The 225,829-nt window shown below is 73.5% G+C and carries 208 protein-coding genes, 1 tRNA gene and 1 pseudogene (2 of these 210 cut by a window edge); 81 read left to right on the top strand and 129 right to left on the bottom strand.

All coding sequences use genetic code 11. From position 1 onward, the window contains the following. From manA to IEY96_RS00305, 10 genes are all read right to left on the bottom strand, one after another. Nucleotides 1-254, bottom strand: the start of a protein-coding gene (gene manA, locus IEY96_RS00260) for a mannose-6-phosphate isomerase, class I (protein WP_189192777.1). It extends 898 nt beyond the left edge of the window; only the first 254 of its 1,152 coding nucleotides appear in the window; it begins with the start codon at nucleotides 252-254; the stop codon falls past the left edge of the window. Between the two features lie 2 nt (nucleotides 255-256). Next, the gene (locus IEY96_RS00265) at nucleotides 257-1,267 is read right to left on the bottom strand and encodes a cation diffusion facilitator family transporter (RefSeq protein ID WP_189192778.1); all 1,011 of its coding nucleotides are present in this window, start codon (nucleotides 1,265-1,267) and stop codon (nucleotides 257-259) included. A gap of 28 nt (nucleotides 1,268-1,295) precedes the next feature. After that, the gene (locus IEY96_RS00270) at nucleotides 1,296-2,492 is read right to left on the bottom strand and encodes an SIS domain-containing protein (protein WP_189192779.1); all 1,197 of its coding nucleotides are present in this window, start codon (nucleotides 2,490-2,492) and stop codon (nucleotides 1,296-1,298) included. After that, entirely contained in the window at nucleotides 2,489-2,701 is a 213-nt protein-coding gene (locus IEY96_RS00275; protein ID WP_189192780.1) for a Trm112 family protein, read from the bottom strand. The genes IEY96_RS00270 and IEY96_RS00275 overlap by 4 nt, the downstream gene beginning before the upstream one ends. Before the next feature lie 185 nt (nucleotides 2,702-2,886). Further along, nucleotides 2,887-3,864 carry a hypothetical protein gene (locus IEY96_RS00280; RefSeq protein ID WP_189192781.1) on the bottom strand — a complete coding sequence of 326 codons (978 nt, stop codon included), beginning with the start codon at nucleotides 3,862-3,864 and terminating at the stop codon, nucleotides 2,887-2,889. 354 nt (nucleotides 3,865-4,218) lie between these two features. After that, entirely contained in the window at nucleotides 4,219-4,983 is a 765-nt protein-coding gene (gene nfi / locus IEY96_RS00285; RefSeq protein WP_189192782.1) for a deoxyribonuclease V, read from the bottom strand. Nucleotides 4,984-5,036: 53 nt separating this feature from the next. Beyond that, nucleotides 5,037-5,483, bottom strand: a complete 447-nt coding sequence (locus tag IEY96_RS00290) for a hypothetical protein (RefSeq protein ID WP_189192783.1) — start codon at nucleotides 5,481-5,483, stop codon at nucleotides 5,037-5,039. Then, nucleotides 5,480-9,775, bottom strand: coding sequence for a toxin glutamine deamidase domain-containing protein (locus IEY96_RS00295; RefSeq protein ID WP_229791380.1), 4,296 nt, complete (start codon nucleotides 9,773-9,775; stop codon nucleotides 5,480-5,482). The genes IEY96_RS00290 and IEY96_RS00295 overlap by 4 nt, the downstream gene beginning before the upstream one ends. 24 nt (nucleotides 9,776-9,799) lie before the next feature. Then, nucleotides 9,800-10,156 (bottom strand): hypothetical protein, encoded by a 357-nt coding sequence (locus IEY96_RS00300; protein ID WP_189192785.1) that lies wholly within the window; start codon nucleotides 10,154-10,156, stop codon nucleotides 9,800-9,802. Nucleotides 10,157-10,161: 5 nt separating this feature from the next. Then, nucleotides 10,162-10,575 carry a YbaB/EbfC family nucleoid-associated protein gene (locus IEY96_RS00305; RefSeq protein ID WP_189192786.1) on the bottom strand — a complete coding sequence of 138 codons (414 nt, stop codon included), beginning with the start codon at nucleotides 10,573-10,575 and terminating at the stop codon, nucleotides 10,162-10,164. An 80-nt stretch (nucleotides 10,576-10,655) separates the two neighbouring features. Between IEY96_RS00305 and IEY96_RS00310 the strand changes: the two genes are divergently transcribed. Continuing rightward, nucleotides 10,656-11,888 carry an SUKH-3 domain-containing protein gene (locus tag IEY96_RS00310; protein ID WP_189192787.1) on the top strand — a complete coding sequence of 411 codons (1,233 nt, stop codon included), beginning with the start codon at nucleotides 10,656-10,658 and terminating at the stop codon, nucleotides 11,886-11,888. A gap of 22 nt (nucleotides 11,889-11,910) precedes the next feature. Here IEY96_RS00310 and IEY96_RS00315 read toward each other — a convergent pair whose 3' ends face one another. After that, entirely contained in the window at nucleotides 11,911-12,525 is a 615-nt protein-coding gene (locus IEY96_RS00315; RefSeq protein WP_189192788.1) for a DUF2625 family protein, read from the bottom strand. Between the two features lie 30 nt (nucleotides 12,526-12,555). Continuing rightward, the gene (locus IEY96_RS00320; protein ID WP_189192789.1) at nucleotides 12,556-13,995 is read right to left on the bottom strand and encodes an aldehyde dehydrogenase family protein; all 1,440 of its coding nucleotides are present in this window, start codon (nucleotides 13,993-13,995) and stop codon (nucleotides 12,556-12,558) included. A 141-nt stretch (nucleotides 13,996-14,136) separates the two neighbouring features. Between IEY96_RS00320 and IEY96_RS00325 the strand changes: the two genes are divergently transcribed. From IEY96_RS00325 to IEY96_RS00345, 5 genes are all read left to right on the top strand, one after another. Further along, nucleotides 14,137-15,573, top strand: coding sequence for a gamma-aminobutyraldehyde dehydrogenase (locus IEY96_RS00325; RefSeq protein ID WP_189192790.1), 1,437 nt, complete (start codon nucleotides 14,137-14,139; stop codon nucleotides 15,571-15,573). A 3-nt stretch (nucleotides 15,574-15,576) separates the two neighbouring features. Beyond that, nucleotides 15,577-16,845, top strand: a complete 1,269-nt coding sequence (gabT, locus tag IEY96_RS00330) for a 4-aminobutyrate--2-oxoglutarate transaminase (RefSeq protein WP_189192791.1) — start codon at nucleotides 15,577-15,579, stop codon at nucleotides 16,843-16,845. 167 nt (nucleotides 16,846-17,012) lie between these two features. Further along, complete coding sequence (locus tag IEY96_RS00335; protein ID WP_148431561.1) at nucleotides 17,013-17,429, top strand: GntR family transcriptional regulator; 417 nt, start codon at nucleotides 17,013-17,015, stop codon at nucleotides 17,427-17,429. An 11-nt stretch (nucleotides 17,430-17,440) separates the two neighbouring features. Then, on the top strand, nucleotides 17,441-18,328 hold the full coding sequence (locus tag IEY96_RS00340; RefSeq protein WP_189192792.1) for an ABC transporter ATP-binding protein: 888 nt from the start codon (nucleotides 17,441-17,443) through the stop codon (nucleotides 18,326-18,328). Beyond that, nucleotides 18,325-19,314 carry an ABC-2 membrane transporter-related protein gene (locus IEY96_RS00345; RefSeq protein WP_189192793.1) on the top strand — a complete coding sequence of 330 codons (990 nt, stop codon included), beginning with the start codon at nucleotides 18,325-18,327 and terminating at the stop codon, nucleotides 19,312-19,314. The genes IEY96_RS00340 and IEY96_RS00345 overlap by 4 nt, the downstream gene beginning before the upstream one ends. Nucleotides 19,315-19,361: 47 nt before the next feature. On the opposite strand, the gene IEY96_RS00350 is transcribed toward IEY96_RS00345, so the two are convergent. From IEY96_RS00350 to IEY96_RS00380, 7 genes are all read right to left on the bottom strand, one after another. Further along, nucleotides 19,362-20,048, bottom strand: coding sequence for an RlpA-like double-psi beta-barrel domain-containing protein (locus IEY96_RS00350; protein WP_189192794.1), 687 nt, complete (start codon nucleotides 20,046-20,048; stop codon nucleotides 19,362-19,364). Nucleotides 20,049-20,129: 81 nt separating this feature from the next. Further along, complete coding sequence (locus IEY96_RS00355; RefSeq protein ID WP_189192795.1) at nucleotides 20,130-20,765, bottom strand: M15 family metallopeptidase; 636 nt, start codon at nucleotides 20,763-20,765, stop codon at nucleotides 20,130-20,132. Continuing rightward, complete coding sequence (locus tag IEY96_RS00360; RefSeq protein ID WP_189192796.1) at nucleotides 20,762-21,895, bottom strand: D-alanine--D-alanine ligase family protein; 1,134 nt, start codon at nucleotides 21,893-21,895, stop codon at nucleotides 20,762-20,764. The genes IEY96_RS00355 and IEY96_RS00360 overlap by 4 nt, the downstream gene beginning before the upstream one ends. Further along, entirely contained in the window at nucleotides 21,892-23,109 is a 1,218-nt protein-coding gene (locus tag IEY96_RS00365) for a pyridoxal-phosphate dependent enzyme (protein ID WP_229791327.1), read from the bottom strand. The genes IEY96_RS00360 and IEY96_RS00365 overlap by 4 nt, the downstream gene beginning before the upstream one ends. Before the next feature lie 101 nt (nucleotides 23,110-23,210). Then, entirely contained in the window at nucleotides 23,211-24,263 is a 1,053-nt protein-coding gene (locus IEY96_RS00370; protein ID WP_189192797.1) for a sensor histidine kinase, read from the bottom strand. Beyond that, nucleotides 24,260-24,925, bottom strand: a complete 666-nt coding sequence (locus tag IEY96_RS00375) for a response regulator transcription factor (RefSeq protein WP_091260083.1) — start codon at nucleotides 24,923-24,925, stop codon at nucleotides 24,260-24,262. The genes IEY96_RS00370 and IEY96_RS00375 overlap by 4 nt, the downstream gene beginning before the upstream one ends. Before the next feature lie 181 nt (nucleotides 24,926-25,106). Beyond that, nucleotides 25,107-25,967 (bottom strand): SCO6745 family protein, encoded by an 861-nt coding sequence (locus IEY96_RS00380; protein ID WP_189192798.1) that lies wholly within the window; start codon nucleotides 25,965-25,967, stop codon nucleotides 25,107-25,109. 130 nt (nucleotides 25,968-26,097) lie between these two features. Between IEY96_RS00380 and IEY96_RS00385 the strand changes: the two genes are divergently transcribed. The 4 genes from IEY96_RS00385 to IEY96_RS00400 all read left to right on the top strand — a co-directional run bounded on the left by IEY96_RS00385 (nucleotide 26,098) and on the right by IEY96_RS00400 (nucleotide 29,818). Next, nucleotides 26,098-27,381: a GAF domain-containing protein gene (locus IEY96_RS00385; RefSeq protein WP_189192799.1), complete on the top strand. Its 1,284-nt coding sequence runs from the start codon at nucleotides 26,098-26,100 to the stop codon at nucleotides 27,379-27,381. 41 nt (nucleotides 27,382-27,422) lie between these two features. After that, on the top strand, nucleotides 27,423-28,928 hold the full coding sequence (gene adh, locus IEY96_RS00390; protein WP_189192800.1) for an aldehyde dehydrogenase: 1,506 nt from the start codon (nucleotides 27,423-27,425) through the stop codon (nucleotides 28,926-28,928). Then, entirely contained in the window at nucleotides 28,928-29,275 is a 348-nt protein-coding gene (locus tag IEY96_RS00395) for a DUF779 domain-containing protein (RefSeq protein ID WP_189192801.1), read from the top strand. The genes adh and IEY96_RS00395 overlap by 1 nt, the downstream gene beginning before the upstream one ends. A 99-nt stretch (nucleotides 29,276-29,374) precedes the next feature. After that, entirely contained in the window at nucleotides 29,375-29,818 is a 444-nt protein-coding gene (locus tag IEY96_RS00400; protein ID WP_189192802.1) for a hypothetical protein, read from the top strand. A 3-nt stretch (nucleotides 29,819-29,821) separates the two neighbouring features. Here IEY96_RS00400 and IEY96_RS00405 read toward each other — a convergent pair whose 3' ends face one another. The 9 genes from IEY96_RS00405 to IEY96_RS00445 are packed head-to-tail and all read right to left on the bottom strand — an operon-like array spanning nucleotide 29,822 to nucleotide 38,280. After that, a complete protein-coding gene (locus tag IEY96_RS00405; protein WP_189192803.1) occupies nucleotides 29,822-30,133 on the bottom strand; it encodes a helix-turn-helix domain-containing protein in 312 nt (103 codons plus the stop codon). After that, nucleotides 30,130-30,522: a type II toxin-antitoxin system RelE/ParE family toxin gene (locus IEY96_RS00410; protein WP_229791328.1), complete on the bottom strand. Its 393-nt coding sequence runs from the start codon at nucleotides 30,520-30,522 to the stop codon at nucleotides 30,130-30,132. Before IEY96_RS00410 ends, IEY96_RS00405 begins: the two co-directional genes overlap by 4 nt. A 39-nt stretch (nucleotides 30,523-30,561) precedes the next feature. Then, nucleotides 30,562-31,575, bottom strand: coding sequence for an agmatinase (gene speB / locus IEY96_RS00415; protein ID WP_189192804.1), 1,014 nt, complete (start codon nucleotides 31,573-31,575; stop codon nucleotides 30,562-30,564). Then, the gene (locus IEY96_RS00420; RefSeq protein WP_189192805.1) at nucleotides 31,572-32,774 is read right to left on the bottom strand and encodes a saccharopine dehydrogenase family protein; all 1,203 of its coding nucleotides are present in this window, start codon (nucleotides 32,772-32,774) and stop codon (nucleotides 31,572-31,574) included. The genes speB and IEY96_RS00420 overlap by 4 nt, the downstream gene beginning before the upstream one ends. Continuing rightward, a complete protein-coding gene (locus IEY96_RS00425) occupies nucleotides 32,774-34,195 on the bottom strand; it encodes an NAD(P)/FAD-dependent oxidoreductase (protein ID WP_189192806.1) in 1,422 nt (473 codons plus the stop codon). The genes IEY96_RS00420 and IEY96_RS00425 overlap by 1 nt, the downstream gene beginning before the upstream one ends. After that, nucleotides 34,192-35,028 (bottom strand): ABC transporter permease, encoded by an 837-nt coding sequence (locus IEY96_RS00430; protein WP_189192807.1) that lies wholly within the window; start codon nucleotides 35,026-35,028, stop codon nucleotides 34,192-34,194. The genes IEY96_RS00425 and IEY96_RS00430 overlap by 4 nt, the downstream gene beginning before the upstream one ends. Next, a complete protein-coding gene (locus IEY96_RS00435) occupies nucleotides 35,028-35,939 on the bottom strand; it encodes an ABC transporter permease (protein WP_189192808.1) in 912 nt (303 codons plus the stop codon). The genes IEY96_RS00430 and IEY96_RS00435 overlap by 1 nt, the downstream gene beginning before the upstream one ends. Beyond that, a complete protein-coding gene (locus IEY96_RS00440; protein WP_189192809.1) occupies nucleotides 35,936-37,090 on the bottom strand; it encodes an ABC transporter ATP-binding protein in 1,155 nt (384 codons plus the stop codon). The genes IEY96_RS00435 and IEY96_RS00440 overlap by 4 nt, the downstream gene beginning before the upstream one ends. Nucleotides 37,091-37,095: 5 nt before the next feature. Then, the gene (locus IEY96_RS00445) at nucleotides 37,096-38,280 is read right to left on the bottom strand and encodes a polyamine ABC transporter substrate-binding protein (RefSeq protein ID WP_189192810.1); all 1,185 of its coding nucleotides are present in this window, start codon (nucleotides 38,278-38,280) and stop codon (nucleotides 37,096-37,098) included. A gap of 209 nt (nucleotides 38,281-38,489) precedes the next feature. Between IEY96_RS00445 and IEY96_RS00450 the strand changes: the two genes are divergently transcribed. The 4 genes from IEY96_RS00450 (at nucleotide 38,490) to IEY96_RS00465 (ending at nucleotide 42,565) form a co-directional block, all read left to right on the top strand. Continuing rightward, nucleotides 38,490-39,002, top strand: coding sequence for an Lrp/AsnC family transcriptional regulator (locus tag IEY96_RS00450; protein ID WP_189192811.1), 513 nt, complete (start codon nucleotides 38,490-38,492; stop codon nucleotides 39,000-39,002). Between the two features lie 148 nt (nucleotides 39,003-39,150). Next, nucleotides 39,151-40,497, top strand: coding sequence for an aspartate aminotransferase family protein (locus IEY96_RS00455; protein WP_107076863.1), 1,347 nt, complete (start codon nucleotides 39,151-39,153; stop codon nucleotides 40,495-40,497). Further along, nucleotides 40,482-41,189 (top strand): pyridoxamine 5'-phosphate oxidase family protein, encoded by a 708-nt coding sequence (locus IEY96_RS00460; RefSeq protein WP_189192812.1) that lies wholly within the window; start codon nucleotides 40,482-40,484, stop codon nucleotides 41,187-41,189. The genes IEY96_RS00455 and IEY96_RS00460 overlap by 16 nt, the downstream gene beginning before the upstream one ends. Further along, entirely contained in the window at nucleotides 41,189-42,565 is a 1,377-nt protein-coding gene (locus IEY96_RS00465) for an NAD(P)/FAD-dependent oxidoreductase (RefSeq protein WP_189192813.1), read from the top strand. Before IEY96_RS00460 ends, IEY96_RS00465 begins: the two co-directional genes overlap by 1 nt. 197 nt (nucleotides 42,566-42,762) lie before the next feature. On the opposite strand, the gene IEY96_RS00470 is transcribed toward IEY96_RS00465, so the two are convergent. Continuing rightward, nucleotides 42,763-43,134, bottom strand: a complete 372-nt coding sequence (locus IEY96_RS00470) for a DUF3499 domain-containing protein (RefSeq protein WP_189192814.1) — start codon at nucleotides 43,132-43,134, stop codon at nucleotides 42,763-42,765. A 154-nt stretch (nucleotides 43,135-43,288) separates the two neighbouring features. Here IEY96_RS00470 and IEY96_RS00475 point away from each other — a divergent pair, with 154 nt between their 5' ends. Beyond that, on the top strand, nucleotides 43,289-43,738 hold the full coding sequence (locus IEY96_RS00475) for a metallopeptidase family protein (RefSeq protein WP_091260118.1): 450 nt from the start codon (nucleotides 43,289-43,291) through the stop codon (nucleotides 43,736-43,738). A 105-nt stretch (nucleotides 43,739-43,843) separates the two neighbouring features. On the opposite strand, the gene IEY96_RS00480 is transcribed toward IEY96_RS00475, so the two are convergent. From IEY96_RS00480 to IEY96_RS00505, 6 genes are all read right to left on the bottom strand, one after another. Continuing rightward, nucleotides 43,844-44,104, bottom strand: coding sequence for a WhiB family transcriptional regulator (locus tag IEY96_RS00480; RefSeq protein WP_013284161.1), 261 nt, complete (start codon nucleotides 44,102-44,104; stop codon nucleotides 43,844-43,846). Nucleotides 44,105-44,597: 493 nt separating this feature from the next. Continuing rightward, nucleotides 44,598-44,936 (bottom strand): phospholipase, encoded by a 339-nt coding sequence (locus IEY96_RS00485; RefSeq protein ID WP_189192815.1) that lies wholly within the window; start codon nucleotides 44,934-44,936, stop codon nucleotides 44,598-44,600. Nucleotides 44,937-44,949: 13 nt separating this feature from the next. Next, on the bottom strand, nucleotides 44,950-46,347 hold the full coding sequence (locus IEY96_RS00490; protein ID WP_189192816.1) for a DUF4331 domain-containing protein: 1,398 nt from the start codon (nucleotides 46,345-46,347) through the stop codon (nucleotides 44,950-44,952). Nucleotides 46,348-46,440: 93 nt separating this feature from the next. Beyond that, nucleotides 46,441-46,722 carry a hypothetical protein gene (locus IEY96_RS00495; protein ID WP_189192817.1) on the bottom strand — a complete coding sequence of 94 codons (282 nt, stop codon included), beginning with the start codon at nucleotides 46,720-46,722 and terminating at the stop codon, nucleotides 46,441-46,443. Nucleotides 46,723-46,874: 152 nt separating this feature from the next. Continuing rightward, nucleotides 46,875-49,382, bottom strand: coding sequence for a bifunctional FO biosynthesis protein CofGH (locus IEY96_RS00500; RefSeq protein ID WP_189192818.1), 2,508 nt, complete (start codon nucleotides 49,380-49,382; stop codon nucleotides 46,875-46,877). 83 nt (nucleotides 49,383-49,465) lie between these two features. Beyond that, nucleotides 49,466-50,395 carry a hypothetical protein gene (locus IEY96_RS00505; RefSeq protein ID WP_189192819.1) on the bottom strand — a complete coding sequence of 310 codons (930 nt, stop codon included), beginning with the start codon at nucleotides 50,393-50,395 and terminating at the stop codon, nucleotides 49,466-49,468. Between the two features lie 99 nt (nucleotides 50,396-50,494). On the opposite strand from IEY96_RS00505, the gene cofD reads away from it, so the two are divergent. Together cofD and IEY96_RS00515 are read left to right on the top strand one after the other, a co-directional pair. Next, nucleotides 50,495-51,442: a 2-phospho-L-lactate transferase gene (gene cofD, locus IEY96_RS00510; RefSeq protein WP_189192820.1), complete on the top strand. Its 948-nt coding sequence runs from the start codon at nucleotides 50,495-50,497 to the stop codon at nucleotides 51,440-51,442. After that, nucleotides 51,439-52,524 carry a coenzyme F420-0:L-glutamate ligase gene (locus IEY96_RS00515; RefSeq protein ID WP_189192821.1) on the top strand — a complete coding sequence of 362 codons (1,086 nt, stop codon included), beginning with the start codon at nucleotides 51,439-51,441 and terminating at the stop codon, nucleotides 52,522-52,524. Before cofD ends, IEY96_RS00515 begins: the two co-directional genes overlap by 4 nt. A 34-nt stretch (nucleotides 52,525-52,558) precedes the next feature. Here IEY96_RS00515 and IEY96_RS00520 read toward each other — a convergent pair whose 3' ends face one another. Then, entirely contained in the window at nucleotides 52,559-53,557 is a 999-nt protein-coding gene (locus IEY96_RS00520; RefSeq protein WP_189192822.1) for an ArsR/SmtB family transcription factor, read from the bottom strand. 253 nt (nucleotides 53,558-53,810) lie between these two features. After that, a complete protein-coding gene (locus tag IEY96_RS00525) occupies nucleotides 53,811-54,857 on the bottom strand; it encodes a hypothetical protein (RefSeq protein WP_189192823.1) in 1,047 nt (348 codons plus the stop codon). A gap of 39 nt (nucleotides 54,858-54,896) precedes the next feature. Here IEY96_RS00525 and IEY96_RS00530 point away from each other — a divergent pair, with 39 nt between their 5' ends. Further along, nucleotides 54,897-55,469 (top strand): NUDIX hydrolase, encoded by a 573-nt coding sequence (locus IEY96_RS00530; protein WP_189192824.1) that lies wholly within the window; start codon nucleotides 54,897-54,899, stop codon nucleotides 55,467-55,469. A gap of 12 nt (nucleotides 55,470-55,481) precedes the next feature. On the opposite strand, the gene IEY96_RS00535 is transcribed toward IEY96_RS00530, so the two are convergent. Together IEY96_RS00535 and IEY96_RS00540 are read right to left on the bottom strand one after the other, a co-directional pair. Further along, nucleotides 55,482-56,573 carry a mannose-1-phosphate guanylyltransferase gene (locus IEY96_RS00535; RefSeq protein WP_189192825.1) on the bottom strand — a complete coding sequence of 364 codons (1,092 nt, stop codon included), beginning with the start codon at nucleotides 56,571-56,573 and terminating at the stop codon, nucleotides 55,482-55,484. Between the two features lie 63 nt (nucleotides 56,574-56,636). Further along, the gene (locus tag IEY96_RS00540; protein ID WP_189192826.1) at nucleotides 56,637-57,782 is read right to left on the bottom strand and encodes a glycosyltransferase family 4 protein; all 1,146 of its coding nucleotides are present in this window, start codon (nucleotides 57,780-57,782) and stop codon (nucleotides 56,637-56,639) included. A gap of 151 nt (nucleotides 57,783-57,933) precedes the next feature. On the opposite strand from IEY96_RS00540, the gene IEY96_RS00545 reads away from it, so the two are divergent. Then, entirely contained in the window at nucleotides 57,934-58,623 is a 690-nt protein-coding gene (locus tag IEY96_RS00545) for a TIGR03089 family protein (RefSeq protein WP_189192827.1), read from the top strand. Between the two features lie 27 nt (nucleotides 58,624-58,650). On the opposite strand, the gene IEY96_RS00550 is transcribed toward IEY96_RS00545, so the two are convergent. Together IEY96_RS00550 and IEY96_RS00555 are read right to left on the bottom strand one after the other, a co-directional pair. Then, the gene (locus IEY96_RS00550; RefSeq protein ID WP_189192828.1) at nucleotides 58,651-60,639 is read right to left on the bottom strand and encodes an acetoacetate--CoA ligase; all 1,989 of its coding nucleotides are present in this window, start codon (nucleotides 60,637-60,639) and stop codon (nucleotides 58,651-58,653) included. A 153-nt stretch (nucleotides 60,640-60,792) separates the two neighbouring features. Then, entirely contained in the window at nucleotides 60,793-61,308 is a 516-nt protein-coding gene (locus tag IEY96_RS00555; RefSeq protein WP_107077192.1) for an acyl-CoA thioesterase, read from the bottom strand. A gap of 23 nt (nucleotides 61,309-61,331) precedes the next feature. On the opposite strand from IEY96_RS00555, the gene IEY96_RS00560 reads away from it, so the two are divergent. Further along, nucleotides 61,332-61,991, top strand: a complete 660-nt coding sequence (locus tag IEY96_RS00560) for a hypothetical protein (RefSeq protein ID WP_189192829.1) — start codon at nucleotides 61,332-61,334, stop codon at nucleotides 61,989-61,991. Nucleotides 61,992-62,048: 57 nt separating this feature from the next. Here the strand turns inward: IEY96_RS00560 and IEY96_RS00565 are convergent, their stop codons facing one another. Further along, nucleotides 62,049-63,212 (bottom strand): acyl-CoA dehydrogenase family protein, encoded by a 1,164-nt coding sequence (locus IEY96_RS00565; protein WP_189192830.1) that lies wholly within the window; start codon nucleotides 63,210-63,212, stop codon nucleotides 62,049-62,051. Nucleotides 63,213-63,460: 248 nt separating this feature from the next. On the opposite strand from IEY96_RS00565, the gene IEY96_RS00570 reads away from it, so the two are divergent. Both IEY96_RS00570 and IEY96_RS00575 read left to right on the top strand, forming a co-directional pair. Beyond that, nucleotides 63,461-64,888, top strand: a complete 1,428-nt coding sequence (locus tag IEY96_RS00570; protein WP_189192831.1) for a UDP-glucose dehydrogenase family protein — start codon at nucleotides 63,461-63,463, stop codon at nucleotides 64,886-64,888. A gap of 161 nt (nucleotides 64,889-65,049) precedes the next feature. Further along, nucleotides 65,050-69,960 (top strand): SCO7613 C-terminal domain-containing membrane protein, encoded by a 4,911-nt coding sequence (locus IEY96_RS00575; RefSeq protein WP_189192832.1) that lies wholly within the window; start codon nucleotides 65,050-65,052, stop codon nucleotides 69,958-69,960. Between the two features lie 7 nt (nucleotides 69,961-69,967). Here the strand turns inward: IEY96_RS00575 and purE are convergent, their stop codons facing one another. After that, nucleotides 69,968-70,459: a 5-(carboxyamino)imidazole ribonucleotide mutase gene (purE, locus tag IEY96_RS00580; RefSeq protein ID WP_189192833.1), complete on the bottom strand. Its 492-nt coding sequence runs from the start codon at nucleotides 70,457-70,459 to the stop codon at nucleotides 69,968-69,970. Beyond that, nucleotides 70,456-71,616 carry a 5-(carboxyamino)imidazole ribonucleotide synthase gene (locus tag IEY96_RS00585; protein ID WP_189192834.1) on the bottom strand — a complete coding sequence of 387 codons (1,161 nt, stop codon included), beginning with the start codon at nucleotides 71,614-71,616 and terminating at the stop codon, nucleotides 70,456-70,458. Before IEY96_RS00585 ends, purE begins: the two co-directional genes overlap by 4 nt. A 104-nt stretch (nucleotides 71,617-71,720) precedes the next feature. Between IEY96_RS00585 and IEY96_RS00590 the strand changes: the two genes are divergently transcribed. After that, nucleotides 71,721-72,371 (top strand): pyridoxine/pyridoxamine 5'-phosphate oxidase, encoded by a 651-nt coding sequence (locus IEY96_RS00590; RefSeq protein ID WP_189192835.1) that lies wholly within the window; start codon nucleotides 71,721-71,723, stop codon nucleotides 72,369-72,371. 3 nt (nucleotides 72,372-72,374) lie between these two features. Here the strand turns inward: IEY96_RS00590 and IEY96_RS00595 are convergent, their stop codons facing one another. Beyond that, nucleotides 72,375-74,411: a thioredoxin domain-containing protein gene (locus tag IEY96_RS00595; RefSeq protein ID WP_189192836.1), complete on the bottom strand. Its 2,037-nt coding sequence runs from the start codon at nucleotides 74,409-74,411 to the stop codon at nucleotides 72,375-72,377. Between the two features lie 244 nt (nucleotides 74,412-74,655). On the opposite strand from IEY96_RS00595, the gene IEY96_RS00600 reads away from it, so the two are divergent. After that, nucleotides 74,656-75,681: a phosphatidylinositol-specific phospholipase C domain-containing protein gene (locus tag IEY96_RS00600; RefSeq protein WP_189192837.1), complete on the top strand. Its 1,026-nt coding sequence runs from the start codon at nucleotides 74,656-74,658 to the stop codon at nucleotides 75,679-75,681. A 57-nt stretch (nucleotides 75,682-75,738) separates the two neighbouring features. Here IEY96_RS00600 and IEY96_RS00605 read toward each other — a convergent pair whose 3' ends face one another. The 3 genes from IEY96_RS00605 to mca form a co-directional block, all read right to left on the bottom strand. Then, entirely contained in the window at nucleotides 75,739-78,204 is a 2,466-nt protein-coding gene (locus IEY96_RS00605) for a putative bifunctional diguanylate cyclase/phosphodiesterase (protein WP_229791381.1), read from the bottom strand. A gap of 247 nt (nucleotides 78,205-78,451) precedes the next feature. Then, a complete protein-coding gene (locus tag IEY96_RS00610) occupies nucleotides 78,452-78,745 on the bottom strand; it encodes a hypothetical protein (RefSeq protein WP_189192839.1) in 294 nt (97 codons plus the stop codon). Between the two features lie 48 nt (nucleotides 78,746-78,793). Beyond that, a complete protein-coding gene (mca, locus tag IEY96_RS00615) occupies nucleotides 78,794-79,675 on the bottom strand; it encodes a mycothiol conjugate amidase Mca (RefSeq protein ID WP_189192840.1) in 882 nt (293 codons plus the stop codon). 213 nt (nucleotides 79,676-79,888) lie between these two features. Here mca and IEY96_RS00620 point away from each other — a divergent pair, with 213 nt between their 5' ends. Beyond that, nucleotides 79,889-80,323 carry a DUF4307 domain-containing protein gene (locus tag IEY96_RS00620; RefSeq protein ID WP_189192841.1) on the top strand — a complete coding sequence of 145 codons (435 nt, stop codon included), beginning with the start codon at nucleotides 79,889-79,891 and terminating at the stop codon, nucleotides 80,321-80,323. A 143-nt stretch (nucleotides 80,324-80,466) separates the two neighbouring features. Beyond that, entirely contained in the window at nucleotides 80,467-80,967 is a 501-nt protein-coding gene (gene greA, locus IEY96_RS00625; protein ID WP_189192842.1) for a transcription elongation factor GreA, read from the top strand. Between the two features lie 128 nt (nucleotides 80,968-81,095). Here the strand turns inward: greA and ilvA are convergent, their stop codons facing one another. The 4 genes from ilvA to IEY96_RS00645 are packed head-to-tail and all read right to left on the bottom strand — an operon-like array spanning nucleotide 81,096 to nucleotide 85,901. After that, nucleotides 81,096-82,316 (bottom strand): threonine ammonia-lyase, encoded by a 1,221-nt coding sequence (gene ilvA / locus IEY96_RS00630; RefSeq protein ID WP_189192843.1) that lies wholly within the window; start codon nucleotides 82,314-82,316, stop codon nucleotides 81,096-81,098. Then, nucleotides 82,313-83,320, bottom strand: coding sequence for a DUF4328 domain-containing protein (locus tag IEY96_RS00635; RefSeq protein ID WP_229791329.1), 1,008 nt, complete (start codon nucleotides 83,318-83,320; stop codon nucleotides 82,313-82,315). The genes ilvA and IEY96_RS00635 overlap by 4 nt, the downstream gene beginning before the upstream one ends. Before the next feature lie 9 nt (nucleotides 83,321-83,329). After that, a complete protein-coding gene (locus IEY96_RS00640; RefSeq protein ID WP_189192844.1) occupies nucleotides 83,330-84,742 on the bottom strand; it encodes an amidase in 1,413 nt (470 codons plus the stop codon). A gap of 16 nt (nucleotides 84,743-84,758) precedes the next feature. Continuing rightward, a complete protein-coding gene (locus IEY96_RS00645) occupies nucleotides 84,759-85,901 on the bottom strand; it encodes a cystathionine gamma-synthase (protein WP_189192845.1) in 1,143 nt (380 codons plus the stop codon). Nucleotides 85,902-86,057: 156 nt separating this feature from the next. Here IEY96_RS00645 and IEY96_RS00650 point away from each other — a divergent pair, with 156 nt between their 5' ends. Beyond that, complete coding sequence (locus IEY96_RS00650; RefSeq protein WP_189192846.1) at nucleotides 86,058-86,477, top strand: HIT family protein; 420 nt, start codon at nucleotides 86,058-86,060, stop codon at nucleotides 86,475-86,477. Between the two features lie 51 nt (nucleotides 86,478-86,528). On the opposite strand, the gene IEY96_RS00655 is transcribed toward IEY96_RS00650, so the two are convergent. The 9 genes from IEY96_RS00655 to IEY96_RS00695 all read right to left on the bottom strand — a co-directional run bounded on the left by IEY96_RS00655 (nucleotide 86,529) and on the right by IEY96_RS00695 (nucleotide 97,604). Next, a complete protein-coding gene (locus tag IEY96_RS00655) occupies nucleotides 86,529-87,500 on the bottom strand; it encodes an NAD-dependent epimerase/dehydratase family protein (protein ID WP_189192847.1) in 972 nt (323 codons plus the stop codon). Beyond that, complete coding sequence (locus tag IEY96_RS00660) at nucleotides 87,497-88,795, bottom strand: nucleotide sugar dehydrogenase (protein ID WP_189192848.1); 1,299 nt, start codon at nucleotides 88,793-88,795, stop codon at nucleotides 87,497-87,499. The genes IEY96_RS00655 and IEY96_RS00660 overlap by 4 nt, the downstream gene beginning before the upstream one ends. A gap of 48 nt (nucleotides 88,796-88,843) precedes the next feature. Next, complete coding sequence (locus IEY96_RS00665; protein WP_229791330.1) at nucleotides 88,844-89,782, bottom strand: glycoside hydrolase family 191 protein; 939 nt, start codon at nucleotides 89,780-89,782, stop codon at nucleotides 88,844-88,846. Further along, the gene (locus tag IEY96_RS00670; protein WP_189192849.1) at nucleotides 89,779-90,675 is read right to left on the bottom strand and encodes an NAD-dependent epimerase/dehydratase family protein; all 897 of its coding nucleotides are present in this window, start codon (nucleotides 90,673-90,675) and stop codon (nucleotides 89,779-89,781) included. The genes IEY96_RS00665 and IEY96_RS00670 overlap by 4 nt, the downstream gene beginning before the upstream one ends. Then, the gene (locus IEY96_RS00675; protein ID WP_189192850.1) at nucleotides 90,672-91,400 is read right to left on the bottom strand and encodes a nucleotidyltransferase family protein; all 729 of its coding nucleotides are present in this window, start codon (nucleotides 91,398-91,400) and stop codon (nucleotides 90,672-90,674) included. Before IEY96_RS00675 ends, IEY96_RS00670 begins: the two co-directional genes overlap by 4 nt. A 25-nt stretch (nucleotides 91,401-91,425) precedes the next feature. Next, the gene (locus tag IEY96_RS00680) at nucleotides 91,426-92,877 is read right to left on the bottom strand and encodes a hypothetical protein (RefSeq protein WP_189192851.1); all 1,452 of its coding nucleotides are present in this window, start codon (nucleotides 92,875-92,877) and stop codon (nucleotides 91,426-91,428) included. Next, nucleotides 92,874-94,280, bottom strand: a complete 1,407-nt coding sequence (gene pelF, locus IEY96_RS00685; protein ID WP_229791331.1) for a GT4 family glycosyltransferase PelF — start codon at nucleotides 94,278-94,280, stop codon at nucleotides 92,874-92,876. The genes IEY96_RS00680 and pelF overlap by 4 nt, the downstream gene beginning before the upstream one ends. A 38-nt stretch (nucleotides 94,281-94,318) precedes the next feature. Beyond that, the gene (locus IEY96_RS00690) at nucleotides 94,319-96,481 is read right to left on the bottom strand and encodes an Agd3-related carbohydrate deacetylase (protein ID WP_189192853.1); all 2,163 of its coding nucleotides are present in this window, start codon (nucleotides 96,479-96,481) and stop codon (nucleotides 94,319-94,321) included. Between the two features lie 196 nt (nucleotides 96,482-96,677). After that, nucleotides 96,678-97,604 (bottom strand): spherulation-specific family 4 protein, encoded by a 927-nt coding sequence (locus IEY96_RS00695; protein ID WP_189192854.1) that lies wholly within the window; start codon nucleotides 97,602-97,604, stop codon nucleotides 96,678-96,680. Between the two features lie 260 nt (nucleotides 97,605-97,864). Between IEY96_RS00695 and msrA the strand changes: the two genes are divergently transcribed. The 7 genes from msrA (at nucleotide 97,865) to IEY96_RS00730 (ending at nucleotide 106,275) form a co-directional block, all read left to right on the top strand. After that, nucleotides 97,865-98,527, top strand: a complete 663-nt coding sequence (gene msrA / locus IEY96_RS00700; protein ID WP_189192855.1) for a peptide-methionine (S)-S-oxide reductase MsrA — start codon at nucleotides 97,865-97,867, stop codon at nucleotides 98,525-98,527. A gap of 204 nt (nucleotides 98,528-98,731) precedes the next feature. Next, nucleotides 98,732-100,516 (top strand): N-acetylglutaminylglutamine amidotransferase, encoded by a 1,785-nt coding sequence (locus IEY96_RS00705; protein WP_189192856.1) that lies wholly within the window; start codon nucleotides 98,732-98,734, stop codon nucleotides 100,514-100,516. Nucleotides 100,517-100,518: 2 nt separating this feature from the next. Next, a complete protein-coding gene (ngg, locus tag IEY96_RS00710) occupies nucleotides 100,519-102,345 on the top strand; it encodes an N-acetylglutaminylglutamine synthetase (RefSeq protein ID WP_189192857.1) in 1,827 nt (608 codons plus the stop codon). After that, nucleotides 102,342-103,517, top strand: coding sequence for an osmoprotectant NAGGN system M42 family peptidase (locus IEY96_RS00715; protein ID WP_189192858.1), 1,176 nt, complete (start codon nucleotides 102,342-102,344; stop codon nucleotides 103,515-103,517). Before ngg ends, IEY96_RS00715 begins: the two co-directional genes overlap by 4 nt. 327 nt (nucleotides 103,518-103,844) lie before the next feature. Beyond that, complete coding sequence (locus tag IEY96_RS00720) at nucleotides 103,845-104,774, top strand: ribonuclease Z (protein WP_189192859.1); 930 nt, start codon at nucleotides 103,845-103,847, stop codon at nucleotides 104,772-104,774. Further along, nucleotides 104,771-105,280: a GNAT family N-acetyltransferase gene (locus tag IEY96_RS00725; RefSeq protein ID WP_189192860.1), complete on the top strand. Its 510-nt coding sequence runs from the start codon at nucleotides 104,771-104,773 to the stop codon at nucleotides 105,278-105,280. The genes IEY96_RS00720 and IEY96_RS00725 overlap by 4 nt, the downstream gene beginning before the upstream one ends. 44 nt (nucleotides 105,281-105,324) lie before the next feature. Next, nucleotides 105,325-106,275: a S1C family serine protease gene (locus IEY96_RS00730; RefSeq protein ID WP_189192861.1), complete on the top strand. Its 951-nt coding sequence runs from the start codon at nucleotides 105,325-105,327 to the stop codon at nucleotides 106,273-106,275. Between the two features lie 49 nt (nucleotides 106,276-106,324). Here IEY96_RS00730 and IEY96_RS00735 read toward each other — a convergent pair whose 3' ends face one another. Both IEY96_RS00735 and IEY96_RS00740 read right to left on the bottom strand, forming a co-directional pair. Beyond that, nucleotides 106,325-107,695, bottom strand: a complete 1,371-nt coding sequence (locus IEY96_RS00735; protein WP_189192862.1) for a cystathionine beta-synthase — start codon at nucleotides 107,693-107,695, stop codon at nucleotides 106,325-106,327. A gap of 76 nt (nucleotides 107,696-107,771) precedes the next feature. Beyond that, on the bottom strand, nucleotides 107,772-108,128 hold the full coding sequence (locus tag IEY96_RS00740; protein ID WP_189192863.1) for a YkvA family protein: 357 nt from the start codon (nucleotides 108,126-108,128) through the stop codon (nucleotides 107,772-107,774). A gap of 139 nt (nucleotides 108,129-108,267) precedes the next feature. On the opposite strand from IEY96_RS00740, the gene IEY96_RS00745 reads away from it, so the two are divergent. The 4 genes from IEY96_RS00745 (at nucleotide 108,268) to IEY96_RS00760 (ending at nucleotide 113,072) form a co-directional block, all read left to right on the top strand. Further along, a complete protein-coding gene (locus IEY96_RS00745) occupies nucleotides 108,268-109,314 on the top strand; it encodes an SGNH/GDSL hydrolase family protein (RefSeq protein ID WP_189192864.1) in 1,047 nt (348 codons plus the stop codon). Between the two features lie 111 nt (nucleotides 109,315-109,425). Then, nucleotides 109,426-110,226 (top strand): SGNH/GDSL hydrolase family protein, encoded by an 801-nt coding sequence (locus tag IEY96_RS00750; RefSeq protein WP_189192865.1) that lies wholly within the window; start codon nucleotides 109,426-109,428, stop codon nucleotides 110,224-110,226. Nucleotides 110,227-110,299: 73 nt separating this feature from the next. Next, nucleotides 110,300-111,562 carry an acetyl-CoA C-acetyltransferase gene (locus tag IEY96_RS00755; RefSeq protein WP_189192866.1) on the top strand — a complete coding sequence of 421 codons (1,263 nt, stop codon included), beginning with the start codon at nucleotides 110,300-110,302 and terminating at the stop codon, nucleotides 111,560-111,562. Nucleotides 111,563-111,602: 40 nt separating this feature from the next. Beyond that, nucleotides 111,603-113,072 (top strand): CYTH and CHAD domain-containing protein, encoded by a 1,470-nt coding sequence (locus tag IEY96_RS00760; RefSeq protein ID WP_189192867.1) that lies wholly within the window; start codon nucleotides 111,603-111,605, stop codon nucleotides 113,070-113,072. 7 nt (nucleotides 113,073-113,079) lie between these two features. On the opposite strand, the gene IEY96_RS00765 is transcribed toward IEY96_RS00760, so the two are convergent. The 4 genes from IEY96_RS00765 to IEY96_RS00780 form a co-directional block, all read right to left on the bottom strand. Continuing rightward, nucleotides 113,080-113,400 carry a hypothetical protein gene (locus IEY96_RS00765; protein WP_189192868.1) on the bottom strand — a complete coding sequence of 107 codons (321 nt, stop codon included), beginning with the start codon at nucleotides 113,398-113,400 and terminating at the stop codon, nucleotides 113,080-113,082. A gap of 130 nt (nucleotides 113,401-113,530) precedes the next feature. Then, a complete protein-coding gene (locus IEY96_RS00770; protein ID WP_189192869.1) occupies nucleotides 113,531-114,289 on the bottom strand; it encodes a Bax inhibitor-1/YccA family protein in 759 nt (252 codons plus the stop codon). 127 nt (nucleotides 114,290-114,416) lie between these two features. Beyond that, nucleotides 114,417-115,256 carry a Bax inhibitor-1/YccA family protein gene (locus tag IEY96_RS00775; RefSeq protein WP_189192870.1) on the bottom strand — a complete coding sequence of 280 codons (840 nt, stop codon included), beginning with the start codon at nucleotides 115,254-115,256 and terminating at the stop codon, nucleotides 114,417-114,419. Between the two features lie 106 nt (nucleotides 115,257-115,362). Next, nucleotides 115,363-115,446, bottom strand: a tRNA-Leu gene (locus IEY96_RS00780). A 103-nt stretch (nucleotides 115,447-115,549) separates the two neighbouring features. On the opposite strand from IEY96_RS00780, the gene IEY96_RS00785 reads away from it, so the two are divergent. After that, entirely contained in the window at nucleotides 115,550-117,379 is a 1,830-nt protein-coding gene (locus IEY96_RS00785) for a DUF6311 domain-containing protein (protein ID WP_268247131.1), read from the top strand. 54 nt (nucleotides 117,380-117,433) lie between these two features. Here the strand turns inward: IEY96_RS00785 and IEY96_RS00790 are convergent, their stop codons facing one another. The 10 genes from IEY96_RS00790 to IEY96_RS00835 form a co-directional block, all read right to left on the bottom strand. Beyond that, nucleotides 117,434-118,765: an NAD(P)/FAD-dependent oxidoreductase gene (locus IEY96_RS00790; RefSeq protein ID WP_189192872.1), complete on the bottom strand. Its 1,332-nt coding sequence runs from the start codon at nucleotides 118,763-118,765 to the stop codon at nucleotides 117,434-117,436. Nucleotides 118,766-118,867: 102 nt separating this feature from the next. Then, nucleotides 118,868-119,440, bottom strand: coding sequence for a hypothetical protein (locus IEY96_RS00795; protein WP_189192873.1), 573 nt, complete (start codon nucleotides 119,438-119,440; stop codon nucleotides 118,868-118,870). Between the two features lie 55 nt (nucleotides 119,441-119,495). Continuing rightward, on the bottom strand, nucleotides 119,496-120,860 hold the full coding sequence (locus IEY96_RS00800; RefSeq protein ID WP_189192874.1) for a DUF58 domain-containing protein: 1,365 nt from the start codon (nucleotides 120,858-120,860) through the stop codon (nucleotides 119,496-119,498). Further along, nucleotides 120,860-121,867 carry an AAA family ATPase gene (locus IEY96_RS00805; protein ID WP_189192875.1) on the bottom strand — a complete coding sequence of 336 codons (1,008 nt, stop codon included), beginning with the start codon at nucleotides 121,865-121,867 and terminating at the stop codon, nucleotides 120,860-120,862. Before IEY96_RS00805 ends, IEY96_RS00800 begins: the two co-directional genes overlap by 1 nt. Further along, nucleotides 121,864-122,448 carry a hypothetical protein gene (locus tag IEY96_RS00810; protein ID WP_189192876.1) on the bottom strand — a complete coding sequence of 195 codons (585 nt, stop codon included), beginning with the start codon at nucleotides 122,446-122,448 and terminating at the stop codon, nucleotides 121,864-121,866. Before IEY96_RS00810 ends, IEY96_RS00805 begins: the two co-directional genes overlap by 4 nt. Before the next feature lie 55 nt (nucleotides 122,449-122,503). Next, nucleotides 122,504-123,244 carry a DUF4129 domain-containing protein gene (locus tag IEY96_RS00815; RefSeq protein ID WP_189192877.1) on the bottom strand — a complete coding sequence of 247 codons (741 nt, stop codon included), beginning with the start codon at nucleotides 123,242-123,244 and terminating at the stop codon, nucleotides 122,504-122,506. Nucleotides 123,245-123,264: 20 nt separating this feature from the next. After that, a complete protein-coding gene (locus IEY96_RS00820) occupies nucleotides 123,265-123,978 on the bottom strand; it encodes a uracil-DNA glycosylase (RefSeq protein WP_189193565.1) in 714 nt (237 codons plus the stop codon). 19 nt (nucleotides 123,979-123,997) lie between these two features. Continuing rightward, a complete protein-coding gene (locus IEY96_RS00825; protein WP_189192878.1) occupies nucleotides 123,998-124,684 on the bottom strand; it encodes a dienelactone hydrolase family protein in 687 nt (228 codons plus the stop codon). A 261-nt stretch (nucleotides 124,685-124,945) separates the two neighbouring features. After that, nucleotides 124,946-125,965 (bottom strand): HAAS signaling domain-containing protein, encoded by a 1,020-nt coding sequence (locus tag IEY96_RS00830; RefSeq protein ID WP_189192879.1) that lies wholly within the window; start codon nucleotides 125,963-125,965, stop codon nucleotides 124,946-124,948. Continuing rightward, a complete protein-coding gene (locus IEY96_RS00835; RefSeq protein WP_189192880.1) occupies nucleotides 125,962-126,294 on the bottom strand; it encodes a PadR family transcriptional regulator in 333 nt (110 codons plus the stop codon). Before IEY96_RS00835 ends, IEY96_RS00830 begins: the two co-directional genes overlap by 4 nt. A 65-nt stretch (nucleotides 126,295-126,359) precedes the next feature. On the opposite strand from IEY96_RS00835, the gene IEY96_RS00840 reads away from it, so the two are divergent. Both IEY96_RS00840 and IEY96_RS00845 read left to right on the top strand, forming a co-directional pair. Continuing rightward, nucleotides 126,360-126,989, top strand: a complete 630-nt coding sequence (locus IEY96_RS00840; protein WP_189192881.1) for a LysE family translocator — start codon at nucleotides 126,360-126,362, stop codon at nucleotides 126,987-126,989. A gap of 75 nt (nucleotides 126,990-127,064) precedes the next feature. After that, nucleotides 127,065-127,748, top strand: coding sequence for a hypothetical protein (locus IEY96_RS00845; protein WP_189192882.1), 684 nt, complete (start codon nucleotides 127,065-127,067; stop codon nucleotides 127,746-127,748). Between the two features lie 27 nt (nucleotides 127,749-127,775). Here the strand turns inward: IEY96_RS00845 and IEY96_RS00850 are convergent, their stop codons facing one another. Continuing rightward, nucleotides 127,776-128,126: a VOC family protein gene (locus IEY96_RS00850; protein ID WP_189192883.1), complete on the bottom strand. Its 351-nt coding sequence runs from the start codon at nucleotides 128,124-128,126 to the stop codon at nucleotides 127,776-127,778. Nucleotides 128,127-128,227: 101 nt separating this feature from the next. On the opposite strand from IEY96_RS00850, the gene IEY96_RS00855 reads away from it, so the two are divergent. Further along, nucleotides 128,228-128,590, top strand: a complete 363-nt coding sequence (locus IEY96_RS00855) for a type II toxin-antitoxin system RelE/ParE family toxin (protein WP_189192884.1) — start codon at nucleotides 128,228-128,230, stop codon at nucleotides 128,588-128,590. Beyond that, nucleotides 128,587-128,904: a helix-turn-helix domain-containing protein gene (locus IEY96_RS00860; protein WP_189192885.1), complete on the top strand. Its 318-nt coding sequence runs from the start codon at nucleotides 128,587-128,589 to the stop codon at nucleotides 128,902-128,904. Before IEY96_RS00855 ends, IEY96_RS00860 begins: the two co-directional genes overlap by 4 nt. Nucleotides 128,905-128,922: 18 nt before the next feature. Here IEY96_RS00860 and IEY96_RS00865 read toward each other — a convergent pair whose 3' ends face one another. The 3 genes from IEY96_RS00865 to IEY96_RS00875 all read right to left on the bottom strand — a co-directional run bounded on the left by IEY96_RS00865 (nucleotide 128,923) and on the right by IEY96_RS00875 (nucleotide 131,292). Then, nucleotides 128,923-129,186 carry a hypothetical protein gene (locus tag IEY96_RS00865; protein WP_189192886.1) on the bottom strand — a complete coding sequence of 88 codons (264 nt, stop codon included), beginning with the start codon at nucleotides 129,184-129,186 and terminating at the stop codon, nucleotides 128,923-128,925. Nucleotides 129,187-129,197: 11 nt separating this feature from the next. Continuing rightward, nucleotides 129,198-130,127, bottom strand: a complete 930-nt coding sequence (locus tag IEY96_RS00870) for a Ppx/GppA phosphatase family protein (RefSeq protein WP_189193566.1) — start codon at nucleotides 130,125-130,127, stop codon at nucleotides 129,198-129,200. 178 nt (nucleotides 130,128-130,305) lie between these two features. Continuing rightward, on the bottom strand, nucleotides 130,306-131,292 hold the full coding sequence (locus IEY96_RS00875) for an ArsR/SmtB family transcription factor (RefSeq protein ID WP_189192887.1): 987 nt from the start codon (nucleotides 131,290-131,292) through the stop codon (nucleotides 130,306-130,308). 100 nt (nucleotides 131,293-131,392) lie between these two features. Here IEY96_RS00875 and IEY96_RS00880 point away from each other — a divergent pair, with 100 nt between their 5' ends. Continuing rightward, nucleotides 131,393-132,274, top strand: coding sequence for a CE1 family esterase (locus IEY96_RS00880; RefSeq protein WP_229791332.1), 882 nt, complete (start codon nucleotides 131,393-131,395; stop codon nucleotides 132,272-132,274). Between the two features lie 6 nt (nucleotides 132,275-132,280). On the opposite strand, the gene IEY96_RS00885 is transcribed toward IEY96_RS00880, so the two are convergent. Genes IEY96_RS00885 through eno form a run of 4 tightly spaced genes read right to left on the bottom strand, consistent with a single transcriptional unit; the run spans nucleotide 132,281 to nucleotide 135,323 of the window. Beyond that, entirely contained in the window at nucleotides 132,281-132,793 is a 513-nt protein-coding gene (locus IEY96_RS00885) for an amino-acid N-acetyltransferase (RefSeq protein ID WP_189192888.1), read from the bottom strand. 1 nt (nucleotide 132,794) lies between these two features. Beyond that, on the bottom strand, nucleotides 132,795-133,352 hold the full coding sequence (locus IEY96_RS00890) for a DUF501 domain-containing protein (protein ID WP_189192889.1): 558 nt from the start codon (nucleotides 133,350-133,352) through the stop codon (nucleotides 132,795-132,797). Nucleotides 133,353-133,374: 22 nt separating this feature from the next. After that, on the bottom strand, nucleotides 133,375-134,010 hold the full coding sequence (locus tag IEY96_RS00895; RefSeq protein ID WP_189192890.1) for an FtsB family cell division protein: 636 nt from the start codon (nucleotides 134,008-134,010) through the stop codon (nucleotides 133,375-133,377). Between the two features lie 29 nt (nucleotides 134,011-134,039). Continuing rightward, nucleotides 134,040-135,323, bottom strand: a complete 1,284-nt coding sequence (gene eno / locus IEY96_RS00900) for a phosphopyruvate hydratase (RefSeq protein ID WP_091313900.1) — start codon at nucleotides 135,321-135,323, stop codon at nucleotides 134,040-134,042. 267 nt (nucleotides 135,324-135,590) lie between these two features. Between eno and IEY96_RS00905 the strand changes: the two genes are divergently transcribed. Both IEY96_RS00905 and IEY96_RS00910 read left to right on the top strand, forming a co-directional pair. Next, complete coding sequence (locus IEY96_RS00905; protein ID WP_189192891.1) at nucleotides 135,591-136,283, top strand: hypothetical protein; 693 nt, start codon at nucleotides 135,591-135,593, stop codon at nucleotides 136,281-136,283. Further along, entirely contained in the window at nucleotides 136,280-137,176 is an 897-nt protein-coding gene (locus IEY96_RS00910; RefSeq protein WP_189192892.1) for an NAD(+) diphosphatase, read from the top strand. Before IEY96_RS00905 ends, IEY96_RS00910 begins: the two co-directional genes overlap by 4 nt. A gap of 4 nt (nucleotides 137,177-137,180) precedes the next feature. Here IEY96_RS00910 and IEY96_RS00915 read toward each other — a convergent pair whose 3' ends face one another. The 4 genes from IEY96_RS00915 to mfd all read right to left on the bottom strand — a co-directional run bounded on the left by IEY96_RS00915 (nucleotide 137,181) and on the right by mfd (nucleotide 144,342). Continuing rightward, nucleotides 137,181-138,800, bottom strand: coding sequence for a DUF885 domain-containing protein (locus IEY96_RS00915; RefSeq protein WP_189192893.1), 1,620 nt, complete (start codon nucleotides 138,798-138,800; stop codon nucleotides 137,181-137,183). A gap of 99 nt (nucleotides 138,801-138,899) precedes the next feature. Beyond that, nucleotides 138,900-139,895, bottom strand: a complete 996-nt coding sequence (locus IEY96_RS00920) for a nucleoside triphosphate pyrophosphohydrolase (RefSeq protein WP_189192894.1) — start codon at nucleotides 139,893-139,895, stop codon at nucleotides 138,900-138,902. A gap of 2 nt (nucleotides 139,896-139,897) precedes the next feature. Next, the gene (locus IEY96_RS00925; RefSeq protein ID WP_189192895.1) at nucleotides 139,898-140,650 is read right to left on the bottom strand and encodes a hypothetical protein; all 753 of its coding nucleotides are present in this window, start codon (nucleotides 140,648-140,650) and stop codon (nucleotides 139,898-139,900) included. Nucleotides 140,651-140,697: 47 nt separating this feature from the next. Beyond that, nucleotides 140,698-144,342 carry a transcription-repair coupling factor gene (gene mfd, locus IEY96_RS00930; RefSeq protein ID WP_189192896.1) on the bottom strand — a complete coding sequence of 1,215 codons (3,645 nt, stop codon included), beginning with the start codon at nucleotides 144,340-144,342 and terminating at the stop codon, nucleotides 140,698-140,700. Between the two features lie 167 nt (nucleotides 144,343-144,509). Between mfd and IEY96_RS00935 the strand changes: the two genes are divergently transcribed. After that, complete coding sequence (locus IEY96_RS00935) at nucleotides 144,510-145,418, top strand: cyclase family protein (protein WP_189192897.1); 909 nt, start codon at nucleotides 144,510-144,512, stop codon at nucleotides 145,416-145,418. A 59-nt stretch (nucleotides 145,419-145,477) separates the two neighbouring features. Here IEY96_RS00935 and IEY96_RS00940 read toward each other — a convergent pair whose 3' ends face one another. Beyond that, entirely contained in the window at nucleotides 145,478-146,518 is a 1,041-nt protein-coding gene (locus IEY96_RS00940; RefSeq protein WP_189192898.1) for a S66 family peptidase, read from the bottom strand. Nucleotides 146,519-146,602: 84 nt separating this feature from the next. Here IEY96_RS00940 and IEY96_RS00945 point away from each other — a divergent pair, with 84 nt between their 5' ends. Both IEY96_RS00945 and ppc read left to right on the top strand, forming a co-directional pair. Beyond that, nucleotides 146,603-147,655: an ABC-2 transporter permease gene (locus tag IEY96_RS00945; RefSeq protein WP_189192899.1), complete on the top strand. Its 1,053-nt coding sequence runs from the start codon at nucleotides 146,603-146,605 to the stop codon at nucleotides 147,653-147,655. A gap of 123 nt (nucleotides 147,656-147,778) precedes the next feature. Beyond that, on the top strand, nucleotides 147,779-150,565 hold the full coding sequence (gene ppc, locus IEY96_RS00950) for a phosphoenolpyruvate carboxylase (RefSeq protein ID WP_189192900.1): 2,787 nt from the start codon (nucleotides 147,779-147,781) through the stop codon (nucleotides 150,563-150,565). Between the two features lie 60 nt (nucleotides 150,566-150,625). Here the strand turns inward: ppc and IEY96_RS00955 are convergent, their stop codons facing one another. Further along, entirely contained in the window at nucleotides 150,626-151,462 is an 837-nt protein-coding gene (locus IEY96_RS00955) for a hypothetical protein (RefSeq protein ID WP_189192901.1), read from the bottom strand. Nucleotides 151,463-151,517: 55 nt separating this feature from the next. Here IEY96_RS00955 and IEY96_RS00960 point away from each other — a divergent pair, with 55 nt between their 5' ends. Together IEY96_RS00960 and IEY96_RS00965 are read left to right on the top strand one after the other, a co-directional pair. After that, nucleotides 151,518-152,696 (top strand): DNA recombination protein RmuC, encoded by a 1,179-nt coding sequence (locus IEY96_RS00960; RefSeq protein WP_189192902.1) that lies wholly within the window; start codon nucleotides 151,518-151,520, stop codon nucleotides 152,694-152,696. A 147-nt stretch (nucleotides 152,697-152,843) separates the two neighbouring features. After that, a complete protein-coding gene (locus IEY96_RS00965; RefSeq protein ID WP_189192903.1) occupies nucleotides 152,844-156,146 on the top strand; it encodes a S8 family serine peptidase in 3,303 nt (1,100 codons plus the stop codon). Nucleotides 156,147-156,249: 103 nt separating this feature from the next. Here IEY96_RS00965 and IEY96_RS00970 read toward each other — a convergent pair whose 3' ends face one another. Both IEY96_RS00970 and IEY96_RS00975 read right to left on the bottom strand, forming a co-directional pair. Further along, on the bottom strand, nucleotides 156,250-156,666 hold the full coding sequence (locus IEY96_RS00970) for a hypothetical protein (RefSeq protein WP_189192904.1): 417 nt from the start codon (nucleotides 156,664-156,666) through the stop codon (nucleotides 156,250-156,252). Between the two features lie 41 nt (nucleotides 156,667-156,707). After that, complete coding sequence (locus IEY96_RS00975; protein ID WP_189192905.1) at nucleotides 156,708-157,691, bottom strand: 4-hydroxy-3-methylbut-2-enyl diphosphate reductase; 984 nt, start codon at nucleotides 157,689-157,691, stop codon at nucleotides 156,708-156,710. Between the two features lie 131 nt (nucleotides 157,692-157,822). Here IEY96_RS00975 and xseA point away from each other — a divergent pair, with 131 nt between their 5' ends. After that, nucleotides 157,823-159,037: an exodeoxyribonuclease VII large subunit gene (xseA, locus tag IEY96_RS00980; protein WP_189192906.1), complete on the top strand. Its 1,215-nt coding sequence runs from the start codon at nucleotides 157,823-157,825 to the stop codon at nucleotides 159,035-159,037. A 14-nt stretch (nucleotides 159,038-159,051) separates the two neighbouring features. Then, nucleotides 159,052-159,264: an exodeoxyribonuclease VII small subunit gene (locus IEY96_RS00985; protein ID WP_091321990.1), complete on the top strand. Its 213-nt coding sequence runs from the start codon at nucleotides 159,052-159,054 to the stop codon at nucleotides 159,262-159,264. Between the two features lie 35 nt (nucleotides 159,265-159,299). Here the strand turns inward: IEY96_RS00985 and IEY96_RS00990 are convergent, their stop codons facing one another. The 3 genes from IEY96_RS00990 to IEY96_RS01000 all read right to left on the bottom strand — a co-directional run bounded on the left by IEY96_RS00990 (nucleotide 159,300) and on the right by IEY96_RS01000 (nucleotide 161,995). Next, nucleotides 159,300-160,139 carry a hypothetical protein gene (locus IEY96_RS00990; RefSeq protein WP_189192907.1) on the bottom strand — a complete coding sequence of 280 codons (840 nt, stop codon included), beginning with the start codon at nucleotides 160,137-160,139 and terminating at the stop codon, nucleotides 159,300-159,302. A gap of 228 nt (nucleotides 160,140-160,367) precedes the next feature. Next, nucleotides 160,368-161,186 (bottom strand): hypothetical protein, encoded by an 819-nt coding sequence (locus IEY96_RS00995; protein ID WP_189192908.1) that lies wholly within the window; start codon nucleotides 161,184-161,186, stop codon nucleotides 160,368-160,370. 113 nt (nucleotides 161,187-161,299) lie between these two features. Then, complete coding sequence (locus tag IEY96_RS01000) at nucleotides 161,300-161,995, bottom strand: DUF4245 domain-containing protein (RefSeq protein WP_189192909.1); 696 nt, start codon at nucleotides 161,993-161,995, stop codon at nucleotides 161,300-161,302. Between the two features lie 159 nt (nucleotides 161,996-162,154). Between IEY96_RS01000 and glpX the strand changes: the two genes are divergently transcribed. Together glpX and IEY96_RS01010 are read left to right on the top strand one after the other, a co-directional pair. Next, nucleotides 162,155-163,186, top strand: coding sequence for a class II fructose-bisphosphatase (gene glpX, locus IEY96_RS01005; RefSeq protein WP_189192910.1), 1,032 nt, complete (start codon nucleotides 162,155-162,157; stop codon nucleotides 163,184-163,186). Beyond that, nucleotides 163,183-164,184 carry a DMT family transporter gene (locus IEY96_RS01010; RefSeq protein ID WP_189192911.1) on the top strand — a complete coding sequence of 334 codons (1,002 nt, stop codon included), beginning with the start codon at nucleotides 163,183-163,185 and terminating at the stop codon, nucleotides 164,182-164,184. Before glpX ends, IEY96_RS01010 begins: the two co-directional genes overlap by 4 nt. Here the strand turns inward: IEY96_RS01010 and IEY96_RS01015 are convergent. Continuing rightward, nucleotides 164,153-165,070 (bottom strand): NAD-dependent epimerase/dehydratase family protein, encoded by a 918-nt coding sequence (locus IEY96_RS01015; RefSeq protein ID WP_189192912.1) that lies wholly within the window; start codon nucleotides 165,068-165,070, stop codon nucleotides 164,153-164,155. The genes IEY96_RS01010 and IEY96_RS01015 overlap by 32 nt on opposite strands. Before the next feature lie 137 nt (nucleotides 165,071-165,207). On the opposite strand from IEY96_RS01015, the gene IEY96_RS01020 reads away from it, so the two are divergent. Beyond that, complete coding sequence (locus tag IEY96_RS01020; protein WP_189192913.1) at nucleotides 165,208-165,900, top strand: TetR/AcrR family transcriptional regulator; 693 nt, start codon at nucleotides 165,208-165,210, stop codon at nucleotides 165,898-165,900. Between the two features lie 16 nt (nucleotides 165,901-165,916). Here IEY96_RS01020 and IEY96_RS01025 read toward each other — a convergent pair whose 3' ends face one another. The 6 genes from IEY96_RS01025 to IEY96_RS01050 all read right to left on the bottom strand — a co-directional run bounded on the left by IEY96_RS01025 (nucleotide 165,917) and on the right by IEY96_RS01050 (nucleotide 171,215). Further along, complete coding sequence (locus tag IEY96_RS01025) at nucleotides 165,917-166,885, bottom strand: NAD(P)/FAD-dependent oxidoreductase (RefSeq protein WP_189192914.1); 969 nt, start codon at nucleotides 166,883-166,885, stop codon at nucleotides 165,917-165,919. Nucleotides 166,886-166,991: 106 nt separating this feature from the next. Next, complete coding sequence (locus IEY96_RS01030) at nucleotides 166,992-167,654, bottom strand: rhomboid family intramembrane serine protease (protein WP_189192915.1); 663 nt, start codon at nucleotides 167,652-167,654, stop codon at nucleotides 166,992-166,994. Nucleotides 167,655-167,753: 99 nt separating this feature from the next. After that, entirely contained in the window at nucleotides 167,754-168,434 is a 681-nt protein-coding gene (locus IEY96_RS01035) for an aggregation-promoting factor C-terminal-like domain-containing protein (RefSeq protein WP_189192916.1), read from the bottom strand. Nucleotides 168,435-168,709: 275 nt separating this feature from the next. Then, on the bottom strand, nucleotides 168,710-170,122 hold the full coding sequence (phoH2, locus tag IEY96_RS01040; RefSeq protein ID WP_189192917.1) for an RNA 5'-3' helicase PhoH2: 1,413 nt from the start codon (nucleotides 170,120-170,122) through the stop codon (nucleotides 168,710-168,712). A gap of 326 nt (nucleotides 170,123-170,448) precedes the next feature. Next, nucleotides 170,449-170,877, bottom strand: a complete 429-nt coding sequence (locus tag IEY96_RS01045; RefSeq protein ID WP_189192918.1) for a hypothetical protein — start codon at nucleotides 170,875-170,877, stop codon at nucleotides 170,449-170,451. Further along, nucleotides 170,874-171,215, bottom strand: coding sequence for a hypothetical protein (locus IEY96_RS01050; protein ID WP_107078638.1), 342 nt, complete (start codon nucleotides 171,213-171,215; stop codon nucleotides 170,874-170,876). Before IEY96_RS01050 ends, IEY96_RS01045 begins: the two co-directional genes overlap by 4 nt. Nucleotides 171,216-171,479: 264 nt before the next feature. On the opposite strand from IEY96_RS01050, the pseudogene IEY96_RS01055 reads away from it, so the two are divergent. From IEY96_RS01055 to otsB, 3 genes and pseudogenes are all read left to right on the top strand, one after another. Further along, nucleotides 171,480-171,920 (top strand): annotated as a pseudogene (locus IEY96_RS01055) (helix-turn-helix domain-containing protein). Nucleotides 171,921-172,099: 179 nt separating this feature from the next. Continuing rightward, nucleotides 172,100-172,453 (top strand): hypothetical protein, encoded by a 354-nt coding sequence (locus IEY96_RS01060; RefSeq protein WP_154229973.1) that lies wholly within the window; start codon nucleotides 172,100-172,102, stop codon nucleotides 172,451-172,453. 70 nt (nucleotides 172,454-172,523) lie between these two features. Next, nucleotides 172,524-173,348 (top strand): trehalose-phosphatase, encoded by an 825-nt coding sequence (otsB, locus tag IEY96_RS01065; protein ID WP_189192919.1) that lies wholly within the window; start codon nucleotides 172,524-172,526, stop codon nucleotides 173,346-173,348. A gap of 20 nt (nucleotides 173,349-173,368) precedes the next feature. Here otsB and IEY96_RS01070 read toward each other — a convergent pair whose 3' ends face one another. The 4 genes from IEY96_RS01070 to IEY96_RS01085 all read right to left on the bottom strand — a co-directional run bounded on the left by IEY96_RS01070 (nucleotide 173,369) and on the right by IEY96_RS01085 (nucleotide 178,284). Further along, nucleotides 173,369-174,139: an isoprenyl transferase gene (locus IEY96_RS01070; protein ID WP_148426397.1), complete on the bottom strand. Its 771-nt coding sequence runs from the start codon at nucleotides 174,137-174,139 to the stop codon at nucleotides 173,369-173,371. A gap of 31 nt (nucleotides 174,140-174,170) precedes the next feature. Further along, nucleotides 174,171-175,316, bottom strand: a complete 1,146-nt coding sequence (locus IEY96_RS01075; RefSeq protein WP_373293492.1) for a geranylgeranyl reductase family protein — start codon at nucleotides 175,314-175,316, stop codon at nucleotides 174,171-174,173. 214 nt (nucleotides 175,317-175,530) lie between these two features. Continuing rightward, a complete protein-coding gene (locus IEY96_RS01080; RefSeq protein ID WP_189192921.1) occupies nucleotides 175,531-176,403 on the bottom strand; it encodes a hypothetical protein in 873 nt (290 codons plus the stop codon). A 39-nt stretch (nucleotides 176,404-176,442) separates the two neighbouring features. Continuing rightward, on the bottom strand, nucleotides 176,443-178,284 hold the full coding sequence (locus tag IEY96_RS01085; protein ID WP_189192922.1) for a phosphoenolpyruvate carboxykinase (GTP): 1,842 nt from the start codon (nucleotides 178,282-178,284) through the stop codon (nucleotides 176,443-176,445). 514 nt (nucleotides 178,285-178,798) lie between these two features. Here IEY96_RS01085 and IEY96_RS01090 point away from each other — a divergent pair. Beyond that, entirely contained in the window at nucleotides 178,799-179,335 is a 537-nt protein-coding gene (locus tag IEY96_RS01090) for a GtrA family protein (RefSeq protein ID WP_107078648.1), read from the top strand. A 63-nt stretch (nucleotides 179,336-179,398) separates the two neighbouring features. After that, nucleotides 179,399-180,103, top strand: a complete 705-nt coding sequence (locus IEY96_RS01095; protein ID WP_189192923.1) for a GtrA family protein — start codon at nucleotides 179,399-179,401, stop codon at nucleotides 180,101-180,103. Nucleotides 180,104-180,164: 61 nt separating this feature from the next. Here IEY96_RS01095 and IEY96_RS01100 read toward each other — a convergent pair whose 3' ends face one another. Further along, entirely contained in the window at nucleotides 180,165-180,737 is a 573-nt protein-coding gene (locus IEY96_RS01100) for a PH domain-containing protein (RefSeq protein ID WP_189192924.1), read from the bottom strand. Between the two features lie 127 nt (nucleotides 180,738-180,864). Beyond that, the gene (locus IEY96_RS01105; RefSeq protein ID WP_189192925.1) at nucleotides 180,865-181,740 is read right to left on the bottom strand and encodes a biotin--[acetyl-CoA-carboxylase] ligase; all 876 of its coding nucleotides are present in this window, start codon (nucleotides 181,738-181,740) and stop codon (nucleotides 180,865-180,867) included. 96 nt (nucleotides 181,741-181,836) lie between these two features. Here IEY96_RS01105 and IEY96_RS01110 point away from each other — a divergent pair, with 96 nt between their 5' ends. After that, nucleotides 181,837-183,420 carry an acyl-CoA carboxylase subunit beta gene (locus tag IEY96_RS01110; protein ID WP_189192926.1) on the top strand — a complete coding sequence of 528 codons (1,584 nt, stop codon included), beginning with the start codon at nucleotides 181,837-181,839 and terminating at the stop codon, nucleotides 183,418-183,420. Nucleotides 183,421-183,469: 49 nt separating this feature from the next. Here the strand turns inward: IEY96_RS01110 and IEY96_RS01115 are convergent, their stop codons facing one another. The 4 genes from IEY96_RS01115 to IEY96_RS01130 form a co-directional block, all read right to left on the bottom strand. Then, the gene (locus IEY96_RS01115; RefSeq protein WP_189192927.1) at nucleotides 183,470-184,348 is read right to left on the bottom strand and encodes a hypothetical protein; all 879 of its coding nucleotides are present in this window, start codon (nucleotides 184,346-184,348) and stop codon (nucleotides 183,470-183,472) included. Continuing rightward, nucleotides 184,341-184,844, bottom strand: coding sequence for a SigE family RNA polymerase sigma factor (locus tag IEY96_RS01120; protein WP_189192928.1), 504 nt, complete (start codon nucleotides 184,842-184,844; stop codon nucleotides 184,341-184,343). Before IEY96_RS01120 ends, IEY96_RS01115 begins: the two co-directional genes overlap by 8 nt. A gap of 61 nt (nucleotides 184,845-184,905) precedes the next feature. Then, the gene (locus IEY96_RS01125) at nucleotides 184,906-185,889 is read right to left on the bottom strand and encodes a ketopantoate reductase family protein (protein ID WP_189192929.1); all 984 of its coding nucleotides are present in this window, start codon (nucleotides 185,887-185,889) and stop codon (nucleotides 184,906-184,908) included. A gap of 80 nt (nucleotides 185,890-185,969) precedes the next feature. Beyond that, complete coding sequence (locus IEY96_RS01130) at nucleotides 185,970-186,713, bottom strand: M50 family metallopeptidase (protein WP_189192930.1); 744 nt, start codon at nucleotides 186,711-186,713, stop codon at nucleotides 185,970-185,972. Between the two features lie 221 nt (nucleotides 186,714-186,934). Between IEY96_RS01130 and IEY96_RS01135 the strand changes: the two genes are divergently transcribed. Beyond that, on the top strand, nucleotides 186,935-187,690 hold the full coding sequence (locus IEY96_RS01135) for a GH25 family lysozyme (RefSeq protein ID WP_148426409.1): 756 nt from the start codon (nucleotides 186,935-186,937) through the stop codon (nucleotides 187,688-187,690). A gap of 96 nt (nucleotides 187,691-187,786) precedes the next feature. Here IEY96_RS01135 and IEY96_RS01140 read toward each other — a convergent pair whose 3' ends face one another. Then, nucleotides 187,787-188,017 carry a hypothetical protein gene (locus IEY96_RS01140; protein ID WP_189192931.1) on the bottom strand — a complete coding sequence of 77 codons (231 nt, stop codon included), beginning with the start codon at nucleotides 188,015-188,017 and terminating at the stop codon, nucleotides 187,787-187,789. Nucleotides 188,018-188,106: 89 nt separating this feature from the next. After that, nucleotides 188,107-190,092, bottom strand: a complete 1,986-nt coding sequence (locus IEY96_RS01145) for a serine/threonine-protein kinase (RefSeq protein WP_189192932.1) — start codon at nucleotides 190,090-190,092, stop codon at nucleotides 188,107-188,109. Nucleotides 190,093-190,184: 92 nt separating this feature from the next. Here IEY96_RS01145 and IEY96_RS01150 point away from each other — a divergent pair, with 92 nt between their 5' ends. The 5 genes from IEY96_RS01150 (at nucleotide 190,185) to IEY96_RS01170 (ending at nucleotide 194,808) form a co-directional block, all read left to right on the top strand. Beyond that, the gene (locus tag IEY96_RS01150) at nucleotides 190,185-190,397 is read left to right on the top strand and encodes an acyl-CoA carboxylase subunit epsilon (protein ID WP_189192933.1); all 213 of its coding nucleotides are present in this window, start codon (nucleotides 190,185-190,187) and stop codon (nucleotides 190,395-190,397) included. A 101-nt stretch (nucleotides 190,398-190,498) separates the two neighbouring features. Then, nucleotides 190,499-190,951: a hypothetical protein gene (locus IEY96_RS01155; RefSeq protein WP_189192934.1), complete on the top strand. Its 453-nt coding sequence runs from the start codon at nucleotides 190,499-190,501 to the stop codon at nucleotides 190,949-190,951. Between the two features lie 1,417 nt (nucleotides 190,952-192,368). Next, on the top strand, nucleotides 192,369-193,478 hold the full coding sequence (locus IEY96_RS01160; RefSeq protein WP_189193568.1) for a S8 family serine peptidase: 1,110 nt from the start codon (nucleotides 192,369-192,371) through the stop codon (nucleotides 193,476-193,478). A 10-nt stretch (nucleotides 193,479-193,488) separates the two neighbouring features. After that, nucleotides 193,489-194,145 carry a Maf family protein gene (locus IEY96_RS01165; protein ID WP_189192935.1) on the top strand — a complete coding sequence of 219 codons (657 nt, stop codon included), beginning with the start codon at nucleotides 193,489-193,491 and terminating at the stop codon, nucleotides 194,143-194,145. Between the two features lie 9 nt (nucleotides 194,146-194,154). After that, a complete protein-coding gene (locus IEY96_RS01170; RefSeq protein WP_189192936.1) occupies nucleotides 194,155-194,808 on the top strand; it encodes an O-methyltransferase in 654 nt (217 codons plus the stop codon). Between the two features lie 96 nt (nucleotides 194,809-194,904). Here the strand turns inward: IEY96_RS01170 and IEY96_RS01175 are convergent, their stop codons facing one another. The 4 genes from IEY96_RS01175 to IEY96_RS01190 form a co-directional block, all read right to left on the bottom strand. Further along, nucleotides 194,905-196,179, bottom strand: coding sequence for an MFS transporter (locus IEY96_RS01175; RefSeq protein WP_189192937.1), 1,275 nt, complete (start codon nucleotides 196,177-196,179; stop codon nucleotides 194,905-194,907). A 64-nt stretch (nucleotides 196,180-196,243) separates the two neighbouring features. Continuing rightward, nucleotides 196,244-196,999, bottom strand: coding sequence for an ABC transporter permease (locus IEY96_RS01180; RefSeq protein ID WP_107076419.1), 756 nt, complete (start codon nucleotides 196,997-196,999; stop codon nucleotides 196,244-196,246). 17 nt (nucleotides 197,000-197,016) lie between these two features. Continuing rightward, on the bottom strand, nucleotides 197,017-197,976 hold the full coding sequence (locus IEY96_RS01185; protein ID WP_189192938.1) for an ATP-binding cassette domain-containing protein: 960 nt from the start codon (nucleotides 197,974-197,976) through the stop codon (nucleotides 197,017-197,019). 118 nt (nucleotides 197,977-198,094) lie between these two features. After that, on the bottom strand, nucleotides 198,095-198,694 hold the full coding sequence (locus IEY96_RS01190) for a PadR family transcriptional regulator (protein WP_189193569.1): 600 nt from the start codon (nucleotides 198,692-198,694) through the stop codon (nucleotides 198,095-198,097). Nucleotides 198,695-198,828: 134 nt separating this feature from the next. On the opposite strand from IEY96_RS01190, the gene IEY96_RS01195 reads away from it, so the two are divergent. Both IEY96_RS01195 and IEY96_RS01200 read left to right on the top strand, forming a co-directional pair. Further along, the gene (locus tag IEY96_RS01195; RefSeq protein WP_189192939.1) at nucleotides 198,829-200,580 is read left to right on the top strand and encodes an acetyl/propionyl/methylcrotonyl-CoA carboxylase subunit alpha; all 1,752 of its coding nucleotides are present in this window, start codon (nucleotides 198,829-198,831) and stop codon (nucleotides 200,578-200,580) included. Nucleotides 200,581-200,661: 81 nt separating this feature from the next. Beyond that, on the top strand, nucleotides 200,662-202,101 hold the full coding sequence (locus IEY96_RS01200; RefSeq protein WP_189192940.1) for a GuaB1 family IMP dehydrogenase-related protein: 1,440 nt from the start codon (nucleotides 200,662-200,664) through the stop codon (nucleotides 202,099-202,101). Nucleotides 202,102-202,146: 45 nt separating this feature from the next. Here IEY96_RS01200 and IEY96_RS01205 read toward each other — a convergent pair whose 3' ends face one another. Beyond that, nucleotides 202,147-202,695, bottom strand: coding sequence for a TetR/AcrR family transcriptional regulator (locus IEY96_RS01205; RefSeq protein WP_189192941.1), 549 nt, complete (start codon nucleotides 202,693-202,695; stop codon nucleotides 202,147-202,149). Between the two features lie 88 nt (nucleotides 202,696-202,783). Here IEY96_RS01205 and IEY96_RS01210 point away from each other — a divergent pair, with 88 nt between their 5' ends. Genes IEY96_RS01210 through IEY96_RS01225 form a run of 4 tightly spaced genes read left to right on the top strand, consistent with a single transcriptional unit; the run spans nucleotide 202,784 to nucleotide 207,642 of the window. Next, complete coding sequence (locus IEY96_RS01210; RefSeq protein WP_189192942.1) at nucleotides 202,784-203,224, top strand: DoxX-related protein; 441 nt, start codon at nucleotides 202,784-202,786, stop codon at nucleotides 203,222-203,224. Nucleotides 203,225-203,279: 55 nt separating this feature from the next. Beyond that, nucleotides 203,280-203,801 carry a MarR family winged helix-turn-helix transcriptional regulator gene (locus IEY96_RS01215; RefSeq protein ID WP_189193570.1) on the top strand — a complete coding sequence of 174 codons (522 nt, stop codon included), beginning with the start codon at nucleotides 203,280-203,282 and terminating at the stop codon, nucleotides 203,799-203,801. Beyond that, nucleotides 203,795-205,528, top strand: a complete 1,734-nt coding sequence (locus IEY96_RS01220; protein ID WP_189192943.1) for an ABC transporter ATP-binding protein — start codon at nucleotides 203,795-203,797, stop codon at nucleotides 205,526-205,528. The genes IEY96_RS01215 and IEY96_RS01220 overlap by 7 nt, the downstream gene beginning before the upstream one ends. Next, entirely contained in the window at nucleotides 205,525-207,642 is a 2,118-nt protein-coding gene (locus IEY96_RS01225; RefSeq protein ID WP_189192944.1) for an ABC transporter ATP-binding protein, read from the top strand. Before IEY96_RS01220 ends, IEY96_RS01225 begins: the two co-directional genes overlap by 4 nt. A 46-nt stretch (nucleotides 207,643-207,688) precedes the next feature. Here IEY96_RS01225 and thrS read toward each other — a convergent pair whose 3' ends face one another. Next, nucleotides 207,689-208,906: a threonine--tRNA ligase gene (gene thrS / locus IEY96_RS01230; RefSeq protein WP_189192945.1), complete on the bottom strand. Its 1,218-nt coding sequence runs from the start codon at nucleotides 208,904-208,906 to the stop codon at nucleotides 207,689-207,691. 523 nt (nucleotides 208,907-209,429) lie between these two features. On the opposite strand from thrS, the gene IEY96_RS01235 reads away from it, so the two are divergent. After that, a complete protein-coding gene (locus IEY96_RS01235) occupies nucleotides 209,430-210,062 on the top strand; it encodes a DedA family protein (RefSeq protein ID WP_189192946.1) in 633 nt (210 codons plus the stop codon). Between the two features lie 12 nt (nucleotides 210,063-210,074). On the opposite strand, the gene IEY96_RS01240 is transcribed toward IEY96_RS01235, so the two are convergent. After that, nucleotides 210,075-210,665, bottom strand: a complete 591-nt coding sequence (locus tag IEY96_RS01240) for a CGNR zinc finger domain-containing protein (protein ID WP_229791335.1) — start codon at nucleotides 210,663-210,665, stop codon at nucleotides 210,075-210,077. 315 nt (nucleotides 210,666-210,980) lie between these two features. Between IEY96_RS01240 and IEY96_RS01245 the strand changes: the two genes are divergently transcribed. Both IEY96_RS01245 and IEY96_RS01250 read left to right on the top strand, forming a co-directional pair. After that, nucleotides 210,981-212,033, top strand: a complete 1,053-nt coding sequence (locus tag IEY96_RS01245; RefSeq protein WP_229791336.1) for an MFS transporter — start codon at nucleotides 210,981-210,983, stop codon at nucleotides 212,031-212,033. A gap of 137 nt (nucleotides 212,034-212,170) precedes the next feature. Beyond that, entirely contained in the window at nucleotides 212,171-212,839 is a 669-nt protein-coding gene (locus IEY96_RS01250; protein WP_189192947.1) for a DUF998 domain-containing protein, read from the top strand. On the opposite strand, the gene IEY96_RS01255 is transcribed toward IEY96_RS01250, so the two are convergent. Next, nucleotides 212,817-214,220: an NAD(P)H-quinone dehydrogenase gene (locus IEY96_RS01255; protein ID WP_189192948.1), complete on the bottom strand. Its 1,404-nt coding sequence runs from the start codon at nucleotides 214,218-214,220 to the stop codon at nucleotides 212,817-212,819. The genes IEY96_RS01250 and IEY96_RS01255 overlap by 23 nt on opposite strands. A gap of 165 nt (nucleotides 214,221-214,385) precedes the next feature. Between IEY96_RS01255 and IEY96_RS01260 the strand changes: the two genes are divergently transcribed. Then, on the top strand, nucleotides 214,386-214,841 hold the full coding sequence (locus IEY96_RS01260; protein WP_091260426.1) for a gamma-glutamylcyclotransferase: 456 nt from the start codon (nucleotides 214,386-214,388) through the stop codon (nucleotides 214,839-214,841). Between the two features lie 72 nt (nucleotides 214,842-214,913). On the opposite strand, the gene IEY96_RS01265 is transcribed toward IEY96_RS01260, so the two are convergent. Genes IEY96_RS01265 through IEY96_RS01280 form a run of 4 tightly spaced genes read right to left on the bottom strand, consistent with a single transcriptional unit; the run spans nucleotide 214,914 to nucleotide 218,277 of the window. Beyond that, complete coding sequence (locus IEY96_RS01265; RefSeq protein ID WP_189192949.1) at nucleotides 214,914-215,876, bottom strand: GNAT family N-acetyltransferase; 963 nt, start codon at nucleotides 215,874-215,876, stop codon at nucleotides 214,914-214,916. A gap of 42 nt (nucleotides 215,877-215,918) precedes the next feature. Continuing rightward, complete coding sequence (locus IEY96_RS01270) at nucleotides 215,919-216,656, bottom strand: SCO6745 family protein (protein WP_189192950.1); 738 nt, start codon at nucleotides 216,654-216,656, stop codon at nucleotides 215,919-215,921. Between the two features lie 43 nt (nucleotides 216,657-216,699). After that, nucleotides 216,700-217,641, bottom strand: coding sequence for a hypothetical protein (locus IEY96_RS01275; RefSeq protein ID WP_189192951.1), 942 nt, complete (start codon nucleotides 217,639-217,641; stop codon nucleotides 216,700-216,702). A 6-nt stretch (nucleotides 217,642-217,647) separates the two neighbouring features. Further along, nucleotides 217,648-218,277, bottom strand: a complete 630-nt coding sequence (locus IEY96_RS01280) for an MBL fold metallo-hydrolase (RefSeq protein ID WP_189192952.1) — start codon at nucleotides 218,275-218,277, stop codon at nucleotides 217,648-217,650. A gap of 122 nt (nucleotides 218,278-218,399) precedes the next feature. On the opposite strand from IEY96_RS01280, the gene IEY96_RS01285 reads away from it, so the two are divergent. After that, nucleotides 218,400-219,365, top strand: coding sequence for a DUF4349 domain-containing protein (locus tag IEY96_RS01285; RefSeq protein ID WP_189192953.1), 966 nt, complete (start codon nucleotides 218,400-218,402; stop codon nucleotides 219,363-219,365). On the opposite strand, the gene IEY96_RS01290 is transcribed toward IEY96_RS01285, so the two are convergent. Both IEY96_RS01290 and IEY96_RS01295 read right to left on the bottom strand, forming a co-directional pair. Then, on the bottom strand, nucleotides 219,322-220,581 hold the full coding sequence (locus IEY96_RS01290) for an amidohydrolase (RefSeq protein ID WP_148426436.1): 1,260 nt from the start codon (nucleotides 220,579-220,581) through the stop codon (nucleotides 219,322-219,324). The genes IEY96_RS01285 and IEY96_RS01290 overlap by 44 nt on opposite strands. 640 nt (nucleotides 220,582-221,221) lie before the next feature. After that, on the bottom strand, nucleotides 221,222-222,805 hold the full coding sequence (locus tag IEY96_RS01295) for an acyl-CoA mutase large subunit family protein (RefSeq protein WP_189192954.1): 1,584 nt from the start codon (nucleotides 222,803-222,805) through the stop codon (nucleotides 221,222-221,224). Between the two features lie 204 nt (nucleotides 222,806-223,009). Between IEY96_RS01295 and IEY96_RS01300 the strand changes: the two genes are divergently transcribed. Next, entirely contained in the window at nucleotides 223,010-225,055 is a 2,046-nt protein-coding gene (locus IEY96_RS01300) for a serine/threonine-protein kinase (protein WP_189192955.1), read from the top strand. 50 nt (nucleotides 225,056-225,105) lie between these two features. Beyond that, nucleotides 225,106-225,829: the start of a phospho-sugar mutase gene (locus tag IEY96_RS01305; protein ID WP_189192956.1), read on the top strand. 941 nt of this gene lie beyond the right edge of the window; the window shows 724 of its 1,665 coding nt (coding positions 1-724); its start codon is at nucleotides 225,106-225,108; its stop codon lies beyond the right edge, outside the window.

Below are 225,829 nucleotides of genomic sequence, written 5' to 3' on the forward strand. Positions count from 1 at the left end.
AACAGGAACGGCAGCCGGGTGCCGAACCGGCCGACCAGGCGCTCGCCCAGCCAGTGCTCCGGCTCGGCGACCAGCAGCTCGGTGAGGCTCACCGGGTTGCCGTCCCGGTCCACGGTGGCCGGGCCGCCCGGGTGGGCGCCCAGCCACAGCTCGGCCTCCGGCCCGGCGCTCGGCACCGCACGCCCCTGCAACTCGGCGATCGCGGTGCGGGAGCCCCAGGCGTAGTCCCGGATCCTGCCCTGCAACAGCTCCACGGTCAGCTCCCGGGCCGTCCGGCCACCTCGTCGCCGGTGTCCGCGTCCGGCTGCGGGACGGCGGTGTGCGCCGCCTGCCCGGTGCCGGCCCGGTCCGCCGCCGCGCTGTAGATGTCCGGCTCCAGGTAGATGACCCGGGCGATCGGCACCGCGGCACGGATCCGCGCCTCGACGGCGTTGATGCCGCGGGCCAGCTCCTCGGCGCTCTCGCAGGCCGGCACCGCGATCTTCGCGGCCACCATCAGCTCCTCCGGGCCCAGGTAGAGCGTCTTCATGTGGATGATCCGCTCGACCTCGGGCCCCTCGGTCACGGCCCGCTCGATCTTCGCCAGGTCGTGGCGCTCCGCGCCCTCACCGAGCAGCAGGCTCTTCGTCTCGATGGCCAGCGTGATCGCGATGATCACCAGCAGCACGCCGATCATCGCGGTGCCGGCCGCGTCCCAGATGCCGTCGCCGGTGATCAGCGTCATCCCGACGCCGAACAGCGCGAAGACCAGACCGACCAGCGCGCCGAAGTCCTCCAGCAGCACCACCGGCAGCTCCGGGGCCTTGGCCCGGCGGATGAACCGCACCCAGGACTGGCTGCCCCGGATGTGGTTGGACTCCTTGATGGCGGTCCGGAACGAGAAGCTCTCCATGCCGATGGCGATCACCAGGACGGTCACCGGGACCCACTGCCAGCTGGTGATCGGCTCCGGGTGCTGCGCCTTGTGGTACGCCTCGTAGAGCGCGAAGAGGCCACCGACGCTGAACAGCACGATCGCCACGATGAACGCGTAGATGTAGCGCTCCCGGCCGTAGCCGAACGGGTGCTCCGGGGTGGCCTCCCGCTTGGCGCGCCGGCCGCCGAGCAGCAGCAGGCCCTGGTTGCCGGAGTCGGCGACCGAGTGGATCGACTCGGCCAGCATCGACGAGGAGCCGGTCAGCAGGAACGCGATGAACTTGGTGACGGCGATGCCGATGTTCGCCGCCAGAGCGGCGATGATCGCCTTCGTCCCGCCGTTGGCGCTCACGCTCTCCCCCGCCCGATGCCGCACGTGCTCACTGGTTCGCCAGCTCCTTCATCTCGGTGATGGCCGGTACGGCCATCGGGTCCAGTCCGTGTGCCAGGGCGAGGTAGACCGAGGCGAAGTCCGGGACAGCCATCAGCGAGGCGAGCCGCTCCAGCGCGGAGCCGCCCTCCGCGGTGACCACGTCGCAGCGCACCCCGCGCCGCTCGGCGAGGGTCTGCACCGCGTCCGCGCGGCGCTCCTCCACCGCCAGCGGCTCGTCGGTGTCGTCCTCGGCGTTGAGGCCGCCGTCGCGCAGCAGCACCAGCCGCAGCCGGGTGGCGTCGCCCTCGGTCTCGTCGGGGTCGGCGAAGATGTCCCGCTCCCCCTCGACCAGGCCGCCGAAGACGCCGTCGAGCAGGCCGACCCGGCCCCGGCCGGCCTCGCCCAGCGCCCCGGTGACCACCGGGTAGCGGGCGTTCGCGGAGAGCGTGTCACCGAACCGGCGGGCCGCCACGGTGGCCAGGGGCGACGAGCCCCAGACGATCGGGATCGACCCGGACAGGCCCAGGGCCAGCGACTTCGCCGGGTTGACGAAGGACTCGGCGGTGGGCCGGCACCGGTCGGCGTCGGCGTCCAGCCGGGCCGCGGTCTCGGCCAGGTCCGCCTCGTTCACCTTCACCAGGCCGAGCGTACGGGCGGCGAGCAGGACGGGCACGGTGAGCGCCCAGAGGCTGGCCCGGGCCGGCGCGCGCCGGGGCACCGGGATGAACGGCGCCCGGGCCCGCTCGGCCACCGACTGGAGCTGCGAGTCCGGCGCGCCGACGGCGACCAAACGGGCGCCCCGCCGGTGCGCGGCCTCGGCAGCGCCCAGCGCCTCGGGGCTGCGGCCGGAGGCGCTCACCGCGATGACCACGTCCGCGGCGCCCACCCAGCCCGGCACACCGGCGCTGCGGTGCGGGATCACCGGCACGGGGCAGCGCGGCCCGGCAACCGTGGCCAGCACGTCCCCGGTCCGCCCGGCGGTGCCGATGCCCGCGATGACCACCGCGCGCGGGCGGCCCTCGTCGGCGAGCACGGTCAGGTTCGCCTCGGCGGCCAGCGCCGCCGACTCCCGGACCTGCGCGCCAGCGGAGGCGGTGAACCGCAGCATCCCGCCCGGGTCCTGCTCGGCCAACCGGTCCGGATCGTTCAGCAACGACTCGTCGGCGTGCCGGTGGCCGCTGACCCCGGCCGTACCCTCCATCATCGCGGCGACCCGGAGCCGCCGCGCGCGTCGTCCGCGGCGGGGCCGCCGCGCGCCTCGTCGAGCAGCAGCACCGGGACGTCGTCCCGGACCTCGAAGATCCGACCGCACTCGGTGCAGGTCAGCGTCTGGGCCTGCGGGTCGTAGTCGAGCGGTGCGTGGTGCGTGTCCGGGCAGGCGAGGATCTCGAGCAACTGCGGGTCCAGGGCCACGGCGCGGCTCCTTCCACGTATGCGGTCTCACCGGTCGGCGGTGCCGTCCGGCGCACGCGATCTTATCGGCGAACCGGCGCGGGCACCTTGCCACATCTCGGCACCCGGCAGCCGGTGCGCGGCGACCCGGTCAGATCGCCGTCACCCATCGTCACCGTAACCCCGGCGACCGGCCGGGTTCCGGCTCAGCGGGGCATGCGGGGCAGCACGGTGGTGGCGTCGCCGCCCGCGGCGGCCGGCGGCTCGCCGTCCGGTCCCTCGGCCGTGGCCGCTGGGGCGCCGTAGACGTTCCCGGCCGGGCGGGGCCCCGGCGCGGGCGGCTGCTGCCCGTACACCTGGCCGGCAGGCGCGCCCGAACGGTAGGTCGTGCTGCTGCGCGGCAACGGGACCGGCGACTGACCGGCGCCCGGCTGCCCGTCCGTCTTCTCCGCGCGGTTGCGGCGGACCAGCAACACGATCAGCGCGACGCCGACGAGCACCAGTGCGATGCCGAACCACATGATCGGGGAACCTCCGGAGGACGATTCGGCGTCGGCGGTGCCGGCGGCCGGGTCGAGCGCGGCGGCCACCGCCGAGGCGGTGTCGGCCTCGGCCGGCGTGGCCGCGACGGCGCTCGGGGTCGGCGACGGCTTGCGGGACGGCGTCGGGCTGGGGCTGGCGGTGCGCTCCGCGCCCACCACCCGGGCCTCCGTGGCGGACCGGCCGAGCACCCGGCCGTTCGCGGCGCTGGCCTCGCCGACCACGGCCAACCGCCCGCCGGCCGTGCCGGCCAGGAAGGCCACCCGGTAGCGGACCGTGATCCCCTTGCCCTTGCACAGGGCCGGGTTGGCGGGCGACGTCTGGGCCGTGGCGACCGCGCCACCACCGCCGGAGACCGGCACCGGCACCCACCGGCCGCCGGTGGCCACCTGCACCTGAACCTGGTCCGCCCGCAGACCGTCGAGCCGCAGCCCGAGCGCGGTGCGGAGCAGCACGCAGCCGTCCGTGCGCTTGCGCACCTCGACCGCCACCGTGCCCGCCGAACCGCCGGCCGTGAAGCTGCTCGCCGAGCGCACCTCCACCCGGTCGTCGGCGGCCAACGCCGGGGATGCCGCGCCGGCCACCACGCCGCCCAGCATCACGCCGACCGTGGCCCACCGCGCCGCGTGCCGCCTCACCGACATCTCCACCTCACCGTTTCCACCCGGACGGGATCCGCCGGTCAGGTTACTACCGGCCGGGAGGGGCACCCGCCCATCGAGCACCCCGCATGTGTGTCGCGACACCCCGCACCACCCGCACCATCTTCGCCGCGACCAGGCCGGTCCGCATGATCACTTCCGGCCTTCGGGGCTGGGTCGCGGCTGCCGAGCCGCCTGGGCCGGGTCGCCGTTGCCCGCCCGGCTGGGCCGGCCGGCCGGTCGTTGGCGCGGCGGGAGATCTTGGAGACTTACCGTTCGCTACGAACGGCAACTCTCCAAGATTCACATCGGCGCGCCCCCGCAAGATCGACGCCAGCTCGGCGCGGCGGCTGGGCGTCAGGAGGTCGCGGCCGGATCGCCGTAATCGTCTGGTGTGGTGGCGGGGCGATCGACGGGAAGGGCCCGGCGGCAGAGCCGGTCGGCCGTCCGGGTGGTCTCCGGCAGCCGGTAGTGAGGCGTCAACGCCAGCACCCGCTCCACCGCGTTGTCCAGGCTCATCCGATGCCCGACGCTGACGAAGACCGGCTTCACCCCGTCCCGGGTGCGCAATACGCGGCCCACCACCTCACCGCCGTCGCGCAGCGGCGTCCAGGCCCCCCGCTGCGGAGCCGGCTCGTCCCAGACCCCGACCAGCGGGGTCTTCCCCACCCCGATCGCCGGCAGCCCGGTCACCAGCCCGAGGTGGCAGGCCAGCCCGAACCGGCGCGGATGCGCCAGCCCGTGCCCGTCGCAGACCAGCAGATCGGGCCGGACGGTCAGCCGCTCCAGCGCCGCCAGCAGCGCCGGCAGCTCACGGAAGGCGAACAGCCCCGGTACGTAGTCGAACGCCGGCCGGCCCACATCCACCGCCTCGTCGACCACGGCGAGGGTCGCCGCGTCCAGCACCGTAACGGCCGCCGCCAGCCGGTCACCGCGCTCCGCGTAGGCGACGTCCAGCCCGGCCACCGTCGCGGGCGCGGTCGGCCCCGGCCCGACCAGGTCGACCTTCGACCGCAACTCTTCCTGTACGCGCAGCGCCTCCGCCACGTCTGCCGGTCTCCGGTAGGGCACTCCCCCGCCCGTCACCGCCGGTCGGTCCCGGTGCTGGTACGCGTCAGACATGCTCGGACCCTCGCGCCTGCATCGGCGGTCGACAAGGCATTTCGGGGCGGGAGTCAGGAGGCGGCGGTGGCGATGGTGGGGTCGGCACCGGGGTCGCCGGCCTGCTGGAGCTGCTCCTCGAACATCACGAACGTCCGCCGCCGGATCCCCGCAATCAGCGCGGCCTCCTCGGGCGTGTATGGACGGCCCTCTGCGATGGCTACGTCGTCGATCGCCTTGACCGTTTCATACAAAGCGAAGATCGGTCCCTCGCCCTTCAGGTAGCGCCCACGCTCAGCTTCCGTACGCTGCACGAACTGAGCCGGCGTGCGAACGAAGACCTCGCCGCCGATAGCAAAGAGAATCTCGTCGACGATGTCGTTCGCCGGCCGCCAGCCGCCCGTCTCCTTGTCCAAGCGCCAAGCAGTAAGCCCGCCCTCGGGCGTGGCCACCATCTTCACCGGCGTCTTGTAGTAGTCGTAGTAGCCAGGAAGGTCGACTTCTTCTCCCGCGCTAGTCACTCGTGTCCTCCGGTGAGTGCCGATTTGAGGGCTGCCCAAAAGTACTCACGCTGGCGATGGATGATGCCCTTGCGGATCGCCGACTCCATGTCCGAGAGGCTACGTCCTTGCTCTCTGGCCACCGAGCCGAGGTCACGCCGCACCTCGTAGAGCGAATGCTCCCAAGTGGCCACGTCATCAAGGGCGGCCAAGTGCAACCGGAACTCGGCGAGGTGACCCATAGACGTACGAACCAACATCTGTACGTCCCGGTAGCCGCCCTTTTGTGGGGTCACAAAGCGATCCTCGAACTCTGCGAGCCGCAGTCGTTCGTCACCACGTAGCGACGCCAACGCTTCATACAGGTCATCCAGGCGTTCGAAGGAGACGCGGCCGGCCGCCAGATCTGTCAGTTGCGAGACGTCGCCGCCGTAGCCGTCAATCTTGTCTTCGGCTCGCCCTCGATCCTTGGGTTTCGGCCTGGGGTAGTACTTGCCGTCGCTGCCCGAAGCCTCGGCTAATCTCCGTCCCAGCGCATCAATTTCGGCCTGGGCGACAACTGCGGATGCATACAGCTGGTCCAAGTACTGCTGCCTGTAGGCAGCGTCGCCAAGGCGGTCAAGGTCGAAGCCCGGTTGCACTGCGTCCGGCCCCTGAATAGCGAACGCGGCGCTCACCTCCATCTGCTTGGACGTGAGCGGGGTGGGTGCGACAGGGGGTAGTTGCGAGGCGGCGACAACGGCAGATCCTCGCTCGGCGATCTCGTCCAGCACCTCGCCCAGCACATCGATCGCCTTCTGGTGGCTGGCCAGGTGGTGGAGGGTGACCGGGCGGGCGATCAGCGAGTTGGCGAGTTCCGGGGTCGACAGGATCATGCGGACCAGGTCGGGGCGCTGCGCGAGCTGCCGTACCAGGGTTTCGGCCAGCAGTTCCTCGCGCCGGGGTGGCGCCTCCCAGGTCTGGTCGAGCATCTGCCGGACGCGCGGGTCGGCGAGCAGCCGCGTCAGGTCGTCGGCCGCCGCCCGATCCAGCTCCGGTACGAGCCGTTGCAGCGTCGGCCCGTCGAGGTGCTGCGCCAACTCGACCGGCGTCACCCCGGCGGCGAAGACCTCGTCCAGGCTCCCGCTCGCGGCCAGCGCGTCCCGGACGTACAGCCCGGCGGCGATCCGGTCGGCGTGCGCGTCGCGGTGCGCGTTCCTTACCTGGACCGCCTCCGACTCCGCGTCCGGAGCTCTGCCCGGGAACGAGGTGCCGTCGGGTCGGTGGAAGGTTGTGGATTCGCCGAGCAGGTGGACCTGGTTGAAGTCCGGGGCATCCCCGTCGTCGGGTGGCGGCGGCGGTTCGGGCGGGCGGGGCGGCGCCGGTCGATCGATCGGCTCGGGCAGGACGTTGTAGTCGCCGGGTGGTCGGCCGGCGAGCGGCATCGGCCGACCGTCGGGGCCGAGCACCAGGGCGTCGACGGCCACCACGTTGTGGGGAGCCTGGATGCCGTTGTGGGAGTAGAGCGGGTGCTTGCCCACCCTGCCCATCTGCGGATCGAGGTAGAGGACCGTGCCGTTCTGGTTCAACGCCACCCAGGCATGTGAGCCGCCGCCCTCCATGCTGGTGATGAGGAAGGCGTAGCTGCCGTGGCCACCCGCCAACAGCTGCGCCTGCAGGTCGCGGTAACCGTCCTCGATCATCTCGCGTGTCTCGGGATCGGGGACGCCCGGCAGAGCAGTAGGGCACAGACTCTGGAACCGGCCGCCGGTGATCTCCTCGACCCGGCGAGGTCCGTCCACCTCGCCGCCCACCGGCTGGAGGACGTCCCCGAGCAGGTAGCCGTCGAAGGTACGCGGCGCGGAGACGCGCGGCCGGCCGTGCATCCAGGTCTCGAACAGCGACAGCGTGCAATCCAGGCAGTTGATGCCCCGGGTGGCGTCCGCGGCGGGTCCACCGTCGTTCGCCAGCCGGAACCATCCGCCCTGGCGGGGGTCGGCGGTTCGCACCACATTGCCGTCGGGATTTCGCGGCATCTGTCGCTCCAGGTCGGTCTGGTGCAGCGCGAGCGGTGGCCGGAGTCCGCCCCGTACGCCATACCGGCGAGAGCGGTCGATCGGCGGTGGGTGGCCGTGACCGGTGAGGGCCGAGTGGTCGGGCGTCTCCACGGCACCCAACGCGAGGTCGGCGACATCGTCATTGATCCGGTAGAAGTCGAGGTCGTCCTCAACCATCACCTCGGTCGGCGCTACTGAGCCCGCGAGGACCTGGTCGGCCATCTCGCGCAGGTCGTAGGCCTCCGTGCTGGCTTCGTGAGCGGCCTGCTGCCACCGCCGCGCGAGCAACTGGTGACCTGCCCGATGCAGCTGGGACGCCCGCTCACCGTATTCGCCGGCTGCCCGGTGGAATTGGTCGGCTCGGACACGCAGCCATTCCGCCTCCTGCTGGCGCCGGCCTTCCTCGTACCACTGCCGTTGTTCCTGAAGACTGCGTTCGTAGCGAAGTCTCTCCAGGGTTTCCCGGCCGGCGGCCAACCGCGCAGCCTGATCGTCCTGACTGCTCCGACGCGGCGGCAGTGGCTCGAAGGGGCCGGGAAACGTCGGCGGATCAGCCGCAGGACGTTGAGGGGCAAGCGCCTCCAACAGTGGAAACCGGGGACTCGGCGCGGGCCGGGCGTCCGGCCCGGTGGCCGACGGCGCGGTCACCGGGTCGGCGACCTGCGCGACGTGCGAATGCGCCGGTGGACCGGCTGCCGGCCCAGGCGGGCTCACGGCACCGAACGCGGAGCGGTCCGGCGGCATCGGCACCGGCCCGTTCGGTTGGGGAGTAGCGGTCGCCGGTGGGCTCGCGACCGTCGCCGCCGCCTGCACGGGCGTCGCCTGATTCGGTGCACCGATGTCGACCGCCGTCGGACCGTTGACCGGAGCGGGCCTCGGTTCGGTGACGGATGAGCCGGCGACGGGCGCGTCGACGGTCACGGACGAGAGCGTCGGGCTCGCGGCCTCCAACGCTAGGCTCGTCGTCGCCTCGGCGCTCGGAGGGCTCGTCTTCACCTCCGCATCCATCCGGTGAGGTGGGGTAGCACCGGCACCCGCCGCGTCCTGCCCCACCTCGACGGACGGGAGGTGGGCCGGAGCCGCCCCGTCGCCGATGAGTGACGACGGAGCGTTCGACGCCGACGAGGGAACCGCCGAGCCGGGCTGAAGCACCGGTCCAAGGCCGGGACCCCCGAGCAGCGGGGCCGGGTCCGGTAGGTGCTGGGAAGGGATGAGGCCGGCCGCGTCGCCGGACGGTGGGAGCCCCAGGTCCACCGGCTGCATGGGAAGGCCGGCCAGCTTCTCGTCGAGCCGGTGGTGCAGGGCGCTGTCGACCTGCCCGGTGGCGGAGCCGCTTGCGCCGGAGGCCGCGGCCCGGGCCAGGTCCTCCAGTGACAGGTCCTGACCGGTGGCGAGCCCCGCCGCGCTCTCGGCCAGGGTCTCGCCGGCCATCTCCCGCCCGAAGCGCTCACCGATCTGGGCGAACCGCCCGTGCGAGTGCCGCCCGAGGCCGGCCAACGGCGCCGCCGCGCCGCCGGCGAACCCACCGAGCCCCGACATGCCCACGTCGGTCAGGTCCAGGCCGTCCCGGCGGCCGGTCGAGTTCTGGTACGCCTGGGTCGCCAGGCTGGTGCCGGCCTCCTGCCCCGCCTCGACCAGCCCGGCGAGCACGGCCCGGCGGGCGAGCCCGCGGGCACCGCTCTTGACGACCTCCTTGGCGGCCCGTTCGCCGGCCTCCTTGAGCCCTTCCTTCACCGCCTTGCGGGCCAGTTGGGCCACCAGCCGCTTGAAGATCTGCTGGACGGCGACGCGGCTGGCCGTGATCGCGGCGCCTGCCGCCGGCGAGGCGGCGCCCATGGTCAGCACCGTGGCCACCGCGAGCGAGAGCAGCTCGACGACCAGGATGCCCAGCTCGATCCAGGCCTCCAGCTTGGCGCCCTCGATGTCGCAGCCGCACGAGTCGACCAGCCTGCCCAGCTCGCCGGTGGCCGCCACCAGGACGTGCAGGGGCGCGTCCTCGCCCTCGGCGACCTTGCCCCAGGCGACGTCGAACGCCTGGGCCACCAGGCCCACGCCGCCGTATCCGCTGCGGACCTCGCCGGCGGCGGTGGTGGCGTCGTTCCTCGGGCCGGCCAGGACATCGGCGACGCCGTACCACTGGTCGGCCAGGTCCCAGACGGCCCGTTCATTGCCCTCCGGCCACTCGACGCCGACGACCCAGTCCAGCGCCTCGTAGATCCAGCCGGGCACGTCCCAGGGGCAGTAGTCGAGCGGGTGCGGGATCGGGCTGGGCAGCATGCTCACGCGCGGATCCTCCGGTGGTCAGCGCCAGGGCCGGTGCGGGTTGTGCTGCTGATGCGGGATCTCGCCGAGCTGGCGAGCGTTGGTCAGGTCGGTCTCCACGGTGGCGACGACGGAACGCACCACATCGCCGCCCAGCCCTTCGAGTGATCGGCCGAGGATCTCCCACGCCCGCAGCAGGGTCTCCGCGTAGCCCTGGTAGTGCTTGTCGAAGGCGGCGCCGATGTCGTCCCGACCCCACGGCCGCTGCGCGCTCGCCGCCGCGATCGGGTCGCCCGCCTCCCGCCGGGAGGTGATGACCGCCTCCCCGGCCAGGGCCAGGTCGGCGCCGCCGCGCCGGGCCCGGTCAGGGTCCAGCCAGATCTGCCCGTCGGCCATGGCCGTCACTCGCCACGTGACAGGACGGCGTCCGCCCGGCCCAACAGGGCGCCAAAATCGTGTGTACGCAGGAACTCCACCGACGGCGAGCCGGGCGGGAGGAATCCGGCGACCAGTTCGCGGGTCGCCGTGACCGCGGACGCGGACGCCCGCAGCACGGTGTCGGTGATCTTCCGGCTCAGTGCCCTGGCGTCCCGGTCGTGGAACACCGACGGGGCGACCTCGACGCTGATCAGCTCGCCGCGGGCCCCGACGACCGCGGTCACCTGGCCGTCGTCGGAGCGCTCGGTCACCCGCAGCTCCGCGAGCCTGGTCTGGAGTTCATCCAAACCGGACCGAAGTCGCTGGTACTGGCCGTACACCTCGTCGAACCGCGCACGTAGCGCGCGGTTCGCGTCCCGGTCCGCGCTGTCGGCCACCGCCGCCCCCTTCCGTCACCGTCAGTAGGGCCGACCATACCGGGCGCCACGGAGTCCGTGGGGTCCGGTAACTTCAGGCTGTGATCGAACGACAGCAGGCCGAGCAACTCGCCGCCGTCTGGGCCCAGCGGGACTCCGAGCGTCTGGGATTCCCGTGCACACCGGCGATCGAGGAGTTCGAGCTGGGCTACCTGGTCACGTCCACTGTGTCCCCCGGCGCGAGGGCACTTCCCGGCGGTCTGCCGACCACGGTCATCGACAAGGAGACCGGCGAGGTGTCGACCTGGCCCCGGGTGCCGACCGCCGCGGTCGAGGAGATGTTCCGGCAGCGCCGGCCGGCAGCGCCGCGGGCGCCACGTACCGTGGAGCCGGCCAGCCAACTTCTCCGGGAAATCACCCGGCTGCCCACGCCCGGCGCCGCGGCGCACCTCACCGTGGACGGCCGGTTGTTTGTCGCGCAGGGCGCCAAGGGCGACATCGAGTTGCACCACCATCCGCTGGTCCAGTCCTATCTGGACAAGCTGCGACCCGGCCACCTGGTGCGGGGCGGCGAGCGACATGCCGAAATGATCGTCGTCTCGGACATCCTGCACGAGGAGGATCACCGACGCGCCGCCGAGGGCCTGCCGCGACTGACCCTGGAGGATGCGAAGGCGATCCTCGCCCGCAGCCGGATCGAGTTCTTCCGGATCCGTGAGGCGGGCGACCCTGCGGCCGGCCCCGCGAAGGTGCCGTGTGACTCGTGCGTGAACTTCCTGGTGGCGTTCGCCGCACTACCGTGGCCGGTCCTCGCCTACGCGGAGGAATGGCGGTCCCGGTCCGAGGTCGACCCAGACCCCGGGCGGTTCCCGGCCGAGGTCGCGAACGCGCTCGTGGAAGCGGGTTGGCGCCCTCACTTCGGAGACGAGGTACTGGCCGAAGCGGCGATCAGGGATGTGCGGGCCGTCAGCGGCAGGCGGCACAGCCACGCTGTCTTCCCTGCCGTGATGCCGACCCTTACCGCCTTTCCTGCTCTGGAAAGTCGTCGCCAGGGTCCCGGCGAGCAGGTGTGGATCTCCCGGTTCGGCATCCGCCCCTGGGACATGGCCCACACCGCCGACACTCTCGCGGATTTCGGCTCGGTGCTGGGCGCCCGCCTGTTTCCGCTCGGAACGGAGCGTGGCGACAGCATCATCGCCGTCGACGAGCACGGTCGGATCTTCGCGCTCGATCAGGCCGGCGAGTGGTTCCTCGGCCCCGACATCGACGCCGCCCTCGCCGCCCTGCTGCTCGGCCGCGCCCCCGCCCGGGTCCGCGACGACGGCACCTGGTGAAAACCCATCCGCAGCGGCCCGGTCAGGAGCCGAGCTGTCGCGCGGCGTCCTGGTAGAACGACACCGCCTCGGCGAGCGACACCGCCTTCCGGGACACCACGGAGAGGTCCTTGCCCTCCTTGGTGAACGGCGGTGGCCAGACGCTGAGCCCCTGGTCGGGGGCGAGGGCCGCGACCTCCGCCTGCCAGCCGGACCAGCGCAGGGTGTCGTAGAAGCGGGTCAGCGAGCCGGCGAGGACCGCGTACAGCCAGTCGGCGTAACCCTGCTCCAGGTCGAGCCAGCCCAGGTCGTCGGGGCCGAAGTAGTGGATGGTCGGCCTGGCCCCCGGTTGCGGCGGCGACCAGACGAACTGGCCGCCCAGCACGTCGTAGCCGACGACCACCACGCCGCGCGCGGCGTCGGATTCGCCGGGCACGTCCGGCAGGTCGCCGTGGCCGCTGCCGAGCACCCGCAGCCAGCCGTGGTCGACCAGCAGGCCCCCGGTGTTGGCGACCACCGCACCGAGCCAGGACCGGGTGGTGATCTCCAGGGCCGCCAGGCACGCGGACGCCCGCGCCGGGTCGGCCGGCAACACCTCGACGGGGTACGGCGCGGCCGCGACGGCCCCGGCCACCTCGGGCCACGCTGACTGGTCCACCGGCTCAGCCTGCCACGGGGGGACGGAGCGCTACAGCTTCACCCCGGTCAGGACCATGACGCGCGGCTCGGTGTAGTCGTCCATGGCGCTGCGCAGCCCTTCCCGCCCCACGCCCGAGCCCTTCACCCCGCCGTACGGCATCTGGTCGGCCCGGTACGACGGCACGTCTCCGACGATCACCCCGCCGACCTCCAGCGTCCGGGACGCGAGGAACGCGGTCTGCAGGTTGTGGGTGAAGACCCCGGCCTGCAGCCCGTACGCGGAGTCGTTGACGGCGGCGAACCCGGCTCGGTCGTCGGTGACCGGGGCGACCACCAGCACCGGCCCGAACACCTCCTCCGTGCAGACCTTGGCCGAGGACGGCACTCCGCTGAGTACGGTCGGCGGGTAGGTGGCGCCGTCCCGCCGCCCGCCCACCTCGATGGTGGCGCCGGCGGCGACCGCCTCGTCGACCCACGCCTCGACGCGTTCCGCCGCTTCGACGGAGACCAGCGGGCCCACGTCGGTCAGCTCGGAGGTCGGGTCGCCGGTGCGCAGTTCCTCGACGGCCGCGACGAGCCGGGGCAGGAAGCCGTCGTAGAGCCATTCGTGCACGTACACCCGCTGCACGGCGATGCACGACTGCCCGGCCTGGTAGTTGGAGAAGGTGGCGATCCGGTGCGCGGCGAAGGTGAGGTCCCCGTCCGACGACCAGTCCTCGCAGATCACCGCCGCGGCGTTGCCGCCGAGTTCCAGGGTGACGTGCTTCTCGGGGGCGGCCCGGCGGATGGCCGCGCCGACCGGCCCGGAGCCGGTGAACGACACGACGGGCAGCCGGGGGTCGGCGACGAGTTCGGCGGCGCGCTCGTTGGGCAGCGGCAGCACCGAGAACATCCCCTCGGGCAGGTCGGTCTCGGCGAGGATCTCGCCGAGCAGCAGCGCGGAGAGCGGGGTGGCCGGGGCCGGCTTCACCAGGATGGGTGCGCCGACGGCGATGGCCGGGGCGACCTTGTGCGCGACCAGGTTCAGCGGGAAGTTGAACGGGGCGATGCCCAGCACGGGTCCGCGGGGCACCCGCCGGACCAGCGCGATCCGTCCGGTGGCCGCCGGGTCGGTGTCCAGGCGTTGCAGCTCGCCGGAGAAGCGCCGGGCCTCCTCGGCGGCCCAGCGGAAGGTGGAGACGGCCCGGCCCACCTCGGCCTTCGCCCACTTCACCGGCTTGCCGTTCTCGGCGGTGATCAGGGCGGCGACCTCGTCGGCCCGTTCGGCCAGCCGGCGGGAGACGTGGTCGAGGGCGGCGGCGCGGGCGTGCGCGGGCAGGGCCGCGGCCGCCGCGGTCACCTCGGCGGCTGCCGCGACGGCGGCTTCGACCTGGTCGGGCGTGGCGAGGGTGGTACGCCCCACCGTCCGGCCGTCGTACGGGTGGGTGACGGTCAGCTCCCCCTCGCCGTGGGCGGGGCGGCCGGCGACATAGAAGGCTCTCGGCTCCACGCTCGGCAGCGTAGACCACGTAAGCCCGCGCGGAAACAGTTGCCCAAACCCTTGTCTGCCTCGGATTCAGTAGCCAAGATGGCAGTCAGATTGCGATAACCTCCGCTGACCTTCCCCCCGGCCACCCCTCGGAGACACCTGATGAGCGATCAGCAACAGCTGCGCAACTTCGTCAACGGCGAGTACGTCGACCCGGTGGACGGCGGCTACGCCGACCTGATCGACCCGTGCACCGGGGAGGTCTTCGCCCAGGCGCCGGTCTCCGGGGCGGCGGACGTGGACGCGGCCATGAAGGCGGCCGCCGCCGCGTTCGAGACCTGGCGGGACGCCACGCCGGGCGAGCGGCAGAAGGCCCTGCTGAAGCTCGCCGACGCGGTGGAGTCCCGGGCGGCCGAGCTTGTCGACGCCGAGGTCCGCAACACCGGCAAGCCCCGCCAGCTCACGGCCGACGAGGAGCTGCCGCCGGCGGTGGACCAGTTCCGGTTCTTCGCCGGCGCGGCCCGCCTGCTGGAGGGGCGCTCGGCCGGCGAGTACATGGCGGGGCACACCTCGTACGTGCGGCGCGAGCCGATCGGCGTCTGCGCCCAGGTCACGCCCTGGAACTACCCGCTCATGATGGCGGTCTGGAAGATCGCCCCGGCCCTGGCGGCCGGCAACACGGTGGTGCTGAAGCCGTCCGACACCACCCCGGTGTCCACGCTGCTGCTGGCCGAGATCGCGTCCGAGTTCTTCCCGCCGGGCGTGTTCAACGTGGTCTGCGGCGACCGGGACACCGGCCGGGCCCTGGTCTCGCACCCGACCCCGCAGTTCGTCTCGATCACCGGTTCGACCCGGGCCGGCATGGAGGTCGCCGCGGCGGCCGCGCCGGACCTCAAGCGGACCCACCTGGAACTGGGCGGCAAGGCCCCGGTGGTGATCTTCGACGACGCGGACGTGGCGGCGGCGGCCGAGGCGATCGCGGTGGGCGGCTACTTCAACGCCGGCCAGGACTGCACGGCCGCCACGCGGGTGCTCGCCGGGCCGGGCATCCACGACGACTTCGTGGCCGCCCTCGCCGAGCAGGCCCGCAACACCAAGACCGGCGCGCCGGACGACGAGGACGTGCTCTACGGCCCGCTGAACAACGCCAACCAGCTCAGCCGGGTACGCGGGTTCGTGGACCGGCTGCCGGACCACGCGAACGTCGAGACCGGCGGCTCCCGGGTCGGCGAGCGCGGCTACTTCTACGCCCCGACCGTGGTCTCCGGGGTCCGGCAGGCCGACGAGATCATCCAGGACGAGGTGTTCGGGCCGGTCATCACCGTGCAGCGCTTCTCGGACGAGGACGAGGCGGTGCGCTGGGCCAACGGCGTGGACTACGGCCTCTCCGCCTCGGTGTGGACGAAGGACCACGGCCGGGCCATGCGGATGACCCGCCGGCTGGACTTCGGCTGCGTCTGGGTGAACACCCACATCCCGTTCGTGTCGGAGATGCCGCACGGCGGCTTCAAGCACTCCGGGCACGGCAAGGACCTCTCGGTCTACAGCCTGGAGGACTACACCCGGATCAAGCACGTCATGCACAACATCGAGGGCTGAGCCTTGTCGAGCGAGGAACTGCACAAGCGCCGCGGGGCGGCCGTCGCCCGGGGCGTCGGCAGCACGATCACCTCCTACGTCGACCACGCGGGCGGCGGGACGATCACCGACGTCGAGGGGCGGGAGTGGATCGACTTCGCGGCCGGCATCGCGGTCGCCAACGTGGGCAACTCCGCCCCGAGGGTGGTCGAGGCGGTGCGCGCGCAGGTCGAGCGCTTCACCCACACCTGCTTCATGGTGGCGCCCTACGAGTCGTACGTGGCGGTCTGCGAGCAGCTCAACGCGCTGACGCCGGGCGACTTCGAGAAGCGCTCGGCGCTGTTCAACTCGGGCGCCGAGGCGGTGGAGAACGCCGTGAAGATCGCCCGGCACGCCACCGGGCGGCCGGCCGTGGTGGTCTTCGACCACGCGTACCACGGCCGGACGAACCTGACCATGGCGCTGACCGCGAAGAACATGCCGTACAAGCACCGGTTCGGGCCGTTCGCCGGTGAGGTCTACCGGGTGCCGATGTCGTACCCGCTGCGCGACGGCGGCCTCGACGGGGCGGCCGCCGCGGCGCGGGCGATCGAGATGGTGGAGAAGCAGGTCGGCGCGGAGAACGTGGCGGCGCTGCTGATCGAGCCGATCCAGGGCGAGGGCGGTTTCGTGGTGCCGGCCGAGGGGTTCCTGCCGGCGCTGCGCGAGTGGGCGACCGCCGCCGGGGTGGTGTTCGTCGCCGACGAGATCCAGACCGGGTTCTGCCGGACCGGTGACTGGTTCGCCTGCCAGCACGAGGGTGTCGAGCCGGACCTGATCACGCTGGCGAAGGGCATCGCCGGCGGGCTGCCGCTCGCCGCGGTCACCGGCCGGGCGGAGCTGATGGACGCCGTGCACGTCGGTGGCCTCGGCGGGACGTACGGCGGCAACCCGATCGCCTGCGCGGCCGCGCTCGCGGCCATCGAGACGATGCACGAGCTGGACCTGGCCGCTGCCGCCCGGCGGATCGGCGCGGTCATGGTCGACCGGCTGCGCGCGATCGCCGCCCGCGACCCGCGCGTCGCCGAGGTACGCGGCCGCGGCGCGATGCTCGCCGTGGAGATCGTCCAGCCGGGCACGTTGACCCCGGACCCGGCCGCCACGGCGGCGATCTCGGCGGCCTGCCACGCGGCCGGCCTGCTCACCCTGACCTGCGGCACCTACGGCAACGTGCTGCGGTTCCTGCCCCCGCTCGTCATCTCCGACGACGAGCTGGCCCGCGGCCTGGACATCCTGGACGCCGCCTTCGGCTGACCGAGGCCAGCCCCCATCGTGGAACACCACGGGCGTCGATCCCCCCAGGTGCCGCCCGTGGTGTTCCACTCCCTTGTGTCCTGAGAACTCCCTGTGAAGGCCCCACCGCGGCGGAATCCTGTCCTATAGTCCTACTGTCGTAGGACAATAGAAGGGCAGGTTCCCGTGTGATCGAGTTCGTGTTGGACGCCCGGTCCAAGGTGAACACGTACGTGCAGCTGATCCAGCAGGTCAAACAGGCCCTCCGGGTGGGGCTGCTGACGCCCGGCGACCAGCTCCCCAAGGTCCGCGAGGTGGCGCAGGCGCTGGCCATCAACCCCAACACCGTGCTGAAGGCGTACCGGGAACTGGAGATCGAGGGTCTGGTCGAGGGCCGTCCCGGGGTCGGCACGTTCGTCCGCCGTACCCTCGGCGGTCCTCCCCTGGCCGACCAGGCCGAGCTGCGCGCGGAGCTGGTGGCCTGGCTGCGCCGCGCGCGGGCCGCCGGCCTCACCTCGGAAGACGTCACCGCCCTGGTCGAGACCACCCTGCGGGCGACGCTCGCCGCCGAGGCGGCCCGCACCCGGCCCGCCGCGGCCCGATGAGAGGACACCAGATGGAGATCGCGCTGGAGGCCGAGCAGCTCGGCAAGCGCTACGGGCGACGCTGGGCGTTGCAGGACTGCTCGTTCCAGCTGCCCGCCGGACGGATCGCCGGCCTGGTCGGCCCGAACGGCGCCGGCAAGAGCACCCTGCTGCACCTCGCCGTCGGCCTGCTCCGGCCGGACGCCGGCACGGTGCGGGTCTTCGACCGCACGCCCTACGACAACCCGGCGGTGCTGCCGGAGGTTGGGTTCGTCGCCCAGGACACCCCGCTCTACCGCGACTTCACCGCGGCCGAGCTGGTCCGCATCACCGGACGGATGAACAGCCGCTGGGACGGCGCGCTGGCTCGCGAGCGGCTCGCCCAGCTCGGCATCCCGCCGAAGCTGCCGGTCGGCCAGCTCTCCGGCGGGCAGCGCGCCCAGGTGGCCCTCGCGCTCGCCCTGGCCAAGCGGCCCCGGCTGCTGCTCCTGGACGAGCCGGTCGCCAGCCTCGACCCCCTCGCCCGCCGCGAGTTCCTCCAGTCGCTGATGGGCAGCGTCGCCGAGTCCGGGACGACGGTGCTGCTCTCCTCGCACCTGCTCGGCGACCTGGAGCGCGTCTGCGACCACCTCGTCGTCCTGAACGCCGCCCGGGTACGCCTCGTCGGCGCGGTCGAGGACCTGGTCGCCGGCCACCGGCAACTGGTCGGCCCCCGGCACCGGGGCGAACCGATCACCGGGGTCGAGGCGGTGGTCCGGGCCAGTCACACCGATCGCCAGTCGACGCTGCTGGCCCGGGTCGACGGGGTGGTCGACCCGGAGTGGACGGTGCACGACGTGACCCTGGAGGAGGTCATCCTGGCCTACCTCGGCGAGGGCGAGACCAGGGCCAGCCACACGGAATGGGAGGTGCCGGCATGATCGCGCTGGCCTGGCGGCAGCACCGCAGGCAGATGCTGTTCACCCTCATCGGGTTCGCGGTACTCGCCGCGCTGATGATCCCGATCGGCATCTCGATGCGCCACACGTTCACCGACCTCGGGCTCCCGGAGTGCGTCCGCGCACTGTCCCGCAGCGACGTGGCGCCGGCGACCGCGGACACCTGCGAGGGAGCGTTCCACCAGTTCACCAACCGGTACGGCAACCTGAACCTGGTCGCCGTCCTGCTGCTCGTGCTGCCGATGCTGGTCGGCCTGTTCTGGGGCGCGCCGCTGGTCGCCAGGGAGGTGGAGCAGGGCACCCACCGGTTCGCCTGGACCCAGGGCATCGGCCGGCGGCACTGGGCGATGGTGAAGTTCGGGCTGGTCGTCGCGGTGACGACCCTCGCCGCCGTCTGCTACGGGCTGGGCATGTCGTGGTGGGTCAGCCCACTGACCCAGGCCGCCCGCGAGGGCCGCCTCGGCTTCGTCGTCTTCGACCTCCAGGGCGTCGCCCCGATCGGCTACACCCTCTTCGCCGTGGCGCTCGGCATCTTCGCCGGCACCCTCGGGCGGCGGATGCTGCCGGCCATGACCATCACCCTCGTCGGTTACATCGGTGTCCGGGCCGCCGTCGAGGTCCTGGCCCGGCCGCACTACCAGCCCGCCCGCACCGCCGAGTTCCCCGTGGCCGGGGACGGCCGGGTGCCGATGAACCGCGGCGACTGGATCCTCTCCAGCGGCGTGCGGAACCCCGACGGGAAGATGGTGGCCCCCGACGCGCAGATCGTGTGCCCACCGGACGTCCAGGGGCCGGGTGGCCGTCCGTGCGGGGCCGAACTCGGCGTCCAGCCCGGCGCCTACAACTGGCAGCTCTACCAGCCCGGCGACCGGTTCTGGCTGTTCCAGGGCATCGAGACCGGCATCTTCATCGCCCTCGCCGCCGTCCTGCTCTACCTCGCCCTCCGCCGGATCCGCCGGCTCGCCTGAGGCACCTCGGCAGGGTGGGTGCGCGTCACCCACCCTGCCGTGCCGGATCAGCGCAGCCGCTCCACCACGTTGCGGCGGACGAGGTTCTTGCCCGGCTCCCGGATCAGGTCCATGGCCGCCGCGTTGAGCAGCACGCAACTCCCGGACGGCCCGGTGACCGTCACGGTCGCCACCTTGCCGTTGTCCAGGTTGGTCACCCGCAGCCGGGTGCCCACCGGGAACTGCCCGCTGGTGGCGGCCGGCGCGCCGCCCTCGGCCGAGAAGGTGATCGCCCCGGTGCAGACGCTGGCGGCGGGCGCGCCGCCGGGCTGGGCGTTGCCGGGCCGGGCCTCGCCGGCCGGGGCGCCGCCACCCGGCCGGGCCGCGCCGGTGGCCGGGGCGCCGCCGTCGAGGCGTTCGACCAGGTTGCGGCGGATCACGTTCTTGCCCGGCTCGCGGACCAGGTCCATGGCCGCCGCGTTGAGCAGCACGCAACTCCCGGACGGCCCGGTGACCGTCACGGTCGCCACCTTGCCGTTGTCCAGGTTGGTCACCCGCAGCCGGGTGCCCACCGGGAACTGCCCGCTGGTGGCGGCCGGCGCACCGCCCTCGGCCGAGAAGGTCACCGACCCCGCACAGGCCGACTGCCCGGCCGGGGCGGTCTCCGCGAAGCCCATCCCCGTACCCACCGCGACGACCACCGAGGCGGCCAGTGCCACGGTCGCCGCCAGCACGTGCTTGCGCTGCACCCTCACGTTGTCTCTCCCGTCGTCCGGTGATCTCGTTCGACGCCTGGTACGGACGGGAGCGCCGGACCGTTCAGCCGGTACGGCAGATCACAACGGACCGTAACGGGTGTGCGGCGCTCCGGTGAGCAGCGCCCAGTACCGGTCGCCGTAGGACCAGTGCCACCACTCGGTCGGGTAGTTCACCAGCCCCGCCCCGCTCAGCGCGGCCACCAGGACCTGCCGGTTCCGCCACGCGCTCACGGGGATGTGCCGGGCCGCCGTGAAGCAGGCGTCGGCGCTCTCCTCCGGGGTGGCGTCGAGCGCGGTGCCCATCGGCAACTCGAACCCGTCGGCGTCACACAGGGTGAGGTCGACCGCTCCGCCGGTGCTGTGCGGGGCCACCTCGACCGGCGAGACGAACTTGGTGGTCTCCCGGTGCAGCCGCTCCGCCGACCAGTCCGGGTAGCGCCGGCGCAGCTCGTCCCGGTAACCGGTGAAGATGTCGAGCTGCGCCCGGTACGGCCGGTACCCCTCGACGATCAGGAGGCGCAGGCCGGCCGGCAGCGCGCGCTGCGCGGCCAGCAGCCGCTCCGCGACCCCGCGCCGCACCCGGGCGTACGCCCCGGCGGGGTCGGCGGCCCGCGTGTCCAGCCGCAGCTCCGGCACCTCCCGCAGGTCGACCAGCGGATCGCCGTCGTCCCGGCTGGACACCGCCGCGACCCGGGGATCGGAGAGCAGGATCATGGCGCACCCCCGGGGCGTACGCCCGCCGGCCGGGCCGCGTGCCGGGCGAAGGCGAGCGCGACCAGCCGGTCCACCACCTCGGGGTAGTCGACGCCGGACTCGGCCCACACCTTCGGGTACATCGAGTGCGCCGTGAAGCCGGGCAGGGTGTTCAGCTCGTTGACGAACACCTCGCCGGTCGTCTCGTCGTAGAGGAAGTCGACCCGGGCCAGGCCCCAGCCGCCGATCGCCGTGAACGCCCGGACGGACAGGTCCCGGATCCGCTCGGTCACCTCGTCGGGCAGCGGCGCGGGGACGATCATGGGATCCGCGTCGCCGAAGTACTTCTGCCGGTAGTCGAACCAGCCGCCCGCGACCCGGACCTCGCCGACCGCCGACGCCTCCGGGCGCCAGCCGCCGAGCACCCCGCACTCCAGTTCCCGGCCGGTCACCCCCTGCTCGACCAGCACCACGTGGTCGTGCCGGAACGCCTCCTCGACCGCCGCCGCCAGGTCGTCCCCGTCCGCCACCCGGGAGATCCCGATGGAGGAGCCCATCCGGGCCGGCTTGACGAACAGCGGCCGGCGCAGCCCGACGACCAGCTTCTCCGGGTCCTCCGCGGCCCGCCAGGTCGGCGCGTCGAACCAGACGTGCGGGGTGGTCGGCACGCCCTCGGCCCGCAGCGCCCGTTTCATCGCCACCTTGTCCATGCCGACGGCGGAGGCGAGGATGCCGCACCCGACGTACGGCACCCCGAGCGATTCGAGCAGCCCCTGCACCACGCCGTCCTCCCCGTACGGGCCGTGCAGCACAGGGAAGACCACGTCCAGCTCGGCGTGCACCGTGCCGGGCGTGTCGGCGGCGGTGACCGCCACCGTTCCGGCGCGCGCCCCGGCGCGCAGCTCCACCGCGGGCCCGGTCACCGGCAGCCGGTCGTCGATGGCCCGGCCGGCGGCCACGCTCACCCGGCGTTCGGCCAGCACCGGTTCCGGCACCAGGCGCAGCGCGCCGGCGCGGGTGATCCCGAGCGCGACCACCGAGTGACCCCGCTCGGCCAGGGCCCGGGCCACGCCGAGCGCCGACGCGCAGGAGACCTCGTGCTCCGCCGACGGGCCACCGAACAGGACACCGATCCGAACCGCAGCGCTCACGCCGCCACCCCTTCCATCCGAGTCAGGTCGGCGACGGATCCGGTCGCCAACCGCGCGACCAGGTCCGCCTCGACATTGCCGCCGGTCAGCACCACGCCGACCGTTCGGTACCGCCCGGGCACTCCGCCGCCGGAGTCGCCCGGCCGGACCGCCAGCCGCGTGCCGCCGGGTTCGCCCGACAGGGCCGCCCCCCACAACCCGCCGTCGGGGCCGTCCCATCCGGTCACCAGCCGCAGCGCGCCGGCCAGCCCGGCCGCTCCGGACGGCTCGACGAGGACCTTCAGCTCCAGCAGGAGCAGCCGGAACGCCTCGGCGATCGCGTCGTCGTCGACCCGGACGACGCCCCGGACGACGTCGCGCGCCACCGCGAACGGCAGGTCGCCGACGCAGCCCGGGCGCAGCCCGTCGGCGATGGTGGGCGCCGGGTCGACCGGGGTGGGCCGGCCGGCGGCGAGGCTGCGGGCCAGCGAGTCGCAGCCGACCGGCTCGACCCCGTACACCTCGATGGGGGTGCCGGCGGCGGCCAGGCAGGCCCCCGCGACGCCGCCGCCCCCGCCCACCGGCACCACCAGCGCGTCCAGCGGGGTGCCGGCGCGTTCCGCCTCCTCGATCAGTTCCAGGCTGGCGCTGCCCTGCCCGGCCACCACGTCCGGGTGGTCGTACGCGTCGATCAGAGGGTGGCCGTCGGCGGCGGCGAACTGCCGGGCGGCGGCCAGCCGCTCCTCGACGGTGGTGCCGGCGAGGACCACCCGCGCCCCCGCCGCCCGGGCCCGGGCCACCTTGACCGGCGCGGCGTCGACCGGCAGCACCACGGTCGCGGCCAGCCCGTGCCGGCGGGCCGCCAGCGCCACCGCCACCGCGTGGTTGCCGGTGCTCTGGGCGACCACCCCGGTGTGGCCGGCCGCGGCGAGCCGGCCCACCGCCAGCATCGCGCCGCGCATCTTGTAGGAGCCCCCGGTCTGGAGGTTCTCCGCCTTCAGCAGGATCCGGGCGCCGGCCAGCCGGTCGATCGCCGGGCAGTTCAGCACGGGGGTACGCACCACCCGGCCGGACAGCCACCCGGCGGCCTCCTCGACGCGGGCCCGGTCCGGCAGGGCCGGGGCTTGACTGCGGGACATGGTCTCTCCTTCTCGGTCGTGGTCGGTCCCGGCGCGGCGCGGCAGGACGAACAGCCGGCCGGCCGGCGTCGCGGCCCGATCGGTACGGGTCGGCACGGCGGTCTCCTCTCCCGGCGTCGCACGCCGTCGGTCGTTCTCGGGCAGGGGGCATCGCGGGATGCCGCGAGGGCGGCTCCCGAGGGTCAGGAAGGGGTGGGTCAGCGCACGGCGGGTAGCTGGACGTCGACGCGCAGGCCGCCGTCCTCGCCGGGGCGGGCGGCGATGATGCCGTCGTGCGCCTGGGTGATCGAGCGGGCGATGGCCAGGCCGAGTCCGGCCCCGCCGCCCTGGTTGGTCCGGTCCCGGGCAAGGCGCCGGAAAGGTTCGAAGAGACCGGCGACCGCCTCACCCGGGACGGTCTGGCCGGTGTTGGTGACGGTCAGCGCCGGATCCCCGCCGACGGTGACGGTGAGCCGGCCGCCCGGCTGGTTGTACTTGATCCCGTTCTCCACCAGGTTGCCGACCAGGCGCTCCAGCAGCACCCGCTCGCCCGGCACGACCCGGGGCGCCAGCCGGGTCTCCACGGTCACCCCGGCCTCGGCCGCCCGGTCCGCGTACGCGGCCAGCACGGCGGTGACGATCTCGTCGAGGCGCTGCGGGGTGGAGGAGCGCAGGCCCTGGTCGCTCTCGCTGAGCGCGAGCAGGCCCTCGATGAGCCGCTCGTTGCGCTCGTTGGTGGCCAGCAGCTGGGCCGTGAGCAGGTCGAGCTGCTCGGCGGTGAGCGACTGGGCCATGCCGACCTCGATGAGCGTCCGCTGCACGGCCAGCGGCGTACGCAGCTCGTGCGAGGCGTTCGCGGCGAACCGCCGCTGCCCCTCGTAGCCCGCCGTGACCCGGTCCATCATGTCGTCGATGGCGCGGGAGAGCCGGGCCAGTTCGTCGCGGCCGCCCCGACGGATCCGGTGACCGAGGTTCTGCGGCCCGAGGTCGGTGATCGGGTCGGCGAGGTCGCGCACCGGGCGCAGGCACCAGCGGGCGGCCCCCCAGACCGCGAGCACGCCGGCCAGCAGGACCAGCAGCTCGATTAGCCCGGGCAGCACCGGGATGAGCGGGCGGACGGGCTCGCACACCACGCCGACCGTCTGCAGGTCGCAGAACTCCTGAGCCCGCCACCACACCTGGGCGAGCACCTCCTTGCCGAGGCCGGGCAGCCAGTAGCCGCCGAGCAGGGCGAGCACCCCGACCAGCAGGACCCGGCGGCGGGGACTCACGCCGGCTCGCCGATCCGGTAGCCGGCCTTCGGCACGGTGTGGATGACGGACGGCTGGCCGAGCTTCTTGCGCAGCGTCATCACGGTGACCCGGACGGCGTTGGTGAACGGGTCGGCAAACTCGTCCCACGCCTGTTCCAGCAGCTCCTCGGCGCTGACCACGCCGCCGCCGGCACGCATGAGCACGTGCAGGACGGCGAACTCCTTGGGGCTCAGGCCGAGCGGCCGCCCGTCCCGGGTGACCGTGTGCCGGGCCACGTCGAGCACCACCCCGTGCCGCTCCAGCACCGGCGGCACCGCCGGGGCGGACCGCCGGCCCAGCGCCTGCACCCGGGCCACCAGCTCGGCGAAGGCGAACGGCTTGGTCAGGTAGTCGTCGGCGCCCAGCCCGAGGCCGGCCACCCGGTCCCGGATGCCGGCGGCGGCGGTGAGCAGCAGCACCCGGGTGCCGGCGTCGGACCCGGCGAGGCTGCGGCACACCTCGTCGCCGGTGGCGCCGGGCATGTCCCGGTCCAGGACGGCCACGTCGTACCGGTTGACCCCGATCCGCTCCAGCGCGCCGTCGCCGTCGTAGCAGACGTCGACCGCCATCGAGAACCGACGCAGCCCCTCGGCGACCGTGTCCGCCAACAACCGCTCGTCGTCCGCCACCAGCACCCGCACCGCTACCCGCTCCCCGTGTTCCCCTGTCCGTCCCGCCTACGGTCCCAGTCAGGAGTTAAGGGTTCCGTAAGCGCCGCCGGAGCAATCCTCCACGCCGGCGGGCACCCGCAGCGCCCCGTCGCGCCGTCTGGGGCGTTCGTCCCGGACGGAGGGGCCAGCGGCGGCTGAGGAGTGAGCCGGATCACTGCGGGCGTCTGATCCCGAGGGTGCTCTGCGCCGGGAGCAGGCCGGAGGCCACCACCGCCCGGGTGAGCGGGGCGACGAGCTGGGCGAACCGGCCGACCGCCGGCCCGAGCGCCCGCCACGGCGCGGCGGCCAGCTCGTCGGTCCGCCGCTCCACCTCGTCGCGGAGCCGGCGGCCGTCCTCGGTGGCCACCCCGTCGCCGTCGACCAGGCCCCGGGCGGCGAGCCGGTCCCGGGCGGCGGCCCATTCCTCGGCGGTCCACCGGCGGCTGGCGAAGACCTCGACCGGGGCGGCGCCGACCGCCGCGAACGAGACCAGCGACTCGGTCGGGTCCAGCCCGGCGGTGCGCAGCGCCGCCACGTGCCCGTCGCCGCGGTGCTCGCGCAGGATCGTGGCCGCCTGCCAGAGCGCCAGGTGCGGCGCGTCCGGCCAGGGCAGGTCGGCGTTGGCGGCAGCCAGCGGGCGGCCGGCCAGGTCGGCGGCGCGCACCGCGCGGCGCGCCAGGGCGGCGGCCTCGGCCAGCTCGGCCGACTCGACCCGGTCGCCGAGCAGGGCGCGCAGCGCCCGGTCCACCCCGGACAGCCGGGCGGCGAGCACCTTGGCCGGGTCGGCGGTGGCCCAGACGGCCGGCACGTACTCGGCGACCATCCGGGGGTTGAAGCTGTAGTAGGTGGCGGCGACCAGGTTCGGGCCCGCCGCGCCGAGGGGGGCGCTGCGCAGCGCGAAGTAGCCGGGCCAGCGCTCGTTGGTGGGCAGGCCGAGCGCGGCGGCCTCCTCGGTCAGCTCCGGCGCGTAGTAGACCAGCGCGTGCACGGGCTCGATCAGCTGCCACATCGTCCGGACCATCGCCAGTTCCATCTCGACCTCCCCGATCACATCTTGTCGGTGTCAAGTTTGCGGACGGCAGTGGAACTTGTCAATGACAAGTTCGCTGGCGGCTTGGCGATCGGCGGTGAGCTGGGTCACGATGGGCGCGAGGAGGTCGCCGATGGCTGACCCGTGGCTCGCCCTGGAATTCGGCGCCGATCCGGCGGAGCGGATCGCGCAGGTCGGCGCCGCGCACGAAGCGTTCCTCACCGCCGGCACCACCACCGGCCGGGTCCGCGACGTGGTTCGCCGGTCGTGGGAGCGGTCGGCGCTGCTCGACCCCGAGGCCACCGCCCCGGTCGACCTCACCGACGGCGCGCTGGCGAGCTACCGGGCCGCCCACCCGCTGGCCCGCGTGCTGCCCCTCTTCCGCGACCTGCTCGGCGGCATCGCGCAGGACGGCGCGCACCTCATGGCGGTCTGCGACGCCGACGGGCGACTGCTCTGGGTGGAGGGGCACCCGGGGGTCCTCCGGCACGCCGAGCGGATGAACTTCGTGCCCGGCGCCCGCTGGGACGAGGCCCACGCCGGCACCAACGCGCCCGGCACCGCCCTGGCCGTCGACCACAGCGTGCAGATCTTCGCCACCGAGCACTTCGTCCGGCCGGTGCAGCGCTGGACCTGCGCCGCCGCCCCGATCCACGACCCGGCCAGCGGCCGGCTGCTCGGCGCCGTCGACATCACCGGCGGGGACCACCTGGCCACCCCGCAGAGCCTGGCCCTGGTCCGGGCCACCGCCCGGGCCGCCGAGGCGTTCCTGGCCGGCGCCGCCCCCGCCGAACCCGACGTGCTGCACGTCGCCGCCCTCGGCCGGGACGAGGCGGAGCTGCGCGTGGCCGGCCGCCGGATCCGGCTCGGTCGCCGGCACAGCGAGCTGCTGGTGCTGCTCCTCGACCACCCCGAGGGACGCACCGGGGAACAGCTCGGCCTCGACCTCTACGGCGACGACCGGCTGCACCCGGTCACCCTGCGGGCCGAACTGTCCCGGCTGCGCCGGGCGCTCGGCGAGGAACTGCTCGACTCCCGCCCGTACCGGCTCCGGCCGACCGTCCGCGCGGACTTCCGTACCGTCACCGAACTGCTGGAGCACGGCGATCCGGCGGGGGCGCTGCGCGCGTACCCCGGGCCCCTGCTGCCCGGGTCGGACGCGCCGGGAGTGGCGCGACTGCGCCGGCTGGTCGACGGCCAGCTCCGCGCGGCCGTGCTGGCCGCCGCGGACCCGGCGCTGCTCACGGCCTGGACCGCCACGCCGGCGGGCGCCGACGACCTCACCGCCTGGCAGGCCCTGGCACGGGCGTTGCCGCCGGGCGCGCCGCGCCGGCCGCTCGCCCTGGCCCGGGCCCGGCAGCTCGCCGAGGAGTACGACCTGCCGCGCGCAACGTTGCTGCAACGTCGCGGAAACTAACGTCCCCCGCCATCCACCCCTGACGGACGGCGGAGGTACCCATGACGCGCTACGACGCCCCCACCCACTGGCAGTCCCGCTACGACCACTTCATCGGCGGCGAGTACGTGAAGCCGCACGGCGGCCGGTACTTCGAGAACCCCACCCCGGTGACCGGGCAGACCTTCTGCGAGGTGGCCCGGGGCACCGCCGAGGACGTGGAGAAGGCCCTCGACGCCGCGCACGGCGCCGCCGACGCCTGGGGCCGCACCTCGGTCGCCGAACGGTCGCTGATCCTCAACAAGATCGCCGACCGGATGCAGGACAACCTGGAATCCCTCGCCATCGCCGAGACCTGGGAGAACGGCAAGCCGGTACGCGAGACCCTGGCCGCCGACATCCCCCTCGCCATCGACCACTTCCGCTACTTCGCCGGGGCGATCCGGGCCCAGGAGGGCTCGCTCGGCGAGATCGACGACGACACCGTGGCGTACCACTTCCACGAGCCGCTCGGCGTGGTCGGGCAGATCATCCCGTGGAACTTCCCGATCCTCATGGCGGTCTGGAAGCTCGCCCCGGCGCTCGCCGCCGGCAACGCCGTGGTGCTCAAGCCGGCCGAGCAGACCCCGGCCTCGATCCACTACCTGCTCTCGCTCGTCGCCGACCTGCTCCCGCCGGGCGTCGTCAACGTGGTCAACGGCTTCGGCGTCGAGGCGGGCAAGCCCCTCGCCTCCTCGCCCCGGGTCGCGAAGGTGGCGTTCACCGGCGAGACCACCACCGGGCGGCTGATCATGCAGTACGCCAGCGAGAACATCAAACCCGTCACCCTGGAGCTGGGCGGCAAGAGCCCGAACATCTTCTTCGACGACGTCAGCGCCGCTTCTGACGACTTCCGGGACAAAGCCCTCGAAGGCTTCACCATGTTCGCGCTCAACCAGGGCGAGGTCTGCACCTGCCCGTCCCGGGCGCTGATCCAGCAGGGCCACTACTCCGACTTCCTGGCCGCCGCCGTCGCCCGGACACAGCAGGTCAAGCAGGGGCACCCGCTGGACACCGACACGATGATCGGGGCGCAGGCCTCCAACGACCAGCTGGAGAAGATCCTGTCCTACCTGGACATCGGCCGGCAGGAGGGCGCTCGCGTCCTCACCGGCGGTGCCCGGGCGGACCTCGGCGGCGAGTTGTCCGGCGGCTACTACGTCGAGCCGACGATCTTCGAGGGCGACAACTCGATGCGGATCTTCCAGGAGGAGATCTTCGGTCCGGTGGTCTCGGTGACCTCCTTCGCCGACCTCGACGACGCCGTGAAGATCGCCAACGACACCCTGTACGGACTCGGGGCCGGCGTGTGGACCCGGGACATGAACACCGCGTACCGGGCCGGGCGGGCCATCCAGGCCGGCCGGGTCTGGACCAACTGCTACCACGCCTACCCGGCGCACGCCGCGTTCGGCGGCTACAAGCAGTCCGGCATCGGCCGGGAGAACCACAAGATGATGCTGGAGCACTACCAGCAGACCAAGAACCTGCTGGTCAGCTACTCCCCCCAGAAGCTGGGCTTCTTCTGATGGGTGACCCCGTCACGCTGACGCCCGCGGCGGCCGGACTGATCCGGTCGCTGCGGGCGGCCCACGGCCCGCTCATGTTCCACCAGTCCGGCGGCTGCTGCGACGGCAGCGCCCCGATGTGCTACCCGGCCGGCGAGTTCCGCACCGGCGGCTCGGACGTCCTGCTCGCCTCGCTGGCGGTCGAGGGCGTGCCCGAGCCGGTCGAGTTCTGGATGTCCACCGCCCAGTGGAACCTGTGGAAACACACCCGGCTCACGGTCGACGTGGTGCCCGGCCGGGGCAGCGGCTTCTCCCTGGAGGCACCCGAAGGCGTCCGCTTCCTCATCCGCTCCCACCTCGCCCCCTGACTGTCCGAGATCTTCCAGCTCGCTGGCGCCGCGCCGGTGGGATGCTGACGCCGGTCCACATCGGAGCAGCATCCCACCACCGCAGACAGGAGTCCGCGCATGCGCCCGGTCAGACACCCCGTGCTCGCCGGTGGCCTCGCCACGCTCGCCACCGCCGCCACTCTCGGCCTCGCGCCGGGCGCCGCCGTCGCCGCACCGGCCCCGAAGATCTCCGTCAACTGGTTCGGCACCGCCGACGTCCGCGCGCACACCGCCACCATCGGCGGCCGGTACGACTGCGGCGCCGAGCGGGGCCTCGCGTACATCGAGGTCCACCTCGGCCAGCGCGTCCGCCGCGGCTCGGTCACCGGCTTCGGGTTCGGAGTGATCGGGGCGTGCACCGACGACCGGACCGCGGGCACGTGGACGGCGACCATCCCGGCCGACAGCGGCGCCTTCCGCTACGGGCCCGCCACGGCCACCGCGCGCCTCGTCGTCGAGCCCAACTCGCTCACCGAGACCACCGAACCGCTCCGCCTCGTCCCGCGCTGCCCCCGACGCTGAGGGTCAGGCGATCTGACGGAGATCGTCCCCGTAGTCGAAGATGATGCGCAGCTTCGCGCCGAGGGCGTTCGCGTAGCGGCTCAGGGTCGCCACCTCGTTCACGTCGAGGTCGCCGTTCTCGATCTGGCTGACCCGGCCCGGCGTGACCCCCATGAGCTCGGCGACCTGTCGCTGGGTGAGCCCCAGCCGCTTGCGCTCCTCGGCCAGGTGGAAGGCGCTCACCCAGGCCTCGGTCCGGGCCCGCTCCGCCTCGTAGGCCGCGTCGTCGCCGCCGAGTTCGGCACGGACCTCGTCCCAGTCGTAGAACTCCGTCACGACTCCCCCCTTCGCTCGCGCTCATTGTCGAGCCAAGCTTTGTACGCAACCTCCGCCATCGGGATGTTCTGCTGATACCAGCGACTCCAGTTGCCCGCCTTGTTGCCCGCGACCAGGAGCACCGCCTGCGACCACGGGTCGAAGGCGAACAACACCCGGATCGCCACGTCGCGGCCTGATCGAGGGCGAAGTTCCTTGAGGTTGCTGATGCTGCTGCCGCGGAGCGTGTCCACCAGGGGCCGACCCAGACCGGGGCCGACCTCGGCCAACTTGTCCACGGCGACCCGAACACTCTCGTACGACGCGGGATCGTTCCGCCGCAGCTCACGCAGCCAGTGGCGGACCTCGCCCGTGACCCGCACCGACCACCGACCCCCGTCAGCGCCCACGAACCAACTATAGCTCGGACTAAACAGCGGGGAGAAGGGTCAGCGGGCGTCGAGGAGGGGCTGTCTCGGGTTCCACGGGTCGCCGCCGGCGGCGTCGTGGCGGCGGCGGGCGATCGCCGACAGGGCCTCCAGCACCACCCGGTTGCCCAGGTACGCGGTGATGTCGGCGTGGTCGTAGGGCGGGGCGACCTCGACCACGTCCACGCCGACCACCGGCAGTTCGTAGCAGACCCGGCGGACCGCGTCGAGGAGTTGCCGGGAGGTGAACCCGCCCGGCTCGGGGGTGCCGGTGCCGGGGGCCATCCCGGGGTCGACCACGTCCACGTCGACGGAGAGGAAGACGCCCTCGCACTCGTCGGTGGCGATGCCGAACGCCTCGGTCAGGCACTCGTCCAGGCCGCGCGCCACCACCTCGGTCATCTCGTACGAGCGCATCCGCTGCCCGGCCATCCAGGACAGCGTCTCCGGCCCGGGCCAGTAGCCGCGCAGGCCGATCTGGAGGAAGCGGTCGCCGCGTACGGCGCCGGACTCGATGAGCCGGCGCATCGGCTGGCCGTGCCCGTGCAGCGAGCCGAACTCGATGTCCCCGGTGTCGGCGTGCGCGTCGAAGTGCACGAGCGACACCCGGCCGAGGCCGTGGTGCCGGGCCACCCCGGTGGCGTCGGGCAGGGCGATGGAGTGGTCGCCGCCGAGCACGATCGGGATGGCCCCGGCGGCGGCGACCGCGTGCACGGCGGTCTCCAGCGCGGCCAGCGAACGCTCGATGTCGCCGGAGAACATCTCGACGTCGCCCGCGTCGTAGACGCGCAGGTCCTGCAACCCGTCCACCCGCAGGGCCAGGGACGGGCGGGAGCCGTCGTGGGGCAGGTAGCAGGCCTGGCGGATGGCGGACGGGCCGAACCGGGTGCCCGGCCGGTGCGAGGTGCCGCCGTCGAAGGGCGCGCCGATGATCACCACGTCGGCGTCGGCGTACGTCACCGGCTCCTCGATCGTGCACGGCGGCACGCCGAGGAAGGTCACGTCGGGGCCGAACATCGGGCCGTAGCGGGTCACCGCTCCTCCATTCCCCACGGCGAGCCGTATCCGGTGAGCAGGTCGAGGAAGGGTACCGGGGGCAGCGCCTCCGGGCCGAGCACGCCGGTGCCGGACCAGGCCCCGGTGGCCAGCAGTTCCAGGGCGACGACCGGGTTGACGGCGGTCTGCCAGACCACCGCCTGGTGGCCGTATTCCGCCATCGACCACTCGTTGTCGACCATGTGGTAGAGGTAGACCCGCCGCGGCCGGCCGTCCGGCCCGGTGCCGGTCACGTAGGTGCCCGCGCAGGTCTTGCCACGCATCCGGTCGCCGAGGGTGGCCGGGTCGGGCAGGCAGGCGGCCACGAGGTCCCGGGGCGAGACCTCGGCGCCCCGGACGCGGACCGGCGCGGTCGAGTCCAGGCCGAGCTTGTGCAGGGTCTTCAGCACCTCGATGAACTCGTCGCCGAGGCCGTACTTGAAGGTGACCCGCTTCGCCTTGACCCAGCGCGGGATGAGCAGCACCTCCTCGTGCTCCACGTTGACGCACTCGACCGGGCCGATCCCCTCGGGGAACTCGAAGACCTCGGGCTCGGAGAACGGCGGCGTGGTGAACCAGCCCCGGTCGGCCTCCCACACCACCGGCGGGTTCAGGCACTCCTCGATCGTCGTCCAGATGGAGAACGAGGGGGCGAAGTCGTAGCCGTCGACGGTGAGGTTCGCGCCGTCGCGTACCCCGATCTCGTCGATCTCGGTGAAGAGCTCGTCGGCGGCGTAGCGGGCGAAGACGTCGGATAGGCCCGGTTCGATACCGATGCCGCAGAGCGCGAGCCGGCCGGCCTCCGCCCAGGCGGAGGCCACCGCGAACTGCTCGTCGCCGAGCTTCACCCCGGTCTCGGCGTGCGGCGCGTCCGGGTGCGGCCGGGACAGCGACATCGCCATGTCGAGGTAGTCGGCCCCGGCGGCGAACGCGCCGTCGAAGATCGGCATGACGAAGCGCGGGTCGACCGCGTTCAGCACGTGGGTGATCCGGTGTTCCCGGCAGAGCGCGGCGACCGCCTCGGCGGAGGAGGCGTCGACGCGGGCGGCGACGAACCGGTCACCGTGGCCGGCCACCGCCCGTGACGCACGGTCGAGGTCGTAGTCGGCGACCACCATGGTCTCGAAGAAGGAACGGCGGGCGGCGATGGATACGGCGGCGGAGCCGACGCCACCGGCGCCGACGAGGAGGATACGCATCAGGAGTCGAACCCCAGTCCAAGACGATCGAGAGTACGGAGCCAGAGGTTGCGCCGCCCCTCCCGCGCGTCGGCGCGGGCGAGCGACCAGCGGGTGAGGTTGATGCCGGTGGCCCGGATCGGCTCCGGCGGGAACGGCAGCGGCTTGCGGCGGACCAGGTCGAGCCGGGTCAACGGGGTCTCCTCCCCGCCGAGCAGGTCGAGCATCACCCGGGCCCCGAACCGGGTCGCCCCGACGCCGAGCCCGGTGAACCCGGCCGCGTACGCCAGGCGCCCCTCGTAGGCGGTGCCGAAGAACGCGCAGAACCGGGTGCAGGTGTCGATGACGCCACCCCAGCGGTGGCTGAAGCGCAGCCCGTCCAGCTGGGGGAAGGTCGTGAAGAAGTGCGACGCCAGCGCGGTGAAGGTGGCCTCGCGCTGCTCCAGCTCGGGCGCCATCCGGTTGCCGTAGTGGTAGACGGCGTCGTAGCCGCCGAACAGGATCCGGCCGTCGGCGGTGATCCGGTAGTAGTGGAACTGGTTGCCGGTGTCGGCCAGCCCCTGCCGGTTGCGCCAGCCGATGGCGTCGCGCTGGGCGGGCGTCAGCGGCTCGGTCATCAGCGCGTAGTCGTAGACCGGCACGAGCCAGGCGCGCAGCCGGCGCAGCAGCGGCGGGAACGCGTTGGTGGCGAGCACCACCTGGCGGGCCCGCACCGCCCCGGGGGCGGCGTCCGGGCCGCCGGCCGTGGCCGCGCGCAGCGCGCCGCCGTCGCGGGCCAGCCCGGTCACCCGGGTGTGCTCGTGGATCCGGACGCCCAGGTCGAGGGCGGCGCGGCGCAGCCCCCAGGCCAGCTTCGCCGGGTCGAGCAGGGCCACCCGGTCCCGGTCCCACATCCCGCCCAGGTACGTCGGCGAGGCCACCTCGGCGCGTACCTCGTCCCGGTCGAGCAGCTGGACGTCGTGGCCGTACCGGCGGGCCAGGTCGGCGTCGGCGGCGAGCCCGGCGAGCTGGTACGGCTCGACCGCCACCGCCAGCTCCCCGGTGCGCTCGAAGTCGCAGTCGATGCCGTGCTTCGCCACCGTGGCGCCGATGGCGTCCAGGTTCTCCCGGCCGAGCCGTTCCAGCTCGTCGATCTCGCCGGGCCACCGCTCGGCGCCGTTGGCGAGGCCGTGGGTGAGCGACGCGGCGCAGAATCCGCCGTTGCGGCCGGACGCCGCCCAGCCGCACGTGCCCGCGTCGACCAGGAGCACGTCCCGGTCCGGGGCGGCCTCCTTGGCCAGCAGCGCGGTCCAGAGGCCGGAGTACCCGCCGCCGACCACCAGCAGGTCGGTGTCGTGGGCGCCGGCCAGCGGCGGCAGCGGGTCCGGCCGTTCCGGCCGGTCGAGCCAGTACGGGACGGGCGCGGCGTCGGCCAGCGCCCGGCCGGTATGCGGGAGTTTCATGACGCGCTCTTGGGGGCCCCGACGGCGGCGACGGGAGCCGCGAGAGCGGCCCGCCGTGCCCGGCGGCCCTGCAGCGAGCTGGCGCCGACCACCAGCAGCGCGATCGCGAACATCGCCGTGCCGATGACGTTCACCTGCGGCGGGATGCCCTTGCCTGCGGCGCCCCAGACATACATCGGGAACGTGACGGTGGTGCCCGAGTTGAAGTTCGTGATGATGAAGTCGTCGAAGCTGAGCGAGAAGGCCAGCAACGCGGCGGCCACGATGCCGGGCAGTACCAGGGGCAGGGTGACCCGCCGGAAGGTCTGCCACTCGCTGGCGTAGAGGTCCATGGCGGCCTCCTCCAGCCGCCGGTCCATGCCGGCGAGCCGGGCCTTCACGGTGACCACCACGAACGACACGCAGAACATCACGTGCGCGATGACGATGGTCCAGAAGCCGAGCGGGATCTGAGCGGCGACGAAGAGGGCGAGCAGCGAGGTACCCATCACCAGCTCGGGCGTCGCCATCGGCAGGAAGATCAGCCCGTTGATCCCGGCCCGGCCCCGGAATCCGTGCCGGACCAGGGCGAACGCCATCAGCGTGCCGAGGACGGTGGAGATGACCGTGGCGATCAGGCCGATCTCGATGCTGCGGACGACCGCGTCGCGCATCTCCAGGGTCGGGAAGGGATGGGTCCAGTTGTCCAGCGTGAACTCGTGGAAGTCGTAGGACAGCCGGCTGGACGGCCGGTTGAAGGAGAGACCGGCCACCACGATGATCGGCAGCGAGAGGTAGGCGAGGACGAGCAGGGCCACACCCATCACCCACCGGTCGGCGAGCCACCGACGCATCAGAGCACCTCCTCCGTGCCGGCCTTGCGCAGGTAGACGAAGACGATCGCGAGGATCGCCGCCATCAGCAGGAACGACAACGCCGCGCCCTGCGGGTAGTCCAGCCGGACCAGGAACGCCGAGTCGATGACGTTGCCGATCATGTATTCGTTCGGCGTGCCGAGCAGCTCGGCGTTGATGTAGTCGCCGGTGGCCGGAATGAAGAAGAGCAGCGTGCCCGCGATCACGCCGGGCATGGACAGCGGCAGGGTGACCTTCTGGAAGGCCCGCAGCGGACTCGCGTACAGGTCGCTCGCCGCCTCCAACAGGCGCGGGTCCAGCCGCTCCAGGCTCGCGTACAGCGGCAACACCAGGAAGGGCAGGAAGTTGTACGTCAGGCCGAGCACCACGGCGAACGGGGTGGCCAGGAGCCGCCCGTCCGCCCCGAGCAGGTGCACGTCGCGCAGCAGGCCGACCACCCAGCCGTTGTCCGACAGGATCGTCTTCCAGGCCAGGGTGCGGACCAGGAAGCTGGTGAACATCGGCGCGACCACGGCCACCAGCAGCAGGTTCTTCCACCGGCCGGCCTTCTGCGCGATCCCGTAGGCCAGCGGGTATCCCATCAGCAGGGCCAGCACCAGCGCGATCGCCGAGTAGCCGAACGAGCGGGCGAGCTGCGGCCAGTACTGCTGCAAGGCGTCCGGGTAGTTGCCGAAGGCCCAGGTCATCGCGTACCCGGTGGAGATCGATCCGCTCGGGTCGTAGAGGCTGGCCGCGGCGAGCTGGAGCAGCGGCAGGACGAAGAAGACCAGCAGCCAGGCGGCGCCGGGCAGCAGCAGGAGGTACGGCAGCAGCCTGCTCCGCCCCCGCCGGGCCCCCGGCGGCGCTGCCGGCTGCCCCGACGAGGTCGGTACGTGGGCCAGGGCGCTCATGACAGCGCACCCACCGGCGGCTCGTCGAGCAGCGGGCTGGTCTGGTCGTCCTCGCCGGCGGCCCGGGGCAGCAGGAAGGCGTGCCGCGGGTCCCAGTGCGCGGTCACCGGGGTGCCGACCGGCAGCCGCCCGCCGACCCCGCTGTTCGCCGCGAACGCGGACAGCTCGCTGCCCCACGGCGTGCGCACCAGGTACTGCGTGCTCACCCCGACGTACGAGGCGTCGCTGACCACCCCACCGAGGTGCTGGTGGCCGGCGGGCACCTGGTCGGGGCCGGCGACCAGGTGCAGCTTCTCGGGGCGTACCCCCAGGAAGACCGACCCGTGGTCGGCCCGGGCCCGGCCGGCGGGCACCGAGAAGCGCGCGCCGTGCGCGGTGACCAGCACGTCGTCGCCGCTGTGGCCGGCGGCCTCGCCGGCCAGCAGGTTGGACTGGCCGAGGAAGTTCGCCACGAACGCCGTGGCCGGGTACTCGTAGAGGTCGGCGGGGGCGCCGAGCTGCTCGATCCGGCCGGCGTTCATCACCGCGACCGTGTCGGCCATGGTCATGGCCTCCTCCTGGTCGTGGGTGACGTGCACGAAGGTGATGCCGACCTCGGTCTGGATCCGCTTCAGCTCGATCTGCATCTGCCGGCGCAGCTTGAGGTCGAGCGCGCCGAGCGGCTCGTCCAACAGCAGCACCTGCGGGTGGTTGATGAGTGCCCGGGCCAGCGCGACGCGCTGCTGCTGGCCGCCGGAGAGCTGGGCCGGCTTGCGCCGGCCGTACCCTTCGAGCTGCACCAGCGAGAGCATCCGCTCGACCTGGTCGGTCACCTTGCGGATGCCCCGCCGGCGCAGCCCGAAGGCCACGTTCTCGTGGATGTCGAGGTGCGGGAAGAGCGCGTAACTCTGGAACACGGTGTTCACCGGCCGCTTGTACGGCCGCAGCCCGGCGATGTCCCGGTCGCCGAGCAGCACCTGCCCGCTGGTCGGTTCCTCCAGCCCGGCGATCATCCGCAGGGTGGTGGTCTTGCCGCAACCGGACGCCCCGAGCAGGGCGAAGAACGAGCCCTGCGGGATGGTGAGGCTGAGGTCGTCCACCGCGGTGAAGACGCCGAACCGCTTGGTCAGGTTGGCCAGGCGCAGATCGCCGGCCGGTGTCTCGTGTCCCATGTGCCTCACGCCCCGATGACCTGCTGGAACTTGGTCTCGTACTCCTTCTCCCGCTTCTCGTCCAAGGCCATGAAGACCTTGGACTTCGAGAGCATCGCCTCGTCCGGGAAGATGAGCGGGTTGGCGGCCAGGTCCGGGTCGATCTTCTCCATCTCGGCCTGGGCGCCCTTGACCGGGCAGATGTAGTTGACGTACGCGGCGAGCTTCGCGGCGACCGCCGGGTCGTAGTAGTAGTTGATCAGCTCTTCGGCGTTCGCCTTGTGGCCGGCCTTGTTCGGCACGAGCATGTTGTCCGACCAGAGCATCACGCCCGACTCCGGCACCACGAACTTGATCTTCTCGTCCTCGAACCCGAGCTGGATCACGTCGCCGGACCAGCCGATGCAGGCGGCGATGTCGCCCTTGGCGAGGTCGGGGGCGTAGTCGTTGCCGGTGAACTTGCGGATCTGCTTGGAGTCCACGGCCTTCTTGAGCTTGTTCAGCGCGTCGTCGAACTGCGCCGTGGTGAAGTTCGACGGGTCGTGCCCGTTGGACTGGAGCAGCAGGCCCATGGTGTCCCGCATCTCGGACAGCGCGGTCACCTTGCCCTTCAGGTCGGGGCGGGTGAGCAGCTCGTCGACGGTGCGGATCTCCTTGGCCACCTTGGCGTTGTACGCGAGCCCGGCCAGGCCGGACTGCCACGGGATGGCGAGCTGGTTGTCGCTGTCGAAGGAGCGGTTGCGCAGCGAGGGCAGCAGGTTCGCCTCGACGTTGGGCAGCTTCGCCTTGTCCAGCTTCTGGATCCAGCCGAGCCGGATCATCCGGGCCGCCATCCAGTCGGTGAGGACCATGATGTCGCGCCCGGTGGTCTGACAGCCGGCGAGCTGGTTCTGCACCTTGCCGAAGAACTCGTTGTTGTCGTTGACGTCCTCGGTGTACGTCACCTGGATCCCGGACTTCGCGATGAACGCGTCCAGCGTGGGGCGCTTGGACTCGTCCTTCTCGTCCACGTCCATGTACTGCGGCCAGTTCGAGAAGGCCAGCTTCTTCTCCGTGGCGGAGAGGTCGTCGCTCTTGCAACCAGCCTCGGTCTGCTGTGCGCCCTTGGTGCCACAGCCGGCCAGCGTGCCCGCCGTGGCGAGCAGTGCGGCCGAGCCGAGGGTCCCGGTGAGCAGACCACGCCGGGTGAGGTGCCGGAGGGGACTACGCATGTGACGACTCCTAGGGGGGTCATCGTCGGCGGCGGGACGGGGGTGGCGCGCCGGCGGGGAGGGTCAATGGCGATGGACGACTGATCCTGACATGAGGTGACCTCCCTTACAAGGGATTCCGTTGCCGGAATAGCCAAGCACCACGAAATACGCCAGACTGCGCCGGGGCACTACGCTCAGCACGAGGATTCGGACATGGGGAGCTGACGATGGCCAACCGGCAACTGGAGAACGGCAACGGCAGCCGTCGCGTGACCGTGCGTGAAGGTGCGAGTCACGCTCTGCTCGACGACGTGGCGAAGCAGATCATCGAGCAGCTCCAGGAGGACGGGCGGCGCCCGTACGCGTCCATCGGCAAGGCGGTCGGCCTCTCCGAGGCGGCGGTGCGCCAGCGGGTGCAGCGCCTGCTCGACGCCGGGGTCATGCAGATCGTGGCGGTGACCGATCCGCTCCAGCTCGGCTTCCCCCGCCAGGCCATGATCGGCCTGCGCACCGACGGCGACCTGGAGAGTGTGGCCGACCGGCTCGCCGAGTTCGAGGAGATCGACTACGTGGTGATCACCGCCGGGTCGTTCGACCTGCTGGCCGAGGTGGTCTGCCGCAACGACGAGCACCTGCTGGAGATCCTCCAGAAGCTGCGCGGGGTGTCCGGCGTGGTCTCCACCGAGGCGTTCGTCTACCTCAAGCTGCGCAAGCAGACCTACAGCTGGGGCACCGCCTGATGCGGATTCCGTTGCGGTGACATACCCCGCTCGCTGAATCCGTTGCCATCCGCCCCACACACTTGCGTTATCAGCATCGGCTGTGGGATAACCGTGGGCAGAGCGGCCGGTGTCACCCCTGACCGGCCCGAGACCCGATGGGGCTGACATGGCCAACGCCACCGACCACCTCTGGATGCACTTCACCCGGATGGCCAGCTACTCCGCCGGCGAGGTACCGACCATCGTGCGCGGCGAGGGCGCGTACGTCTGGGACTCGCAGGGCCGCCGCTACCTGGACGGGCTCGCCGGGCTCTTCGTCGTCAACGCCGGCCACGGCCGCACCGAACTCGCCGAGGCCGCCGCCAAGCAGGCTGGCGAACTGGCCTACTTCCCACTGTGGTCCTACGCCCACCCCAAGGCCGTCGAGCTGGCCGAGAAGGTCGCCTCGCTTGCTCCCGGCGACCTGAACCGGGTCTTCTTCACCACCGGCGGCTCCGAGGCCGTCGAGGCGGCGTGGAAGCTGGCCCGGGCCTACTTCAAGCGCACCGGCCAGCCGAACAAGTACAAGGTGGTCAGCCGGTACATCGCGTACCACGGCACCTCGATGGGGGCGCTGTCGATCACCGGCCTGCCCGGCATCAAGAGCGACTTCGAGCCGCTGGTGCCCGGCGGCATCAAGGTGCCGAACACCAACTTCTACCGGGCCCCCGAGCACGGCGACGACCCCGAGGCGTTCGGCCGGTGGGCCGCCGAGGAGATCGGCCGGGCCATCGAGCGGGAGGGGCCGGACACCGTCGCCGCGGTCTTCCTGGAGCCGGTGCAGAACTCCGGCGGCTGCTTCCCGCCGCCGCCCGGCTACTTCGAGCGGGTCCGGGAGATCTGCGACGCGTACGACGTGCTGCTCGTCAGCGACGAGGTGATCTGCTCGTGGGGCCGGCTCGGCGAGTACTTCGGCGCCGTCCGGTACGGCTACCAGCCGGACATCATCACCACCGCCAAGGGCATCACCTCCGGCTACGCCCCGCTCGGCGCGATGATCGCCAGCGAGCGGCTCATGGAGCCGTTCCTCACCGAGACCGGCATGTTCGCCCACGGGGTGACCTTCGGCGGGCACCCGGTCTCCTGCGCGGTCGCGCTGGCCAACCTGGAGGTCTTCGCCCGCGAGGACCTCATCGGGCACGTCCGCGCCAACGAGGGCGCCTTCCGGTCCACCCTGGAGAAGCTCAACGACCTGCCGATCGTCGGCGACGTCCGGGGCGACGGCTACTTCTACGGCATCGAACTGGTCAAGGACAAGGCGACCCGGGAGACCTTCGACGAGGCCGAGTCGGAGCGGCTGCTGCGCGGCTTCCTCTCCACCGCGCTCTTCCAGGCCGGGCTCTACTGCCGCGCCGACGACCGGGGCGACCCCGTCGTGCAGCTCGCCCCGCCGCTGATCGCCGAGCAGCAGCAGTTCGACGAGATCGAGCAGATCCTGCGCGCCGTGCTGACCGAGGCATGGTCGCGCCTCTGACCGGCGGCCCGGACGGGGCCGGTTCCCGGGACACCGGGGACCGGCCCCGTGCCGTCGGAACCGCGCCCGCCGTCGGGGGCACCGACCGGACCCGGGTACGCCGGCTGCCCGACCTGGCCGTCGGTGACCGGGCGACGCTGCACGCCGTGCTCGACGCCGGCCGGGTCGCCCACCTGGCCATCGCCGACGGCGACCAGCCGTACGCGCTGCCGGTGGCGTACGCCCGGGACGGGGAGCGGGTGCTCGTGCACGGCTCCACGGGCAGCCGTCTGTTCCGGCACCTCGCCGTCGGCACGCCGGCCTGCCTCACCGTCACCCTGCTCGACGGGCTGGTGCTGGCCCGCAGCGCCTTCGAGTCCTCGATGAACTACCGCTGCGCCATGGTGCTCGGCACCCTCACCGCGCTCACCGGTGAGGCGAAGCTGGCCGCCCTGCACCGCCTCTCCGAGCACCTGCTCCCCGGCCGCTGGGCGGAGATCCGGCCGCCCTCGGCGAAGGAGCTGGCCGCCACGCTGGTGCTCGCCCTGCCGCTGGACGAGTGCTCGGTGAAGGTCAGCGCCGGCCCGCCCGACGACCCCGACGACGACCTCGACCGGCCGGTCTGGGCCGGGGTGGTGCCGGTCGTCGAGACGTACGGGCTTCCGCAGCCCGACCCACGGCTGCGCCACGACCTGCCCCCACCGGAGTGGTGATGCGCTACCAGGATCTGTCGTACTGGCTGTCCAGCCTGGACGGCCCGTTGACCCCCCGCCCCGGCCTGCCCGGCGACACCGACGCCGACGTGGTGATCGTGGGCGCCGGTTACACCGGGCTCTGGACGGCCTACTACCTGGCCGCGGCCGACCCGTCCCTGCGGATCGTCGTGCTGGAGAAGGAGATCGCCGGGTACGGCGCCTCCGGCCGCAACGGCGGCTGGTGTTCGGCGCTCTTCCCCACCTCGCTGCCGGCGCTGGCCCGCCGGCACGGCCGGGACCGGGCGCTCGCCATGCAGCGGGCCATGCAGGAGACCGTCGGCGAGATCGGGCGGGTGGTCGACGCCGAGGGCATCGACTGCGACTGGCGGGCCGGCGGCACGGTGGTGCTGGCCCGCACCGAGGTGCAGCTCGGCCGCGCGCGGGCCGCCGTCGCCGAGGCCCGGGAGCACGGGCTCGCCGACGCCGACCTGGTGCTGCTCGACGCGGCCGAGGCCGCCGCCCGCTGCCACGCCGAGGGGGTACGCGGCGGCACGTACACCCCGCACTGCGCCGCCGTGCACCCGGCGAAGCTGGTCCGCGGCCTGGCCACGGCGGTGGAGCGTCGGGGCGTACGCATCTTCGAGCGGACGCCGGTGACCGCCCTGCGGCCCGGGGTGGCGGTGACCCCGGCCGGCGTGGTCCGCGCCCCGGTGGTGGTCCGCGCGACCGAGGGGTTCACCCCCGCGCTGCCCGGCCAGCGGCGGGCCGTGGCGCCGGTCTACTCGCTGATGGTGGCCACCGCGCCGCTGCCCGAGGCGACCTGGGCGGAGATCGGCCTGGCCGAGCGGGAGACGTTCTCCGACTACCGGCACGTCATCATCTACGGCCAGCGCACCGCCGACGGCCGGCTCGCCTTCGGCGGGCGGGGCGCCCCCTACCACTACGGCTCCCGGGTCCGCCCCGACTTCGACCGGGAGCCCCGGGTCTTCGCGGCGCTACGCCGGGTGCTCGGCGAACTCTTCCCGGTGCTCGGGCCCGAGGTGCCGGTGACGCACACCTGGGGCGGGCCGCTCGGCGTGGCCCGGGACTGGGCCGCCTCGGTGGGGCTGGACCGGTCGACCGGTCTCGCCTGGGCCGGCGGCTACGTCGGCGACGGCGTCGGCACCAGCAACCTGGCCGGCCGCACCCTGGCCGACCTCATCCGGGGCGAGCAGACCGACCTGACCACCCTCCCCTGGGTCAACCACCGCTCCCCCAGATGGGAACCCGAGCCCCTACGCTGGCTCGCCGTCAACGCCGGCTTGAAGGTCATGTTCTCGGCGGACGAGGCGGAATCCCGCACCAACCGCCCGTCCCGCCGAGCAAAGGCCTTCTCCCACCTCCTAGGCCACTGACCACCCCACCCACCCACTCCCCGGCCTCGACGCGTTGATCATGAGGTTGGCCGCACTCAAGGAGATCAACACCGCCGCCAACCTCATGATCACCGAGGCGGGGGGCCGGTTCAGGGGGCGGTGATCAAGAGGTTTTGGTCAGGTGGGGGCCGGATTTTGACGCGAACCTCTTGATCAACGCGGGTGGGCGCGGTCGGTTAGTGGTTCGGGGGGATTACGCGGAGGTGGCCGCGGCGGCCCTGTTGGTGGGGCTGGGGGTTTGGGTGGTCGTCGTCCGCCGGGGGGCGTGGGGGTGCGGGGCGGGCGGCCTCGCGGACGGCCTCGGCCAGGGCGACCAGGTCGTCGGTGGTGGGCGGCGGCGGCTCGAACTCGCCCTCGTGGCGCACCACGTCCCAGCCGCGCGGGGCGGTGAGGTTGCGGGCGTGCGGCTCGCACAGGTCGTACGTGTGCGGCTCGGCGAAGGCGGCCAGGGGGCCCACCACGGCCGTGGACTCGTTGTAGACATAGGTCAATGTGGCGACCGCTTGCCGGGGGCAGCCGTTACGGGAGCAGCGCCGTGGTGACCTCACGGCGGCAGGGTATCTCCATTACCGGGTGCGGCGCACCGCTTCGCGTTGCGACACGCCCGTCATGGTGATCACAATTCGTCCGATCGGCGCGCCGGCGCGCCGGGCCGGCGGCGCGACGGCGGGCGGGCCTGGTCCGGGGGCTACCCTTTGCGTCATGACGAGCCCGGAAAACCGCCGCCCCGGCTCCGGCCGGCGCACCCACCGCGACCGTCACGGCCGGGGGCTGCGGGGGCGGCTGGTGCCGGCCACCGTGCCGCTGGCCCGGACGAAGGCCGAGGTCTTCGACGACCTGGTGCTGGACACGGTCGAGACGCTCGAACGCCGCTTCGCCAAGGAACTGGCCGGGGTCGAGTTCGCCGTCGAGGACGTCCCGCCGGACCTGAACGTCTACGACTCGGACGTGCTGGAGGACGGCGAGGTCCCGCTCGCCCGGCTGCTGCCGGGGCGCCCGGGCCGGCAGGAGGTGCCGCCCCGGATCGTGCTCTACCGGCGGCCGCTGGAGTTCCGGGCCATGGACCGCGAGGACCTCGCGGACCTCGTGCACGACGTGATCATCGAGCAGGTGGCGAACCTGCTCGGGGTCGACCCCGACGAACTGGCCTGAGCCACCCGCCGGGCGCGCCGCCGTCGCCGCGTCCCGGCCGGCCCCCGCCGGCCGGGTCGTCGGCCCGGATCCCGGGCGGCCCCCACCGCCCCGGTCCGGTACGCGTCAGGCGGCGACCCGCCGCTTGAGCTTGCGCCGCTCCCGCTCGGAGAGCCCACCCCAGATCCCGAACCGCTCGTCGTGGCCGAGCGCGTATTCGAGACACTCCGTCTTCACTTCACACCGCGAGCAGATGCGCTTCGCCTCGCGGGTCGAGCCGCCCTTCTCGGGAAAGAACGCCTCCGGGTCGGTCTGCGAGCAGAGCGCCCGCTCCTGCCACTCCGGCGCGTTTCCGAGCAGGTCGGCCACCTCGAGCTGGCCGTCCATCCGTTGCCTCCTTGTCGCGCACCGGCGTCATCGCCGCTGCAACCCCCCACGCGAAAGGCGTGCTTGTTCGTCCGGTCACAATTTGTTGCGTTCCGCGCGAACAACCCCATTCAAATTACACGCGTGTAATGCGTGCGCCGTCAAGCCAAACTTGATAATGGAGTCGCCCTCCCGACACGCTCCGGACGACCGCCGTGGCCGCCCGACCCTCGCAACCTGCCCTATCGATTCAGACCCCGGACGAGTAACGCCTTCCCCGGCGAGTTGCCCCAAGTTTTCTGCCGTGGCGCACCGGTGTGGACACCGCCGGCGGCCCCCGGTGGAGGCTTCCGGCGGGCCGCACCCGGGCGGTCGTCGTGACACCGTCCAAGATCAGCATTGGTGGGGCACAAGGTTAACCCGGCCCGAGCGGCACCGCCCGTCGAGGCCGCGGACGCCGACCGCGCCCCGCCCAACATGTGGACGAGGCGCGACGGTGCGACAGCCCGGGCGGTCAGCCGGCTCCCGGCGGTGAGCTGGCCGGCCAGACGAATTCGGCGATCGCCCCACCGGTGACGGAAATCGCCCCGGCAGGGGTGCGTTCATCCCACCAGACGGTATAGAGACCGGCCGCCAGGTCCGGGTAGACGGCGCTGTGGACGACCCCGTCGCGGACGTGCCGCTCGCGTACGGCGGAGTGGGTGCGGGGGCCGTCCCGGTCGGCGCGGCTGATCTCGATCTCCCGGCCGTGCAGGTCGCGTCCGGTGTGGATGATCAGCGCGCCGGAGTCGCCACCAAGGTCGAGCACGACGCTGCCGCTCTCCGACGGGCCGAGGGTGTGGTGGTGGTGCACCTGACCTCCCGGCTCAGGACTTCGTGGCCGGCGGGTTGTTGAACCCGTCGTACGGCGTGCCGAGGAACGGGAAGTCACCGAGGAAGGGCGCCGTCACGTCCGCGGCGCTCAACCCCGGGGTGACCGCGGCCGCCGCGGCGTCCGGCTTGAACGTCTTGTCCACCAGCGGCACGGTCACCCCGGCGATCGCCCGCAGCGCGATGCTCACCACGTCGTCGCCGACCCGCCGGCCGTTCGGGAAGCCCGCCAGGTCGCCACCGAGCACCCCGAACCGGTCCGGCTTGCTGCTGGGCCGGATCGCCGTGTTCAACCGCAGCATGTCGGCCTGCACGTCGCCGGTGGTGTTGGCGAAGCCGTCGATCAGCCCGGCCGGAACGCCGGTGAGCAGGATCGCCACCAGATCGGCCCGCGGCTTCTTCGACTTGTTCAGCGCGTCCAGGTTGGGGAACACGCCCGGGTACAGCGCGGGCAGCAGCGCGGCCAGCTCGGGGTGCTCGACGAACTGGGCGAACCGCTTGTCCTCGGCGGGCGGAAGGGTGTTCCACAGGTCCTTCCTGGACATCGGCACGATCACCTCGTTGAACAGCGGGTTGCCCAACCGGGACACCTGGGTGAAGGGGCCCGCGGCGGTGTCCGCGGCCACCCGGTCGCCGAGCACCCGCACCTGCTGCCGGGAGGCCGTCGTCCAGACACCGATGGTCGAGGCGCGGTCGGCGTAGCCGTAACGGCTGGCCTTGCGCCGCACCTTGGCGAGCGGGACCTGCACGGCGATGCTGTGCACGTTCAGCCGGTCCAGCGCGTTGACCGGCTCGCCCTCGGTCTTGAACAGCTTCTTGCCGGCCACGTGCAGCTGCTGGAAGGGGCGCAGTGTGCCGAGGTCGAAGACGGCGCCCAGGTCGACGAAGAAGCCGTCGGCCCGCTGGCCGGCGAAGACCTTCTCCCCGGTCGACAGCTTGAACGTCGCCTGCCGCACCAGGTCCGCGTACTTCGGCGTGGACAGCGGTCCGACGTTGCACGGCGGGCAGGGCAGCTTGTGGGCCAGCACGTGCTCCCGGCCGTCGGCCACCCTGGTCAACCGGCAGAACTGCCGCCGGTTCCAGTTCCTGCTCTCCAGCGAGTCGATCGGACCGGTGTTGTAAAGAAAGCTGTTCGGATTCGTGATCTCCGTGGTGAATTCGAAACGATAGGTGACATCGGGATAACCGTCGCCGTCGTTGTCGACGTGAATCTCGTACCGGACGTCGTCGCCGAACTCGAAGAAGTTGGGGCCGCCGGAGGGGAGCTGCACCGGCACGTAGTTGGCGATCAACGTGACCGTGTCGGGCCGGCTCGGGCTGACGAACGCGTACAGGTCGGAGCTGTCGGCGACCGGATCCTTGGCTATCTCCGGAGCCTCGCGGTGAGAGGACATGGCGGACCACACCTTCGTCGGGGGTAGCGGAAGTCGGGACCGGCGTCGGGAGCCCGCGCCGGGAGGGGCCGCGCCGGAGCGGCGCGGGGAGGATCAGCGCCGGGCGGCGGCGCGGACCAGGCGGTCGGCCAGGCCGCGGTCGCGTACCTGGATCCGGGTCGTGCCGACGAAGACGTCCATGGCGCCGGAGGCCGCATCGCGGAGGTGGACCACGATCGGCTCGTCGCGCCGGCCCGCCGAGGGGGCGTTCTGCGCGGCGGACAGGCCCGGCACGGTGAGGGCGGCGGCGCCCAGGGTGGCGCTCGCCGCGGCGGTCAAGGTCTGCCGGCGGGTCAGTCGCGGCCAGGGCCGCCGCTTCGGCTCATCAGTGGTCATGGGCAACCTTTCCGGGCCGGCGCCGCAGCGCCCACGGTGGACCGGGACCCGGACGCCGCCGGATGCCCCGGGCTGGGGGCGCCGGCGGCGGTCCTCGCCGCAACCGCCGCCGGCATCCACTGGTACGGCCGGCGGCGGGGAAAGGTTCGACGCTACGCGCCGGCGTGACCGTACGCGGTCGTCCGCTTGCGGACCGGCCGGCCCGCCGCCGCCGCGATCCCCCGGAGCTGCTCCTCGGTCCGGGCCGAGCCGTTGCCCGAGCCGGCCATCCGGGAGATGGTCTCCTCCATGAGCGTGCCGCCCAGGTCGTTGCAGCCGCCCTGGAGCATCGCCACCGTGCCGGCGTCACCGAGCTTCACCCAGGAGCACTGGATGTTGGCGATCCGGCCGTGCAGCAGCAGCCGCGCCATGGCGTGCACGACCCGGTTCTCCCGCCAGGTCGGGCCGGGCCGGGCGATGCCGGCAAGGTAGATCGGCGCGTTGGTGTGCACGAACGGCAGCGCCACGAACTCGGTGAAGCCGCCGGTACGGTCCTGCAGCCCGGCCAGCACCCGGAAGTGGGCCAGCCACTGGCCGGGGTGGTCGACGTGGCCGTACATCATCGTGGAGCTGGACCGGATGCCCAGCTCGTGGGCCGTGCCGACCACGTCGACCCAGGCGGCGGCCGGCAACTTGCCCTTGGTGAGCACCCAGCGGACGTCGTCGTCGAGAATCTCCGCGGCGGTGCCCGGGATGGTGTCCAGGCCGGCCTCGCGGAGCTGGAGCAGCCACTCCTTCACCGGCACGCCCGCCTTCGCGGCGGCCGTGACGATCTCCATCGGGGAGAAGGCGTGCACGTGCATCCCGGGCACCCGCGCCTTGATCGCCCGGACGATGTCGGCGTAGCCGGTCACCGGCAGCTTCGGGTCGATGCCGCCCTGGAGGCAGACCTCGGTGGCGCTAGCCGCCCACGCCTCCTCGGCCCGGTCGGCGACCTGCTCCACGGAGAGCCGGAACGCGTCGGCGTCGCTCTCCCGCTGGGCGAAGGCGCAGAACCGGCAGCCCACGTAGCAGACGTTCGTGAAGTTGATGTTGCGGTTGACCACGTACGTGACGTCGTCGCCGACCGCGTCCCGGCGGACGTCGTCGGCGATCCGGCACAGCTCGTCCAGCGCCGGCCCGTCCGCGCCGAACAGCGCCAGCGCCTTCGCCTCGTGCGCCGGCTCCAGCAGCGCGGCCGGGTCGTCGGCGGCCAGTCGCAGACCGGCCCGCAGGTCGGGGTCGCTCGCCACGGCGACCGGTACGGTCACCTTCGCGGCCACCTCCGACCAGTCGCCGTAGACGTCGTCGAAGTCGCCCCGCCGGTCCCCGGTCCGCCCGGTCGTGTCGATGGTGACGTGCAGGTCGGTCCGCCCGCCGAACGCCTCCTCCGGCTCCTGCCACGGCCGGCCGACCGGGCGGGCCGACTCGACGGCGAGCCCGGTCTCCGGGTCGGCCAGGGCGGTGACGTGCGGCAGCAGGCGCGGATCCAGCCACGGGTCGCCGGCCCGGACGTACTCCGGGTAGACGGTCAGCCGCTCGCGCAGGGTGAAACCCGCCTGCCCGGTACGACGGGCCAGCTCGTCCAGGTGCGGCCAGGGCCGCTCCGGGTTGACGTGGTCCGGGGTGACCGGCGAGACGCCACCCCAGTCGTCGATGCCGGCGCGCAGCAGCAGGTCGTACTCGCCCTCGATGAGGTTCGGCGGGGCCTGGATCCGGGCCTTCGGGCCGAGCAGCACCCGGGCCACCGCCACGGTGGCGGCCAGGTCGTGCAGCTCCGCGTCCGGCATGCCGCGCATCGCCGTGTCCGGCTTGGCGCGGAAGTTCTGCACGATCACCTCCTGGAGGTGGCCGTACTCCCGGTGCGCCCGGCGGATGGCGAACAGCGCGTCGACCCGCTCGGCCGGTGTCTCCCCGATGCCGATCAGCAGGCCGGTGGTGAACGGCACGCCGACCCGGCCGGCGTCGTCGAGCACCCGCAGCCGCACCGCCGGCTCCTTGTCCGGCGAGCCGTAGTGCGGGCCGCCCGGCTCGGACCAGAGCCGGGTCGCGGTGGTCTCCAGCATCATGCCCATGCTCGGCGCGACCGGCTTGAGCCGTTGCAGCTCCGACCAGGACAGCACGCCCGGATTGAGGTGCGGCAGCAGCCCGGTCTCCTCCAGCACCGCCACCGCGCAGGCGCGCAGGTAGTCGAGGGTGGAGTCGTAACCCCGCTCGTCCAGCCACCGCCGGGCGGCCGGCCAGCGCTCCTCCGGGCGGTCGCCGAGGGTGAACAGCGCCTCCTTGCAGCCCTGCGCGGCGCCCTCCCGGGCGATGGCGAGGACCTCGTCCTTCTCCAGGTACGCGGCGGGCAGCCGGTGCGGCACGGTGGCGAAGGTGCAGTAGTGGCAGCGGTCCCGGCAGAGCCGGGTCAGCGGGATGAACACCTTCTTGGAGAAGGTGACGACGCCCGGGCGGCCGGCCTCCCGCAGCCCGGCGTCGCGGATCTCACCGGCGATCCGGAGCAGTTCGTCCAGGGCCGTGCCCCGCGCGGCGAGCAGCGCGCTCGCCTCGGCGACGTCCAGCGCCCGGCCGGTGGCGGCCCGGCCCAGGGCCCGCCGGACGCTCGCCTCGGTGGGGGCGGGATCGCTGCGATCAACCATCCGCTCAGCCTATGCGCTGCCCGGTCCGTGGCCGCCCGCCCCCGGTCAGGAGGGCGGGCGGCCGCGGGAACTCCGTTGTGGCGTCAGCGCGGGAAGTTCGGGTCGTCCCGGTCGAAGCGCTGGGTACGGTCACCGTCCGGCGGGGCCGGCTGGCCGGGGTCGACCGGCTGGCGCGGGATGGCCTGGGTCGGGTCGGCGGACGGCGGCTGGCCGAACGGCGGGGCCGGGTGCGGAGCGCCCCCGTAGGCCGGCCCGGACTGCGGGCCACCGAACGGCGGGCTCGACTGCGGGGCGCCGAACGGCGGGCTCGACTGGGGGGCGTGGGGCGGGGCGGTGTTGAACGGCGGCGCCGACTGCTGCGGGCCGTACGGGCCGGGCTGCGGGTAGCCACCCGGCTGCTGCGGCATGCCGGCCTGCGGGTACCCGCCCGGGGCCGGGTAACCGCCGGGCTGGCCGGGAACCGGGCCGGGCTGCTGCGGCCAGCCGGGCTGCGCCTGGCCGTAGACACCGGGCTGCGGCTTCGGCTTCGGTACGTAGTAGAGGGTGCGCCAGATCTTGAAGACGACGAACGCGGCGATCGCGAAGACCGCCAGCCACGCGACCCGGGTCAGCAGGCCGAGGAAGGCGTCCAGCACCTCGCCGTCGGCGAGCCGGCCGACCGTCCAGATCAGGAAGGTGAACGCGCCGAACACCGCGGAGACGGCGTACTCGACCAGCGCCACCTGGGTGATCAGCTTCGCCTTCGGCAGCACCGGGCGGACGTGGGTGGCCAGCAGCACGGCCAGCACCGGCAGGAGGGTCGACTCCAGGCCGACGAAGGCGAAGAAGGTGCTCCCGGCCCGGCCGCTGAACGTGCTGTAGTCGTCGACCGGCACCAGCAGGCGCAGCAGGCCGACGAAGAGCAGCACGGCGTTCGCGCCGAGCAGGACGAGCGCGGCCAGTTCGCGCAACGGCTTGGTCAACTGGCTGGCCTGCGTGGTGTCGCCGGACGCGGGCTCGGCGGGGCTGGTCACGGACTCCCCCTGGGGACGAAAACGGACAGTTGCCGACGTGAGCCTAGTCTCCCCGGCCACCGGCGGATCGACGGCGGCGCGTGCGGAAGGATGGACGCCATGCGCATCGTGGTTCTGACCGGCGGGATCGGCGGCGCCCGGTTCCTGCTCGGCGTCCGGGCGTACGCCCGGGAGGTGGGTGCCGAGGTGACCGCCGTGGTCAACGTCGGCGACGATCTGCTGCTGCACGGGCTGAAGGTCTGCCCCGACCTGGACAGCGTGATGTACACGCTGGGCGGGGGCGCCGACCCGGAGCGTGGCTGGGGCCGGGTGGGCGAGACCTGGACGGTCAAGTCCGAGCTGGCCGCGTACGGCGCCGAGCCGGCCTGGTTCGGGCTGGGCGACAAGGACCTGGCCACCCACCTGGTGCGCACCACCATGCTCAACGCCGGCTACCCGCTCTCGCAGGTCACCGAGGCGCTGGCCGCCCGCTGGCAGCCCGGCGTACGCCTGCTGCCGGCCACCGACGACCGGCTGGAGACGCACGTCGTGGTCGACCTGGACGGCGGGCAGCGGGCGATCCACTTCCAGGAGTGGTGGGTACGCCACCGGGCGGACCTCCCGACGCACCGGTTCGTCTTCGTCGGCGCGGAGGCGGCCAAGCCGGCGCCCGGGGTGCTGGAGGCGATCCGCGCCGCCGACGTGGTGCTCGTGGCGCCCAGCAACCCGGTGGTGAGCATCGCCCCGATCCTGGCCGTGCCGGGGCTGCGCGACGCGGTCGCCGACGGTCCGGCCCCGGTCGTCGGGGTGTCCCCGATCATCGGCGGCGCGCCGGTCCGCGGCATGGCCGACCGTTGCCTGTCCGTGCTCGGCGTCGAGTGCAGCGCGGCCGGGGTGGGCGGCCTCTACGGCGGCCGGTCGGCAGGCGGCCTGCTCGACGGCTGGCTGGTCGCCCCCGAGGACGAGGGCACCGCGGTGCCGGAGGTGACCGTGCGCCCGGCGCCGCTGCGGATGACCGACGAGGCGGCGACGGTGGCGATGGTCCGGGCCGCGTTGGAGCTGATGTGAGGCTGGAGATCCTGCCGGTGCTCGGCATCGGCCACGTGACCGAGGGCGACGACCTGGCGGCGCTGATCGCCACCGCCGCGCCCTGGCTGCGCGACGGCGACGTGCTGGTGGTGACCAGCAAGATCGTGTCGAAGGCGGAGGGCCGGCTGGTCGACGTGCCGGCCGACGGCCCCGACCGCCTCGCCGCCCGGGACGAGGTGCTGGCCGGGGAGACCGCCCGGGTGGTGGCCACCCGCGGCGCGACCCGGATCGTGCAGACCCACCACGGGTTCGTGATGGCCTCCGCCGGCATCGACGCGTCCAACGTGGACAAGACCCGGCTGGTGCTGCTGCCCGAGGACCCGGACGCCTCCGCCCGCGCGCTGCGGGCCGCGCTGCGCGAGCGGTACGGCCTCGACGTCGCGGTCATCGTCAGCGACACCATGGGCCGGCCGTGGCGCAACGGGCTCACCGACGTGGCGCTCGGGGTGGCCGGCATGCCGGCGATCCGCGACCACCGGGGCGAGATCGACCCCTACGGCAACGAACTCCAGCTCACCCAGATGGCCGTGGTGGACGAGCTGGCCGGGGCCGGCGAGCTGATCAAGGGCAAGTGCGACCAGGTGCCGGTCGCGGTGGTCCGGGGCTACCTGGGCGGGACCCGGGACGACGACACGGGCGCCCGGGCGCTGGTGCGCGACGCGTCGCTGGACCTCTTCTCCCTGGGCACCGCCGAGGCGCACGCCGCGGGCCTGCGGGCGGCGGCCACCCTGGCCGACGGCCCCGGCCCGGACCCGGCCGACCCGGCCGCCGTCGACCGGGCGATCGCCGCGGTCGCCGAGGTGGTCGCGCCCGGCACCGTCTTCACCCACGTCACCGACCAGGAGGTACGGGCCGGACTGGTCGCCACCGTGCCCGGCTGGCCGGCGCAGGCCACCGGCCTGGTGCTCGGCGCGCCTCCGGCCCCGGTGGATTCGGCGGACCTGGTCCGGTTCGGCGCCGACCTGCAACGGCTGCGCACCGCGCTGGCCGCCGAGGGCGTGCCGTCGGCGCTGCTCCCCCCGCCGCCCGGAAGCGCCGCCAGCGCGGCCCTCGCCGTCTGACCCGTGCGCGCCGCCTCGCGGGGCGTCGCCGGGGTCAGGCGTCGAGGACGGCGCGGCCCAGGGGGGTCAGGGTGTGCAGGACGGTGTTGCGGTCGCGGTGGCTGACCAGCAGCCCGGCGTTGCGCAGCACGGTGGTGTGCTGGCTGGCCGCGGCGGCGGAGATGCGCAGCCGGCGGGCGACCTCGCCGGTGGTGCAGCCCTCGTCGGCGGCCTCCAGCACGCCCGCCCGGGTCCGGCCGAGCAGGGCGGCCAGCGCCTCCCGCTGCGCGGCGTCGGCGTCCCGGCCGCCGCCCGCCTCGGGCATGAGGCCGCCGAGCCGGTCGACGGGGTAGACCAGCACCGGCGGCAGGCTCGGGTCGAGCAGCGCGACCGGGGTGCGCGCGCAGAAGAACGAGGGCACCAGCAGCAGCCCCCGGCCGTCGAGGTGCAGTTCCCGGCTGTCCGGGTAGTCGAGGACCTCCAGCACCCCGTCGGCCCAGCGCATGCTGGGGCGGAGGCTGGCCAGCAGCCCTTCGGCGCCGCCGTCGAGCATGGCCCGGGCGCGGCGGGCGCGGTCCGCCTCCACGGCGGCCTGGATCCGTGACCAGTACGGGGTGACGGCCAGCGACTGGTAGCGGAGCATCGAGTCGGTCAGGTGGCGCAGCACCTCGGGCTCGCCGCGGGCCAGCGCGGTCGCCGACGACGGCAGCGCGTTCTCCTCGGCCAGCAGGGTGAGGTCCCGGTGGAGCATGCCGGCCGGGGTGCCCCGGACCGCCTCCAGCCCGGCCTCCAGGCCGTCCTTGCTGGCGTACGGGGTGAGGAAGTCGGGGAAGTAGCCGCGGGGCGGGTTGAGGGCCAGCAGCAGTCGGTAGCGTTCGGCCGCGCTGTCGGTCCGCAGCCCGCGGGCCACGGTGCGTCGCCACTCGGTCAGCAGCGGGTCACGCCCGCGCCCTTGGAGGAGGTGCAGGCTGAGGACCAGTTCCCAGACCGGGTCCGCTGCGGGGGCCACCCTGGTCAGCAGGATGTCCTCGCGGGAGAAAATGACCTTCAGCATGGAAATCTCCCGGGCGGACAGAGGGAGTGCCCGCCACCCTGAGCACTGTACCCGCCGGCACTTATCTCCATTTTTAAGCGTGGGATGAAAAACCTCGACGGTGCGCGGCCGGGTTGTGCACACTTCCCTTGCCCGCCGTTGCCGGGGGCACGGCAGTGCCGGCCCGGTTGACGGTCCGCGGGCGCGCCGGTCGGCCGGACGGCACCACGAGGGTCTGCGGCTCTTCTCCGTGGAGGTGTCGTCCGGCGACCGCTCAGCCCACCCAGAGCGCCACCCGGTGGTCCTCGTCGGTGACGTAGTAGCAGCGCCCGTCCAGCTCGGCCAGCCCCTCCACGTGGTGGAACGGCGCCAGCTCGGCCACCAACTTCCCCGCCACCCGGGCGTCCGGACCGACGTCGAGCCGGAACCGGACGTGCCGCGAGGTGACCTCGCCGCCGTGCGGGTGGTCGTCCAGCAGCACCGAGCCCTTGCCGACCGCGTCGATCGAGCCGATCACCGCCGCGTACCCACCGTCCGGCGTCGGGGCGATGGCCCGGAAGCCGGTCAGCGTGCCCGCCGGGGTCACCCCGGTCAGGGCGTACGCCCCGAGGGCCCGCGGCCAGCCCGGCCCGGCGTCGTCGGCGCGGAACATGTCGGCCACCCCGGCCAGCTCGACCAGGATCGGCTCGCCCTCCGCGGTCACCGGGAAACGCAGCCCGAGCAGCACCGTCCCGGCCGGGGTGAAGGCCGCCGCCTCGACGTTGAGCGGCAGGTCGTCCTCGGCCAGCCGGCTCACCCAGCTCTTCGCCCGGGCGGTGCCCCGGGCCAGGGTCTCCACGATGAACCGCTGCCGGACCCGCTCCCCCGGCGGCAGCGGGGTCAGCGGCGCGGCGGCGAGCGCGTCGTTGACCGCCCGGTGCAGGCGGAACCGGTTGCGCACCACGTGCAGCGGCAGCGTCCCCTGCGCGGCCTCGTCCTCCCGGAACCGGGCCACGAACGCCCGGCGGGGGCGCAGCGGGCCGGCCTTGGAGCCGAAGTGCGAGCCGAAGACGTACACCCAGCCGTCGTGGTGGGCCAGCGCCTCGCCGTCCTCGGTGCGGCCGTTCTCCCGGCCGGCGTCGGCGGCCACGTGATGCGCCACCCACTCGCCGTCCGCGCGCTCCAGCAGCAGGGCCAGGCACTGTTCCACCGGGCCCTCGTCCAGGACGGTCCAGAACCCCCGCCGGGCGCCGTGGGCGCGCAGCAGGGCCGCGGAGCGTACCGGCAGCAGGTCGCTGGCCTCGTTGCCGGCCACGACGAACTCGACGAGTCGCAGGGTCACCCGGCCAGGGTACGGAGGGCACGCCCGTACAGTTGCGGGGTGCCGGAGACCGAGACGTACGCCGACCTGCACGCCGACGCCACCGCGGTGCTGAGCCGCTGGACGGCGACCAGCCCGGCGGCCGCCGCCAACCGGGACCGGACCCTGGCGCTGCTCGCCGCCGGGCCGGTGGCGATGAGCCGGGCGCACCGGCCCGGGCACGTCACCGCCAGCGCGCTGGTGCTCGACCCGGCCGGCGCCCGCGTGCTGCTCTGCCTGCACGGCAAGTTCCGCAAGTGGGTGCAGCTCGGCGGGCACTGCGAGCCCGGCGACCGGACCCTGGCGGCCGCCGCGCTGCGCGAGGCCACCGAGGAGTCCGGGATCGCCGGCCTGATGGTCGACCCGGAGCCCATCGACGTGGACATCCACCCGGTGGCCTGCCAGGGCGGCTCGCTGCACTACGACGTCCGGTTCGCCGTGCTCGCCCCGGCCGGGGCGACCGAGCGGGTCAGCGCCGAGTCCGAGGCGCTGGGCTGGTTCCCGCCGGACCGGCTGCCCGAGCCGCTGGCCGACGGGACCGTCCAGCTGGTGGCCCCGGCGCTGGCGACGCTGGCCCGGCGGGCCGCCCGCTGACCCGGGGCAGGCTCAGACCAGCCCCTCCTCGCCGCGCTCCTTGAGCTCGTCGACCACCTTCTTCACGTCCTGCGCCCGGTCGCGCGGGCAGACCAGCAGGGCGTCCGGGGTGTCCACCACGATCAGGTCGTGGACGCCGATCGCGGCCACCAGCCGGCCGGACTGCGGCACCACCACCAGGTTGCTGGTGTCCCGCAGGAGCACGCCCGGCTTGGCGTCACCGCCCAGCACCACGTTGCCGGCGGCGTCGGCGGGGAGCACCTCGCCGAGGGTGTGGAAGTCGCCGACGTCGTTCCAGCCGAAGTCGCCGGGGACGGTCGCCACCCGGCCGGCGGTCGCCGCGCCCTCCATCACCGCGTAGTCCACGGAGATCTTCGGCAGGGTCGGCCAGACCGTGCCGAGGACGTCGTCCTGCTCGGGGGTGCCCCACGCCGCCGCGATCGCGGTGATCCCCGCGTGCAGGGCCGGCTGCTGCCGGGCCAGTTCGGCCAGGAAGACGTCCACCCGCCAGACGAACATGCTGGCGTTCCAGAGGTGCCGGCCGGAGCGGACATAGCCCTCCGCCACCTCGGCGGCCGGCTTCTCCTTGAACTCGATCACCGGACGCAGTGGGCTGTCGCCAACCGGCTCGCCGGTCTCCAGGTAGCCGTAGCCGGTCTCGGGGCGGGTCGGGGTGATGCCCACGGTCATCAGGGAGCCCTGCTCGGCGCCGCGGATGGCCTGCCGGACCACCTCGGCCCAGCGGGCCGGGTCACCGATGAGGTGGTCGGCGGCGAACGAGCCCATCACCGCCTCCGGGTCGCGTTCGGCGATCACCGCGGCGGCCAGTGCGATCGCCGCGCAGGAGTCCCGCGGCGAGGGCTCGACCAGGATGTTCTCCTCCGGCACGCCCGCCAGTTGCCGGGCCACCGCCGCGACGTGGGCGGCCCCGGTGACCACCAGCGTGCGCTCGGGGCTGGTCAACGGCGACAGCCGGTCGACCGTCGCCTGGAGCAGCGAGGCCGGGGTGCCGGTCAGCGGGTGGAGGAACTTGGGGTGGCCGGCACGGGACAGCGGCCACAACCTCGTGCCGCTGCCACCCGCCGGGATGACGGCGTAGAACATCAGCACATCATGCCCGAACCGGCGTGCTACGGAACCGGGGTCGGGCGTACCCGCAGGTGACACTCAGGAACGGGCGCGGCTCCACGCGGCGATGTGCACCTCGGCGCTGGACTCCCAGGTGAACTCCTTGGCCCGGTCGAAACCGGCCTTGGCCAGGGAGAGTCGGCGCTGCTCGTCGTCGAGCAGGGCGGTCAGGTCGGTGGCGATCTGGTCCGGGTCCTCGCTGGTGTACGCCACGGCGTCGCCGCCCACCTCGGGCAGGGAGAGCCGCGGGGTGGTCAGCACCGGCGCCGCGCACGCCATCGCCTCCAGGATGGGCAGGCCGAAGCCCTCGCCGTAGGACGGGTAGGCGGCGACCAGCGCGCCACCGAGGAAGCCGGGCAGGTCGGCGTAGCGCAGGTAGCCCGGGCGAAGCAGCCGCAGGTGCGACGGCACCTCGGCCACCGCGCGGTCGATGTCGTCGTCGTGCCCCTGACCGCCGGCGATGACCAGCGCGGGCGGGTTCTCCCGGTCGGCCACCGCGCGGCCCCAGCCGCGGATCAGGTTGGGTACGTTCTTGCGCGGCTCCTTGGCCCCGAGGAACGCCACGTAGCTGCTGCCGCCGAGGCCGAGGCGGGCCCGGACGCGGGCCTTCTCCTCCTCGCTCGGGGCGTGGAAGGCGGCCTGGTCGACCCCGTGGTAGGCCACGTCGATCCGGGTCGGGTCGGCGTCCAGCAGCCGGATCAGCTCGTCGCGGGTGGCCTTGCTCGGCACGATCACCCGGTTGGCGCGGCGCAGGGAAGTCTTGATCGCGCTGCGGAAGAAGGTGCGGCGCGACTTGTCGTAGTGCTCCGGCTCGGTGAAGAAGGTCGCGTCGTGCACGGTGACCGTGACCGGGCAGCCGGCCCGCAGCGGGCACGTGTAGAAGGGCGAGTGCAGCACCTCGGCGCCGACCTGCTGGGCCAGCAGCGGCAGGCCGGTCTGCTCCCAGGCGAGCCGGGCGGGCCGGTGCGCGACGGCCGCCGGCGCGGGGATCACCTCGGCGCCGGGCAGCATCCGGGTGTAGCGCTCCAGGTCGGTGCGGAGACTCACCACGGCCAGGTCGACGCCGGAGCCGCAGACCCGGCCGAGGGCTCCGAGCAGGCCGTCGACGTATCTACCGACGCCGCCGCGATCGGCGGGGACACTCGTGGCGTCGATGAGCACGCGGGGCGGACGACCGGCGGTCACGGGGCGACTCCTCAGGCTGACGTGTCTGTGGGGAACAACACTGTCGGCAAGCCTACGCCGGGCCGGGTGCCCGACGCTGACTGCGACCCGACGGTACGCCGACTTGTCGTTGTCATCGAGTACGCGCCCCGGGCGCGTATCGTTCGCGCCGATGGCCGACAACATTGCCCGGGTGTTCGCCGACGCGATCGCGACCGACCCCGCCCGCCCTCTGCTGACCTGGTACGACGACGCCACCGGGGAGCGCACCGAACTGTCCGGCGCGACCCTGGCGAACTGGGTGGCCAAGACGGCCAACCTGCTCGTCGACGAGGTCGCGCTCGCCCCCGGCGACACGGCCGCCGTGCTGCTGCCGCCGCACTGGCAGACCGCCGCCGTGCTGCTCGGCTGCTGGTCGGCGAAGGTGACCGTGGCCGAGACCCCGGGCGACGTGGACGTGCTCTTCGCCGCCGCCGACCGGCTCGACGAGGCGGGCGCCTGGTCGGCCGGCGAGCGGTACGCGCTGGCCCTCGACCCGTTCGCGCTGCCGATGCGGGAGGTGCCGGCCGGCTTCGCCGACTTCGTGTCGGCGGTACGCGGTCACGGCGACCACCACACCCCGTACCCCGGGAGTGGCCCGGGGGACGCGGCGCTGCTGGCCCGCGCGGAGGCCCGGGCCGCGGAGCTGTGCCTCACCCCCGGCGACCGGCTGCTGGTCGACGTGACGCGGCACCCCGACCCGGTCGACTGGCTCCTGGCCCCCCTCACGGCGGGCGCGACCCTGGTCGCCTGCGCCAATCTGGACCCGACCCGCCTCGACTCCCGCACGGCCGCGGAGAAGGTCACGCGAGCCCTGACCTGAGCCGCCCGCCCCTCCCGGGCTCCAGGGTCAGGCGTGGCTGGGGTGGTCGGACTCGGCGCGGCGCTGGGCGAAGGTGGCGAAGGCGGTCAGGGACTCCGGGTTGGCCAGGGCACCCTTGGCCGCGGCGTTGTCCACCGGGGTGCCGGTGAGGATCTTCTTCACCGGGACCTCCAGCTTCTTCGCGCTCAGGGTGCGCGGGACGGCCCGGACCTGGTGGATCTCGTCGGGGACGTGCCGCGGCGACAGCGCGGTACGCAGCTCCCGGCAGATCTTCCTCCGCAGCTCGTCGTCCAGCTCCAGACCCTCGGCGAGCACCACGAAGAGGAGCAGCTCGCCCGCCCCGCCCTCGTCGTCCTCCAGGTGCACCACGACCGAGTCGACCACCTCGTCCAGCCCCTCGACCACCGAGTAGAACTCGGCCGTGCCGAGCCGGACGCCGCCCCGGTTGAGGGTGGCGTCGGAGCGGCCGGTGATCACGCAGCCGCCGCGCTCGTTGATGGTGATCCAGTCGCCGTGCCGCCAGACCCCCGGGTAGACCTCGAAGTACGCCTCCCGGTAGCGGGAGCCGTCGGTGTCGTTCCAGAAGCCGACCGGCATGCTCGGCATCGGCTCGGTGATCACCAGCTCGCCGAGCTGGCCGATCACCGGCGTGCCGTCGGCCGAGCGGGCCTCCACCTTCGCGCCGAGCGCCCGGCAGGTGATCTCCCCGGCGTGCACCGGCAGCAGCGGCACGCCGCCGACGAAGCCGGTGCAGACGTCCGTGCCGCCGGAGAGCGACTGGAGCTGGAGGCGGTCGCCGACGTTCTCGTAGACCCAGGTGAAGCCCTCGACGGGCAGCGGGGCGCCGGTCGAGCCCACCCCGCGCAGCGCGGACAGGTCGGCGCTCTCCTTCGGGACCAGCCCGGCCTTCCGGCAGGCCAGCAGGAACGGCGCCGACGTGCCGAAGTAGGTGGTGCCGGTCTCCGCCGCCAGCCGCCACAGCGCGCCCAGGTCGGGGTGGCCCGGGTTGCCGTCGAAGAGCACGATCGCCGCGCCCACCGCCGGCCCGGAGACCAGGAAGTTCCACATCATCCAGCCGGTGGTGGTGAACCAGAAGAACCGGTCGGCCGGACCCAGGTCGTGGTGCAGGGCCAGCATCTTCAGGTGCTCCAGCAGGATGCCGCCGTGGCCGTGCACGATCGGCTTGGGCAGGCCGGTGGTGCCGGAGGAGTAGAGCACGTAGAGCGGGTGGTCGAAGGGCACCGGGGTGAAGGTCAGCGGCTCGTCGGTCTCCGCCGCCAGCTCGGCCCAGGACAGGGCGCCCTCGGGCGGGGTGCCGGCCGGGTCCAGGTACGGGATGGCGACGGTGTGCCGCAGCGACGGCAGGGCGGCCCGGATGGCGGCCACCTCGGCGCGCCGGTCGACCGGCTTGTCGCCGTAGCGGTAGCCGTCGACCGCCACCAGCACCGTGGGCTCGATCTGCTGCCAGCGGTCGGTGACGCTGCGGGTGCCGAACTCGGGCGCGCAGGAGGAGAAGATCGCGCCGAGGCTGGCGGTGGCGAGCAGCAGGACGTAGGTCTCCGGGATGTTCGGCGCGTACGCCGCCACCCGGTCGCCCTTCCCCACGCCGAGCCGGCGCAGGCCGGCCGCCACCCGGCGGACCCGCTCGCGCAACTGCGCGGCCGTCAGCGTCTCCGGCGCGCGGGTCTGCCCGTGCGCGATCACCACCGGGTCGTCGTCGCCCCGGCCCGGCATCCGCAGCACGTTCTCGGCGTAGTTGAGGGTGGCGCCGGGGAACCAGCGGGCGCCCGGCATGGTCCGGTCGGTCAACGTGGCGGTCGGCGGGGTGTGCGCGACCACCTCGAAGTAGTCCCAGATCGACCGCCAGAAGGCGGACAGGTCGGTCACCGACCACTGCCACAGCGCGTCGTAGTCGGCGAACTCCAGCCCGCGGTGCTCGGCCAGCCAGCGCAGGTAGTCGCCGATCCGGGACCGCTCACGCACGTCGGCCGGCGGCGTCCACAGCACGTCACCCACTGTTCCACCCTCCCTGAGGCCCGTCACGACACTGTGCATGGGCCGTGGCGCCATCTTGCCCTACCTCGCGAGGCCATTCTCCGCACCGGGTGCCGGTGACGGGGCGTGGCCGGCCCACACGCCCGGGCCACCGGGTGTGTGGGCCGGCCGCCGTCAGCCGGCCCGGTGGGCCTGGATGGCCCGGCGGCGGGCCAGCCGGTGCGCCCGGCGGATCTCCGCCTCCCGGTAGCGCCGCTCGTCCTCCGGCGTCTCCGGCAGCACCGGCCGGACCGGGCGCGGTGCGCCGCCCACGTCCACCCCCACGAAGACCAGGTACGCCGTGGCGACCCGGACGGGCTCGTCCTCGGCCGAGTCCCAGCGCTCGGCGACCACCTTCACCCCGACCTCCATCGAGGTGTTGCCGGTCCAGTTCACCTGGGCGTGCGCGTGCACCAGGTCGCCCACCCGGACCGGTTCGGAGAAGACGATCTCGTCGATCGAGGCGGTCACCGCGGTGCCGCCGCTGTGCCGGGCCGCCGCCGCCCCGGCCACGTCGTCGACGAACTTCATCAGTACCCCACCGTGCACGGTCCCGTACAGATTGACATCGACAGCGGTCATGATGCGACTCAGCGTGACGCGCGAGTACGAGGTCGGCTTGCCCTGCGGGGCGGAGGGGTGATCTGTCATGCCGAAAACGGTACGGTGCGCGGATGCGACATCTCTGGAGCTTCCTCGCCGGGTTGGTGGTGGCGCCCGTCACCTGGGTGCTCGTCACGCTCGGTCAGGACGGATCTGAGCGCACCGTGCACCGCTGGGTGGAGATCGGTACGTACAGCACCCCCAACCTGATCGAGCCGGCCGTATACCTGGGCGTCGCCGGCATCCTGCTCGGCCTGCTCGGCACGCTGCGCTTCTCGCCCCTCGGCCCGGCCGTGGCCGGGCTGCTGCTCGTGGTCCCGTACCTCGGGCTGTTCGTCGCGCCCTTCACCGTCCGGGACCGGATCCCCGAGGGCTGGAAGTTGCTCGGGGACCCGCTGCCGCTGCGCGAGCCCCTGGAGAACGGCACGCTGTTCCTGATCGGCGTGCTGCTGCTGATGGCCGTGTTCAGCGGCCAGCGCTGGCGGCAGCGGCCGGGCGGGGCGGCGGCCGAGGCGGAGCTGACCCCGGCCGACAAGCCGATCGAGCACAACACCTCGCTCGGCGACTGGCCCCCGACAGGCCCGACGAAGGAGGGCGATCCGGCCCCCCTCACGCTGGCCTATCCCGACACCCCCACCGACCCCCTGCCCCGCCGCTCCGGCGGCGAGTCGCCGTGGTCCGCGCCTCCGCGCACGGGCGCCCGACCGGAGGGCACCACCGAGATCCGTTGACGACCGCGGGCGGGCCGGTCACCCGGCCCGCCCGCCCCAGTCGTCGCCCCCGGAGGGTCAGCCCTTGAGCAGCTGGCGCGCCATGACGATGCGCTGCACCTGGTTGGTGCCCTCGTAGATCTGGGTGATCTTGGCGTCCCGCATCATCCGCTCGACCGGGTAGTCCCGGGTGTAGCCGTAGCCGCCGAGCAGCTGCACCGCGTCGGTGGTGATCTCCATGGCGGCGTCCGACGCGAAGCACTTGGCCGCCGCGCCGAAGTAGGTCAGGTCGGCGTCGCCCCGCTCGGACTTGCCGGCGGCCGTGTAGGTGAGCTGGCGGGCCGCCTCCAGCTTCATGCCCATGTCGGCGACCATGAACTGGATGCCCTGGAAGTCGGCGACCGCCTTGCCGAACTGCTTGCGCTCCTGGATGTAGCCCTTGGCGTAGTCCAGCGCGCCCTGCGCGATGCCGACCGCCTGCGCGGCGATGGTGACCCGGGTGTGGTCCAGGGTCCGCATCGCGGTGGCGAAGCCGGTGCCCTCGGCGCCGATCATGCGGTCCGCCGGGATCCGGACGTTGTCGAAGTAGACCTCGCGGGTCGGCGAGCCCTTGATGCCGAGCTTCTTCTCCGGCGCGCCGAAGCTCACCCCGGCGTCGGACTTCTCCACCACGAAGGCCGAGATGCCCTTCGAGCGAGCTGTGGGATCCGTCACAGCGAAGACGGTGTAGTACTCCGAGACGCCCGCGTTGGTGATCCACCGCTTCACGCCGTTGAGCACCCAGTGGTCGCCGTCCCGGACCGCCTTGGTGGTCATCGAGGCGGCGTCGCTGCCCGCCTCCGGCTCGGAGAGGCAGTAGGAGAACATCGCGTCGCCGGCCGCCACCGGGGTCAGGTACTTCCGCTTCAGCTCCTCGGAGCCGGCCAGGATGAGCGGCATGGTGCCCAGCTTGTTCACGGCCGGGATCAGCGAGGACGAGGCGCAGGCGCGGGCCACCTCCTCGATCACGATGGCCGTGGCCAGCGCGTCCGCGCCGGCGCCGCCGTACTCGACGGGGATGTGCGGGGCGTGGAAGTCGGCGGCCCGCAGCGCGTCGTAGGACGCCTTCGGGAACTCACCGGTCTCATCCGCCTCAGCGGCGTGCGGAGCGACCTTCGCCGCACAGACCTCCCGGACCGCCTCCCGGATGGCGTCGTGCTCCTCCGGCAACCGGTACACGTCGAACGACTGTTCTGCGGGCATGTCGGCCCTCCCCTTTCACCGCTATCATGCGCAGTCTGTGGCGCCCGGAGGCTGCCGACTGCCGCAGACTGAAGGATAGCCACCAGGGTTCGGCCGGACCTTACCGGCGGGTAGGCTCGCGCACGAGCGGGGGCGACAGGCCACAACTACCCTCACACACGACGACAGAGTTCCCTCGGTGCCGGCCCTGGCGCCCCAGCCGAACGCGACGCAAGGAAGCGCCGCCAGTGCGAGCGGAGAAGACAGGCGTGACGATCCCGTACCCGAACACCCAGCCGATGCCAGCCATCGCCGCGGTGACGCCGCCCTCGGGCGCGGCCCGACCCCGGGTGACCTTCCTGGGCACCGGCTACCTCGGCGCGACGTACGCCATCTGCTACGCCGAGCTCGGCTACGAGGTGCTCGGCTTCGACGTGGACGCGGACAAGATCGCGAAGCTGAACGCCGGCGAGGTGCCGATCCACGAGCCCGGCCTGGACGAGCTGCTCCGGCGCAACCTGGCCGCCGGCCGGCTCCGGTTCAGCACCGACATCCAGGAGACCGCCGACTTCGGCGACGTGCACTTCATCTGCGTCGGCACCCCGCAGCGGGCCGACGGGATGGGCGCCGACCTGTCGTACGTCGAGGCGTCGGTGACCAGCCTCGCCCAGCACCTGAGCCGCAAGGCGCTGATCGTCGGCAAGTCCACCGTGCCGGTCGGCACCGCCGAGTGGGTGGAGCAGCTCGTCGGCAAGCACACCCCCGCCGACCTGGGCGTCGAGGTGGCCTGGAGCCCCGAGTTCCTCCAGGAGGGCTTCGCCGTCGACGACGTGCTGCGCCCGAACCGGATCGTGGTCGGGGTCAAGAGCGAGTGGGCCAACGGCATGCTCTACGCCGCCCACAAGGGCGTCTTCGACCTGGCCGCCACCGAGGACCGCGAGGTGCCGCTGGTGGTCACCGACTTCGCCACCGCGGAGCTGGTCAAGGTCGCCGCGAACGCCTTCCTGGCCACCAAGATCTCCTTCATCAACGCGATGGCCGAGGTCTGCGAGGCCGCCGGCGGCGACGTCACCCAGCTCGCCCGCTCGATCGGGTACGACCCCCGGATCGGCAACCGCTTCCTCCAGGCCGGCCTCGGCTTCGGCGGCGCCTGCCTGCCCAAGGACATCCGGGCCTTCCAGGCCCGCGCCCAGGAACTCGGCGCCGGCGAGGCGCTGCGCTTCCTGCACGAGGTGGACCTGATCAACCTGCGCCGGCGCACCCGGGTGGTCCAGCTCGCCGCCGACCTGCTCGGCCGCCGCTCCGGCCCGGCCGGCCCCGACCTCTCCGGCACCCGGATCGCCGTGCTCGGCGCCACCTTCAAGCCGAACACCGACGACGTCCGGGACGCCCCGGCCCTCGCCGTCGCGGCGCTGCTCGGCAAGGCCGGCGCCGACGTGCACGTGTTCGACCCGCAGGGCGTGGAGAACGCCCGCCGGGCGGTACCCGAGCTGACCTACGAGGCCACCATGAACGACGCCGTCCGCGGCGCCGACCTGGTCTGCGTCCTCACCGAGTGGGCCGAGTTCCGCAACGCCGACCCGGTCGCCCTGGGTGAGCTCGCCAACGGCCGCAAGGTGGTCGACGGCCGCAACTGCCTGGACTCCACACTGTGGACGCAGGCCGGGTGGGAGTACCGCGGCATGGGTCGCCCCTGACCCCGTGAACCACTGGCCGGCCGGCCGGGGACCCGATCCCCGGCCGGCCGGCCCTTTTTGTTGTCCGGAACGCGCCGGCAACAGTCGAAATCCCGGCCCGGTCAAGGCATGCTGCGACTGGGAGGTCCACCGCGCGGGGGCCGACCGGACGGGAGAGTGTCGTGCAGAGCTTCAGGTGCGCCTCGTGCGGGCGGGAGATCAAGCCCGCCGTCGTCTGCCCGCACTGCGGCGCGGACCAGCCACAGTGGGCCGAGCACCTGGCCGAGATCGAGCGCTCGATCGCCGAGATGAAGGCCCGCGACGCCGAGATCGCCCGCGAGCAGCGGCAGATCGCCGCCAAGATGCAGGCCGCCCTCTTCCAGCGGGACATCCTGGCGCACGCCGGTGAGGAACGGATCAAGCAGGCCACCCGGCCCCGCCGCGTGCTGCGCCGCCGGCCCGGCCGCCGCCCCCCGACCGCGACCACCGGCGCGCCGCCCCGGGTGCCCCGCCAGGGCACCGGGCCGACCGCCCCGGAGGACCCGCCCCCGCCGCCGCCCCGCAGCCGCCCACAGTGGCTCGACGTGGACGACCCGGAGCACCCGCCGGAGGCGTCCTCGCGGGAGGTGCAGAACATCCCCCTCGGGCTCGGCGCGCTGCTGCTCGGCGTCGCGGCTGTGGTCTTCGCCGCGGTCGCCACCAGCTCGATGGACGCGCTGGCCCGGCTCGGTGTGCTGCTGGTCGCCACGGTGCTGATGCTGCTCGCCCCGCCGGTGCTGGCCCGGCGCGGGCTCACCTCGACCGCCGAGACGATCGCCGCGGTGGGCCTGCTGCTGGTGCCGCTGGCCGGGTACGCGCTCTGGGCCGTCGACCGGATCGGCGGCGGCACCTCCGGCGCCGCCTTCTCCGGGTCGATCTTCCTGGTCACCACAACGGTCGCCTTCGGGTACGCGTACTGGACCGGCCTGCGGGCGCCCCGCTTCGCCACCGTGCTGGCCGCCCAGCCGGTGCTGCCGCTGCTGGCGTACGAGCGGATCACCGGCCCGGCCGGCTGGGCGCTGGTGCTCACCGTGGTGGCCGTGGTCGACCTCGCGCTGGCCCGCTCGGCCGTGGTGGTCGAACGCCCGGTGCGGCGGGACCTGCCGACCCCGCCCCCCGAGCCCGCCCCGCCCCGGCAGCGCGCCGCGGACGACCGGCCCGAGTCGGACCCGGAGGAGTCCGCCGAGGTGCTCGGCGGGGAGCCGCCCCCCGGCGCGGAGCCGGTCCCGCCCGCGCGTCCGGTGCCGTGGCTGCGCGAGCTGACCTGGCTGCTGCACGGAGCGGCGGTCGCCGTCGCCCTGGCGTACGCGGTCACCGCCCTGCTGCGCGCCACCACCGTGCCGGCGTCCGCCGCGGCGGGCGCCGTGCTGCTGCTCGCCGCGCTGGTCGGGCTGGCCGGGACGCTGGTGCTGCGCCGGCCGCCGCTGCCCGACGTGGGCGCCGGCATCGTCACCCTCGCGGTGATCGGCGCGCTGGGCCGGGTCGCCTCGGTCGCCTTCCCCGGCCGGTCGCTGCTGCTCATCGCCGCGGTCATCGCGCTCACGGGGTTCGCGGTCCGGGGCGTACCGGAGGCGGCCCGGCGGGGGCCGCAGCTCGCCTCGGCGGTCGCGCTCACGGTCAGCGGCCTGGTGGTGGCCGGCGGCGCGCTGCGCGCCGGGCTGGCCCCGGTCCGCGCCGCGCTGCCCGCCTGGTCGGCGGACCTGAGCGGGTGGCACGCCGAACTGGCGGCGGCGGTCGGCCCGACCGGCTGGCAGCTCGCCGCCAGCGCGCTGCTGCTCACCGTCGCCGCGGTGGTCGCCCTGCCCCCGGACATCCGGCGGGAGTTCGCGGTCGTCGGGGCGGCGCTGACCGCGCTCGCCGTGCCGGCCTCGCTCGGGCTGGGCTGGGCGACCGCCTGCTGGCCGATGCTGCTGACCGCGGTGGCCATCGGCGTGCTCGGGCTCACCGCCGGCACCGAGCGCGCCGCGGTGGCCCACTCGGTGACCGCCGCCGGGCTGGGGCTCATCGGGGCCGGCGCCGCGCTGGCCCGGCCCGCGCTCACCGCCGCCGCGCTGACCCTGCTGTTCCTGGCCGGCGCGCTGGTCTCCCTGGCGCCCCGGGTCCGGATCGCCGCGGCCGCCGCGGACACCGTCTGCGCCTGGGCGGCCGGCGGGGCCGCGTTCGCGTTCCCCGGCGCGGTGGCCGCGTTCGTCGCCGCCACGGTGCCGACCGCGCCGACCCTGAGCCCGGCGAACCTCCGCGAGGTCACCGTCCCGATCCTCGCGGCGAGCTTCCTCGGCGTCTGCGTCACGCTCGGCTACGCCGCCCTCGTCCAGGTCGCGCAGCGGCACCTCAGCATGCCGCACGCGCTCGGCACCGTGCTGGGTGCGGTGGCGGTCGCGGCGGCCGGCTTCGGGGCGCCCGGCGCCACCAGCGCCGACGCCTGGGTGGGCGGGCTGCTGCTGGTGGCTGCCGCGCTGCTCGCGCTGGCCCCCCGGATCGACGCCGGCCGTCGCGCCGACCTGACCCTCGACGGTTCCGACCTGGCCCTCGCCGCCACCACGGTGGCACTCATCGCCACCCTGGCCCGGATCGCCGCCGTGCTGGCCCCCGGCGGCCAGCTCGTGGTGGCCGCCGCGCTGGTGACCGTGGTCGCCGTCGCCGCCCGGGCGATGCCCGAGGAGTGGCGGCGCGGGCCGGTCCTCGGCATCGCCGTCGGCGGCACGCTGATCGGCCTCATCGCGGCCTGGAGCGCGCTGCGCGGCGGGGTCGGCGTGCTGGCCACGCCCGGCCCGATCTGGGCCGGCGACCTGAGCGGCTGGCCGGCCGCGCCGACCGGCGGGTCGACCTGGCAGGCGCCGGTCGCGCTGGCGCTGCTGGCCGTGGCCGCCGGCATCCTGCTGCCGCCGCCCTGGAAGTACGACGTCTCCGGCGCGGCGGCCGTGCTCGCCACCATCGGCGCGCCGGCCGCGTTCGACCTGCCCTGGTGGTCCCCGGTGCTGGTGGGCGCCATGGTCGCCACCGTCTTCGGGATGGCGGCGGTGGCCGCGACCGACCCGCGGGCCGCCCTGTCCCGGGCCACGGTGGCCGGGGTGGTCGCCCTGCACGCCGCCGGCGCCGGGCTGGTCCGCCCGTGGACCACCGCGCTGGCGCTGGGCAGCATCGCGCTCATCGGGGTGACGGTGGCCGCCCTGGCCCGGGCGCTCGCGCCGGCGCTGGTGGAGGACGTCCGCACCGAGGGGATGCCGGCGCACCTCGTGCAGGTCGGCGGCGCGGCGGCCGGCGCCGCCCTGCTCGCCCTGCCCGGGGCGGTGGCCGCCCTGGCCGCCGAATTCGGGCGCCCCCCGCAGGTGGTGCTCACCGCCGCGCTGGCCGCGTCCAGCATCGGCCTGGCCGCCGTGGCGGTGGTCCGCCGGCAGGTGCCGCAGTACCTCCCGTACGCGAGCGTGGCCGTCGTGGGCGGTGCGACGGTCAGCGCGGCCGCCGCCGTGATCACCCACCTCCCCGCCGGGGTGTACGCCGCCGCGGCGGCGCTGCTCGGCGTGCTCGCCGAGCTGGTCCGGGCCGCCACCGTCCCACCAGCCGGCTCGGCCCAACCCGTCCGCCGCTGGTCGGTGCTGCTCAACGGGGCGCTGCGCCGGGCGCCGGACGACCCCACCGAGCTGCGCTGGCGGGTCAGCCCGGCGGCCGGGGCGCTCGCCGCGGCGGCGCTGCCCACCGCCCTGGCCCTGGCCACCCTGGCGCCGGCGCTGGTGGTGGCGCTGGTCGAGCCGCTCCAGGTGCTGTCCCGGGTCTGGCAGGGACCGCCACCGGAACTGCTCACCCCGCCGCCCGAGGCGGTGGATCCCACGCACGTGCTCACCGCGCTGCTGCTCACCGCGACGGCGGCGCTCGCCGCCACGGGGTTCAGCGGCGGCCGGCGGTCCCGGGCCGTGCCGGTGATCCTGCCGGGCGCGGCGGTCACGCTGCTGATCACCCCGGTGGCGCTCGGCCGGGGCTGGCCGGTGACCGCGCTGGCCGGGCTCACCGTCTTCACCGTCTCGATGCTGGGCCTGGCGCTCACACCGCCGCCGGCGCTGGCCGAGCCGGCCCGCTCGATCCGGGTGGCCCGGGTGCTGGTGTTCGCCATCGGGCTGGCCGCCGGCAACGCCGGGCTCGCCGGCAGCCTCGCCACCCGGGAGCTGACCCTGTTCACGCTGGGCGGCGCGGTCGGCGTGGGCACGGTCGCCGCGCTCTTCGGCACCACCCAGCGGGCCCGCATCCTCGGCTGGCTCTTCGCCTCGCTGATGGCCCAGCTCTTCGTGCTCACCCTCGGCCTGGTGGCCGGGCTCGCCGCGGTCTGGTCCGCGTTCGGGGTGCTGGCGGTCGGCGCGGCGCTCCAGGTCTTCGCCGCCGCCCTCCCCCGGCTGCGCCGGCCCGAGGCGTACCGGGAGGCGGCCACCGTCGAGTGGAGCGGCCACGCGGCGGCGCTCATCGCGCTGGCCCTGGCGTACGACTCGCCCCGGCACATCGCCGCGCTGCTGGCCGCCTGGGGCGCCGTCCTCGGGGTGGCGGCCAGCCGCCCCGGCCGGCGGCCGGTGGAGCGGAACCTGCTGTTCTGGGCGGTGGTCATCTGCGAGATCAGCGCCTGGTGGATCCTCATGCGGGTGGCCGACGTGGCGCTGCCGGAGGCCTACACCCTGCCGTTCGCGGCGCTCGCCCTGCTGGTCGGGGTGCTGCAACTGCGCCACCGGCCCGACCTGTCGAGCTGGGTGGCGTACGGGCCGGCGCTGGTCGCCGCGTTCGTGCCGACGCTGGCGATCGTGCTGGCCACCGAGTCGAGCATGCTGCGGCAGGTGCTGCTACTGCTCGGTGCCGTCGCGGTGCTGATCTTCGGCTCGACGAGCCGGCAGCAGGCGCCGGTGATCGTGGGCGCCACGGTCACCGCGATCGCCGCGGTGCACGCGCTGTTCAGCCTCGGCCCGTGGCTGGTGCTCATCCCGGTCGGCTTCGTCCTGCTGGTGCTCGGCGCGAGCAACGAGCGCCGCCGCCGCGCCCAGGAACGGCTCCAGACGGCCCTCCGCGGGATGAGGTGAAACCGGTTCAGCGCAGTGAGGCGCGGAGGGCCTTCTCCTTCTCGGCGACCAGGTCCTCCAGGCTGGCCTGGTAGGCGGCCATCCGGTCGCGCAGCGCCGGGTCGGACGCGCCCAGGATGCGCACGGCGAGCAGCCCCGCGTTGCGGGCGTTGCCGATCGACACCGTGGCCACCGGCACGCCGGCCGGCATCTGCACGATGGAGAGCAGCGAGTCCATGCCGTCGAGGTGCTTCAGCGGCACCGGCACGCCGATCACCGGCAGCGGGGTGACCGAGGCGACCATGCCGGGCAGGTGCGCCGCGCCGCCCGCCCCCGCGATGATCACCTGGACGCCACGGCCGGCGGCCGCCCGGCCGTACTCGATCATCTTGACCGGGGTGCGGTGCGCCGACACCACGCCGACCTCGTAGGACACGCCGAACTCGTCGAGCGCCTCGGCGGCGGCCCGCATGGTCGGCCAGTCCGAGTCGCTGCCCATGATCAGCCCGACGGTGCTCATTCGCGTCCTTCCCGCAGCCAGCGAACCGCACGTGCGGCCCGGGCCCGTACGTCGTCCAGGTCGTGGCCCAGCACGGTGACGTGCCCGATCTTGCGGCCCGGGCGCACCTGCTTGCCGTAGAGGTGGACCTTGGCCCCGGGCTCCGCGGCGAAGAGGTGGTGCAGCCGCTCGTCGATCGACATGCCACCCGGCTCGCCGCCGAGCACGTTCGCCATCACCACGACCGGCGCGGTGAGCGAGGTGTCCCCCATCGGGTAGTCGAGCACGGCCCGCAGGTGCTGCTCGAACTGGGAGGTCCGGGCCCCCTCGATCGTCCAGTGCCCGGAGTTGTGCGGCCGCATGGCCAGCTCGTTCACCACCAGCCCGGTGGGCGTCTCGAACAGCTCCACCGCGAGCAGGCCGACCACGCCGAGCGCGGTGGCCAGGTCGATGGCGAGCTGCTGCGCGGCCACCGCCTGCTCCTCGGGCAGATCGGGCGCCGGGGCGAGCACCTCGACGCAGATGCCGTCCCGCTGCACCGTCTCCACCACCGGGTACGCGGCGACCTGCCCGAACGGCGAGCGGGCCACCTGCACGGCCAGCTCCCGGCGCAGCGCCACCCGCTCCTCGACGATCAGCGGGGTGCCCCCGGCCAGCAGGGTGGTGGCCAGCTCGGCGGCTGCGGTGGCGTCCTCCACCATCCAGACGCCCCGGCCGTCGTAGCCGCCGCGGGCGGCCTTGAGCACCACCGGCCAGCCGATCTCCGCGCCGAACGCCACCAGGTCGGCCGGGGCCTCCACGGGACGCCAGGCCGGGTTCGGCGCGCCCAGCTCACCGAGCCGCTCGCGCATCACCCGCTTGTCCTGGGCGTGCACCAGCGCCTCGGCCGGCGGGAAGAGCTTCACGCCCTCCTCGGCCAGGGCGCGGATGTGCGCGTTGGGCACGTGCTCGTGGTCGAAGGTGACCACGTCGCACCCCTTGGCGAAGGTGCGCAGGGCGGCGAGGTCGGTGTGGTCGCCGTACTGGACGTCGGCGGCGACCAGGGCGGCGCCGTCGTCCGGGGCGAGCGCGAGCACGCGCAGTGACTGGCCGAGGGCGATGGCGGCCTGGTGGGTCATCCGGGCGAGCTGGCCACCGCCCACCATGCCGACGACAGGCAGTCCGGTACGGGAATCCATAGCGCCGCCAGCCTATCGGGGCGGCGGCGGGCGGCGGTCCCGAGGGCCGGACCCGGGGCGAGGCGGGGAGGACCCGCGCGCGGCCGGGTTGACAGGATCGACGCATGACGACCCGCGATCTGCTCCGCGGCCTGCCGGTGCTGGCCCACGACATGCCGTCCTTCGACCCGACCGACGTGCCGGCGGAACCCACCGCCCTCTTCGCCGACTGGCTCGCCGGAGCGGTCGCCGCCGGGGTGGACGAGCCGCACGCCATGACGGTCGCGACGGTCGACGCCGACGGCGCGCCCGACCTGCGGGTACTGATCCTGAAGGACCTGGACGCGGAGGGCTGGCACTTCGCCACCACCGCCACCAGCGCCAAGGGGCAGCAGATCGCCGGCAACCCCCGCGTCGCGCTCGGCTTCCACTGGCGTGAGCAGGGCCGGCAGGTCCGGGTACGCGGCACCGCCCGGCCCGCCGACCCCGCCGTCTCCCGGCGGGACTTCCTGGCCCGGCCGGAGGGCTCCCGGATCGCGACCCTGGCCGGCCGGCAGAGCGCCGTCCTGGCCGACCGCGCCGAGCTGGACCGGGAACTGGCCGAGGTGCGCGCCCGGCTGGCCGCCGATCCCGGTCTGGTCGCCGAGGGGCACACGGTCTACTCCGTGACCCCGGCGAGCGTCGAGTTCTGGCAGGCCGACCGGGAGCGCCGGCACGTCCGGCTGCGGTACCGGCGGGGCGCCGACGGGTGGGGCCGCGAACTGCTCTGGCCGTGACCGTCAGCTCAGCTGGGCGACCAGGTCCTCGGCCGTGGTGACGGGGCGGTCGCAGACGAACCCCCGGCAGACGTACGCGGTGGGCCGACCGCGCAGCGCCGGCCGGTCGGCCAGCAGCGGCACGCCGGGCTGGTCGGTGCGGCCCGCCACCACCACGGCCCCGGGCGGGGCGTGCCGGAGTGCGGCGGCCACGAGCGGGTCGCCCACCGGGTCGTCGGTCACCACCGCGATCTCGTACGGCCCGGAGAGCAGCGCCTCGCCGACCGTTGCCGAGTAGCCGGTGAACCGGGCGTGCCGCCCGACGATCGGCGCGACCGTCGCCAGGGCCGCCTCGGCCGCCTCCCGGTAGCGGGTCTGCCCCGTCAGCGCCGCGTACGCGACGAGCGCCGCGACCATCGCCGAGCGGCCGGCCGGGGTGGCGTTGTCGGTCGGGTCGGCCGGCCGGGTGACCAGGCGCTCGGCGTCGTCGGCGGTGTCGTAGAAGCCGCCGTCCGGCGCGGCGAACCGGGCCAGCGCCACATCGAGGAGCTGACCGGCCAGGGTGAGCCAGCGCCCCTCGCCGGTGAGCTGGTGCAGCGCGCAGAACGCCTCGGCCACGCAGCCGTAGTCCTCCAGCACGCCGGCCGGCTCGCCGACGGCCTTGTCCCGGGAGACCCGGCGCAGCCGGCCGTCCACCACGTGCACGGCCGCCAGGTGCTCGGCGGCGTCCCGCATCGCGCCGTCGGCCACGATGGTGACGCCCTCCATGAGGTTGGCGTCCTCGTCGTCGGGGGACGCGTAGAGCGCCGCGACCTGCTGGAACTCGGCGATCGCGGTGATCGCGAGCCCGTTCCAGGCGGCCACCACCTTGTCGTCCCGGGCCGGCTGGGGGCGGGTGTCCCGGGCGGCGAGCAGCCGCCCCACCACCTCCTGCCAGCGGGCCCGGACCTCGGGGTCGGCGTCGTCCACGTCGCGGGCCAGCCGGAGCACGCTCGTGCCGCCCTCGAAGTTCCCCTGCTCGGTCACGCCGAACAGGTCGGCGGCGAACCGGCCGTCCTCCTCGCCCAGCACCTCGACGAGCTGGGCCGGGGTCCAGACGTAGGTGAGCCCCTCGACCCCCTGGGTGTCGGCGTCCAGCGCCGAGGCGAAACCCTCGCCGGCCCGGTGCAGCTCGTCGGCGAGGAACCGGGCCGTGTCGCGGGCCACCCGCCGGGCCAGCCGATCCCCGGTGAGCCGCCAGAGCTGGGTGTAGACCCGCAGCAGCAGGGCGTTGTCGTAGAGCATCTTCTCGAAGTGCGGCACCGTCCAGTGCCCGTCCACCGAGTAGCGGGCGAAGCCGCCGGCGAGCTGGTCGTGCAGGCCACCACGGGCCATCGCCTCGCAGGTGTGCCGGACGATCTCCAGGCTCCGGGTCGAGCCGGTGCGTTGGTGGTGCCGGAGCAGGAAGAGCAGGTTCATGTGCGGCGGGAACTTCGGCGCGCCGCCGAAGCCGCCATTCGTCTCGTCGTACTCCGTGGCGAGCTGGTCGGCGGCGGCGTCCAGCAGCTCGGCGGTGAGCGGGGCGGTCAGGCCGCCCACGGCCTGGGCGCCACCGATCGCCTCGACCACGGCGGCGCCCTGCCGGAGCACCGCCTCCCGCTGGTCCCGCCAGGCGGTGGCGACCGAGCCGAGCAGCCGGATGAAGTTCGCCCGCGGGAAGTAGGTGCCGCAGAAGAACGGGGTGCCGTCCGGGGTGGCGAACACCGTCATCGGCCAGCCGCCCTGCCCGGTCATGGCCTGGGTGGCGGTCATGTAGACGGCGTCGACGTCGGGCCGCTCCTCCCGGTCCACCTTGACGCAGACGAAGTCGTCGTTCATGAGCTGGGCGACGCCCTCGTTCTCGAACGACTCGTGCGCCATCACGTGGCACCAGTGGCAGGCCGCGTAGCCGACCGAGATCAGCACCGGCACGTCACGCCGCTTCGCCTCCGCGAACGCCTCGTCGCACCAGGGCCACCAGTCGACCGGGTTGTCCGCGTGCTGAAGCAGATAGGGCGAGGTGGCGTCGGCGAGTCGGTTCACCTGACGACCATATCGAGCGCGCGGCGACCGCGCGGCGCGAGCGGGACGGACGGGCCCGGGACACCTCCCCGGCCCGGCCGGTCCGTCAGCGGGCGAGGGTGATCGTCGAGGTGTCGGTCACGGTGAACTCGCGCCAGCCGACCGTGACGGACCGAGGGACACGATCCGTCCTTCCGATATTCATCTTTGTTGATTTGAATCAGCGCATGCCCGGCGCCGCCGGGCCGTCCGAAGGAGACGGTTCATGCGCAGACTCCCCGCCCTGCTCGCCCTCGCCGCCCTCGCCGGATCCGTGCTGGCTCCCGGCACCGCGTCCGCCACGGTCCCGGCGGACACCCGCTTCTCCGCCACCACTGCCGTCGGGATCCACAACGCGTACGAGCGCGGCACCTACCCCTACCTGGCCCAGGCGCTCGACGCCCGGCCCGGGCTGATCGAGCTGGACGTCTGGCCGGACGTGCTGACCCGGCAGTGGCGGGTCAGCCACTCCAACCCGCTCGGCAACGACAACAACTGCGTGGCCGCCACGAGCGCCGCCCAGCTCTACACCGGCACCCGGAACCGGAACCTGGAGCACTGCCTGGACGACATCCGGCTCTGGCTGGGCGCGCACCCCGACGCCGGCCCGCTCGTGCTCAAGCTGGAGCTGAAGACGGGCTTCAGCGGCCGTACCGGGCAGGGGCCTGCCCAGCTCGACGCGGTGCTGGCCGCCCGGCTCGGCGACCGGGTGTTCCGCCCGGCCGACCTGCTCGGCGGTCACGCCGGCCTGGACGCCGCGGCGCGCGCCGACGCCTGGCCGAGCCGGGCCCAGCTCGCCGGCCGGGTGATCGTCGAGCTGATCCCCGGCACCGTCGAGGAGGGCAACCCGACCGACACCCTCTGGACCGACGTGGAGTACGCCCGCCACCTGGCCGGCCTCGCGGCGGCCGGCACGCTCGGCACGGCCCGTGCCTTCCCGGCCGTGCACCGGGCGCAGGCCGGTGACCCGCGCACCCGGTACGCCGACGCGAGCCTGCGGCCCTGGTTCGTGCTCTTCGACGGCGACGCCACCGCGTACGTCACCGGCGGCATCGACACGGCCTGGTACGACGTCAACCACTACCTGCTGGTGATGACCGACGCGCAGAACGTCCCGCCGACGGTCGGCGCGGGCGACGCCGGCGCGGCGGCGGCCCGGGTGGCCGAGCTGGCCCGGAAGCACGCCAGCATCGCCTCCGCCGACTGGGCGACCCTGCCCACCGTGCTGGACGACGTGCTGCCCCGCGGCTGAGCCGGCGACCGGCCGGTCCGCGTCGCCGGGGCGATGGGCCCCGGCGGCGCGCGACCGTCAGGAGGCGCCGTCGGCGCGGAGCGGGAGGACGTTGCCGCGCGCGGTGTCCAGCAGCGACCCGAGCACCGCCCCGATCTTGTCCGCCGGCATCGGCTTGAAGAAGTGGTAGCCCTGGGCGGCGGTGCAGCCCAGCTCGGCCAGGGCGATCCGCTGCTCGGCGGTCTCCACGCCCTCGGCCACCACCCGCAGCCCGAGCTCGTGCGCGAGCCCGACGGTGGTCCGCACGATCGCGGCGGCCTCCGGCGAGTCGGCCATCCGGATCACGAAGGAACGGTCCACCTTCAACTCGTCCACCGCGATCCGGGTCAGGAAGGTCAGCGAGGAGAACCCGGTGCCGAAGTCGTCGACCGCGAGCTGCACACCCATCGCGCGGAGGGTGGCCAGCACCTCGTCGATGACCTCCAGCTCGCTCATCACCACCGTCTCGGTGATCTCCAGCACCAGCCGGTGGGGCGGGACCTGGTGCCGGCGCAGCGCCTCACCGATCTCGGCCGGCAGCCGCGGGTCGAGCAGGCTGCGCGCCGACAGGTTCACCGAGATCGGGATGTCCAGCCCCTCGCGCGCCCAGTCGGCCGCGACCGCGAGGGCCTTGTCCAGCACGTAGCGGGTGAAGCTGCCGAGCTGCTCGCTGTTCTCCACCGGGCGGATGAAGTCCGCGGGGCCGAGCCAGCCCCGGCGCGGGTGCCGCCAGCGGATCAGCGCCTCCACCCCGGTCGGGGCGCCGGTGGCCAGGTCCACCGCCGGCTGCAACGCCAGCACGAGCTGGTCGTCGGCCTCCAGGGCCTCCCGCAGCTCCGCGAGCAGCGCCAGGTGGTCGGTGCTCGCCGCGTCGCGCGAGCTGTCGTACGCGGCGACGCTGCCGCCGCCCTCCTTCGCCTGGTACATGGCGATGTCGGCCCGGCGCAGCAGCTCGGTCAGGTCGGCGGTGCCCGCGTCGGCGACCACCACACCGACCGCCACCTCGACCGACATGCGCACCCCGGCCACCTCGGTCGGCGCGGCCAGCCGCTCGGCGATCTCCCGGGCCTGCCGCAGCGCGTACGCCAGCGGGGCGGTCCGGTCGTCGACCACCGGGACCGTGGTGAGCAGCAGGGCGAACTCGTCGCCGCCGAGCCGCCCGAGCAGGTCGCCCGGACGGGTCATGGTGGCCAGCCGGTTCGCGGCCAGCCGCAGCAGCTGGTCGCCGGCCGCGTGCCCCAGCGTGTCGTTGACCTCTTTGAACTGGTTGATGTCGAGCAGCAGCAGCGCCACCGGGTGGTCGTGGGCGCGCTGCCGCAACGCCTGGTCGCCCTTGGCCAGCAGGGCGGCCCGGTTGAGCAGCCCGGTGAGCTGGTCGTGCACCGCCTCGTACGACGAGCGGGCGGTGACCAGCCGCAGCTCGCGGTGGGTCGCGGCGTCGTGCAGGGCGGCGGCCAGCGCGTCGCCGAACGCCGCGACACCGTCCCGTTCCCGGGCCGTGGGCGGGGCGGAGCGGGGGAACCGGACCCGCAGCTGACCGACCTCGGCGCTGCCCACGGCGAGCCGCCGGACCAGCTCGTGCTCGCCGGACCCGGTGGCCGACGGGGGCTCGACCTCGCGGTCGCGCACCTGGGCGCCGGTGTCCGCCCGGTAGCGGCGCCAGCGGCCGTCGCCCCGGGCCACGTCCACCTCGACCAGCTCGGCGCCGAACAGGGTGAGCGCCCCGGTCACGGCGGCGGTCGCCACGCCCCGCTCGTCGAGCTGGTTGAGCGCGGCGGTGGCCTCGGCGAACGCCCGCCAGGTCCGCCGCTCCTGGTCGGCCCGGAGTCGGTGCCGGTAGGTCTGCTGGAGCAGCCAGAGCGGCGGCGGCAGGAGCAGCAGCCAGCGCGGGTCGAGCTCCAGCAGGGTGACCACCACGAGGCCGACCGCCACGTTGCCGACGAACATGAGCAGCTTGCCGCGGAGCGCGGCGAGCAGCGGCGGGCCGATGGGGATGCCGTGCAGCAGGGCGAGGCCGGCGCCGCCCAGCCAGGCGGTGGTGAGCAGGTAGGCCACCGCGCCGGCGGTCAGCGCGAGGGCCAGCTCCGGGGTGGGCGCGGCGAGCAGCGGCCGGCCGAGCCCGCTGGCGACCGCCGCGGCGAGCGCGGTGGCGGCGCTCAGCGAACCGGCGATCCGGACCAGCTCCAGCGCGGGCCGGCGGTCGGTGACCAGGGACATGGCGGTCCACGCGGCCCCGGCGCCGAGCAGGGCCGCGGCCGGCAGCCAACCGGCCGGTACGAGGTAGAGGCAGACGACGAGGGCCGCCTCGCCCCACGTGATGCTGACCATGCCCGAGGCGGTACGGAAGCGCAGCCGGGCGAGCTGCGCCACGGCGAACGCCACGACGGCGACGCCGAACCGGACGAATCCGGGCAGCGGGTCGTCCGGCGGCAGGTGCGCGGGGACGGTGAGGCCGACCACGGCGGCCGCCAGGGCGGTGACCGCGACAGCGGCGGTCAGCAGCAGGACGCCGACCGGCGTGCCGCGCGAGCCCGGCCCGTCAGGGGGTTGGCCGGCCCGGCCGGAGGTCACGGGCCCACCCCGTCGGACGGCGGCCCGAGGGCACGGTCGGGGGCCGTTGCTGCCATCGACATCGGCGCCCCCCTTCCGCGCACGGCTCGGGGCCTTTTCAGTCCCCCCGGCGGAAGGCTAAGCCAAAGCCGGTGGCCGCAACAGGGGTGGACGACCGGCTTCGGCGTGATTCACGCGCTGTTCAGCCGTTCCGGCGCTGCTGGGAGCCGTTGGGCGCGTTCGTCGGGGATTCCTGCGCGGCGGTCCCGTCTGTCGGATCGGCGACTGTCTCGTCGGCCCGACCCGGCTCGGCCGGCCCGGCCTGCTGGGGGAACCGGTCGGGCAGCCGGCGCAGCCGGGCGTTCATGTTCCGGATCAACAGGACGGTGGCGGTGGCCAGCAGCACGATGAGGAAGAGGCCCATCGGGCCGGCCAGACCACCCGTGCGGGTGTCACCGAAGTTGTTCTCCGCGAGCACCTGGGCGGTGGTCAGCATGGTGTTCCTCCGATGTGCGGCTGACGACCAGCGTAGCCCGCCGGGAAGTCAGCGGGCATGGCACGTCTCGCGCACCCCGGCGAAGAGGTCGGACTCGGGCAGCGGGCTGTCCACCATCGAGCGGGCGAGCTGGAAGTCCTCGGTGGGCCAGGCGCGCTGCTGCAGGTCCATGGGCACCTGGAACCAGAAGCCGTCCGGGTCGATCTGGGTGGCGTGGGCGCGCAGCGCGTCGTCGCGGACCGGGAAGTATTCGGCGCACTCGACCCGGGTGGTGATCCGCTCGCCCTTGTCGGGACGGTCCTCCCAGCGCTTCATCCACTCTCCGTACGGCGACTCCAGGCCGGCGGCGAGCATCGCCTCGTGCAGCGCCATGATCTTGGCCCGCGAGAAGCCCACGTCGTAGTAGAGCTTGAGCGGCTGCCACGGCTCACCCAGCTCGGGGTGGTGGTCCGGGTCGCCGGCGGCCTCGAAGGCGGCCACGGTCACCTTGTGGGTCATGATGTGGTCGGGGTGCGGGTAGCCGCCCTCCTCGTCGTACGTGGTGACGACGTGCGGGCGGAACTGGCGCATGAGCCGCACCAGCGGGGCGGCCGCGACGTCGACCTCCTCCAGGGCGAAGCAGCCGTCCGGCAGCGGCGGCAGCGGGTCACCCTCGGGCAGGCCGGAGTCGACGAAGCCGAGCCACGCCTGCTCGATGCCGAGGATGGCGCGGGCCGCGTCCATCTCCGCACGGCGGATGTCGCCGATGTTGGCCCACACGTCGGGCCGGTCCATCTTGGGGTTGAGCACGCTGCCCCGCTCGCCACCGGTGCAGGTGACGACCAGGACATCCACCCCCTCGGCGACGTATTTCGCCATGGTGGCGGCGCCCTTGCTCGACTCGTCGTCGGGATGGGCGTGCACCGCCATGAGCCGCAGCTGCTCTGCCACCTTCGGTGCTCCTCGTCTGTGCCCGCCGGGCTCGGCCCACCCGGGCCCGCCCGGCTGACCTGCCGGAATCTCCCCCCGCGCCCGCGAAAGCCCCCGTGCTGGCCGGTCGGCGGCGGGGCCGACCTGCCATCCTTGGCTCAGCGCCGGGCTGGGAAGATGGACTCTGCCATTCTTGCCGATGCCGCCGACAACAACGCCAGGAGATACCCGCCGGTGAGCGAGACGCACGCCACAATCGCATCGGGTGCACCGGTCTTCCCGCCCGGCCGCTACGGCCGCCGCCGGGAGCCGGGGCGCCGCCGTCCCCTGCTGCTCGTGCTGGTGGCGGCCCTCCTGCTGGCACTCCTCGGGCTGGTCGCCGCCCGGCTCTACAACCAGTACGGCGACCCCGACTACCGCGCCGAGGTGATCACCTACACCGGGATCACCGACTCCCGGGTGGTGGTCGAGTTCCGGGTCACCGTCCCCGCGGGCGGCTCGGCGACCTGCCTGCTGCGGGCGCGCTCCCACGACGGCGCCGAGGTGGGCCACGTCGAGGCCACCGTGACCGCCCCGCCGGGCGAACGGCACGTCCGGACCCGGCAGGAGGTGCCGACCATGGCCCGTCCCTTCATCGGCGAGGTGCTGCGCTGTCGACCGGCCGGCTGAGCCGGGAACCGGCGAGCCGCCGGCACACGTACCCCGGGTCCGAACGCCGGCACCCGGGGTGATCGGCGACACCCTGACGTGTCCGGCACTGGTAACTTGGTAGTTCACCTGTCAGCCAGTCCGCACCAACGAGGAGATCGCCTGTGTCCACCAATGACAACGAGGCGCCCGCCACCTGGCTGTCCCAGGACGCGTACGACCGCCTGCAGGCCGAGCTCGACGAGCACATCGCCAACCGGCCGGTGATCGCCGCCGAGATCAACGCCCGGCGCGAGGAGGGCGACCTGCGGGAGAACGGCGGCTACCACGCCGCCCGCGAGGAGCAGGGCAAGGCCGAGGGCCGCATCCTCTACCTGAAGGAGCTGCTCCGCACGGCCAAGGTCGGCGAGGCCCCGACCGCCGACACGGTGTCGCCCGGCATGGTCGTGACGATCTACTTCGACGACGACGCCGACGACACGGAGACCTTCCTGCTCGGCTCCCGTGAGATCGCCTCCACGACCGACCTCACCGTCTACAGCCCCGAGTCCGCGCTCGGCAAGGCGATCCTGGGCGGCAAGGCGGGCCAGACCTGCACTTACACGGCCCCGAGCGGGGCCGACATCAAGGTGACGGTCGTCAAGTTCGAGCCGTTCTCCGGCTAGCCGCCAACCGGACCCGCGCCGGATGGCTCGGGTCCGACCCGACCGAGGCTGACAGGCTCCTCGGACCCGAGCCACACCCCGACCGCCCCGACCGGCATCGTCCGGCCGGGGCGGTCGCGTCCGTGGGCTCAGCCCTCGCCGGCGAAGACCACCTGGTAGCCGCTCGCCCGCAGGGCGCTGATGAGGGTGTCCGAGTGCTCCACGCCGCGGGTCTCCACCGAGAGCCCGACCTCCACCTCGCCGAGCCGCAGGTGCGGGTTGGCCCGCTGGTGCACCACGTCCACCACGTTGGCCCGGTGCTCGGCGATCTCGCTGAGCAGCGAGGCGAGCTGACCCGGCCGGTCCGTGCAGCGGACGGTGATCCGCAGGTAGCGGCCGGCCGCGGCCAGCCCGTGCTCGATCACCCGCAGCATCAGCAGCGGGTCGATGTTGCCGCCGGAGAGCACCGCCACCACCGGCGCCTGCACCTCCACCGCACCGGCCAGCAGCGCGGCCACGCCGACCGCGCCGGCCGGCTCCACCACCTGCTTGCCGCGTTCCAGCAGCATCAGCAGCGCCCGGGAGATGTCCTCCTCGGAGACCGTGACGATCTCGTCGACCAGCTTGCGGACGTGGGTGAAGGTCAGCTCGCCCGGGCGGCCGACCGCGATCCCGTCGGCGATCGTCGAGAAGAACGGCAGCCGGACCGGCTCGCCGGCCTTGAGCGAGGGCGGGAAGGCGGCGGCGCTGGCCGCCTGCACCCCGATCACACGTACGTCGGGGCGCAGCGCCTTGGCCACCACCGCGAGGCCGGAGATCAGGCCGCCGCCGCCCACCCCGGTCACGATGGTCTTCACGTCCGGGCACTGTTCGAGGATCTCCAGGGCCACCGTGCCCTGGCCAGCGATGACGTCCCGGTGGTCGAACGGGTGGATGAACACCGCCCCGGTCCGCTCGGCGAAGGTCTGCGCCGCGACCAGCGACTCGTCCACCGTGTTGCCGACCAGCTCGACCTGGGCCCCGTACCCCTTGGTGGCGGCCACCTTCGGCAGCGGCGCGTTCACCGGCATGAAGACCGTGGCGTGTGCCCCGACCAGGCCGGCGGCGAGCGCCACCCCCTGGGCGTGGTTGCCGGCGCTCGCCGCGACCACGCCGCGCTCCCGCTCCTGCGCCGACAGCCGGGAGATCCGCACGTACGCGCCGCGCACCTTGTACGACCCGGCGCGCTGCACGTTCTCGCACTTCAACCAGGCCGGCCCGCCGAGCGCGGCGCTGAGCGGCCGGGACGGCTCCAGCGGGGTGGTGCGGGTGACGCCGGCGAGCAGTTCCCGCGCGGCCTGTACGTCGGCGAGACCGACCAGTTCCGTCATGCCCCGATCGTGCCACCCGACACCGGCGGAACCTGCGGCGACGTCGCCGACGGATCCTCCACCACCTGGGGCGACACGCCGGTGACGGGCTGCACCGGGTACGCCGGGACCGCGCCGGCCGGCCAACCGGGGTGCCCGGGCTGCACGGGCCAGCCGGACTGCACGGGCCAGCCGGGGTGGCCGGGCCAGCCGGACCAGACGGGTGTGGCCTTGGCGATCCGGTCCTGTTGCGCGGCGGAGATCCGCCGGACCAGCACGACGAACGAGACCCCGGCAACCAGGCAGGCCAGCGCGGGGACGAGCCGCGGGCCGAGCGCCCGCTGATAGTGGTCGACGTACGCCGCGAACTGCGCCGGGCTTCGGGGCGTCTCGGCCAGGTCGGCATACCGGTCGTTGTCGAGCTTGTTGATCGCGGCGTCGGCGACGAGGAACAGCAGCCAGGCGGCCCACCAGAGCGCGACCAGCGGGGGCGTCCGACGGCGCCACAGGCTGTCCCGGGCCACGTTGGCCAGCACCCGCGCCGGGACGACGAGATTGGCGAGCGGAACCAGCCAACCGGCGATCGCCCAGGCCGGACCGAGGGACGGCAGTGCGCCCGGGAACGCGTCGAGGTTCTTCCGCACGCGCCAGGTCCAGATGATCACCAGCACCCCGGCGACCAGGAGGGCCACCAGGTACAGCAGCGCGAGCAGCCCCTCGGCGACCACCGCGCCGAGCAGCAGGTCGCCGTCGCGTTGCGCCGCGGCGGACCGCGCCATCCGCGTGCCGATCAGGGGGAACAGCGCGCCCGGCAGATAGAGCAGGGTGGCCGCACCGACCGCGGCCGCGGCGGCCGTACCGAACCCGCGCACCGGGTAGGTGGGTCGGCCGGGCAGCACCGCCGGCAGGCCGAGGGGCGTGGCGCAGCGCTGACACTCGTTGTACGCCGGGGATGTGGCGTCCCCGCAGGTCTGGCACTGCATCGCGACCGTCCGGAAGGTGTGCGCGTGGAGGGGTGCGCACACGCTAGACGATCATGCGCGGGCCGGCGACCCCGTCCCGACCCGGGGATAGCCGGGGGCGTGCCGCTGCCACGGCGCCTGCATCTCGAACTGGCCGGCGACGCCGAGCAGCAGCAGCTCCGAGCCGGGCGGGCCGACGAACTGCACGGCGACCGGCAGGCCGTCCGGGCGGCGGCCGACCGGCACCACGATCGCCGGCAACCCGGCGATGTTCCAGGGCGCGGCGTACGGGGCGTACCGGATGTTGGCGTTCATGTTCGCCAGCCAGGACCGGCCGGACCAGCCGGCGGCGGCCGGCGGCGGGCCGGCCAGCGCCGGGGTGAGCAGCAGGTCGACCGAGTGGTCGGCGAAGAAGTTCACCGACCGTTCGCGCCAGGCGGCCCGGTCGGCCTCGCGCACGTACCCCCGGCGCTGCGCCCACTCGCCGAGCGCGACGTGCCGGCGGCTGCGCCGCTGGAGGCCACGCCGCTCCACGCCCGCGGCCTGCACGTCGGCGGCGGCCGCGGCGAACCAGGTGGCGATGCCCTGGAGGCCGAGCCGGGTCGGGTAGACCGGGTCGGCGGGGACGGTGTCGTGACCGGCGGCGGCGAGCAGCCGGCCCGCGGCGGCGACCGCGTCCCGGTTCGGCGCGTCCGGTGCGACGCCGCGCACCGGCGAGCGCAGCGAGACGCCGACCCGCAGCCGCGGTGGCGGGACCAGCTTCTCCGGGCGCCGCCCGGCCAGCACCGAGAAGCCGACCACCGCGTCGGCCACCGTGCCGGTCAGCACGCCGTGCTCGGTGAGGCCGAACCAGTCGTCCGCGCCGAGCTGGCAGGGCACCACGCCCCGGCCGGGCTTGAGCCCGACCAGCCCGCAGCAGGCCGCCGGGATGCGGATCGAGCCGAGGCCGTCGTTGCCGTGCGCCATCGGCACCAGCCCGGCGGCCACCGCGGCGGCCGCGCCGCCGGAGGAACCGCCGGGGGTCCGCGCCGGGTCCCACGGGTTGCGGGTCACCCCGGTCTCGTCGTCGGTGAGGGCCCAGAGGCCCAGCTCCGGCATCCGGGTCACGCCGAGGATCACCGCGCCCGCGCCGCGCAGCCGGCGGACCACCTCGTGGTCGGCCTCCGCCACCGGGGTACGCACGGCGGCCGACCCGTTCCACGTGGGCAGGCCGGCGACCGGGGTGTTCTCCTTGACCGCGACCGGCACGCCGGCCAGGGGGAGGTTGGCCAGGTCCTCCTGCTCGTCGACCTTCTCCGCCTCGGTGATCGCCTCGCCGCCGCGTACCGCGCGGAACGCGGCAAGCTCGGCGTCGGCACGGGCGATGTGGTCGAGGTGGTCGGCCACGACCTGGGTGGCGGACACGTCACCCCGGCGTACGCCGCGGGCGATCTGCTTCGCGGTCGCCCCCACCCAGGTCGTCGGCATGATGTCCTGCACGGCCATCCTCCCCAGCCAGCGGTCAGCCCAGCGCCTGCTCCAGATCGGCGAGCAGGTCGTCGACCGTCTCGATGCCGACAGACAGTCGCACGAGATCGCCGGGAACTTCAAGCGGCGAGCCGGCAGCGCTCGCGTGTGTCATCCGTCCCGGGTGCTCGATCAGGGATTCGACCCCGCCGAGCGACTCGGCGAGCACGAAGAGCTTCGCCCGGTTGCAGATCTCCACGGCGTGGTCCTCGCCGCCCGCCGCGCGGAAGGAGATCATCCCGCCGAACCGGCGCATCTGCTTGGCGGCCACCTCGTGACCGGGGTGCGCCGGCAGGCCCGGGTAGATGACCTGCGCGACCTTCGCGTGACCGTCCAGGTAGGCGGCGATCCGCTCGGCGTTGTCGCAGTGCCGGTCCATCCGTACCCCGAGGGTCTTGATGCCGCGCAGGGTGAGCCAGGCGTCGAAGGGGCCGTTGACGGCGCCCATCGCGTTCTGGTGGTAGCGCAGCTCCTCGCCGAGCGTCCGGTCGGCGGCGATCAGGGCGCCACCGACCACGTCGGAGTGACCGCCGATGTACTTGGTGGTCGAGTGGACCACCACGTCCGCGCCGAACGCGATCGGCTGCTGGAGGTACGGCGAGGCGAAGGTGTTGTCGACCACCAGCAGCGCATCGGCCTCGTGCGCGACGGCGGCCAGCGCGGCGATGTCGGCGATGCCGAGCAGCGGGTTGGTCGGCGTCTCCACCCAGACGATCCGGGTGGCGCCGGGGCGGATGGCGGCCCGCACCGCGTCCGGGTCGGAGACCTTGGCCGGGGTGTAGTCCAGCCCCCAGCGCTCGGCCACCTTGGCGAAGAGCCGGTAGGTGCCGCCGTACGCGTCGTCCGGGATCACCACGTGGTCCCCCGGCTTGCAGACGGTCCGCAGCAGGGTGTCCTCGGCGGCCAGGCCGCTGGCGAAGGCGAGGCCCACGGGCCCGCCCTCCAGGGCGGCCAGGCATTCCTGGAGCGCGTCCCGGGTGGGGTTGCCGGAGCGGCTGTACTCGTAGCCCTCCCGGGGCGCGCCGACGGCGTCCTGGGCGTAGGTGCTGGTCTGATAGATCGGCGGGATCACCGCGCCGGTGCGGGCCTCGGGGTCCTGACCGGCGTGGATGGCGAGCGTCTCGAAGCCGTGACTCATTCCCGAGACGTTAGTCCGCCCGCCGCGTCCCGCCGCGTGGAACCCGCCCGCGGGTCACCACGGGTCACCACGACTCGCCGCTCCGGCCGGACGACAGGTGGCCAAGATCGGGCACCGAAACCGGCAACCTGGCGCGGCAGCGCCTAGCCTGGCCGGGTGAGTGGGTGCGTGTTCTGCGGGATCGTGGCGGGTGAGGTGCCCGCGTTCCGGGTCGTCGACGAGGCGGACGGCGTGGCGTTCCTGGACACCCGGCCGGTGTTCAAGGGGCACGTGCTGGTGGTGCCGCGGACCCACCTGGTGACCCTGGCCGACCTGCCGCCCGAGGCGCTGCCCGGCTATTTCCGGCTGGTGCAGCGGCTCGCCGTGGCGGTGGAGATCGGTCTGGGCGCCGGCGGGACGTTCGTGGCCATGAACAACAAGGTGTCCCAGTCGGTCCCGCACCTGCACACCCACGTGGTGCCGCGGACCAAGGGCGACGGGCTGCGGGGCTTCTTCTGGCCCCGGACCCGGTACGCCGACGACGCCGAGGCCCGCAGCTACGCAGAGCGCGTCGCCGCCGCGCTGACGGGGCCCTGACCGCCCGGACGGGAGGCCGACGGCGACGGGCCGCCGCCGACCTCCCACCCGCTACCGGGTTCGGGGCCAGCAGTCGCGGTACCAGGCGAAGGTGCGCCGCACCCCCTCCTCCAGCGACACCACCGGCTCGTAACCGGTGAGCGCGCGCAGCCGGGACAGGTCGGGGCAGCGGCGCGCCACCGCGCCCGGCGGGGCCGGCACCGGGTCGAGCCGCGGGTCGAACTCGGCGACCCGGAGCACCAGCTTGGCGAGGTCGCCGATGTTGGTCTCCTCCGCGTCGTTGCCGATGTGCACCACCGCGCCGGCGGCGGCCGGGGTGTCCATCAGCCGCAGCACCGCCTCCACCGCGTCGTCGACGTGGCAGAACGCGCGGGTCTGGTCCATGCCGTAGACCCGGTAGGGGTCCTCGGCGCGCAGCGCGCGCAGCGACAGTTCGGGAATCACGTGGTCGGCGCCCATCCGCGGGCCGTAGACGTTGTGGAAGCGGCCGACCACGGCCGACAGGCCCCGGGCGCGCGCGGTGTGCAGGACGGCCGCCTCGCCGAGCAGCTTGCTGATGGCGTAGCTGAACCGGGGCGAGGTCGGGTCCGCCACCACCACCGGCACGTCCTCGGCCGTCGGCACCGGCACCAGGCCGAGATCGACGCCACCGGCGTACACCTCGCTGGTCGAGGCGAAGAAGACCTTCTCCCCCGGCCGGATCCAGTCGAGCAGGTGCAGCGCCGCCAGGGTGTTGACGCGGACCACCCGGGCCGGGTCGGACTCCACGTTGCGGACCCCGACCACCGCCGCGAGCAGGTACACCTGGTCCCAGCCGTGCGGCAGGGCCGCCCAGGTGGCGGGGTCGGTCAGGTCGCCGGAGCGAATCTCGACCCCCGCGGTGTCCCGAAGCGCGGCGAGTTCGGCGTCGTCGCGTCCCCGGGAGAAGTCGTCGACGATGGTCACGGCGTGCCCGTCGCGGGTCAACCGACGGGCCAGGTGCAGGCCGATGAAACCGGCTCCGCCGAGCAGCAGCGCCCTCACGCGACCACCGCCTTCGACCGGTAGCCGAGCCCGGCGTACCGGGCGCCGGCCGCGGTGACCGCCTCCTCGTCGAGGATCCGCCAGGAGTCGTAGACCAGCGTCGGGCCGTCCGCGCCGAGCATCGAGTCGATCCGGATCGCCCGGTAGTCCGGGTGGTCGTTGACGACCAGGACGGCGTCGGCCTCGCTGAACGCCTTGTCGAGGCTGATCGGCTCACCGCCGTACCGGCGGATGACCTCCGGGGCCACCATCGGGTCGTGGCCGAGCACGGTGATCCCGGCCGCCCGAAGCACCGGCATCATGCTGGCGATCGGGGTCCCGCGCATGTCGTCGGTGGGCGGCCAGCCCTTGTACGCCCAGCCGAGCACCGCGAGCCGGGCACCGTCGGCGCTTCCCCGCTGCTCGGCGATCAGGTCCACCAGCCGCTCCGCCACGTGCACCGGCAGGTGCTCGTTGAGCTCGCGGGCCCGGCCGACGAGGAACGGCTCCCGCTCCACCGAGCTGTCGATCATGATGTACGGGTCCTTGGACAGGCAGCCGCCGCCGACGTACCCGGGTCTCGCCAGGTCGGGACGCGGATAGTCGAGGTTGGCCGCCCGGATCACCTCCAGCGGGTCGAGGCCGTGGCCCTCGGCGATGAGCGCGATCTCGTTGCCGAAGGCGTAGATCAGGTCCGTGTGGCAGTTGTTGGAGAGCTTCACCAGCTCCGCCGCCTCCAGGCTGGAAACGGGCACCAGCTGGGCCGCGAGACCACCGAAGAAGTCCAGGCCGGCGCGGAGGCTCTCGTCGTTCAGGCCGCCGACCACCTGCGGCAGCTCCACCAGCTCGCGCAGGGCCTGCCCCTGGATGGTCCGCTCGGGAGCCATCACGAGACGGGCCCGGCCCCAGGCCGCGAGCAGTGCCGGCAGCACCACGGCGCGGCTGGTGCCCACCGGCACCGTGCTGCGCACCACCACCAGCGTGTCCGGCCCGCACCACTCGGCCACCCCCGCGGCGGCCGAGGCGAGATTGCGCAGGTCGGGCTCGTGGGTCTCCTCGTTCACCGGCGTCGACACGGAGATCACCGCCACGTCGACGGTGTCCGACGGCAGGCGGGTGTCGACGAAGATGGACCGGCCGCCGTACTCGGCGAAGGTCTCCTCGACGCCGGGCTCGTAGATGTGCGGGCGGCCGTTCGACAGCGACTCGACCACGGACGGCGCGACATCGGCGCCGTACACGGTGAAGCCCTTCCGGGCCAGGGCGGCGGTCAGGGTCAGGCCGACGTAGCCCATCCCCACCACTCCGATTCTCATGGGCACTCGTGACTCTCCTATCGGTTCGGTCGGTTGACTGGCCTGCGATCAGCGGCAGGGCGGGCTGACGCGGTCGAGCGCGCGGGAGGTCACGTAACCCCCGAACCCCTCCTGCCGGTACCGGGCGCAGGCGGCCCGGACGTCCTCGGCACGGCCCGCGTAGTCGACGGCGAGGACGACCTTGCCGGCGTCCCGCAGCGCTCGCGCGTTGCCGAGGTTCTCTTCGCACCAACTTTCCGTGCACGGCTCGTCAGGGGACCGGTAGAAGAGGTCCTCCATGCCGATCCCGTCGATGGCGCCGGTGTAGCCGTCGTACTCGCGCAGTTCCGGGGAGTTCTGGGGGAACACCAGCAGGCCCGGCCGCTGCGACTTGGCGTACCGGCTGATCCGGACGATCAGGTCGACCATGGCCCGCGCGAGGTCCGCCCGGGTCCGGCCCGGAGTCAGGGCGAGGTCCAGCTCCTCGTAGGCCAGGGGCGTGTCCAGGTATATCCCGTCGAAGCCGGCCCGCAGGGCCTGGTCGATCCGGGGCCGCACGGCCAGGTCCCACCACCGCTGGTCCCAGTACCGGACGAAGAACTCGTCGGGCCAGTCCGGCCACCGGTTGAGGATGAGGTCGCCCTGCCGCCGGGTCTCCGGGTACTCAGGCCGGAACTGTTCGATGCTGCCGATCTCGAAGTAGGCCAGGACGACCTTCCCCGACGACCGCACCGCCTCGATCTCGGGGCGGGTGAAGTAGTCGGCGTGGGCGTCACGGGCCAGGTCGATCACGGCGAGCGACTGCGTGGCCCGGGCCACCGCGTCGAGCCGGCCCCCCGGGTAGCCCTGCAACTGGTAGACCCAGTCGATGACCGGCCGGTCGGGGGTGATCCGGGGCGCGGCCGGGCGCGACGGCCTGCCGGTGCAGCCGTCGGCGGCGACCACGAGCCCGACGAGCAGCGCCGCCACCACGAGGCGGCGCCACACCCCCGGGCCGCGACGGTTCACCGGCCGTCCCCACCGGCCCACACCGCCTTGATCGACTCGGCGAGCTCGTGCACCGGCACCCAGCCCAGCATCCGCGCGGCGCGGGAGTTGTCGCCCCGCATCCAGGACACCGCGGCCGAACGGGTGGGAGCGGCCGCCTCCTCACGGATGTCACCGTCGAACCCGGCCGCCTCGGCGAGCAGTTCCACCACCCGACGGGTGGGCACGGCCCGGCCGCTGGCGAGGTTGACCACCCGGGCGTCCAGGCGGGGTGCGAACGCGGCGGCCACGACGCCCGCCGCCACGTCCCGCACGTCGACGAAGTCGCGGTGCGCCGACAGCGGTCCCATCGAGATCTCGCCCGAGCCGGTGTGCTGCGCGTGCCGGATGAGCGCCGCGGCCCGGCCGAGCACGGTGTCCTCGTGCAGTCCGGGGCCGACCGGGTTGAACACCCGCAGGGTCACCCCGTCCACCCGGCCGGCCGCGCTGTTCAGCTCCACCAGCGCGGTGGCGGCCAGGTGGCTCAGCCCGTACTCGCTCAGCGGCCGGGCCGGATCGTCCTCACCGACCGGGTGTCCGGGCGGGACCGGACCGTACTCGCCGGCCGAGCCCAGCCGGACGAACCGGATCGCCGGCCGGACCACGGCGATGGCGTCGAGCAGCTTCGCTGTCACCGCCGTGTTCGCCGCCACCAGGTCGTGGCCGGTGCCCGACAACGAACCGGTGCAGTTGACCACGACGTCGGGACGGGCGGCCCGCAGCAGCGCCACGAGGTCGTCCACCCCGCCGTGGACCAGGTCGACCTCGGCGCGGCCCGGCGTGGTCAGCCCGCCGGCCCTCGGGTCCTGCTCCAACTGGCGACAGACCTGGCGGCCGATGAAGCCCGAACCGCCGAACACGAGTACCCGGCTCATACCGTCTCCACCTCCTTCTGCCGCAGCAGCACCGGCTTGAGCTGCTCGAAGGTGCGGTTCACCTCGTCGTAGTCCTCCGGGTGACCGATGTCGACCCAGTAGCCCTCGAAGTCGTAGCTCGCCGGGGGGTCACCGTGTTCGATCAGGTCCAGCACGAGCTGGTCGAAACCGAAGGCCAGGCCCTCCGGGTACGGCGCCAACGCCCGCCGGGACATGCCGTACACCCCCATGCTCACCGTGTAGCGGAAGGTCGGTTTCTCGGTGAAGCCGACGACGTGCCGGTCACGCACGTCGAGGACGCCGAATTCGATCGGTATGGTGCGGGCCGCGGTGGCCACCGTCAGCGGCGCGTCCGACAGGACGTGGGTGTGCAGCAGATCCGCGAAGTCGAGGTCGGTCAGCACGTCTCCGTTCATGACGACGAAGTGCTCAGGAAGTCGGTCACGGAACGCGAACAGCGGTCCCACCGTGGACAGCGGGGCCGTCTCCTCGGCGTAGTCGACCCGGAGACCCCAGGACGATCCGTCGCCGACGAACGCCTTGATCAGTGCGCCGAGGTGGTTGATCGCCAGCGTGGCGTGGGTGAAGCCGCACACCGACAACTGGTGCAGCACCACCTCCAGCACCGCGTGGTTGTCGCCGATCGGCACCAACGGTTTGGGTAACGCCGTCGTGTACGGGCGCAGACGGACACCCTTTCCGCCGGCCAGGATCACCGCATGCATCTATGTGCCTCCCGTCCTTGTATCACTACCGGTATCGCCATGCCTGACCGAGAACCCGGGCCAGGGCGGCGAGGAGCATTGCCTGGAGCAGGACCGCGCTGCCGAGGTATCCGGCCGCGTCGACCAGTGGGCTGGAACCGCCCGGCACGAGCAGCAGCACGGCCAGATGCGCCGCGAGCGCGACGCCGAGCGCCGTGCTGAGCCGGCCGTAACGGCCGTGCCCGGCGACGATGAAAGCCAGGAAGTACCCGCCGGCGATCGCGACGTGGGCGGCCACCAGCACCGCTCCCGCCGTGCTGAGCAGACCGGCCTGGCGCAGGGGCGCGAACATCGGCAGCGCGAGGACCGCCACCGCGACCGTGACCAGCGCCAGCTCGACCGCCAGCCGGGCCCAGACGCCGGTGGCGAACCGGCGCGGGTCCCGCTCGTGCCGCAGCCGCGCCCGGGCCCGTTCGTGCAACCGGCGGGCGCGCCACTCCACGAGTCCCATGCCCAGCACCAGCGGCGCCGCGGCGACGGCGAGATCCACCGGGCCGGACAGGTGGCGGGCGGCCGAGTGCAGCAGGTACGCCGCCGAGAGCGCGGCGTAGAGCAGGACGGCGCAGAGCTGCGGCAGTTCCGGGCGGACGGCACGGTGCAGGGGCAGGTCGGCGGGCGGCTTCGCGGGCTGCGCGTACCAGGCGGGGAGATCGCTCCGGGTGGTCCACCGGAGCGCCAGGACGAACGCGACGGTCACCGACCCGCCGGCCACGACCACGGCGACCGGGGCACCGGGCCGCCCGGTCAGCAGGTACCCGCCGCCGGCCGCGACGGCCGGCGCCATCGCGGCGAGCAGCCAGACCTCCCGCCGGTAGAAGAGCGCCGCGGTCGCGGCGGCCTGGTACGCCAGCAGGCCGCTGGCCAGCAGGACCGGGGGCAGGTCAGCCCCGGTCCCGCCGGCCAGGGCCGCGGTGGCCGCGGCCGCGATCACCGGGCCGAGCAGCGCCGACCACCGCAGCAGGCGCCCGGACGCGCGGACGAGGCCCCGGCCGACGAGGCGGTAGGCCAGCCAGGCGGTCCCGCCCGACCAGACCCAGCCGAAGGGCCCCACGACCAGCAGCGCCAGCACCACCGGCCGTTCGGCGAGGATCGCCAGCACGGCCGGAAGCAGCACACCGGGCATCAGGTACAGCAGACCGTGCGAGAGGTCCCGGGCCGCGCGGACCGCGTCCGCCGGCGCGACCGGGGGGACCGCCGGCGGCCGGACCCGCGGGTCGAGCCGCCGGAACACCTCCTCGGCCAGCACGAAGACGTCGGGGCGGCCGTAGTCGTCCCGGGCCGAGCGGTCGGTCAGACCGTCGGACTCCAGCGCGGCGGCGACCTGCATCGCGTCGACCGGCCGGCCGAGCCGGGGCCGCATCCGCTCGACCAGGCCGGCCACCGGGTCGTCGACGACCCGGGGCAGCACGGGTGTCGGGGCTTCCGCCGTCGCGTTCATGCCGCCACCACGGGCCACTCGCCGACGAGGTCCCGGTAGATCCGCCGGTACGCCTCGATGGACTGGTCAAGCGTGAAGTGGGCCAGGACGCGGTCCCGCGCGGCGGCGCCGAGCCGGGCGCGCAGCGGCGCGTCCCGGAGCAGCCGTACGCAGGCCGCCGCCACCGCCACGTGGTCGCGTGGTGGCACCACGTACCCGGCGTCGCCCACCGCCTCGGCCACCCCGCCCACGTTGGTGCAGACCATCGGACGTCCGCAGGCCATCGCCTCGACCACGGCGTACGGGAAACCCTCCGAGATACTGGTCAGCGCCACCACCTGCCCCTGGTGGTACGCCTCCACGGGCGCGCCCACCCGGCCCTCGAGCACGGCGTCACCGGTGAGCCCCAGGTCGGCGATCATCTTCTGGCAGCTGTCGCGGTACTCGGCGCCTCCGGCCGGGGCGTCCCCGAAGATCCGCAGCCGGGCCCCGGGCACTTCGGCCCGGACCAGTGCGAACGCGCGGATCAGGGTGTGCAGGTCCTTGATCGGGTCGATCCGGCCGAGGTAGACGATCACCGGCTCCGCCGGCTCCCCCTTCGCCGCCGGGAACTCGTCCGGGTCGACGCCGTTGTAGACGGTCCACGTGCGCTCGGGGTCCGCCCCGTTGCGCAACTGCCACCGCCGGTTGTAGCCGCCGTGCGGAGCCAGAGCGTCCACGCTGAGGTACGCGGCCCGGGCGAGCTGCCGGTGGAAGCCGAGGACGAGCACCTGCACCGGGTACGGCTCGTCGGAACCGAGCAGTTCCAGGTAGCGCTCGCGCAGGTACATGCCGTGCTCGGAGAGGACCATGGGGGTGCTGTACCGCCACTTCGCGGTCAGCCCGACCAGCGTGCACAGCCCGTTCATGGACGAGTGCACGAGGTCGGCCCGGACCGGCTCGACGGAGAGCGGTCGGAGCATGCTCTCGATCAGCGAGAGCGCGGCGACGCCGTCGGCCATGGTGAGCTCCGGCTCGTCCGCCCGTACGCCCCGCCAGGCGTTCATCGTCATGGACAACGCGGTGTTCGACGTGAGGGCGTCGGTGAGGTCGCCGCCACCGGCGGCGTACTCGTGCATGAGGCGCAGCGCGTCCAGGAAGCGGACCCGGCTCACCTCCCCCCGCCCCGGCTCCGGGTCGTCGGGCCGCAGGACGGCGCCGAGCAGGGCGGCGAGGCCCTCGCGGAATTCGCGCCCCGGCCGCCGCCCCGCCCCACGGCGCTCGGGCCGGGGTCCCCACAGGGGGATGGTGCGCAACCGGTCGAGGTTGGCCGGCGGCTCCCAGCGCGGGCGTTCGGTGCCGTCCACGGTGAGCGCCACCATCTCCCAGTCGTGTTCGGGCAGTCCCCGGATGAGCTGGTCGCACCAGATGCTCACGCCGCCCATGGCGAACGGGTAAGTCCCCTCGGAGACCAGCGCCACCCTCACGGCAGCGGACTCGCGGTGATCGCCACCGGCTGCCCGGCCGACAGGGTGACCGGCGCGGACACCTCGCTGCCGTACGTGGTGGCGTCGGCGGTGCGCGCCCCGCTGACCGTGACCGTGCCGGCCTGGGGCGAGCTCACGGTGACGGTGCCGGCCGCGCGGTCGAAGACCCCGTCGACCCCTGCCGCCAGCTGGGCGAAGTGGCCGTTGCGGCTGACCGACCGCTTGGCCAGGGCCGGCCAGTCGAGGTTGAGCACCGGCACCGCGTAGTACGAGCTGTACTTGCCGAGCACACTGTCGAGCCAGTCGGTGAGCAGCGTCCGGCCGCTGCCGTAGTCGCGCAGGTTGGCGATGTGGAAGGTGTGGGTGTAGAGCGAGCCGCTGCTCAGGTGGCTCATCGCCACGTCCGTCTCCGCCGAGATCACCTGGTTGTAGGTGAGGTTCGTCGGCCAGTAGGGGAACTTGCCGTTCGGCCCGTAGAAGGAGTTGTAGAAGGCGGTCTCCTCCGCCGGCGTCGTGCAGTGGTACGCGATGTTCGTCGGCCAGTCGGGCACCACCGTGAGGCTGGTGTCCAGCGGGTGCGTGACACCGCAGTTGAAGCACACCGGCCGGTGGCTCGGGAACGACATGTTGCCGTGCAGGTACTTCACGCCGAGGTCGTGCGCCGCCCGCAGGAACTCGGGGTTGGACGCGGTCAGGCCGAAGTCCGTGGGCGGGTCGGTGTCGTTGTTCGGGTCCGGGTTGTAGACGCCGAGTCCGGAGTACTCGCCGGTCTTGAGCACGCTGCCGTCCACCGGCAGGCCGAGCCGCTGGGCGACCGCGAGGTTGTCGGCGATCTCGGAGCGGCTCGTGGCGTAGTCGGTGAAGTTCATCTCCGGGTGGGTGAGCGTGTGGTTGATCCAGCGGAACGTGTTCGCCAGGCACCGGGTGGTGGCGGTGAGCTGCCCGACGCCGCCGTACGGGCTGCACCGGACACCGGCCCGCAGGTTCGCGTCGCCGCCGTTGTACGCCATCCCCAGGGTGAGCGAACCGGCCAGCGGGTACTTCTGGCGCAGCGCCTGCTGCCGCAGGGAGACGTTGTACGCGTCGTGCGCGGACATCTGGTAGCCCGGGTCGGACTCGATGTGGCCGTCCGGGTAGTAGTGATCCGCCGAGTTGAACCAGTCGTCGACGTCGACGTGCAGGTAGTGCCGCTGTTCGCCGAGGAAGAGGCCGCGGCTGGCCCACCGGAACAGGCCGTACACCAGCAGGTCGGACTGGAGCAGGTACTGGTTGGAGGTGAAGGTCAGCATCATCCGCTCGCGGCCGTCCGCGGACGGGCTGAGCACCCCCACGGTGTCGTTCCCGGCGGTCAGCAGCGGGGTGGCCGAGCAGTCCGGGCGCACCGCGGTGCGGTAGACGTACGACTCGACGACGGGGACCTGGGCGCTGGGCTTGAGGTAGTCGAAGACCCGGGCTCCGGCGGCCGTCAGCGCCGTCTTCAGCGGCGTGGCGCCGATCGCGCCCTCGCTCGCCGCCTGCAGGCAGTAGTCCTCCGGCCAGGTGCCGTGGCTGCCGTAGAGCACCGCCTGGCGCACCGCGTAGTCCCGCTCGTACGCCCACAGCACGTTCCACTCGTCGGCGTCGAGTCCACTGACGTACCCGCCGTTCTCGGCGTACAGCAGGCCGTTGCTGGTCAGCAGGATCGCGTCGTAGCGGCCGACGCCGTCCGCCCGGACCAGCGTGTCCGCGGTCAGCGGGGTGCTCCGGGTCAGCAGCACGTCGTAGGCGGCGCCGACCCGGTCCAGGGTCGACTTCCAGGTGGGCAGGCCGTAGTCGCTGTCGTCGACGGCGACGACGAGGGCCCGGAGCGCCACCTTGTCGGTCGCGGCCGCGGTCGCGGACGTGCTGCCGTCCGACGTGGCGCTCAGGGCCGACGGCCCCGCGGTGCCGGAGCCGGACAGCGCCGTCCGGCGCAGCGGCACCCGGCCCTGCTTGCGAGGCAGGGGCTGCGGATCGGCCACCGGCTGCCGCGCCGTCACGGGCGCCAGCCCCACGGCCGAGGGCGGCACCCGGTCCGGTCGGGCCGGCGCCGCGGAGCCCTGACCGACGAGCACCAGGCTCGTCGCCATCATCGCCGTGAGTGCGGCCGCCACCGACCGGGCGACTACAGAACGACCCACCACCGACCTCCAGCCGGGAAAAAGGACAAAGAATGACATGCCGCTACGAACCTCCCGGACGACATAGATGAATTCGCCTCGGCAGGCACTGGGGGAACCTAACAGGAGCAATCGGACTACGCGGGCAAAAGGTGCAAGAGATGGCGTTTTGCCTGGTCAATCAGTAAGTCCGCAGTGGAGCGCGATCATGGAGCGGTCAACGGGACGGGGTGTCCTCGGCCGGGGGCGTCACCGCACGACCGAATGCGGCCACCTGCTCGGCGCGCCAGTAGTCCCACGTGGGCATGGAGATCCACGGGTGACCGAGGCCGTCCACGGTGTGCTCACCGTCCGTGACATGGACGAAGCCGGCGTTGCGCCCCTTGCTGAGGGCGACGGCATGACGCATGCCGTCCGCGCCGGGGGCGGCGTAGACCAGGTGCCAGAACCGCTCGGCGGGCAGGTGCTTCTCCCAGCCGTCCGGCTGCCAGTTCAGGTAGTCCCGGTACGGCCCCTCGAAGGTGACGAGCGTGTCGGCGAGGCCCTGGTAGCACCGCTCGGTCGGCCGCCCGGGGTTCATGACCAGGTACGCGCCGGGGTGCCGGCCCCGGATGCGGGCCGCGACCTTCCGGTAGAGATCGACGTAGCGGTCGCGCGGGCCGCAGAGCGCTGTCGTCCGGTCCAGGAAGATCCCCTGGAGCCCGGCCACCCCGTACACCCGGTACCAGTCGTCGACGTCGTGCGTGATCTGCGCCGTCCAGGCGTCGACGTCGGAACGGCTCCGGCCGGGCCCGTCCGCCCGGGTCACCTGCCCCGGCCCACCGAAGGTCAGGCCGAAGTAGCCGGTGTCCACATAGCCGATCGGCCGGGTCCGGGCACGCCGCAGCATCGCGATCACGTCGCCCCAGTGCGGGTCGTACGGCAGTTCGGGCGCGCTGCGCGAGCCGTTCACGACCACGATGCCGGTGGCCGGGCTGCCCTGGGCCAGCCGCTCGAACATGGCCCGTCCGTCGGGCGTCGCGGGTGACCAGTAGGCCGGCACGCCGATCCGCTGCGGGGGCGGTTCCGGCCGCCCGCAGGCGCTGTTGAACGCCAGAGGCATCAGGAACACCGCCAGCACGCCGACCGTCGCGGCACGACTCACGCCACCGTCCGGAGAAGCTCGATTTCCGGTGCCGCAGACTGGGCCCGGGTCGGATCCACCGACTGAATGCTCAGTCAAGGTAGCGGGTCCTTCATGGAACAAGGGCGGCAAATAGGAAGTTTGTCCGGCCAGTTTCCGCGGCGTCGGCGCCGCCGGGACCGGCCGTCGCGACGCCGGAGCCTGCGATCGTCCCGGCCGGGTAAGGAAGCGGTGCACCGCGGTGTTGCACAGGCTGGGAAAGCCGAGAGAGGAGTCCCACCGTGTTCCTTCGCCGCATGAAGGCCGAAATGATCTCCCCCGACCAGGCCCTGCCGGGCCGCCCGATCGCGATGCCGATCGCCGACCGGCACGAGGTGCTGCCGTCCTCGCTGAAGGGCCCCTTCCCCGAGGGCGCGCAGGTCGCCGTCTTCGGGATGGGCTGTTTCTGGGGTGCCGAGCGGCTCTTCTGGACCCTCCCCGGCGTCATCACCACGTCGGCCGGCTACGCGGGTGGGTACACCACCAACCCGACGTACGAGGAGGTCTGCTCGGGGATGACCGGGCACGCCGAGGTGGTCCAGGTGGTCTACGACCCGTCGAAGATCAGCTACGAGGACCTGCTCAAGGTCTTCTGGGAGAACCACGACCCGACCCAGGGCATGCGCCAGGGCAACGACGTCGGCACGCAGTACCGGTCGGCGATCTACGCCACCACCGACGAGCAGCTGGCCACGGCGCAGGCCTCGCGCGACGCGTTCGCGCCGATCGTGGCGCGGGCCGGCAAGGGTGAGATCACCACGGAGATCGCCCGGCTCGGCGACTACTACTTCGCCGAGGACTACCACCAGCAGTACCTCGCGCCCACGAAGAACCCGAACGGGTACTGCAACCACGGCCCCAACGGGCTGAGCTGCCCGGTGGGCGTGGCGCGCACCGCCGGCTGACCGACCCGACGAGCGTTTCCCGGGCCTGCGGTGTTTGTCACATCGCGGGCCCGGCCCGATTCGGGCACCCGGCCCGCCCGGCCATCGGATCTTCACCCAGGCCAGCCGCCGGTTCGGCGCGGGCGCGCATCCTAGCAAAGACGTAACGCCCCCGACATCAGCTCAACAGGCGGACTGCAACAACCTCTGGCAGCATTGGCCGGCATGTGCGGACTGGCAGGAGAGTTCCGACGGGACGGATCGCGGGCCGACGTCGCGGCGGTGGAGCGGATGGCGGCCACCATGAGCGACCGGGGCCCGGACGACAGCGGGGTCTGGTCCCAGGGGCCGGTCGCCCTCGGCCACCGCCGCCTGAAGATCATCGACCTCTCGGCCGGCAGCGGCCAGCCGCTGGTCGACCCGGCCGCCGGGCTCACCGGCGTCTTCAACGGGTGCATCTACAACTACCGCGAGCTGCGCGAGGAGTTGCAGGCCAGGGGGCACCGCTTCTTCTCGGCCGGCGACAGCGAGGTCGTGGTCAAGGCGTACGCCGAGTGGGGGCTCGACTTCGTCGACCACCTGGTCGGCATGTTCGCCGTGGCGATCAGCGAGCGGGACACCGGCCGGCTGGTGCTGGCCCGGGACCGGCTCGGCATCAAGCCGCTCTACCTGGCCGAGAGCCCCGGCGTGGTGCGCTTCGCCTCGACCCTGCCGGCGCTGCTCGCGGGCGGTGGCGTCGACACCGGCATCGACCCCGTGGCGCTCGCCCACTACCTCAGCTTCCACAGCATCGTGCCGCCGCCGCGGACCATCCTGCGCGGCGTCGCCAAGCTCCCCCCGGCCACGGTCCGGGTGTACGAGCCGGACGGCACCACCCACGACCGGGTCTACTGGGACCCGTCCTTCACCCGCGCCCCGGAGCGCGCCGGCTGGTCGGAGCGGGACTGGCAGGACGCGCTGCTGGAGTCGCTGACCACCGCCGTCCGCCGCCGGATGGTGGCCGACGTGCCGGTGGGTGTGCTGCTCTCCGGCGGGCTCGACTCGAGCCTGGTGGTCGCGCTGCTGGCCGGCGAGGGGCAGTCCGGTCTGGCCACCTTCTCCATCGGCTTCGACGCGGTGGGCGGCCGGGAGGGCGACGAGTTCGTCTACTCCGACCTGGTGGCGAAGACCTTCGGCACCGACCACCACCAGCTCCGGGTGCCCACCGGCGACCTGCTGCCGCCGCTGGAGGCCGCCGTCGCCGCCATGAGCGAGCCCATGGTCAGCCATGACTGCGTGGCGTTCTGGCTGCTCAGCCAGGAGGTCGCGCGGCACGTCAAGGTGGTCCAGTCCGGCCAGGGCGCGGACGAGATCCTGGGCGGCTACCACTGGTACCCGCCGCTCGCCGGCGTCGACCGGGAGCGGGCGCTCGACACGTACGCGACGGCGTTCTTCGACCGCGACGCGGCCGGCCTGGCCCGGGTGCTCAACCCGGCGTGGCTGGCCGACGGCGACCCCGCGCGGGAGTTCGTGGCGGCCCACCTCGGCCGGCCCGGCGCGGCGACCGCGGTCGACGCCGGCCTGCGCATCGACACCCAGGTCATGCTCACCGACGACCCGGTCAAGCGGGTCGACAACATGACCATGGCGCACGGGCTGGAGGCCCGGGTGCCGTTCCTCGACCACGAGTTCGTCGAGCTGGCCGCGAGCTGCCCGCCGGAGCTGAAGCTGGCCCAGGGCGGCAAGGGCGTGCTCAAGGAGATCGGGCGGCGGGTCCTGCCGCACGAGGTCATCGACCGGCCGAAGGGCTACTTCCCCGTGCCGGGCCTCACCCACCTGGAGGACAAGCTGCTCGACCGGGTACGCGACGCGCTCACCGCGCCCGAGGCCCGCCGTCGAGACCTGTTCCGCGCCGACTACGTCGACGCGCTGCTCGCCGACCCGAACGCCGAACTGACCCCGTTGAACGGAAACAAGCTGTGGCAGCTGGGACTCCTGGAAATGTGGCTCCAGAGCCACGGAATCGACTGACCGTGAGCGACACCCTCGCGACCGGAACCGCACGTAGCGACCGGGAACGGGTGCTGGGCCGGCGCCGGGAGCGGGTCGGCCCGGGCGGCGACCCGGTGGCGCCCGGCACTCCCGAGCCGCGCCGGCGGCCCGTCGACAACTCCGGCGTCGTGCTGGACTGCGGCTGGGGCCGGCTGGTCTTCGGGCAGACCTTCACCGAGCAGGTCGAGGTCGCCGACGTGCTGCGCTCGGAGGCGGTCGGCGCCCGGGACATCTGCATCTACCTGCGGGACCCGCACGTGCTGGTCTCCCGCCTTCCCGACGAGCTGTTCATCGACCCGTCGCTGACCTACCGGCTGCCGCTGGGCGAGCACCGGCCGGCCGCCACCGAGGGCGGCGAGATCCCGGGGCTGACCGTCCGCCCGCTGCGCGACGCCGGCGACGCGGACGCGGTGAACCGGATCTACGCCCGCAACGGCATGGTCACGGCGCCCGTCGACGTGCTGGTCGACAACGCCGGCACCGACCGGTTCCTGCACCTGGTCGCGGAGGACGCCACCGGCGAGGTGGTCGGCACCATCACCGGGGTGGACCACGTCGCGGTCTTCGGCGACCCGGAGAACGGCGCCAGCCTCTGGTGCCTGACCGTGGACTTCAACACCGCGCCGCCCGGCACCGGCCAGGCGCTGCTCACCGCGCTGGCCGACCGGCTCGACGCGCGCGGCCGGGCGTACGTGGACCTGTCGGTGCTGGCCGAGAACTCGGGGGCGATCCGGCTCTACGAGCGGCTCGGCTTCCACCGCACCGGGACGCTCTGCGTGAAGCGGAAGAACCCGATCAACGAGCGGCTGTTCCTGCCCGCCATGCCGGCGGGGTACGACGAGCTGAACCCGTACGCGAAGATCGTCGCGGACGAGGCCATGCGGCGGGGCATCCGGGTCGAGGTGACCGACCCGCGCTGGGGTGGGCTGCGGCTGACCAGCGGCGGCCGGACCGTGCACACCCGCGAGTCCCTCTCCGAGCTGACCTCGGCGGTGGCGATGAGCCGCTGCGACGACAAGCGGGTGACCCGGCGCATCCTCACCGAGGCCGGGCTGTCGGTGCCGCGCGGCCGCACCGCCACGGGCGACGCCGACGACCTGGCGTTCCTGGCCGATGTCGGGCCGGTGGTGGTCAAGCCGGCCCGGGGCGAGCAGGGCAACGGCATCACGGTCGGGGTCCGCACGCCGGAGGCGCTGACCGCGGCGGTCGAGCTGGCCCGCCGGTTCTGCCCGGACGTGCTGATCGAGCAGCTGCGGGAGGGCGAGGACCTCCGGGTGGTCGTCATCGACCACGAGGTGGTGGCCGCGGCGGTCCGCCGGCCCGCGCAGATCACCGGGGACGGGGTGCACGACGTCACCGAACTGATCGAGCGGCAGAGCCGCCGCCGCGCCGCCGCCACCGGCGGGGAGTCCCGGATCCCGATCGACGACATGACCCGCGAGGTGGTGGCCGAGGCCGGTTACCGCATGCACGACGTGCTCCCCGAGGGGCAGGTGCTGGCGGTCCGCCGGACCGCGAACCTGCACACCGGCGGCACCATCCACGACGTGACCGCCGAGCTGCACCCGGCCATCGCCGAGGCCTGCGTGACGGCCAGCCGGGCGCTGGACATCCCGGTCACCGGGCTGGACCTGCTGGTCCCGGCCGCCGACCGGCCGGAGCACGTGTTCATCGAGGCGAACGAGCGGCCCGGCCTGGCCAACCACGAGCCGCAGCCGACCGCCGAACGCTTCGTCGACCTGCTCTTCCCGGGCACCCGGGCGCCGCAGCGGCTCTGGTCGCCGGCCGGCACGGGAGGGGCGGCGTGAGCCCGAAGCCGCTGGAGCTCGACCTCGACTACCTGCGCCAGGTGCTGGTGGAGCTGCTGGAGATCCCCAGCCCGTCGGGGCGTACCGACCACATCCAGCAGTACGTGGGCGAGCGGCTCTCCGCGCTCGGCATCACCTCGACGCTGACCCGGCGCGGGGCGCTGAGCGCCTGCCTGCCCGGGCCGCGGCAGACCGGCGCCGACCGGGCGATCGTGGTGCACACCGACACCATCGGCGGCATGGTGAAGCGGCTCAAGGAGAACGGCCGGCTCGAGGTGAAGCCGATCGGCACGCACAGCGCCCGGTTCGCCGAGGGCGCCCACGTGCGGATCTTCACCGACGACCTGGACCGGGTGGTCACCGGCCAGGTGCTGCCGCTGAAGGCCAGCGGGCACCGCTACAACGAGGGCGTCGACCTCCAGGGCGTCGGCTGGGAGCTGGTCGAGGTCCGGGTCGACGAGCCGGTCGCCGACGAGGCCGGGCTCCGGGCGCTCGGCGTCGACGCCGGGGACTTCGTCGCGCTGCTGGCCAACCCGACGATCACCCCGAGCGGGTACGTCAAGTCCCGGCACCTGGACGACAAGGCCGGTGTGGCCGCGGTGCTGACCGCGTTCAAGGCGATGGTCGACGCGGGCGTCACCCCGGCGGTCACCGCGCACCTGCTGGTCACGGTCACCGAGGAGATCGGGCACGGGGCCAGCCACGGCCTCGATCCCGACGTCGCGGAGATCGTCTCGGTGGACGCCGCGGTGGTCGCCCCGGGCCAGCAGTCCCGGGAGGACGCCGCCACCCTGGCCATGGGCGACGGGGTGGGCCCGTTCGACTACCACCTCACCCGGCACCTGGCCGCGGTCGCCCGGGAGCACGGCGTCGACCTGGTCCGGGACGTCTTCGACTACTACCGCTCGGACGTGGCGGCGGCGGTCGAGGCGGGCGCGCACGCCCGGGTGGCGCTGCTCGGCTTCGGGGTGGACGCCACCCACGGTCACGAGCGCACCCACCTCGACGGGCTGCGGCACCTCGCCCAACTGCTCTGCCTCTACCTCCAGAAGCCGCTGGTCTTCCCCGAGTGGGACGCCGAGCCCGAGGGCGACCTGGCCGACTTCCCGTCACTGGCCGTCCAGCCCGCCTCCGAGGAGGGCCCCCGCGAGGGCCCGATCGGCGTGGAGTGACGCCGCGGCCGATTCCCGCTCGGGCCTGTGATCGAAATCCGTTGCCGGGCTCGGCGGGAAGTCGATAGCGTGGCGGTACACGGGAAAGGAGGTGGTCCAGACTTGTATAGCAATCGGACTCGTGAGGTGGCTGTCCGCTAGCCGCTGTCCTCGACAGTGAAATCCCGTCCGCCGCGAGGCGGGCACCTGCACCATCGTCGAGACCGTGTGGCAGCGGTGCGGCGAAACCACGACAGCCACCCGACCCCCGGGGTGCCGGCCCAGTCCAGCCGGCCCGCGCGCGAGCGCGGAAGCCCCGGGGGTCGCTTCATATCCGAAAGGGTCAGCGTGTCGATGCGCGAGCTGGTGATCCTCGGCACGGCGAGCCAGGCGCCCACCCGGCACCGCAACCACAACGGCTACCTGCTGCGCTGGGACGACGAGGTGCTGCTCTTCGACCCCGGCGAGGGCAGCCAGCGGCAGATGCTGCACACCGGGATCTCCGCCACCGACCTGACCCGGATCTGCGTCACCCACTTCCACGGCGACCACTGCCTGGGCCTGCCCGGCATGATCCAGCGGCTCTCCCTGGACCGGGTCCCGCACCCGGTGGCCGTGCACTTCCCCGCCGGGGCCGCCGAATACTTCGACCGGCTGCGCCACGCGTCGAGCTTCTACGAGACCGCCGAGCTGGCCGTCGAGCCGATCGAGTCGGACGGGCAGCGGATCACGCTGGGCATCGGCACGCTGGAGGCCCGCCGGCTGCGCCACCCCATCGAGACGTACGGCTACCGGCTCGTCGAGCCGGACGGCTGCCGGATGCTGCCGGAGAAGCTGTCCGCGTACGGCATCGCCGGCCCGGCCGTCGGTCAGCTCCTGCGCGACGGCCACCTGGACGTGGACGGGCGCCGCGTCACCCGGGACGAGGTGAGCGTGACCCGACCGGGGCAGCGGTTCGCCTTCGTCATGGACACCGGGCTCTGCGACGGGGTGTGGGCCCTGGCCGAGCACGCCGACCTGCTGGTCATCGAGTCGACCTTCCTGGAGCCGGAGGCCGCCCTCGCCGCCGAGGTCGGCCACCTCACCGCCCGCCAGGCCGCGCGGGTGGCGGCCGAGTCGGGGGTACGCACGCTCGTGCTCACCCACTTCTCCCAGCGGTACGCGGACCCGCGCCGCTTCGCCGACGAGGCCCGCGCGCACTTCGCCGGGGAGCTGGTGATCGCCGAGGACCTGATGACGGTTCCGGTGCCACCCCGGCGGGTAGCCTCGGCCGGGTGACGATCTCCCTACGCCCCGCCACCGAGGCCGACCTCATGGCGGTCGGTGCCCTGCACCAGCGGTCCCGGGTCGCGGCGTACTCGTCGTTCCTGTCGGCGGACGCGCTGGCAGAGCCGACCCCGGAGGCGATGGGCCGGTACTGGACGGAACGGGTGACCTGGGAGGGCGCGGACCACCGGATGACCGTGGCCGAGCGGGACGGGCGGCTCGTCGGCTTCAGTTACCTGGGCCCGGACGACGAGGGCGACCCGGCCACCGGCCTGCTCAACGCCATCCACCTGGAGCCGGCCGAGCGGGGCCGGGGCACCGGCCGGGCGCTCATGCTCGACGCCCTCGACGCCATGCGGGCCCGCGGCTGGTCCCGGGGGGCGCTCTGGGTGCTCCGGGAGAACGCGACCGCCCGCCGGTTCTACGAGCGCGGCGGCTGGACCGCCACGGGCGAGCAGCGCGACGACGTCATCGGCACCACCGTCGTCCCCCAGCTCCGCTACGCCCGTTCGCTCTGAGCGGATCGGGGCATGGGCGTCGATGCCGGCGCGTTGGCACCGGCATGGACACCGAGCACACAGAGCGGGCGGAGGACGCCGCGCTCGACGCGTACTCCCGGGTGGTGACGGGCGTGGCCGCCCGGGTGCTGCCCAGCGTGGCCGCCCTGTCGGTGCGGACCCCGCGCGGCGCCGGCGCCGGCTCCGCCGTGGTGATCGGCCCGGACGGGCTGCTGCTCACCAGCGCCCACGTGGTGCAGGGCGCCCGGGACGGGTCGGCCGCCTTCGGCGACGGCACCGAGACCGGGTTCCGGGTGGTCGGCGCCGACCCGCTCTCCGACCTGGCGGTGCTGCGGGCGGAGCGGGTCACCGTCGCGCCCGTGGAGCTGGGCGACGCGGACCGGCTGCGGATCGGCCAGCTGGTGGTCGCCGTCGGCAACCCGATGGGGCTGGCCGGCTCGGTCACCGCCGGGGTGGTCTCCGGGCTGGGCCGGTCGCTGCCGGCCCGGGACGGGCGGGTCGTCCGCCTCATCGAGGACGTCATCCAGACCGACGCGGCGCTGAACCCGGGCAACTCCGGCGGGGCGCTGGCCGACTCGGCCGGCCGGGTGGTCGGGGTCAACACGGCGGTCGCCGGGTACGGCCTCGGGCTGGCCGTGCCGGTCAACGCCACCACCCGGCAGATCATCGCCGACCTCACCACCGACGGCCGGGTCCGCCGGGCCTGGCTGGGCGTGGCCGGGGTGCCGGTGCCGCTGCCACCGGAGATCACCGCCCGGACGGGGCAGCGGCGCGGGCTGCGGGTGGTCGAGGTGGTGCCGGGCAGCCCCGCCGGGATGGCGGGGCTCTACCTCGGCGACGTGATCGTGGCGGCCGGTGGCCGACCGGTGCAGGACGGCCAGGGCTTGCAACGGCTGATGCTCGGTCCGGCGATCGGCGCCCGCCTTCCCGTCACGGTGCTGCGCAAGGGGGCGTACGTCGACGTGGTGGCCGTCCCGACCGAGCTGAGCCGCTGACGCGACGAGGGCCGCACCCGCCGGGGTGCGGCCCTCGTTGCCTGACGAGTCAGCGCGCGCCGAGGTGGGCGAGCAGGTCCTGCCGGGTCAGCACGCCCTTGGGCTTGCCGTCGACCAGCACCAGCGCGGCGTCGGCCTTCTCCAGCAACGCGACCGCCTCGCTCACCGGCTGGCCGCCGCCGATCATGGGCAGCGGGTCGGTCATGTGCCGCTCGATCGTGTCGTGCAGGTGGGCCTGGCCGGTGAAGAGCGCGTCGAGCAGGTCCTTCTCGGCGATCGAGCCGGCGACCTCACCGGTCACCACCGGCGGCTCGGCCTTGAGCACCGGCAGCTGGGAGACGCCGTACTCCCGCATGTAGTCGATCGCGTCGCGGACCGTCTCGGTCGGGTGGACGTGCACCAGCTCGGGCAGGCCGCCCGGCTTGCCGGCGAGCGCGTCGGCAACGGTCGGCTCGGTGCCCGAGTTGTCGAGGAAGCCGTACCGGGCCATCCAGGTGTCGTTGAAGATCTTCGACAGGTAGCCCTTGCCGCTGTCCGGCAGGAGCACCACGATCACGTCGTCCGGGCCGGCCTTGCGGGCCACCTCCAGGGCGGCCACCACGGCCATGCCGCAGGAGCCGCCGACCAGCAGCCCCTCCTCGCGGGCCAGCCGCCGGGTCATCTCGAAGGACTGCTTGTCCGAGACCTCGACGATCTCGTCGGCCACGGTGCGGTCGTAGGTCTCCGGCCAGAAGTCCTCACCGACGCCCTCGACCAGGTAGGGCCGGCCGGTGCCGCCGGAGTAGACCGAGCCCTCCGGGTCCGCGCCGACCACCCGGACCCGCCCGTCGGACGCCTCCTTCAGGTAGCGGCCGATGCCGGAGATGGTGCCGCCGGTGCCCACGCCCGCCACGAAGTGGGTGAGCCGCCCCTCGGTCTGCTTCCAGATCTCCGGGCCGGTGGTCTCGTAGTGCGAGCGCGGGTTGGCCGGGTTGCTGTACTGGTTGGGCTTCCAGGCGCCGGGGATCTCCCGGGCCAGCCGGTCGGAGACGTTGTAGTAGGAGCGCGGGTCCTCCGGCGCCACGGCGGTCGGGCAGACCACCACCTCGGCGCCGTACGCCCGCAGCACGTCCTGCTTGTCCTGGCTGACCTTGTCGGGGCAGACGAAGACGCACTTGTAGCCCTTGAGCTGGGCGACGAGGGCCAGCCCGACGCCGGTGTTGCCGCTGGTCGGCTCGACGATCGTGCCGCCCGGCCGGAGCAGGCCCGCCTTCTCGGCGTCCTCGACCATCCGCAGCGCGATCCGGTCCTTCACCGAACCGCCCGGGTTGACGTACTCCACCTTCGCCAGCACGGTCGCCTGGATGCCCTCGGTGACGTTGCGCAGGCGGACCAGCGGGGTGTTGCCGATCAGCTCGACCACGTTGTCGTAGTACTGCACCTCGTTGTGCCCTTCGTCGCGCCGCCGTCGTGGGGCGGCCGGTAAGTCGTCAGTTCGTCGCCCAGGGTACGTGCCGTCAGGGCGCCACATGCCCCGGGATGACGGACCTGCGACGTGCCTCCCACTCCAGGAAGCGGTCGGTCTCGGCGAGCACGCTGCCGGCCAGCCAGGTGACCATCACGGCGTCGTCGGCCAGGCCGAAGATCGCCAGCGGGATCTCCGGCAGCAGGTCGATCGGCGAGACGATGTACGCCGTCGCCCCGGCCATGAGGGCCAGCCGCAGGCCGCCGTCGTACTCGCCCCGGGCGGTGGCCCGGATCATCCGGGGCAGCGCCGCCAGCCGGGCGCCCAGCGACGGGCCACCCCGCGCCCCGGCCGCCAGCGCCCGGGCCAACGCCGTGAAGGCCGCGCTCCGCTTCAGTGTCTTCGCCATCTCCTCGCCCCTCTCCGCTCGATCAGGGTGCGGTCCCGGCGCAAGCCCGCCCCTCCCGTACCGGTACCCGGAACGGTCGCGTTCCAGCCGTGACGATCACGGGAGAGCGGGTGTCGTATCGGCGCGATAATGTCGGTGCATGGGGGACGCTGGTTCCGTCGCGCCGGGCGGCTGGCAGCGCGCCCGGCGGATCGCCCGCCTGACGGCGATCGGCACGGGCGCCACGGTGGCGGCCACCGTCGCCACGGGCGGGGTGCTGCTCGGGCAGGCCCGCCAGGCCCGGCGCACCATCCCGATGGCCGAGGCGCCCCCGCCCCGCTGCGACGGCGTCTACGGGGCGAAGCTGCCCGGGCCGCCGGTCACCATGGTGATCCTCGGTGACTCCTCCGCCGCCGGCTACGGCGTGCACCGCCGCCGGGAGACCCCGGGCGCGCTGCTGGCCACCGGGCTGTCCCGCCGGTTGCACCGGCCGGTCCGGCTGCACCGGTTCGCCGTGGTGGGCGCCCTGTCCGCCGGGCTGAAGCCGCAGGTCGAGTCGGCCCTGGAGGTCGAACCGGACATCGCGGTCGTCCTGGTCGGCGGCAACGACGTCACCAACCGCACCCCGCTCTCGGTGGCCGTGCGCTACCTGGTCGACGCGGTCCGCACGCTGCGGGCCGCCGGCTGCGAGGTGGTCGTCGGCACCTGCCCCGACCTGGGCGCGATCCGGCCGATCCAGCCGCCGCTGCGCTGGCTGGCCCGGCGTTGGAGCCGCCAGCTCGCCGCCGCCCAGACGGTGGCGGTGGTCGAGGCGGGCGGCTGGACGGTCTCCCTCGGCGACCTGCTCGGCCCGCGGTTCGCCGCCGAGCCGACCCGGATGTTCGCCTGGGACCGGTTCCACCCGTCCGCCGAGGGGTACGCGGTCGCGGCGGCGGCGCTGCTGCCCACCGTGCTCTCGGCGTTGGGCGCCGGTCAGGAACGCCGGCCGTCGCTGGCCGGGGCGGAGGGCGTGCGGTCGCTGCCCGAGGCGGCCCACGAGGCGGCCCGGCACGCGGGCACCGAGGTCAGCGGCACCGAGGTCCGGGGCCGCGAGCGCGGGCCCGGTGGGCGCTGGGCGCAGCTTCGGCGGCGGGCCTTCTTCGGTGTCGGCGCGGTGCCGCAGTCCGGTGCCGCAGCCGACCCGGCCCAGCTGGAGGGACTGGCATGAGCGGGGCGGCGGGGGCATCATCAGCAGGCACAACGTGTGCCATGCTCATGTCGACGCCGTTCGCCACGAGCAGACCGGCCCGCGGGCCGTGGGAGCTGGGGAGGTGTCGTCATGACCGAGCGTAACGAGCTCGCGGTCCGGCTCGGCCGGGCCGCCGCGCTCTCCCTGCTCGCCGGCACGGTGGGCGGGGCGGCGGTCCTCGCCGGCCAGGCCATCGCCGCCCGCAGCCGGGAATACGCCCAGCCCGAGCTGGGCCTCGCGCTGCGCGCCACGGTCGGCCGGCCGGACGCTCCGCCGCTGCGGCTGGTGCTGCTCGGCGACTCGTCGGCGCTCGGCGTCGGCGTCGAACGCTTCGAGGAGACCATCGGCGGCCAGCTCGCCCACCTGCTGGCCGAGGGACCCACCGGCCGGCGGGTGCACCTGTCCAGCGTGGGGGTCTCCGGTTCCCGCTCCACCGACCTGGCCACCCAGGTGGCCCGGGCGCTGCTCGGCGAGCGGCCCGACGTGGCGGTGATCCTGATCGGGGCGAACGACGCCACCGGGCTGGCCCGTCCCGCCGACGCGGCGGCCTACCTCGGCTCGGCGGTGCGCCGGCTACGCGAGGCGCACGTCGAGGTGGTCGTGGGCACCTGCCCCGACCTCGGCGCGGTGCGCGCGGTCGCGTCCCCGCTGCGGCAGGTGCTCGGCTGGTCGGGGCGGCGGATGGCGCGCGCCCAGACGGCCGCCGTGCTCGACGCCGGCGGCGGGGTCGTCGACCTCGGCACCGAGACCGGGCCGGTGTTCCGGGCGGATGCCGGCACTCTCTGCCACGACGGCTTCCACCCCTCCGCCGACGGCTACCGGGTCTGGGCGCACGCGCTGCTCCCGGCGGTCGAGGCGGCCGCCGCGGTCGCCTACCGGCACCACCACTGAGCGCCGGCGGGGTGACATTTCCCGCCCGCTGAGCGGCTTCCGCCACAAGTTACCGGCGGGTTAACGTTGGTTCATGCCGATTGAGTCGCCCCGCGACGCCGTCATCGTCGCCACCGCCCGGTCCCCCATCGGCCGCGCGTTCAAGGGTTCCCTGCGGGAGGTCCGCCCGGACGACCTCGCCGCCACCATCGTCCAGGCCGCCCTCGACAAGGTCCCGGCGCTCGATCCCACCACCATCGACGACCTCTACCTGGGTTGCGGCCTGCCCGGCGGCGAGCAGGGCTTCAACATGGCCCGGGTGGTCGCCACCCTGCTGGGCCTGGACGGCCTGCCGGGCGCCACGCTGACCCGCTACTGCGCCTCCTCGCTCCAGACCACCCGGATGGCGATGCACGCGATCCGGGCGGGCGAGGGCGACGTCTTCATCTCCGCCGGCGTCGAGACCGTCTCCCGGTACGCGCGGGGCAACTCGGACACCCTGCCGCCCGAGGCGCAGGCGCTGGTCGGCGGCGGGTGGGAGAACCCGCGCTTCGCGGCCGCGCGGGAGCGCTCCGCGGCCCGGGCGCAGGGCGGCGCCGAGGTGTGGACCGACCCGCGCGAGGACGGCCAGCTCCCCGACATCTACCTGACCATGGGCCAGACGGCGGAGAACCTCGCCCAGGTCCACGACGTCACCCGCGCCGACATGGACGCGTTCGGCGTGCGCAGCCAGAACCTCGCCGAGAAGGCGATCGCGGACGGCTTCTGGGCCCGCGAGATCACCCCGGTCACCACGCCGGACGGCACCGTGGTGAGCACGGACGACGGCCCGCGCCCCGGGGTGACCCTGGAGGCGGTGGCCGGCCTGAAGCCGGTCTTCCGCCCGGACGGCCGGATCACCGCCGGCAACTGCTGCCCGCTCAACGACGGCGCCGCCGCCGTGGTGGTCATGAGCGCCGAGCGGGCGCGGGAGCTGGGGCTCACCCCGCTGGCCCGGATCGTCTCGACCGGCGTCACCGCGCTGTCGCCGGAGATCATGGGCCTGGGCCCGGTCGAGGCGTCCAGGCAGGCGCTGAAGCGGGCCGGCATGACCATCGACGACGTCGACCTGGTCGAGATCAACGAGGCGTTCGCCGCCCAGGTGATCCCGTCGTACCGGCAGCTCGGCATCCCGGAGGAGAAGCTGAACGTGATGGGCGGCGCGATCGCCGTCGGCCACCCGTTCGGCATGTCCGGCGCCCGGATCACCGGCACCCTGCTCAACGCGCTGGAGTGGCACGACAAGACCATCGGTCTGGAGACCATGTGCGTCGGCGGCGGCCAGGGCATGGCCATGGTGCTCGAACGCCTGAACTGAGGTCGATTCACCGGACCAGGAGCCGGGTACGGGAGGCGCCATGGCGACCGTCGTGGAACGCGAGCGCAAGTACTCCGGCGACGAGGGATTCCGGCTGCCCGACCTGACGGGGTGCGGTGGCGTCGCGACGGCGTCCGACGCCACCGCCTTCGACCTGGACGCGGTCTACTGGGACACCGCCGACCTCCGGCTGGCCCGCAGCGGCTACGCGCTGCGGCGGCGGACCGGCGGGCACGACGCGGGCTGGCACCTCAAGGTGGGCGCGGTCGGCGGCGCGCGCACCGAGCACCAGTTCCCGGCCGGGCCGGAGGACGCCGAGCCGCCGGCCGAGCTGGTCGCGCTCTTCCGGGGCGCGTCCCGGGGCCGGCCGGTCGCCCCGGCCGCGCGGGTCGTCACCCGCCGCCGGGAACGCCGCCTGCTGGACGCGGCGGGCCGCACGCTGGCCGAGGTGGCCGAGGACGACGTACGGGCCGAGGACCTGGTCGGCGGCGAGCGGCAGACCTGGCACGAGATCGAGGTCGAGCTGGTCGACGGCGACGAGGCGCTGCTCGACGCGATCGACGACCGGTTGCGCGCCGCCGGTGCCCGGGCCGTCCCGGTCTCGAAGTCGCACCGCGCCCTGGGCGGCCGGCTCGCCGCCACCCGGCCGGCGCCCGCCGACCCGGCGGCCGCGCCCGTGGTCGACTACCTCACCGCCCAGCGCGACACGCTTGTCGGCCACCACGCCGGCGCGCTCGGCGGCGCCGAGGACGCCGTGCACGACATGCGGGTGGCCGTCCGCCGGCTCCGCTCCACCCTGCGGACCTTCCGGGGGCTGTGGGACCGCGCGGAGAGCGAGAGCGTACGGGCGGAGCTGCGCTGGCTGGGCGGGCAGCTCGGGCCGGTCCGGGACGTCCAGGTGATGGGCGCCCGGCTGGCCGACGCGGTCCACGCCGAACCGGACGAGCTGGTGCTCGGCCCGGTACCGGCCCGGTTCGCCGAGCGGTTCGCCGCCGACCTGGCCACCGCCCTCGACGGGCTGCGCGCCGCGCTCCGCTCCGACCGCTACACCGACCTGCTGCGCCGGCTGGACGCGCTGGTGGAGGGGCCGACCGCGCGCGCCGTACGGCCCCGCTGGGTGACCCGGCGGGTCCGTCGCGCCCTCACCCGCTTCGACGAGCGGCTGGACCGGGCGCTGGCCGGCGGCGGGACCGACGACACCGCGCTGCACGAGGCGCGCAAGGCGGGCAAGCGGGCCCGGTACGCCGTCGAGGTGCGCCGGCCCGACGCGAAGCTGGCGGACCGGCTCAAGGACCTCCAGGACGCGCTCGGCGCGCACCAGGACTCGGTGGTGACCCGGGAGGTGCTGCGCGAGCAGGCGCTGGGGGCGTACGCCGACGGCGAGAACACCTTCACCTACGGCCTGCTGTACGCCCGGCAGGCGACGGTGGCCGACCGGGCCGGGCCGGCGCTGGCCAGGGCCCGGGACCGGGCCCGTCGCCGGAAGGTGCGGCGCTGGCTGACGGGGTGACCGCGGGTTACAGCGCGGACCGGGTCCGGGCCACCGCGGCGGCCGCCCCGGCCAGCACCGGCTCCGGTGCACCGGCCGCCAGGAGGTCGGCGGTGACCACCCGCAGCTGGTCGGGCAGGGCCAGGTCGCTGGGGAGCCGGGGCACCTCGCGGCGCGGCTCCCCCTCGGCGTCGGCCGCCAGGTTGGCGATCTCCTGGACCAGCTTGTGCACCAGGTCGGCGCGGGACACGTTCCCGCCCTCGGCCGCCGCCGACCAGCGCGGCTGCTCCCAGTGCCCGACCTGGCGGACCAACAGGGTCACGGCCCGGTCCAGTTCCGCTGCGCTCATCGCGGCCGAGTCTACGACGGCTCCAGGTCGCGGCGCGGCGGCAGACCGGCTTTCATTCGGAGACCGGAGCGCCGCCCAGCGGCGCGGAGGCCGAATCATGGCCGCCACCCGAGCTGGAGTTGTCGTACGGTCAGCGGCGCACGTAGCTGAGCAGGCGGAGGATCTGCCAGTACAGGAAGATCAACCCGACCAGCAGCCCGAACGCGCAGAACCAGGCGTACCGGCGGGGCAGGCCGTTGCGGGCCGACCGCTCGACCAGGTCGAAGTCGAGGACGAAGCTGAGCGCCCCGGCGATGATGGCCACCACCGAGAAGAGGTACGGCAGCCAGCCGACCCGCGCCGTGAGGCTGTAGACCTCGGCGCCCTGCCGCCCGGTGAGCAGGTAGGTGACCAGGTTGACCAGGCCGATCGCCACGATGCCGATGAGCGTGCCGAGCACCAGCCGGGCCAGCCGCGGGGTGGCCCGGATCAGCCGGGCCCGGTAGAGCAGCGCCATGCCGAGGAAGACCCCGAAGGTGCCGACCACCGCCTGCGCCACGATGCCCGGGTAGACCAGTTCGAACGCGCGGCTCGCGACCCCGAGCAGCAGGCCCTGAAGCACCGCGTACCCGGCGATGAGCGGCGGGTTGGTGATCTGCTTCAGCGAGATGACCAGCACCAGCACCAGGCTGGCCAGGGCGCTGCCGGCCAGCGCCGCGGAGATCCACACCGCCTGCGGCACGAGCACCCAGGCCACCGCCGCGGTGACGCCGGTGAGCAGCAGCAGCCCGACGGTCCGGCTGACCACGTCGGCCACCGTCATCGTGTCGGCGGCCCCCACGCCGAGCACCTGACGCTCGGTCCGGCCCACGTCGTCCAGCCGGTCCAGCACCGGGTTGGCACTGCGCACCGCGACCTCCTCGCGCCGACGTACCCCGGCTCCCACTCTGCCCCCGGAGGCCCGGCGGCGACCGGGAAACGACGACGCCCGCCGCCGCGGGCGCGGCAGGCGGGCGTCGCAGGTCGGGCGGGTTTGGTCAGTCGTCGCCCTGGAAGTAGCTGAGCAGCCGGAGGATCTCCAGGTAGAGCCAGACCAGGCCGACCACGATGCCGAAAGCGGCCGTCCAGGAGTAGCGCTGCGGCAGCCCCATCCGGACGCCCTCCTCGATCTCCGCGAAGTTGAGCACGAAGCTCAGCGCGGCGACCACGATGCAGACCAGGCTGAACCCGATGGCCAGCGGGCTGCCGTCGCGGAGGTGGGTGTTGACGCCGAAGAGCGCGAGCACCAGGTTGATCAGCATGACGCCGAAGAGACCCGCGATGACCGCCACCATGATCCGGGCGAACTTCGGGGTGGCCCGGATGATCCGCGCCTTGTAGATCATCGCCATCAGGAAGAAGACGCCGAAGGTGGCGACCACGGCCTGGAGCACGATGCCGTCGTAGAACGTGTTGAACGTCTTGCTGACCATGCCGACGAAGACGCCCTCGACGATCGAGTACGCCACCACGAGCGCCGGGTTGGCCATCCGGGAGAACGAGATGATCAGGCCGAGGACCAGGCCGACCACCGCGGCGCCGATCCAGGCGACGCCGGTCAGGGCGTCCGGCACGAGCACCCAGGCCGCGGCGGCCGAGGCGCCGAGGATGCCGAGCATCAGCACCGTCTTGACGACCACGTCGTCGAGGGTCATCGGGGTGACGGTGGGCGGGGCCGCCGGGTAGCCGTGGCCCCCGGGGTATTGCTGCTGCGGGTACGGCTGGTACTGCTGGGGATATCCGGGCTGACCGTACGGCCCGGGCTGGGCGTACCCGGCCGCCCGCTCCCGCTCAGCCGCCTGGCCGAGCCGGGCGAGCACCGGGTTCGAGGTCTTCACTTCTTCAGGCCTCCCTCAGGGGGTCGATGCACGTGAACGTGCCTCTCCAGGGTAAACGGGGTGGCAACGCCGCGCGCCGCGCGAAGCTGTGGGAAAGCTGAGAGTCTGGTGCCCGGGGCGGGGGTCGAACCCGCACGCCTTGCGGCAGCCGCTTTTAAGGCGGCCGTGTCTGCCGTTCCACCACCCGGGCGGGTGAACACCGGCGTGCCGACACGCGGCGGTGCACGTCTCACCGTAGCGGCTGCGCCGCGGCCCGGCGTACCCCGAGGGGCCCGGCCGATATGGTCGAGCCCGTGACCAGCGCCGCCCGCACGGCCCCCGGGCCCGACCCCGACCAGGCACTCCGCCTCGACCCGGCGCCCCGCCCGGGCCGGGCGGCCCGGCTGCTGGCCGCCGGCCGCCGGCACCGCGCGGACCTGCTGGCCGGGCTGCTCTTCGCCGTGTTCGCCGGCTGGCTCACCCACGGGCTGTGGCCGGCGCCCGGGCAGCGGGTGCTCGCGCTCAACCCGGCCGACCAGACCCTCTACGAGTGGTTCCTGGCCGTCGACTCCCGCGCCCTGTTCGGCGACTTCGGCCTGATCACCGACCGGCTCAACGCGCCGGACGGGGTCAACCTCATGACCAACACCACGGTCATCGCGCTCGGCGTGCTGCTCGCCCCGGTCACCCTCGTCCTCGGCGCGCCGGTCACCTTCGCCCTGCTGGCCGCGGCCAACCTGGCCGGCACGGCGCTGGCCTGGTACCTGCTGCTCACCCGGACGCTGCGGGCCCGCCGGCTCGCCGCCGGGCTCGGCGCGGCGCTCTGCGGCTTCGGCCCGGGCATGGTCTCGCAGAGCAACGCCCACCTGCACATGACCGCCCAGTGGCTGGTCCCGCTGATCGTCTGGCTGGTCGTCCGGCTGCTCCGGGCCGCCGACCCGGCCGGCCGCCCGGACGGCCCGGACCGCCGCCGGCTCGCCACCTCGTCGCTCGGGCTGGCCGTCACCGTCACCCTCCAGGTGTTCATCGGCGAGGAGGTGCTCTTCCTCACCGCGCTCACCCTGCTGGTCATGGCCGTCGCGTACGGGCTGGCCGACCCGGCACTGCTGCGCCGGGCGCTGCCCGGCTTCGCCGGTGGGCTGATGTGCGCCGCCGGGCTGGCCCTGTTCGTGCTGGCGTACCCGCTGTGGCACCAGTTCGCCGGGCCGCAGGGCGTCTCGGACGGCATGTTCAGCCCGCACTACTTCTCCGCCGACCTGACCAGCTGGACCCGGCTCTCCGCGCAGTCCGTGCTGGGCGGCGACGACGCGGCCCGGCTGACCACCGGCCCGGCCGAGTTCAACACCTTCCTGGGCTGGCCGCTGCTGCTGGTGGCCGTCGGCTGCGCGCTCTGGCTGGGCCGGCGCGCCCTGGTGGTCGCCTGCCTCGCGGGGGCGCTGGTCATGGCGGCGCTGTCGCTTGGCCCCGAGGTGGTGGTCGGCGGGGAGCGGACCGGGGTGCCCGGCCCGTACGCCCTGCTGGCCGGATTGCCGGTGGTGGACGGCGCGCTGCCCATGCGGTTCGGCCTGGCGGTGCTGCCGCTGGTCGGGACGGTCCTCACCCTGGCCGTGCACCGGGCGCTGGGCGAGCGGGGGCGGGCCCGCCGGCTGGTCCCCCTCGCGGTCGGCGCGGCCCTGCTCAGCGTCTTCCCCGCGCCGCTGCCCACCACCGACCGGCCGCCGCTGCCCCGGTTCGTCACCGGCGGCCACTGGCGGGAGTGCGTACGCCCCGGCGGGGTGCTGGTGCCGGTGCCCACGGCCACCCCGAAGGACCCGTGGCCGATGCGCTGGGGCACCGCCGCCGACGCCGCCTTCGGCATGCCGGAGGGCTTCTTCATCGGCCCGTACGGCCGCAACGGCTCGGCCACCATGGGGACCTGGCAGCGGCCGACCTCCGCCCTGCTGGCCGAGGTGGCCAGGCGGGGGGTGGCGCCGGCCGTCGGCGACCGGCAGCGCCGGCAGGCCGCCCGGGACATCGAGTTCTGGCGCGCCTCCTGCGTCGCGCTGACCGACGACGCGCCGCACGCAGAGACCCTGCGCCGGACCCTGGAACAGCTCTTCGGGCCGGGCACCCGGATCGCCGACGCCTGGACCTGGCGGTTCTGAGCCCGGAAACGGCGAAGGGCCCCTCCCGTACGGGAAGGGCCCTTTCCGGTTGTCTCAGACGCGCGCGCCGACCGGCGGCGCGGACGCCTCGGCGAACTCCTCGCGCGGGTCGTGCAGCTGGCCCAGGGCGACCACCTCGCGCTTGAGGAAGAACGCCAGCGTCCAGTCGACCACGACCCGGACCTTGCGGTTGAACGACGGGATCCGCGACATGTGGTACGTGCGGTGCATGAACCAGGCCGGCCAGCCGGTCATCTTCACGCCGTAGACCTGCGCCACGCCCTTGTGCAGGCCGAGGCTGGCCACGCTGCCCGCGTGCTTGTGCTTGTAGTTGACCGGCTCGCGCCCGCGGATCACGTTCGCGATGTTGTCGGCCATCCGGGCGGCCTGCCGGACCGCGTGCTGCGCGCTCGGCGAGCAGAAGTTGCCCGGCTCCTTGGTCAGGTCCGGCACTGCGGCGCAGTCGCCGGCGCTCCACGCGCCCTCGACCACCCGGTCGCCGTCCACGATCTGGAGGGTGGGCAGGCAGGTGACCCGGCGCCGCTCGTCGCGCGGGAAGTCGGTCGCGTCCAGCATCGGCGACGGCTTGACGCCGGCCGTCCAGACGATCGTGTCGGACGGGAAGCTCGACCCGTCGGAGAGCTTCGCCACCCCGTCGACGCAGGACTCCAGCCGGGTGTCCAGCCGGATGTCCATGTTCCGCTTGAGCAGCTGCTGCACCGTGTAGGCACCCATGTCCCGGTCGACCTCGGGCAGCACCCGCTGGGTGGCTTCGACCAGAACCCAGCGCATGTCCTCGGGCTTCAGCTCCGGGTAGTAGCGCAGCGCGTCCCGGGCCATGTCCTCCATCTCGGCGAGCGCCTCGATGCCGGCGTAACCACCGCCGACGAAGACGAAGGTCAGCGCGCGGCTGCGCACCTCGGGGTCGGTGGTGGCCGCCGCCACGTCCAGCCGGTCCAGCACGTGGTTGCGCAGGAAGATGGCCTCACCGATGGTCTTGAACCCGATGCCGTGTTCGTGCAGGCCGGGGATCGGCAGGGTGCGGGAGACCGAGCCGGGGGCGACCACGACGTGGTCGTACTGGATCTCGCGGGTCGGGCCGCTGATCGGCTGCACGACGGCGGTCCTGCGGTCGTGGTCGATCCGGGTGACCGTGCCGGCCACGACCTTGCACTTACGCAACTCCCGCCGCAGCGGCACCACAGCGTGCCGCGGGGAGATGTTGCCCGCCGAAGCCTCCGGGAGGAACGGCTGGTAGGTCATGTGCGGCTGCGGGTCGACGACGATGACCTCGGCCTCACGGGAGCTCAGCTTCTTGGACAGGCGCAGAGCGGCGTACAGGCCCACGTGCCCGGCACCCACGACAAGGATCCGCTTCGGATTCACGTCATCTATCTTTCCCCGGGCGGCTCGGCTAATCCCGATCGAGACCCCGTTCTGTGACGGAGCACAACCCCTGTGACCTGCGCAACTTTGCGCGGCGTCCCGTTATCTGCGACGCAGGAGCCAGGCCAGGAGGCCGCTGAGCCCCACCGCCACCAGCAGCCCGACCACCGTCGCCACCTGCGACCCGGCGTCCCCGCCGGCCCCGCCGAGCGCGGCCAGCACGATGCCGAGCACGGCGCCGGCCAGCACCACCCCGCCGGCCCGGGCCAGCCAGCGCAGCACCAGATCCGGGTCGACCACCGCGTCGTAGGGCAGCAGCGCGGCCAGCGCGCAGAGGGTGTGTGCCAGGTAGAGCAGGGTGGCCACGGCGAGCAGCCGCCACAGCGCCGGCGGCCGGTCGAAGCCCAGCGTGGCGAGCAGCCAGCCGCCGACGGTCACCAGCGCGGCGAAGGTCGGCCAGATCCGGCGCGGGCCGACCGCCGGCAGCACCGCCACCACCGTGAGGGCCAGCAGCGACCGCGCGGTGAAGGCCTGCGCCGGGTACGCGACCAGGAAGCCGACCAGCACCGCGAAGAAGATGCCGGCCCGCACCAGCAGCGGCGTCGGGCTGACCCGCCCCACCGCGTACCGGAGCGCCCGCACGCGCTCATTCAGCCCTTCGACGAGATCGTTCATCTGAGCCACTCTTCGTTCGCGACTGCGGGACTCCGCTCCGCTGCGTTCCTCGCGCTCACCGCATACCCGCCCGAGGTGCGGTCGCCAGGCGGGCCACGTCGCGCAGCACCTGGTCCAGGCTGCCGGCGCCGGCCCAGCGCACCACGGGCACGCCGTGCTCGCGGAGCTGACCGATCATCGTGTCCCGGTCCAGCCGCCACAGCCGGTAGGCCACCTCGGCCCAGCCCCGGTCCTTCGGCACCGGCAGCTCCGCCGGCAGGGTGTCCACCGCGACCACGAACCGCCCGCCCCGGGCCATCCGGGCCAGCATCTGCGCCGACCGCTCGTCCAGCAGCGGGGTGAGCACCACCACGAGCGCGTCCGAGGAGAGCAGCTGCGGGCCGAAGACCTGGTCGTACGGCTCGTGCGGGGACGACTCGGCCTTGACGTCGAGCAGCCACTCCAGCACGGTCAGGTACTGCCGCCGGCCGGTGGCCGGGCGCAGCCGGCGGGCGGCCGGACCGTATTCGAGCAGCGCCACCCGGTCACCCCGGTGCAGGTAGTGCTCGGCGATCGCGGCGGCCGCCCGGACGGTGGTGTCCAACACCGACGCCGGGCCGCGTACGCCGCCGGAGCGGCCCGCCTCGGCCAGCACGTCGAGCAGCACCACCACCTCGGCGTCCCGGTCGGAGAGGGTGGCCGCCACGTGCAGTTGGCGCGCCCGCAGCGAGACCCGCCAGTCGATCCGGCGCAGCCGGTCCCCGGGTGCGAAGACGCGGACCCCGGCCAGCTCGCCGCCCTCCCCCGGCCGGCGCGAGTGGTGCGCGCCGACCAGCCCGGCGGCCCGAGGCATCTCCTCCACCGCCTCGAACGGCTGGGTCATCGGGTAGACCCGCGTCCGGACCGCGTCGGTGACCACGGCCCGCGACACCAGCAGCCCGTCCGCGGCGGCGACCCGGGCGCCGGCCGGGCCGATCGGGTGCCGCCCCCAGCGCAGCGCCGTCCCGGTCAGTTCCAGGTCGACGGCGGAGCCGGACGGCACCGAGGTCACGAAGGGCCGGTCGGCGCCGCCGGAGCGGCTCACGTCCACCCCCGTCCCGCCGAAGCCGACCTTCTCCACCCGCAGCCAGCGCGACATCCGGGTCCGCACCACCGCCACGTCGTAGGAGACCGTGTCCGGGTTGGCCACGGCAACCGTGGCCTCCATCGGCGCCCCCTCGACCAGGTGCGTGTCCCCGGCGCCGATCTCCAGCTCGGGCAGCGCGGTGGGCCGGCGGCGCAGCGCGTACGCGGTGCCCAGCGCCAACGGCGTGGCCAGCACGACCAGGTCGATCCGGCCGAGCAGCACCGCCGCGACCAGCAGCAGGCCGGTGAGCAGCACGGCCCGGCCGAGCGCCCAGGTGGGCGCCCAGCCGCTCGCCGGTTCCTGACGGTCGGTCATCAGCGCCCGGCGGGTCCGGCCGCGTAGCTGGGCAGCGCGCCGCTGGCCGGGGCGGGCGTGGACTCCAGCACCTCACCGACCACGAAGGACGGATCGACCCGGCGCAGCCACATCTCCGGCCGCAGGGTGATCCGGTGCGCCAGCGCGGGCGCCGCCACGGCCTTGACGTCCTCCGGCACCACGTAGTCGCGGTTGGCGAGCACCGCGCGTACCCGGGACAGCAGCAGCAGCGCCAGCGAGCCACGCGGCGACGCGCCGACCAGCGCGGACGGGTGCTCCCGGGTGGCCGCGGTCAGCGCCACGATGTACCGGCCGATCGAGTCCTCGACGACCACGTCCTCCAACGCGGCCTGCATGGCGCGCAGCGTGGCGGCGTCCACCACCGGCTTGATCTCGGCCTCCTCGCGGCGGCGGGCGATCCGCCGTTGCAGCACCTCCCACTCCTCGTCGTGGTTCGGGTAGCCGAACGAGACCCGGAGCAGGAACCGGTCGAGCTGCGCCTCGGGCAGCGGGTAGGTGCCCTCGTACTCGATCGGGTTGGCGGTGGCGAGCACGTGGAACGGCTCGTCCAGCCGGTAGGTGACGCCCTCGACCGAGACCTGCTTCTCCTGCATCGCCTCCAGCAGCGCCGACTGGGTCTTCGGCGGGGTCCGGTTGATCTCGTCGGCGAGCAGCAGGTTGGTGAAGACCGGGCCGGCGCGGAACGAGAAGTCGCCGCTGCGCTGGTCGTAGAGGAAGGAGCCGGTGACGTCGGCGGGGAGCAGGTCGGGGGTGAACTGGAGGCGCCGGAAGTCCAGCCCCAGGGCCTGCGCGAACGAGCGCGCGGTGAGCGTCTTGCCCAGGCCGGGCAGGTCCTCCAGCAGCACGTGGCCGCCGGCCAGGATGCCGGCCAGGACCAGCTCCAGCGCCTCCCGCTTGCCGACCACGACGGTGCCGACCGCGTCCAGCACCGCGCGGGCCAGCCGGCCTACCTCGGCGGGGGGCATGCTCCGGTCCACGTCGTTCATGACAGCTTCTCCAGTTCGGCGACGATCGCCGCGAGGTCGCGCGGCGACGGGGGGCGGCGGGCGGGGGTGCCGAGAAACGTCCACAGCGGCTCGCCCATCAGGGCGCGGGCACGGGCCGGATCGGACTCACGGGTGACACCGTGCTTCTGGCGCAGCCGCTCGTCGGCCAGCTCGCCGAGACGGGGCAGCACCCGCTCGGTGAACCGCGTCGGGTTGTCGGAGCACCAGTCCAGCGGGCGTTCCCACCCGTTGATCGCGGCACGCAGCGCGTCCCGGGCGGACCAGTTCCAGGTGCCGGGCTCCTCACCGGCCGGGGCACGGCCGCCGGCCCGGGGCGGCGGCGGGGGCGACAGCTCGGCGGTGACCCGGCGGACGGCGAGCACGGCGAGCACGCCCGCCACGATGATCCAGAGCGAGACCTGGAGGCCGACCGCGCGCAGCCCGACGACGACCACCACCACGATCGCGGCGGTGACCGCGAGGGTCCGCAGCACCCAACGCGCCCGACCGCCGCCCGACGGGCGCGCCTCCTCGGCGGGCTCCTCGGCGAACGAGAGCAGGTCGTCGATGCTGGTGCTCACGGTGCCATCTTCGTTCGCGACTGCGGAGCTCGCAGACCCGGCTCACTCCTCGCGCTCACGATGCCACCTCCGGGCCGACCGCCAGCGTGGTCAGCTCGCCGCGCAGCCGGCGCAGGGCCGCCCGGGCCTGGTCACGCATCCGCTCGTCGACAGTGTGGGTGGCGTACCGGGCCTCGCGGTAGACGTGGGCGAAGCCGTCCAGCACGTCGGCGCTGGCGATTGCCGGGACGCCGGCCGCCGGGTCGCCGCGCAGCAGCCGGCTGACCAGGTCTGTGGGGGTGTCCCCGGCGCGCCGGGGCACGCCGGCCTCGTCGGCGGCCTCCTCCAGCCGGACCCAGCAGGCGATCACGGCGGTGCGCGGGTCGGTGGACCGGTCGTCCAACTCCTCCAGGCCGGCGTCCAACGCGGCCACCACCTCGCGGGCGGTGCCTTCGGCGGTACGCCGCACCCGCTGGGTGGGCACCGCGCGGGTGGTCCGGCGCAGCGCCCCGCCCAACACGGTCCAGAGCACGTACCCGACGACGGCCAGCACGGCCGCCCCGAGCAGCACGATGGCGCCGGTGGCGAGCCAGCCCGGGATGCCGCCCGAGGTGGGCGGGCCGAACTCGCGCGGCTCGACGGTGATCGAGGGCGCGGCCTCGGCGGAGGGGTAGTCCGGCACGTACGGGATGTTGTCGGCGGCGGGCGGGATCCGGCTCGCCCCGATGGTGGAGTGCCCGGCGGCGAGCGCGGCGACGGCGAGCAGCAGGGTCACCGCCGCGACCGGCCACCATCTGCGCAGCACGCCGAGGTCCATCCCACCGCCCCACGCATTCCTCAGTCCACCCCGGCCAGATCCTTCGCCCGGGCGAACACGTCGTCCAACATCGCTGGTGTCAGCCGCCCGGTGAAGGTGTTCTGCTGGCTGACGTGGTAACAGCCGAGCACCGCCGGTGCGGACGTGCCGGACCAGTGTGCCCCATGACCGAAGGCCGGGCGCGGAGTGGGCGGGCGCTGCCCGTACACGTGGCGCAGCACCGGCCACCACGCGGCCCAGGCGAACGCGCCCAGGGCGACCACGACGCGCAGTGTGGGCCGGATCAGCGCGACCTCGCGGTGCAGCCACGGCGCGCAGGTGTCCCGCTCGGCCGGGGTGGGCTTGTTGTCCGGCGGCGCGCAGCGCACGGCGGCGAAGATGCGGGTGTCCCGCAGGGCGAGGCCGTCGTCGGCGGACACGCTCGTCGCCTGGTTGGCCAGCCCGGCCCGGTGCAGCGCGGCGAAGAGCACGTCGCCGGAGCGGTCACCGGTGAAGATCCGGCCGGTGCGGTTGCCGCCGTGCGCGGCCGGCGCCAGCCCGAGGATGCCGATCCGCGCGTCGGGCGGGCCGAAGCCGGGCACCGGCCGCCCCCAGTAGTCCTGGTCGCGGAAGGCCGCCCGCTTGACCCGGGCGACCTCCTCGCGCCAGGCGACCAGCCGCGGGCAGGCGAAGCAGTTGCTCACCGCGCCGTCGAGATCGGCCAGGTCGGTCGCCCGCGCGGCGCGGGCGACCACCTCGGCGGGGGTACGCGGCTCAGCCAAGCTTCGCCCGGAAGAGTTCCAGCGTGCGGGCCCAGGCGGTGGCGGCGGCCCGCTGGTCGAAGTGCTCCGGCCGGTCCTCGTTGAAGAACGCGTGGGCGGTGCCCGGGTAGTCGTAGGTCTGGCAGGTGCCGCCGGCCGCCTCGATGGCCCGGCGTACGCTCTGCACCCCGTCGGCGGCGGAGAGGCCGTCCGCCTCGGAGCAGTGGACGAGCGCGGCCTTGCCCGCGTAGTCGGCCCAGTCGGCGCTCATGCCCTCCCAGGGCAGCCGCGGGTAGAAGCCGGCGGTGGCGACGATCCGCTCGGAGAACGTGCCGGACCAGAGCGCCAGGCTCGCGCCGGCGCAGAACCCGGCGCAGCCCACCTTGCCGGCGACCTCGGGCCGGTTGGCGAGGTATTCGGCGGCGGCCGCGATGTCGCTCGCCGCCTCGTCCATCTGGGTGCTGTTCAGCATCTGCCGGGGCTCACTCGGCTTGCTCGCCGGGCCGCCGTGCCGGAAGTCGGGCGCGAGGGCGACGAAGCCGGCCTCCGCGAAACGGTCCACCACCGCCCGGACGTGGGGCACCAGTCCCCACCAGTCCTGGATGACGATGACCGCCGGGCTGGCCGCACCGCCGGAGGGTATCGCGAGATACCCCTCGCTCGTCCCCCCGTTGCCGGTGAAGCTCACCATCTCGCCCATGGTCCCGTCCTCCTAGCGGTCAGTCATCGTTGGCTGGTCGCACAGTGGGTGTTACGTGCGGGTAGCGTGCCACGCGCTCACCGGCCCGGGGAAGACGAAAGAACAGTGGCATTCACCTCCTGTTCGTCTCCCGGACCGGTCCGTCACCGCCGCGGGGCCCGGCCGGCGGACCGCCGTGCGCTCCCGTGCTCCGCGCGACCATCCACGGTGGACGTGCCGAGGGGCGCCCGCCGGTCGGCGGACGCCCCTCGGAGGTCGGCTTCAGCGGGTCGGCACCGGCGTCGGCGTGCTCTCGCCGGGCACGGCCGACGGGCTCACGGTCGGCGCGGGGGTGGCGCTCCCGCTCGGCGCGGGGGCCACGCTCGCGCCGGGTGCCGGGGCGACGCTCGCGCCCGGTGCGGGCGGGGCGTTCAGGGTCGGTACGGCCGGTGCCGGCGGCCCGAAGGGCGCCCGGTCGGGGCAGTACGGGTAGGCGTTGCGCGGCGCGGGCACGGTGCCGCTCGCGTCCAGGCAGCTCGGCCAGCCGAGCCGGATCGGCACGCCGTTCTGGTCGAAGAGCTGGGCGTTGCGGACCAGCCGCCCCTCCTGGTCGTAGACGAAGACGTCCTCGATCCGGTCGTACCGGCGGTCCACCGCGACCTCCTGGTAGCTGCCGAACTGGTCGGAGCTGGCGTGCTGGTCGACGTTGACCAGCATCGCGAACGAGAAGATCAGGAACGCCGCGGTGCCCAGTCGCAGCAACCGCCGCGGCCAGCCGCGGAGGCCGGGTGCCCGCCGACCCAGCCAGACCGAGGCGAGGACCGTGCCGGCAAGCAGGAACAGGCCGGCCAGCACGCTGCCGTCGAGCCGGGGCAGCAGCCCGGACGGCTCCTGGAGCACCACGGCGATCACCAGCGCCGCGAGCCAGCCGCGCAGCAGCCACCAGGCCGGGCGCAGCGGACGCAGGAACTCGCTCACCGAGGACTGCCCGAGCAGCGGGCCGAGCTGGGTGTCGAGGGCGCGGAGCTGGGTGGCGGCGCGCGCCTGCGCGGCGGCCAGTCGACGGCCCCGGCGCCCCGGTCCGGCTCCCGCCTCGGCACCGGCGGCGGCGCGCAGTTCGGCCGCGTACGCCTCCGGCTCGCCCAGCCGGTCGACCAGCGTGCCGTCGGCCTCGGCGGCCACCTCGGCGAGGTGCTCCGGCAGGTCCTCGGTCAACTCGTCGCGGACGGTGGGCGGCAGGTCGGCCAGGGCGGCCCGCACCCGCCCGACGTAGTCCGTGATCTCCTGCCCAGTGACGGTCATGCCGCCATCCCCCGATCGTCGAGCAGTGTGTCCATGGTGGTGGCGAAGGAGCGCCAGGTCTTGCCGGAGCGGGTGAGCTGGTCCCGGCCGGCGGCGTTGAGTGAGTAGTACTTGCGGTGCGGGCCGGACTCGCTCGGCACCACGTAGGTGGTCAGCAGGCCGGCGGCGAAGAGCCGGCGCAGGGTGCCGTAGACCGAGGCGTCGCCGACCTCCTCCAGGCCGGCCTCGCGCAGCCGGCGGAGGATGTCGTAACCGTAGCCGTCCTCCTCCTTGAGCACGGCGAGAACCGCCAGGTCGAGCACGCCCTTGAGGAGCTGCGTCGTATCCACGCTCCGCACACTAGTGCGGAATGCGCAGTACCGTCAAGAACATGGTAGCTGCGTACGCTCGGGGCATGTCGTGGAGCAGCTACGCGTCCTTCCTGGTCTTCGCCACCGTGCTGATCCTGATCCCGGGGCCGGACTTCGCCGTGGTCACCCGCAACACGCTCGCCGCCGGCCGGCGGCGCGGCCGGTGGAGCGCCATCGGCGTCACCGCCTCGAACGCGGTGCAGGGAGTGACCGCCGCCGCGGGGCTCGGCGCGCTCATCGTCCGCTCCCAGCCGCTGTTCGAGGCGATCCGCTGGGCCGGCGTGGCCTATCTGGCGTACCTCGGGGTGCAGGCCTGGCGGTCGGCCTGGCGCGGCGACTACCCGCCGCTGGCCGGGGACGCCGCCGCCACGCCCGGGCAGGCGCTGGCCGGCTTCCGGCAGGGCTTCCTGTCCAACGTCACCAACCCGAAGGTGCTGGCGTTCTACCTGGCCGTGCTCCCGCAGTTCGTCGGCGGCGCGGCGCCGGTCGAGGTGCTGCTCACCTTCGCTCTCAGCCACGCCGTGCTCGGCCTCGCGTACCTGCTGGTCCTGGTCGCGGCGCTGGACCGGGCCCGCGACCTGCTGTCCCGGCGGCGGGTCCGGCGATGGCTGGACGGGCTGACCGGGGTGGCGCTGCTCGGCTTCGGCGCACGCCTCGCCACCGAACGGACCTGACCGTGGCGCGCGGATCGACTTAATTTTCCCTTATGGGGCCTGCTCATCCACGCGGAACATCGGTACGGTCCCCCGATGCGACACCTCGGAACCGTGCTCGCCGCGGCCATCGTCGGCCCGCTGGCCTGGATTCTCTTCGCCCTCGGTCAGGACCGGTCGGAGCGGGCGTTCGCCGCCGCACAGAACGGCGGCGCACTGGACAGCGCTGATTTCGTTCGACCCGCGCTGGTGCTGGCCGCCGCCGGGATCGTGCTCGGGCTCATCGCCACGCTCCGCTTCTCCCCCCTGGGCGCGGCACTGACCGGACTCGCCTACTCGGCCAGCTACCTGGGCCTGCTCGTGAGCCCGACCAGGGTGACGAAACTGTTCGACCACGAACTGACCCTGAGCGGCCACCCGGTCGACCTGGCGGCCCCGCTCCGGACCGGGACGACGCTGCTGGTCGGCTCGCTGCTGCTCGTCGGGGTCGTGAGCGTCCGCCGTTGGCAACGGTGGCCGCGGCCCGCGGACGACGCCCCCGCGCCGCTGCAGGCGGACGAGATCATCCCGCCCGCAACCGAACGGGACCGGCCGCTGGGCGTGGACGGTCTCGGGCTGGGCACGCCACACAGCACCCCCGAGCCGCAGCTGGTTCGGACCGGCGGTTCCGCCGGGGCAGACGGTTCGGCCGGTCGATCGGACTGGGCCGGGCTGCTGTCGGGCGGCTCCGCGGTCCGGTCCGGTCGGCCGTCCGACTGGCCGCGCCAGCGTTCCCGGTGAGCCGCCGAACGGACCTGACCCGCCGGGCTACTCGTGGTGCTGCGTCACGTTGACGACCGTGCCGTTCGGATCCCGGACGAAGAACCGGCGCAGCCCCCACGGCTCGTCGGTCAACGGGTAGACGATCTCGGCGCCGGCGGCGACGCACCGGGCATGCACGTCGTCGAGGTCGTCCACCTCGATCGACACGTCGGCATGGACGCCGGCCCTGACGTCCAGCTTCATCACGGAGAGCTGGACCTCACGCACCTCGCCGCCGAAGAACAGGATCCAGTCGAGCCCGTGACCACCGTCGAGCCCGATCAGGTCCCGGTAGAAGCGGCTGCTGGCCTCGAAGTCGTCGGAGAGGATGTTCGGCTTGATCCGCCTGACTGCCATCCACCGACCCTAGGCGCCGCGACAACGCCGCCACGACGCCTGGGCCGACACACCGCGCCTTGAGCGCGGCGCCGGGTATACCAATTGCTATACTCACCCTCATGGTGGCTGGCGAGTGGGACGTCTACCTCGTCGACGAAGTGCGGCAATGGATCGGGACACTCGACGGCAACACGCATGCCCGGGTCGTGCAGGCAATCGATCTCCTGGCGGAACACGGCCCCGGTCTCGGGCGACCGCTGGTCGACACCATCCGCGGCTCGGCGATGGCCAACTTGAAGGAACTGCGGCCGGGCAGCGTACGTATTCTCTTTGCGTTCGACCCTTGGCGTTCGAGCATCCTCTTGGTTGCCGGCGACAAGTCGGGCCAGTGGAAGACGTGGTACCACGAGGCCATCCCACTCGCAGAACACCGCTACGAGCTCTACCTGAAGGACCGGGCACGGCAGGAGGGGGAAGCATGAGCGACTACACGCGCTGGCATGACATCCGCGCCGAGCACGTCGCACGTGCCGGCGGTGAAGAGGCGGTCGAGGCTGGCAAGCAGGAACTCCTCGCCGAGGTCGTTGGCCACCGGCTTGCCGAGGTACGCCGCGCCCGGGGGCTGACTCAGCAGCAGGTGGCGGACCGGATGGGCGTCACAAAGGGGCGGGTCTCCCAGATCGAGCAGGGCAAAATCTCCGGTCAGGACGTGGTGGCCCGCTTCGCCGCCGCACTGGGCGGCCGGCTCCACCAGGCCATCTACTTCGACGACGGGGACATCGCCGCCATCGCCTGAGCATCGATCAGTCGGCCGTCACGGACGCGGCAGACCTCGGTACGCGTCCAGCCAGCCCCAGTCACCAGGGCAGGTGCACAGCTCAGCGAGGCAGTGGTCGAGAGCGTCCGGCAAGGTCCTCGCGTCGACTCGGATCACCTGCCGGCCACCGAGTCCGGGCCCGGAGAGCAGCATGGTCCAGGGCCGGCCGTTGAACTGCGCCATCCGCTCCCGGTCGACGCGGATCATGACGTCGATCTGCCGCCGCCCCAGCTCGTCCATGAGCAGCTCGACGTCGATCACACCGGGCCGCCTCAGGCCAGGGACCAGGCGATGCCGTCGAGGATGTCGTGTTCGGACGCGACCACCGAGGGCATTCCGGCCCGTTCCATGATGACCCGGAGCACCAGAGCGCCCGCGCCGATCACGTCGGCCCGGCCGGGGTGCATCACCGGGATGGCCAGCCGCTGCTCACGCGTCCTGCCCAGCAGGTCGGCGGTCACCTCGGCGACCTGGTCGTACGACACCCGGGCGTGGTGGATGCGCGCCGGGTCGTACTCCCGGAGGCCCTGGGCGATGGCGACCACCGTGGTGACCGAGCCGGCGAGCCCGACCAGGGTGGCGGCCTCCCGGCCCGGGACGGCCGCCAGGGCCCGGTCGACCGCGACCGCGATGTCGGCCTGCGCGGCGGCGATCTCGTCCAGGCCGGGCGGGTCGCCGTGCAGGTGGCGCTCGGTCATCCGGACGCAGCCGATGTCCATGGAGATCGCCGCCTGGACGCCGCCCTCGCGGGTGCCGACCACGAACTCGGTCGAGCCGCCGCCGATGTCGACCACCAGGTAGGGCGGTTCGGCGTCGGCGGGCAGGCCGCGGACCGCGCCGGTGAAGGAGAGCCGGGCCTCCTCGTCGCCGGTGACCACCTCGGGGGCCACGCCGAGGGTCTGCTCGACCATCGTGCGGAAGTCGGCGGCGTTCGACGCGTCGCGGGAGGCCGAGGTGGCGCACATCCGGACCCGCTCGGCGCCCAGCTTCTCGATCTCCGCCGCGTAGTCGGCGAGCGCGACCCGGGTGCGCTCGATCGCCTCGGGCGCGAGCCGGCCGGTCTTGTCGACGCCCTGGCCCAGCCGGACGATCTCCATCCGGCGGCTCCGGTCCACCAGCGGCGCCTGCGGCCCGGCGGACGGGTCGGGCAGGTCGGCGACCAGCAGTCGGATCGAGTTGGTCCCGCAGTCGATGGCGGCCACACGCGTCGTCACGGCTGCCACCCTACGGCAGCCGGGCCGGCCACTCGGCGATGTGCCGGTGTCCGCCGGTTGATCCACTCCACCTCGCGGGAGGTGGGGGCATCGGAAGCGGGCGGACACCGCCAGCTCGGCGATCTGGAGTCGATCACTGCCGCCGACCGGCCCGACCGCCGGCCGATCAGTCGTCGGCCGCCGGGCGGCCGAGCAGGTGGGCGCCGAGCGGGGTCAGGCGGTGGCGGACCGCCCCGCCGTCGCGCTCGGTGGTGAGCAGGCCGGCGGCGCGCAGCGCGGTGGCGTGCTCGGAGGCCGTGGAGAGGCCGATCCCGACGCCCCGGGCGAGTGCCGTGGTGGTGTGCGGGCCCGGCTCGGCGAGGCGGCGCAGCACCGCCGCCCGGGTGGCGCCCAGCACCCCGGCGAGCGGGTCGGCCGCCGGGTCGGTGGCCCGCGCCGGCATGGCCGCGGGGTAGACGAGCAGGACCGGCCGGCCCGGTTCGACCAGGACCCGGGGCAGCGGGCCGGCCACCGGCGACGGGAGCAGCACCATCCCCTCGCCGGTGCCGGTCACCTCCCCGCTCCACCAGGTGCGTACCTCCAGCACGGGTGGCCGCCACCGGATCGCCGGGTGCAGCCCGTCGAGGAGGCCGGCCAGTCCACCCCGGGCCAGCCGGTGCGCGGCGTCGGCCAACTGCCGCTGGTGGACGGTGGTCAGGGTGGACCAGTGCGGGGCGAGCACCGCCCCGAACCAGGTGTCGAGCGCCCGGCCGAACAGGTCGAGCACCGCCGGGTCGGCGGAGGCGAACCCGCGCCGTAGCGGCGTCACGGCGGCCTCGGCGTAGGCGGCCGTGACCTCCTCCCGGACCCGCCGGGCGGGGGTGGACCGGATCGCCGCGAGGCCGGCGGCCACCGAGTCCAACCCGTCGAACGGGGTGAGGAAGTCCGGCAGCCGGCCACGGGCCGGCAGCAGGTGCCGCAGTGACGTGGCGGCGGCGCGGACCCCGCGTACGGAGGTCGCCGTGCCGGCCGCCGCCACGAGGTCCGGCGCCATGGCGGCGGTGGCGGGATCGTGCAGCGCCTGGCAGGCCAGCATGGCGGTGCCGACGGGGTGCAGGCGGTCGACGAACCGTACCCGGCACAGGTCCGCCGATCTGAGGTGCAGCCGCAGCATGCAAGCAGCGTGCCCGGCTTCGGCGAGGACCGAAAGGGTTGACCGGCCTGGCTCACGGAACCGACGGTGGAGCCGGGTCGACCCACGGGGAGGGCGGGACGTGCGGCGGACGATCGCGGTGCTGGCGGGACTGGTCCTGGCGTTGACGGGCGGGGCGTGCGGCGGGACGGCCGAGCCGGCCGCCCCGACGGCGCCCGCCGAGCGGCCGGCGGCCGGGGACCACGAGCTGACCCTGCGCCACGGTGATGTGGAGCGCACCTACCTGCTGCACGCCCCGCCGGGGTACGACCCGGGGCGCCCCACGGCGCTGGTCATCGCGCTGCACTTCTTCCCCGGCAGCGGGGCCGGGATGCGGGAGCTGACCGACCTCGACGCCCGCGCGGACCGGGAGAACTTCCTGGTCGCCTACCCGGACGGGCGCAACGGTGGCTTCAACGCGCTGATCTGCTGCGGGTCCGCGGACGACGTCGGCTTCCTGCGCACGCTCACCGGCCACCTGGTCGACACCTGGCGGGCCGACCCGGACCGGATCTACCTGACCGGCATCTCCAACGGCGGTGACCTGAGCTTCCGCCTCGCCGTGGAGGCCAGCGGCCTGTTCGCGGCCATCGGCGTGGTGAGCGGTGGCTACAGCGGCCCGCTGACCGAGCCGGACAGCTACGTGCCGAAGCGGCCGGTCTCGGTGATCACCTTCGTCGGCGGGCAGGACCGGTATGCCGGCATCTTCCACGACGGCCTGCGTACCTGGCAGCGACGGCTCGGCTGCCGCCCGGTGGCGGGACGGGCGCCGGCCGCCCCGGCGGGCCTGAGCCGGGCCGACGCGCGCTGCGCCGACGGCAGCGACATGACCGTGTGGAGCCTCCCCGAGATGGGCCACTCCTGGCCGGGCGCCCGGTCGGGCCAGCTCGCCGCGCCCGACGCCGGAATCACCGCCACCGACCTGATCTGGGAGTTCTTCGCGGCCCACCCGCGACGCACGTGAGGCGGGTCAGAGGCGCAGCAGCATCCGGCTGTTGCCGAGCGTGTTGGGCTTGACCCGCTCCAGGTCGAGGAACTCCGCGACGCCCTCGTCGTAGGAGCGGAGCAGCTGCTCGAACACCGGCTGCGGCACCGGGGCGCCGTCGATCTCGCGGAAGCCGAACGAGCCGAAGAAGCCGGTCTCGAAGGTGAGCACGAAGATCCGGGCGACGCCCAGCTCGCGGGCCGCGTCGATCAGCTCGCCGACGATCCGGTGCCCGATCTTGTGCCCCCGGCAGGACGGGTCGACCGCCACCGTGCGGATCTCGGCCAGGTCCTCCCACATGACGTGCAGCGCGCCGCAGCCGACCACCGTGCCGTCGGGCGTGACCGCCACCCGGAACTCCTGCACGTCCTCGTAGAGGGTGACGGTGGCCTTGCTGAGCAGCCGCCGGTCGTCCGTGTAGGTGTCCACCAGCCGCCGGATGCCCCGCACGTCGGCGGTGCGGGCGCGGCGGACCACGATCTCGTCGGCGGCGGTCATCTCACTCCGCCGCGGGCACGTCCACGCAGGGGCCGGCGGCCCACCACTTCTCCACCAGGGCGAGGGTCTCGTCGCCGAACGGGTTGACCCCCGGCCCGGCGGCGAGCGCGTGCCCGAGGTGCACGTGCAGGCACTTGACCCGCCCCGGCATGCCGCCGGCCGAGATGCCGGCGATCTCCGGCACCTCGCCGATCGCCTCCCGGCGGGCCAGGTAGTCCTCGTGTGCGGCCCGGTAACGGGCGGCCAGCTCCGGGTCGGCGGCGAGCCGTTCGGCCATCTCCTTCATGAGCCCGGCGGACTCCAGCCGGCTGCACGCCGCGGTGGCCCGTGGGCAGGTCAGGTAGAACAGCGTCGGGAAGGGCGTGCCGTCGGCCAGCCGGGGCGTCGTCTCCACCACGTCGGGCAGGCCGCACGGGCACCGGTGGGCCACCGCCCGGGTGCCGCGGGGCGGGCGTCCGAGCTGCGCGGCCACCGCGGCCAGGTCGGCCTCGGTGGCCGGCTGGCGCTCCGGCGGGGGTACGGAATCCGCCGCCGGATCCTGCGGTGGTACGACGCTCAACGGTGCCTCTCTCGTCTGTCGATCACTTGTCGGGGCGCTCGGCGTTGGCCGCCTGCACGCTCGACCACAGGGTGTCGTACCAGGGGTCGGGCGGCTTCGGCGGCCCCGGCTTCGCGCCCTTGCCGGCGTCCTTGGCGGCCCCCTCCGGGTCGGAGAGCACCACCAGCAGCGTCTCGCCGGGCCGGCCCATGAAGAACCGCTCCCGAGCCTGCGTCTCGATGTACGCCGGATCGTGCCACTTCTCCGCCTCGGCGGAGAGCTGCTCGATCCGCTTGCGCTGGTCGGCCTGGGCCGCCTCCATCCGCTCGATGTCCCGCTGCGTGTCCAGGTACACCCGGATCGGATAGGTGTACGCCAGGGCGAGCGCGATCAGCACCGCGAAGAGCACGGTGGCGCGCCCGGTGAAGCGCCGGGGTTGGGGTGCGGTGAGCCGCTTGACCGAGCCACCGGCCGCGGTACGCCGGGCCGCCGCCGGGCGGCTCGCGGAGCGTACCCCCTCGGTGGCACGGGTGGCGCCGGGCGACCGGCCGGCGGCGCGCGGCTCGGCGCGGACGCCGGCGTCACGGACCGTCGACCGGACCCGGGCCCCGCCCGGCCGGCCGGCCTGACCCGGCCGACGGGCGGGCCGCTGGCCACCCGGTGTGCGGCGCTGCTGCATCGTCACACCCCTCCCCCGGAGCTCTCGGCTCAGGCCGAACGGTAACGCGGGAACGCGCCGGCGCCGGCGTACCGCGCCGCGTCGGCCAGCTCCTCCTCGATGCGCAGGAGCTGGTTGTACTTCGCGACCCGGTCGGAGCGGGCCGGGGCGCCGGTCTTGATCTGGCCACAGCCGGTGGCGACCGCCAGGTCGGCGATGGTGGTGTCCTCGGTCTCGCCGGAGCGGTGGCTCATCATGCACTTGAAGCCGGCCCGGTGGGCCAGGTCCACGGCGTCCAGGGTCTCGGTGAGCGAGCCGATCTGGTTGACCTTCACGAGCACCGCGTTGGCGGCCTTCTCGGTGATGCCCCGGGCGATGCGCTGCGGGTTGGTCACGAACAGGTCGTCGCCGACGATCTGGATCCGGTCGCCGAGCGCCGCGGTGAGGGTGGCCCAGCCGCTCCAGTCGTCCTCGGCGAGCGGGTCCTCGATGGAGACGATCGGGTAGTCGCCGGCGAGCTTGGTGTAGTAGTTGCTCATCTCCTCGGCGCTCTTCGCGCTGCCCTCGAAGGTGTAGCTGCCGTTGTCGAAGAACTCGGTGGCGGCCACGTCGAGCGCGAAGACGATGTCGGTGCCCAGCCGGTAGCCGGCCTTCTCCACGGCCTCGGCGATCAGGTCGAGCGCGGCGGCGTTGGTCGGCAGGTTCGGGGCGAAGCCGCCCTCGTCGCCGAGGCCGGTCGACAGGTCCTTCTTCTTCAGCACGGACTTGAGCGCGTGGTAGACCTCGGCGCCGGAGCGGAGCGCGTCCCGGAAGGTGGGCGCGCCGATCGGCGCGATCATGAACTCCTGGATGTCGACGTTCGAGTCGGCGTGCGCGCCACCGTTGAGGATGTTCATCATCGGCACCGGGAGCAGGTGCGCGTTCGGGCCGCCCAGGTAGCGGAAGAGGCTCAGCTCGGCGCTGCCCGCGGCCGCCTTCGCCACGGCCAGCGAGACGCCCAGGATGGCGTTGGCGCCCAGCTCGGCCTTGTTGTCCGTGCCGTCGATGTCGATCATCTTCTGGTCGATCAGCCGCTGCTCGCTGGCCTCGTAGCCGATGAGCTGGTCGACGATCTTGTCCTCGATGTTGGCGACGGCGTTCTCGACACCCTTGCCCAGGTAGCGGTCCTTGTCACCGTCGCGCAGCTCGATCGCCTCGAAGGCGCCGGTGGAGGCGCCGGACGGCACCGCGGCGCGGGCGATCGTGCCGTCGTCGAGCCCGACCTCGACCTCGACCGTCGGGTTGCCCCGCGAGTCCAGGATCTCCCGGGCGACGATTCCCTCGATGGTTGCCACTGAGTCGCTCCTCGTTTGTGTGTTCCGGTCCGGTATGGGCCGCGACGGTGCGGCTGAGGCAGGTGTTGAACGCAGCGTATCGGTCCCCGCCCTCCCGTACCTGTCTCGGGGCCGCACCCGGTGACTGAACGCGAGGGACCTCGCCCCACGCGGACCCTCACGTGAATGCCGCCCACCACGGAGGGCGACACGGACATTCCCGGATTAGCGGGCCTCAACCGACAACGGGTTTGCGAGAGCTTGCGTCGATCGACAAGGCTGGGCACCATGCCCGCCGCCTCGACGACTCTCCGCGTGCTCGCCGCCTCGGCCATCGCGTCGCTCTCGGTCACCGGCTGCCAGGCCCTCGACGACACCGGGGTCGCCCTCGGGCGGGCCGACCTGGTCAACGACCTCGCCGCCCGGATGGACCGCGCGCTGGAGCAGACCTGGGCCGCCGAATACCAGCTCAGCGGCGGGCGGACCGCCTCCATCGCGCAGACCGAGGAGCCGCTGCGTTCCTCGTACACCTGGCCGGACGGCAAGATCACGGTGACGCAGGAGGCGGTGACCCGGTGCGCGAACGCGGCCGGGCGCACCTCCTGCACGGTGTCGCCGCCGGTGCTGACCGCCGGCAAACCCTCGGTGGTCGTCTACGGCGAGGCGCGCAAGCACGGCCTGGTCACCCCGCCGGCGGTGATCCGGCTGCTCACCGAGGCGGCACTCGACCCCGACGCGACCATCGTGCAGAGCGACACCACGCTGGCCGGGCACCACGCCACGTGCGTCGACGTCACCGGCACCGGCGACCGCTTCTCCGCCTGCGTGACCACCGAGGGGGTGCTGGGCAGCTTCACCGGCGCCCTCGACGGCAAGCCGGCGGAGGTCACCCTGAGCCGCTACACCGACACGGTCGAGCCGGCCGCCTTCGAGGTGCCGGCCGGGGCCGGCGTGACCGACCGCCGCCCGGCCTCATCGTGAGCCCAGGCGGAGCCGGCACCCGCACGCCCCACGACGCCGACGAGCCGGGCGCGACGGGCGCCGGCCCGGCCCGCTTCCTTCCCGCCGCCGACCACGGCCGGCCGCCGCACCCGGACGACCTGGCGCTGGCGGTGGCCGGGCGGAAGCTGCTGGCCGGCGCCGACGGGCGGTTGCCCCGGGTCGGCGAGCTGCCCGCCGGCATCGACTGGGTGCCGGTCGGCACGCTGGACGGAGTGCCGGCCTGGGCGGCCGAGGCCGCCGACCCCGAGGCGCTGCCGGGCCGCTGGCGCGGCTGGCGGAGCCTCGCCGCCGACCTGCCCGAACCGCACGCCGCCCTGGCCGGGCGGGCGCTCGCGGTGGTCACCTGGCGGCGTACGCACCGCTGGTGCGGGGCGTGCCGGACCGAGCTGACCGACGTACCGGGCGAGACCGCGCGGCGCTGCCCCGCCTGCGGGCTGACCGGGTTCCTGCCGCTCTCCGTCGCGGTGCTGGTGGCGATCACCCGCCCGGGCCGGGCCGGCGGCCCCGACGAGCTGCTGCTGGTCCGGCACGCGTACGGGCCGACCGAGCTCTGGGCGCTGGTCGCCGGGTTCGTCGAGGCCGGCGAGTCGCTGGAGGCGGCCGCCGGTCGGGAGGTCGCCGAGGAGGTCGGGCTGGCCATCGGCCGACCCACCTACGTGGACAGCCAGCCCTGGGCCATGTCCGGGCCGGGCACCCTGCTCGCCGGCTTCACCGCCACCGTCGCCGACCCGTCGGCCGAACCGGTGGTCGACCCGAAGGAGCTGACCGAGGCGCGCTGGTTCCCGGTGGACGCGCTGCCGGCCGAGCTGCCGCCGGCGTACTCGCTGTCGCGCTGGCTGGTCGACGCGGCCGCCGCCACCGGGTCGCGCTGAGGGGTCAGATCCCCAGCAGGGTCCGCAGGTGGCGGGGCGGCGGGCAGTCGTGCGCCAGCATGGCGTCGTGCCAGTCGCGCGGCGACACCCCGTCCGGCCGGGCCCGGGCGATGTCGGCCATCTCGCTGTAGCCGACGAAGTAGGTGGAGAGCTGGGTGGAGGTGAGCAGCGCCCGCCGCCACTTGCCGGCCGCCTCGCCCTCCTCCTGGAAGCCACGCCCCGTCATCAGCGCCATGGCCTCGGACTCGGACAGGTCCTCGCAGTGCACGAGCTGGTCGAGCAGCGCGTTGATGGTCATCCGGAGCTGCATCTTGAGCTGCTGGAGCCGGACCGGCAGCCCGCCGAAGCCGAGCCCCGCCATCAGCTCCTCGGTGTAGACCGCCCAGCCCTCGATGAACACCCCGGACTCGGTGAGCGCGCGGACCCGGGTCGGGCCGGCGTACCGGCGGGCGTGGGCGAGCTGGAGGAAGTGGCCCGGCATCGCCTCGTGCACGGTCAGGTTGCGGATCATGTGGTCGTTGTACTCGCGGTAGAACGACTCGACCCGCTGCGCCGGCCAGTCCGCCGGGGTGGGCGCGATGCAGTAGAAGGTCGGCACGTCGGCCGTCTCCAGCGGGCCGGGCGAGTCGCAGTAGGCCACCGCCACGCCCCGGGCGAACTCCGGCATCTCCTGGATCACGCACGGGTCGTCGACCAGGCTGATCAGGTCGTGGGCCCGGACGAAGTCGCTTGCCTCGTCGAGGGTGACCGAGGCGAGGTCGACGATGGTGGCGTCGTCCGGGTGCTCGGCGGCGAGCAGGTCCAGCGCCCGGCGTACCGTCTCGTCGTCGGCCGGGCCGCCGACCAGCTCGACGGCCGCCGCGCGGATCTCCGCGGTGACCCGGTCGAGGTTGTCCCAGGCGCGACGCTGGATCTCGGCGGCGCTCAGCTCGGTGTCGAGGGTGTGCCAGAGCCGCGCCTCCCAGCGCCGCCGGCCCAGCCGGGGGTCGCGCCCCGGGCCGGCGTCGGCGGCCAGGCCGATGCGCAGCCAGGCCACGAACTCCTCCAGCGCGGCGATCGCCGCGGTGGCCGCCGGCTCGACGCGGTCGTGCAGCGCGGGCGCCTCGGCGAGCAGCGCGGGCACCTCGTCGCGGATCAGCGCCGCCGTGCCGGTGAACTGCCCGACCGCCGTCTCGGCGTGGATCCGCGGCATGTCACGCAGCGTCGCGCGCGCGGTCGCCAGCGCGTCGGGTACGGCCGCCAGCCGCCCGGCCAGGTGGGTCAGCCGCTCCTCGACCGGCGCGTGCGGGCGCGCCATGAGGGCGTGCAGCAGCGGGCCCGGGTTGTGCCGCAGCGGGTCCCACTCGTGGCCGCGGATCTCGGTCGCCTCGAACAGCCCGCGATCGACCATGCTGCTGAGCAGCGCGTGGTCGACGCGTTCCTCGACGTCGAGCGAGTCGGGGTCGATCTCGGAGAGCGCGTCGGCCGCGTCCTTCAGCATCGCCTGGTCGGCGGCGAGGGCGTCGGCGGACAGGTCGGGCAGCCGGTCGTCGAACCGGTGGTCCCCGGCCGAGGTGGCCAGCCCGGGCCGGCTCTCCAGCAACGCCTCCACGATCCGCTCGGCGAGCGGTACGAACGACTCCATGCCGACGACCCTACCGATCTCCCCGCGCCCCGGCCGACCTTCCGTTGATCATGAGGTGAGCCGCGCTCGTACGGGCGTTCCGCACGGCCAACTTCATGATCAACGCTCGGGGGCGTCCGGGCGGGCGGCGCGTTCGGCGGCGCGGACCGCGTCGGCGTACGCCAGGGTGGCGCGGCGGAGGGCGGCCTCGGGGTCGATGCCGGCCTGCCTCGCGGCGGCGACCGTGGCCAGCAGGCCGGCGCCGAGCCGCGCCTCCGGGTCGACCTGCGATTCCGCCAGCGGTGGGGGGACCGCCAGGCCGATGCGGCCGGCACGGTCCAGGATCTTCGCGGCCAGGGCGAGCGCGGGCTGGCTCAACGCGATGCCGTCCAGCACCGACTCGCGGGTCTTCTCGGCCCGCTTGATCCGCTCCCAGTTCGCCTCGATCTCCTCGATCGAGCCGGCCTGCTCGCCGGAGAAGACGTGCGGGTTGCGGCGGACCATCTTGTCGACCAGGCCGCCGGCCACGTCGTCGACCGTCCAGCGCTTCCCCTCCGGCAGGTCCTCGGCCAGCCGGGCGTGCAGCAGCACCTGGAGCAGCACGTCGCCCAGCTCCTCGCGGAGCGCGTCGGTGTCGTCGGCGCTGATGGCGTCGTACGCCTCGTAGCACTCCTCGAGCAGGAAGCCGGCCAGGCTGCGGTGGGTCTGCGCCCGCTTCCACGGGTCACCGCCCGGCGAGGCCAGCCGGTCCATCACCTCGACCGCGTCGAGCAGCCGGGCCCCCGGCGGGTCCCACGAGCCGTACATCAGCTCCAGCTCGGCGAGGCCGGGTTGGCGGGCCAGCCGCAGCCCCAGCTCGCGGGCGAGCGCCTCGTCGCCGGCCGGGCCGGCCAGCCAGACCGCGCTGCCGTGCGCGGCCGCCGCGTCGAGCAACGCCTGCGTGGCGCCCTCGGTCACCACGCTGACCTCGGCGCCCGTCGACCGGACCGCCGTGGCCAGCTCGCTCTCCGCGCCCGCCAGCACCGGCGCGGAACGTACGACGTCCCAGGCGGCCGCGGTCAGCAGGCCGGCCGGCAGCCGGGGCGAGGTGACCAGCAGGACGATGCGCGCGGTCATGCTCAGGGCGCCACCGACGCGCTCGGCTCGGCCGTCCCCGGCTCGGTCGACTCGGGCTCCGGCGTGGAGATCTCGGTGACCGCCGAGCCGGACTCGCCCAGCGGCACGGAGACCGCCGCCACGTCGCCCTTGAAGCTGAGCAGCGGGAAGAGCAGCGGGCGGTAGCGCGGGTTCACCGAGACGTCGTAGCCGCCGATCGCGTCGGCGAGCACCTTGCGGGTGGCCAGCGCGGACCGGAGCTGCGCACCGTCGAGCTGGCCGGCGGCGTCCGCGTCGCTGACGTCCGGCGGGATGGCGCCGGCGGAGCGACCCGCCGCGATCACGGCCGCCATCTCCTCCTGCGCGGGAGCAGCCTGCTCACCGGCGGGCACGCCGGACAGGCAGGTGTAGAACTCGGCCACCCGCTGCGGGTAGGCGGCGTCGGCCGGCAGGCCCGTCTGCTGGGCGACCTGCGCCGGGCTGACCTGCCCCTGCGGCTGGTAGCCCTTGTCGGCGGAGAGGCCCCGGCACACGTCCAGCAGCACCAGGGTGGCCACCACCTGGTCCCGGCCCGGCAGCAGCGCGGGGGCCTGCTGCGCGGTGGCGGGCGAGGCGGAGAGGCCGTCCCGCATCTCGTCGAGGATCGAGGTGACCTGGTCCTCGGTGACCCGGTGGTCACCGATGTAGGCGGCGACCCCGGGCTCGGTACGGCAACCGGTGAGGGCGACGAGGCCGACCGCCACGCTGGCGACGGCGACAAGACGGCGAGCACGCATGACGGCCACTCTCTCACGGCCGGCGCCCGGCTGTGACGCCGCCCACCTCACCGCGCCCCCGCCCCGGCCGGCTGCGCCGCGACCGGCTCGCCGAGCACATCCTTGAGGAGCTGGGCGCACCACTCCAGCAGCGCCTGGTCACGCAGCGGCTCGCCGCCGACCCGGCGGGTGCTCGGCCGGGGCACGCTGACCTGGTCGAGCGCCTGCTTGTAGACCGAGTCCGGGTGGTAGCGCTTGAGCCGGAGCTGCTTCGAGTCGGGCAGCGGCAGCGGGCCGAACCGGATGTGCTTGCCCTGCATCGACACGTCGGTGAGGCCGTACCGCCGGGCGAGCAGCCGGAACCGGGCCACGGCGACGAGGTTCTGCACGGGCGCGGGCGGCTCGCCGTACCGGTCGGTCATCTCGGCGACCACCTCGCGCAGCCGCTCCTCGTCGCGGGCCTCGGCCAGCTTGCGGTACATCTCCAGGCGCAGCCGCTCCACGCCGACGTAGTCGTGCGGCAGGTGCGCGTCGATCGGGAGATCCACCTTGACCTCGGTCTCCTCCTCCGCGTGCTCACCCTTGAACGCGGAGACCGCCTCGCCGACCATCCGGACGTAGAGGTCGAAGCCGACGCCCTCGATGTGCCCGGACTGCTCGCCGCCGAGCAGGTTGCCGGCGCCCCGGATCTCCAGGTCCTTCATGGCCACGTACATGCCGGCGCCCAGCTCGGTGTGCTGGGCGATGGTGGCCAGCCGCTCGTGCGCGTTCTCCGTGAGCGGCTTGTCCGGCGGGTAGAGGAAGTAGGCGTACGCCCGCTCCCGGCCCCGGCCGACCCGGCCCCGGATCTGGTGCAGCTGGGCCAGGCCGAGCAGGTCGGCCCGCTCGACGATGAGGGTGTTGGCGTTGGGGATGTCGATGCCGGACTCCACGATCGTGGTGCAGACCAGGACGTCGAACTCCTTCTCCCAGAAGCCGACCATCACCTTCTCCAGCGCTTCCTCGCCCATCTGGCCGTGCGCCACCGCGACCCGGGCCTCGGGCACCAGCTCGCGGATCCGGCGGGCCGCCCGGTCGATCGACTCGACCCGGTTGTGCAGGTAGAAGACCTGCCCGTCGCGGAGCAGCTCGCGGTGGATCGAGGCGGCCACCTGCCGGTCGTCGTACGCCCCCACGAACGTCAGCACCGGGTGCCGCTCCTCGGGCGGGGTGGCGATGGTGGACATCTCCCGGATGCCGGTGATCGCCATCTCCAGGGTGCGCGGGATCGGGGTGGCCGACATGGCCAGCACGTCGACCGAGGCGCGCAGCGTCTTCAGGTGCTCCTTGTGCTCGACGCCGAAGCGCTGCTCCTCGTCGATGATGACCAGGCCGAGCTGCTTGAACCGGGTGGCCGACTGGAGCAGCCGGTGGGTGCCGATGACGACGTCGACGGTGCCGTCGGCGACCATCTCCAGCGTCCGCTCGGTCTCCTTGGGCGTCTGGAACCGGGAGAGCTGCCGGATGGTGATCGGGAACTGGCTCATCCGCTCGGCGAAGGTGTTGTAGTGCTGCTGCACCAGCAGGGTGGTGGGCACCAGCACGGCCACCTGCTTGCCGTCCTGCACCGCCTTGAACGCCGCCCGGACCGCGATCTCGGTCTTGCCGTAGCCGACGTCGCCGCAGATCAGCCGGTCCATGGGGACGGTCTGCTCCATGTCCCGCTTGACCTCCTCGATGGCGGCCAGCTGGTCGGGCGTCTCCTGCCAGGGGAAGGCGTCCTCCAGCTCCCGCTGCCACGGGGTGTCCGGGCCGAACGAGTGCCCCTTGGACGCCTTGCGGGCGGCGTAGAGCTGGATCAGCTGCGCGGCGATCTCGCGGACCGCCTTGCGGGCCCGGGCCTTGGACTTCTGCCAGTCCGAGCCACCCATCTTGTGCAGGGTGGGCTGCTCGCCGCCGACGTAGCGGGAGAGCTGGTCGAGCTGGTCGGTGGGGACGAAGAGGCGGTCGCCGGGCTGGCCGCGCTTGCTCGGCGCGTACTCGATGACCAGGTATTCCCGGCTCGCGCCGTTGACCGTGCGCTGCACCAGCTCGACGTACCGGCCGATGCCGTGCTGCTCGTGCACCACGTGGTCGCCGGCCTTCAGCTCCAGCGGGTCGATGGTGTTGCGCCGCCGGCTCGGCATCTTGCGCATGTCGCGGGTGGAGGTGCCCCGGCCGCCGGTGACGTCGTTGCCGGTCAGCAGCACGAACCGGGACGCCTCGTCGACGAAGCCGGCGGTCAGGCAGCCGCAGGAGACCAGCACGTCGCCGGGGGTGGGCGCGGCCGGCACCTCCTCGGTGAGCCGGGCGCCGAGGCCGGCGTCGCGGAGCACCTCGACGGCCCGCTGGGCGGGGCCGTGCCCCTCGAAGACCAGCGCGACCGACCAGCCCTCGCCGGCCCAGCGCTTGATGTCGTCGACCACCCGGGCGGTCTCGCCGTGGTAGAGCGGCGCGGGCTGGGCGGCCAGGGTCACGGCGATGGCGTCGTCCGGGGTGACGTCGACCTCGGTGGGCTCGTCCTCCCAGGGCTGCCGGGCGGGCGCGGCCTCCGCCTCGACCAGGCCGAACGGGGCGAGCGTCCACCAGGGCTGACGCAGGGCGCGGGCCGCCGTGCGTACGTCGGCCAGGGTCCGGAAGGCGGCGGCGCCGAGGTCGACCGGGGCCTGGCCCCCGACGGCGGCCGCCGCCCAGCTGGCCTGGAGGAACTCGTCGGAGGTACGCACCAGGTCGTGCGCCCGGGTGCGGATCCGCTCCGGGTCGCAGAGCAGCACGTGGGTGCCGGCCGGCATGCAGTCGACCAGCAGCTCCATCGAGTCGGGACCGATCAGCGCCGGGGCCAGGGACTCCATCCCCTCGACCGGGATGCCCTCGGCCAGCTTGTCGAGGATCTCGGCCAGCTCGGGGTGCTCCTCCGCGAGCGCGGCGGCCCGCTTGCGCACGCCGGGGGTGAGCAGCAGCTCGCGGCAGGGCGGCGCCCAGAGCTGCGGCACGCCCTCGATGGTGCGCTGGTCGGCGACGGCGAAGGTGCGGATCTCCTCCACCTCGTCGCCCCAGAACTCGACCCGGGACGGGTGCTCGTCGGTGGGCGGGAAGACGTCGAGGATGCCGCCGCGCACGGCGTACTCGCCGCGCTTGGTGACCAGGTCGACCCGGGCGTAGGCCATGTCGGTGAGGCGGCGGGCGACCTCCTCCAGGTCCGCCTCGTCGCCGGCGGCGAGCTGCACCGGCTCCAGGTCGCCGAGCCCCTTGAGCTGCGGCTGGAGCAGTGAGCGGACGGGGGCCACGACGACCCGCAGCGGGCCGGTGCGCCCGTGCGCGTCGGCCGAGCCGGGGTGGGCCAGCCGGCGCAGCACGGCCAGCCGCCGCCCGACGGTGTCGGAGCGGGGCGAGAGCCGTTCGTGCGGCAGCGTCTCCCAGGACGGGAAGACCGCCACCTGCTCCGGGGGCAGCAGGCTGCCCAGCGCGGCGGCGAGGTCGTCGGCCTCGCGGGTGGTGGCCGTCACGGCGAGCACGGGACGGCCCGCGCCGCCGGCCGGCTCGTCGGCCGCGACGGCGGCGACGGCGAACGGGCGCAGCGCGGCGGGGGCGGTGAGGTCGAGGCCGTCGACCTGGGCGGCACCGGAGCGCGCCAGGTCACGCGCCCGGGCCAGCCCGGGGTCGGCCAGGGCGGCGGAGAAGAGGCCGGTGAGCATCTGTGATCACTTCCAGGAGGTCGGCGCACGGCGACGACCCCGCGTCCGGTGCGGACGGGGGGTGGCACCGTTCGAGACTATCCCGCGGCCCGGACATTCCGGGCCGCAGCCGGGCGCTCTGAAATCGATCTTGACGGGGTCCGGGACGGCATGATGCGGTGAGGCGCATGACGGGTGAGTACCGGGCGGTCTTCGACGCCGAGGTGATCTTCGCGAACGGCGGCGGGCTGCGCACCGACGGATTCCGGCTGGACGTCCCCGGCCCGGAGATCACCGACGACCAACTTGCCGCGCTCCTCGTCCGGCACCTCGGGCTGCTGATGGTCGGCGAGGTGCGGATCACCAACCGGACCGTCGTGGAGGAGCCGCACAAGGGCGGTCGCGGTGTGGCCGCCCCGGCGGCCGGCGGGCGGCGGCTCGTCGAACTGAGCCACGTGATCACCGACGGCATGGTCACCCTGCCCGGCTGGCAGCCGCCCCGGGTCACCGACTGGCTGACCCGCGAGGCGTCCCGGGAGCGGTACGCGCCGGGCGTCGAGTTCCACGTGGCGCGGATCGACATGATCGCCAACACCGGCACCTACGTGGACGCGCCGGCGCACCGCTGGGCGGACGGCCCGGACCTGACCGGCGTCCCGCTGGACCGCCTCGCCGACCTGCCCGGGCTCGTGGTCCGGGTGCCGGCCGGCACCCGGGCGGTGGACCGCCTCATGCTGGCCCCGTACGACGTGGCCGGCCGGGCGGTGCTGCTGCACACGGGCTGGGACGCCCACTTCGGCACCGACCGGTACGCCGGCCCCGACGCGCCCTACCTGACCGCCGACGGCGCGGACTGGCTGGTCGAGGCGGGGGCGGCGCTGGTCGGGATCGACTCGATCAACATCGACGACATGACCCCGGCGGCGGCCGGCGAGCGCCCGGCCCACAGCGCCCTGCTCGCCGCCGGGGTGCCGATCGTCGAGCACCTGACCAACCTGGCCGCCCTGCCCCCGGAGGGGTTCCGGTTCACGGCCGCCCCGCCGCGGGTGGCCGGCATGGGCACCTTCCCGGTCCGGGCCTTCGCCGCCGTCGACTGACGCCGCCCGGACCGCCCCGGTCCCTGGTCGACCGTGCGGGCAAGGCCAGGAGTTGGTCATCAGTAGCGGACCGAGATCCGCCGCTCGACCGCGTCGACCCGGATCTCCCCGCCGTACGGGATGATCAGCTGCGGGTCGGTGTGGCCGAGGTCGACGTCGAAGACCACCACGGGGTCGTCGGCGTACGGCGCGAGGGCCCGGAGGATGGCCTCCCGCTGCGCCTCGCCCCAGGCCAGCCGCTCGTCCAGGGTGTGCGGCTTCTCGAAGTCCCACGCCTTGGGCCGGCCGACCACGATGGCCGGGAAGCCGGCGAGCAGCCCGCGCTCGCCCAGGTTCCGCACGATCCGGAAGACCTCCTGCGAGCCGGGCAGCTCGTTGGAGGTCTCGAAGACGAGCACGGACCCGGCCAGCTCGGCCGCCGAGGGCACCCGGTCGGTGGCCATCAGCCAGTGGATGATCTCCAGGCAGCCGCCCCAGGTGCGGCCCTGGACCACCCGGACCGGCCCGTGCCAGCGCCAGCCCGCGCCGGGGAACATCACCGGCTCGTCGCCGAGGGTCTCCGGGTCCCGCCAGTCGCGCGGCTCGTCGCCCCACTCCGGCGCCGGGGTCAGGTCGTACCAGCCGGAGGTGAACAGTGCGGCCCGCAGCGATTCGAAGGTGAGCGGGTGCGGTGCGCCGGACCGGCCGAGGTGCACGAGCACCGACCCGCCGTGATAGGCCACGATCCCCAGCCGGTAGAGGTGGTTGAGGACGTTGGTGTTGTCCGAGTAGCCGTAGTAGGGCTTCGGGTTGGCCCGCAGCACCGCGTCGTCCAGGAACGGGGTGACCGTGATGACGTCGTCCCCGCCGACCGTGGCGAGCACCGCGGTGACGCTCGGGTCGGCGAAGGCGGCGGTCAGGTCGCGCGCCCGGTCCCGCGGGTCGGCTCCGGCCTGCCGGGTGGTCGGATACTCCACCGGCTCCAGCCCGAACTCCTCGCGGAGCCGGCGCAGGCCAAGCTCGTACACGTGCGGGAAGAGGGCCGGCAGGCCGGCGGAGGGCGAGACGACCGCGACCCGGTCGCCCGGCCTCGGCTTCTGGGGGTAGCTGGGCAGCGCCATGATCCGAAGCTATCGGGCCGGGCCAGCGAATTCCGCCGGCAGAAACCACCCGGGTCGGGCATATGCGGGCAATAGGCTGAGCGCGTGGACGAGGCGCAGCGGAACCTCCCGGTACGCGACTGGCTACCCCGCACGGCGGCGCTGCTGCTCGGCACGCTCGCCCTGGCCACCGCGTTCATCGCCGCCTACGTCGGCGCGCTGCACCAGCCCAACCCGCGCGACGTGCCGGTCGGGGTGGTCCTCGGCGACCAGCGCGCCCAGGCCGTCATGGCCGCCGTGCGCCAGCGCACCGACAAGATCGACCCCATCGAGTACGACGACCCGGGCGCCGCCGACGACGGCCTCACCACCCGCGAGGTGTACGGGGTGCTCACCTCCGGCCCGGACAACGGGTTGCGCCTGACCACCGCGAGCGCCTCGGCGCCGGCCGCCGCCGAGGTGGTGACCCAGGTGCTCGGGCAGGCCGCCCAGCAGGCCAACCTGCCCATCCAGGTCACCGACGAGGTGCCGGTCGAGTCGTCCGACCCGCGCGGGCTGGTCCCCTTCTACCTGGCGGTCGGCTACGTGCTGGGCGGCTACCTGGCCTCCACGGCACTGGGCCTGCGGACCGGCACCGCCCCCGTCAGCCTGCCCCGGGCCGGGCTGCGGGTCGCCGCCCTGGCGGTCTACTCGGTCGTGCTCGGGATCGTCGGCGCCACCGTCGTCGGCCCGCTGCTCGACGTCTGGCACCACGACATCCCGGCGGTCGCGGCGGTCGGCGCGCTGGCGGTCTTCGCCGCCGCCATGGTGGCCAGCGCCGTGCAGGCGTGGCTCGGGCTCCTCGGCACCGGCATCGTGATCCTGCTGCTGGTGGTGCTCGGCAACCCCGGCTCGGGCGGCATCTACGCCCCGGAGTTCCTGCCGGCCTGGATGCGCGGGATGCACCGGTGGAACGTGCCCGGCCTGGCCACCGACCTGATCAAGTCGGCGGTCTACTTCGACCGCCGCTCGACGGGCTGGGCGCTGTCCGGGCTCACCCTCTGGGCCGTGCTCGGGATCCTCGGTCTGGTCACCGCGACGGTCTTCCGGGCGCACCGCCGAGCCGCCCGGGCCCGCGCCCGCCCCGACACCCCCGGCACGCCGGCCGCCCATGGCTGAGCCCGCCGGCCCATCCCAGAGTGCAGATCATCACGCGGTCCCCCTCCTGCCGCCGGGGCCCGCGCGGATACCATCCAGGGAGTCGGACAGCGCTGTCCTTCGTACTCGCGTAAGGAGCGCACCGTGACCGACCAGCACGACCACGACGGGCCCGACGCCGCTCTCCGGGCCGACATCCGCCGCCTCGGCACGCTGCTCGGGCAGACCCTCGCCCGCCAGGAGGGCCGGCCGCTTCTCGACCTCGTCGAGGAGATCCGCGCCCAGGTCCGCTCCGACCCGCCGGCCGCCGCCCAGCGCCTCGGCGGGCTCGACGTCACCACCGGCACCAAGCTGGCCCGGGCCTTCTCCACCTACTTCCACCTGGCCAACATCACCGAGCAGGTGCACCGCGCCCGCGACCTGCGCCGGCGGCGGGCCATCCACGGTGGCTGGCTCGACCAGGCCGCCAAGATGATCGCCGAGCGCGGGGTGCCGGCCGAGGAGATCGCGGCCGCGGCCCGCCGGCTCGCGGTACGCCCCGTCTTCACCGCCCACCCCACCGAGGCGGCCCGCCGGTCCATCCTGTCCAAGCTGCGCGCGGTCGCCGACGAGCTGGACGCCGAGACCACCAACGCCATCCTCTACGGCGCCAGCGACGAGGGGCCGGCCAACCGGCGCCTGGCCGAGCTGCTCGACCTGATGTGGCAGACCGACGAGCTGCGGCTGGACCGGCCGGACCCGACCGACGAGGCCCGCAACGCCATCTACTACCTGCGCGACCTGCACGCCGAGGCCGCCCCGCAGGTCCTCGACGACCTCGCCGACACGCTGCGCACCCTCGGCGTGGAGACCTCGCCGACCGCCCGCCCGCTGACGTTCGGCACCTGGATCGGCGGCGACCGGGACGGCAACCCGTTCGTCACCCCGGCGGTCACCCGCGAGGTGCTGCGCATCCAGCACGAGCACGGCATCGAGGCCACCGAGAAGGCGATGGACGAGCTGATCAACGAGGTCAGCGTCTCCCGCCGGCTGCGCGCGGTCTCCCTCGACCTCTCCGCCAGCCTCGCCACCGACCTGGACGCGCTGCCCGAGGTGGCGCCCCGGTTCCGGCGGGTCAACGCCGAGGAGCCCTACCGGCTCAAGGCGCGCTGCGTGAAGGCCAAGCTGGCCAACACCCGGGAGCGGCTGCGCGCCGGCACCCCGCACGTGCCGGGGCGGGACTACCGCGGCTCCGCCGAGCTGATCGCCGACCTGGAGCTGCTGCGCGCCTCGCTGGCCCGCAACTCCGGGCAGCTCACCGCCGTGGGCCGGCTCGCCTCGACCATCCGTACGGTCTCCGCGTTCGGGCTGCACCTGGCGACCATGGACATCCGGGAGCACGCCGAGAAGCACCACGAGGTGCTCGCCCAGCTCTACGCGGCGGTCGGCGAGGTGTCCGACTACCCGTCGTTGACCCGGCTGGAGCGCACCAAGCTGCTCGCCGACGAGCTGGCCGGCCGCCGGCCGCTCTCCACCCAGGACAGCCCGCTCACCGAGTCGGCGCAGAAGACGTTCGACGTGTTCGGGGCGATCCGCGAGGCGCAGGACCGGTTCGGCGCCGAGGTGATCGAGTCGTACATCATCTCCATGACCCTCGGCGTGGACGACGTGCTCGCCGCCGTGGTGCTGGCCCGCGAGGCCGGCCTGGTCGACGTGCACAGCGGCCGGGCGCGGATCGGCATCGTGCCGCTGCTGGAGACCCCGGCCGAGCTGAACGCCGGCGGTGAGCTGCTGGACGAACTGCTGTCGCTGCCGGCCTACCGGGCCCTGGTCGCGGCCCGGGGCGACGTGCAGGAGGTGATGCTGGGCTACTCCGACTCCAACAAGGAGGCGGGCATCACCACCAGCCAGTGGTCCATCCACCGGGCCCAGCGGGCGCTGCGCGACGTGGCCGCCCGGCACGGCGTACACCTGCGGCTCTTCCACGGCCGGGGCGGCACGGTCGGCCGGGGCGGCGGCCCCACCCACGACGCCATCCTGGCCCAGCCGTACGGCACGCTCGACGGCGCGATCAAGGTGACCGAGCAGGGCGAGGTCATCTCCGACAAGTACACGCTGCCCGCGCTGGCCCGGGAGAACCTGGAGCTGACCGTGGCCGCGGTGCTCCAGGCGACGCTGCTGCACACCGCGCCCCGGCAGCCGGCCGAGATGCTGGAGCGCTGGGACGCGACCATGGACGTGGTCTCCGAGTCGGCCTTCCGGCGCTACCGGTCCCTCGTCGAGGACCCGGACCTGCCGGCCTACTTCTGGGCCTCCACCCCGACCGAGCTGCTCGGCGCGCTGAACATCGGCTCCCGGCCGGCGAAGCGGCCGAACACCGGCGCCGGGCTGGCCGGCCTGCGGGCCATCCCGTGGGTGTTCGGCTGGACGCAGACCCGGCAGATCGTGCCCGGCTGGTTCGGCGTGGGCTCCGGGCTGGCCGCCGCGCGGGCGGCCGGGCTGGCGGACGTGCTCGCCGAGATGAACCGGAACTGGCACTTCTTCCGCACGTTCCTGTCGAACGTCGAGATGATGCTGACCAAGACCGACCTGAGCATCGCCCGGCGCTACGTGGAGACCCTGGTCCCGAAGAAGCTGCACCCGATCTTCGAGAAGATCGAGCAGGAGTACGAGCTGACCAGGCAGGAGGTGCTGGCGGTCAGCGCCTCGCCGGCCCTGCTGGACAACTCGCCCGTGCTCCAGCGCACCCTGGCCGTGCGGGACACCTACCTGGAGCCGCTGCACCACCTCCAGGTGGCCCTGCTGCGCCAGTACCGGGACTCGGGTGCCGCGGGCCGCGCGGTGGCCACCGCGCCGGGCGGCCGCCGCGCCCCGAACGACGGTACGGCGCTGGAGCGGGCGCTGTTGACCACGGTCAACGGCATCGCCGCCGGCATGCGCAACACCGGCTGACCCCGGTCGACGAGGAAGGCCCCGGTCGCCGACCGGGGCCTTCGTCATCCGCGCGGCGGGCTACCAGTCGCCCCCGCCGAAGTCCCCCCCACCGAAGTCGCCGCCGAAATCTCCGCCGCCGAAGTCGCCCTGGCCGGCGGCGTAGTCGCCCTGGCCGGCGAAGTCCTGCCCCTGGTCGCCGAAGTCCTGGCCCTGGTCCCCGACGTCGCCGCCCTGGTCGCCGACGTCGCCGCCCTGGTCCTGGCCGTCGTTGAAGCCCTCCTGGTAGCCGGCGTCGTAGCCGTAGCCGGGGTCGGCGAAGGCGGGCGAGAAGAGCGCGTCGGCGATCAGGATGCCGCCGAGCACGCCGGCCCCGGTGCCGAGCGCGGTCTTCCACCACGGCGTCGAGTACCAGCCGGCCGGCACGGGCCGCCCCTGCCAGTTTCCGCCCGGGTAGTAGTACGGAGTCTGGTTTCCCGGCTGGGGGCCGGCGCGGTAGGTCTGCCCCTGCACGTTGACCTCGCGCTCCTTGGTGAGCATCCCCGCACCGCGGGCGGCGGCCAGCGGCGGCAGCTCCGGGCCCGGGTCGATACCCATGGCGGTCCGCGCCGCCCGGATGTACGCCAGCCCCTCCAGCGCGGTCTCCCGGGCCAGCGCGAACTGGTGCGGGGTGCGTGCCTGCTCCAGCTGGGAACCGGCCGCGTTGTACCGCTCGCCCGCGTCAGCCAGCGCCTGGCGGACGGCCGGGGCGTCCCCGTGCAGGTTCATCAACTGCCCACCGAGCCGCTCGTACCAGCGCTGCGCCTCAGCGCGCGCGTCGGACAGCTCGGTGGCCCGCCGGGACCTGCTCCGCCACCGCCAGAACACGAGCGCACCTCCGAGCATCAGGATCAGGACCACCCACAGGGCAACCTCCATGACCTCGAACGTACCCAGCGGGCGCACGTCGTACCCGTTTGGCAAGCTCTTCGGCATGAGCTTCTCGACGCTGGCCGTGGTGGTGCTCTGCCTCGCCGCGGGCGGCGCGGTGGGCTGGCTGGCCGCCCGGTCCCGCTCGGCGACCGAGATCGCCCGGCTGGAGGCGACGCTGGCCGCCACCCGGGAGGGCGAGGGGCGGCTGGAGCAGTCCATGCGGGCGCTCAGCTACGAGGCGACCGCGCAGTCCCAGGAGGCGGTGGCCCGGGCCGTGGCCCCGCTGCACGACACCCTCCGCCGCTACGAGCAGCGGGTCGCCGAGCTGGAGCGCGACCGGGTCGACGCCTACGCCGAGCTGCGCGAGCAGGTGCGGTCCATGAGCGCGGTCTCCGGCGAGCTGCGCACCGAGACCAAGCAGCTCGTCGCGGCGCTGCGTGCCCCGCAGGTACGCGGCCGGTGGGGCGAGCACCAGCTGCGCCGGATCGTCGAGGCGGCCGGCATGCTGGAGCACTGCGACTTCAACGAGCAGGTCACCGCGGCCACCGACCACCAGGGGGTCCGCCCCGACCTGGTGGTCCGGCTGCACGGCGGCCGGACGGTGGTGGTCGACGCCAAGGCGCCCTTCGACGCCTACCTGACCGCCATGGAGGCGCGCGACGAGCGGGGGCGGGACACCCACCTCGACGCGCACGCGCGGCACCTGCGGGCCCACGTCGACGGGCTGGCCGCCAAGAGCTACTGGGCGGCGTTCGACCAGACACCGGACTTCGTGGTGCTGTTCGTGCCGGCCGACCCGTTCCTCGACGTGGCGCTGCAGCGCGACCCGTCGCTGCTGGAGCACGCCTTCGCCCGCAACGTCGTGCTGGCCACGCCGGCCACCCTGGTGGCGCTGCTGCGCACCGTGGCCTACTCCTGGCGGCAGGAGGCGCTGGCCCGCAACGCGGCCACCGTCCACTCGCTGGCCCGCGAGCTCTACGGGCGGCTGTCCACCCTCGGCGACCACGTCGGCAAGCTCGGCGGCGCGCTGGGCGGGGCGGTGACCGCCTACAACCGGGCGGTCGGCTCGCTGGAGGCGCGGGTGCTGGTCAGCGCCCGCAAGCTGGCCGAGCTGGGCGTCTCCGACCAGGAGCTGGCCGCGCCGCCGCAGGTCGAGCTGGCGCCCCGCCAGCCGCAGGCCCCGGAGCTGGTGGAGGGTCTGTCCACATCGGCCGAACGACCGGCGGGCATCGACGGTTGACGCGCGCAGGGTGACGATGACGGTCGATCCGGGTCACGGAGTGGTCACAACCTACTTCGGAGTAGTGACACCGACAGGGCCAGACCGAAGGATCACGGTCACGTGTGCCCTGTTTCTGTAGGGCCCTGTTCTCTGGAGGAAGAGAACGTGAGTCAACCCCGCAACCGGAGCCGGCGTACCTCCGCCGCGCTCTTCGCCTCGGTCCTGGCGGCCGGCGCCATGACCGTCGGGGGTGGCGCCGCGACCGCGAGCGCAGCCCCCGCCGCCGCCCCCGACGTCTCGCAGCCGACCGCCGCCGAGACGCTGGGCGCCCACGACGCCAAGCTGCTCGACGAGGCGGAGGCGAAGCACGCTCCGACCGTCACCCTGATCATCGCCGCCAAGAAGGGCTCGGCCAAGAAGGTCGCCGACGGGCTGGCCAGCCTGGGCGCCTCCGTGAGCCAGCGCTACGACCAGGTCGGCTACCTGCTGGCCAAGGTCCCCACCGCAAAGGTCCTCAAGGCCGCGACGCTCCCCGGCGTCTCCGCCGTCGACCTCGACGAGACCATCAAGCTCCCCGACCCGGCCCCCGAAGCCGCCCCGGCCGGAGCGAAGACCGCCGCGCAGGGCGAGACCCTGGCCGGCCCGGGCGCCGACACCGGCGCGGTCAACCCGTACATGCCGACGAACGAGACCGGCGCGGAGGCCTTCAAGGCCGCGCACCCGGAGTGGGACGGCCGCGGCGTCACCATCGGCATCATGGACTCCGGGGTGGACCTGGACCAGCCGGCGCTGCAGAAGACCACCACCGGCGAGCGCAAGATCGTCGACTGGGTCACCGCGACCGACCCGCTCGAGGACGCCTCCTGGCGCGCGATGGCCACCGACGTGGCCGGCCCCTCGTTCAGCAACTCGCTGGGCACCTGGACCGCGCCGGCCGGCTCCTACAAGTTCAACGTCTTCCGGGAGAACATCACCGCGGGCAGCGACGCGCGGGGCGACGTCAACCGCGACGGTGACATCACCGACTTCTGGGGCATCCTCTACAACCCGGCCAACGGCGACATCCGCGTCGACGCCAACCAGAACAACGACTTCACCGACGACGAGCCGATGCGGCCGTACAAGGAGAAGTTCCAGGTCGGCCACTTCGGCACGGACAACCCGGCCACCGCGGTGCGCGAGCAGATCCCGTTCGTGGTCGAGTACCGCAAGAACGTGGACATCGCGCCCGCCGACGGCCAGGCCGGCCCGTACTACGACTTCGTCAACATCGGCATCATCGAGAGCACCCACGGCACCCACGTCGCCGGCATCACCGCCGCCAACGACATGCTGGGCAACAGCGCCTTCGACGGCGCCGCCCCGGGCGCCAAGCTGGTCTCCGCCCGGGCCTGCTCCTGGGGCGGCGGCTGCACCGCGGCGGCGCTCACCACCGGCATGGTGGACCTCGTCGTCAACCGCAAGGTCGACGTGGTCAACATGTCGATCGGCGGCCTGCCGGCGCTGAACGACGGCTCGAACGCCCGCTCCGAGCTCTACAACAGCCTGATCAGCACGTACGGCGTGCAGATGTTCATCTCGGCCGGCAACTCCGGCCCGGGCCTGAACACCGTCGGCGACCCCTCGGTGGCCGGCAACGTGGTCAGCGTGGCCGCGAACGTCAGCAAGGACACCTGGCTGGCCAACTACGGCTCCGTGGTCCGCAAGGAGAACTCGCTGTTCAACTTCTCCTCGCGCGGCCCGCGTGAGGACGGCGGCTTCAAGCCCAACATCTCCGCCCCCGGCTCGGCCATCTCCACCGCGCCGACCTGGCAGCCCGGCAACCCGGTCCCCGAGGCCGGCTACCCGCTGCCCCCGGGCTACCAGATGCTGAACGGCACCTCGATGGCCTCGCCGCAGGCCACCGGCGCCGCCGCGCTGCTGCTCTCGGCGGCCAAGGCCACCGACAAGGGCGTCACCCCGGCCGCGCTGCGCCGGGCCATCTACACCTCCGCCAAGCCGATCGCGGGCGTCCCGACGTACGCGCAGGGCTACGGCATGTTCAACGTGCCGGGCGCGTGGAACCTCCTCGCGGCGGGCGTGCAGACCCGGACCTACACCTCCACGGCGCCGGTCTGCACCGAGCTGTCGGCCAACCTGACCAGGTACGACCCGGCCACCGGCGGCTTCGAGCCGACCCCGAACGTGGGCACCGGCATCTACAACCGCTGCGCGGCCGGCGAGGGCGGGCAGAAGGTCAAGGAGAGCCGCTACTACGAGGTCAAGCTGACCCGCACCAGCGGCCCGAACAAGGGCCTCAAGCACACCGTCGCCTTCCGCGGCAACGACGGCACCTTCTCGGCCCCGGCGGTCGTGTGGCTGCCGCTCAACAAGACCGTCACCGTCGCGGTGAAGGCCAAGCCGCTGACCGCCGGCGCGCACGGCGCGATCATGACCGTCGACGACCCGGCCACCTCGGTGGTCGACTTCGAGGTCGCCACTGTCGTGGTCGCCCCGACCGCGGTCTCCGCCCCGGCCTACGCGTTCTCCGCCGAGGGCTCGGTCGAGCGGAACAGCTTCACCTCGTACTTCGTGACGGTTCCGGAGGGCGCGGGCGCGCTCCAGGTCAACCTCTCCGGTATCGCCACCGGCTCGCAGACCCGGTTCATCGCCTTCAACCCGTACGGCGTGCCGGTCGAGAGCACCGCGAGCACCGGCTGCTACACCAACTTCTCCGACGCCGCCGCCTGCAAGCCGCAGGAGCGGGACTACCAGAACCCGCTGCCGGGCGTCTGGGAGATCGAGGTCGAGGCCCGGCGTACCTCGCCGACGCTGGACAACCCGTTCCAGCTGCAGGCGCGGGTGCAGGGCGTCAAGGTCGAGCCGGCCGTGGTCGAGCTGCCGTCGGTGACCGCCGGCACCCCGACCGAGGTGAGCTGGGGCCTGACCAACGTGTTCGGCCCGGTCCAGGTGACCGGCGTCGGCGGCCCGCTGGCCAGCGTGCACGCCGAGCGGCCGAGCATCGCCCAGGGCGCTCGCCAGGAGTACACGGTGGACGTCCCGGCGGGGGCCACCTCGTTCACCGCCCGGATCGGCAACCCGTCCGACCTGAGCGCCGACCTGGACCTGTCGGTCTTCCTCGGCGCGACCCGGGTGGGCCAGTCGGCCGACGGTGACTCGGAGGAGGCGGTCACGCTGTCCAACCCGGCCGCCGGCACCTACCGGGTGGTCGTCGACGGCTACGCGGTGAGCGACCCGACCACCGCGTACGACTACCGCGACTCGTTCGCCGCCCCGGCGCTGGGTTCGCTCTCCGCCCCCAGCACCCCGCTGGCCCTGGCAAACGGCGCCACCGCCACCCTGACCGGCACGGTGACCGCCCAGGCCACCCCGGCCGCCGGCCGGGAGCTCTACGGTGACCTGGCCGTCACCACCACCGAAGGCGCGGTCGTCGGCCGCGGTTCGGTGGAGGTCGGTGCGGTCAACTGACCCGCTGAGTTCCAGGAGCCCCGCCCCTCGATGAGGGGCGGGGCTTCGCCGTTTCCCGGCCCGGTTTCCCGGGTGCGCTCAGGCGCGGCTTTCCCGGGCGCGCTCAGGCGCGGCGGGCGGATTCGACGACGAACGGGGTGCCCTGCTGGCAGGTGGTCACCATGCCGGGCTCCGAGCGGCCGGTGACCTCCACCCGGGCGCCGGGCGTGAGCACGTCGCGCGGGCCGCCGATCAGCAGGTGGTCGTCGATCAGCAGGCAGTTCGGCTCGACGCCGGCGCGGATCGTGCCGGTGAGCGTGGTGGCGCCGGGGCCGGGCGGCTTCGACGGGCCGCCCTTCCAGGTGGGATCCGGGCGGCTCGGGCCGATGCTCGGGCCGGTGCTGGGGCCGGGGTCGGGCTGGCTGGTCACCGGTGAGGCTCCCGTCGGGGTGGGGCCGGCGGGCTCGGTGCCCGGGCCGGCGCAGGCGGCCAGCGCCGCGCCGGCGAGCAGGGCGACGAGCGCTGTCCGAGGAGTCTTCATGAGCGGTTGGACGTCGCGGGCGGTCGTTTCGTTCCGGCCGGTCAGCCGCGGGTCGCCGCGGCCTTCAGGTCCCGCTTGAGCTCCTGCGGCAGCGAGAAGGTCAGCCGCTCGTTGGCGGTGGTGATCTCCTCGACGTCGGCGAAGCCGCGCTCGGCCAGGTGGGCGAGCACCTCCTGGACCAACTCGTCCGGCACGCTGGCGCCCGAGGTCAGCCCCACGGTGCGGGCCTCCGCCAGCCAGGCGTCGTCGATCTCGTGGGCGAAGTCGACCAGGTATCCGGCGCGGGCGCCGGCGTCCAGCGCCACCTCGACCAGGCGGACCGAGTTGGAGGAGTTCCGCGAGCCGACCACGATCACCACGTCGCAGTCCGGGGCGATCTCCTTCACCACGTGCTGGCGGTTGGAGGTGGCGTAGCAGATGTCGTCGCTGGGCGGGGACTGGAGCAGCGGCAGCCGCTGCTTGAGCCGGGCCACGGTCTCCAGGGTCTCGTCGACCGAGAGGGTGGTCTGGGAGAGCCAGACGACCTTGTCGGGGTCGCGCACGGTGACCTTGTCGACGCCGTCCGGGCCGTCCACCAGTTGGATGTGCGCGGGCGCCTCACCGGCGGTGCCGATGACCTCCTCGTGCCCCTCGTGGCCGATCAGCAGGATGTCGTAGTCCTCGGCGGCGAACCGCCGGGCCTCCTGGTGCACCTTGGTGACGAGCGGGCAGGTCGCGTCGATCGCCTTGAGCGAGCGTGCCTTGGCCTGCTCGTAGACCTCGGGGGCCACGCCGTGCGCGGAGAAGATGACGGTGGCGCCCTCCGGCACCTCCTCGTTCTCCTCCACGAAGATCGCGCCCTTGGCCTCCAGCGTCCGCACCACGTGCTTGTTGTGCACGATCTGCTTGCGGACGTAGATCGGCGCGCCGTAGAGCTTCAGCGCCTCCTCGACGGTCTGCACCGCCCGGTCCACGCCCGCGCAGTAGCCGCGGGGCTTGGCCAGGAGCACGCGCTTGCCGGTCCGGGAAGTCTCAGCCTCAGTCACCCGACCATCGTACGTGCCCGCTTTCGGCGCGACCGTTGATCATGAGGTTGGCGGTGGTTCCGGAGATCGACATCGCCGTCAACCTCATGATCGACGCGGGAGTGGTCGGGGGTGGGGCTTAGGGTGGGCGGGTGAGTGACGGGGAGCGGAGCACGTCCGAGGAGCCGTGGCCGGTCCGGGTGGTGAGCCAGAAGGTCGGGGCCTGGATCGCCCGGTTGGGCTGGGTCTGGGTGGACGGGCAGGTGGCGCAGATCAGCCGGCGCCCGGGGGCGAGCACCGTCTTCCTGACCCTGCGTGATCCGTCGGCGGATCTCAGCCTGACCGTCACCACCAACCGCGACGTGCTCGACGCGGGCGCACCGGAGCTGCGCGAGGGCGCCCGGGTGGTGCTGCACGCCAAGCCCGAGTTCTACGCCGCCCGGGGCACGCTCAGCCTGCGCGCCGACGAGATCCGCCAGGTCGGGCTCGGTGAGCTGCTGGCCCGGCTGGAGAAGCTCAAGAAGCTGCTGGCCGCCGAGGGGCTCTTCGACCGGGCCCGCAAGCGCCGGCCGCCGTTCCTGCCCGGCCGGATCGGGCTGATCACCGGCCGCGCCTCGGCCGCCGAGCGGGACGTGCTGACCAACGCCCGCCGCCGGTGGCCGGCCGTGGAGTTCCGGACGGTCAACGTGGCCGTGCAGGGGCCCAGCGCGGTGCCCGACATCGTGGGCGCGCTCAAGGTGCTCGACGCCGACCCGACGGTCGACGTGATCGTCATCGCGCGGGGCGGCGGCAGCATCGAGGACCTGCTGCCCTTCTCCGACGAGGCGCTCTGCCGGGCTGTCTTCGCCTGCCGCACGCCCGTGGTCAGCGCGATCGGTCACGAGACCGACGCGCCGCTGCTCGACTACGTCGCCGACGTGCGCGCCTCCACGCCGACCGACGCGGCGAAGCGGATCGTGCCCGACCTCACCGACGAGGTGCGCCTCATCGGCCAGGCGCGGTCCCGGCTGGAACGGGCCGTGCGCAACCTGGTCGACCGGGAGCAGCACCGGCTGGACCTGCTGCGCTCCCGGCCGGTGCTGGCCCGCCCGCAGGTGATGGTCGACCAGCGGGCCACCGACGTCGCCGCCCTGCGCGACCGGACCGGCCGCTGCCTGGACCACCGGCTGGGCGCCGCCACCGACGACCTGCGGCACACCCTGGCGCGGCTGCGCGCCCTCTCCCCCGCGGCCACCCTCGACCGGGGCTACGCCATCGTCCAGCGCGCCGACGGGCACGTGGTCCGCGCCGCGTCCGAGGTGGCCAAGGGCGACCCGCTGCGGGTACGCCTCGCCGAGGGCGAGCTGACCGCCACCGTGGACGGCTGATGGAATGGGACCCGATGACTGACACGACGAAGGACGAGCAGCTCAGCTACGAGCAGGCCCGGGGTGAGCTGGCCTCGGTGGTCGAACGGCTGGAGGCGGGCGGCACCTCGCTGGAGGAGTCGCTGGCGCTCTGGGAGCGCGGCGAGCAGCTCGCCGGGATCTGCCAGCGCTGGCTGGACGGCGCCCGGGCCCGCATCGACGCCGCCCGGCAACGCGCCGAGGACTGAGCGGCGGGACGGCCGGAGCCGTCCCGCCGGCACGCTCAGTTGAACAGGTTGTAGAACTCCGCGGGCGCCTCGACGACCTGGTCGGCCGGGGGCTTCTGCGCGGCGGCGGCGTTGCCGTAGTCCGAGTAGGTGATCTTCAGGTCCTGCGCGGCGTTCTGGCCGGCGGCCGGGATCTGCAGCACCAGCTCGCTGAGCCGGCCCTGCGTGTCGACCTTGGCGGTGAACGGCACCGACTGGGCCTGCGCGCCGAGCGCGGTGATCACGGCCGGGTCGAGCGAGCCCGCCTCGGCCGCCTTCGACACGTCGACGGTGCCCGCGTACGCGCCGTCGCCGGTCTTCCGGACCTCGGTGACGCCCTGCGTCAGCACCGCGCTGCCGGCGGGGTCGACCTTGTCGAAGTCGAAGCCGAGCGCACGGTTGCCCTGGATCCGGGTCTGGTCGAGGTGCTGGTACTTGCCGAGGTTGAGGTTCTTCAGCCCCGGCACGCTGGCGGCGGCCTTGCCGCCCAGTTCCAGCTTGACCCAGCTGTCGGGCTTGGCGTGGATCAGGTCGAGCTTCATCATCAGGTCCGACGACGGGTCGCCGATCGTCATCCGCATCTCGGCGCTCTGGCTGGGCTCGTGCACCTGCCCCTCGGCGGTGGAGCCCGCGCCGGACATGGTGAACCGGAAGTTCCCGTCGCGGATCGCGTTGGTGGAGTCGAGCAGGGCCTGCTTGGCGTCGCCGGCCGGGGTGCCGCTCGGGGCGATGCTGCCGGAGGCGGCCGGAGTCGCGGAGGCCCCCGCTCCGGCGGTCCCGTTGTCGTTGCAGGCGGCCAGGCCGGGAATGAGCAGCGCCGCGGCGAACGCGGTGGCGCTGAAGCGTCGAATCTTCACGTCAACCTCTCCAGGTGGGTCGTCCGGCCCACGGAGGTGCCGGAGTCGGGCGCCGAAGCCCGGACGCCGGCTCCGGCGCACGAGCCCGGTCCGGCCGGCGTGGTCGGCCCCGGCGGGCTCGTGCCCCCTTCTGTTCCCTGAAGCGGTGTTCCGCAATCCCTGTCCGGTGCGCCACGGCACCGGGGTGGCGGCCGGGGACGGCGCGAGCCGCCCCCGACCGCTGGAGGATCAGCCCTTGAACATCTCGTAGATGCTGGCGGGCGCCTCGACGACCTGGGCGGCCGGCGGGGCCTGCACCGCGGTGGCGGTGCCGTAGTCGGCGTAGGTGACGGTCACGGTCTGCGCCTCGGCGGCGCCGGCGGCCGGCACCTGCACGGCGAACTCGGTGAGCCGGCCCTGCGCGTCGAGCTTGGCGGTGAACGGCACGGCGGTGGCCTTGGTGCCGAGGGCCTTGACGGTCTCGGCGTCGAGCAGGTCCGAGTCGGCGGCCTTGCTGGCGTCGATGGTGCCCTCGTAGCTGCCCTCACCCGTCTTCTTGACGTCGGTGATCGCCTTGATCATCTTGTCGCTGCCGGCCGGGTCCACGTCGCTGAAGTCGAAGTTCAGCTCCTTGGCGTCCTTGATCCGGGTCCGGTCCAGGTGCTGGTACTTGCCCTTGGTCGCCTTGAAGCCCGGGATGGCGTCGGCCATCGCGCCGTCCAGGTCGAGCTTGAGCCAGCTGTCGGTGTCGATGAACACCAGGTGCATGCTCATCGAGATGTCGTCGGCGGCGGACGCGCCGCTGGACATCTTCATCTCCGCGCTCTTGGACGGCATGTGCACCTTGCCGTCCCCGTTGAACTCGCCACCCTTGATGGCGAAGCTGAAGTTGCCCTGCTGGATCTCCTTGGTGGAGGCGGCCAGTGCCTCCTTCGGGTCCGCGGGCACCGCCGGGGCGGTGGACTTGCTGTCGGCGGTCGGCGAGTCGGCCTCGGTCTTGCAGGCGGCCAGACCGGGGACGAACAGGGCAGCGGCGAGGACGCCGACGCTCCACCGTCGAATGTTCACGGCTATCTCTTTCCGGTTGCTGTCCGGGACGCGTCACGCGTACCGGTTTGTCGGGCCCGGGCAGCGTAGCGGAAACGGTGCCGGCCCCGGGGGGCAGCGGCGGCGGGAGCGGGTCAGCGCAGCGAGGTGGCCAGCTCGCGCAGCTCCGCCTCCCCGGCGTCACCCACCACGATCACCGTGCGGTTCGGCTCCAGCAGGACGAGGGCCTGCTCGTTGCCCCGGGCCGTGTACCGCTGCCAGCTCACGCCGCCGGGCAGGTCGGCCGGACCCTGCGGCTGGCCGCCGCTCAGCTCGGCCGGCAGCAGCTTCTCCGCCGGCACGTTGCTCTCCACCAGCTGCGCGCCCCGGCCCTCCGGGGTCAGGTAGCCGATGCGCAGCGTGCCGCCGCCGGACTCGGTCTGGTAGCGGGCGCTGACCGTACGCCAGTCGGAGCCGAGTCCGCGCGGCTCGGCGACCGGGAAGGCGTTGGCCGCGCGGGCCTGCTCGACGGCGGGCGCGGGGTCGACGGTGACCGGGTCATCCCCGCCGAGGAAACCCCGGTAGAACGCGATCAGCAGGGCGATCGGGACCAGCAGCACCAGCAGCGAGAGGGCCATGTCCTTCGGCGACCGCTCGGACCGGGCCTTCTCCTTCCGTGCGGGCGGGGCGGGATGCTCGCCGGCGTCGGCCGGCGGCACGGGCCCGGTCGGCTCGACCAGGGCCGGTTCCCCGGCGGGCGGGGTCGCCCCGGCGGTCGGTCGCACCGGCGGCTGGCCGTCCGGCGGGGTGACGTCGGTCGGTACGCGGTCGGCAGGCTGTGCGGGTTCCACCCAGCCATTCTCGCAGCCGTCCGAGTGACGTGATCCTGGCCTCCTCCGCCCCGCTCCGCCGTCGAACCTGAGATCGTGTGAGGATCAGCGACAAAACCGGCGGCGGCGACGGCCGCATCCCGCCGGTCCACCCCGCAACGTCGCGAGGAGGAAGCCGTGATGACAACCACCAGGACGCGGACCCCGCAGGACCTCGACCGTAACCTCGCCCTCGATCTGGTCCGGGTCACCGAGGCCGCGGCCATGGCCGCCGGTCGCTGGGTCGGCCGGGGCGACAAGGAGGGCGGCGACGGTGCCGCCGTCGACGCCATGCGCAAGCTGATCAACTCGATCCCCATGCGCGGCGTCGTGGTGATCGGCGAGGGCGAGAAGGACAACGCCCCGATGCTCTTCAACGGCGAGGAGGTCGGCGACGGGACGGGTCCCGAGGTGGACGTGGCGGTCGACCCGATCGACGGCACCACGCTGATGAGCAAGGGCATGCCGAACGCCCTCGCGGTGCTCGCGGTGGCCGAGCGGGGCGCGATGTTCGACCCGAGCGCCGTCTTCTACATGGAGAAGCTCGCCGTCGGCCCGATGTACGCCGACGTGGTCGACATCAACGCCGGCGTGGCCGAGAACATCCGCCGGATCGCCAAGGTCAAGGGCACCGACCCCGCCGAGGTGACGGTCTGCGTGCTGGACCGGTCGCGCCACGACGACCTGGTGAAGCAGATCCGGCGGACCGGGGCGGGCATCCGGTTCATCTCCGACGGCGACATCGCCGGCGCCATCGCGGCCGCCCGGGGCGAGTCGGACGTCGACGTGCTCATGGGCATCGGCGGCACCCCGGAGGGCATCACGGCGGCCTGCGCGCTGAAGTGCATGGGCGGCATGATGCAGGCCAAGCTCTGGCCCAAGGACGCGCAGGAGCGGGAGAAGGCGCTGGCCGCCGGGCACGACCTGGACCGGGTGCTCTTCACCGACGACCTGGTCACCGGCGACAACTGCTTCTTCGTGGCCACCGGCGTCACCTCCGGCGACCTGCTGCGCGGCGTGCGCTACCGGGCGGGCGGGGCGTACACCCAGTCGATCGTGATGCGGTCCAAGAGCGGCACGATCCGGGTGATCGACTCCTACCACCGGCTGGAGAAGCTGGCGCTCTACTCGGCGGTCGACTTCGACGGGCGCCCCCTGGCCGAGCAGGAGTGACCGCGACCGGGACGGCGGCGCCCCCGACGCTGTCGACCACGCGGCGAATCGCCGGCACCGGGCTGGCCACCGCCTCGGGGGTCGCGGTGGCCGTCCAGTCCCGGATCAACGGCGAACTCGGCGTACGGCTGGCGGACGGGATCGCCGCCGCGGTGGTCTCGTTCGGCGTGGGCCTGCTGGTGCTGCTCGTGCTGGTCCCCGCCACCCCCGCTGGCCGGCGGGGGCTGGCGGCCCTGCGGGCCGCGCTCCGGGACGGCTCGCTGCGCCCGTGGCAGTGCCTCGGCGGGGTCTGCGGCGCCTTCCTGGTCGCCACGCAGGGGCTGACCATCGGCACCCTCGGCGTGGCGGTGTTCACGGTCGCCGTGGTGGCCGGGCAGACCGGCAGCAGCCTGCTGGTCGACCGGGCCGGCATCGGCCCGACCGGCCGGCAGCCGGTCACCCCGAACCGGCTGGTCGGCGCGGTGCTCACCGTGCTGGCCGTGCTGCTGGCGGTGGGCGACCGGCTCGGCGATCCGGGCGCACTGGCGCTGGCCCTGCTGCCGCTGGCCGCCGGGGTGGGCATCGCCTGGCAGCAGGCGGTGAACGGCCGGGTACGGGGGGCGGCCGGCAGCGCCATGACCGCCACGCTGGTCAACTTCACCGTCGGGACGGTGGCGCTGCTCGCCACCTTCGCGGTGGAGGTCGCCGTCCGGGGCCGCCCGGCCGGGAGTTTCCCGGCCGAGCCGTGGCTCTACGTGGGTGGCCCCATCGGCATCGTGTTCATCGCGCTGGCCGCCGCCATCGTCCGGTTCACCGGCGTGCTCCTGCTCGGCCTGGCCACCATCGCCGGGCAGGTCGTCGGCGCCGTCCTGCTGGACGTGCTGCTGCCCACCGCAGCCTCCCACCCGACGCCGACCACCCTGCTGGGGGCCGGGCTGACCCTGGTCGCGGTGCTGGTCGCCGCCCTCGGACCGCCCCCGCGGCCGGTCATCCGCGCAGCGCCGCCACCGTCTCCTTGACCACCCGGTCCAGCGGCGTCGGCTCGACGCCGAGGGTGGCGGTGGCGGCGGTCGAGTCCAGCACGTACGGCCGGTCGAACTGATAGGCGGTCTCCCGCAGTTCGCGGGCGAACGGGTTGGCCAGCCCGGCGACCCAGAGCATCGGGTACGGCATCCGGATCAGTCGCGGCGCCGGCGCACCGACCAGGGCCGCCGCCCGCCCGGCCAGGTCCCGCATCGACACCGCGGGGGCGCTGGGCACGTGCCAGGCCCGCCCCCAGGCCCGCTCGTCGGTCGCGGCGGCGACGAGGGTACGGGCGACGTCGGGGATGTACGTCCACGTGTGCGGGGCGTCCCAGTCGACCGGCAGGAACACCCGCTGCCCGGCGAGCACCCGGGGCAGCACCATCATGGCCAGCGAGGTGCCGTCCGCGCCGACGTAGTCGGAGCCGCGTACCTCGGTGATCCGGGCCCGGCCGGCGCGGTGCGCGGCCAGCGCGTCGGCCCACATCCGGTTGCGTACCCGCCCCTTGGTGCCGGTCGAGGCGAGCGGGGTCGCCTCGGTCATCGGGGCGTCGACCGGGCCGTACCCGTAGAGGTTGCCGACCGTGGCGAGCACCGCGCCGGTCCGCTCGGCGGCGGTGAGCAGGGCGGCGGCCAGCGGCGGCCAGTCCAGCGGCCACCGGTGGTACGCCGGGTTGGCGCAGTTGTACAGCGCCGCCGCCCCCTCGGTCAGCGCGGTCAGCCGCTCGGCGTCGGCGGCGTCGGCGGCGATCCGCTCGATCGCGGGGTGCGCGGGCCCGGTGCCGCGGCGGGTCACCACCCGTACCCGCTCGCCGCGCTCGGCGAGGAGGCGGGCGGTGGCGGTGCCGACGGGTCCGGCGCCGACGATCACGTGCAGGGCCATGGGGGGCCACCCTTCGAAGCAGGAGTTCGATATGAGAGCACCGCTCTCGCAACAGAGCATGACGGATGCGGACCACTTTCGTCAAGAGCACTGCTCTCGGTTTTGATTGGCGCTCTCATCCGTGGCAGAGTGGAGGCATGGTCGCTCCCTCGCTCCGCGCCCGGGTCCGCGCCGGAATGATCGACGAGATCAAGGCCGTCGCCCGCCGCCACCTGGCCACCGACGGCGCGAACCTCTCGCTCCGCGCGGTCGCCCGGGACATGGGCATGGTCTCCTCGGCGATCTACCGCTACTTCCCCAGCCGCGACGACCTGCTCACCGCGCTGATCCTCGACGCGTACGAGGCGCTCGGCGACGCCGTGGAGGCGGCCGACGCCAGCACCGACCGCGCCGACCTGCGCGGGCGCTGGCACGCCGCCTGCCGGGCCGCCCGGTCCTGGGCGCTCGCCCACCCCGCCGAGTACGCCCTGCTCTACGGCAGCCCCGTCCCCGGCTACGCGGCCCCGGACGACACCGTGGCGCCGGCCCAGCGCCCCCCGGTGACCCTGGTCGGCATCCTCCGCGACGGGGTGGCCGCCGGGCTGCTCGCCCCGTCGGGCGAGGAGCTGCCCGAGCCGCTGCGGTCGGATGTGGCCGAGCTGGCCGCCCTGCTGGCCGTGGACCTGCCGCCCGCCCTGCTGGCGCGAGGCATGGCCGGCTGGACGCAGCTCTTCGGGTTGATCAGCTTCGAGCTGTTCGGCCGGATCAACCGGACGCTGCCGCACCGCGACGAGTACTTCGACCACCAGACCGGGCTGATGGCCGACCTGATCGGCCTGCCCGCCGCCTGATCCCGGCGGCAACGGGTCAGGTGCCGTCGGACGAGTGGCCGGGGAACAGGTGGGCACTCGGGTCGATGACGACGGCCGCGTTGTTGATCGCGGTGGCCGCCTCGCCGAAACCGGTGGCGATCAGCCGGACCTTGCCCGGGTAGTCGGTGATGTCCCCGGCCGCGAAGACCCGGGGCAGGTTGGTGGCCATCGCGCTGTCCACCACGATGTGCCGCCGGTCCAGGTTCAGCCCCCACTCGGCGAGCGGGCCCAGGTCGGCGGTGAACCCGAGCGCGGCGACCACGGTGTCCACCGGCAGCGTCTCCACCGCGCCGCCGCGTACGGTCAGCTCGGCGCCGGTGACCCGGTCCTCCCCGTACAGCCGGCTCACCTCGGCGTTGACCACGATCCGCACCGGCAGCGCGTGCACCCGGTCGACGGTCGAGGCGTGCGCGCGGAACCGGTCCCGCCGGTGCACCAGGGTCACCGAGCGGGCGATCGGGGCCAGCGTCACCGCCCAGTCGAACGCCGAGTCGCCGCCGCCCACGATGAGCACGTCCCGCCCGGTCAGCTCGGTCGGCTGCGGCACGAAGTAGACGATGCCGGCGCCCACGAAGCTGTCGGCCACCGGCAGCGGGCGCGGGCTGAAGCTGCCCAGCCCGCCGGTGACCACCACGGCGCCGCAGAAAAGCTGGTCACCGCCGGCCAGCCCGAGCACCGGCCGCCCGTCCAGGTACGACAGCTTCTCCGCGCGCACCCCCAGCAGGTACTCCGGGCGGAAGGGCGCGGCCTGGGCGACCAGGTTGGCCACCAGCTCGCGCCCCTTGATGGCGGGGAACCCGGCGACGTCGAGGATGAGCTTCTCCGGGTACATGGCGGTGACCTGGCCACCCGGCTCGGGCAGCGCGTCGATCACGGCCACCGAGAGCCCGCGGAACCCGGCGTAGTAGGCGGCGAACAGCCCGGCGGGACCGGCCCCGATCACGGCGACATCGACCTCGCGCATGGCGTACCGTCCCGTCACTTCGCCAGGGATCAACGCGTGCTGATCCCGACGGTAGGCGGGCCGGTGGCCGCGGGCAAGCATGTCCCGCCGGCGGGTGGACGTGCCGTCAGGGCGACGTGACCGGGGGTGACCCGAGCGGGTCCCGCCCCGCGATCTCGGCCCGGCGGCGGCGGAACAGGATCGCCGCGACGACCCCGCCGAGCAGCCCGAACAGGTGCCCCTGCCAGGAGATGCGCTCGTCGGTGGGGAGGATGCCGAGCAGCTGCCAGCCGTAGAGCAGGCCGACCAGGAGCACCACGGCGAAGTTCCACCAGCTCCGCTCGACGATGCCGCGGGTGAGCAGGATGCCGAGATAGCCGAAGATCACTCCACTTGCACCGACCACCACCGAGTTGGGGGAGCCGGTGAACCACACCCCCAGGCCACTGACCAGGATGATCACCAGGGTGGACCAGAGGAACCGGCGGGTGCCGGCGGCCAGCACGAAGGTGCCGAGCAGGATCAGCGGGATGCTGTTGCTGTAGAGGTGGTTCCAGCCGGCGTGCAGGAACGGCGAGAAGAACACGCCGTCCAGCCCCTGGATGCGGTGCGGGATGATGCCGGCCGTGACGTCGAGGTCGGCGTTCAGGCCGACGTCGACGGCTTCGACGAGGAACAGCACCGGCACTATCGCGCACATGGCGACGAAGGCACGGCCGAGGGAGGCGTAGAACGCCTCGGTGCCGAACCGGTGTGGGTCGCCGCCCGTCGGGCCGTCGTGCCAGGTCATTCGTCAAGAGCTATCAGCAATCGGGGCGCACCGCCACCCGGGCGCGCACGACGACGGCGGGGCGTGCGAATCTCCGCACGCCCCGCCGTCGATGTCCGATCAGTACCAGCCGGTGCTCTGCGAGTGCGCCCAGGCGCCGCACGGGTCGTCGTAGCGGCCCTCGATGTAGCCGAGGCCCCACTTGATCTGGGTGGCCGGGTTGGTCTTCCAGTCGTCCGCCACCGAGCCCATCTTGCTGCCCGGCAGGGCCTGCGGGATGCCGTAGGCGCCGGACCCCTCGTTGTAGGCCTTGTGGTTCCAGCCGCTCTCCTTGGTCCAGAGCTTGTCCAGACAGGGGAACTGGTCGATGCCGAAGCCCTCGTCGAGCATGATCGCGCAACCGATCTTGCGGTTGCCGCTGAACTCCTCGCACGAGGACGGGATCGGCCCGTCGTACGGCTTGGCCGCCGCCTTCTCCGCGGCCTCCCGCTCCTTCTTGCGGGACGCGGCCGCCGCCTCGGCCTCCTTGGCCCGCTCGGCGGCCTCCTTGGCCGCCGCGGCGGCCCGGAGCTTCGCCTGGTACTCGGCGGCCCGCTGCTTGGCCGACACCAGGCGGTGGTCGGCCTGGAGGTCGCGCTGGTACGCGTACTCCGTCCGGTCGACCTTGAGGCCGACCTGCGCGGTCAGGCCCTGTTGCTGGGTCTGTCGGTCTTCGCCCAGGTAGAAACCACCGGCAACGCCCACGGAGAGCAGCGCGACAGCGGCCGTACGGGCGCCGAACCGGCTCCACAGCCGACTCACGAAGTGTCCCTTCGTCGGGGGCAAGGACACGGCGCGACGCGTGGCCCTGGAGCGGCCGCGCCGGCGCCGTGAGCGCCCCGACCCTCGCGGTCGCAGCCGACGCACCGGTGCTCGTGGCTCTCCGCCTACCGTGGCGAACGATGCTCAACGATCTTGGTGGTGCTGAGGCGCTCGTTGGACACCATTGCGCACAGTGAGGCCGATGGGAAACCAAGGAGGCCAAATGTGATCTGCGCCACAAGGCGAAGACCCTCAAATCCGGGCAAACTTCCGCCTCAGAGCGGAATGTCCTCCAACAGATCGGTGACCATCGCGGCGATGGGAGAACGCTCCGAACGGCTGAGGGTGACGTGCGCGAAGAGGTGATGACCCTTCAGAGCCTCGATCACCGCGGTCACCCCGTCGTGCCGCCCGACCCGGAGGTTGTCCCGCTGCGCCACGTCGTGGGTGAGCACCACCCGCGAGCCCTGGCCGATCCGGGACAGCACGGTGAGCAGGACGCCGCGCTCCAGCGACTGCGCCTCGTCGACGATCACGAAGGCGTCGTGCAGGCTCCGGCCGCGGATGTGGGTCAGTGGCAGGACCTCCAGCAGGCCCCGCGAGGTGACCTCCTCCAGCACGTTCTCGTGCACCACCGAGCCGAGGGTGTCGAAGACGGCCTGGGCCCAGGGCGACATCTTCTCCGACTCCGAGCCGGGCAGGTAGCCCAGCTCCTGGCCGCCGACCGCGTACAACGGGCGGAACACGACGACCTTCTTGTGCCGGCGGCGCTCCATCACTGCCTCCAGGCCGGCGCAGAGCGCCAGCGCGGACTTGCCGGTGCCGGCCCGGCCACCCAGCGAGACGATCCCGATCGACTCGTCCAGCAGCAGGTCGAGCGCGACCCGCTGCTCGGCCGAGCGGCCGTGCACGCCGAACGCCTCCCGGTCGCCGCGGACCAGCCGGACGGTCTTGTCCGGCAGCACCCGGCCGAGCGCCGAGCCCCGCCCCGAGTGCAGCACCAGCCCGGTGTGGCAGGGCAGGCCGGCGGCGGCGTCGAGGTCGAGGGTCTCCCCCGCGTACAGCTGGCCGATCTCCTCCTCGGCCAGCTCCAGCTCGGCCATCCCGGTCCAGGTGGGGTCGCTGGCCTGACCGTGCCGGTACTCGTCGGCCCGCAGGCCGACCGAGGCGGCCTTCACCCGCAGCGGCATGTCCTTGCTGACCAGGGTGACCTCGCGCCCCTCGGCGGCGAGGTTGAGCGCCACGGAGAGGATCCGGGCGTCGTTCGACTCGTTCCGGAACCCGGGCGGCAGCACCCCGTCGTCGGTGTGGTTCAACTCCACGCGGAGGGTGCCGCCCTGGTCGTTGGCGGGCACCGGCCGGTCCAGCCGGCCGTGCTCCACCCGCAGCTCGTCCAGCATGCGCAGTGACTGCCGGGCGAACCAGCCCAGCTCGGGGTGGTGGCGCTTGCCCTCCAGCTCGGAGATCACCACCAGCGGCAGCACCACCTCGTGCTCGGCGAAGCGGTGGAACGCCGCGGGGTCGGAGAGGAGGACCGAGGTGTCCAGGACGAAGGCCTGGCCGGCTGGTCGGGGCTCCTCGGTGCCGGCGGGCGCGGTGGCCGCGCGGCGCCCGCGGGTGGTCCGGCGGGTGGTGGCGGTCGCGGCCGGGGTCTGGTCGGCACCGGCGGGGGTACGGCGAGTGGTCACAGGCCTGCTCCGCGGATGGGCACCCGGCCACCCGAGTTCCGCCTCTTCCGGTGCCCGGTGGACACGGGGTCGGATGCGGGCCCCGTGCGCGAGGTCGCAGGTCCGGGCTGTCCGGCTGGCCCGGGAAAACCCCGTGCCATGCCTAGACGCTAATCGCCGGAGGCCCGGTCGGCTAGTGGTGCGTGTGGATCACTCACGGCGCGGCGGACCGGCCGGGATGCATGCCCCCTGCGCGCATCCCGGCCGGCGGAGCCGTCGTCACCGGTCTGACGACGGCTCCGACGGTGCGCGTCCGCCGCGGACGGCACACCGTGCTCTGGGGGACCTCAGCCCTGCCGCCGCACCAGGGTCCCGGTCCGCGGCCCACCGCCGGCCGCACCGAACGAGGAGCCGGTGTACGTGGTGCCCTGCCGGGTGGCCAGCCCGCCGAACTGGGCGGTCGCGGTCGCCCGCAGGGCCGGGCCGGACGAGGCCCGGGCGGTGACCGCGGCGGGGACGGCCGTGCCGGCGAACGGCGTGGTGCGCCCGGCCGGGGCGGTCACCACGGCCGGGGCGGGGCCGGCCAGCGCCGAGGTGATCGCGGCCTGGGCGTCGCGGCGGCGCCGGTTCCAGGCGCCCCGGTCGCCGTCGAAGTAGCCCTGCCGGTAGCCGAACCGGTAGCCGATCCGGTAGCTGAGCTGGCCGTGCAGCCGGCCCGCCGCGTAGCAGGTCGAGCCGAGCACGAGGACCAGGACGACGGCCAGAAAGGGGCTCATCGCTCGTCCGCCCCGGGCAGGGGGTCGACGACCAGCAGCCGCTCCAGGTCGGCGGTGCTGACCTCCTCGACCAGTTCGACGCTGATCCGGCAGCCGTCGACGATCACCTCGGCCACCGACGCCCGGCGGATCTCGCCGCCGGCGTCGTAGACCCGGACGCTCAGCTCGGGACAGCCGAGGTGGGTCCGCCAGGCGTCCCACTCGTCGCGGTCGCCGACGCTGAGGGAGAGGTAGCGGCAGCCCCGGGCGAGGTAGAGCCGCCACGGGGCGCTCAGCCCGGCGGTCACCCCCTCCGCGATCAGGCCGAAGGCCTGCGCACGGGTCGCGAGCTCGGTCACGAGACCCCCTCGACACCCGCGGAGTGACGCATGTGAGCACTCGTCGTCTCATGCACGTGACACACCGTAAGTTGTCTCATGAGCGTGACAGTATCAGCTTTTCGTCTGTTTACCGCCGTACTGGCGTCCATCTATTCTGGCCGGGTGACACCCCTCAGGAACAGCGCTGGATCGTTTACCGAGAATCGTGGATCACCGTCACGTGGGCGTGACAGCAGCGTGCCGGGACGCGCCGCGGAGACCGACTGGTCGTACCGTCACGGGGTGACCGAGACCGCCAACGCACGGAAGATCGCCTTCGCCACCTTCGTCCGCCGCGCGCTGGAGGACGCACGCGCCATGCGGGCCTGGAGCGGCACCGAGGTCTCCCGGCGTACCGGCGTCTCCCGCCAGACCATCAACCGGTGGGTACGCGGCGACTGAGCCAGCGACCCGGAGGCCGAGCGGGTGGTGGCCTTCTGCGAGGGGCTCGGGCTGAACCCGGCGGCCGCGTTCGCCGCCCTCGGCTGGGACCGCGCGGCCACCCCCCGCGCCACCCCCACGCCGCCGCCGATGGACCCGGACGTCGAGGCGCTGCTGCGCCGGCTGGTCGACCCGAACGTCTCCGACGCGGAGAAGTTCCACATCCGGGAAACCATTCGCTACCTCGCTTACCGCCCGACACTCCCGGCCGATTCCGGAAAACGAGGCAGACAGGCCGGATAGACGACACTCCAGTTAGTTCCGCAAATGGCGAAAGAACGGCCGGACAGATCCTATCGATCCCCACCGGGCCCGGATCGGACGCGCTAGCGTCCCTGTTTGTACTGCTCGGGGCTCGTCGTCGGCGGGGGGACGGGACACAGCCGAACTCAGCCCTGCGGGACAGAAGGAGGGGTCTGTCCATGACCCTGAAATGGTTGGCAGTCGTGGTCGCGGTGGTGTCGGTGACATCGTGCGTGACCGGCAACGTGGTGGTCGGCGTAGTGGACGGCGGGCAGCTTCCCCTGGTCGTCAACCTCTTCGCCCTCATCACGGCCGGCACCGCGGTGGTTCTCGCCGTCGTCGCCGAGCTGCACGACCGGCTCAACGACCGGGTCAGCGCGCTCACCGAGTTCCTGGTGGCGCGGCTCAACGAGATCGAGGCGCACACCGGCGACCGGAACACCGGCTTCGTGGAGGGCTACCTGCTGAGCCACGGGCAGGAAGCGGCCGTGGTGCCGTTCGGGCGCCGGGGACGGGGAGCCGCCGAACGCTGACCTTCCGCGTCGTTCCGACGTCACATCTCGGCCACGAATACGCCCCCGTGACCGGGGTACGCTGTCGCGCGTGCCGCCGTTGAATCTGGGCAACCAGCAGCCGAACACCCCGTTGGACGCCGACCACGCGTGGCGTGCCACCGCCGCCCGCGCGGGCGACATGGTGCTCTTCTTCGACTTCGACGGCACCCTCGCGCCGGTCGACGACGACCCGACCGCGGTCCAGCCCGCGCCGAAGGTGCTCGCCGCCCTGGAGGCGCTCGCCCCGCGGGTACGCCGGATCGCCATCGTCTCCGCCCGCCCGGTGGAGTTCCTCCGCGACCACCTCGGCGGCCTCGCCGGCATCGACCTCTACGGCCTCTACGGCCTGGAGCACAGCCACTCCGGCGGCGAGACCGTCACCGAGCCGGCCGCCCTGCCCTGGGTGCCCACCATGGCCGAGCTGGCCGAGCAGGCCCGCGCCGAGTTGCCGCCCGGCGCCCTCGTGGAGTTCAAGCGGCTCTCCGTGGCGCTGCACTGGCGCACCGCGCCGCAGCTCGGCGACCTCGTGCAGGAGTGGGGCCGGGCCCGGGCCGAGCGGCTGGGCCTGCGCTGCCAGGCCGGGCGCATGGTGCTGGAGCTGAAGCCCCCGGTCGACCGGGACAAGGGCATGGTCATCGGCGAGGCGGTCCGCGACGCCGGCGGCGCCTGGTACTTCGGCGACGACGTCTCCGACATCAAGGCGTTCGCGGCGCTGCGCGCCCGGGCCGCCACCGACCCGCAGTTCCTCGGCGTCTGCGTCGCGGTGGCGAACCCGGAGACCGGCCACGAGGTGGCCGACGCCGCCGACCTGACCCTGGACTCCCCCGCCGCCCTCGGCGACTTCCTCACCGAGGCACTGCCCCACCTGACCTGAGCGCCCCCGCGGGGGCGGGGTCACGCGCCGAAGCGGCGTTGGCGGGTGGCGTAGGAGCGTAGGGCGCGGAGGAAGTCGACCCGGCGGAAGTCGGGCCAGTTGAGTTCGCAGAAGTAGAACTCCGAGTGCGCGCTCTGCCAGAGCATGAAGCCCGAGAGGCGCTGCTCCCCGCTGGTCCGGATGATCAGATCCGGGTCGGGCAGGCCCTTGGTGTAGAGGTGCTCGGAGATGTGGTCGACGTCGATCGAGTTGGCCAGCTCCTCGACGGTGCCGCCGGTGGCGGCGTGCTCCAGCAGCAGCGAGCGGACCGCGTCGGCGATCTCGCGCCGGCCGCCGTAGCCGACGGCGATGTTGACCTGCGCCCCGCCATCGCGCTGCCGGGTGCGCTCCTCGGCCGCCTTGAGCGCGGCGGCGTGGTGCGCGGGCAGCACGTCGAGGGCGCCGACCATCCGCAGCCGCCAGGGGTTGCCCTCCTCGGCCAGCTCGGTGGTGAGGTCCTCGATGATCTGGAGCAGCGGGTCCAGCTCGGCGGCCGGCCGGGAGAGGTTGTCGGTGGAGAGCAGCCAGAGCGTGACGTGCCCGACACCGGCGGCGTCGCACCAGCGCAGCAGCTCCTTGATCCGCTCGGCGCCCATCCGGTGGCCGTCGTTCGGGTCCACGAAGCCCATCTCCCGGGCCCATCTGCGGTTGCCGTCGCACATCACGCCGACGTGCCGGGGCACCGGCTTGCCCGCGAGCTTCGCCGTGAGCCGGCGCTCGTACACGGAGTAGAGAAGTTTCCGCAGAGTCATCACCTTGCAGGGTAGCGACCCGCGCGGAAGATCAGTGTCTCGGTGGCGTATCGCCGGATGCGAGGCCGATGCCGATCATGCCCAGGGTGCGGGCGTCGAGACGTCCGTCACCCAGTCCCAGCTCCACCACGGTCCGGTAGACCCGCTCGTCACGGCGGGCGGCGCGCACCGCCGCGTCCACCACCCACCGGCGCCGGGCCAGCCAGGCCGCCACCGAACTGTGCCGCAGGTGGGTGCCGAGCCGGCGGCGCAGCGCGTGGGCGTACCGGCTGGCCGCCCGGTCCGGGGCGCCGGCCGCGGCCGCGCCGGCCAGGGCCCCGGAGCGCAGCGCGTAGAAGATGCCCTCGCCGGTGAACGGATTGATCAGCGAGAGCGCGTCGCCGGCCAGCACCACCCGGCCCCGCCCCGGCGCCGGCCGGTGGGTGGAGAGCGGCAGGTGGTGGGCGCGCAGGTCGGTCACCGCCGCCGGGTCGGTGCCGGGGTGCAGGGCGGCCAGCCGGTCCAGCAGGTGCGCGCGGGTCAGCGGCTCGCCGCGCAGCACCTCCCCGTACCCGACGTTCGCCCGGCCGTCACCGATCGGGAAGGACCAGGCGTACGCCGGCCAGCGCGGCGACGAGGTGACGATGAGCTGCTCGGGCGGGCCGGGGAGCGCCGGGGCGTAGCCCCGGATGGCGAGGGCGAGGTGCCGGTCCGGGTTCACCGGGTGGCCGAGCGTCCGGCGCAGCACGGAGCCGGCCCCGTCCGCCCCGACCACCGCCCGCGCGGCCAGTTCCCCGTCGAGCACCACCCGGTCGTCGCACACCTCCACCGTGCGTACGGTGTGCCGGCGCAGCTCCGCACCGGCCGCCGTCGCCGCCGCCACCAGCCGCGCGTCGAACACCCGCCGGGGCACCGTGTACGCGGGCCGGGGCAGCGCCCGGGCCACCGTGCCGCCACCGGGGCCGACCAGGCGCAGCGCGGGCAGCGGGGCGTACCCGTCGACCGCCCCGCGCACCCCCAGCTCGGCGAGGACGTCCAGGGCGTGCGCGGCGATGCCGTCCCCGCACGCCTTGTCCCGGGGGAAGTCGTACCGGTCGAGCAGCAGCACCCGCCCCGCCCCCGCACGCCGCGCCGCCAGGGCGGCCGCCGCCCCCGCCGGCCCTCCCCCGACAACGATCACGTCCCAGAACTCCCCCACCCCGCCATCCTCCCCGCAGTGCCCCGCCCTCCCGGCACGCCGCGCCCGCCCACCCCCGTCGATCATGAAGTTGGCGGCGCCAAGGAGATCGATATCGCCGCCACCCCCATGATCACCAGTGCGCGGCCGCAGCCCGCGGTCCCTGGCCCGACCCGTCGGGTTGATCAAGAGGTTTGCGTCAGGGAACGGCCGGATTGTGACGCGAACTTCTTGATCAACGGGGCGAGGGCGGTGGGGTGGGTGGGGTGGTGGGGGTGGTGCGGTGGAGGGAGTACAGGGTCAACAGGGCGGCTGTCAGGAGGGGGGTGCCGTCGCGGATGAGGCCGTCCAGGCCGAGGAGCCACCAGCAGAGGGGGAGGTCTATGGCGAGGGTGCCCAGGGTGATGACGACCAGCAGCTTGCGGGCCCAGGGGCGGTCGCGCATCAGGAAGGCGGTGCAGAACAGCACCGCGTAGCTGACCGCGATGCCGGCGGCGAACCAGAACAGCACGGCCGGCACGGCGCTGATCCGCCCGTCCAGGATGGATCCGGTCGCGATCAGGGCCGGGACCAGCATCAGCGGGCTGTAGGTGAAGGCGGCGACCCGGGCGGTGAGCAGCCAGCCGGTGACCGGCGGGCGCTTCGGCACGACCTCCCGCCAGGAGATCACCCCGCCCTCGACGACCAGGCCCTTGCGGTGCCGGACCAGGTGCCCGCCGACCGCGTCGGAGCGGTAGAGCAGCGCCACCACCGCGACGCAGAGCGCGGTGAGCACCCCGAAACCGAGCAGGCCGGGCAGCGGTGGCACCCCCGCCCGGGGTACGACCAGCCGCCCGATCGCGAAGACCGTGGTCACCGCGAGGATCAGCCCGAACGGCTTCGCCACCGCCCGGCCGCGCTTGACGTGCCCGATCAGCACGAGGAAACCCAGCGACCGCAGCATCGCCCAGCCGGTGCGGACGGCGAGGCCGAACTCCTGCTCCGGGGCGTACCAGTAGTTGAGCAGCTCGACCACGACGGTGGCCGCCGCCGTCACGGCGAGCAGGGTGGTCAGGACCCGGACGGCGGACGGCCGCCGGACCTCGACAGGTTCGGCGGCCGTCCTCATGGCATCCGGTGTTGCCCGGTGCGGGCTTCCGTCACACCTCTACTTCTGCGGCTCCGCGTCGAGCCGGGCGCGCAGCGCGTCCAGCTCGGCCCAGAGGACGCCGGGGAGCTTGTCGCCGAACTTCTCGAACCACTCGGTGACCAGCGGCAGCTCGTTGCGCCACTCCTCCGGGTCGACCTTGAGCGCGATCCGGACGTCCTCCGGGGTCATGTCCAGGCCCTCGACGTCCAGCGCGTCCTGGGCGGGGACCATGCCGATCGGGGTCTCGACCGCCTCGGCCCGACCCTCCAGGCGCTCAATGACCCACTTGAGCACCCGGGAGTTCTCGCCGAAGCCCGGCCAGAGGAAGTTGCCCTCGGCGTCCTTGCGGAACCAGTTGACGTAGTAGATCTTCGGCAGCTTGGCCTCGTCGCCGTCGGCGCCCTTGCCCATCTCGATCCAGTGCCGGAAGTAGTCGCCGGCGTGGTAGCCGATGAACGGCAGCATGGCCATCGGGTCGCGGCGGACCACACCGACCGCGCCGGACGCGGCGGCCGTGGTCTCCGAGGAGAGCGTGGCACCCATGTAGACGCCGTGCACCCAGTCGCGGGCTTCGGTGACCAGCGGGATGGTGTCCCGGCGACGGCCGCCGAAGAGGATCGCGTCGATCGGCACGCCGTTCGGGTCGTAGTAGTCGTCGGCCAGGATCGGGCACTGGGTGATCGGGGTGCAGAACCGGCTGTTCGCGTGCGAGGAGAGGCTGTCGCTCTCCGGCGTCCAGTCGTTGCCCTTCCAGTCGATCAGGTGCGCCGGCGGCTCACCCATGCCCTCCCACCAGATGTCGCCGTCGTCGGTGAGCGCCACGTTGGTGAAGATGGAGTTGCCGCGGTCCAGCGTCCGCATGGCGTTGGCGTTGGTCTTCCAGTCGGTGCCGGGCGCCACGCCGAAGAGGCCGTACTCCGGGTTGACCGCGTAGAGGCGGCCGTCCGGGCCGAACCGCATCCAGGCGATGTCGTCACCGATCGTCTCGACCTTCCAGCCCGGGATGGTCGGCTCCAGCATGGCCAGGTTGGTCTTGCCGCAGGCGGACGGGAAGGCGCCCGCGATGTGGTAGACCTTGCCCTCCGGCGAGGTGATCTTGAGGATCAGCATGTGCTCGGCGAGCCAGCCCTCGTCGCGACCCATCACGCTGGCGATCCGGAGCGAGTAGCACTTCTTGCCGAGCAGCGAGTTGCCGCCGTAGCCGGAGCCGTAGGACCAGATCTCCCGGGTCTCCGGGAAGTGCGAGATGTACTTGGTCTCGTTGCACGGCCAGGCCACGTCCTGCTGGCCCGGCTCCAGCGGGGCGCCGATCGAGTGCAGCGCGTGCACGAAGTCGGCGTCGTCCCCCATCGCCTCCAGGACCTTCGCGCCCATCCGGGTCATGATGCGCATCGAGGCGACCACGTACGGGCTGTCGGTGATCTCGACGCCGAACATGGGGCTCTCGGCCTCGACCGGACCCATGCAGAACGGGATGACGTACATGGTGCGCCCGCGCATGGACCCGCGGTACAGCTCGGTCATCGTCCGCTTCATCTCGGCCGGCGCCATCCAGTTGTTGGTGGGGCCCGCGTCCGCCTCGTCGGCGGAGCAGATGAAGGTGCGCTCCTCGACCCGGGCGACGTCCGTCGGGTCCGTCCGCGCGTAGAACGAGTTGGGCTTCTTCTCGGGATTCAGCCGGATCAGGGTGCCGTTCTCGACGAGCTCGTCGGTGAGGCGGCGCCACTCCTCATCGGACCCGTCCACCCAGACCACGCGGTCGGGGGTGGTCAGTTCCGCGACCTCACGAACCCAGGCGAGCAGTTTGGGGTGGGACGTCGGGGCCTGATCGATACCCCGAACAGTAGCCGGAGCAACCATGTCACATCTCCTTGTGGTCGACGCTGACCGATGTATGGGATGCACGAGTTCTGGCGAGCCGGTGCGCCGCCTTCGTGGAAACCTGGGATTGGCCTCAGCGTAAACCGGGCTGCCTCCCCAGTCAGTGGGACTGGTTGTGAAGAACTGCACAAGGTAGGGCCACGCTGCGGCATCGCGATCTCTTACCCGCTTTCGCGCGCAGTTTCACGCAAATCTTGCGATGAACCTCCGACGGCCCGGGACTTCGCCAACCCGGCGGAGGCGTCGGATGCGGGGAAGCTGACCCTCATGTCACGAACGACGATTCCGTGATCCGGTCCACAATTTCGTACTCCCGGTCACGCTCCGCTCACGGATATCGGAAACGGACGGCGGCACCGGAAGGGGTCCGGCGCGCGTACCCGGCGCCGGCCGGCCACGCGCGCGTGGCGCGCCGGGACGGCGGACCGCCGACTCGCCGTAGCGGCCGGTCCCGGAAGCGCGCACCCGGTACTCTCGGCGGGTGGCCGCGACGATGACCGGGGACCAACCGGGGGCTCCGCAGACCCGTCGAGGTCTGATCGGCGCCCTCATCGACCGCTTCGGTCACCTCGTGCGCGAGATGAGCAAGTTCGCCACCGTCGGCGGCTTCGCCTTCCTCGTCGACTTCGCCCTCTTCAACTACCTGGCGAGCGTGCGGCACATGCCGCCGGTGGCGGCCAAGACCATCTCCACCGTCATCGCGGCCACCCTGGCGTTCCTGGGCAACCGGTTCTGGACCTGGCGGCACCGCCAGCGCTCCCACCCCGCGCGGGAGTACGCGCTGTTCTTCTTCTTCAACGGGGTGGGCCTCGGCATCGCGGTGGCCTGTCTCGCGATCAGCCGCTACGGGCTCGGCGCCATCTGGCCCGAGGTGTTCCAGACCCCGCTGGCCGACAACATCGCCAGCTTCATCGTCGGCACCGGCCTGGGGACACTGTTCCGGTTCTGGTCGTACCGACGGTTCGTTTTCGTCGAGGCGGGAACTCCCCCCGTTCCGGCGACGAGCCGCGACCGAGAGTCCGGGGCGTGACCCACCGCCCATCCCGTCCTGCCGGGCCCAGCCGGCCCTGCCCACTGCCCTAAGGTGTTCCGCATGCCTCTTGTCCGTCTGCTGCCCGAGCGCTGGCAGAAGTTCATCCACGAGGCGCTCAAATTCGGCATCGTCGGCGGCATCAACACCGTCATCAATTACGCGGTGTTCAATGCGCTGGCACTCACGGTTTTCCGCGACGGCCAGCTCAAGGCGACCGTCATCGCGACCATCGTCGCGACGATCACGTCGTATCTGATGAATCGGCACTGGACGTACCGGGACCGGCCGAAGTCGGCGCTTCGCCGCGAATATGTCCTGTTCTTCCTCTTCAACGGCGCCGGCCTGATCATCGAACTCGGCGTCCTGGCGCTGGCCAAGTACGGCCTCGGCGTGAACAGCCTGCTCGCGTTGAACGTGGCGAAGACCGGCGGCGTGCTGCTGGCCACCCTGTTCCGCTTCTGGTCCTACCGGACGTTCGTGTTCCAGCCGGTGCCGAAGCACTCCGCGGAGACCTGGAACGCCATCCCGCGCGACGAGTGGGACAACGTGGCCGAGATGGACCCGGTGGCCGAGCTGGCGGAGTCGGTCAGCGAGTTGGAGGAGACCGAGCCGCCGCTCGGCGAGCGGCGCGCGGGCGACTACGCCCCCCAGCAGGGCCGCCCCGCACCCGCGGACGCCGGCCTGGGCCGCACGCTCGGCGCCGACCTCGACGCCGAACTGGCCGCCGAACTCCAGCCCACGCCGCGCCGCGCCCCGCGCCGCTGACCCGGCCCGGCCCTCCGGCGGCCGCCCAGCGGACGCCGGAGGACCCGACGGTCAGGCCGAGTCAGGCCGACGGGTCGCGGAGCGGCTTCCCCTCGGCCATGTCGGCCAGGATCTCGCGCATCTCGCCGTCGCCCAGGCTGTGCTTGTCGTGGTGGGCCTCGACCAGTTCGTAGAGCTTGGTCTGGACCTTGTCCACGTGCGGCACGTCGCTGAGCACCGACTGGCCGCGCTCACCGGCGGACTCGATGGTCAACGTGCCGCAGCCGAGCATCCGCTCCACGAACTTCTGGTGCATGGCGTGGTCGTTGATCCGGGTCAGCGGCAGGTCGCGCCGGTTGCGGGAGAACACGCCCTCCTGGAGCAGCACCCGCTCGTTGGTGAAGAGGTAGTGGGTGGTGCGCCAGACCAGGAACGGCCACAGGCCCAGCCAGAACACCAGCACCAGGCCGAGCGCGGCGATCACGTAGAGCGCGATCGTGCCCCCGTCGCCCTCGGGCAGCAGGACCCAGCCGGCGACCACCGCCGCGACGGCGAGCACCAGCACCAGGATCGGCCGGATCAGGGCCTTCCAGTGCGGGTGCAGATGCAGCACGACGTGCTCGTCTTCGGTGAGCACGTCTTCGGGGAACGCCACGGGAACCTCCTCGCAGAACAGGACGCGCTGACCGTAACCGGTCGGCGCTCGTGCGGGGATCAGCCGCGCGGCGGGTGTTGGGAGGGGTCCCCTCCCGCAGCGGAGGCGCTGACCGGGGCCCTTCCGTTCACCGCAGGTGGAGCACGTCCCCGGCGGCGAGGCGCAGCTCGCCCTCGGGGCCGTCGACCAGCAGTTGACCGTCGGGGTCCACGCCGGTGGCGGTGCCGCGTACCTCCCGGCCGTCCGGGAGCAGCACGCGGACCTGCCGGCCGACCGTGGCGCAGCCGGCCAGGTAGGCGTCCCGCAGGCCGCTTTCGACCGCGTCCCCGCCGGCGTCACGCCAGCGCTCGTACCAGTCGGCGAGCGCGCGGAGCAGGGCCCGGAGCAACGGGTCCCGGTCGGTGGCGGTGGCCCCGGCGAGCTGGAGCGAGGTGGCCGGCAGCCCGGTCGGGTTCTCCGGCAGCTCGTCGGCGCGCAGGGTCACGTTGAGGCCGATGCCGACCACGATCGCCGGGGGCCGGTCCGGCGCCGGGCCGGGCACCGCCTCGGCCAGCACGCCCGCGCACTTCGCGCCGTCCAGCAGCAGGTCGTTCGGCCACTTGAGCCGGGCGTCCAGCTCGGCCAGCCGGGCCACCGCCTCGACCAGCGCGACCCCGGCCAGCAGCGGCATCCAGCCGTACCCCGAGGGTGGCACGGGCGCCCAGCCGCGCTCCGCGACGGCCTCGCCCGGCCGGAGCAGGACGCTGGTCGCGATGCCGGCCCGCGGCGGCGACTGCCAGACGCGGCCGCGCCGGCCCCGGCCGGCGGTCTGCCGCTCGGCGACCACCACCAGACCCTCCGGCTCGCCGCCGCGCGCGGCCTCGACCACATCGGCGTTGGTCGAGCCGGTCTCGGTGAGCAGTTCCAGCCGGCGCCAGGGCCCGTGCGGCGCGACCAGCGCGCGGCGCAGCCGGGCCGCGGACAGCGGCGGGCGGTCCAGATCGGTGTACGGCGAGCCGGGCATCCCGCCAGCCTACGGCCCGCACGCCGGCCGGTCGCCGGGAAGCGGTGAGGCGCACTGCACAGCGGCACCCACCTGAACCATCGTTATATTCCCTGGGTGACTACCGAGACCGGGATCAACATCCACACGACCGCCGGCAAGCTGGCGGACCTGGAGCGACGGCTCGACGAGGCGGTGCACGCCGGGTCGGCACGCGCGGTCGAGAAGCAGCACGCGCGGGGCAAGAAGACCGCTCGGGAGCGGATCGAGATGCTCCTCGACGAGGGCTCCTTCGTCGAGCTGGACGAATTCGCCCGGCACCGCTCGACCAACTTCGGGCTGGAGAAGACCCGCCCGTACGGGGACGGCGTGGTGACCGGCTACGGCACGGTGGACGGCCGGCAGGTCTGCGTCTTCGCGCAGGACTTCACCGTCTTCGGCGGCTCGCTCGGCGAGGTCTTCGGCGAGAAGATCGTCAAGCTGATGGACCTGGCCATGAAGATCGGCTGCCCGGTCGTCGGCATCAACGACTCGGGCGGCGCGCGGATCCAGGAGGGCGTCGCCTCGCTCGGCCTCTACGGGGAGATCTTCTTCCGCAACGTGCGGGCCAGCGGCGTCATCCCGCAGATCTCGCTGATCATGGGTCCGTGCGCGGGTGGCGCGGTCTACTCCCCCGCCGTCACCGACTTCACCGTGATGGTCGACCAGACCTCGCACATGTTCATCACGGGCCCCGACGTGATCAAGACGGTCACCGGCGAGGACGTGGGCATGGAGGAGCTGGGCGGCGCCCGCACCCACAACGCCCGCAGCGGCAACGCGCACTACCTCGGCACCGACGAGGAGGACGCGATCGAGTACGTCAAGGCGCTGCTGTCGTACCTGCCGTCGAACAACCTGGACGAGCCGGTGGTCTTCGACTCGCCGGCGATCCTCGACATCACCGACTCCGACCGGGAGCTGGACACGCTGATCCCGGACTCGGCCAACCAGCCGTACGACATGCACCGGGTCATCGAGCACGTCCTCGACGACGGCGAGTTCCTGGAGGTCCAGCCGCTCTACGCGCAGAACCTCGTGGTCGGCTTCGGCCGGGTCGAGGGGCGCCCGGTGGGAGTGGTCGCCAACCAGCCCATGCACTTCGCCGGCACCCTCGACATTGCCGCCTCGGAGAAGGCGGCCCGGTTCGTGCGCACCTGCGACGCGTTCAACATCCCGGTGCTGACCTTCGTGGACGTCCCCGGCTTCCTCCCCGGCACCGGGCAGGAGTGGGACGGCATCATCCGCCGCGGCGCGAAGCTCATCTACGCGTACGCCGAGGCCACCGTCCCGAAGGTCACCGTCATCACCCGCAAGGCGTACGGCGGGGCGTACGACGTCATGGGCTCCAAGCACCTCGGCGCGGACCTGAACTTCGCCTGGCCGACCGCCCAGATCGCGGTCATGGGGGCGCAGGGCGCGGTGAACATCCTCTACCGCTCGGAGCTGGCGAACGCCGAGGACCCGGCCGCCGTCCGGGCCGAGAAGATCGCCGAGTACGAGGACACCCTGGCCAACCCGTACATCGCCGCCGAGCGCGGGTACGTCGACGGGGTGATCCCGCCGCACGAGACGCGGACCCAGGTCGTGCGGGCGTTGCGGGTGCTGCGCACCAAGCGCGAGACCCTGCCGCCGAAGAAGCACGGCAACATCCCGCTGTAGCAAGCGCTGCCGAGGCCCTCGCCGCACGTCCGGCGGGGGCCTCGGCGCGTCAGCAGCCGGGGTTCGCCGCGGCGCACATCCGGCCGGCCGCGGCACGGGCAAGGTCCAGCAGTTGCGCCTGGGTCACCCTGTTCCCCGGCACGCCGAGGCGTAGGGACTCTCCCGGCACCAGGACGGTGACCAGATCTCCGACCCGGACGACCAGCCTGTCCTCCGGAAAGGGCGTGATGCCGACCGGTTTGCCGGTCGCCGGGTCCAGCGGCACGGAGATGGCGTGCCGGAGCAGGACCGCCTGGTCACCGGCGAAGTCGCTCGCGGCCACCGTCCAGCGGTGCACCACCGTGGCGGTGACCGTTCCCGTCTCCCCCTGGACCGGGCTCACCTCCGGCCACGAGGAGCAGGCCGCCACGAGCCGGTCGAGCTCGGCGAAGACCCGGGCCGGCGCCCCGGCCGGCAGCCGGTAGACGTCCTGACTGACGACCGGCATCCGGTTCGGGGCGAAGCCCTTCACCGCGGCGGCCCCGATCAGGGTCTGCGATCGGGAGTAGCGGGAAACGGTCCCATCCGCCGGCAGCCCCTGGTCCTGCGCGCAGGCCCGGAGGACGTCGTCGACCCGGACCGCCTCACCGATGCCCGTGTCACCGAGCCGCTCGTCACTCTTCGCCGGCACATCGGCCGGGGTAAGCATCGCCTCCACGGGGATCTCCGCGCGCCCGCCGGCCGTGGCGGCCGGGGGTGGCGCCGGGGTCCCGGCCCAGCCCACCCCGACGGCGGAGACCGAGGCGACCACCAACACTGCCGCGGCGGACGCCATCGCCGTACGCCGGCTGCGACGCCGGGCCGCCGCCCGGATCTCGGTCGGCTCCGGCCAGCGGACCTCCCGCAGGTCGCGGTGGACCAGTTCGACGAACCTCGCGTCGTCACGCATCTGCGGCCTCCTCATCCAGATCCACGACCGTGAGCAGTCCGGCCAGGGCGGCCCGGCCCCGGGAGAGCCGTGCCTTGACGGTGCCGACCGGCGCCGACATCTCCCGGGCGACCTCGGCGACCGGCATGCCGAGCAGGTAGTAGAGGGCGATGGCGATGCGCTGCTCCTCAGGCAGCCGACGCAGCGCGGCCACCACCTCCACCGTGTCGGTGCTCGGCTCCGGGATGCTTTCCTGCGCCCCGTGCCGCAGGTACGCGCGGGTCCGGCTGCGCAGGCCGCGCCAGCGACTCACCGCGATCCGGCTGGCCACGACCCGTACCCACGCCTCCGGGTCGTCGTATCCGCTGATCGTCGACCAGCGCTGCCAGGCCCGGATGTACGCCTCCTGCACGGAGTCCTGAGCCTCGGCCAGGTTGCCGGTGAGCACGAAGACGTAGCCGAGCAGCCGCTGTCTGCTGCCCCGGTAGAACTCGTCGAACCCCTCGACGTCCGGCACGTCGCCACCTCCCCCGCGTCGGTCGGAGGGGACACGCGTGGCGGGTGGCCACGGGTTGCCGTCAGCCGACCAATTTCTCCAGCTCGGCCAGGGGGAAGCCGCCGGCCGGGATGCGTTCACGGACCGCCCGGCGGACGGCGACCTGGACGGCCTCGTTGGCCGGGGTGGGCACCCCGTGCAGCCGGCCGAGCAGCACGATCTCGCCGTTCAGGTGGTCCGCCTCGGCGGAGCCGGCGCCCCGGGCCAGGCTCTGCCAGGTGGAGCCGCCGGCCCGCTCCTCGCCGTCGACCGGCCGGTGCCGTACCAGCTCGCCCCGCTCGGCGGCCTCCTCCTCGCGGGTCGTGTGCGGGATGCCGGCTGCGGCCAGCGCCTCCTCGCCCTCGGCGCGCACCCGGGCGGCCAGCGACTCGTGCACGTCCGGGCCGAGCAGCGCCTGGAGGCCGTTGCCCAGGTTGCCGAGGAGCTTGCCGTACTTCCAGCGCATCACGTCGTCGCGGACCGGCGCGACGAACCCGGCGGCGGTCAGGTCGGCGGCGACCGCGCGGCTGGTGTCGTCCGCGCCGGACGGGTAGCGGCCGAGGTGCAGCATCCCCGGGTGCGGGTGCCCGTTCGCCACCACCACGCCGGGCTCCAGGTGGGTGGCGGGCAGCCACACGCAGACCGGGTGCACCCGGGCGAACAGCCGCAGCGCGGCCGGCTCGTTGCCGACGCCGTTCTGGGCCAGCACGATCGGCAGCCGCTCGCCCGCCGTCCCGCCGCCCTCCACCGGGGTGTCCACCCAGGTCGCCAGGGCCGCCGCGGTGTCCTGCGACTTGACCGTGAGCACCAGCACGGTGTCCGCCGGCAGCGGGCGGTCGTCCGGCCCAGCCACCGCGGGCAGCCGGCTGGTGACGGTGCCGTCCGGCGTCCGCAGGGTCAGGCCCCGCTCCCGGAGCGCGTCCAGGTGCGCGCCGCGGGCCACCAGCGTCACGTCGCGGCCGGCCTCCCCCAGCCGTACGCCGATGGTGCCGCCGACCGCGCCCGCGCCGATGATCACGTATCGCACCCGTCCGATTCTGCCCCGCCCCGGCCCGGCCCGCCGGGTGATCCACTCCACATCGGGAGCCGGCGTTCCGGGGGCAGCGGTCAGATCGTGAGCCCGGCGTCGGTGAGGATCGGGCCGGCGAGCAGCAGCGCGCCGGCGCCCAGCGCGGCCAGGCTGACCAGCAGGAACACGGTCACCCAGAACAGCGGCGGGAAGGGGGTGAGCCGGGCGAGCTGGTCCGCGTCGGACTCGGGCATCCGCCCCCGGCTGCGCAGCCGTTGCAGCTCGATCACCGGGCGGACGCCGCCGAAGAGCAGGAACCAGACGGACGTCCAGGCGAACGCCGCCTGCACCTGCGCCGAGGCGTACCAGGAGACGGCGAGCACCACGCCGCCGGTGACCAGCAGGGACAGCACACCGAAGACGTTGCGGATCATCACCAGCATGGCCAGCAGCAGCGCCACCGCCACCCAGAGCAGCAGGGTGATCCGGTTGCCGGCGAGCAGCCACGCCCCGGCGAGACCGATCAGTGACGGGGCGACGTACCCGGCCAGCAGGGTGAGGATCATCCCCGGGCCGGTGGGGCGGCCGGCGGAGAGGGTGAGCCCGGAGGTGTCCGAGTGCAGCCGGATGCCGCGCAGCCGCCGGCCGGTGAGCAGGGCCATGAGCGCGTGGCCGCCCTCGTGCGCGATGGTCACCGCGTTGCGGGCGATCCGCCACGGCAGCCGGGTGGCGACCACCGCCACCGCGACGACGGCGGTCAGCAGCACCAGTAGCGGCGGCGGGTCGGGCTGGGCGCCGAGCAGCTTGTCCCAGAGGGTGGTGAGGCCGTCGATCAGGGGCATGGGCGGGGAGCCTACCGGCCTGGGCTGTGTCGTTCGACCTGCACAGCCTCGTCAGCTGTGAGACTGACGGGTGATCGACCCGGCCACCCTCCGCTGAACCGCTCCGCACGGGTTACCGAGGCGACGACAACCGTCTATGAAAAATTCTTTAAGCCCTCTTGCGATCTAGGGCACTTACCTCCAAAGATTGACGTCAATCATTTGACGTCCTGGAGGCATCAATGGCTCGTACCAGACTTTCCGTGCGGCGGCTGCTCGCCGCCGCCCTGACCGTCGCCGCCACCGCGGCGGCGGGCCTCGTCGCGACCGCCGGACCGGCCGCCGCGGCCACCACCCCCGGCATCGACGTCTCGCGCTACCAGGGCACCATCAACTGGACCAGCGTGCGGAACGCCGGCATCCAGTTCGCCTTCATCAAGGCGACCGAGGGCACGAGCTACAAGGACCCGAACTTCAACAGCAACTACACCAACGCCTACTACGCCGGCGTCATCCGCGGGGCCTACCACTTCGCCCGGCCGAACATCTCCTCCGGCGCGACCCAGGCCGGCTACCTGGCCAGCAACGGCGGCGCCTGGTCGGCCGACAGCCGTACGCTCCCCGCCGCGCTCGACATCGAGGCCAACCCGTACAGCGGGGGTTACTGCTACGGCCTGAGCACCACCGGCATGCGCAACTGGATCCAGGACTTCCTCAACACCTACCGCTCCCGCACCGGCCGGTACGCGGTCATCTACACCACCACCAGCTGGTGGAACCAGTGCACCGGCAGCTGGACCGGCCCGTGGGCCAACCACCCGCTCTGGCTGGCCCGCTGGTCGAGCACGCCCGGCGCCCTCCCGGCCGGCGCCCCGGTGTGGAGCTTCTGGCAGTACACCAGCACCGGCAGCGTCTCCGGGATCAGCGGCAACGTCGACCGCAACTACTGGAACGGTGACCGCACCCGGCTGATCGCCCTGGCCAACAACACCGCCTGACCGGCATCCACGGTCGCCAGTCGGCGGCAGCGGGATCGGCTACGACCGAGGTCGACAGCTGGTCCGGCTGCCGCCACTGCCGTCCTACCGCCCGGGTCACGCCCTGCGTCGCGAGGCGACCGGCACGGGGACGGCGCCCCGCCCGGCCAGGGTGGTCCGGCGGGCCAGCCGCCACGCCGCCACCCCCGCGACGGTGAGGGCGACGACACCGATCACCGCGACCGGCGCGGACAGGCCGGCGCTCACCAGCAGCAGGACCACGTCCCCGAGCGCGACAAGCATCCACAGTGCCAGCCGGGGACCGGTGTCCTTGTGTCGGTAACCCATTGTCGTACCTCCTTCCGTCGTCGCGGTCTCAATACCCCCGAGGACGGAAGGCCATGCGAGTCAGTTTCGCAACGGCGGGATTCGCTGGGTCAGTTCACCCGGTCGGGCTTGAAGCCCTTGGTGATGATCTCCCAGTTGGCCAGGTTGGCGTCCCACGCGTTCGCCGGGACCTCCCAGCGCAGGGCGTAGCCCCGGTTGCTGGCGGTGGCCACACCCCGGTTGCGCACGTGGAAACGGGTTCCGCCGTTGCGCGTCTCCAGCCAGTCCCAGTCGGCGCAGGTGCGGTAGTAGCCGTCGCAGCGGGTGATGCCGACCAGCTTGTAGTTGTCGACGTAGTTCCGGCGGCTGGACTCCTGCGCCTGCCAGTCGGCGTACGCGTCCTTCTTGGGCGAGTCGGTCCACTGGATGAAGAGCACCCGGCGCGCCCCGCCGACCTCGTAGAGCACCACGTTGTCGGAGCGGACGCGGGCCTGCCAGCCGTCGGGGATCGGCACCTGGAAGCCGTTCGGGCCCTTGTAGTAGCGCCAGCCCGCGGGCAGGGCGCCGGCGGACGCCGAGGGGGTCGGGCTGGGCGGGGCGCTGCTCGGCGCGCCCGAGGTCGGCGCACCACTGGTACCCGGTGCGGCGCTGGTTCCCGGCGCGGGTGGGGCCCCGGCCGACGTGGTGGCGGCCTGCTGCCCGCCCTTCTTGCCGCCGTCACCGGAGTTGAGCAGTGGCACGGCCACCGCCAGGCCGACCAGCAGCACCGCGACAACTGCGCCGATCAGCAGGTTGCGCCTGTTGCGCTCCGGCTTCGTGCCCGGGATCACCGCCGCCCGGCCGGTCGACGGCGCCGGGCTGACCGGCTCGGCCAGCACCGACGTGGGGTTCCTCGGCGGGGCCGGCGGCTCCACCACCGGCTCGCCGTCCAGCCGCGTCTCGTCCAGGGCCGGATCGGCACCGTCCAGACCGGTGTCGTCGGCAGCCGGCTCGGCGTCGAGCTTGGTGGTCGGTTCGGCGACCGGCGGGGCCACCTTCGCAGTGGGCGTGGCGTCCGCGCCGGCCGGCATCTTGGCGGTGGCGCCCGCGATCCCCGCGGCACCCGCGGCGGCGGCCGCGGCCGTACCCCCGTCGGGCTTGCGCGGCGCCGGGGTCACCGGCGGCTCGGCCTGGTCGTCGGCCGGACGCGGCGCCGGCACCAGCGGCGGGCGCGGCCCGCGCGGACCGTTCGGCCCCGGCCGGCGTACGCCGTCCAGCAGCGAGATGCCCTTGGCCCGCCGCCCCGCGGCCTTGCGCAGCATGCGCTCCGCGACCTCGGCGGTGATCCGCTCCTCCGGGTCCTTGCGCAGCAGACCCTGGAGCACCGGCTTCAGCGGCCCGGCGTTCTTCGGCGGCGGCAGCGGCTCGGTGGCGAGCGCGGCCAGGGTGGCGATCGCCGAGGGCCGCGCGTAGGGCGACTTGCCCTCGACGGCGGCGTAGAGCGTGGCGCCCAGCGACCAGAGGTCGGCCTCCGGCCCCGCCGTGCCGTCCTTCGCCCGCTCCGGCGCGATGTACGCGGGCGAGCCGAGCACCATGCCGGTGCGGGTCACGTTGGGGTCGCCCGGGATCGTGGCCAGACCGAAGTCGGTGAGCACCACCCGGCCGTCGTTGCCGAGCAGCACGTTGCCCGGCTTCACGTCGCGGTGCATGATGCCGGCCTTGTGCGCGGCCTTCAGCGCGCCCAGCACGCCGAGACCGATCTCGACGGCCTTCGCCGGCGACACCGGGCCGTCCTCGGCGATGGTGTCCTGCAGGGACTTCGACGCCACGTACTCCATGACGATCCACGGATCGCCGTCGGTGCGCAGCACGTCGAAGATGCGGACCACGTTGACGTTGTTGAGCCGGGCGATGGCCCGGGCCTCCCGCAACGAGCGTTCCCGCATCTCGCGGCGCTCTTCGGGCGTGAGGCTGGGCGGCGGGACGAGTTCCTTGATCGCCACGTCGCGGTGCAGTACTTCGTCGCGCGCCTTCCACACCCGACCCATGCCGCCCTGGCCGAGCGGCGAGATGAGCCGGTACCGGTCGGCGACGAGTTGGGGGAGCGCGCTAGACATCGCCTGAAACCGTACCCGGCAGCCCCGACGCGTACACCGGCGGCACGCCACTGTGCGGTGAAGGTCAAGTTCTGGACGCGTACCCTGTCGGCATGTCTGCCGAAGAGCCGCTGTTCCGGATCGTCCGCGGCGTGCCCACCGCCGAGGAACTGGCCGCCCTGGTCGGCGCGATCGTGGTGCGGACGCGACCGGCCGCTGCCACCGCGCCGGCCGCCGTGTCGCAGTGGGCGCGCAGCGCCCGTCCGGCCGGCGCGGCGCCGGTCGCCGGCCCCGGCGCGTGGCGCGCCTCCGGCCTCCCCCGCTGACCCTTCCCGGGTACGCCGCCCGCGCATCAGGACTGCCGGGATCCGCGACGAGCCATTAACCTCACTGAGGGAAACCGTGCGGTGACGGGCAGGGAGGGTCGATGATCCCGGAGGACAACCAGCCGGCCGGTTGGCTGCGTGACTACGGCGGCATCGAGGCCGACATCCGACGGATGCGCGAGTTCGCCGACCGGCTCCAGGACGAGGTGACCCGCAACTACGCCCCCCACCTGTCGTACATCGCGGACGACATGAAGGCCCCGGTCCCCAACCCGGCCGACGCGTTCATCGAGCTGGTCCAGTTCCTCCAGGCCCACCACGAGACCCAGCAGGCCACGGTCAGCATGGTCTGGGACCTGGCCCCGGCCACCGGCCGGCTCGCCGGCGCCGCCGGCCACATCGCCGCGAAGTACGGCGACTCCGACGCGTTCTCCTCGGCCCGGGTCGCCGATGTGGAACGCGCCCTCGCCGCGCCGTCCACCCCGGCGGCCCGCCCGGTGCCGCCACTGACGGATCCCACCGCACCCGAGCAGGGCCGGGTGGTCCTGCCGTGATCGAACGGGGCAGCGGGCGCACCTCCGGGCTCACCGACTGGCGGCTCATGGACGTGCTCAGCATGTGGGCATGCCTCCAGGACCAGGACACCACCGGCCAGTGGAAGCAGGTCGCCGGCTGGCGCAAGGTCTGCGACCTCGCCCTGGCCCACCTCAGCCGGCTGCGCGAATACCGGCGCGGGCTCGCCGAGGCGTGGCCACCGGAGACCAACGCCGCCGCGCGGGCGTACCTCGGGGAACTCGACCAGCTCATCGACCAGGTGCAGCGCACCCACGACGCCGCCGCCGCGAACTACGACGCGCTCGCCGCCGCCACCCGCGCCATCGGCAGCACCCGCGCCGAACTGCAACCGCTCTATGACGAGTACGCGGAGAAGGTGCGGCAGAAGCGGGCGTACGAGGCGATCCTCGCCGACCCGAAGGCGGTGGCGGGGAGCCGGCTGCCGGAAAAGCCGCCGGTGACGGACGGCGATCTGGAGCAGTTGAATGCTCGGGCACGCGGGTTGATGACGGGATTGAGCGGCGAACTCCAACAAGCCCAAGTCATGCTCCGCCAACCTCCACCCAGACCAAACATCCGCCGCCAGCCAGATGAGAGCACGCCATCTGACCACTTGGGAGCCGTTCCGGTAATCCCGCCTATCGTGCCCGTGCCAACAGCAAGCAGAACGTCACCAGCTCACTCGCAAGATCATCCACGCAAGCCCGTTTCCGTCACAGCGCCACCAACCACGCCACCCGTGCTTGGCGCCGGACCGATCCTCGGCGGGGTAGGGAGCAATTTCGCCCCGGCTTCTCCGACTGTCGGATCACCGTCCATCGCGACCCCGGGTGCATCCGGCCAGCCGGTAGGCCCGGCCGGCCCGATCCCAACAAATGGCTACCGGCCAAACTCCCCCTTTGCGGGCAGGGCACCGAATTCAACACCAGGGCCGCCGCACCCAATCAACACGCCCGCAAGCGGCGGCGCAGGCGCTCTACCGCATTCGACGCCTCGACCGTTGCCACCTGGGGGGCTTATAGGTGGCACTCCCAGCGCCAACCAACCAGGAAGTAAGGGTGCCTCCCGCCGAGTCAACCCTATCGGGGGCGTGATTGGCGGCGGGGCTGCTGGCACCGCCCCAAGCGGTGCAGCTGGGTCCCGTCCCGGGTCGGGCCGGGGGTCCCAATTCGGTGTACACAGCGGCCTCTCTCCGTTCGGAGGTGCCCCCGGTAGCAGCTCTCCTGCTGGCCTGCATGGCTTCTCCGGTAATGGCAACCGCAAGCCACCACCTGACCAGAAGTCACGATCCTGGGACCCGGACAATCCGTGGGAGGTTGACGAAGGGGTGTCTCCGGTAGTACGTCCACCAGACGAGGATGGACCCACAGACCCGGGACCAGCTATCGGCCTCGACCGGTGAATGAAGCTAACTACCTGGCCGCACTGGTCGCCTCGCTCTCACTAGCCCTAACGACTCCGCAGCCTGTCGCACTGAGCACAACGGTCGGGCCTAGCCAAGTGCGCAGGGAGCAATGGCACCTGCAGTACCTCGACATAGCCAAGGTGCATCAGATAAGCCAGGGGGCGGGTGTCATAGTCGCCGTTGCGGACACCCGGGTTTTCGACCATCCCGATTTGCGCGGGAACGTACTGCCGGGCATCGACATCACCACGAGCAGTCCGGTAAACCGACAAGCCCCTTCAAGCCATGGGACGTTGATGGCTGGCTTGATCGCCGCTCACGGACAAGGCAAGGGCGGTGGTGCCCTCGGGATCGCTCCCCGAGCCAAGGTTCTCCCTGTGCGCGTCCAACCTGACCTCCAACAAGGCAGCACGGAAGATCTGGCAGCTGGTGTTGAGTGGGCGACGGCTAATCATGCCGACGTAATCAGCATCTCGTCGGTTGCAGGGGCGAGCGTACGTCTCCAACAGGCAGTACGAGCCGCCATAGAGGCAAACATCGTTGTAGTCGCGGCAGCCGGTAACCGTCCAGAGGATTCAGGCGTTGGCTATCCAGCGTCCGAACAAGGTGTAGTCGCCGTCGGCGGGACCGACAAGACGGGCCGCCTTGCGTCCATATCCGTTACCGGTCCGGAAATCGACGTCGTAGCACCGGCTGCAGACATCTACAGCACTAGCTACGGCGGCAAGTACGCAAAGGGAACAGGGACCTCAAGTGCCACTGCGATCGTGGCCGGGGCCGCCGCGCTGATCCGTTCCAAGTACCCCGATCTCCCCGCCCAGGAGGTCGCCCACCGCCTGACCGCCACCGCGATCGACAAGGGCCCACCCGGTCGCGACGACGAGTACGGCTACGGCGTCATCGACCTGGTCGCCGCCCTCACCGCCGATGTCCCCCCACTCGGCTTCGAAACACCATCGGTCACCGCACCCACCTCGACGGCGGCGCACGACAGCAGTGACGACAACTCGACCGCGCGCGGCCTGGCGACGCTGGGCGTGCTGCTCGCGGCCGGTGGCGGTTATCTGGTCTGGCGCCGGCGTCGACGTGCCGGCAACCCGCCGCCGCGGATCAGCCGGTAGCGTCGGTGGGGTGTTGAACTCCGTGCCGCTGCGCCTCGTGCTCGCTTCGCAGAGTCCCGCCCGCCGCAAGCTGCTCCAGGCCGCCGGGATCGAACCTGACGTGCTGGTGAGCGGCGTCGACGAGTCGCAGGTGGTCAGCGATCGGGCCGAGGAGCTGTGCCTGGAGCTGGCCCGGTTGAAGGCGCAGGCGGTGCTGGGCCGGCTGCGTCCCAACCCGGACGAGCGGACGCTCGTGCTCGGCTGCGACTCGGTGCTGGCGTTCGACGGCGAGATTCTCGGCAAGCCGACCGACGCGGCGGACGCCACCCGGCGGTGGGAGCGGATGCGCGGGCGCAGCGGGGTGCTGCACACGGGTCATTGTCTGATCGACGTGGTGCACGAGTCCCGCGCGGAGGCGGTCGCCTCGACGACTGTGCACTTCGCCGACATCAGTGACGCGGAGATCGCCGCGTACGTGGCGACGGGTGAGCCGCTCGCCGTCGCCGGGGCGTTCACCATCGACGGTCTGGGCGGGGCGTTCCTGACCGGCATCGAGGGCGACCCGGGCACGGTGGTGGGGCTCTCCCTGCCGCTGCTGCGTGGTCTCCTCGCCGAGTTGGAGCTGAACATCACCGACCTGTGGACGAAGGTCGCGCCTGGGGGCCAGGAGATCGAGCATCTCGGCTAACGTCCGGTCATGAGCACGAAGCCGTTGCCGCTGACCCCGGAACTGCACGCGTACCTCGTGGCGCACGGGTCCGCCCCCGACGAGATCGTCCGGGAGCTGGCCGAGGAGACCCGCGCCGCTCTTCCCGCCCAGGCGGACATGCAGGTCGCGCCGGAGCAGGCCGCGTTCCTGACCTTCCTGACCCGGCTGCTCGGCGTCCGGCAGGCGGTGGAGGTGGGCACGTTCACCGGGCTCTCCTCGTTGGCCATCGCCCGGGGCCTCGCCGAGGGTGGCCGCCTGACCTGCTTCGACATCTCGGAGGAGTACACCGGCGTGGCCCGGCGCTACTGGACCCGGGCCGGCGTGCAGGACCGGATCGAGCTGCGTATCGGTCCGGCCGCGGAGACGCTGCGCCAGCTGCCGCAGGAGCGCTACCTGGACCTGGCGTTCATCGACGCCGACAAGGTCGGCTACCCGGTCTACTGGGACGAGTTGGTGCCCCGGATGCGCCAGGGCGCGGTGATCGCCGTGGACAACACGCTGCGCGGCGGCCGGGTGCTCGCCCCGCAGAACGCCGACGACCGCGCCATCGCCGCCTTCAACGACGAGATCCTCGCCGACTTCCGCGTCGAGGTGGTCATGCTTCCCATCGCGGACGGGGTGACGCTGGCCCGGGTGCGCTGACCCAGCACGCCGAGGCGGCGGGTCCGAGTCTGCGGGACACCGCCACCACGCCGAGCCGGCGCGGAGAGACCGCTCCGGCGTGGGAGCGGGAGCCGGTCAGGCGGCGGCGCCCACCGGAGCCCGGTCCTCGGTGGGCGCGGACAGGCGCAGGGCGCGGCCGAGCCGCACGGCGAGGAGCATGGCCGCGGCGATGAAGCCGGGCAGGAGCAGGAAGGCCAGGTGCGGGCCGACGCCGTCGGCCACCCAGCCGAGCGCGACCGGCGCGATCCCGAAACCCACACCCATCGAGTACGACGCCCAGCCGGCCGCCTTGTCCGCGGCCGGTCCTGCCACGGCGAGGGCGATGGAGATCGCCAGGGGGTAGTGCAGGGCGTTGCCCAGCCCGAGCACGACCAGGCCGGTGACGGCCAGCCAGCCGATGGGGGCGGACCAGAACAGCGCGAACCCGGCCAGGGAGACGGTCAGCGCGGCGACGAGCAGCGGCACCGGCGGCCAGCGCAGCGCGAGCCGGCCACCGGCCAGCCGGCCAACGAACATGCCGCAGACGATCGCCGCGACGGCCGCCGAGGCCCCACCGGCGCTGAGCCCGGCGTGGGTGCGGAGCACGTCCGCGGTCCAGAGCGACAGGCAGACCTCGATCGAACCGGTGACCGACATGAGCACCCAGGCGATCCAGTACGCCGGCGGCAGCCGCCCCGGCACCGCTCGCTGCCGGAGATCTTGGACAGTTTCCGTTCGAGACGAACGGGAAGTCTCCAAGATCCGGCGCGCGGGCGGCGCGGCGGCAGCCGCGGGAGCGGGGGCGGTCTTCGGCAGGCGTACCCGGAAGGTCACGGCGGCGAGGGCGACCAGCGTGATGAGCCCGACCTCGACGGCCATCACCGGCCGCCAGCCGAGGCCGGCGTCCACGGTCGCGCCGATGACCAGCGGCGCGAGGATGCCCATGCCGGCGCAGGCGGCGTTGGCCTCGGTGAGCGCGGCGGGCGCGGCGGGCCCGTGGTGGGCGGTGAGCACCACGCTGACCCCGCTGATCACCATCATGCCGAAGGTGGCGATGACCGCGACGGCGGCGATGGTGGCGGGCAGCGGGTGAAGCAGGCCGAGCGCGGTGACGCCGGCGGCCACGCCGGCCAGCCCGAGCCAGATGGCCGGGCCGCGGCCGAGGCGGCGGGCGGCCGGCGCGAAGAGCGCACCGCCGGCCAGCGCGCCGATCGCGATGCCGGTGCTGTGCAGGCCGGCGACGGCGGCGCTGGTGCCCTGTTCGTCCCGGAGCAGCGGTACGACGGGACCGAACCCGTAGAGGAAGAAGCCCCACATCCCCAGCTGGGCGTAGGTCAGCCAGGTCGTCCGGTCACGGGTGAGGCGGGGCACCGGCCTTACGCTACGCGCGCGCGACCGGCACCCCGCCCTGGATGAGAGGCAGCTCTCGTCCTGCTCAGCGAACGCTGCGCGCGAACTGCCGGGCGGCCCAGACCACCCCGGCGACGGCGAGCACCGCGATGATCGTCAGGCCCTGCCAGACCTTGTCGTTGCTCAGGTCGCCGGCGAAGAGCGCCCGGACGCCGTCGACCGACCAGGAGAACGGGTTCCACTTGGCGACGCCCTGGAGCCAGCCGGGGGCGAAGGTCAGCGGGAGCAGGATCCCGGAGAGCAGCAGCACCGGCTGGGCCACGGTGTTCATGAGCGGGGCCAGCGCGTCCTCGCTCTTGACCTTGAGCGCGACGCCGTAGGAGACGGCCGAGGTCATCAGCGCGATGAGCGCGAGCATCAGGTACGCGAGCAGGAGGTAGCCGATGAAGACGCGCAGGTCGAACAGGAGCGCGAGCAGGGTGATGATGACGGCCTGCGCGACCAGCGAGACCACGTCCCGCAGCGAGCGGCCGAGCAGCAGGGCGAGCCGGCTGACCGGGGTGACGCGGGACCGCTCGATGACCCCGGCGCGCAGCTCGGCGATGAGGCCGAAGCCCTGGAACAGGCCGCCGAAGATGGCCAGCAGCACCAGCAGGCCGGGCACGAAGATCTTGTAGGCCTCGGCCTGGGTCGGCGCGTTCAGGGCGGGCTTGAGCAGCGGGGCGAAGAGCAGCAGGTACATCACCGGCTGGAAGACGCCGACGAAGACCCAGACGGGGTTGCGCAGCAGCAGCTGGATCTGGCGCTGGAAGATCAGCCAGGTGTCGCGGGCGAGTTTCATGACAGTTCTCCCGGTGGTCAGGACTCGCGCAGCGAGCGGCCGGTCTTGGTGAGGAAGACGTCGTCGAGGCTGGGACGGTGCAGCTCGATCGAGCGCAGCTCCAGCCCGGCGTGGTCGAGGCGGCGCAGCACCTGCGGGATGGCGGTGGCGCCCTCGTCGACGTAGAGGCGCAGGCCGCCCTCGTCGGCGGTCTCCAGCTTGCTGACGTACGCCTCGGTGTCGAGCAGTTCGGCGGCACGCGGGGTGGTGGCCGCGTCGAGGCCGACCAGCACGACCTCGCCGGAGATCTCGCGCTTCAGCTCGGCCGGGGTGCCCTCCGCGACCACCTCGCCGTGGTCCATGATCGCGATCCGGTCGCAGAGCGCGTCGGCCTCGTCGAGGTAGTGCGTCGTGATGAAGACGGTCATGCCCTCGGTGCGCAGCCGGCGGATTTCGTCCCACATGTGCGCCCGGCTCTGCGGGTCGAGGCCCGTGGTCGGCTCGTCCAGGAAGACGATCTTGGGTTCGTGGATGATGCCGAGCGCGATCTCGACCCGGCGGCGCTGGCCGCCGGAGTAGGTCTTGCACTTGCGGTCGGCGTACTCGCTGAGCTGGAAGGCGTCCAGGGCGCGGGCGGCGCGGCGGTGCGCCTCGGCCTTGGCGATGCCGTAGAGCCGGGCGTGCAGCACCAGCTCCTCGCGGGCGGTCGACTCGTCCCAGGTGCTGCCGCCCTGGGCCACGTAGCCGATCCGCCGGCGCACCTCGGCCGGGTCCTTGCGCAGGTCGGCCCCGGCGATGGCGGCCTCGCCGCCGTCCGGCTCGATGAGGGTGGCGAGCATCCGCAGCGTGGTGGTCTTGCCGGCACCGTTGGGGCCGAGGAAACCGAAGATCTCCCCCTCGGCCACCTCGAGGTTGACGCCGCGGACCGCGTCCACGGTCTTCGTCTCGCGACCCGCGCGGGAGCGGAACGACTTCCGCAGCCCCCTGGTCTCGATCATGTCTGCTCCTGGTCCTCCGGGCCGGACGCGACCGGCCGTCGATGGTCCGCGAGGACGCACGGCTCCCCCACGGCTCGCGCAGAGACTAACGCGATATAACTCTTGTGGTCAACGTTGATTATTCCGCGTCGGGGGTGCCGTCCTTCCAGCCCGACCATCCCTCGGCCTGCTCCAGCCCAGCAGGCAGGTACGACACTCCGGACTCGATCCGCTCGGCGATCCGCTCGCACCAGGCCATCTCCGCCTCGGCCCGGGCCAGCCAGAGCTCGAACATCCAGCCGACGTGCACCGGCTTGCGGTTGCGCACCCAGTCCGAGTCCAACGAGGCACGCATCGACTCGACGCCGGCCCGGAGGAGGTTCGCCCGGTTGCGCAGGGCCGCGGCGGCCTCGTCGCGGGGCATCGCGGGCAGGAACGAAAAGGCCGCCACGAACGGGTCCGGCGGCTCGTTGAGCTGCCACCACTGCGCCCGCAGCAGGGTCTCGAACTCCTCCTCGCCCTTCGCCGTCACCTCGTACGTGGTGCGGGCGGGGCGGGCGCCGACCTGCTCGACGGAGACCGTCCGGAGCAGCCCCTCGTCGGTGAGCTTGCGCAGCGCGTGGTAGATCGAACCGGGCTGCACGTTGGCCCACTTGTCCGCGCTCCAACTCAGCAGCTCACGGCGCACGTCGTAGCCGTGCACCGGCTGCATCCACCTGACCAGGCCCAGAATCATCATCCGCGTCGCCGACACCGGGCAAGCGTAATAGCCAAATTTGACTACAGTGCGGCATCCCACACTGAGCGATCGTTAGGGCCGAAATCCCCGGCCGATACACTCCCGGCAACGACCTCCCGGGAGGAGCCACCAAGGTGCGCAAGGTACTCATCGCCAACCGCGGCGAGATCGCCGTCCGCGTCATCCGCGCCTGCCGCGACGCCGGCCTGGCAAGCGTCGCCGTCTATGCGGACTCCGACCGGGACGCCCTGCACGCCACCCTCGCCGACGAGGCGTACGCCCTGGGCGGCGACACCGCCGCCGACAGCTACCTGCGGATCGACAAGCTGATCGACGTGGCCGCGAAGGCCGGCGCCGACGCGGTGCACCCCGGCTACGGCTTCCTCTCCGAGAACGCCGACTTCGCCCAGGCCGTCATCGACGCGGGGCTGACCTGGATCGGCCCCACCCCGCAGGCGATCCGAGACCTGGGCGACAAGGTGACCGCCCGGCACATCGCCCAGCGTGCCGGCGCGCCCCTGGTTCCCGGCACCCCCGACCCGGTCGGCAACGCCGACGAGGTGATGGCCTTCGCCATCGACCACGGCCTGCCGGTCGCCATCAAGGCGGCCTTCGGCGGCGGCGGGCGCGGCCTCAAGGTGGCCCGCACCATGGAGGAGATCCCGCACCTGTTCGAGTCGGCCACTCGCGAGGCGGTCGCCGCGTTTGGCCGGGGCGAGTGCTTCGTCGAGCGCTACCTCGACCAGCCCCGCCACGTCGAGGCGCAGGTGCTGGCCGACCAGCACGGCAACGTGATCGTCGTCGGCACCCGGGACTGCTCGCTCCAGCGCCGGCACCAGAAGCTGGTCGAGGAGGCCCCCGCGCCGTTCCTCACCGAGGCCCAGCGCAAGCAGATCCACGACAGCGCCAAGGCGATCTGCCGGGAGGCCGGCTACCACGGCGCCGGCACGGTGGAATACCTGGTCGGCGCGGACGGCACCATCTCCTTCCTGGAGGTCAACACCCGGCTCCAGGTCGAGCACCCGGTGACCGAGGAGACCGCCGGCATCGACCTGGTCCGCGAACAGTTCCGCATCGCCGACGGCGAGAAGCTGCGGTTCACCGAGGACCCGACCCCGCGCGGGCACTCCATCGAGTTCCGGATCAACGGCGAGGACCCGGGCCGCAACTTCCTGCCCGCCCCGGGCACCATCACCGCGCTGCGGCTGCCCACCGGACCGGGCGTCCGGGTGGACACCGGCATCTCGGCCGGCGACGTGATCGGCGGCAACTTCGACTCGCTGCTGGCCAAGGTGATCATCAGCGGCGAGACGCGTACCGAGGCGCTGGAGCGGGCCCGCCGCGCGCTGGACGAGATGGTCGTCGAGGGCATGGCCACGGCGCTGCCCTTCCACCGCCTGGTGGTCCGCGACGAGGCGTTCACCGCCGAGCCGTTCACCGTGCACACCCGGTGGATCGAGACCGGATGGAACAACACCGTCCCGGCCTTCACCGCCCCCGCCGGCGCCGTCGAGGGCCCGGCCGAGCGCGAGACCGTCGTGGTCGAGGTGGGCGGCAAGCGGCTGGAGGTCAGCCTCCCGGCCGGCCTCGGCGCGGGTACGGCGGCAGCCGCGCCCGCCGCGAAGAAGCCGGCCCGCCGGGGCGGCGGCGCCAAGGCCGGCGCGGCGGCCAGCGGCGACGCGCTCACCTCGCCCATGCAGGGCACCATCGTCAAGATCGCCGTAGCGGACGGGGACACCGTCGCCGAGGGTGACCTGGTGGTGGTCCTGGAGGCGATGAAGATGGAGCAGCCCCTGCACGCCCACAAGGCCGGCACGGTCAGCGGCCTGTCGGCCGAGGTCGGTGCCGTGATCACGGCCGGCGCGTCCATCTGCACCATCTCCTGACGTCCGCGGCGGTCCCGCCGGCCGGGGTGGTTTGGGCCACCAGCGGCGGCGGGACCGGCCGCGAGCGGGAATGATGGCCGGGTGCGGTTCCTTCATGGCGCGGTTCCCGCGCACGACCTGACCTACAACGACGTCTTCATGGCGCCCAACCGGTCCGAGGTGGGCTCCCGGCTCGACGTCGACCTGGCCACGGCCGATGGCACCGGCACCACCATCCCGCTGGTGGTGTCGAACATGACCGCGGTCGCCGGCCGCCGGATGGCCGAGACGGTGGCCCGGCGCGGCGCCATCGCGGTGATCCCGCAGGACATCCCGATCGAGGTGGTGGCGAACGTCGTCGCCTGGGTCAAGCAGCGGCACCTGGTGCACGACACCGCCATCACGCTCGGCCCCACGGACACCGTGGGCGACGCCATCCACCTGCTGCCGAAGCGGTCGCACGGCGCGGTGATCGTGGTGGACGAGGCGGGCCGCCCGCTCGGCGTGGTCACCGAGGCCGACACCGTCGGGGTGGACCGCTTCGCCCAGCTCCGGCACGTGATGTCGACCGAGCTGCACACCGTGCCGGCGGACGCCGACCCGCGTACCGGCTTCGACCGGCTCTCGGCGGGCCGGCGGCGGCTCGCCCCGGTGGTGGACGCAGAGGGACGCCTGGTCGGCGTGCTGACCCGGCCGGGCGCGCTGCGCGCCACGCTCTACAAGCCGGCCGTCGACGACCGGGGCCGGCTGCGCGTCGCCGCCGCGGTGGGCATCAACGGCGACGTGACCGGCAAGGCGGCCGCCCTGCTGGAGGCCGGGGTGGACACCCTCGTGGTGGACACCGCGCACGGGCACCAGGAGCGGATGATCTCGGCGCTGCGGGCGGTCCGCAAGCTCGACCCCGGGGTTCCGGTGGCGGCGGGCAACGTGGTCACGGCGGACGGCGTGCGGGACCTGGTCGAGGCGGGCGCCGACATCATCAAGGTCGGTGTCGGGCCGGGCGCCATGTGCACCACCCGGATGATGACCGGCGTGGGCCGCCCGCAGTTCTCCGCGGTGCTCGACTGCGCCGCGGCGGCCCGCTCGCTCGGCCGGCACGTCTGGGCCGACGGCGGCGTACGCCACCCGCGGGACGTGGCGCTGGCGCTCGCGGCGGGCGCCTCGAACGTGATGATCGGCTCCTGGTTCGCCGGCACCTACGAGTCTCCCGGCGACCTCTACACCGACGCCGACGGCCGGCGCTACAAGGAGAGCTTCGGCATGGCCTCGGCCCGTGCGGTGAGCGCGCGGACCGCCGAGGACAGCGCCTTCGACCGGGCCCGGAAGGCGATCTTCGAGGAGGGCATCTCCTCGGCCCGGATGTACCTGGACCCGACCCGGCCGGGCGTCGAGGACCTGATCGACGAGATCATCTCCGGGGTACGCAGCGCGTTCACCTACGCGGGCGCCCGCAACCTGGACGAGTTCCACGAGCGGGCCCTGGTCGGCGTGCAGAGCACCGCCGGCTACACCGAGGGGATGCCCCTGCCGACGAGCTGGTGACCCCGGGGGTCGGGTCCCTCCCGACGAGGACGAGGGGCCCGGCCGTCAGGGGAAGAGCCGGCTGATCACGGTGCGGGCGGCGGCCTCCGGGTCGGGGCCGACCCGGGGCGGCAGGGCGCCCGAGAGCCAGAGCGTGGCGAAGCCGTGCACGATCGACCAGGCCGCCAGCGCGTCGACGTCCGGCCCCCGGCCGGTGCGCCGGGCCACGCCGGTGCGCAGCAGCTCGCCGGCCCGGGTCCGGGCGGCCACCACCTCGGGATCGTCGGCCCGGTAGAGGTCGGGGCGGAACATCACCTCGAAGTGGGCCCGGTGCCGGACCGCGAACCCCACGTACGCCACCCCGGTGTCGACCAGCTCGTCGCCGGCGTTGCCCAGCGCCTCGGCCAGCAGCGCGAAACCCTGGGCGGCGAGCGCGGTGAGCAGCCCCGCCTTGTCGCCGAAGTGGTGGGCGGGGGCGGCGTGCGAGACGCCGGCCCGGCGGGCCAGGTCGCGCAGGCTCAGCGCGGCCGGGCCGGACTCCGCCATCACCTCCACCGCCGCGTCGAGCAGGGCGCGGCGCAGGTCGCCGTGGTGGTACGCGCGGGACTGGGTCATGCACACCACTCTAACTTGCCATTGACAAGATAGCCCTCCGTGGCCCAATCTTGTCAGCGACAAGTTACCCCCGTCGGGAGGCGTACCCATGGCACCCCTGATCGCCCTCATCGCCGGCACCGCGGTGGCCCGGCTCGCCGGCCTGCTCGGCGTCGACGCCCTCGACGGCTGGCACCCCGCCCTGCGGATCGGCCTGGCCCTGATGTTCGTGCTGACCGCCTCGGCCCACTTCCTGTCCCGCCGCGCCGACCTGATCGCCATGGTGCCGCCGGGGCTGCCCCGGGCGGACCTGCTGGTCACGCTGACCGGGGTGCTCGAACTGCTCGGCGCGCTCGGGCTGCTCCTGCCGGCGACCGCGCGGCCGGCCGCCGCCGGCCTGGCGCTGCTGATGCTGGCCATGTTCCCGGCCAACGTCTCGGCCGCACGGCGCGGACTCACCCTCGCCGGCCGCCCGGTCACCCCGGTCGGCGTCCGAACGGCCCTCCAGGTGGTCTTCGTCGCCGCCGCCCTGGCGGTGGTGTTCGGCTGACGGCGAAAATAGTTTGGGGCCTTACGGTTCGGGGGCTAATCTCACGCCCGTGAACATGGGACCGCTCGTCCGCTTCCCGGACGCGCTCCAGCAGGCGCCGCTCGGCCGGTTGATCTCCATCGCCGGGCACGTCGTCGAGCAGCACTGGGGCCGCTACCTCGCCGAACACCACGGGCTCACCTCCGCCGGCATGCGGGTGCTGCTCGTCCTGCTGCGGGCGGGCGACAGCACCCACCGGGAGATGGCGGAGCGCTGCTTCGTCCGGCCGGCCACCCTCACCGGCATCGTCGACACCCTGGAGCGGGACGGCTTCGTCGACCGGCGCCGGGACCCCGCCGACCGGCGCAGCGTCCAGCTCAGCCTGACCGACAAGGGCCGGGAGCACGCGCTCGCCATCATCGACCTGATCCACAGCAACCGGCCGCTCACCTCGGTCGACGCGGACCCGGCGAAGCAGGCGGTGATTCGCGAGTTCCTCACGGAAATCATCACGAGCATGTCCGATGGGGACCTTCGCCGGTTGAACCGGGACAGCGAGTCCGACACCGAGAACCCATCGGGGAGCCGTCCGTGCTGATCCGCCTGCTCCGTACCCACCTGCGCCCGTACCGGCGGTTGCTGGCCGCGGTGGTGGCCTTCCAGTTCGTCGGCACCATGGCTTCGCTCTACCTGCCGAGCCTCAACGCCGACATCATCGACCGCGGCGTGGCCGTCGGCGACACCGACCAGATCCTGCGTACGGGCGGCTGGATGCTGCTCGTCAGCCTGCTCCAGATCGCCTGCTCGATCGTCGCCGTCTACCTCGGCGCGAAGACCGCGATGGGCTTCGGCCGGGACGTCCGGGCCGGCATCTTCGCGCACGTCAACCGCTTCTCCGCCCGCGAGGTGGCCCGGTTCGGGGCGCCCTCGCTGATCACCCGGAACACCAACGACGTGCAGCAGGTGCAGATGCTCGTGCTGATGAGCTGCACCATGCTGGTCGCCGCGCCGATCATGAGCGTCGGCGGCGTGGTCATGGCGCTCCAGGAGGACGTGGGGCTCTCCTGGCTGATGCTGGTCTGCGTACCGGTCCTGGCGGTCGCGCTGGGCCTCATCACCCGGCGGATGGTGCCGGGCTTCCGGCTCATGCAGACCCGGATCGACACGGTCAACCGGGTGCTGCGCGAGCAGATCAGCGGCATCCGGGTGGTACGGGCCTTCGTCCGCGAGCCCTACGAGACGGAACGCTTCCGGGTGGCGAACACCGACCTGACCGCGACCGCGCTGCGGATCGGCCGGCTCCAGGCGCTGATCTTCCCGGTGGTGATGCTGGTGCTCAACGTCTCCAGCGTCGCGGTGCTCTGGTTCGGCGCGGAGCGGGTCGACTCCGGCCAGATCCAGGTCGGCGCGCTCACCGCCTTCCTGCAGTACCTGATGCAGATCCTGATGGCGGTCATGATGGCCACCTTCATGCTGATGATGGTGCCGCGCGCGGCCGTCTGCTCCGAACGGATCGTCGAGGTGCTGGACACCGAGTCGTCGGTGGTGCCGCCGGTCGAGCCGATGATCGCGATGACCCGGCGCGCGGAGCTGGAGTTCCGCCGCGTCGCCTTCCAGTACCCGGGGGCGAGCGCGCCGGTGCTGCACGACATCTCGTTCCGGGCCAGCCCCGGCCGGACCACGGCCATCATCGGGTCCACCGGCGCCGGCAAGACGACCCTGCTCACCCTGATCCCCCGGCTGGTCGACCCGACCGCCGGCGCCGTCCTGGTCGACGGGGTGGACGTGCGGCTGCTGGAACCGGACGAGGTGTGGCGCCGGATCGGTCTGGTGCCACAGCGGCCGTACCTGTTCAGCGGCACCGTCGCCAGCAACCTCCGGTACGGCAACCCGGACGCGACCGACACCGAGCTCTGGGCGGCCCTGGAGATCGCCCAGGCCCGGGACTTCGTGGCGGAGATGCCGGGCGGGCTGGAGGCGCCGATCGCGCAGGGCGGCACGAACGTCTCCGGTGGCCAGCGGCAACGGCTCGCCATCGCCCGCGCGCTGGTCCGCCAGCCGGAGATCTACCTCTTCGACGACTCCTTCTCCGCGCTCGACCTCGGCACGGACGCCCGGCTGCGGGCCGCGCTGAAGCCGGTCACCGCGGACGCGGTGGTGGTGATCGTGGCCCAGCGGGTCTCCACGATCGTCGACGCCGATCAGATCATCGTGCTCGAGGACGGGGGCGTCGTCGGGATGGGACGACATGAGGACCTGCTGGTGACCTGCCCGACGTACGCCGAGATCGTGGCATCCCAGCAGACGGCGGAGGTGACGGCATGACGGCCGTACCGGGGCAGAAGCCGGCGCCCGGCCCGAAGGCCGGCGGGGGCGCGCCGCAGCGGCTGCCCGCGGCGGCCGCACGGCGCGGCGGCGGGGGGCCGCCGTGGATGGGCGCCGCCATGCCGGCGGAGAAGTCGATGAACTTCGGGCCGTCCGCCCGCCGGCTGCTCGGCCGCCTCCGGCCGCACCGGTTCTCCCTGACCGCGATCATCACCCTGGCGGTGGCCAGCGTCGGGGCGAGCGTGATCGGTCCGAAGATCCTCGGGCACGCCACCGACATCATCTTCGCCGGGGTGGTCGGCCGCCAGATCCCCGCCGGCACCACCCCGGAGCAGGCGGTCGCCGCGGCCCGGGCCGCCGGCAACGACAACTTCGCCGACATGCTGGCCCGGATGGACGTGGTGCCCGGGGCGGGCATCGACTTCACGGCGCTGGCCCGCACCCTCACCCTGGCGCTCGCGCTCTACCTGGGCGCCAGCCTGCTCATGTGGTGGCAGGGCTGGCTGCTCAACGGGGTGGTGCAGCGCACCGTGCTGCGGCTGCGCGCCGAGGTGGAGGAGAAGCTCAACCGGCTGCCGCTGCCCTACTTCGACAAGCAGCCCCGGGGTGAGCTGCTCAGCCGGGTCACCAACGACATCGACAACATCTCGCAGACCCTGTCGCAGACGCTCAGCCAACTGCTCAGCGCGCTGCTCACCGTGGTCGGCGTGCTGGCCATGATGTTCTGGATCTCGCCGCTGCTGGCCCTGGTCGCCCTGGTGGCGGTGCCGCTGTCGGTGGTCGTCACCCAGCAGATCGCCAAGCGCTCGCAGCGCCGGTTCATCGCCCAGTGGCGGCACACCGGTGAGCTCAACGGCCTGATCGAGGAGACCTACACCGGGCACGAGCTGGTCAAGGTCTTCGGCCGGCAGCGCGAGGCGCAGGCCGCCTTCGCGGCCAAGAACGAGGAGCTGTTCCGGGCCAGCTTCGGTGCCCAGTTCATCTCCGGGATCATCATGCCGGCCATGATGTTCGTCGGGAACCTCAGCTACGTCGCGATCGCCGTGGTCGGCGGGCTGCGGGTGGCCTCCGGGACGATGAGCCTCGGCGACGTGCAGGCGTTCATCCAGTACTCGCGGCAGTTCACCCAGCCGCTGACCCAGATCGCCTCGATGGCCAACCTGCTCCAGTCCGGGGTGGCCTCGGCCGAGCGGGTGTTCGAGGTGCTCGACGCCGAGGAGCAGACCCCGGACCGGCCCGCGCCGCCCCGGGTCACCGGCCGGGTCGAGTTCGAGCACGTCTCCTTCCGCTACGACCCCGACAAGCCGTTGATCGACGACCTCTCGCTGGTGGCCGAGCCGGGGCACACCGTGGCCATCGTCGGCCCGACCGGCGCCGGCAAGACCACCCTGGTCAACCTGATCATGCGGTTCTACGAGCTGGACGCCGGCCGGATCAGCCTGGACGGGGTGGACATCCGCTCCATGCGCCGCGACGAGCTCCGCAGCAAGATCGGCATGGTGCTCCAGGACACCTGGCTCTTCGGCGGCACCATCCGGGACAACATCGCGTACGGGCGGCCGACCGCCACCGAGGAGGAGATCCTGGCCGCGGCCCGGGCCACCTTCGTGGACCGGTTCGTGCGCAGCCTCCCCGACGGCTACGACACCGTGATCGACGAGGAGGGGAGCAACGTCAGCGCCGGCGAGAAGCAGCTCATCACCATCGCGCGGGCGTTCCTCGCCGAGCCGTCGCTGCTGATCCTCGACGAGGCGACCAGCTCGGTCGACACCCGCACCGAGGTGCTGCTCCAGCGGGCCATGGCGGCGCTGCGCAGCGACCGGACCAGCTTCGTCATCGCGCACCGGCTCTCCACCATCCGGGACGCCGACCTGATCCTCATGATGGACCAGGGCCGGATCGTCGAGCAGGGCACGCACGACGAGCTGGTCGCGGCGAACGGCCCGTACGCCGAGCTCTACCGGTCGCAGTTCACCGGCGCGGCCGTCGACGAGGAGGCCGCCGCGCCGCTGCCGGCGGGCGGACCGCCCGGGAGGCCGGGCGGCGGACCGCCCGGAGGCCCCGGCGGCGGACCGCCCCCCGGGAAGCCGGCGGCCGCGCCGGCCGGGCGCTGACGTGGACGCCACGAGCGGCGACCCGCCCGGGGCGGCACGCCCGCCGTCAGCCGGGTGGGAGCAGGTCGGCCGAGCGGGCGGCCACCACGGCGCCGACCAGCCCCAGCGCGTCGGCCGCCGGCATCGGGTCGAGCCCGCGCCCGTCGCGCAGGCGCAGGGCGACCGACCCGTCGGCGGCCTCCCGGCGGCCGAGCACCCCGACGTACGGGACCTTCCGGCGGGCCGCGTCGCGGATCCGGGCGCCCAGCGAGCCGGCCAGGTCGACCTCGACCCGCAGCCCGGCCGCCTCGGCCCGCCGCGCCAGCGCCACGGCCGCGTCGGCCTGGCCGTCGTCGACGGGGAGCAGCACCAGCTGCACCGGGGCGTACCAGGCCGGGAAGGCGCCGGCGTGCACCTCGATGAGGTACGCGAAGAGCCGCTCCATGCTGCCCACCAGGCTCCGGTGCACCATGACCGGCCGCTTCCGGTGCCCGTCCGCGTCGGTGTACGACAGGTCGAACCGCTCGGGCTTGTCGAAGTCGAGCTGGATGGTGGAGATGGTCGACTCCCGGCCGGCCGCGTCCACGATCTGGATGTCGATCTTCGGGCCGTAGAAGGCGGCCTCGCCCGGCCCCTCGTGGTAGTCCACCCCGTCGAGCGCGGGGCGGAGCAGCTCCTCGGCCCGCGCCCAGTCGGCGTCGTCGCCGACGTACTTCTCCCCCGGCCCGCGCAGCGACAGGCGGAACCCGGCCGGCCGGACGCCGAGCGCGGCGTGCGCCTCGCGGATCAGGCGGAGGATCTCGCGTACCTCGTCGCCGACCTGCTCCAGCGCGCAGAAGTTGTGCGCGTCGTTCAGCGAGATGGCGCGGACCCGGGACAGGCCGCCGAGGACACCGGAACGCTCCGCCCGGTACATCCCGCCGATCTCCGCGACCCGCAGCGGCAGCTCCCGGTAGGAGCGGCCCCGGGCGCGGAAGACCAGCGCGTGGTGCGGGCAGAGCGCGGGGCGCAGCACGAACTCGTCGTCGGCGCTCAGCCGCATGGGCGGGAACATGTCGTCGGCGAAGTAGCCGAGGTGACCGGAGAGTTCGAACAGCTCCCGTTTGCCCAGCGGCGGCGAGTAGACGTGCCGGTAGCCGGCCCGGCGCTCCAGTTCCCGCACGTACTCCTCGACGGCGTGCCGGGCGGCCGCTCCGGCCGGCAGCCAGATCGGCAGCCCGGCGCCGGCCAGCGGATCCGAGACGAACAGCTCGAGGTCCCGGCCGAGCCTGCGGTGGTCGATCATGTCGCTCTCCTTGCTGGGGTACGACCCGGAGGCGAGCAGACCCGGAACGCCGCGAGGCCCCGGAGCGGATCGCCCCGGGGCCTCGTCGACGGAAACGTCAGTGCGGCGCGCCGGGGATACCCGGCGTCGTGGTCACGACCGCGCTGCGCATGCGGCGACGGTACGCGCGGCGGCGCGGCTGGCGCACCTGGATTTCGCGACGCGCCCGGCGACGGTGCGGTGGGAGCGGGTCGCCGGCACGGGACCTGCCGGCGACCCGCGGCGGCCCGTCCGCCGGGAACGGGGGACCCGACGTCTCCGGAGCCGCGCGCCGACAACGGTACGCCGCGGATCGTCGATCCGCCGCCCGCCCCCGCGGGGGGCGACGCCGTGGCGGCTCGTCACATTCGGCGGCGCTGCGTCGTTGTACACCGGTGGCCTGCCGGTGTCGCCGGTCACCGCCGGGCAGGGCAGGTCACGGTGACGCGGGACACGCCGTCAGGCTCGGTGCGGTCGAACGGGGAACTCCGGCGAGGTGGCGGTCGTGGCCGAACTCATCTCTGACGTCGCGTCGCCCACGTGGGCGTACGCGGTGCTGCTCACCCTGCTGGTCGCCGACGCCTTCGTGCCGGTGGTGCCGACCCAGGTCGTCATGATCACCAGCGGGGCACTGACCGTCTACGGCGGGCTCAACCTGCCGCTGACCATCGCGGTCGGCGCGCTCGGCGTCTTCGCCGGCGACCTGGCCTGCTACGTGCTGGGCCGCACCGCGCCCACCCGCCGCGAACCGCGACACGGGACGCCGGGACGGGCCCGCCGGGCCGCCGCCCGGGTCACCCGTGGCCTGCGCGAACCCGGGCCGCTGGTGATCCTGCTCTGCCGGTTCGTGCCCGGTGGCCGGATGGCGGCCTGCTTCTCGGCCGGGCGCAGCCGCTACCCGTACCGCCTCTTCGTCCTGTACGAGGCCGCCGCCGCCACCTGCTGGGCCGCGTACGGGACGCTCGTCGGCCACCTCGGCGGCGCCGCGCTGACCGAGTCGGCGTGGCGGCTGCTGCTGATCGGCGGAACGGCGGCGGCCGGGTTCGCGGCGGCGGGCTGGGCCATGACGGTGATCGGCGCCCGCCACTCCCGCCCCGAGGCCGAGGTGACGGTCGAGGAACCGACGGCGGCCTCCTGATGATCGAATGAATCAGGGCCGAGGGCTCTTCGCCTTCTGTCGGGCGTAGTAGGCGCGGGCGCGGTTGCGGTCGCCGCAGTCCTTCGTGTTGCACCAGCGGCGGTTCCGCCGCGGTGACGTGTCGAGGTAGACCCAGCCGCACGCGACGTCTTCGCACTGGTGGAGGCGGTCGAGGTCGTCGCGCTGGGTGAGAGCCACGAGCCCGCGGACGATGCGATCGCGGGGCAGGCTGAGGTGGGTTTCCCGGTCTCGCCATTGCCAGCGGTCGCCCGTGCGGACCAGGTCTGCTGCGGCGATCGCCGCCCGGTACATGCCGGCGAGGTCCGCGGCGGCCTCGTGGTCGTCCTCGAAGAGGGTCGCGTAGGCCCTCTCGCGGGCTTCGACGACCTGTTGCCGCTCCCGCTCGGCCCGGGCGTGGTCCCGGCCGGCGAGATCGCGCAGGGTGACGGCCTCCTCTTCGCTGATCAGGTCGGATTCGAGGCACCAGTCGACGACGTCGGAGAAGGTCCTCAGGTGTTCGGTGCGTTCGCGCCCGCCGAGGCGCCACGCGACGGTGTTCACCAGGTCGAGCATGCGGTCGCCCGCGATGTGGCCGAACCTCACCCTCAGCTCCTCTCATGGGTAAAAGCATTCTTGCATGTGAGAAGGCTCCACTGGCATGCTCATGCCTGATCAGCCCTTCACCCATGAGAACACCACCAGGAGGCTGCTCGTGCCTGCCGCTGCGCCACGCAGACCGTTCACCGCCCTGTGGGCGTCCCAGGCGTTCTCGAACCTCGCCGACGGACTGCTGCAGGCCGCGGCGCCGCTGCTCGTCGCCACGCTGACCCGTGACCCGCTCGTGGTGGCGGGCATGACGGTGGTGCAGTTCCTGCCCTGGCTGATCGCCACCCTCCCGCCGGCGCGCTGGCCGACCGGGTGGACCGACGTCGGATACTCACCGCCGGCAACTGGCTGCGCGCCGCCGGCTTCGCGCTGCTCGCCGTGGCCCTGGCGAACGGATGGCGCCACGTCGCACTGCTCTACGCCGCGGTGTTCCTGGCTGGTTGCGCGGAGACGTTGGTCGACAACGCCGCCCTGACCATCCCGCCCCGCCTCCTGCCACGTGAGCAGCTCGAGCGCGCCAACGGCCGGTTGTTCGCGACCCAGTCCGTCATCAACACCTTCATCGGTCCGCCCGCCGGCGCGGCGTTGTTCGCGCTGGCGGCATCAGCGGCCTTCTACACCGGCGCGGCCGCGTTCGCCTTCGCCGGCCTGGCAGCTCTGCTGCTGCCCGCGTTGCACCCGACCGGCGAGAACCAGCCGCGCCGCCGCTCGACCCCGACCACCATCACGCAGGACATCCGCTCCGGATGGGTCCACTTCTGGCGCCACGACCTGCTGCGCCGGGTCGCGTTCATCTCGGCGGCGATCAACTTCTTCGGCTCGGCCACCGGCGGGCTGCTCGTCCTGCTGATCACCGGCCCGTACCAGCTGCCCATGTCGCGCTACGGCCTCTTCGTCGCCGTGCCCGCCGCCGGTGCGATCGCCGGCTCACTGCTCGCCGAACACGTCGTGCCCCGCATCGGCGGCGGCCCCACCACCTGGCTCGCCGCCCTCGTCCCGGCCGCCAGCTACGCCATCCTCGGCCTGGGGCACCACACACCCCTGGCCCTCGCCGGCATGTTCTGCGCCGCCGTTGCCGCCTCGCTGAACCAGATCGTCGTCAGCACCCTGCGCCAAGCGGCGGTTCCCGACGAACTGCTCGGCCGCGTCACCGCCGCCTACCGCCTGGTCGTCCTTGGTGTCGTCCCCCTCGGCGCCCTCGCCGGCGGCCTGCTCGGACGCGGTCTGGGGCTCCGCGCCACCTTCATCGCCGCGGCCCTCGGACTCGTGCTCGCCGCGCTGCCGCTCGCCTCCCGGGTCACCACCCGGGCCCTGCGTGACGCCGAACCCACCCGTCACCGGAACGAGCTCCAGCCCGCGCCCTGAGTCCGCCACCCGCGCGGCCCACGATTCCCCACGCCGCCATGGGCGTCCCCGATCGGTACATCTAGGGGGCGACCCCGGGATCGAAGTGGGTGGTGGTCCCCGATCCGTTTCGGGCGGCTCCGGCGACAGGCTGAGGCATGCCTGGAACCCGGAGCAGTGGTCTGTTGGCCCTCGGCGGGATCGCCCTGGCGGCGGTGCTCGCGGTCCTCGGTCACCTCGAGGTGAGCGACGACCTGAATCCCTGGTCGCTGACCGTCAGCGACTTCGCCGTCTCGGACCGGGGCGGCGTCATCGACACGGCCATGGCGGTGCTGGCGGCGGCCACCGTCGTACTGCTGCCGGCGCTGCGCCGGGCCGGCGCGGGCCGGCTCGCGGCGGCGCTGCTGGTGGCCTGGTCCGCCGGTCTGGTGGCCGCCGCGGTGGTGCCCACCAACGAGCCGGGACTTCCCATGGACACCGCCGCCTACCTGCACCGGTACGCCTCGGTGGTGGCCTTCCTGGCCCTGCCGGTCGCCGGCTGGCTGCTCGCCCGGCGGCTGGGCGGGCGGGCCGCCGGCTGGCTGCGCGGGCTCGCCCTGACCAGCCTGCTGCTGGCCGCGGCGATGATCTGGTCCGCCTACCCGGGCGACCGGGTGCTCATCGGCCTCGCCGAGCGCCTGCTCATCCTCGCCGAGGTGGCCCTGCTCGCGGTGGTCGCGGCAACGCTGGCCGGGCGGCGCATCGGCGGCGTGGCGGTGTCCCGGGGGTGGGAACACCGCCAGCTCGCCGAGGTGGCACGCGAGGTCACTCCAGCTCGTGGAGCATGAGCTGGCGGGCCGCCTCGGTGATCGAGCCGGACAGGCTCGGATAGATGGTGATGGTCTGGGCCAGCTCGTTGACGGTGAGGTTGTTCTCGACGGCCATGGTGATCGGCAGGATCAGCTCGCTGGCCTTCGGCGCCACCACCACGCCGCCGATCACCTGCCCGCTGGCGGGCCGGCAGAAGAGCTTGACGAAGCCGTCGGCCAGGTCGTCCATCTTCGCCCGGGCGTTGCCGGAGAGCGGCAGCATCACCTGGCGGGCCGGGACCTTGCCGGCGTCCACCTCGTCCTGCGAGACGCCGACGGTGGCCAGCTCCGGGTCGGTGAAGACGTTCGCCGCGACGGTACGCAGCCGCAGCGGCCGGACCGCCTCGCCGAGCGCGTGCCACATCGCGATCCGGCCCTGCATGGCGGCGACGCTGGCCAGCGGCAGCACCCCGGTGCAGTCGCCGGCCGCGTAGATGCCGGGGACGTTGGTCCGGGAGACCCGGTCGACCGTGACGTAGCCGCCCCGGGCCAGCTCGACGCCGTACTCGGCGAGGCCCAGGTCGGCGGTGTTGGGGATCGAGCCGACCGCGATCAACGCGTGCGAGCCGGCCACCACCCGGCCGTCGGAGAGCACCACCTCGACGCCGTCGCCGATCCGGCGGACCGCCTCGGCGCGGGAGTTGTTGAGGATGGTCATGCCCCGGTTGCGGAACACCCGCTCGATGGCCGAGGCGGCGTCGGCGTCCTCGTGCGGCATGACCCGGTCCCGGCTGGAGACCAGGGTGACCGCGACCCCCATGGCCAGGTACGCGCTGGCGAACTCGGCGCCGGTCACGCCGGAGCCGACCACGATCAGGTGCTCGGGCAGCTCCGGGAGGTCGTACACCTGGCGCCAGGTGAGGATGCGCTCGCCGTCGGGCAGGGCCGTGGGGAGCTGGCGCGGGGTGGCGCCGGTGGCGACCAGCACGGTGGTGGCGGCGATCGAGTACTCCTCGCCACCGTCGGCCGGCGCGACGATCACCCGGTGGGTGTGACCGAGGGTGTCCTCGCCGAGCCGGGCGGTGCCGGCGACGAACTCGACCCCGGCCTTGATCAGCTTGGCGTGGATGTCCGCGGACTGGGCCAGGGCGAGCCGCTTGACCCGCTCGTGCACCGCCGGGGCGTCGACCGTGACCGCCTCCAGCCCGTCGGAGTGCACGCCGAACTCCTCGGTGTCCCGGTAGCCCGTGACCACCTCCGAGCTGGCGATGAAGGTCTTGGACGGCACGCAGTCGGAGAGCACGCAGGCGCCGCCGGCCCCCTCGGCCTCGACCACGGTGACCTCAGCGTCCAGCTGGGCGGCGACCAGCGCCGCCTCGTAGCCGGCCGGCCCCCCGCCGATGATCACGATCTGGCTCACAGGGCCATCCTTTCGTTCGCGACTGCGGGGCTCCGCTCCGCTGCACTCCTCGCGCTCACCGCGCTCGCCCCCGACCAATGCTCACAGTGACTTTCTTCTCCCCGTCGCGTTCGACACGCACCGTCGTATTCTCCCCCACCCGTCGGTCCGGCTATCGTCATCGCCGTGCGTCTTTACGCCGCTTACGGCTCGAACCTGGACCCCGCTCGCATGCGCGCCTACTGCCCGCATTCGCCGATGGTGGGTACCGGCTGGCTGGAGGGGTGGCGGCTCACCTTCGCGGGCGAGGACGTCATCGGCTGGGAGGGCTCGGTCAGCACGGTTGTCGAGTCGCCGGGCGACCGGGTCTTCGTGGCGCTCTACGACATCCACCCGTACGACGCGGCCCAGCTCGACGAGATCGAGGGCGTGACCTCGGGGACGTACCGGAAGCTGACCGTCCGCGTCTCGACGCTGGACGGGGACGTGACCGCCTGGGTCTACGTCTTCGACGGCTACGAGGGCGGCCTGCCGACGTCGTGGTACCTGTCGGAGATCGCGAACGCGGCGGAGAAGGCGGGCGCGCCGGACGACTACGTCACCGAGCTGCGGTCCCGCCCCACCGGCACCGCGTCCGCGTAGCGCGTCTCCCACGTCTCCAGTCTGCTCCGGCGGGTTCTCCGGCCGGGCGCCGACCCCGCGGCGGGTCGCGTATCACACACCCGCGGCGGGGACGCTCCGCTCGTACATGTCGGTCCAGCGCGCGTCGGCCAGCCCGACCGAGCGGTAGAGGGTGACCGGGGCGGTCGGGTTGGCCAGGTCGACACCGAGACCGGCCTCGGCCCGGCCCTTGGCCGCGTAGACGGCGAAGGCCCGGCGCAGCAGCGCCGCACCCACCCCGCGCCGCCGGTACGCGGGCAGCACGGACAGCGTCCGCACCCAGCCCATGTCCTGGTCGAGCGCCTGGTCGGAGGACTGGAGGGCGCCGGCCGGCTCCCCGTCGACCTCGGCCACGAACCACTCGTCCCACACCTTGCCCGAGGAGGGGAGCGCCTCGCGCCACCGGTCGAAGTCGACCGGCTCGTAGTCCGGGGTGTCCCGGAACGCGGTGTCGAAGATCCGGTGGAACAGCCGCAGGTCGGCCTCGTCGTCGGCGCGCAGCGGCCGGACGGTCACCCCGGCCGGGGGCGCCGGCTCGGCGGGCAGGTCGGCCAGCGAGCGGGTCATCCGGATGTACCGCTTGATCCGGGTGAACCCGGCCGCGACCAGCTCCTCCGCCCAGCGGGTCTCCGGCGCGAAGACGGCGGTACGGACGGTGAGGGCGGGCAGGCCGCGCTCGGCGGCCCGCTCGGCGACCCGGTCGAGCAGCCGGGCCAGCAGCGGGGCGCGCAGGTCGGCGCCCCGGTCGGGGTCGACGTAGACCTCGACGAACTCCCGGCCCACCCCGGTGGGGTTGCTCAGGATGGTCCAGCCCACCGCGGTGCCGTCCGGGTCGGTGACCAGCCAGGAGTCCCGGGCCGGGTCGACGAAGGGTGCGGTCAGCGCGTCCCGCACGTCCTCCGCGTCGAAGTCGGGGTAGCCGACCGCGAAGGTGTCGGCGGCGTGCACCACCGCCAGGATCGCGGGCACGTCGTCGAGGGTGGGGCGGCGGGCGGTCCAGCCGGCGGGAAGCGTCACGCGGCAGATCCTGGCAGCCGCCCCCGCGACCGCGCTTCCCATTTATCGGCGGAGGCGCAGCCGCGCGGCGGTGAGCAGGTTGAGCAGTTCCGCGCCCTCACCGGGGGTGAGCGCCCGGAACGCCGGGGAGACCAGCCGGTCGGTCACCGCCTCGGCCCAGAGCCGCCGCCGCACCAGCGGTCCCACCGGCGGGTACGGCGGCGGCCAGCCGCACGCGGCGGCGCCGGCGTCCCCCTCCGGCCCGGCCAGCACCGCCTCCAGCGGGGTCATCCCGGAGGCCCGCACCGCCAGCAGGTACGCCCCGGCGAAGTGCTCGCGGAGCAGCAGCAGCGCGACGGCCGCCCGGGCGCCCGGCGCGGGGTCGTCGACCGGCATGGCCCGCCAGGCGGCGAAGAGCGGCATCCCGCTGCCGTCCGCCGCGTCGACCGCCCGGCGCAGCAGACCGGCGAGCCGGGACGTCGCCGGGGCGTCACCCAGGGTGGCCACACCCCACCGGCAGCACTCGGCCAGGTTCGCGCCCGCCACCTCCAGCGGCGGGACGGTCCGCACGGCGGCGTCCCAGCCGTCGGCGACCGCCTCCGGCGCGATGAAACCGAGCGCGGCGGCGACCGTCTCGGCGCGGACGTCGCCGAGCGCCCCGGCCCGGCCGGTGATGTAGAAGGCCCAGCCGGAGATGCCGAGCAGCCGGGCCCGGCGCAGCGTCGACGGGCAGCGCGAGAACGCCTCCCCGAGCTCCAGCACCAGCGGCTTGCTGGCGGCGGCGACCTGCTCCGGGGTCATCGGCGGCCCCCCACCGTCCGTCCACCGTGGTCATCCATCACGGTCAGTCTGCCCCGTGACCACCCTCCGCGGCATCCCCCTCTTCGGCGTCGAGCGCCTCCAACGCGGCCTCCACCTCACCGGTGCGCCGGCGGGCGGCGGTGAGCGACCGCTCCGCGCCCCGGCGGGCCAGCTTGGCCCGGCTCAGCTCCTGCTCGGCGACGGCCCGGCGGCGTTCGAGCTCGGCCAGCTCGGTCTCGATCCGGTCCAGCGTCGCCCCGCCGTCCCGTTCCGCGCCGGTGGCCTCGGCCAGCTCCGCCTCGGCCCGCTCCTGCTCGTCGCGGGCCTTCGCCAGCTCGCGTTCCACGGCCCGGCGGCGCCTCGCCCGCTCGGCCCGGGCCGCCCGCTCGGCGGCCCGCTCGTCGCGCGTCCGCCGGGCCTCGGCCCGCTCGGCCGCCCGGTCCGGTACGGCGGGTTCCTCCTCCCCACCGCCGGTGACCAGCCGCAGCTGCGGCCGGGGCACCTCGCCGAACCCGGCGTAGTGGGTGGCCCGCAGCAGCCGGCCGGCGCGGACCTGCTCGGCCACCTCGGTGTCGGAGAGCGCCGCGTTGAGCGTCGCCTCCACCTCACCGAGCGGCAGCTTCCCGACCGGCGGGGCGCCCGGCTCGGCGGTGGCGAGCTTGCGTACCTCGGCGACCAGCGCGCCCACCACGGCCCGGCGCTGCGCGGACAGCTCGCGGAGCCGGCCGCCGCGCAGTTCGCGCTGGGCGGAGCGGAGCGACTCGGCGAGCTGCGCCAGGTCGGCGACCAGCTCCGGGCGGCGGATGGCGAGCAGGTTGACCAGCCAGGCGGCGACGGTGGGCCGGCGCAGCTTGCCGATCTCCCGGGCGCCCTTCGGGTCGCCGGCCCGGCGCGCCTCGGCGACGGCGGCGTCCCGCGCCGCGACGAAACGGTCCGGCGGCGTCGCGTAGAGCCGCTGGACCAGGTCGGGGGGTGGACCGGCCATGCGGGGTCAGGCGTCGATCCGGGTGCCCGGTTCCAGCCGCCGGTACTCGGTCTTCGACAGCGCGGTGTACTGGCGGTCGAGCACGCCGAAGCCGTTGGCGTTGAGCAGCGCGTCGTGCAGCGCGAAGGCCCGCCGCGGGGCGACCGCCCGGATGAAGTCGACCACCTCGGAGAACTTGGACCAGGGCGCGTGGATCGGCGCGAAGAGCGTGTCCACCTGGACGTCGTCGGGGACGACCAGTGAGTCGCCCGGGTGGTAGACGACGTCGTTGAACAGGTAGCCCAGGTTCTGGACGACCGGGATGTCCGGGTGGATGACGGCGTGCTGGCCGCCGTACGCGCGGACCGCCACGCCGGCCGCGGTGAACGACTCGCCCGGCACGACCACGGTCAGCGCCTCGGCCGCGTCGCCGAGGGCGCCGGCGAGCGAGGCGGGACCGTAAACCGGGACCGGCCGCCGGTCCAGCGCCCGGGTCAGCGCCTCGACGTTCACGTGGTCCGGGTGCTCGTGGGTGATCAGCACCGCGTCCACCCCGTCCAGCGCCTCGGGTTCGCTGTAGCCACCGGGGTCCACGACCAGCACTCCACCGTCGTGCTCCAGCCGGACGCAGGAGTGGGTGTACTTGGTGACCTGCATCGTGACTCCTCGATTATCGAATCGTGACGTCCTCAGCGCAGTCTGCCGGAACCGGCGCGGTATCGCGTCGCGTCCGACGTATCGGTCCCGCAGCGGGGCCGCCGGAGGATCGGAGCGGGGACATGAGGATACGGGACAGCCACCGCCGGGGCCGGGCGCTCGCCGCGGCCGGGCTGCTGGTGGTGTTGGGCGCCGGCGCATGCAGCGCGGGCGACAGTGGGGGCGACAACGCGAGCTCCGCCGAGCAGCCGCAGGCGGTGGCGGGTGGGGCGGCGGACCGGGACCAGGCCGCGCCGGAGAAGGCGCAGTCCGGTACGGGCGGCGCGGACCTGCGGGTCGACCAGCGGGCGATCATCTACACCGGAACGCTCCAGGTACGGGTGGACGACGTGGAGCGGGCGGCCCGCGAGGCGAGCACGGCCGTGACGGCGGCCGGCGGCTTCGTCGGCGGCGACCAGCGCAACAGCGACTCGGCGGACGCCCGGGCCGAGCTGATCCTGCGGGTGCCGGCGGAGCGGTTCACGACCGTGCTGGAGGCGCTGGCCAGGCTCGGCAAGCAGGAGCGGCGCGAGGTGCGGACCGAGGACGTGACCGAGGAGACCGTCGACCTGGACGCCCGGATCGCCACCCAGCGCGCCCGGGTGGACAGCGCCCGCCGGCTGCTGGCCCGGGCCACCTCGATCAACGACCTGGTCACGCTGGAGAACGAGGTGGGCCGCCGGGAGGCGGACCTGGCCTCGCTGGAGGCGAAGAAGCGCCGGCTCGCCGACCTGACCGCGCTTTCCACCGTCACGGTGACCTTCGTCGGCCCGGAGGCCGCGGCCGCCGAGGACGAGACGGAGCTCGGCTTCCTGGCCGGGCTGCGGGGAGGCTGGACGGCGTTCCTGGGCGCGTTGCGGGTGGGGCTCACCGTGCTCGGCGCGGTGCTGCCGTTCGCGCTGGCGATCGGCGTGCCCGTGGCGCTGGTGCTGATCCTGGCCCGCCGGCGCGGTCGCCGTACGCCGCCGGCCGGTCCGGCGCTGCCGGAGCCGGCGGGTCCGGTGCCTAGCGGGCCGCCGCCAGTGCCCGCAGCGCGGTCTGGACCATGAGGCGTACGCCGACCGGGATGGCGCGCTCGTCCACGTCGAACGAGGCCCGGTGCAGGTCCACGTTGGGCCCGTTCCGGCCGACGCCGAGGCGGGCGAGCGCGCCGGGCACGTGCTCCAGGTACCAGGAGAAGTCCTCGCCGCCCATGCTCTGCGGGGTCTCCGCGATGCCCTCGGGGCCGAGCGCGGCTGCGGTGGCGGCGGTGAGCACGCCGATGGCCCGGGCGTCGTTGGTGACCGGCGGCCGGCCGCGCAGGTATTCCAGGTCGACGGTGGCGCCGGTGGGGGCGAGGACGTCCCGCACCACCTGAGCCACGATCTTCGGGGCCTGGTCCCAGGTGTCCCGGTCCATCACGCGCAGGGTGCCGGCGGCGCAGGCCTCGGAGGGGATGACGTTGTAGCGGGTGCCGGCCGAGGCGTGGCCGAACACCAGCAGCAGCCCGCTGTTGGCCGGCACCCGGCGGCTGACCAGGGTCGGCACCTCGGTGACCAGCCGGCCGAGCGCGTCGACCAGGTCGACGGTCAGGTGCGGGCGGGCGGTGTGCCCGCCGGGGCCGGTGAGCCGCACGGTGACGTTGTCGGCGGCGGCGGTGATCGGGCCGACCCGCAGGCCGACCTTGCCGACCGGCAGGTTCGGGTCGCAGTGCACGGCGAAGATCTGCACCACGTCGTCCAGGCCGCCGGCCTCGATGACCTCCAGCGAGCCGCAGGGCAGGATCTCCTCGGCGGGCTGGAAGATGAGGCGCACCCGGCCGTCGAGCTGGCCGAGGTCGGCGAGCTGGGCGAGCAGCATGCCCACGCCGAGCATCACGCTGGTGTGCACGTCGTGCCCGCAGGCGTGGCAGACGCCGTCCACCGTGGACCGGTACGGCACGTCCTTCGGGTCGCTCAGCGGCAGCGCGTCGATGTCGGCGCGGAGCGCGATCACCGGGCCGTCCGGGCGCCCGTCGATGTCGCAGATGACCCCGTTGCCCTTCGGCAGCAGGCGCGGGCTCAGCCCGGCGAGGGAGAGCTCGCGGTGGACCAGGGCGGCCGTCTCGAACTCCTCGCCCGACAGCTCCGGGTGGGAGTGGATGTGACGGCGGGTCGCGATGAGGCCGGGTACCCGCAGCGCGAGCAGATGGTCGAGCTCGAATGGCAGGGGCTGGGACCCGGTCGGCGCCTCCGGCCAGGACGACGCCAGCGGGCTGCCCGACGGCAGCGTCAACGCACTCGTCACGTCGAATTCTCGATCACTAGAGATGGATGGATCATCGGGGAGAACAGCAGACAGCCTAGACCTCCGGCGGTGACGCTGCGCAACATCTTTCGCGTAGCGGTCGGACCGCGCAGCGTCACGAATGCCCTGGTGAGAGGGCCCGAATATCTGCGGGACAGCAGGTAGATCGCGGTCGAACGCCGTCATCTGCCCCACACCTCCTACAACGCGTAACCGATTCATCGGTCACCAAATCCCGGTCGTCGTTCCGAATTGTCGCATTAGTCGCGGCAATTAACTGCCGCTCCGACAATTGCGTGACAACGGTCGGCTGTCAGACGACTCCCGACCGTGACATGCCGGTCCGGAGTACGACCGCACAGGCTGTCCGTCCGGTTCACCCGAGCGGGTTACCCGCATTCCCGATCCGCACACGCATGCCGGCTCCGGCCACGCTGCCCGACGACCCGGGAGCGGCGCCCGGGCGGCGTCGCCCGGGGAGGATCCGCACCGAGCCGTCACCGCCCCCGCCGCGTGCGGGGAGACCATCGACTGTACGCCGCCATGGGGGCGTACGCCCAGGTCAGCCCGGGGTCGGGAACGCGACGGCGGCCCGCGCCGGACACCACGTGGGTGCCGGCGGGGCCGCCGTCGGGTCGCGTCAGAACCGGTCGCTCGGCCGGTAGATCCCCCACACGTCGCGCAGCGTTCCGCACACCTCGCCGACGGTGGCCCGGGCGCGCAGCGCGTCCTTCATCGGGTAGAGCACGTTGGCGTTGCCCTCGGCCGCGGCCCGCAGCTCGGCCAGGGCACGCTCGACGGCGCCGGAGTCCCGCTGCGCGCGCAGCTTGGCCAGCCGCTCCGCCTGGCCGACCTCGATCGTCGGGTCCACCCGCAGCGGCTCGTACGGCTCCTCCTCGTCGATCTGGAACCGGTTGAGCCCGACCACCACCCGCTCGCCCGAGTCGATCTCCTGGGCGATCCGGTACGCCGACTGCTCGATCTCCCGCTTCTGGAAGCCGGCCTCGATGGCGTCCACCGCCGAACCGTGGTCGAAGACCCGGTGCATCAGCTCGTCGGCCGCCGTCTCCAACTCGGCGGTCATCGCCTCCACCACGTAGGACCCGGCGAACGGGTCGACGGTGGCGGTCAGGTCCGTCTCGTACGCCAGCACCTGCTGCGTACGCAGGGCCAGCCGGGCCGCCTTCTCGGTGGGCAGCGCGATCGCCTCGTCGAAGCTGTTGGTGTGCAGCGACTGGGTGCCGCCCAGCACCGCGCCGAGGCCCTGCACCGCCACCCGGACCAGGTTCACCTCCGGCTGCTGGGCGGTGAGCTGCACGCCCGCGGTCTGGGTGTGGAACCGCAGCATCATCGACTTCGGGTCCTTCGCCCCGAACTCGTCGCGCATCAGCCGGGCCCAGATGCGCCGGGCCGCCCGGAACTTGGCGACCTCCTCCAGCAGCGTGGTGCGGGCCACGAAGAAGAACGACAGCCGGGGCGCGAAGTCGTCCACGGCCAACCCGGCGGCGAGCGCCGCCCGGACGTACTCCACGCCGTTTGCCAGGGTGAAGGCGATCTCCTGCGCGGGCGACGCCCCGGCCTCGGCCATGTGGTAGCCGGAGATGGAGATCGTGTTCCACTTCGGCACCTCGGAGCGGCAGTACGCGAAGGTGTCGGCGACCAGCCGCAGCGAGGGCTTCGGCGGGAAGATGTACGTCCCCCGGGCGATGTACTCCTTGAGGATGTCGTTCTGGATGGTGCCGTTGAGCGCCGAACCCGGCACCCCGGACTCCTCCGCCACGAGCTGGTAGAGCAGGAGCAGCACCGAGCCGGGCGCGTTGATGGTCATCGAGGTGGAGACCTTGTCCAGCGGGATGCCGTCGAAGAGCGTCCGCATGTCCTCGATGGAGTCGATGGCGACGCCGACCTTGCCCACCTCGCCGTGCGCGATCGGGTCGTCGGAGTCGTACCCCATCTGCGTGGGCAGGTCGAAGGCGACGGAGAGGCCCATGGTGCCGGCGCGCAGCAGCTGGTGGTAGCGCGCGTTGCTCTCCGTGGCGGTGCCGAAGCCGGCGTACTGCCGCATGGTCCACGGACGGGAGGTGTACATCGTCGGGTAGACCCCGCGGGTGTACGGGTACTCGCCCGGGCCGCCCAGCCGGGAGTCCAGGTCCTCCGGAAGGTCGGCCGCCGTGTAGACGCCCTTGATCGGGAAACCCGACTCGCTTGACCGCGCTTCGCTCATTACCGGATGGTAGGACGCGGTCGCCGTTCGTTGGGTGAGGGATACCGCACACCCGTCGCGGCGGCATCGACCGGAGGTGAGTAGCTGGCCACATACCGTCGAGTAGGTAAACGTCCGCCGCGTCGGGTTTCGCATCGGGCGTCGGAACCAGCAAGATAGTGGGGTTGTGTCCCAGCCCCCTCGATATCCCCCGGTGGCTTTTCTGTGACTCAGATCCCGACGTGGAGCGGCGGACCGGTCAGTCCCCCCACTGGACGCGCAGCACCCGGCACCACCATCGGTGACCGATACTCGCTGCGCTCGCCGGTGGGTAACGGCGGCATGGGCACGGTCTGGCGTGCGACAGACACCCTGCTGCGCCGCGACGTGGCGGTGAAGGAGGTCGTCCTCCCGCCGGGGCTCGCCCCCAGCGACCGCGACGCGATGTACGAGCGGACCCTCCGCGAGGCCCGCGCCGCCGCGGCGATCCAGCACCCCGCCGTGGTCCAGGTGTACGACGTGGTCACCGAGGGTGGCCGCCCGTGGATCGTGATGGAGCTGCTGGACGCCCGCAGCCTGGCCGACATGGTGATCGAGGACGGGCCCGTCGCGCCCCGCGCCGTCGCCAAGATCGGCATCGCCCTGCTCGGCGCGCTGGAGGTGGCGCACGCGATCGGCGTGCTGCACCGCGACGTGAAGCCGGCCAACGTGCTCATCTGCTCCGACGGCCGGTGCGTGCTGACCGACTTCGGCGTGGCCCGGATGCCCACCGACGTGCAGCTCACCACCCCCGGCATGGTGCTCGGCTCGCCGCACTTCATCTCCCCCGAGCGCGCCATGGGCCAGGAGTTCGGCCCGCCCAGCGACCTCTTCTCGCTCGGCGTGACGCTCTACACCGCCGTGGAGGGGCGACCCCCGTTCGACAAGGGCGACCCGATCGAGACCATGCACGCGGTGGTCGAGGACCCGCCGGCCACCCCGCAGCGCAGCGGCCCGCTGACCCGGGTGCTGATGGGCCTGCTGGAGAAGGACCCGGCCCGCCGGCTGGACGTGCACACCGCCCGGAGCATGCTCCGCGAGCTGCTCGCCGGCCCGCTGACCAGCACCGCCACCGCGGTCAACTCGGTGACCGACCCGTACGCCGTGGTGCCCGTGCAGCGGCCGTCGACGCCGCCGCCCGCCATCGAGCCGAAGCCGACCGGGCAGATCGGCGGCCCGGCGATGATCGCCCCCGGCGAGTCGCTGACCGACCGGCTCGCCGCCCTGCGCCGGGGCGAGCGTCCCGGCTCCACGGCGGCGGCCGGTGGCGCCGCGCTCGACGAGACCAGCGCCGACGCGCTGGCCGGCCCGCTGCACACCCCGACCGGGGCGATGTCCGGGCCGGGCACGACCCCGGAGGCCACCCAGCGCATCTCGCCGGACGCCACCCAGCGGCTCGGCCACACCGCCGCGCCCGACGCCACCCAGCGGGTCCCCACCGGCCGCCCGGACGCCACCCAGCCGGTCTACGGCCGCGGCGCCGAAACCACCCAACAGGTGTACGGCGGCAACCAGTGGTCGGTGCCCGGCACCGGCCAGCCCTGGACCACGACCCCGGCCGCGGCGCCGGCCGACGGCGGCACGCTCGGCCGGGCCAAGGGCGTCGGCGGCCAGCTCGTCGGCCGGGTGAAGAGCTGGCCGCGCAAGGTCCAGCTCGCCGCCGCCGGTGGCGTCGCCGTGCTGCTCCTGGTCGGCGTCATCGCGCTGACCAGCGGCGGCGACGACACGCCCCCGCCGATCGTGGGCGCGCTGCCCTCGTCGTCCGCCGAGGCCCCGCCGGTGGAGATGCAGGAGCAGTCCGTCAAGGGCGTCAACGTGCAGGTGCCGAAGGGCTGGCAGCGACAGACGGGTGGCCTCTACGTCGACTTCGTCGACCCGCAGGACAGCGGCCGCAAGGTCCGGATCATCGCCGAGCCCTGGAGCGGCAACCCGGTCAGCTGGGCGGAGTTCGCCTCGAGGAACCTCAAAAAGAACAGCGCCAAGAGCAAGAACTGCCCCGAGCCGTACACCGAGCTGTCGATCTCGGAGCCGCAGCTCGCCGGCCAGGCGGCGGCCCAGCTCGAATACACCTGCGGCGAGGGCGACACCATGCGGCACGGCGTGTGGCGTGGCCTGGTGAAGGACGGGAAGGTCTACTCGTTCTACCTGTCCTCGACCGACGCCAAGTTCGCCGAGAGCAAGCCGATCTTCGAGGCGATGGCCCGCTCGTTCCAGCTCACCGGGGCCAACTGAAGTCGAGGCCGACGGCCAGTGGTGATCCGCCGCCGTGCTTTCATGAGGCAATGGCGGCGGATACCACTGACCTTGACGACCTTCGCGCCCGGGCCGAGCGCTGGCTCGACGACGACCCGGACCCGGCCGATCGGGACGAGCTGCGCGCCGTCCTCGCCGGGCTGCCGGGCAGCGCGCCCGAGCTGGCCGACCGGTTCGCCGGCCCGCTGACGTTCGGCACCGCCGGGCTGCGCGGCCCGCTGCGCGCCGGCCCGAACGGGATGAACCTCGCGGTGGTCACCCAGGCCGCGGCCGGGCTCGTCGGCTGGCTCGCCGCCCAGGGCGGCGAGGGCCCGCTGGTGATCGGGTACGACGCCCGGCGCGGCTCGCTGGCCTTCGCCGAGCGCACCGCCCAGGTGGCCACCGGCGCGGGCCGCCCGGCGCTGCTGCTGCCCCGCCCGCTGCCCACCCCGGTGCTGGCCTTCGCGGTGCGGCACCTCGGCGCGGTGGCCGGGGTGATGGTCACGGCCAGCCACAACCCGCCGCAGGACAACGGCTACAAGGTCTACCTGGGTGCGCAGCTCGGCGGGGAGCTGGGCGCGGGCGCCCAGATCGTGCCGCCGGCCGACGCCGGCATCGAGGCGGCCATCCGGGCGGTCGGCCCGCTGGCCGAGGTGCCGCTCGGGCCGCCCGGCATGGTGCTCGGCGACGACCTCGTCACGGGGTACGTGGAGCGGGCCGCCGCCGTGGTCGACCCGGCCGGCCCGCGGGACCTGAAGGTGGCGTACACGCCGC

Origin of the sequence: Micromonospora fulviviridis, from assembly GCF_014648395.1 — a bacterium.
Lineage (GTDB): Bacteria > Actinomycetota > Actinomycetes > Mycobacteriales > Micromonosporaceae > Micromonospora > Micromonospora fulviviridis.

What these genes read in the sequence shown, in the direction of transcription:
- IEY96_RS00425 (WP_189192806.1), bottom strand. Translation starts at nt 34,195, where the DNA reads ATGAAACTCCCGCATACCGGCCGGGCGCTGGCCGACGCCGCGCCCGTC.
- IEY96_RS00500 (WP_189192818.1), bottom strand. Translation starts at nt 49,382, where the DNA reads ATGGTTGATCGCAGCGATCCCGCCCCCACCGAGGCGAGCGTCCGGCGG.
- IEY96_RS00280 (WP_189192781.1), bottom strand. Translation starts at nt 3,864, where the DNA reads ATGTCGGTGAGGCGGCACGCGGCGCGGTGGGCCACGGTCGGCGTGATG.
- IEY96_RS00675 (WP_189192850.1), bottom strand. Translation starts at nt 91,400, where the DNA reads ATGCATGCGGTGATCCTGGCCGGCGGAAAGGGTGTCCGTCTGCGCCCG.
- IEY96_RS00440 (WP_189192809.1), bottom strand. Translation starts at nt 37,090, where the DNA reads ATGGGACACGAGACACCGGCCGGCGATCTGCGCCTGGCCAACCTGACC.
- IEY96_RS01140 (WP_189192931.1), bottom strand. Translation starts at nt 188,017, where the DNA reads ATGGGTTACCGACACAAGGACACCGGTCCCCGGCTGGCACTGTGGATG.
- IEY96_RS00445 (WP_189192810.1), bottom strand. Translation starts at nt 38,280, where the DNA reads ATGCGTAGTCCCCTCCGGCACCTCACCCGGCGTGGTCTGCTCACCGGG.
- IEY96_RS01090 (WP_107078648.1), top strand. Translation starts at nt 178,799, where the DNA reads ATGACCGGGGACCAACCGGGGGCTCCGCAGACCCGTCGAGGTCTGATC.
- IEY96_RS01015 (WP_189192912.1), bottom strand. Translation starts at nt 165,070, where the DNA reads ATGGCCCTGCACGTGATCGTCGGCGCCGGACCCGTCGGCACCGCCACC.
- nfi (WP_189192782.1), bottom strand. Translation starts at nt 4,983, where the DNA reads ATGTCTGACGCGTACCAGCACCGGGACCGACCGGCGGTGACGGGCGGG.
- IEY96_RS01060 (WP_154229973.1), top strand. Translation starts at nt 172,100, where the DNA reads ATGACCCTGAAATGGTTGGCAGTCGTGGTCGCGGTGGTGTCGGTGACA.
- IEY96_RS00565 (WP_189192830.1), bottom strand. Translation starts at nt 63,212, where the DNA reads ATGCCCGCAGAACAGTCGTTCGACGTGTACCGGTTGCCGGAGGAGCAC.
- IEY96_RS00555 (WP_107077192.1), bottom strand. Translation starts at nt 61,308, where the DNA reads ATGACAGATCACCCCTCCGCCCCGCAGGGCAAGCCGACCTCGTACTCG.
- IEY96_RS00750 (WP_189192865.1), top strand. Translation starts at nt 109,426, where the DNA reads ATGACCGAGCGTAACGAGCTCGCGGTCCGGCTCGGCCGGGCCGCCGCG.
- IEY96_RS01205 (WP_189192941.1), bottom strand. Translation starts at nt 202,695, where the DNA reads ATGACCCAGTCCCGCGCGTACCACCACGGCGACCTGCGCCGCGCCCTG.
- ilvA (WP_189192843.1), bottom strand. Translation starts at nt 82,316, where the DNA reads ATGACGGAACTGGTCGGTCTCGCCGACGTACAGGCCGCGCGGGAACTG.
- IEY96_RS00380 (WP_189192798.1), bottom strand. Translation starts at nt 25,967, where the DNA reads ATGGAACTGGCGATGGTCCGGACGATGTGGCAGCTGATCGAGCCCGTG.
- IEY96_RS00490 (WP_189192816.1), bottom strand. Translation starts at nt 46,347, where the DNA reads ATGTCCTCTCACCGCGAGGCTCCGGAGATAGCCAAGGATCCGGTCGCC.
- IEY96_RS01020 (WP_189192913.1), top strand. Translation starts at nt 165,208, where the DNA reads ATGGTCGCTCCCTCGCTCCGCGCCCGGGTCCGCGCCGGAATGATCGAC.
- IEY96_RS00860 (WP_189192885.1), top strand. Translation starts at nt 128,587, where the DNA reads ATGAGCGACTACACGCGCTGGCATGACATCCGCGCCGAGCACGTCGCA.
- IEY96_RS01250 (WP_189192947.1), top strand. Translation starts at nt 212,171, where the DNA reads ATGCCTGGAACCCGGAGCAGTGGTCTGTTGGCCCTCGGCGGGATCGCC.
- IEY96_RS00385 (WP_189192799.1), top strand. Translation starts at nt 26,098, where the DNA reads ATGGCTGACCCGTGGCTCGCCCTGGAATTCGGCGCCGATCCGGCGGAG.
- IEY96_RS00535 (WP_189192825.1), bottom strand. Translation starts at nt 56,573, where the DNA reads ATGTTCTACGCCGTCATCCCGGCGGGTGGCAGCGGCACGAGGTTGTGG.
- IEY96_RS01225 (WP_189192944.1), top strand. Translation starts at nt 205,525, where the DNA reads ATGACGGCCGTACCGGGGCAGAAGCCGGCGCCCGGCCCGAAGGCCGGC.
- IEY96_RS00660 (WP_189192848.1), bottom strand. Translation starts at nt 88,795, where the DNA reads ATGAGAATCGGAGTGGTGGGGATGGGCTACGTCGGCCTGACCCTGACC.
- IEY96_RS01085 (WP_189192922.1), bottom strand. Translation starts at nt 178,284, where the DNA reads ATGGTTGCTCCGGCTACTGTTCGGGGTATCGATCAGGCCCCGACGTCC.
- adh (WP_189192800.1), top strand. Translation starts at nt 27,423, where the DNA reads ATGACGCGCTACGACGCCCCCACCCACTGGCAGTCCCGCTACGACCAC.
- IEY96_RS00915 (WP_189192893.1), bottom strand. Translation starts at nt 138,800, where the DNA reads ATGGAGTCGTTCGTACCGCTCGCCGAGCGGATCGTGGAGGCGTTGCTG.
- IEY96_RS00895 (WP_189192890.1), bottom strand. Translation starts at nt 134,010, where the DNA reads ATGCAGCAGCGCCGCACACCGGGTGGCCAGCGGCCCGCCCGTCGGCCG.
- IEY96_RS00920 (WP_189192894.1), bottom strand. Translation starts at nt 139,895, where the DNA reads ATGACCGCGCGCATCGTCCTGCTGGTCACCTCGCCCCGGCTGCCGGCC.
- IEY96_RS01025 (WP_189192914.1), bottom strand. Translation starts at nt 166,885, where the DNA reads ATGCGCGAGGTCGATGTCGCCGTGATCGGGGCCGGTCCCGCCGGGCTG.
- IEY96_RS01045 (WP_189192918.1), bottom strand. Translation starts at nt 170,877, where the DNA reads ATGAGCCCCTTTCTGGCCGTCGTCCTGGTCCTCGTGCTCGGCTCGACC.
- IEY96_RS00815 (WP_189192877.1), bottom strand. Translation starts at nt 123,244, where the DNA reads ATGGACCTCGGCGTGCTGCGCAGATGGTGGCCGGTCGCGGCGGTGACC.
- IEY96_RS00475 (WP_091260118.1), top strand. Translation starts at nt 43,289, where the DNA reads ATGACGAGCCCGGAAAACCGCCGCCCCGGCTCCGGCCGGCGCACCCAC.
- IEY96_RS00300 (WP_189192785.1), bottom strand. Translation starts at nt 10,156, where the DNA reads ATGGCCGACGGGCAGATCTGGCTGGACCCTGACCGGGCCCGGCGCGGC.
- IEY96_RS00345 (WP_189192793.1), top strand. Translation starts at nt 18,325, where the DNA reads ATGATCGCGCTGGCCTGGCGGCAGCACCGCAGGCAGATGCTGTTCACC.
- IEY96_RS00610 (WP_189192839.1), bottom strand. Translation starts at nt 78,745, where the DNA reads ATGCTGACCACCGCCCAGGTGCTCGCGGAGAACAACTTCGGTGACACC.
- IEY96_RS00740 (WP_189192863.1), bottom strand. Translation starts at nt 108,128, where the DNA reads ATGGCGAAGACACTGAAGCGGAGCGCGGCCTTCACGGCGTTGGCCCGG.
- IEY96_RS00640 (WP_189192844.1), bottom strand. Translation starts at nt 84,742, where the DNA reads ATGGCCGTGCAGGACATCATGCCGACGACCTGGGTGGGGGCGACCGCG.
- IEY96_RS00905 (WP_189192891.1), top strand. Translation starts at nt 135,591, where the DNA reads ATGCCCGCCGCCTCGACGACTCTCCGCGTGCTCGCCGCCTCGGCCATC.
- IEY96_RS00465 (WP_189192813.1), top strand. Translation starts at nt 41,189, where the DNA reads ATGCGCTACCAGGATCTGTCGTACTGGCTGTCCAGCCTGGACGGCCCG.
- IEY96_RS00845 (WP_189192882.1), top strand. Translation starts at nt 127,065, where the DNA reads ATGCGACACCTCGGAACCGTGCTCGCCGCGGCCATCGTCGGCCCGCTG.
- IEY96_RS01180 (WP_107076419.1), bottom strand. Translation starts at nt 196,999, where the DNA reads ATGAAACTCGCCCGCGACACCTGGCTGATCTTCCAGCGCCAGATCCAG.
- IEY96_RS00450 (WP_189192811.1), top strand. Translation starts at nt 38,490, where the DNA reads ATGGCCAACCGGCAACTGGAGAACGGCAACGGCAGCCGTCGCGTGACC.
- IEY96_RS00840 (WP_189192881.1), top strand. Translation starts at nt 126,360, where the DNA reads ATGTCGTGGAGCAGCTACGCGTCCTTCCTGGTCTTCGCCACCGTGCTG.
- IEY96_RS01080 (WP_189192921.1), bottom strand. Translation starts at nt 176,403, where the DNA reads ATGAGGACGGCCGCCGAACCTGTCGAGGTCCGGCGGCCGTCCGCCGTC.
- IEY96_RS00885 (WP_189192888.1), bottom strand. Translation starts at nt 132,793, where the DNA reads ATGACCGCCGCCGACGAGATCGTGGTCCGCCGCGCCCGCACCGCCGAC.
- IEY96_RS00955 (WP_189192901.1), bottom strand. Translation starts at nt 151,462, where the DNA reads ATGGAGGTTGCCCTGTGGGTGGTCCTGATCCTGATGCTCGGAGGTGCG.
- IEY96_RS00985 (WP_091321990.1), top strand. Translation starts at nt 159,052, where the DNA reads ATGACTGACACGACGAAGGACGAGCAGCTCAGCTACGAGCAGGCCCGG.
- IEY96_RS01170 (WP_189192936.1), top strand. Translation starts at nt 194,155, where the DNA reads ATGAGCACGAAGCCGTTGCCGCTGACCCCGGAACTGCACGCGTACCTC.
- IEY96_RS00435 (WP_189192808.1), bottom strand. Translation starts at nt 35,939, where the DNA reads ATGAGCGCCCTGGCCCACGTACCGACCTCGTCGGGGCAGCCGGCAGCG.
- IEY96_RS01270 (WP_189192950.1), bottom strand. Translation starts at nt 216,656, where the DNA reads ATGACCCCGGAGCAGGTCGCCGCCGCCAGCAAGCCGCTGGTGCTGGAG.
- IEY96_RS00355 (WP_189192795.1), bottom strand. Translation starts at nt 20,765, where the DNA reads ATGATCCTGCTCTCCGATCCCCGGGTCGCGGCGGTGTCCAGCCGGGAC.
- IEY96_RS00940 (WP_189192898.1), bottom strand. Translation starts at nt 146,518, where the DNA reads ATGGCGCTGCCCAGCTACCCCCAGAAGCCGAGGCCGGGCGACCGGGTC.
- IEY96_RS01130 (WP_189192930.1), bottom strand. Translation starts at nt 186,713, where the DNA reads ATGCCCCTGATCGACGGCCTCACCACCCTCTGGGACAAGCTGCTCGGC.
- IEY96_RS01070 (WP_148426397.1), bottom strand. Translation starts at nt 174,139, where the DNA reads ATGACTCTGCGGAAACTTCTCTACTCCGTGTACGAGCGCCGGCTCACG.
- IEY96_RS00830 (WP_189192879.1), bottom strand. Translation starts at nt 125,965, where the DNA reads ATGACCGTCACTGGGCAGGAGATCACGGACTACGTCGGGCGGGTGCGG.
- IEY96_RS00645 (WP_189192845.1), bottom strand. Translation starts at nt 85,901, where the DNA reads ATGAGTCACGGCTTCGAGACGCTCGCCATCCACGCCGGTCAGGACCCC.
- IEY96_RS01190 (WP_189193569.1), bottom strand. Translation starts at nt 198,694, where the DNA reads ATGATGATTCTGGGCCTGGTCAGGTGGATGCAGCCGGTGCACGGCTAC.
- IEY96_RS01210 (WP_189192942.1), top strand. Translation starts at nt 202,784, where the DNA reads ATGGCACCCCTGATCGCCCTCATCGCCGGCACCGCGGTGGCCCGGCTC.
- IEY96_RS00850 (WP_189192883.1), bottom strand. Translation starts at nt 128,126, where the DNA reads ATGGCAGTCAGGCGGATCAAGCCGAACATCCTCTCCGACGACTTCGAG.
- IEY96_RS01275 (WP_189192951.1), bottom strand. Translation starts at nt 217,641, where the DNA reads ATGGCCGGTCCACCCCCCGACCTGGTCCAGCGGCTCTACGCGACGCCG.
- IEY96_RS00495 (WP_189192817.1), bottom strand. Translation starts at nt 46,722, where the DNA reads ATGACCACTGATGAGCCGAAGCGGCGGCCCTGGCCGCGACTGACCCGC.
- IEY96_RS00600 (WP_189192837.1), top strand. Translation starts at nt 74,656, where the DNA reads ATGCGCAGACTCCCCGCCCTGCTCGCCCTCGCCGCCCTCGCCGGATCC.
- IEY96_RS00325 (WP_189192790.1), top strand. Translation starts at nt 14,137, where the DNA reads ATGAGCGATCAGCAACAGCTGCGCAACTTCGTCAACGGCGAGTACGTC.
- IEY96_RS01115 (WP_189192927.1), bottom strand. Translation starts at nt 184,348, where the DNA reads ATGCGTGACGACGCGAGGTTCGTCGAACTGGTCCACCGCGACCTGCGG.
- IEY96_RS00680 (WP_189192851.1), bottom strand. Translation starts at nt 92,877, where the DNA reads ATGAACGCGACGGCGGAAGCCCCGACACCCGTGCTGCCCCGGGTCGTC.
- IEY96_RS00340 (WP_189192792.1), top strand. Translation starts at nt 17,441, where the DNA reads ATGGAGATCGCGCTGGAGGCCGAGCAGCTCGGCAAGCGCTACGGGCGA.
- IEY96_RS00545 (WP_189192827.1), top strand. Translation starts at nt 57,934, where the DNA reads ATGGCCGACAACATTGCCCGGGTGTTCGCCGACGCGATCGCGACCGAC.
- IEY96_RS00765 (WP_189192868.1), bottom strand. Translation starts at nt 113,400, where the DNA reads ATGAGCGCAGCGGAACTGGACCGGGCCGTGACCCTGTTGGTCCGCCAG.
- glpX (WP_189192910.1), top strand. Translation starts at nt 162,155, where the DNA reads ATGACAACCACCAGGACGCGGACCCCGCAGGACCTCGACCGTAACCTC.
- mfd (WP_189192896.1), bottom strand. Translation starts at nt 144,342, where the DNA reads ATGCTCACCGGCCTCTTCTCCGCCGCCCTGGCCGACCCCGGGCTGGCC.
- IEY96_RS00925 (WP_189192895.1), bottom strand. Translation starts at nt 140,650, where the DNA reads ATGCGTGCTCGCCGTCTTGTCGCCGTCGCCAGCGTGGCGGTCGGCCTC.
- IEY96_RS00935 (WP_189192897.1), top strand. Translation starts at nt 144,510, where the DNA reads ATGACGGGTGAGTACCGGGCGGTCTTCGACGCCGAGGTGATCTTCGCG.
- pelF (WP_229791331.1), bottom strand. Translation starts at nt 94,280, where the DNA reads ATGGGCGGCGTGAGCATCTGGTGCGACCAGCTCATCCGGGGACTGCCC.
- IEY96_RS00960 (WP_189192902.1), top strand. Translation starts at nt 151,518, where the DNA reads ATGAGCTTCTCGACGCTGGCCGTGGTGGTGCTCTGCCTCGCCGCGGGC.
- IEY96_RS00520 (WP_189192822.1), bottom strand. Translation starts at nt 53,557, where the DNA reads ATGCTGAAGGTCATTTTCTCCCGCGAGGACATCCTGCTGACCAGGGTG.
- IEY96_RS01185 (WP_189192938.1), bottom strand. Translation starts at nt 197,976, where the DNA reads ATGATCGAGACCAGGGGGCTGCGGAAGTCGTTCCGCTCCCGCGCGGGT.
- IEY96_RS00670 (WP_189192849.1), bottom strand. Translation starts at nt 90,675, where the DNA reads ATGAGCCGGGTACTCGTGTTCGGCGGTTCGGGCTTCATCGGCCGCCAG.
- IEY96_RS01105 (WP_189192925.1), bottom strand. Translation starts at nt 181,740, where the DNA reads ATGCCCGGCTCGCCGTACACCGATCTGGACCGCCCGCCGCTGTCCGCG.
- IEY96_RS01285 (WP_189192953.1), top strand. Translation starts at nt 218,400, where the DNA reads ATGAGGATACGGGACAGCCACCGCCGGGGCCGGGCGCTCGCCGCGGCC.
- IEY96_RS00430 (WP_189192807.1), bottom strand. Translation starts at nt 35,028, where the DNA reads ATGCGTCGGTGGCTCGCCGACCGGTGGGTGATGGGTGTGGCCCTGCTC.
- IEY96_RS00395 (WP_189192801.1), top strand. Translation starts at nt 28,928, where the DNA reads ATGGGTGACCCCGTCACGCTGACGCCCGCGGCGGCCGGACTGATCCGG.
- IEY96_RS00800 (WP_189192874.1), bottom strand. Translation starts at nt 120,860, where the DNA reads ATGACCGACCGTCAGGAACCGGCGAGCGGCTGGGCGCCCACCTGGGCG.
- IEY96_RS00970 (WP_189192904.1), bottom strand. Translation starts at nt 156,666, where the DNA reads ATGAAGACTCCTCGGACAGCGCTCGTCGCCCTGCTCGCCGGCGCGGCG.
- IEY96_RS00400 (WP_189192802.1), top strand. Translation starts at nt 29,375, where the DNA reads ATGCGCCCGGTCAGACACCCCGTGCTCGCCGGTGGCCTCGCCACGCTC.
- cofD (WP_189192820.1), top strand. Translation starts at nt 50,495, where the DNA reads ATGCGCATCGTGGTTCTGACCGGCGGGATCGGCGGCGCCCGGTTCCTG.
- IEY96_RS00705 (WP_189192856.1), top strand. Translation starts at nt 98,732, where the DNA reads ATGTGCGGACTGGCAGGAGAGTTCCGACGGGACGGATCGCGGGCCGAC.
- IEY96_RS00795 (WP_189192873.1), bottom strand. Translation starts at nt 119,440, where the DNA reads ATGAACGATCTCGTCGAAGGGCTGAATGAGCGCGTGCGGGCGCTCCGG.
- IEY96_RS01150 (WP_189192933.1), top strand. Translation starts at nt 190,185, where the DNA reads ATGTCTGCCGAAGAGCCGCTGTTCCGGATCGTCCGCGGCGTGCCCACC.
- IEY96_RS00560 (WP_189192829.1), top strand. Translation starts at nt 61,332, where the DNA reads ATGCGACATCTCTGGAGCTTCCTCGCCGGGTTGGTGGTGGCGCCCGTC.
- IEY96_RS00855 (WP_189192884.1), top strand. Translation starts at nt 128,228, where the DNA reads ATGGTGGCTGGCGAGTGGGACGTCTACCTCGTCGACGAAGTGCGGCAA.
- IEY96_RS01095 (WP_189192923.1), top strand. Translation starts at nt 179,399, where the DNA reads ATGCCTCTTGTCCGTCTGCTGCCCGAGCGCTGGCAGAAGTTCATCCAC.
- IEY96_RS00805 (WP_189192875.1), bottom strand. Translation starts at nt 121,867, where the DNA reads ATGAACGACGTGGACCGGAGCATGCCCCCCGCCGAGGTAGGCCGGCTG.
- IEY96_RS01280 (WP_189192952.1), bottom strand. Translation starts at nt 218,277, where the DNA reads ATGCAGGTCACCAAGTACACCCACTCCTGCGTCCGGCTGGAGCACGAC.
- IEY96_RS00460 (WP_189192812.1), top strand. Translation starts at nt 40,482, where the DNA reads ATGGTCGCGCCTCTGACCGGCGGCCCGGACGGGGCCGGTTCCCGGGAC.
- thrS (WP_189192945.1), bottom strand. Translation starts at nt 208,906, where the DNA reads ATGATCGACCACCGCAGGCTCGGCCGGGACCTCGAGCTGTTCGTCTCG.
- IEY96_RS01215 (WP_189193570.1), top strand. Translation starts at nt 203,280, where the DNA reads ATGGGACCGCTCGTCCGCTTCCCGGACGCGCTCCAGCAGGCGCCGCTC.
- IEY96_RS00420 (WP_189192805.1), bottom strand. Translation starts at nt 32,774, where the DNA reads ATGCGTATCCTCCTCGTCGGCGCCGGTGGCGTCGGCTCCGCCGCCGTA.
- IEY96_RS00480 (WP_013284161.1), bottom strand. Translation starts at nt 44,104, where the DNA reads ATGGACGGCCAGCTCGAGGTGGCCGACCTGCTCGGAAACGCGCCGGAG.
- IEY96_RS01135 (WP_148426409.1), top strand. Translation starts at nt 186,935, where the DNA reads ATGGCTCGTACCAGACTTTCCGTGCGGCGGCTGCTCGCCGCCGCCCTG.
- IEY96_RS01030 (WP_189192915.1), bottom strand. Translation starts at nt 167,654, where the DNA reads ATGACCTGGCACGACGGCCCGACGGGCGGCGACCCACACCGGTTCGGC.
- IEY96_RS00755 (WP_189192866.1), top strand. Translation starts at nt 110,300, where the DNA reads ATGCCGATTGAGTCGCCCCGCGACGCCGTCATCGTCGCCACCGCCCGG.
- IEY96_RS00295 (WP_229791380.1), bottom strand. Translation starts at nt 9,775, where the DNA reads ATGCTGCCCAGCCCGATCCCGCACCCGCTCGACTACTGCCCCTGGGAC.
- IEY96_RS01145 (WP_189192932.1), bottom strand. Translation starts at nt 190,092, where the DNA reads ATGTCTAGCGCGCTCCCCCAACTCGTCGCCGACCGGTACCGGCTCATC.
- IEY96_RS00730 (WP_189192861.1), top strand. Translation starts at nt 105,325, where the DNA reads ATGGACACCGAGCACACAGAGCGGGCGGAGGACGCCGCGCTCGACGCG.
- purE (WP_189192833.1), bottom strand. Translation starts at nt 70,459, where the DNA reads ATGAGCACCGTCGGGCTGATCATGGGCAGCGACTCGGACTGGCCGACC.
- IEY96_RS00270 (WP_189192779.1), bottom strand. Translation starts at nt 2,492, where the DNA reads ATGATGGAGGGTACGGCCGGGGTCAGCGGCCACCGGCACGCCGACGAG.
- IEY96_RS01295 (WP_189192954.1), bottom strand. Translation starts at nt 222,805, where the DNA reads ATGAGCGAAGCGCGGTCAAGCGAGTCGGGTTTCCCGATCAAGGGCGTC.
- IEY96_RS00875 (WP_189192887.1), bottom strand. Translation starts at nt 131,292, where the DNA reads ATGCTGCGGCTGCACCTCAGATCGGCGGACCTGTGCCGGGTACGGTTC.
- IEY96_RS00745 (WP_189192864.1), top strand. Translation starts at nt 108,268, where the DNA reads ATGGGGGACGCTGGTTCCGTCGCGCCGGGCGGCTGGCAGCGCGCCCGG.
- IEY96_RS00825 (WP_189192878.1), bottom strand. Translation starts at nt 124,684, where the DNA reads ATGGGCGAGATGGTGAGCTTCACCGGCAACGGGGGGACGAGCGAGGGG.
- IEY96_RS00455 (WP_107076863.1), top strand. Translation starts at nt 39,151, where the DNA reads ATGGCCAACGCCACCGACCACCTCTGGATGCACTTCACCCGGATGGCC.
- IEY96_RS00590 (WP_189192835.1), top strand. Translation starts at nt 71,721, where the DNA reads ATGACGACCCGCGATCTGCTCCGCGGCCTGCCGGTGCTGGCCCACGAC.
- IEY96_RS00760 (WP_189192867.1), top strand. Translation starts at nt 111,603, where the DNA reads ATGGCGACCGTCGTGGAACGCGAGCGCAAGTACTCCGGCGACGAGGGA.
- IEY96_RS00585 (WP_189192834.1), bottom strand. Translation starts at nt 71,616, where the DNA reads ATGGATTCCCGTACCGGACTGCCTGTCGTCGGCATGGTGGGCGGTGGC.
- IEY96_RS01155 (WP_189192934.1), top strand. Translation starts at nt 190,499, where the DNA reads ATGATCCCGGAGGACAACCAGCCGGCCGGTTGGCTGCGTGACTACGGC.